Genomic DNA, 230,686 nt, shown 5'->3' on the forward strand with positions numbered 1-230,686 from the left:
CAGGATTTGGTACTATGTTTTCTTGTATTGAGTTCTGAAGGTTTATCGTATGCTTCAGACTCTTCAATTACCGAAGTTTTCCATTTACTATGTAAAGAGGAGTTACCAAGTTATATGCACCCTTCTCATTATCATATTGTTGAAGAGTTTCCGTCGAATTTGAGTGATAAAGTAGATGGTAAGGCCTTATTAGAGGTTTTCTTATCAGGTTACGATGATGGGGTGAGTCTTTCTCAACACGTTTATGAAGCTCCCCGTAATGGAATAGAGGAGCACCTGGTTGAGATCTGGCAGGAATTATTACACTTAGATCAAATAGGGGTTTATGATAATTTCTTTGAGCTGGGTGGTCATTCATTATTAGCTACACGACTGGTGTCTATGATTCGCAAGCGACTACACATAGAAGTAGCCATAAAAGACATATTCGAATTTAATACCATAGACGAATTAGCATCACATATAGAATTTATTAACCTGGATCTGGATGAAGATCAAAACGAGGATACAGAACAATATAATGTAACCATAGAAATATAATTCTACTTTGTCATCTTACAAATGACTTGCTAGAAATGCGTTAGGGATAGCAGTGTAAAGCCCGGAATCCAATGCTAATTGGATGAGGACTTGTAACGCATAGCCCGACCCTAGGGGGAACGCCCAAAGACGATAAAGCAGCAATGACTTTAGCTATAAATGAGCTATACTATTAAGTCCAAGATCAATCAAAACAAAGTTTCGATAACTCTGTAAATCATATGAAAACGGAGTTACATGATTATTGGCAAATTCTACCTGACCTTTAAAACAATAAAATATAAACGATGAAACGAGAAGTTTTAAATATTTTAAAAGAAGCAAATAAAAATAACATAAAATTAGTAGTAAATAAGGGGGCACTAACTGTTAAATCCATAAATCCAATTGATGCTGATTTACTTCAAAAAATTAAAGATAATAAAGAATCAATTATTCAATATATAGAGAAGTATCAAGGAGAAAAGAAGGGAAATGCTTTAAAAATTAAACCTTACGATCGAGATGCTATCAACAAAGTTCCTTTGTCATTTAGTCAGGAGCGCTTATGGTTTTTGGATCAATTACAAGGCAATAGAGCTTACCACATACCTGTAGTTTTAAAGCTACAAGGAGCATTAGACTTGGATGTATTAGAGAGTTCGTTAAAAACAATTATTGCTCGCCACGAGATATTACGAACGGTTATTTATTCAGAAGAAGGAATAGGTTACCAAAATGTGATTTCTGAAGATCATTGGACTTTAGAAAAAAATGTAATAGAAGGTGAAAAAGATATTGAAAAGGAAATAACTTCTTTTATCGAGCTCCCTTTTGATTTATCAAAGGATTACAAGTTTAGATCTGTTGTGTATGATTTGAGTGAAGATCTTTATGTGTTCGTAGGGGTTTTTCATCATATTGCCAGTGATGGTTGGTCAGAAGGAGTGTTTATCAATGAATTTATAGAGTTGTACAGTGCATCACAAAAGAATAGAACCCCTGTATTGCCAGAATTATCATTACAATATGCGGATTATGCAGTATGGCAACGATCACCTATTGTAAACAAAACAATAGAAGGAGAACTTTCGTATTGGGAAGAGAAATTGAAAGATGTTACTCCTTTATCATTACCTACCGATTATCTGCGACCATCAATTCAGAGTTATGAAGGTGCAAGTATAACCACTACATTGGATGTCGACCTATGTCGTTCTTTACAGGATTTTTGTCAGAAAGAAAAAGTTACTTTATTCATGACCTTACTGTCAGGCTTAAAAGTATTGTTGTCTCGATATAGTGGTCAAGAGGATATTTGTATAGGTACTCCTATTGCAAATCGTACGCAATCAGAGTTAGAAGATATGATTGGGTTTTTTGTAAATACCTTGGCGTTACGAAGCGACCTGACAGGTAATCCAAGTTTTGAAGAAGTTGTTTCCAGAGTTAAAGAAACAACACTGAATGCTTATGACCATCAATTGGTTTCTTTTGAACGTGTCGTTGATCGTGTTGTATCCACACGCGACATGAGTATGAGTCCACTGTTTCAGGTATTGTTTGTGTTACAAAACACCCCAGAACAAACGGATTTATCCTTAGAAGAGATTGCGATTTCTACGTATGAACACAAAGAAACTACCTCTCAATATGATATTACCTTTAATGTTTTAGAGAATGATTCCGACATTTCATTACAGGTAGAGTATTGTACAGCTTTATTTGATAGCGCTACGATAGAACGTTTGTTAGTTCATTATCAGGAGTTACTACAAAGAGCGGTTCAAAACAGTAAAGTTCCCATTCATTCCATATCCTTGTTAGAATCAAAAGAACGAGAAACAATACTTCATAGTTTTAATGATACCAAAGTTGTATACCCATCAGGACAGACATTAGTAACCTTGTTTGAATCTCAGGTAGAAAAACACCCAGAAGGGAAAGCTGTATTTTTTGAAGGAAAAAACCTGACATTTAAAGAACTGGATGATCGTTCTAATCAATTAGCACGTTACCTTCTTGATCAGAAAACCAAGCCAGAAGAATTAATAGGAATTTGCGTAGAGCGTTCTATAGAAATGGTCGTTGGTATTTTAGGGATTTTAAAAGCAGGAGCAGCATATGTGCCGATTGATCCAAATTACCCTTTGAGTCGTATTGATTATATGCTTGATGATGCAGCTATTGATATGGTATTAACTACAAGTGATATTGTATCTGTTTTTAGTGAAAGAGAAAAATTAAGCAAAGTTTTATTAGATGAGTACTGGGATGTTATCGAGCAGTTGGATATCAGTGCAATACCCGAAAATTCTAATCCAGAACATTTGGCATATGTTATTTATACATCAGGGAGTACTGGTCTTCCCAAAGGAGTTATGATTGAGCATCGTAGTATTGTCAATACTATTTGTTCACAGATATTGGCTTTTTCAATTACAAAAGATGACCGGTGCCTTCAATTTGCCAGTTCTTCTTTTGATGCTTCTGTATGGGAAACTTTCATCTCACTGCTTGGAGGAGCTTCATTATATATCGTAAATGAGGAAGATAAGTCAGATGTAACTTCTTTTGGAAATTTTGTCAAAGAACATTCGATTACGGTTGCTACTTTACCCCCAGCATTTTTGCAAGTATTATCTATTGATTCCCTATCTAGTGTACGTACTCTTATTACAGCAGGGGAATCTATATCTGTAGATTTGGCAAAGGCATTTTCTGAAGGACGTACCTATATTAATGCATATGGTCCTACAGAAAGTAGTATTTGTGCCACTACATTCTCTGGGGTAATAGAAAATCGTGTCCCAATCGGAGTTCCGATTTCCAATACCGAGGTTTATATTTTAAATTCTGTTGATGATCTATTGCCTATAGGTATAGTTGGAGAGCTATGTATTAGTGGTTCAGGTTTGGCTCGTGGCTATTTGAATCGAGAGGAATTAACAGAAGAGAAATTTATTGCTCATCCATTTAAATCGGGAGAGCGTTTATATAAGACAGGAGATTTGGCCCGCTGGTTATCAGATGGTACTATAGAGTTTATAGGTCGTAAGGATACCCAGGTCAAGATCCGTGGCTATCGTATAGAATTAGGCGAGATCGAGAGTGTGTTATCTGGTATTGATACTGTTCAGAGTTGTTGTGTATTAGCTCTTGATGATGATAATGGGGGTAAACGTTTAGTAGGTTATGTTGTTGTAGAGGGAGAGTTAGTGAAGGAAGAACTGCAACAGGATTTACAAGCGATGTTACCAGAGTATATGGTTCCCCGGTTATGGGTTGATTTGGAATCGATGCCATTGACCAGCAATGGTAAGATTGACAAGAAGAATTTACCGGGTATAGATACATCACAATTATCAGTACAGGAGTATGTTGCTCCACGTACAGAGGTTGAAGAACAATTGGTAGTTGTTTGGCAGGAGTTATTAGGAGTTGATAAGATTGGTGTGTTTGATAATTTCTTTGAGTTGGGAGGACATTCATTATTAGCAACACGATTGGTTGCTATGATCCGCAAGGAGTTATCTGTCGAGATTGCTATTCGTGATATATTTGCATATCCTACGATATCTGGTTTAGGGCTTCATTTATCAGAGGTATCAGAAAGGACTGTTTTACCTACGATTATCTCACAGGATAAGCCAGAACGTATTCCATTATCATTTAGTCAGGAGCGACTGTGGTTTATCGATAAGTTAGAAGGTAGTATTGCCTATCATATTCCAGCGGTTTTACGTTTAGAAGGGCAATTAGATATAGTTATTTTAGAGGCTTCTTTACGAAGTATTATTTCACGTCATGAGGTATTACGTACTGTACTTTATGCTGAGGATGGAGTAGGATATCAAAAAGTGATTGCATCAGATGATTGGGTATTAACTAGAGAGATAATCGGAGATAAGACAATTATAGATGATAAGATCGCTGCATTTATAGCGCTTCCTTTTGATCTGTCATCGGATTATATGTTTAGGGCTTGTGTATATGATTTGGGAGATTCGACTTATGTACTTGCAGGAGTTTTTCATCATATTGCTAGTGATGGTTGGTCTCAAAGTATTTTGATACGCGAATTTCTGGAGACTTATAAAGCTCTTCAGGAAGGAGGTTCGACAACCTTATCAGAATTGCCTTTACAATATTCAGATTATTCGATTTGGCAACGTAAGTTTATCGAAGGTGATATTTTAGAAGATCAATTATCGTATTGGGAGGATAAACTGGGAGGAGTTACTCCTTTATCATTACCTACGGATTATGCACGACCTTCGATACAAAGTTATGAAGGGAGCAGTGTTTCACTTACGTTGAATGCTGATTTGAGTAGCATGCTATCAGAGCTTTGTACAGATGAGGGAGCTACCTTATATATGGTTTTGTTATCCGCTTTCAAGGTGTTGTTATCCCGTTATAGTGGTCAGGAAGATATTTGTGTAGGTAGTCCTATCGCCAATCGTATTCAATCTGAGTTAGAAAATATGATTGGTTTCTTTGTTAATACACTGGCACTTCGCAGTGATTTGGGAGGGAATCCTAGTTTTAAGGAAGTTTTAGGGAGCGTAAAAGAAACAACATTAGATGCGTATGATCATCAATTAGCTCCTTTTGAGGAAGTGGTTGATAAAATTATAGCTACTCGTGACATGAGTATGAGTCCTTTGTTTCAGGTGATGTTTACATTACAAAATACACCCGAGGTAAGAGATTCTGACTTGGATAATATAAGAACTTCTCCTTATGATCTTGAAGAAACAACTTCTCAATTTGATTTGACTTTGACTGCAATAGAAGAGCAGGGAGGTATTTCATTAAGCATGACATATTGCACAGCTTTGTTTGATAAAGATACAGTTGCTCGTATGTTAGTTCACTATAAAGAGTTACTGAATAGTATTGTCAAAGATATTACGTTGCCTGTTCAAGCGCTGTCCATGATAACAGATCAGGAAAGAGAAGAATTGCTATATAAATTTAATGATACTGTAGTAGCATATCCGCATGATAAGAGCATTATTGATTTGTTTAAAGAACAGGTCGAAAAAAACCCAGATGCCGTTGCTATTGTTGATGAAGATGTTAAGGTAACATACAAAGAACTAGACGAAAGATCTAATCAATTAGCACATTACTTACGGTTAGAAGGAGTGCAGGAAAAATCTCGATTAGGGCTTTTATATGAGAGAGGAGTGGATATGGTGATAAGTATGATAGGTATTCTAAAATCAGGATCTATCTATGTTCCTCTCGATACTTCTTTACCATCGAATCGCTTGGATTTTATTTTAAAAGATGCTGAGGTAAACTACATTATTTATAGTGACTCTTCTTTATTAAAAGAATTACCTTCGGATGAATATACTTTTTTGAATGTCCAAAAATCTTTAGAACATTCTATTGAGACATATAATTCAAAAAGAAGTATAGCATCTGATACTTACATCATGTATACTTCTGGAACAACTGGTACTCCCAAGGGTATAGTGATTAGTGACGAAAATGTAATAACGCTTATCAATGATAAAGAGAGTTCAATTGCTATCCATACATCAGATCGGGTATTGCAATGGTCGAATTATGCTTTTGATGGTTCTACATATGAGATTTTTGGAAGCCTTTTAAATGGTGCATCATTGTATTTGATCCCAGGTTCTATAGCTTCTGATGTTGATGCTTTAACTCAGGTTATTAGTAAAAACCAACTAAGCGTAGTTTTTATAACTACGGCATTGTTTAATTCTTTTGCAGATTATGACTTGTCAAGATTGTCTAGTTTGAGAATATTATTATTTGGAGGCGAAAAGGTTTCTGTTGGCCCAACAAGAAAAATAGCATCAGCTTTGGGCGAAGGAAGACTGCTTCATGTATATGGTCCGACCGAAACTACTGTATATGCAACTTGTTATCCTATTTGTGATATTCCCGATAATGCAGGGACCATTCCTATTGGAGGCCCGATTTCCAATACAAGCCTCTATGTTTTAGATACCAATATGGAATTAGCTCCAATGGGTGTAGTTGGCGAGTTATGTATTGGAGGGACAGGTTTAGCCAAAGGGTATTTGAAACGAGAAAACTTAACAGAAGAGAAATTTGTAGTTCATCCTTTTAAACCGGGAGAGCGTTTATATAGAACAGGGGATTTAGTCCGATGGTTACCTGGTGGAAATATAGAATTCATTGGGCGTAAGGATAATCAGGTTAAAATTAGAGGCTATCGTATAGAATTAGAGGAGATAGAAAGCGTACTGTCTTCTGTAGACGGCATTCAGAGTTGCTGTGTACTAGCTAAGGAAGACACTAATGGTAGTAAACGTCTGGTAGGATATGTTGTTGTAGAAGGTGAGTTGGTTAAGGAAGAATTACAACAGAAATTAAGCTCTGGATTACCAGAGTATATGGTTCCTCAATTATGGATTGAATTAGAAGAAATACCTTTAACCAGCAATGGTAAGATTGATAAGAAAAGACTCCCTGTCCCTGATATCTCTTTGTTGTCCACAAGAGAATATGTTGCTCCCCGCAATGAGGTAGAAGAACAATTAGCTGTGATTTGGAAGGACTTACTGGGTATAGACAAGATAGGAGTGTATGATAATTTCTTTGAATTGGGAGGACATTCGTTACTCGTAGTAAAATTAATCTCCAGATTAAAAGATCAGGGGCTTCAGGCAGGAGTTCGTGATATTTTTGCTAATCCTACTATTGGAACATTAGCGTTACAATTAGGAGTTGCTTCCCCGGATTATGAGATTCCTGTCAATGGTATCACAACAGATTGCGAGAAGATTACCCCCGATTTGGTTCCATTACTGGATTTTAGCCAGGAGGAGTTGGATATTGTTGTAGATCATATTGAAGAAGGAGTTTCTAATATCCAGGATATGTATCCACTTTCTCCATTACAGGAAGGGATGTATTTTCATCATTTGATAAGTGATCAGAGCAATGGGGACCCTTACATATTATTTAATTTATTGTCTTTTGATAGTTTAGATAAACGTTCACAATTTATAGAAGCATTCCGCTATGTGATTACCCGTCATGATGTACTTCGAACTTGTATTTTGAGCAATGGATTGCCTCATGCTGTTCAGGTAGTTTTAAGGGAAGTTAAGCTTCAAGTATCAGAATTATCTTTTCCTTCATCACAAAACGTAAAAGAAGAGCTGGAATCAATAATTGATTCTGGTAAGCACTGGATGGATTTGTCAAAAGGGCCATTGTTACAGTTGCAAACTGCTGATGATACAAGTAATGGTCGTTTTTTCTTATTGTTTAAACAACATCATGTTATAATAGATCATGTTGGTTTAGAGAAGATAATAGAGGAGATTAAAATGTACTTATCCGGTGAGACTGTTAATTATACCCAACCGGTTTTATATCGAGATTTTATAGCACATGTTTTACATCAGCAAGCGACTAATGACAGTGAGTCTTATTTCCGTTCACGTTTAGGAGATATCACAGAGTCTACTTTTCCTTTTGGTTTGTCTGATACGTTGGGAGATGGTAGCGGAATACAGGAAGCAACTAAGATGCTTTCTTCAGATATATCTGCTCAAGTTCGTTTACTATCCCGCAAATTAAAAATAAGCCCAGCCGTAATTTTTCATGCTGCATGGGGGATTGTAATAGGTAGATGTAGTAATAAAGAGTATGCTGTTTTTGGGACTTTGTTTTCAGGACGACTTCAGGGATCATTAGGAGCAGATCAGTCATTAGGATTGTTTATCAATACACTCCCGATGATACTACACTTAGATCGTAGTGTGTCAGAATATTTAGATCATGTAAAACAAGAGTTACAAGGTTTAATGCCTTATGAGCAAACACCATTATCTAATATTCAACATTGGAGCGGTGTTTCTAATGATACACCTTTGTTTAGTGCATTATTAAATTATCGCCATTCAGAACCACAATCTATATCAGACAACATAGATATTGATTTAGGGATAACACTTCAGGTTGACAAAGAACGTACAAATTATCCATTTGATTTGAGTATCGATGATTACGGAGTTGACTTTGGCTTAACAGCATGTGTAGATGGGATTGATCCGGATCGGGTTATCTCTTACATGGAAACAGCATTAATAAAGCTTCTTGAGGAGATTGAATGTCCAAATAATGTTGAGGTAAGTAGTTTAAGTATTTTGGCAACCGAAGAACTACAGTTATTAAATAGTTTTAATGCTACAGATATTGATAATCTTCAGAATGAAACTATTCTTGATATATTCGAAACACAAGCTCAACAGACTCCGGATGCAGTAGCAGTTGTTTACCAAAACAAAAAGATTACCTATAGAGAATTGAATGAAAAATCAAATCAATTAGCTCATTATATATGTAACCAAAACATTTCTCAGAATACTTTGATCGGAGTGTGTATATCTCGCTCTATAGAAATGATAGTTGGTGTCTTAGGAGTTTTAAAATCAGGAAATGCTTATATCCCAATTGACCCGGAATATCCTTTGACTCGAATTTCTTACATCATAGAAGACGCTAAGCTTGACCTTATAATAAGTACTACTTCAGACATAAAGCAATTAGATATTAATGAGGAGATAAAATGTATATTATTAGATCGAGATCATGAATTAATTGCCAAAGAGATCACTACAACACCCGGGATAAAATTGACTCCCAAACATTTGGCGTATGTGATTTATACTTCTGGAACAACAGGTAAACCAAAAGGAGTTGCTATAACTCATTTCAGCCTGTACAATGTATCATTGAGTTGGCAAAAAGAGTACGATTTGGATGAGAATACTCGTTTATTACAAATGGCCAGCTTTTCTTTTGATGTATTTACCGGAGATCTTTGTCGTAGTTTATTATTTGGAGGGCAGATGATTATTTGCCCCGCTGCTATTCGTTTTGATCTTCAGGAACTTTATAAACTAATGTCTGCCCATCAGATCAATATAATGGAACTAACACCTTCGTTAGGAATCCCATTAATGGATCATATCTATGATAATGAATTAGATTTTGAGTGGCTTAAACTCTTTATTTTAGGATCTGATGTTTGCACTTCTGTAGATTTTTGCCGTTTAGAAAGTCGATTTGGAAAACAAGTAAGAATTATAAATAGTTATGGAGTTACAGAAGCCACAATTGATAATTCTTATTATGAGGCTGAAGATCTAAAAAGCCTACATAACTTGACTAATGTTCCTATTGGTAAACCTATGGGTAATACTCATTTTTACATTTTGGATTCCAATAGAAATGTATTACCAATAGGTGTTATAGGAGAACTATATATCGGAGGATCAGGTCTGGCAAAAGGATATTTACATAAAGAAGAACAGACAAAAGAGAAATTTGTTTCAAATCCATTTGTAGAAGACACTTTAATGTATCGTACAGGAGATTTAGCCCGTTGGTTACCCGATGGAAATGTAGAATTTATTGGTAGAGGAGATACTCAGGTTAAAATTCGAGGATATCGTATCGAGTTGGGAGAAATTGAGAATGTATTAGCATCTTATAAAGCTGTTATAAATTGTTGTGTTTTAGCTAAAACGGATGCGCACGGAAATAATCGTCTTGTAAGCTATGTTGTTTTAAAAGAAAGCCTGGATAAACAGGCTATAGAAGCGTATTTAAAAGAAAGCATACCCGAGTATATGATTCCGCGTATTTGGGTGGAATTAGAAAAAATGCCTTTAACGCCTAATGGTAAGATAGATAAGAAATCGTTACCTAATCCTGATAATCTAGAATTATCAACCCAGGAATACACTGCTCCCGGTAATGAACTGGAAGAACAGTTAGTTAACATTTGGCAAGAACTTTTAGGAGTAGAACGCATAGGGGTATATGATAATTTCTTTGAATTGGGAGGACATTCTTTATTGGTAACAAGATTAGTTTCCCTAATTCGTAAGGAGTTGAATATCGAAGTTTCTATTCGTGATATTTTTGAGTATACCAATATACATGAATTGGCACTTCATTTAAAACGACAAGAAATAGGTGTTTTACTACCCGAAATTGTTGTTCAACAACGTCCGGATCGTATTCCTTTATCATTTAGCCAGGAACGTTTATGGTTTTTGGATCAGTTAGAGGGTAGTATTGCATATCATATCCCAATAGTGCTACGATTATCAGGTAGCCTGGATATAGACATATTAGAAACTTGTTTTAGAACTATTGTATCTCGTCATGAGGTATTGCGAACTATGATTCATTCTGAAGAAGGTATTGGTTATCAGCAAATAGTAGGAGCCGATGATTGGAAACTAGATCAGGATATGGATCAATCAGATGCTTCACTAGAAAGTTCGATAGCATCCTATTTGACTATCCCATTTGATTTGGAGAAGGACTATAAATTTAGAGCCTGTGTATATGATCTGGGCTCTGATCGTTATGTCCTGGCCGGAGTTTTCCACCATATTGCCAGTGATGCATGGTCTGAAGATATATTGATAGCAGAGTTTGCAGAGCTGTATAGTATATATCAGGAGAATCGTGAGATGGCTTTACCAGAATTATCATTACAATACTCTGATTATGCGATTTGGCAACGTAACTATATAGAAGGTGAGATATTAGAGCAACAATTGTCTTATTGGGAAGATAAGTTGCAGGGAGTTACACCTTTAGCACTGCCAACAGATTATGCTCGTCCGTCGGTTCAGAGTACAGAAGGAGCAACATTTAACTTTGAATTAGATGAAAATTTAAGTGGTTTAATATCAGGACTATGTAAGCAAGAAGAAGTTACATTGTTTATGATGATGTTATCGGCTTTCAAAGTTTTACTGTACAAGTATAGCGGCCAGTCTGATATTTGTGTAGGAACTCCTATCGCTAACAGGACTCAATCAGAGTTAGAAAATATGATCGGGTTTTTTGTCAATACACTGGCATTACGTAGTAATCTAAAAGATACTTTAAGTTTTACTGAATTGCTACAAGAGGTAAAGAGTACAACGCTAGAAGGATATGACCATCAATTAGCTCCTTTTGAAAAAGTAGTAGATCGGGTAGTCAAAACCAGGGATATGAGTATGAACCCATTATTTCAGGTGCTGTTTACGCTAGAAAATATGCGGACAGAAACGGATTTAACGATACACGGTGTAAGCCTGTCGTCTTTTGAATATGAAGGGAATACTTCACAATTTGATTTAACCATTAATATAACAGAAGAAGTTACCGGCATTTCATTTAATGTAGAGTATTGCACAGCTTTATTTAAGAAAGAGACTGTAGAACGTATGTTGATGCACTATCAAGAACTATTGCATAACATTGTAGCTAATCCATCAGAGAAAATCGGAAGCCTTTCTATATTGAGAAAAGAAGAGATATCTCAATTGGTAAATACATTTAATACTACCAATGTTCCTTATGATAATAACAAAACCATTGCAAGCCTATTCGAAGAGCAAGTCAATAAGACTCCAGAGGCTGTTGCTTTAATCTCTGAAGATAAACAACTAACTTATAAAGAACTCAATGAGCAATCCAATCGTTTGGCATTTCATTTAAGGGATACGTATAGCCTTAAAGCAAATGATATCGTTGGTATTTTATTAGATCGATCCGATTGGGCTGTGATTTCAATTTTAGGAGTATTAAAAGCTGGTGCAGCCTATGTTCCTATTGATACCAGTTATCCAACATCTCGAAAATCATATATCGTAGAGGATAGTGCCCCTAAGGTTTTGATTACCGACTCTGAACATCTTTTTGATAGTATAGAGTTTAATGTAAGTGTATTTTCGATAGATGTAGAATTAGAAGAACTACTTGGGGACACAGAATTATTGACCAATCCTTCTTTTATACCTGCTTCAAAAGATTTAGCATATATTATTTATACTTCAGGGAGTACAGGTAAGCCCAAGGGAGTTATGATAGAACATTGTAATATAGCTAACTATGTGTTATATGGTTTATCAGCGTACCAATCAGAAATGGGGAGTCATAATTTTCCATTATTTACCTCTTTGGCTTTTGATTTAACACAAACCAGTGTTTTTCTCAGTTTGCTAACAGGAGGTACTTTATTTATATATCAAAAAGAAGCTATAGAATCTTTACCCTCGATTTTGAAGACTAAAGAAATTACTTCTATTAAATTAACACCATCTCATTTATCATTTTTTGAGAATATAGAGCATTCTCACTTGAAACGTATTATTATAGGTGGAGAAGCTTTAAAAGGATCGCATATAGATCTGTTAGGACCACTAGATAGTTCGGTTAAAGTGTATAACGAATATGGCCCAACCGAGACTACCGTAGGTTGTTCTGTTATGGAAGTTAGTACATATGATACTTCTTTACTGTCTGTACCCATTGGAAAGCCTATAGACAACACCCAAATCTATATATTAGATGGTTTACAACAACTGTTACCGGTTGGAGTAATAGGAGAATTGTGTGTTGGAGGTAATGGATTGGCAAGAGGCTACCTGAATAAGGAAGAACTAACACAAGAAAAATTTATATCCAATCCATTTGTAGAAGGAGAACGTTTGTATAGAACCGGAGACCTGGCGAAGTGGTTGCCCGATGGAAATATTGAGTTTATAGGGCGAAAAGATGATCAGATTAAGATTAGAGGATATCGTATTGAATTAGGTGAGATAGAGAATGTTTTAAGCCAGGAAATGGATATTCTAGAATGTTGTGTGTTATCAAGGCCAGATTCTGAAGGAAATCATCGTTTGGTGGGATATGTAGTTAGTGAAAATAATTTTGACAAAGATAGATTACAGGCTTCATTATTACAGAAATTACCTGGCTATATGATTCCTGGCCTTTGGGTTGTTCTTGAAAAGATGCCTCTTACAGATAATGGTAAAATTGATAAAAAAGCATTACCTGATCCTGAACTGATCGATATTGCCGCAGCTAATTATATCGAACCCCAAAAAGAAATGGAAATTCAGTTAGCTGCCATCTGGAAAGAGTTATTAGAGGTAGAACGAGTAGGAATAAAGGATGATTTTTTCTCTTTGGGAGGACATTCTTTATTGGCAACTCGTTTGGTATCAATGATTCGAAAAAAATTGAATATTGAAATAGCAATTATTGACGTTTTTGAATATCCGATATTATCAGATTTATCAGAGTATGTAGATTCTCAATCCCGAGGCAGAAGTATACTGCCAGAAATTGTTCGCAGAGATAACAGTAGGAAGATCCCATTATCATTTAGTCAGGAACGATTATGGTTCTTGGATCAATTACAAGGAAGTATAGAATATCATATTCCATTTACGCTTCGTTTCACAGGAGATCTGGATACTTCGATATTAGAAAATGCTATTCGAGAAGTAATTTCTCGTCACGAAGTTTTACGCTCTGTAATTCATCCTGAAGAAGGAGTAGGGTACCAAAAAATAGTATCGGCATCTGATTGGTCTATGGATTTAGTTTCGGTAGAAAATGAGGAGACGATTCTTGAAAAACTAGAATCATTTATCGATACCCCATTTGATATGGCAGCCGATTATATGTTTAGAGCCAGTTTATATCAATTAGATAAAAATGATTATGTATTCTGCGGAGTTCTTCACCATATAGCTAGTGATGGATGGTCTCAGGGTATTTTGATAAATGAGTTTACTCATATATATAGTGCATTACAAAAAGGCCAATCATTTACTTTACCTGAGTTACCAATACAATATGCAGACTATGCGATATGGCAACGAGAATATATAGAAGGTGACATCTTAGAGCAACAATTATCGTTTTGGGAAACCAGACTTCAGGGAGTTTCGCCTTTATTATTGCCTACAGATTATGACCGCCCTTCAGTTCAAAGTGTTGAAGGAGCATCTGTTAACTTTGAATTGGATTCAAAAACAACCGAAGCAATAAAAGAATTTTGTAACGAAGAAGGAGTAACCCTGTTTATGTTCTTACTATCTGTTTTCAAAGTATTGCTTTATAAATATAGTGGACAAGATGATATTTGTATAGGAACGCCTATTGCAAACCGAACACAGGCAGAATTAGAAGGATTGATAGGTTTCTTTATCAATACATTAGTGCTTAGAAGTGATCTAAGTGATAACCCTGAGTTTAGAGAGCTATTACAGCAAATAAAATCAACAACACTCGAGGGGTATGACAATCAACTAGTACCTTTCGAAAGAATTGTGGATCGTGTTGTGAAAACCCGGGATATGAGTATACCTCCTCTATTTCAGGTAAAATTTATGCTAGAAAATACTCCCGAATCAGAAGATTTACATCTCGAAAATTTAGAAATCAATTCATATGAGTACGATGCAGAGTTTTCTCCATTGGATATATCCTTAAATGCAGTGGAGTCAGGAGACGGTCTTTACTTTAATTTTGAGTATAGTATTGCGTTGTTTGCCAAAGAAACGGTACAAAGAATGGCATTACATTACAAGGAGTTAATACAGAGTGTATTAGTATCTCCATCATCTGGTATAGCAAGTTTAACTATGCTAACAGATAAGGAATCTTCAAAACTGTTAGATGTATTTAGTATGTCTAATACCACTTCGGTTTCTTATGGTGAGGATAGTACATTAGTTTCGTTATTCGAAAAGCAAGCTGTCAAAACACCAGAAGCAATTGCAGTAGTGTTTGAAGATAGAAAGTTAACCTATAAAAACTTAAATGAGAAATCAAATCGTTTGGCACGTCATCTACGAGAGAACTATGAGTTGAATTCTGGTGATTTGGTAGGAATACAATTAAACCGTTCTGACTGGTCTGTTATTTCAATGCTGGGAGTTATGAAAGCAGGAGCGGCTTATGTTCCAATTGATGTAGAATATCCTGCTTCGCGAAAAACATTCATTATTGAAGATACACGGCTAAAAGTGTTAATCATAACTTCAGAAAAACTATTCGATAGTATAGAACTTAATGTGCCGGTTTTTTCAATTGATATAGAGTTAGATGATTTGTCTCAAGAAGCGTCATATCTGCAAAACCCTGATTATTCTGTAACATCCGATGATTTAGCGTATTTGATTTATACTTCTGGTAGTACCGGAAAACCAAAAGGAGTGATGATCGAACATCGAGGTATTGTCAATACTATATGTTCTCAGATTGATGCATTTGCGATTACTTCTGATGATCATTGCCTTCAGTTTGCAAATCCGTTTTTTGATGCTTCTGTATGGGAGATTTACATTTCTCTTCTGGGAGGTGCTAGTTTACATATACCATCAGAAGAAGAAAAAGCAGATACTATTTCTTTTACAAAATTTATGAAAGAACATGAGGTAACATTTGCCACATTGCCACCTGCTTTTTTACAATTATTAGAAAGTGATAGTCTTCCAACCATAAAAACCTTGGTAACAGCAGGAGAAACTATACCATTAGAAGTTGCTAAGGACTTTTCTAAATCCTATACATACATAAATGCTTATGGCCCAACAGAAACCAGTATTTGTGCTACAACTTTTGAAGGAAATATCACAGGAGGTAGTGTTCCTATAGGAAAACCGATAACGAATGCAAATGTTTACATTTTAGATTCGGATATGAATTTGGTGCCTGTTGGTGTTCCCGGAGAACTATGTGTAGGAGGGCCAGGATTGGCAAGAGGATACCTTAACCGTGAAGAATTAACAAATGAAAAATTTGTAGATCATCCTTTTGTAAATGGTGAACGATTGTATAAAACCGGAGATTTAGCCCGATGGTTAGCAGATGGCAATATCGAGTTTATGGGAAGAAAAGATGATCAGGTAAAAATTAGAGGATATCGTATAGAGTTAAGTGAGATCGAAAGAGTACTCCTAGAAAAAGAAGAGATCCAGCATTGTTGCGTAGTAGTAAGAGGTAGTACAATCGATACCAGAAGTTTAATTGGCTATGTGGTTACTCAGGAAAATTATGATACTCGAGATATCAATGATTATCTAAAAGAAAGGCTTCCAGAATATATGATACCTGGGTTATGGGTTTCTATGGATGTATTGCCGATGAACAGAAACGGTAAAATTGATAAAAAAGCTTTACCAAGTCCAGAAGTTTCTGATATATCCAAAGCAGAGTATGTGGCTCCGCGAAACGATACAGAGGTACAATTAGTTGCCCTATGGGAAGAGTTATTAGATATAGAAGGAATTAGTGTACATGACGATTTCTTTGCTTTAGGGGGGCATTCTATCTTGGCAATACAATTAATATCTCGCATTAATTTGTTATTGAATACATCACTGAGTGTTTCTGTTATATTCGAAAACTCTACCATTTCAAAGTTCGTTCAGAAAATGTCTTCTGCAGACTTTTTTACGTATAAGGTCATGGTAACCTTACAAGGAAAAGGAAATAAGAAACCAATATTTTTTGCCCCTCCGGCAGCAGGTACTGTAGGTTCTTATTTACAATTGTCCAAAGCACTTGGAGATGATCAACCAATGTATGCATTTCAATGCCCGGGATTAGACGGGAAATCAAAAACATCTGAATCTGTAGAAGCTATGGCAGAAACGTTTATTACAGCGATGCAAGAAGTAGACCCTTCTGGCCCATATCGACTAGGAGGTTATTCTTTTGGAGGAGCTGTAGCCCTCGAAATGGCATTGCAATTAAGAAATAAAGGGTTTGAGGTTGAGGAGTTATTGATGATTGATGCCAAAATTCATGAAGTAAGTGATGAGATATATGAACAAATAGATGAAGCACAAAGATTCCGCGAATTACTTTATGAAGAAGTAGATGAGTTAAGAGAAATCTTCGATTCAGAGTTAACCAGGTCAAAGCTAGCACTAGAAGGTAAATCTATACCCGAGCAGATCGATGTGATTTGTGAACTGGCCAAGGGCTCAGAATTTTCTGTAAGTGATGATGATATTAAAGGGCAATTAGAAGTTCTTTACAGCAATTCGACTTATAGATATGTACCGAATCTCGGTCAAAAACTGGATACTCAAATTACATTATTCAGAGCAATGTATGTTCCAAAAATATTGGCGAATTCAGAAATGGAAATGATCAATAATGATGAAACAGAATTTGATTATGGATTACAACAATATACAGGTAAGAAGGTCATAGTACATGGGATACCAGCTGTACATACCACAATACTAGAAGAAACTCATGCAAAAGAAATTTCAGAGTTCCTTAAAATCAGTAATATAGTAGAAGTAGCCGATCAAATGATATAATTAAAAATACTAATGATCCTAACATCACTAGCCCCTTTTTTTCAAAAAAGAGGTCAAAATTGAAATGATGTAATTTTTAACCTTCCATACCCAGAAAACTTTCCAATAGTAGTAGATAACTAATGAAGAAATACTTTTTATATGTAGGTCTGATAATGATTTCATTATTAGGTACCGATTTAACCGATTTTGCTTTAAGTATCTGGGTGTTGAAACAACCAGAGGGAACAATTACTTCATATTCTATGATATGGTTTTTTGAAGCAGCTCCTGCTGTTCTTTTAGCACCATTTATTGGCAGTTTTGTAGATAGATGGAGTAAAAAGAAAATAATCATTTATGGACAGATTGTAACAGGTATAGGTAGTATTATACTGATGTCACTTTTTTATTTCGAACATTTACAACCCTGGCATATTATGATAGTGTCGGGAATAGGTTCTATAGCCAGTATGTTTGTTTTTAGTGCTTTTTATGTCGCTACAACGGCATTAGTATCAAAAGATAGACTGATAAAGGCGCAAGGAGTGTCAACCGCAATTTATGCTGCCATAAGTATTGGTGTACCTGTAGTTTCTCCGGTATTATTCAAAATGATCGGTATGGAACGCATATTTATGATTGATATCATCACTTTTTTGATCTCGATTCTTGCTTTTTTGATGATACGATTTGTTGTTGTTTCAAAAACAGAAGAAGAATTCAATTTTAGAAAGGACTGGAAATTAGTGAAAGAATTTCTAAAAGAACGAAAAGGACTAAGATCGTTACTAGGCTTTTTCTTTATAATAGGTTTTTTAATAGGACTGATTAAAGTACTATTTACACCTCTGATATTGGATTTTTCAAATGAGTATTATTTAGGTTTGGTATTATCAGTAGTAGGAATTGGTACTTTGATAGGGGGAGGAGTAATGAGTATGAGTAAAAAGATCGAACACCCTATTAGAACTATTTTCAATGTTAATATCCTGTTAGGTGTCATTCTTGGTTGCTTATGGATTAATGTTAATCTCTATGTTTTGGCTATTGGAGGAATGCTGGCTGTTCTTTTGTTTACCATTTCCGATATTATGAATAATGCTTTTTTTCAAGCTGTAGTTCCAACAAAAATGTTAGGAAGATTATCAGGATTTGTTGGATTAGTCATTGGGACTTCAGAGCCATTATCTTATATGCTATCAGGGGTCTTTGTAGATTATCTAAGCAATATTGTTTCTGATGTTTCTCACGAATTTTCGAATCATTTTCCGGGAACCACAATTACAATTGCCATCATCCTAATTTTTACCATATCTGGAGTGATGTTAACAATAGTTTCCTACTTGTTTCAAAGAAATAAAAGGATAAGAAATCTAGATACTATATATCAAGAAAAACTTAAAAAAGAAGTAAAAGACCCATCAGAACATAATAAAAATGCAGCACATATTAATTCTCCTAGTATAAAGTGATGCTTTATATAAACTTTAAAAATCAGTAATAATTCAATGAACGAATTTCAAGTAATACAGGAAAAACAAATTCTTGAACATATACCTATTCGAAATGGTATAACCAGGAAAGAATTTTACCAGGATTTTGTAAACAAAGGGCAACCGGTAGTTATTAGAGGAATGACTTCGGGTTGGAACGCTTTAGAATGGGATGTAGATTATTTCAAAGCCAAAGAAACCGGGGTTAAAATTCCTATTAAAGTAGGTAAAGTGAGTGAAGGTAGACGAGAAATGATGCTGATTAGTCAATATGTCGAATTGTTGGATGCTTACGAAAAAAATGTAAAACTTGGACTGGATGCTGACCCGGTGGGATACTTACACGATATTCCTTTTTTTTATATGTTTCCAGAGTATTTGGCAGATATATTACCTTTTCCAAAAGAATTGTTGCCCGAATGGTATTGGCCGAAATGGCAAAACTATATTCAATTCTTCATGGGAGCAACAGGAAGCCTGACCCCATTACATTTTGATACACTTTTAACTCATAATTTGTTTTTTCAGGTTGTGGGTAGAAAGCAATTCATTCTAATTGATGGAGCTCAAAAAGAGCAGTGTTATATTAAAGGATGGAGATGGTCCAGATTTGATCCCAAAAATCCAGACTATAAAAAGTTTCCCAAAGCCAAAGACCTAAATATAAAAGAAGCGATTTTAGAACCTGGAGATATTTTGTATATGCCTTCGGGAATGTTGCATCAAGTGCATGGGTTAAGTCAATCAATTTCTTTTAATATAGATTGGCATACTGTCAAGAGTGCAAAGAAAGGAGTTGGAACTTTATGGAAAGGAGCTCCTCTTAAAAATGTGTATTACAATGCTTTGGTATATGCAGGGTTAAAGCTCAAAGTTTCCGAAAAAAGCATATTTCCATTATACAAGTCATACCTAAATTATATCAGTTAATATTTAATATAAAAGAAATGAATACAAAAGTATATCTTAAACCTAATGTTGTTATTGAACCCTTATTTGATAATTGGTATGCCTGGAGTCATTTGATTTCTCCAGCTACCGGAGCAATGAATGTAGTAGGGCGGCATTTAAAAATAATGAGCTCTTATATCCAGGCTCCTGCTGCACATGCAGCAGCAGTTAAAAACCCAAAGATGCTGGGAGGACCTTTTATTGATTATGGAGGAAAACGTGTTGATGAAATCAAAAACCTTAAAGAAGAAACTTTACAAAAACAAAAAGACTTGATCGCATTTAATGATGCTGTCAAAGAACTAGATGCATTACTAAAAAGTAAGGCCAAAGGTTTTTCGTTAGAACCACTATACGATGAAGTACCAGAAATATTACAAGGATACGTCGAGTTAATTTACGATTTGAATAATCAACCTTCTTTTAGATTTTTTGAATCTCTGTTGTATAAGAGTAAATTTTATAATCCAGACTCGCAAAGTATTTTGTTATGGATCACAGAGAATGATGAACGTCCTTTTGTATTAAGTACACCTCGATTACCCGATAGTAATCAGGTGCATTTAGATATTCCTTTTGATCATAAAGGCTTGGATAAACTAAGCCAAATGAAACGAATACCAGGTTCTGTAAGTGAAATAAAAGAGCTATTAGGAATATCAAAAGAACAGGAAGAGGTATTTGATACTTTTTTTACAACAGAACCTCCCAAGGAATATGATCAATATACAGGTGATAAGGTGCGTATGCGTTATTTTGGTCATGCGAGTATACTTGTAGAAACAAAAGATATTTCTATCATGCTAGATCCCGTGATAAGCTACTATGGGTATCATCAAGATGTTTCGCGCTTTTCTGATATGGATCTACCCGAAGTAATTGATTATGTTTTGATAACTCATAATCATCAGGATCATATACTATTTGAAACGTTGATCCCATTGCGTCATAAAATCAAAAATATCGTAGTTCCCAGATCTTCAAACGGTAGTTTACAAGATCCAAGCTTAAAACTAATGCTACAAGCCATTGGTTTTGAAAATGTGATTGAAATTGACGAAATGGAAGCCATTCATTTTAATGACTGTACTATCACAGGTGTACCTTTTATTGGGGAACACTCAGATTTAAATATACAATGTAAAATATGTCACCATGTTGCAGTAGGGGATTTTAAAATGCTTTTTGTTGCAGATTCTTGTAATGTGGCTGCAAAATTATATGAACATGTACAGGCAGAGCTTGGAGATGTTGATGTGTTATTTTTAGGAATGGAGTGTGACGGAGCTCCTTTGTCCTGGTTATATGGACCATTGTTAACAGAAACGATAGATAGAGATAAGGATTTTTCACGAAGACTGGCAGGATCAAATTTTGAAAGAGGAAAAGCACTTGTTGAAGCATTTAGCCCAAAAGAAGTATATGTTTATGCAATGGGACAGGAACCATGGCTAGAATTCATAAGTAGTATCAAATACACAGATGAGTCTAACCCTATTATTCAATCTGATAAATTGGTTCAGTACTGTATGGATGGAAATATAATATCCGAGCGATTATTTGGCGAAAAAGAAATTTTATACAACAAGACAGAGGAGTCTAAAAAAGTTTTAGAATCGGTATAAAAGAAGGCGTAATAATTATAAAAAAAGTCTTCGTTATAACTTTCCTGTAATCGCTTTTGATAAAATGATTAGGAAGTAGAACATACTTTATTCGGTTATTTCATGTATAGAAAAGTATCACTTTTTATTGGCTAATCGGTAAACAAGTCGATTAGCCTTTTTAAAAAATTGAAAGAATGAATCATTTTTTTATTGCCAAACCTAAAATAATAGCTATTCCATTTGCCGGAGGCAATCAATATAGTTTTAAAACTATTGAAAAATACATTCAAAAAGATATGGAATGGATTACTGTAGAGCTTCCAGGAAGAGGTGGAAGATTCGGTAAACAGTCGTTAGATGCAATACATCTAATGGTTGCAGATCTTTTTGATCAAATATTACCTCATATAAAAGAAGGGCCATATATGATTTATGGACATAGTATGGGAACGTTATTAGGATATGAACTAACCAAGAAAATAATTGAGGCTAAAATGAGATTACCCAAATGTCTTTTTTTTACAGGACGTTCTGCTCCATCGGTTTTGACCAAAAAGAAAAGATCAATACTGCCTAAACCGTTATTTTGGAAAGAAGTATATGATATAGGCGGGGTACCAGCAGAAATTTTAGAGAATAAGGACCTCTTAGATCTCTATTATCCAATACTAAAATCGGATTTCAAGGCAATAGAAGATTATGAGTATGTAACACAGGAGCAACCTTTTTCTTTTCCTATATATGTTTGTATGGGTACAGAAGAAGTGGGAGAAAAGAATAATCAACAAACAATAGAAGAGATAATGGCCTGGGGTAATGAGACTAAATCTTTATATGGCCCCGAATTACTTGAAGGAGATCATTTTTTTATACTGAAATCCCCTGAAATAATTGCCCAGAAAATTATGAAAGCTTACCGAACCAATTCGACCTTAACAACTTCTTTCAAATAAGCTTCATAGTATTAACATAGCTATTTAAGAAATACCAAATACAGCTTCGACAGTATTAATACAATAGAAATTAAAAACGAATGAAACGAGTCATAACAAAAGTTCTGATATACATCAGAATGATTTTTGGCGACTTCCATACTTGTACTAAGCCAAGTCGAAGTATGACTTCTAAAACAATAATATAAACACATGAAAGTTTTAAAGTTTGGCGGAACCTCATTAGGCTCTGCAGCATGTCTTGAGCAGGTAAGAGATATTATACTGAATATTAATGACTCAAAAATAGTAGTTTGTTCAGCAATGGCAGGAGTTACTAACATGCTGGTAAAATTGGTAGAGGCGATAAAAGATAACCAGAAAGATAGTTGTAAAGAAATAGTATTGCAATTACAAGAGCATCATGAAAATACAGTTGATATATTAAGAATAGATGCTAAAGCTTCAAAGGTATTAAAAGAAAGTATAAGCACTATAGTAAAGGAGTTATCTTCTTTTATAGACAAAACTTTCTCTATAGAATTACAAAATCAAATCATAACATTCGGAGAGGTTTTGTCAACACGTATTTTTTCTGGGTATCTAACATCTACAGGTGTCAATAATACACTTTTAATGGCTCAGAACTTTATGTATACCGATGTGTCAGGAAGTCCGGATATTAATGCAATACGTAAATGTCTAAACGATATTTTACAAACTCATAAAGAAGAAAAATTATTTATTACACAAGGATTTATTTGTAAAGATGCACAAGGAAGAGTTAGTAATTTGGGACGTGGAGGAAGTGATTATTCAGGAACCATAATTGGTGCAGCATTGCAAGTAGAAGAAGTTCAAATCTGGTCAGATATTGATGGAGTTCATAACAATGATCCAAGGTATGTAGATAATACCAGTTCGATCCCATTTCTATCTTATCAGGAAGCTTCGATTTTGGCAAGTTTCGGAGCTAAAGTTCTTCATCCGAAATCAGTTAAACCTTTGGTAGATCTTAAAATACCATTATACTTAAAAAACACCTTTGCACCATTTGCTATAGGTACCAAAATAGGAGATAATATATCACCGCCAGGAATTAAATCTGTTGCAGTAAAGGATAATATGGTATGGGTAAAAATAAGAGGTATATCCAAAAATCAGAACTATAGTCTATATGATAATGTATTTACCTTATGTAATGCGTATCAATTTCCTGTTGTTATGATGGATAATGTAGAAAATGGATTGTCTTTGGTAATAGAAAAAACAGATAAAACATCAGAGTTTTTATATCAGCTTAAACAAGATTTTGACATAGATTTTGATTTGCCATATAGTGTAATATGTATTGGAGGCAACTCTATTATGAAAGATTCAAATAGGGTTCGTGTCTTTGAGGCATTGGGAACTATACCAATTAGAATGATTTCTTTTGAGTCGGCAGGCAATTATGTGCTTCTATTAGTAAAAACAGAAGAAAAAGTTGATGTAATGAAACAATTACATCAAAAACTTTTTCAGAAGCATGTAGAGTTGGATATGGTATAATTAGAGTTTAATATGTTAAAATTTTATTCTGATTCAAAATTGAATCGTAATATCATGTGTTGAATAATATATTAATGATCACATCACTTTTTCTAAACATTATATTTTTCAAGTTGTTCTTCGTATTTATAAAAGATTGGAGAAATACAGAACTAAATGTAATCCCGGTTTCTGACTAATTTAGAGTAAAAAAATAACACTTTTATGAGCAATTTAGAAAAATATTTCCTTGTTAATCAAATGTTATTTGTTGGTTAAATAATATCGTGATGAGAATGTTTTTTTGCGCTTAAGTTACTGCTTATCAGTATTTTAAAAATATTTGTTGATTCCATTTTTTTAGATACGGTTTTGCCATAAATATCCTGTTGATTAAGATTTGTACATTTGAAATGGCTTTTAGGAAAAGACGTATTCGTATAAGCTAAATAACATTACTACCCCATTGTTTTATTGTAAAAAGATTGATTAAGTAAAATTATTTTTCTGCCTAATTGATCTATTTTCAAAAATTATTTTTCAATAATCTTAATTCATAAAGAACCTTACCAAAAAGGAATTGTAAGTCATATGACAAGCTATATCCTCAATTAAATAAACCTATACCCTTAAAACCTTAGAATATGTGTATTAGTAAACCTGATCAATGGTATGTGCTATATGTAAAGGCACGCCATGAAAGAAAAATAGAAAGTCTATTGAAAGAAAATCAAATAGAGACATTTTTACCATTGGTTAAAACAGTTCGAGAATGGAGTGATCGAAAAAAAGAGATAGAAATGCCATTATTTCCCTCCTATATTTTTGTGAAAATTAATTTAAAGAAAGATACACATAAAGTGTTGTCTGTAAAGTCGTATTGCTTTTTCATTCGTTTCGGAGAGGAGTTTGCCAAAGTTCAGGAATATGAAATAAACTCAATCAAACTTCTTATAAATATGAATGTACCTATGAAAGTAGAAAATTATGCACCATTATTAAAAGTGGGAGAATATAGAAGAATAGATAAAGGTGCACTAAAAGGTTTAAACTGCGAAATCATCAAAGCCGATAATGAAAATAAAGTCGTAGTACGCATTGATTCTATTAAACAAAATATTGTAGCAACAGTACCATCATCCTGCATTTCTGAAGTTGTAGCTTAAAGAAATTTTGATGATATAAAAGCTCAAAAAGTATAAACATCATGATAGTCCGTTTACCTTCATCTCATGTACAACGAGTATATATGAATGAATAAGGAAATGACCCTTTTGATTCTTCAATTTCCACATTTATAAAAATTGCTTTGATAGTAGTAGTTCTTGCATTATCAGGCAATTGTATACAGTTTCATAGCTTCATTATCGAAGATGGTGTGATCATCAAGCATAAACAAATCAAATAACAATCAAAAAACTAAAAAATGAAATCACTTAAAGAATACCATTTATCAGAAACATCAAAAATAGTTTCATCTTCAATACCAGGAAAAAAATCAAAACTTTTATTAGATCTTCAAAAAGATATAGAAAGTAGTGTGGTTTCTTATCCAAGAAGTATGCCTATTGCTATAAAAAGAGCTAAAGGGAGTATTATTGAAGATGTAGACGGAAACCAATTTATAGATTTTTTTAGCGGATGTGGTGTTTTAAATGTAGGGCATAGCAATGATTTTGTTTTGGAATATGTAAAAAAACAACAATCAGAATTAATTCATGCCTTAGATTTTCCCACAGAAAATAAACTTTTGTTAATTCAAAAAATAATTAATCACTTACCAAAAAATATTAGAGAAGAGTTTAAAGTGAGTTTTGGCGGACCCACTGGGTCTGATGCTGTTGAAGCGGCAATTAAGTTAGCAAAAATCAAAACAGGTAGAGATGGTATAATCGCTTTTACAGGAGGGTATCACGGGATGACTTCTGGGGCTTTGGCAGTGACTTCGGATACGTTTTTTAGAAATAATTTAACATCCTTGATGCCAAATGTTCATTTTGCACCTTATAACTATCCCTACAGAAGTACATCCAATAATAAAAATGAGATAGATGGTATAGCTTATTTTAAAAACATACTTACAAATGGTCACTCTGGAATATCTAAACCAGCTGCAATTCTTATAGAACCCATTCAGGGAGAAGGAGGAAATATTGTACCAGAAGATGGCTATTTGGAGGAACTGGTAAGAGTTGCGCATGAAAATGATGTACTGGTAATATTTGATGAAATACAGTCTGGCTTTTTTAGAACTGGTAGTTTTTTAGAATTTATGAATACCAGTGCTATACCCGATATCATCACTTTTTCTAAAGGTTTTGGAGGAATTGGGTTTCCAATTTCGGGATTAATCTATAAAAAAGAAGTCGAAGCATGGGGACCTGCCGCACATATAGGAACTTTTAGAGGAAATCAGGTTAGTATAGCTGCGGCAAGAGGAGCCTTTGATTTTATTGAAGCAAACAATATAGAAGAGCATACTATATTGATAGGTTCATACTTATTAGAGAAATTACAAGAACTAGAAAAAGAAAATCCATTTATAGGAGAGGTAAGAGGGAGAGGAATGATGATTGGAGTAGAATTTGTAAAAGATAAAAAAAACAAGGAGCCTTTTCCAGAATTCGTAAAGAAATTCAGACCTCAATGTTTCCAAAGAGGTTTGCTTTTTGAAGTAGGTGGGCATTATAATAATGTACTACGACTAGTTCCTCCGTTGGTTACTACCTATAATATTGTAGATGCTGCAATAGTTATTATGAAAGAAGCTATAGCCGTTTGTATGGAAGAATATTTAGAACCTACTCTCGCCTAAATCCAAATACTACTAATAACAATGCTACCTATACAATACACAGGGGTTTTTGGATCGTTGGATCAAATAAACCGATGATAAAGGTCAATATCCAGAAAATGAAGAAGGGTTAAAATTGATGTTGGGTATTTGGGAGAACATACGGTGAATCCAGAGTATAAATCACTTAAAAAAAAACCAAAATTGCCAGGTTCATTGTTTTATTTAAAAAGAGAGAAATCGAAGTTGATGGATTCAATATAGATTAAAGATCCTTTGATAGAAGTAAACACAGGAGTCATAAGTACAAATAAATATAAGTAGTTACTTTACGTTTACCCTTTAAGAAACCTAACCGAGTAGTGTTTTTGTAACCTAATACTCAGTTTTTTTAAACGATCAGTTTGTATCCTTTGCCTCTTACACTAATAATTTTGATAGTATCATCTTCTCTTAAATATGTTCTTAATTTAGAAACAAACACATCTATACTTCTAAAATTATAAAAGTCATCATTGTTCCATAAATTCTGTAGAATGTATTTTCGCTCTACAGTTTCATTTTTATGAGCACACAACAAATTTAATATATTGGCTTCCATAGTTGTTATTACCTGCTTTTTGGATTTAAATTCTAAAACTTGAGAGTTATGATTGAATTTATATTTACCAAGATTATATATGTTTTGATTATTTTGATGTACTGTTCTTTTTAGAATATTTTTTATTCGTAAACTTAATTCTTGAAAATTAAACGGTTTTACTAGGTAATCATCTGCTCCTAAATTTAAACCATTTATAATATCTTCTTTAAGAGCTTTAGCGGTAAGCATTAAAATAGGAGTCTTAACATCAATAGCTCTAATTTTTTCTAATAAAGAAAATCCGCTTAAACGAGGCATCATAACATCAAATATGCAAATATCTGGACTTATGTTATTAAATAAATGTAATCCTTCTTCTCCATCCGATGCACAATATACTGTGTAACCTTCTGCCTGCAAAAACTCTGTTAAAAGTTCTGATAGAGTTTGCTCATCTTCGACCATCAATAATTTAATCTTCATAAGGCAATACAATGTTAAATTCTGTTCCTTTATTTATTTCACTAGATAAAGATATAGTCCCATTTACACATTTTACAATTTCGGCTACATAACTTAACCCTAGTCCATGACTTTTTATTTCATGGATATCTTCAGAAGGGACTTTAAAAAATGGAATGAAAATTTTATCCCTAAACTCTTTAGGAATTCCAGTTCCATTATCTTTAACACTTAACCATAATTTTCTATTTTTTACAGTTGTTTTGATTATAATAACTCTAGGAGATTTAGAATATTTAATTGCATTACTTATTAGATTGTCTAATAAATCGGTGAATTGTTCTTTATCGGAACATAATTTAATATCCAGATGATTAAAATCTGTTAGAAGGGTATCTGTTTCGTTTAACATTAACTCGTATCTATTTATTAGTTGTGTTATAGATTTGCTAACATCAATTCTGTCTTTTTTAAAAATAGTTGTCTTAAGCTCTGCTAGTTTTAAAATACGTTTAGATAATTTCCCCATTTTATCATTTTCATGCTGTGCAATGCTAATATATTTATCGAGTCCAGAATTACCTTTTAATTCAATTTTCAATTTCTCTAAAGCAAGACTTGATACTGTTATAGGGGTTTGTAATTCATGGGTTAAATTATTGATAAATTCATTTTTATATGCAGTAAGTTTTTTTTCATTCAAGTATTTTTTTATTAATAATATTCCGCTTAAAATAATGGTGAAAATAAATACCAGAGAAGAGAGTATTACATATATGATTCCTGAAAAAAGGTAAGATTTTTTATTTTTAAAAGAAATATTAAATACACCAAAATTAGATCCTACTATAATATCTGCTTGCTTATATATCTGTTTATATTTCGTATAACTTATTGAAGAGAAATAATTAAGATTATAATTAGATGCAAGTTTTTTGTTTTTAATATTTCTTTTAAAAATAGATTTTATTTTTTCTATATCCTCATTGTTAAATAGAAGAGATGGAACTATTTCTTTTTTCAATAGCGCAATGTCTTTTTCTAAATCAATATTGTCGTCAGGAATAGTATGTGCACCTTTTATTATGTTAAAAGTCAATTCTTCTTCTAAAGCTTTGAACTGTTCATCATTTTGAATAACAGTATCCTTAAACTCATATAATGAATTATCTAATGCTTCTAAGAAGTCATTCTCCATATCAATCTGTTTATTATGATAAGTGTTTTTTACAAAATTTATTTGAAAAAAAACAGCAACCAAAATAGAAACTATCAACAGAAAAATAATGAAAGTTAAAGACTTGTTTTTACCCATATCGTAAAATTACTAAAATAAAAGGCTTCAATTTATCCCTTTACAAATCTTTACAAATCTTTACATCTATTAACCTGTTAAATAGTTGTTTGTGGATAGTTTTAACAAAAATTGAATGGTCTCATGGGTAGAAAAAATCAAATGATGATTTATGGATTGTTACTTATAATGCTAACAAATTCGTGCACTTCTGTACAGTCTGTATTACCTTTTCCTGTATCTGTTTCTAAAGAAGCTTGTAAAGGAAAATGTCCTGTATATAAAATTATCATTTTAAAAAGTGGAGAAGTTGATTTTGAAGGTGTAAAAAACACCAAACATACTGGTAGAAGCAAAGTATTACTTTCTAAAAAAGAGTTTCAAGAACTTAAACAAGTATATAAAACTATTGATCTCTCAAAGTTGAAAAACTCGTATGACCAACGAATATATGATTTACCTCAAACTGTTATAAAAAATAGTAATAACTCGGTTTCTTTTAAGCGAAATCAATCTGTACCCATCGAGCTTATAAAGTTTGTCGAATTATTAGATGAAATACTAAAGAAAAACAATTTGTTATAATTAAATTAATTAAAAATGAAAAAACTATTTATAGTAACAATCTTTATCACTGTATTTGCTATTGGATGTAATAAGGATGATGATGATTTTATGAATTTAAAATCTACTTTAAAAATTGAAAATACCATTATTGGTGCATTAGAAGGAAAATACTTATACATTAATTTATCTCTAAGCGATGAGTTATCTAAAGATTTAATCCTTAAAGCCGATTTTTCTACAGAAGGAGTAATCGCATATATTAATGACGAGGATTATAAAAAAGAATTAGAATATAGTACCGATGGAAAAACCTGGCAAAAAGAAACAAATACTAATCAGGTAAAGTTTAAAAGCAGAACTTCAAATTTAAAAATTAGAATACCTACAATAGACGATGATTTACCCGAGACTAAAGAAGAATTTAAATTAACATTAACTCCAATAGCAGATGCCGATTTATCCCTGACAAATGAGTTAAGCGAAATTAAAGTTTCTGTAGTAGATAACGAGGTCAATAAAAATCCTGATGAAAAGGGAATGCTTATGGAATTTGCTATTGCAGATGGATATACTGGGTATACCGTAACAGCCATTCAAAATCAAATTAGTTCTAGCCTAGAGAAAGAAGTTATAGATGAGAAATATAAAAGACCAGTAGAGGACGCTCTAAAAGCATTTAAATTATTGTCACCGAGTGTAAAAGTTGTTAAATTCACAATTCTGGCTGACCCCAGTAGTGGTTTAGGAGGGTATGTGTATAATACAACTGGCGAAAAAGGTGTGGATGAATGGCTTATGGGAATGAACATAGGTTTTGCATATGTAGATGTAACTACACAAGAAGGAGGGACTATCCCATTTAATGATAATGGTATATATGGAAATATCTTCACACATGAGTTAGGCCATATCATTACATTAAATTTTGATAAACAAATAACTTTTATGAAGGAAGGAGATGCCTGTAATCATTATAGAAACTCTGAAGGATGTTCAAAACCCAACTCCTATGTTAATTTGTTTAACACCGATTTTTATGTCACACCTCCTACAAACGAACCAACTCATGTTACAGGATATGCTAAGACTAATTTGGAAGAAGATATAGCAGAATCCTTTGCGCATTATGTAACACAAGAAACGACGATTCCTGTTTCTACAAATGCAAGCTCAGGAGCGTTACAGAAATTAAACTTTATTAAAGGAAAAAGTGAACTTGATGATTTAAAATCGAAAATTAAAACTATTTATAAATTAGGGTATTCTGATCCAGGTCAACAAGACATTTTAGCTAAACAAGTAGATAAAAACGGGAAACCTATTTCTTGCTTAAACCATAAAGCAATATTAAAAGCCTTAGAAAAAGAATAAATTAAAACCCTTTTAGCCACAACCAATTGTAAAAAAACCAGCAAAATAGTTTATACAGTTTTGCTGGTTTTTTTATCACTTAGATATAGAACTTGTTGATAATATGAAAAACTTTTTCTTCATAAAATTTTGAGTCTCTACTTTTTATATACCAATATCTTTATTCTGTATTTTTTGAAGTATTAATCATATCAATACTTAAAACCGTTCTAAAGCCTAGATGCTCAAGCGAAGAGTCCATACTAGTGGCCATTCGTGCACTATTGCGATAACTGGCACAATAAGAATCACTGCATAAAAAAGAACCGCCTTTTATTACTTTTTCCTGCAAAGCAGGATTATTAGGATTATATGGTTTTACAGCACCTTTAGGATTATGAGTTAATCCTTGTTGTTTTAATTGATTGTAATACGTTGTATTGTACCAATCTTGTGTCCACTCCCAAACGTTTCCTGCCATATCATATAGGTTATATGAATTAGGAGGATAGGAACGAACAGGAGCCTTATTTTCATAACCATCTACTTTGGTGTTTTGTAGTGGAAACTCTCCTTCCCATGTATTGGCATGACTACTTAAATCCTTGATGTCATTTCCCCAGAAAAAAATAGTATTTTTTTCTTTCCCTCGAGAAGCATATTCCCACTCGGCCTCGGTAGGTAATCTTCTTCCTGCCCATTCACAATACGCCACAGCATCTTCATAAGCAATATGTACAACAGGATATTCGTCTTTTCCTTCAATAGAACTTTCTGGACCCAAAGGATGTTTCCAGCTGGCTCCAATCTTCCATAACCACCATTGAGAATAGTCAAAAAGATTAGCAACACTATTTTTTGTTTTTTTAAAAATAAGCGAACCAGGTTGCAATATAGAATCATGAGGTTTAGGAGCATTGGGAGGTAATTGCTTTTTCATTTCTTCCCAAACAATCTCTCGCTCTGCCATTGTTATATAGTTTGTAGCATCAACAAATTTTTTAAATTGTGCATTTGTAACTTCTGTTATATCCATAAAAAAACCATCTACAGAAACAGGATGGGCAGGAGTCTCATGTTTCATGATCATATGATCATTTTTTACAGCCCCTTGATTGAAACTTCCTCCAGGAATCCAAACCATTCCTTCTGGGATTGCGATTCCTTTTGGTACATCTTTAATAATTTGTGTCTGCTGTTTAGTTGAGGTTTTTTCAACTTTTTTAAGCTCTTGTTCTTTTTTACAACTTGTAATTATTGCAAAAAAGATAAGTAATAGTAGGAACTCTTTTCTATATCTTTTGCAGTATGTATCCCTGTTCATGTAGTAATTGTGTTTTTATATCTAAGTTGTTTTAAGCTGGTGATTCAAATGTAATCTTTTTTAGATCATAAAAAGATAAAGTTTTTAGGATACTCTACAAAACGATAAAAGCTGCTTTTAATCGAAGATTAGTCTTTTAATTAGGCTGTTTTTTTATTTTTTGAAAAGCATAATTATATTTTAGTGTCTAATTCTTAGGGAGTTACTTAAAATATTTCTAATGAAAAAGGAGCTAGACATTTCAGAAATCCGATTAATCATACGCAATCTAATCGCATTTATAGTGGTAGAAGGCAAAGAGTATGTGAGCGATAAAAAAAAGAAAGCATATGTAGCAGGATATGTACAGCTTTTAATAAAAACTATTCATCTTATCGATGATCAGGAAGAACTCTCTATAATAGAAGATATTGCAGAAGATATCTCGACTTATCTCGAATGAAAAAACACCACTACTGATTTTACTATGATCAAAGAGGGCTTTTTTACTACGTTAAGAAAGCTCTCTTTTTTTTAAAGTAATAATAACTTTTATATCTTATGCGTTTTAATATCCAAATCTATAGCGCTGTGAACGAACAAGATTATATTGAACGGTTAAAAAACGAAAATAAGTTACTTCAGGATAAACTGGATAAAATTAATAAAGGGAAACAGAAAAAAAGAAGATTCAGATGGTGGCTCTTAAAAAAATCCAGTACTCCAATTTTTGGCAATCGGCTTAAAAGAAGTATTAGCGCTGCTATTAATGAGTATAAAGAATATAAAACAGTTTCTGTAGATACAGTTTCTGATGTATCTTCTAGTGTAATTTGGCGAGTAACAAGAATTGGATTGTTTGCATTTTTATTTGCCATAGTTCCTTCATTAGTATTGATTTTTCAAACAAAACTATTGATGAATCAAAATAAATTAATTACTAGTCAGAATAATCTTGTAGAAGCAGACCGAAGATCATCATTGGTATTTGTAATGGGTGATGTTCTTACCGATTTAAATGAAGAATTAAAATATAAAGGCTCTGGTAGTCGTAATATAAGTAAAACATTAGAAGCTAGAATAGTTGGTCTGTGTATGGCGATGAAACCATATCGCTATATCGATGACGGAGTGTTGATTGATAAACCAATTAGCCCAGAGCGTGGGCAACTACTATTTACACTTTTAAAAAGTGATTTAGGTCTGGAATCTTCACAAGATATTTTAAATTCTGCAGAGTTTAGATATACGAATCTTAGAAAGGTTAATCTGGGAAGAGGAGTTAATCTTAAATATGCACGATTGGATTATTCTGATTTAACAGAAGCTCAGATGCCTGCTGCAAATATGGAAAGCTGCGATCTTAAAGAAGTACGAATGAGTAAAATTAATTTATCTGATGGTAACTTAAAAAGAGCACGATTGCATAATGCTAATCTACAACGGGCAGAATTGTTAAGTGTTGATTTTACTAATGCTAATTTGTATGGAGTAGACCTTAGCGGAGCCGATCTCTCTGAAGCAATATTGTGGGGGACCAAATTAGAAAATGCAAATTTAACAGATGCAATTTTGGATAATGTTATTGTAGATAGGCAAGACTGGATAACATATATTTCGGATACTTTGGATCTGGAGGGCGCCGGAGAGATCGAAAAAAAATATAGAATTAAAAAACAAGGAAAGAAACAGTTTGTTCTGGTTCCCAAAAAATAATACTATTTATCGCGTATAAAAATTAGGCTGTGTACTTTTTTAACGACCCAATTTCCTGCCGGAAAATATAATGCAAAGAATAAAGCCATCCCTAAACTGAAGTTTTGAGGGTTAAATACCTTATCCAGGATATTATCGGGATATGCATAGGATGATTGAAGCCAATATCCTAAAAATTCTAATATTCCCATTGCAACCAATCCATATGCATATTGCTCAAAAAAAGGATATCGCTTTAAGATAATCGAAATAGGTACCATATATAAAATGTAACATGTAATTACTTGCCACCAGTATGTAAATCTGGCAATTTCTACTTCTGCTCCAAAACGATTCATCCCCAATCCCCATAAGAAATAAATGATAACATAGGCTAAGATTAAAGTTTTTGGTGTTTCCTTTAGAGTATCTATATGTTTAGATAATATTCTTTTCATCATGAAGATATATTTGAGCAATCATACGGAAAAACGGCTTTTTGGTAATGCGATGTTTTTCTATTGCACTCTTGCGAATAATTGTTTCTAATTCTTTATTAGTAAAAGCTCTTTGTATAGCAATCAACCCATCCTTTCTTGCCATATCCGAAACGGGAAGTATAAAACGTATTGTTTTAAATATATGATACGCCATTTTACTTCTGTATAATTCACTAAAAATAATATGTTTTACCGTATTAGATTGTAACTTTTTTAAAAAATCGATTAGATTTTCGTTATTAAAATGATACATAAAATGGCTACTGATCAACAAGTCACAATCTGGTAACGCAAAATCCTTATCTAGAATATTAGCGGCATTAAAGCTAATATGAATAGGGTCGGGGTTATTTTGCTGCGCATAAAAAATGCTTTTAGGATTGCCATCAATTCCTGTAAATGTGGCTTTTATTTTATGTTTCTTTAGCATGTTAGAGATATGTATAATACAATCTCCACCACCACAACCAATATCAACAATATGAATTCTTTCAATCGCAGGTTGCGTTATGCAATAATGCAGTATGGCTTTACTTAATTGTCTGTGATTGCCAAAATAAGTGTTTATAAATTTTAAGCTGTCTAATGTAGAATTAAGTATTCCTCCTGATAGGGATAAATTGTCTAGTTGCTCAGGTTTATGTAGTCGAACTCTATGGTTCACAATATTATATTAATTAATGATACAGGTGTTTTTAGTCCTTAGAATAATAATAACTTTACAAAAAAAGAAGAAAATACTATGTTTAAAGCCGATATCAATGAAATAATTAGGAGGAGACGATCTGTTTTTCCGGCACAATACAATGAAAAAATCATATCTAAAGAATTGATTAAAATGTTGTTAGAAAATGCAAATTGGGCTCCAACGCATAAGCTTACACAACCCTGGCGTTTTAAGGTGGTAGAAGGAGAAGCCAAAGATCGACTGGGTGCATTTTTATCAGATACATATACCGATATCACTTCTGATGAAGATTTTTCTCCATTTAAGTATAATAAAATAATCAATAATTGTAAATCAGCCAGTGCGATAGTTGCGATTTGCATGCAACGAGATCTAAAAGAACGTGTGCCTGAATGGGAAGAAGTTGCTTCGACTGCAATGGCGGTACAGAATATGTGGCTGACCTGCACGGCAAATGATATTGGTTGCTATTGGAGCAGTCCCAAATTAATCAACTATATGGATGATTTTTTTGATTTTGAAGAAGGAGAGCGTTGTCTGGGATTCTTTTACCTAGGGTATTATGATGAAGACGAAAAGAATACATCAAAACGAGAACCGATAGAGAGCAAAGTACAATGGATGGAATAAAAAAACCATCCACATTGTGGATGGTTTTTATAAGTCATAAGACTTATTGTATTTTAAAATACGACTATTGCTGAGTCATTTTTTTTGCAAGTGCTTGCATCTTTTCAGAACTAGCAGTCATATAGTCAGTCCACTTTTTAGCATCATCACCAGTTAATTCTCCAGCAATTTCTGATGCTTTTTTACCTAAATTTGTTCCTTTTTCAGCAAGTCCAGCAAAAGCAGTCATATCTTTGCTTTCTACGATTTTTGCATACTCAGCCAAATAAGCTTCATATTCATTAACGTAATCTTGTACTTTTTGGTTGTCAAAAGAAGGAACACCGTCAACGGCTTCTTCTACTTTTTCTGCAACTTCTTCGGCAGCTTCTTCTACTTTTTCTGCAACTTCTTCAACAGCTTCTTCTGCTGTATCAGCTGCTTCTTCAGCTTTATTAGCAGCATCTTTACAAGAGATCACTGTTAAAAACACTAGAGCTAAAGCTCCTAAAAAAAATTTTTTCATAATAAATAGATATAGTTAATTTTGGTTACTTAACGCCAAATCTAATACTTTATTTTATCTATTCGAAATTTAAGATGGGTAAAAAATACACACTGGTTTTTATTATTTGAGTATGATATAGACCTAAGTCCCTAATACACTTGTAAATTAGGGGGTTGCAGAGATAAAGATTTCTTAACAATATAATATTATAAGCTACTATTTTTCTCGGTTAAGTATTTCCAGTAGCGTTTTGGAAGGTGTTGTTTATGTAATTTGTTGTTTTTACGAGATTTTATGTTCACATTATTGTAGTATGTTCCCCATAGTTTTTGAAACTCGGTTTCGTTTTGAGCGAGTAGTCCTTCTGAAATACGAGTCTTTTTTCGAGAAAACCCTTCGATAGTAACTGTTTCTACTGTATTTAGATCATAGTAGATACCATAATTTCTTTTGATATCATAGATAACCCATTCCTGATCGGCATAGCGATCCTTAAAATGATGAATGATTAAGGGCAAAACATTAAAATCTGGTTCTACGATAGCAGTATATATATAATCTTTGGTTAATTGAAAACGTACAAATGCTTCCATTCTGTGCTTTTCCCGACCTACCATTCTCGCAACCTGGCTAATTTTTAAAATATCTTTATTGCCAAAATCAATATTCCTATTCTCTTTTTTGGTAAAAATGTTTTGCATATAGCTCAATAATGTATTTTCTACGCCTTTGATTTCACTCAAAAATACTTTAAAGAAATCCTGTTGTTCATTTCGGGTTGTTTTAGATGTAAACCCTTTCCATACCCTGGATGCTTTATGTTGCTCGGTAATAACCTTTTCTGTTATTGTAAATAGTTGAGTATTGGTTTCTGATTCTTTTCTAATAATGGCATCAGATATTTTTTGATCATATACCATAAAAACACAACTTAAAAATCCTTCAAAACTTCCATCATATAGTAATATCGTTTGCGGATTCATAAGTATTGATATTAAGAAAAAAGACTTAATTGTTGATTAAAGTATTTTTTATACTTGCTATTAGAGTTTTTTAGGATTTTAGCCTTCAATGTATGGGGATCATGATCTTTGTTGTAAAAATCTTTAGAATTACAAGTGATAAAATATTGAGCTCTGTTTAGAGCTATGCCAATGGCTTTAAGATGAGACCAATCCAGGTTTCTAAATTTTCTAGCCTGTAGTATTTTAAATACAGATTGCATACCAATACCAGGAACCCGGGCCAATATCCTTTTGTCTGCTTTGTTGATATCAATAGGAAAGAGGTGTAGATTACGTAATGCCCAACTTAACTTTGGGTCAATATCCAAGTCCAGATTTTTGTAGGTGTCGTTTAATATTTCGTTAACAGAAAACCCATAAAATCGCAATAACCAATCGGTTTGATACAGACGATTTTCTCTAAGAACAGGAACCTCGGTTCCTAATGATGGTAATCGGGAATCTGTCATAACAGGGATATATCCAGAGTAATATACTCTACGCATGTTAAATTTTTTGTAGTAATAGGTGGCAGAATACATGATGTCTCGATCACTCTCACCAGTTGCTCCTATGATCATTTGTGTACTTTGTCCCGCTGGAGCATATCGGGGAGTGCTTTTTATAATTTTATGCTCTGCTTGGTATTGAATGATTTCATTTTTAACCTTTTGCATAGGTTTTATAAAATCTTCATGTCTTTTATCTGGTGCCAAAAGTTTTAACCCTGATTTGGTAGGGATTTCAATATTTACACTTAATCGATCTGCATATAATCCTGCCTCTCGCATCAATTCATCACTGGCACCGGGAATGGATTTGAGATGAATATACCCATTAAAATTCTCTTCTAACCTAAGTTTTTTTGCCACAGCAACTAATCGCTCCATGGTAAAATCAGAGTTTTTAAATATTCCAGAGCTTAGAAATAACCCTTCGATATAATTTCTTCTATAAAAATTAATAGTTAGATCAACTACTTCCTGAATTTTGAAAGCAGCTCTTTTAATATCATTACTTTTTCGGGTAATGCAATAGGCACAATCATAAATACAATGATTGGTGAGTAAAATTTTTAATAAGGAAACACAGCGCCCATCTTCTGTATAACTATGACAAATCCCGAAACCTGTATTATTTCCTAACCCTTTTTTAGTATTGGCTCTTTTGCCTCCGCTACTGGCACATGAAACATCATATTTTGCGGCATCTGCCAAAATGGATAGTTTTTGACGTATTCGCTCAAACGACATAGATGCATTCTCTAGTCATTTTTATTTGATTTTTAACAGTTCTTATAATTTCCTCTATATCGGTTAATATTTGATAGTCTGTGAATCTAAGAACGGTAATTCCCAGCGAAGAAATAAATAACTTTTTTGGTGCATCCAAGTTATAGATATCCGAAAACTCATGTGCGTAGCTGTCAATTTCAATAGCAATTTTTGATGCACCACAATAAAAGTCAAAATTGTAATTTTTTACAATTTTATTTCTAAGAAAATGAAACCCTTTTTCGGTGAGTTTTTGATGAAGTTGGTCGATAGATGTAATAGAACTATCGAGTGAATGTCTAATAATTTTCTCTGATACTTTTTGGTATAAAGGAATGGTTTGTGAAGACATGGTAGATGTATTTAGTTGTAATTTTTCCAAATTTATGGAAATTTTCCATAAATATTAAAATAAAATTATGTTAAAATTGGAAATATTCCAAAATCTTGTATCTTTGCTATTAATTATCCCAGGTCATAGCACCATTTTTATATGATAATACTATTAAAATTTCGATTTTATGGATAATTCAACCAACCAAACCATAAAGCGTTTTAAACAAATTCGCGAGGAAAACCATTATACCCAATCTGATTTTGCCAAGGTTTTACAGATTAAAAATTCTACAGCAGATATAGAAAGGGGTAAGACCAAGATTTCGGGAAAAGTTGTAGCCAGATTATTACAGGAATTTAATGTTAATCCCTTGTGGTTATTTGGAGAGAGTACCCAAAAGAAAATACAATTACACCTGGGAGATGTATCTCCAAAAGTAGTAACTATAGATTCTCAGAATAACGAGAATATAGTTTTGGTAAATGTAAAAGCTGCAGCTGGATACCCTCATAATGTTCAGGATTTAGACTGGTATCAACAACTACCTGCATTTGATATTCCTTTACCAGAATATCGAAATGCTACATACCGGGGTTTTCAGGTAGAAGGAGATAGTATGTTACCATTACTAGAACCCAAAGAATGGGTGATTGGTAAAGCTGTAAATAATCTTTCTGAAGTGAGCAATAATACAATTTGTGTAATTGTTTTGGAAGATAGTGTTGTGGTAAAGAAAATTAGAAAAAATGCAGATGCTTCTATAATAACACTAATCTCTTTAAATTCTGAATACTTACCATATACGATTCAAACACATCAAATAGTTGAGCTTTGGGAGATAAATAGCAAATTAAGTTTTAATATTGATGCTAATTCTGATACCGCCAGTATGAAACAATTGCAAGAAGCGATGCAGGTATTAACTTCTGAGGTGAGAAGTTTGAAACATTAGTTTATGAATCCGGATTCTTGTGCATGTTTAATAGCTTCATCATAAGAGTGAACAAGTAGAATAGGAGAGATTGTAAAAGAATGTATGATCTTTTTAATTCGCTTTTCTTTTCGACGATGTTTTACGTTTCTTAAATAAATAGCCAAAATACGACCTGGATATTGCTCTGCTATTTTGGTATAAATATCGGCATCTTTTTCTCCGCTATCTCCTATAAGAATAAATTTAAAATGTGGATACATCGTTAAAAGATTTACAATTTCGGACTGTTTATGCGGAACTTTAGGTTTTGGGGTTTTGTCAAATGGAGTTCTAAAATCTCTAAGTAAAATTGGGCCTTTTGGAAAATGATGCTTATTAAAAAATGCACTTAAATAATCATATAAATTCCATGGACTATTACTTACATAAAAAAAAGGATTAACAGGTGATCCTTTTGTGCCCAGATGTAATTTTTTACAAAATTTTACCGTGCCTTCTATTGCAGTTCTCTTGTCAAAGTTTTTGAAAAGTGTATTCGCAATAACTCTCCATTTAAATAGTGAAGCAACACCTGTATGTATGATAGTGTCATCAATATCACTTATAATTGCAAATTCTGCTTGATCTGATGGTACAAGCATTTGGCTTTTAAATATATTTTTGTTGCTTATTTCTTTATGTGTACTTTCTTTTTTGTAAGATACGCTATATGCAATCCAACCGTTTTCATCTATATGGTTAGAAAGTGCGGGAATATCAAGTTCTAGATTATAATACCCTTCGAGATCAGTACGAGTTTCTATGACTTGTCCATCGGGTAATTTTAGTGTTATCTCGATATTTCTAATTTCATCACTTTCGAGCTGCCTATAGATATTTCGTAACGTTTTAAATATACTTTGATTTGTACTAAAATCAATATTTTCATCTTCGAGAGCTCTTCCTGTTGCACGAAAAATAGAATTTGTGCCATAACCAAGGTAAGTATTGATACGTAAAGCTTTTTTCTTAAACATGAAAAATATAAATTTTAATAATTTGTATAGTTACGTTTGATGCAATTTTATGTATTAGTCGTATTTATTTAATTTTTTTCAAAAAAAAATCATTTATGTCCTTTTTGGAAATCAATATTTTACCATTTATAGCGTATCCATTCTTTTGATGAAATTTTTTCATTCTGAAAATCAAACATACCTATGATACTTTTTTTATTGTACGCTATAGATATCATAAAAATAAAGAACCTCGCCCAAAGAGCGAGGTTGTCTTATATATTAATTTTAAGAATCTTACTTTATAGAAGCTTTAATTGCTTCAATTTCAGCTTTTACTTCGGCTTCTGATCCTTTTAATTTTTTTACATCATGTTTCACTTTTCCTTTTTCAGAAGTTTCTATGGTAACAATAGCAGTTGCTAATTCGCCTTCCATTTTCATACGAACTTCAATTTTCTTTTCAGAATCGTTATTTGCCGATTGTATCACTTCAATATTGTTAGATGCAACAGCAGTTTCAGAAGTATGTCCACCTAAAATAGGAGCGATTACAAGACCTACCAAACAGGTAAGCTTAATTAAGATATTCATAGATGGTCCAGATGTATCTTTAAAAGGATCTCCTACAGTATCACCAGTTACTGCAGCTTTATGAGCGTCAGAACCTTTGTACGTCATTTCTCCATTAATTTCTACACCTGCTTCAAATGATTTTTTAGCATTATCCCAGGCACCACCAGCGTTATTTTGAAAGATTGCCCACATTACGCCCGATACGCAAACACCAGCCATATATCCACCTAGTGGCTCTGCTCCAAAGATTAATCCTATAATGATAGGAGTAATGATGGTAATTAATCCTGGTAAGATCATCTCTTTTAAAGCGGCTTTGGTAGAAATATCTACACATTTTGCATATTCTGGAGTTCCAGTTCCTTCCATAATACCAGGAATTTCTCTAAACTGGCGACGTACTTCATGTACCATTTCCATAGCGGCTTTTCCAACAGATTGCATAGCTAATGCTGAAAAGATTACTGGTATCATTCCACCAACAAATAACATGGCTAATACATCGGCTTTAAAAATATTAATACCGTTAATTCCTGTAAAAGTAACGTAAGCAGCAAATAGTGCTAATGCTGTTAAAGCAGCAGAAGCAATTGCAAACCCTTTACCAACTGCTGCAGTTGTATTTCCTACAGAATCCAGAATATCTGTACGTTCTCTAACTTCAGGATCTAATTCACTCATTTCTGCAACACCACCCGCATTATCGGCAATAGGTCCGAAAGCATCAATTGCTAACTGCATTGCTGTTGTGGCCATCATCGCAGAAGCAGCTAGAGCTACGCCGTAAAACCCTGCTAATGCGTATGAACCATAAATTGCAGCAGCAAATAAGATTACAGATAAAAATGTAGATTTCATTCCTACAGCCAAACCTGCAATAATATTGGTTCCTGCTCCTGTAGAACTATTTTGTACAATATTTAATACTGGTTTTTTACCTAAACTGGTGTAAAATGATGTTACCATAGAGATCAAAGCACCTACTGCAAGACCTATAATTGTAGCGTAGAATACATTTATCGATGGAATTTCTTTCATTCCTTCTCCAAAAAAGCTCATCTGCATCGTTTTTGGTAGCATCCAATCGATTAAGAAGTAACTAGCAATCAATGTTAAAATAATAGCTGCCCAGTTTCCTACATCTAAAGCTTTTTGTACTTGTGCTTCTTTAGCATCGTTATTTTTAATACCTACTAAGAATGTTCCTATAATTGATGCCAAAATACCAACTCCGGCAATAACTATTGGGAGTAAAATTGGTCCCATGTTACTAAAAGCATCAGAAAATTGCGTAGTAGTAGACATATCTCTTATTACATAGTTTCCTAGTACCATTGCTGCAAGAACAGTAGCTACATATGATCCAAAAAGATCGGCTCCCATACCTGCAACATCCCCAACATTATCTCCTACGTTATCTGCAATTGTTGCAGGGTTACGCGGATCATCTTCTGGGATACCAGCTTCTACTTTACCAACTAAATCTGCTCCAACATCGGCTGCTTTGGTATAAATTCCCCCTCCAACACGTGCAAAAAGTGCAATAGATTCAGCACCAAGTGAAAACCCGGCTAATGCCTCTAATACAACTGTCATGTTATCATAAAAGGAACCTTCACCACCCATAAACTGACCAGTGAAAAACATAAAGAATAAACTTAAGCCTAATACTGCTAGTCCTGCAACACCAAGGCCCATTACTGTTCCTCCACCAAAAGATACTTTTAATGCCTGCGGAAGGCTTGTTTTTGCTGCTTCTGCAGTTCTTGCATTGGCATCTGTAGCTATACGCATACCGATATTACCGGCTAGTGCCGAAAATATGGCCCCAATAACAAAGGCAGGTACAATCATCCAACTAGTAGTGTCTACAAGCATTGAAATACCAAACAGCGCTACTGAAGCTATAACAACAAAAATTACTAATAATCTATATTCTGCCGCAAGGAATGCTAAGGCTCCTTCTTTAATACTTTTAGAAATTTCCTGCATTTTTTCATTTCCAGGAGCTTGTTTTTTTACCCAAGCCATTTTAATAAACATAAAAAGTAAGCCTAGAATTGCCAATGCAATTGGCACAAAAATCATATTTGATTCCATTAAATATATTTTAAGTTAATTAGTCGTTTTAAGTCAATTAGTCGCTAAAAGTAGTAAAAATACCCTAAATACGAAAGATAGTTAGAGGGCAATAATTTTAAATAATCGATTGTGCGATAATGAAAAAAACTACTGTTTTTGGGGAGTAAATTATGATAATACTACCTTATATTGTGTAAGTTTTAAAAAAATAGGAAGATATATGTTTTTATATTTTTACAGAACTGCCTTTCTGATAGTGTTTTACAGTTTGTTTTTTACAGGTTATACAAATGCTCAATATGCATTTGAGGACTATTCTGCTCCGTCCTATAAAATATATAATAAGTGGGAAGAATATAATAGAATGGATACTAAAGGAACCTATGATTGTACCTTGTCGATAGACCAGTTTTTTGATAATAAAGATAACTTAACTATTCAATTAACTTGGTTTGTTGATCAAATCGATTTTGGTTTGATTCGTATTTTTCGAAATAAGAGAGAGATTCAAAAAATAAAACAACCAGGTTCATTTTCTCCTTTAACAATGAAAGGAGGACTTGTTTTGGTGTCAGATATAAATGGTGATGGATATAAAGATATAAAATTAATACAGCAAGGTACAGGAAATGGAGTGATGGGTATGCTGGTTAAAGTCTTGTATTTATTTCAAAAAAGTGATATGTTATTTCAAAAAATATCTTTTGACGATATGACATTTGAAAGACACAGATCAGAAAGAGATGTTGATAATGACGGTAATTACGAAATCATAACAATGAACCTGGAACAATTTAATGGACATAGTTATTGGGCCTTTAATGTTTTTGAATATGCCAATGGAAATTTAAGAAATGTAAATGATAAAGTAGGATATCCAATGGTTGTTCAATATACATACAAAAGGAATTATAAAATTACTCAGCATATGAGTACGCTTCAAATGAAAAAGTATAAAAGAGAGTTTCCTTCTGGGTATGATGTAAAATAAAAAGCATGATGTTTCTGTAAAGAAAACATCATGCTTTTTATTACCCTTAGAATTGATATTTAGGAAATACTAAATAATCCTTTTGGTTTATTTTCTAGTTCATCAAAACGCTTAACGCAGGCTTTGATAATTTCTTTAGCCTCATCGATATTACCCCATCCTCCGACATCAACTTTTTTCTCTTCCAGATCTTTATATACCTGAAAAAAGTGCTCTATTTCTTTTATTAAATGAGGATTCATTTCTTTTAAATCTGCCAGTCGACTAGCTATAGGGTCGGAAACGGGGACACAGATGATTTTTTCATCAGGACCTTTTTCATCGGTCATATGAAAAACACCAATAGGTTTTACTTCTATTACACAACCAGGAAATGTTGGCTCTGTAACCAATACTAAAACATCCAGAGGGTCTCCGTCTAAAGCTAAAGTTTCGGGGATAAATCCATAATCTGCAGGATACATCATAGAGGAAAAGATCATACGGTCATATCTGATTTTTTTTATATCAAAATCATACTCGTATTTGTTTCTACTTCCTTTTGGTATTTCAATTAGTACGTCAAAGCTTTCTTTAGTAGCTGCGCTCATAATTACATTCTCTTTTTAATGGGCGGCAAATATAGGTATTACAAGGGGTTAGTTAAAATTTATAAAGAAAAATTATTGCTTTTTTAGTTAAATCTTAAAATTGTGATAACCTAAAAGGTTTTTAGATAAAAATACACGCTAACAATACAGAAAAATATAATGATTCTATGATGTAATCCAAGGTTTAAAACTGCGCTGTAATAAATTCTTTAGAAATAAAACCCAAAAGATCCGGTAACTCCAAATTTACGAGCATCAGGATTGTCAAAATAATTTCCTCTAAAATGAAAATCTATTCTGAAAACTTTAAAAATATTCCCTACACCCAAACTATATTCCCAATAAACTTCGTCGTTAGGAGCTCCTACAGATTGTAAAAAGCCTGAAGCATCGATTGCGATATTTTCATCAGATAACTCTCCCCAAACACCTCTTATACCAACTAACTCTCTAAGATTAAGTTTTCTTAGTAGTGGTATTCTAGAAAATATTCTACCGTTAAAATTATGTTCTAAGTGAAGAGAAGTATAGGTATCTGTAACAAATTCATAATAGTTTAATAGCGGAAAAGTATTATATATAGAAAGATAAGTTTGATTTCCCGGGATAACACTTAATAGGCCTAGTGGGACTTCGCCAAATGTTTTTCCGACTTCTAATGAGCTGTTTAATACACCGAAACCTCCAATGTTCCATGGTTGTCGATAGAAAAATTGTAGTTTTTGATACTCAAAATCACTTTCGATCAAGCCTTTTACACCAACACTGTAGTTTAGGAATAAAGTCGAGAAATCACCATCATTTACAACAATTCTATCTACACCATAACCAGTAGTTTTCCTACCTGGTGTATATGTAATTTGCGTTGCTATTTCGGTTTGTTTGATTTGAGTTCGCAATTCATTGGTTTCGGGATCAAGAAAATCTAAGCTAAATAAAGTAGGGTCTGCCGGTTTTAAGGTTCTGTAGGACCCTGTTATTCCTACTGTTAGATTTTTCTTAGGCTCTATTTGCATAGAAAATGCAGACAGATTAATAGATGTAAGCCTATCATTATCTCCGGTAGCGATAACAGAGGAGGAGGCTAGACTTCTTCCTTCAACATTATTAGTATTGGTTAGACTGGCACCAAGTTGCTCTACATCTCGTCGGTTTCCTGCAGCTACGATAAGTCTTGATTTTCGATCCACAAGATATTTTCCCGAAATTCCATATTTAAACTTATTGTCTTTAAAACCATAAGCGCCATAACCTTCTATACGCCATCGATCATTAGCAGTAAAATATGTTCTACCACCGGCTCTAAGCCTAAATCCTTCAATATCATTAAATCCAATGGTATTAAAAAGAGGACCAAAATCAAAACCATTAAACTCTACATATCCCGAAGCTAATATGGTTCCTATATTATAGAGTCGTTTAAAAGCTTTTACTGTCTTAAGGGTATCGAGCAGTTTGTATACTTTTTGTTCATCCTTATTCAGTTTTTCCATTCTGGCATTAGCCCAGAAAGAATCCTCTCTGTTATAGATATCCTGGTCATATGGATCTACCTGACTTTGATAGAATTTTTTATCTTTTTTTATGTCAAATTTATAATTGTCATATAAAGTTGTTCTTTTACCATATACTCCGCGTGATTTTTCTTTCTTACTAAAAGCAAAATCAGACTGAAAATAATCTTTGGTAATTAGAAAAATAGAATCATTTAATACATCGAACTCTTGTTCGATATATAAATCTTTTACCCAGTTAATATTGGCACTCTTTGTAACTTCCAGATTTATTTCTTTAATGGCCCAGGTTGTATCATTAACCCAAAAATCTCCTTTAAAAGTCAACTCATTTTTTCTTCTGGGATAATATATAATGTTATAACACCATTTATTATCTATATATGCGCTATCTGTTAAGACATAGTTATATACACTAATTCCTGTTCGAGATAATGGACTGGTAAAGCTTTTGTCAAAGAATTTTAGATAATTTTCATAAACATCGTAGTCAGAGTACAGGTCTTTAACAAATGCAATTAAAGTTTGATTATCACTAAAACCAGCATTTTTATTTCCTGCCAGCACTTCTTTCTCTTCATTAATTACATTATCACCATACACTTTAGAAAGTGCTTCATTAAGAAAAATAGGTAAATAGGTTTTTCCGGTTATTCTTGATGTATCTACATCATCAAAAATAAATTCCATGCCGTTAAAAATCCTGCTATTAACCAAAGCACTATCAATCGTATTAAGGTCAAATTCTAATTTTTCATATTTATCATAGGTGTATTGCTTAAACTTTTTAACTCCATTTTCCCGTCGGTTTTTCCAGATTTTTCTTAGAATATCGATCGCAGGATTATTTTTTTTAGAAGTTTTTCCTTTATAGATAACAACTTCATCCAATGCAGCGGCTTCCTCTTCGAGGGTGATTTCCATCTTATAGGTAACCCGTTTGGTTAGCTTTATAGTTTTGGTTTTAAAACCAATAAATGAAACTTTAACATTAGAATAATTGTTGTCAGATTCCATATAGAACCTACCGTTTTCATCGGTTATAGTACCTATTGTAGAATTTGCAAATACAATATTAGCAAAAGGAACAGGTTGCTTATTGCTATCATAAACCTGGCCACCAATTTTAGTTTGTGAATAAAGAAATGTACAACTCAATAAAGTAAAAAGTATTCCTAAAATCAAATGTCTCATCTAATACTATATAAGATTAATACTTGCAATAATTAGTGGATCACCTCAATTTTTGGGCCATTTTTATATTTGGTGATGTTCCGAAAACTGATGAAACGCAAAATAAAGGAGTTCATTTTATTTATACATCACTTTTTTAACAGCTTTAACAACATCTTTACTATTAGGTAACCATTCTTCTAATAGTTGTGGAGAATATGGAGTTGGTGTATCTGCGGTATTGATTTTTATGATAGGTGCATCCAGATAGTCGAAAATATTAGATTGTACCTGATATGTGATTTCTGAAGAAATATTAGCTAAAGGCCAGGCTTCCTCAAGAATAATTAATCGATTTGTTTTTTTAACAGAAGTAAATATAGCGTCAAGATCTAAAGGACGTACAGTTCTTAAATCTATAATCTCACAAGAAATATTTTCTTTAGCGAGTTCATCAGCTGCCTTATACGCTTCTTTAATAATTTTTCCAAATGAAACAATAGTAACGTCGTTACCTTCTCTCTTTGTTTCTGCTACCCCAAGAGGAATGGTAAACTCACCTTCTGGTACCTCACCTTTATCGCCATACATTTGCTCACTTTCCATAAAGATAACAGGATCGTTATCTCTAATAGCAGATTTTAATAATCCTTTTGCATCTTTTGGATTTGAAGGAACCACTACTTTTAATCCTGGTGTGTTGGCAAACCAATTTTCAAAAGCTTGTGAATGTGTAGCTCCCAATTGACCTGCAGAAGCAGTAGGGCCTCTAAAAACAATAGGGATATTAAATTGACCACCACTCATTTGGCGCATTTTTGCAGCGTTGTTAATGATCTGGTCTATTCCTACCAACGAAAAATTAAACGTCATGAATTCGATAATGGGTCTATTGCCATTCATAGCACTACCAACACCGATACCTGCAAAACCCAACTCAGAGATAGGAGTATCAAGAACCCGGTCCGGACCAAACTCGTCCAGCATGCCTTTACTTGCTTTATACGCTCCGTTATATTCTGCAACCTCTTCACCCATTAAATATATGGATTCATCTCGTCGCATTTCTTCAGTCATTGCTTCGCAAATCGCTTCTCTGAATTGTATGGTCTTCATGTGCTTGTTTTTATTATTTTTAGTCGACACCGTTTATTTTTAGAATTAAAATGATTAGTAAATGTAATCGTAATAATCATTTTAACTATTCTGATTTTATTTGAAAAAAATATTTTGTGCCATAACGAAGGCAAAAGTAGCAATTAAAACCCTTTGATAGGGGGAGAATATTGAAAAAATTTATTATGCACGCATAGTAAATTATACTTTTTATTTGTACCTTCGCCTTTATTATTAAATTCTCAAAAAATACATATATAAAATGAAGATATTAGTTTGTATTAGCCATGTGCCAGACACAACTTCCAAAATTAATTTTACGGATGGAGATACTAAGTTTGATACCAATGGAGTGCAATTTGTAATTAATCCTAATGATGAGTTTGGGTTAACTCGCGCAATGTGGTTTAAAGAAAAGCAAGGAGCATCTGTAGATGTTGCAAATGTTGGTGGTCCCGAGACAGAACCTACTTTGCGTAAGGCCTTGGCGATTGGTGCAGATAATGCAATTAGAGTAAATACCGAAGCTACAGATGGTTTTTATGTTGCTCGACAATTAGCAAAAGTTATTCAGGATGGTGGTTATGATCTTGTTATTGCTGGTAGAGAGTCTATTGACTATAATGGTGGTATGGTGCCAGGAATGATTTCTGCTCTTACAGGTGCTAATTTTGTAAATACATGCATCGGTTTAGAAGTCGAAGGAGATACAGCAACAGTGATACGCGAAATTGATGGAGGGAAAGAAACTTCTACGGCTAAATTACCTTTAATTGTTGGAGGACAAAAAGGATTAGTAGAAGAAAGTGATTTACGTATTCCGAATATGCGAGGAATTATGATGGCTCGTAAAAAACCACTTACTGTAGTAGAACCAATTGAAGCAAATCAGGAAACAAAGGCTGTTCAGTTTCAAAAACCAACTCCAAAAGGAGAAGTAACATTGGTAGATCCGGATAATGTGGATCAATTGGTTGCATTATTGCATAACGAGGCTAAGGTGATTTAATTGAAAACTAAATCATTCTGAACTCTTTTAAAAAATTAACAAAACAATCAAACAGTTCCTGAAAACATGTTCAGGAAAAATTAAACAAAATTTTTATGTCAATTTTAGTATATACAGAAAGTGAAGGCCAAAAATTTAAAAAAGCCGCTTTCGAAGTAGTATCTTATGCAAAAGAAGTTGCTGCTATGCTTGGTACAACGGTAACCGCTGTAAGTATTAATGGAGGAGATAGTAGTGAATTAGGAGCGTATGGAGTAGATAAAGTTTTAGAGATAAAAAATGATAAACTATCTACATTTAATGCAAAAGCATATGCAGATGCAATAAAACAAGCAGCAGTACAAGAAGGCGCAAAAGTTGTTGTGGTGAGTTCTACAGCAGATAGTAAATTTTTGGCACCTTTGTTAGCAGTACATCTTAATGCAGGATATGCATCTAATGTTGTAGGGTTACCAGAGAGTACTTCTCCTTTTAAAGTAAAACGTACTGCATTTACCAATAAAGCATTTAATGTTACAGAAATACCAACAGATGTTAAAGTAATTGGTTTGTCTAATAATGCTTTTGGTCTTAAAGAAAATGCTGGATCTGCAGCTTCTGAAGCTTTTGAACCATCACTTTCTGATGATGATTTTGGAGTACAGGTGACCGCCGTAGATAAAGCTACAGATAAAGTTTCTATTGCAGATGCAGAAATTGTAGTGTCAGGCGGGCGTGGGTTAAAAGGCCCCGAAAATTGGGGGATGATAGAAGAGCTTGCAGATGTGCTTGGTGCAGCTACAGCATGTTCAAAACCAGTAAGTGATATGGGATGGAGACCTCATAGTGAACACGTAGGGCAAACCGGAAAACCAGTTGCATCTAATTTATATATTGCTGTTGGAGTTTCTGGAGCTATTCAACACTTGGCAGGAATTAATGCCAGTAAAGTAAAAGTGGTAATTAATAATGATCCTGAGGCCCCTTTCTTTAAAGCTGCAGACTACGGAATAGTGGGAGATGCTTTTGAAGTAGTACCAAAACTTATTGAAAAATTAAAAGAATTTAAGTCGAATAACGCATAATTTTCATAAATTGTGCCCAATTAGGGGCTGTTTGAACCTACGTAAAAGTCCGCATGTTCAAACAGCCTTTTTTTATTGAGAGCAATATGAGTTTAGTTCGACTGAACATAAAAGGAATATCATACAGTCAAACCCAAAATGGCGCTTATGCGCTAATTTTAAGTGAGGTGGATGGAGAAAGAAAGTTACCAATTGTTATAGGTGCTTTTGAGGCACAATCTATAGCTATTGCTTTAGAAAAGGAAATCAAACCACCTAGACCACTTACCCATGATCTTTTTAAGAATTTTGCAGATCGGTTTGATATTATAGTAAAGCAAGTAATCATTCATAAACTGGTAGACGGTGTCTTTTATTCCAGTGTTATTTGTGAACGCGATAAAATTGAAGAAATTATAGATGCCAGAACAAGCGATGCAATTGCATTGGCACTACGATTTCAAGCTCCTATATTTACCTACAAAAATATTTTGGATCAGGCTGGTATATATCTTAAAGTAAATCCTAAAAAGGATGAGGAGATCGATCCCGAAAATCTTTTAGTAGATGAATTGGTTTCTGATGATGTTGAAATGGTAGGTAAAGAAACAAGTTATAAAGACTTATCTATTGAAGAACTCAATCGAATGCTTGATCAGGCAGTTACTAATGAAGACTATGAATTAGCAGCAAGGATTCGCGATGAAATTTCTAAACGAGGCTAATTTATATGTTAGGGTTAAAGATCTAATCTATTTTAAATGAGTTCAATTTATATGAAGAAAGGAGTACTTACTTTTCTATTATCTCTATTTGTTTTCTCTATATTATCAGCACAATCCATAGAAAAAAAATGGATTTTAGAAGAAGTTAATGGAAATACGGAAGAAACTTTTGCTGTTAAAAAAGGAGATTATTTTTCGTTAGAACAAGGCCGGTTTTCATATGCTTTTAATGGTGCTTCAGAAACACTACAAGGAGACTATTTACAGCAAAACAACCTCTTGTTATTATTTCCCGAAACAACTCAGGATTCCCTTATACGATATAGAGTCACTACCTTAACAGATTCTACACTGGTCATTTCAAAAAATAATATTTCATATACTCTTTCTACTCAGAAAAAAACAGAGCAAGTAGCTCCTGTAACAGAAGTTAGTCAACTTATACCCAATCAAGGGTTTTCACTTAATAGTTTATGGAGAGGGGTCTTAGGGATGATTGTTCTTCTGATAATTGCATTTTTATTTAGCAGTAACCGAAAAGCTATTAATTGGAAAACAGTTGGATTAGGTGTTGGATTTCAATTACTAATTGCTATTGGAGTTTTAAAAGTACCGTTTGTTCAAACTGTATTTGAATGGGTTGGAAGCCTATTTGTTAGTGTTTTAGACTTTACTAGAGCAGGAAGTAAATTTCTGTTTGAAGGTTTGGTTATAGATATGGATACCTTTGGTTTTATATTTGCTTTTCAGGTACTACCAACCATTATATTCTTTTCAGCTTTAACTTCCTTATTATTTTATCTAGGTATTATTCAAAAAGTAGTAAAAGGCTTGGCTTGGTTGTTGACCAAAGCACTCAAGATATCCGGAGCAGAAAGTTTAAGTGTTGCTGGTAACATCTTTTTAGGCCAAACAGAAGCACCTCTATTAATTAAAGCATACTTAGAAAAGATGAATAAGTCTGAAATGCTATTAGTTATGATCGGTGGTATGGCAACTGTTGCTGGAGCTGTACTGGCAGCATATATTGGATTTTTAGGAGGAGACGACCCGGTTTTACGATTACAATTTGCAAAACACCTATTAGCAGCATCAGTAATGGCAGCTCCTGGAGCAATTGTTATTTCTAAAATACTATTTCCGCAAACAGAAAAAATTAATACAGATGTGCATGTTTCTTCAGAAAAAATAGGATCTAATATTTTAGACGCTATAGCAAACGGAACAACTGAAGGCTTAAGACTAGCTGTAAATGTTGGTGCTATGTTATTAGTGTTTGTAGCCTTTATTGCTATGCTGAACGGTATATTAAGTTGGGTTGGAGACATCACTTCTGTAAACACTTGGATAGCATCAAAGACAGCTTACCAAAGCTTATCTCTTGAGCTTATTTTGGGTTACATTTTTGCGCCATTAATGTGGATGATTGGAGTCGCCAAAGAAGACATAGCTTTAATGGGGCAATTATTAGGAATTAAATTGGCAGCAAGCGAGTTTGTAGGGTATATACAATTGGCAGATTTAAAAAACCCAGCCAGTGCACTACATTTTACCTATAATAAATCGGTGATTATGGCTACTTACATGTTATGTGGTTTTGCAAACTTTGCTTCAATCGGAATACAAATAGGAGGTATTGGTTCGTTGGCACCTGGTCAACGAAAAACATTGTCTGAATTTGGTATGAAAGCACTGATCGGAGGTACCATAGCATCCCTGTTATCTGCTACAATTGCAGGGATGATAATAGGATAATGGTTTAAATTCATAATGTATTGTTAAAAACTATTGTACAACAATCCTTTAATCAATAAATTAAAGAGTATCTCGTATGCTATTTTTTGTATATTTGGAAAGCACTTTTAACTTTAAAGATTAATATAAACTGTAAGAGAGAATATGAGGCAATATCTTGATCTTGTGAATCATGTAATTGAAAATGGAAATGCAAAAGAAGATCGAACTGGCACAGGTACAAAAAGCGTTTTTGGTTACCAAATGCGTTTTGACCTTAGTGAAGGTTTCCCAATGGTTACTACCAAAAAACTACATCTAAAATCTATAGTCTACGAATTATTATGGTTTTTGAAAGGAGATACTAATATAGGGTATCTTCAGGAGAATGGCGTTCGTATCTGGAACGAATGGGCAGATGATAATGGAGATTTAGGCCCTGTATATGGTCATCAATGGCGTAATTGGGATAATAATGAAATTGACCAAATCAAAGAAATAGTAGAGACGCTTAAAAGCAATCCCGATAGTAGACGTATGTTGGTATCTGCTTGGAACCCAAGTGTTCTGCCAGATACATCAAAGTCTTTTTCAGAAAATGTAGCTAACGGTAAGGCGGCATTACCTCCTTGTCATGCTTTTTTTCAATTTTATGTTGCTAATGGCAAGCTGTCGTGTCAACTATATCAACGTAGTGCAGATATTTTTTTAGGGGTGCCATTTAATATAGCTTCTTATGCCTTGTTTACCATGATGATGGCACAGGTCTGTGGCTATGAAGCAGGTGAGTTTATACATACTTTTGGAGATGCTCATATCTATAATAATCATAAAGAACAACTAGAACTTCAGCTATCTAGAACACCTCGAAAATTACCCAAAATGATAATTAATCCAGAGGTGAAAGATATTTTTGGCTTCGTTTTTGATGATTTCAAGTTAGTAGACTATGATCCGCACTCTCATATAAAGGGAAGGGTTGCAGTTTAAGCCCAAATTTTAAATGAACTACGATGAAAAGAACATTACTTATTTTAACACTTTTGCTTTCGGGAATTTCTTTTTCCCAGGATGCAATAATTTTATCGCAGGAAAATGCGAATGAAAAAGGAATCACACCAATGTGGCCCAAATGTGATCGATCAAGACAAACCCCTACACAATGTTTTGATCAAAAATTGAGAAATCATATTATTCAAAATTTTGAATATCCAGAGATCGCTATGAACGAAGGATTAAGCGGTACAGTAACGGTAGAGTTTATTATAAATAAAAAAGGAAAAGTAGAAGTGCTTGAAGTTACAGGAGCACATAGATACTTACAAAGAGAAGCTATTAGAATTATTAGAGCTATCCCTAAGATGAAACCTGGTAAATGGGGAGAGAAGCCAATAGCTGTCGCTTATACTGTTCCGATTACGTTTAGAAAACCACAGTAATATAGAGGTTGACATTCTAATTTTAACATTGGATTAACCTTGTTATAGGATAAAAAATAATAAAAATCAGTAAATTTGAGTGTATACGTAAGTCGTATACACTCTTTTTTATGATCATTACAGATAATTTAATAACTTCCTTTTTAAGAACCCGATCAGATACCGAAGAAATTTGTGCACCCCTCCAGATAGAAGATTATGTGATCCAACCTATTGTAGATGTTTCTCCTCCAAAATGGCATTTAGGACATACTACCTGGTTTTTTGAAGAATTCATTCTGTCAAAATATGTGTCAGGTTTTAAACGATTTCACCCAGAGTATGCCTATGTTTTTAATAGCTATTACGAAAGTGTAGGAAAACGAGTAATCCGTACCGATAGAGGAAACCTCTCTAGACCAACAGTAAGTGAGGTATATGAATATAGAGACTATATTACTTCGCACTTACAAACTTTTTTAGAAGAAAATGATGATCCAAAAATCAGAGAGTTGGTAGAGATTGGTATTCATCATGAAAAACAACATCAGGAATTATTGATTACCGACATAAAATTTATATTAGGAAATAACCCGTTGTTTCCTAAGTACAACGATACGTTTTCTGAAAATCCCAGTTTTGATGATGATCAAATTCCTGGATATAGTACTGTAGAAGAAGGTATATATGAGATTGGATATGAGGGAAATAAATTTTGTTACGACAATGAACTTGGCAGACATAAAGTATTTCTAAGAGAGTATACCATTGCAAATGCACTTGTAACTAATAAAGAATATCTTGAGTTTATAGAGGATAAAGGATATCAAAATAGTCTGTTATGGCATGCAGAAGCTTGGGATTGGATACATAAAGATAATATCAAAGCTCCATTATATTGGCATAAAATAGATGGACAATACCACCAGTATACCTTACAGGGATTAAAAACAGTGGATTACGCAGCTCCGGTTACTCATATTTCATTCTATGAGGCATTTGCTTTTGCTCAATGGAAAGGAGAGCGATTACCAACCGAGTTTGAGTGGGAGACTGCCCAGTCCCTTTTCAAATGGGGAATTCGATGGGAATGGACAGAAAGTGCATACTCACCTTATCCAAACTACAAAAAAGCTCCCGGAGCATTAGGGGAGTACAACGGAAAATTTATGGTAAATCAAAAAGTGCTACGAGGAGGATCTGTAGCTACACCACGAAACCATACAAGACCAACATATCGTAATTTTTTTCACCCAAACCTTAGATGGCAATTTACAGGATTGCGATTAGTGAAGGATAAATAACTCTATTTTTTTACATGAATTCTAAAGATCAAAAAGTACTGGTTTCTACTTTCGAGAAAGAAGTATGCGAAGGTTTAACTGCGTTTCCAAAATACCTGTCATCCAAATTTTTTTATGACGAAATCGGAGATGAACTCTTTCAGCAGATAATGGCATTGCCAGAATATTATCTTACACGAGCAGAGTATGAAATTTTTGTAACTCATAAATCCGATATTATTCAAAAATTCGATACCAATAAAGATGGTTTTGATTTAATCGAATTAGGGGCAGGAGATGGGAAAAAAACAAAAGTGTTATTACAAGAATTACTAAATCAAAACTACGATTTTACATATAGCCCGATTGATATTAGTGAAAATGCTATTGATGGATTGGTGAAAAACTTAAATCAGGAAATGCCAGAAGTTACTGTGCAAGGACAAATAGGCGAGTATTTTGAAGTCTTAGATCGATTAAAGCATATAAGCGATCGTAAAAAAGTAATCATGGTTCTAGGATCTAATATTGGTAATCTATTGCACGCAAGAGCTATTCAGTTTTTGAAAAAATTATACAATGCAATGCATACTGGTGATTTGCTTTTTATAGGATTTGACCAAAAAAAACATCCCCAGAAAGTTTTAGATGCATATAACGACAAATCAGGAGTAACAGCAGCTTTTAATAAAAATGTTTTAGCAAGAATTAATAAAGAACTTAATGGAAATTTTGATCTGGATAAGTTCATGCACTGGGAGACGTATGATCCCGAAAATGGAACTGCTAAAAGTTATTTGGTGAGCAAAGAAAAACAAACTGTCGATATTGATAGTTTGTCGTTACAAGTTCATTTCGAGGCCTGGGAAAGTATTCATACCGAGATTTCTCAGAAATATGATGATGATATTGTAAAGTGGCTGGCAAAAGAATCGGGTTTGAAAATTGTGAAATCTTTTTCGGATCAGAATAACGATTACAAAGATTATCTAATTACAAAAGAAGAATAAAAAACAAAAAACACCCAGAATATGAAAGCAATTTGGAACGGACAGGTATTAGCAGAAAGTAATGATACTAAAGTGATAGAGAATAATCATTATTTTCCTCCCGAAGCAATAAAAAAAGAATTTTTTAAATCCAGTGACACACATACTAATTGCCCTTGGAAAGGAGTAGCATCGTACTATACAATCGAGGTAGATGGAAAAGAAAATAAAGATGCGGCATGGTATTACCCAAATACTAGTGATCTGGCAAAGCAAATCAAAGGATATGTTGCTTTTTGGAAAGGTGTCGAAATTGTAAGTTAGTATTTATGCCGTTAAAGAATAAATTAGCTTAGAATAACACTGTTAAAAAACAAGAATTTTTCGAATAGGTATTTATAATATTAACCCATTATTATTCAAATTAACAAAATTGCCTTAATCATAAGATTCGTTAATTTCAGTATTATGTATTTGCTATGATTTACGAGATATTTAGCTTTCTTGTTTAGTAATAACCTCTATCAGTATTTCTTTATAAATTTCTCAAAATTACCCTTATACTACTTAAGGAATATGGTTCGTTATCTATATCCATTTATATTTTTTGTTATTCTGGTTAGTCCCTGCGTTAAACTGTTTTGCGCTACAAATTTCAAATAAGGTAAGACGGATAGTAAACAAAAGTATAGCGAATAAAAAGTAACTTCTTTTTTCAGTATACCTTTTTCTAGGTTTGTGTTAAAACGGAATAGTTTGCATATCCAATGGTTCTAAGTTTTTTAGAATTATAGAACTCATAAGAGCAATTTTGTTATTGCTTTTTTCAATAATTCCTTGTATTGGATTATATGCTGTTATACTATGTTTTGTAATGGTAGTTTTTTACCTAATTCCGTTTTTTTTAAAAGAAAATAAAGAATATAAAATTGTGAATACAGGTAAAATTATAAAAAAGAAATGCTATGATTGACAAAAATTCATTTAATAATTTAAAAAAGAAATATTATTTCCTGTCTGATTTACCAGATAAGTTACAAGGTTTAATTTCTGATGAGCTATCACCTAACTCGAATATAATTGGTGCATACGAAGTAATGATTAATGATAAAAATGGCTGTATCCTGTTACTCGAAAATAAACTTCTTGCCTTCTGGATGTCGAAAATATTATTTAAAAAATTCCCAACACTTCAGGAATTCGATTACGCCCAAATTAATGAAGTGAAAAATATAGAAAATGAAGGATTATACATTCATTCTTCAGCTGATCTCGAAATTTTAAATGAAGATTATGAAGAAGGAAAATTTATTTTTGAATCTTCAGCAGAAAAGGATGAAGTAGCAAAAATTATAACAAGCAAATCTTCAAGGTTAAAATAAAATAGTAGTTATCAAAAGATAAATGTAATGGATGAGTTCCCAGTAAAACTAGGAAACTCATCCATTATAATTCTTATAGTACTAATAAACTATTATCTGCAGCAGCAAAATCGTTCCACTGATATCCGTCAGCTTCGATCTCGTTTGTCCATTCACCATCTACAACATATTTAAATTCAAATTTGTTGTCTTTAGGAAGATCAATGGTTCCTTTAAAGTTTCCATTTTTCAACTTTTTCAGAATGGTAGCTTCTGTATTCCATTCATTAAATTCTCCGGCTACGCTTACATTATTTGCTTCTTTCGCAGGAACGATAAAAGTAACTTTACAAATAGGTTTAGATTTTAAGTATTGCTTAGTAATCGCCATAATTTATATACTATTAAATATTGGTTAATAAATTTAAAACTAAGTTACTATAAAACGATAAAAACGAAAAGGGAGAAACATCAGATTATCAGTAATTTAATCAACACTTAACAATAAGATATTAACGATAACGATATAGTACATCAATTAATTTTTTTACGTCCTCTATGGTATTGTAAAAATGAAGACTAATTCGAATTCCTGGTCCTCGAAGAGAAGTAATTATATGGTTCTTTTTTAAATGCAAATGTAATTTCTGATCACCTTTTATATTAAAAATTGTACTATGTCTTTGGCGTTTTACCACATTTTCTTCTAATACATTTAGTTTGACAAATTCTGATTTTGCATATTCACTTAGTGTGTTCATATGTTCTTCAATAGTCGCAATGCCTATTTTGTATAGAAAATTCAGAGAATATTGCAGGCTTCCAAAATTGAAGGTGTCCAGATGGCCACATTCAAATCTAGCTCGCAAACTTGTGTATGATGGATCATAATTGGTTTTAGGAGCATCGATATATGAAGAAGGTGTAATCTGATCTAATACTTCATGGTTAAATAGCATAAAACCATTACCATATCCGCCCAATAACCATTTATAACCACTACACCCCAAAATATCAATTCCCGAAGCATTAAAATCGAAAGTCTTGGTGCCGCAAAACTGTGTAGCATCAGCAATAAAAAGTACATCAGGATATTTGGCTTTTAATTGGGTAAGGAAATCAAGATCTATTGCAATACCATTAATGTATTGTACCAAGCTAAATGCAAAAATATCAGGTTTGTGTTTTTGTATGGCATTTTCAATATTTTGTTCTACTGTAGCATCTATTGTTGCAAAACAAACATTAAACCCTTTACTGGTTACAGCAAAGTTAATAGAAGGATAGTCTTCATCCAGCAATAAGACTTTTTTATTTTTATCTATTGTACTTAATATTGTATTGAAACCCAGAGAAAAATTAGGAGTTAATACTACATTGTTATCAGAGCTTCCAAAAAATGTTGCAATAGTTTTGCGTACACTATTTAAAAAATCCTGTTGATGATCTCTAAACAGACTTCCGCCAATAAGAAAATCTAAATCATGTTCCTGTCTAAACTCTAAAAGTGAATCATAAAGTAATCCAGAAGATGCTGTATTGAGATAGGTGTTGTTAGATAAAACAGGAAATTCTTTTCTTAAATTCTTCATAAGTAATTTTAGTGCTTTTTGCTAAAAACTATATCTTTACTTGCCGGTACTAAGTTAGCATTAATATGTTTTCAAAAAAGAAAGAAAGAATACAAATTGACCCACAACAACGTGAGTTATATGAACATGCACGTAAGCGCGTTATTCAGAAAAAAAGATTATTTCAACATTTCATCATTTTTTTAGTTGGTTCTGTGTTTTTTATAATTCTTAACCTGGTATTTGGTTATGGAAAAGAGTTTACATTATTTGGGGTAGACTGGTATATTATTGCAATACTATGCTGGGCATTCCTTTTGGTAGTGCATTTTTGTAATGTATGGTTGTTTAGTACATTTATGGGACAAGAGTGGGCAGATCGACAGATGGAGCGATTGATTACCAAACAAAAAGAGGAAATAGCTTTACTTCAGAAAGATATAGAGTTAATGTATCCCAAAGAAGAACTGGTTAAAAAGAAAGAAGGATTTATAAAAGGAAAAACATCAGAGATTGTGGGAGAGTTAAAAGAAACAAAGAGTGTGATTACAATGATTGCTGCGGCTGGAGAAAATAATGCCTTAGGTAAAGATAATGATCTGGTTTGGCATTTACCAGATGATTTTAAGCGGTTTAAAAAACTAACGACAGGTCATCATATAATCATGGGGCGTAAAACTTTTGAAACTTTTCCTAAATTACTCCCTAATCGTGTACATATTGTAATCACCAGAAATACAAACTATCAGGCAGAAGGCGTAATAGTAGTACATAATATGCAGGATGCTTTAGAGATAGCTAAAGGAGATGCACAACCTTTTATTATAGGAGGTGGTGAGATTTATACTATGGGGATGGATCATGCAGATTGTATCGAATTAACCAGAGTGCATGAATCCTTTGAAGCAGATGCTTTTTTTCCTGAAATTGATACCGAAATCTGGAAATTAGAGAAAGAAGAATTTCATGATATAGACGAAAAGCATAAGTATCCTTTTACGTATTTGACGTACATCAAAAAATAATGCGTTCTTTAAAGCTTACATCTCATTTTGAAGAATTACTTTCAGAAAAGATAATAGCGATACAGCCATTATCGGGAGGGGACATTAATGACGTTTGTCTTATACATACAAATCAACAAAAATTTGTTGCCAAAGTTAATAGTGCTTCAGAATTTCCTGGGATGTTTGAGGCAGAAGCCAAAGGTCTTGAAAAACTTAAAGATTCAAACACATTTACGATTCCGGATATTATTCGTTTTGGTGAATTTGATGATATTGCTTTTTTGATATTAGAATATATTGATTCTGGAAAACAAGCAGATACTTTTTGGGAAATATTTGGAGAACAATTAGCGGCCCTACACCAACAAAATGACTCTTATTTTGGTTTCGAGAATGATAATTATATCGGGAGTTTGCCACAGTATAACACTATATGTGATTCTACATACGAATTCTATGTGACCCAGCGATTACAACCACAATTTGAATTGGCCCGACAAAATGGTTTCTCGTTTTCAGATGTAGATACATTTTACAATGTACTTAAAGATGAAATACCAGACGAAAAACCAAGCCTGATTCATGGTGATTTATGGAGTGGTAATTTTATGATTGATATGCAGGGATATCCTTGTCTTATAGACCCGGCGGTTGCATACACGCCCAGAGAAATGGATATAGGTATGATGCATCTTTTTGGAGGTTTTAATTCTAGTGTATTTGATATCTATAATGAAATTTTTCCACTTATAGGGAATTGGAAAGATCGATTATCGATTTGGCAATTGTATTACCTTTTGGTTCACCTTAACCTGTTTGGGAGTTCATATTACAATAAGGTAAAGAGTATTGTGAACAGGTATTCTTAATAAACCCACCTTGATTTTTTAGATTGTTAATTAGGTATAAATAATTTGAATTGTTTTTTTTCAGTTCCGAAAAATGAAACTGAGATGTTCTACTATTGTATAGAATATTACATTTTGATCTATAGAGTCTCTTACGATTAAAAAAAACTTAAACTATTGCCTAACTAATAATTGACTAATCTAAAATGAAAAAACAACTATTATTTCTTTTAACCATTATTGTTAATATTAATTGCTATTCACAAATTTCTTTTCAAAAAGGATATTATATCGATAATTCTGGCCAAAAAATTGATTGTCAAATTAAAAATATTGATTGGAAAAATAATCCAACCGAATTTGAATACAGATTATCAGAAGATACAGAACAAAAGAAAATCACTATCAAATCTGTTAAAGAGTTTGGGATTTACGATATACTAAAATATCGTAGACATGTGGTTATGATAGAGAGATCAAGCAATGTAATGAACAAGTTGAGTAATAATGGAAATCTTACATTTAAAGAGGAAGAACTTTTTTTAAAGGTAGTAATAGAAGGAAAAGCTATTTTGTACTCATTTGATGATAAAAACGTGTCAAAGTTTTTTTATAGTGTAGATAATTCTGAAGTTAAGCAACTAATATTTAAAAAATACTTGACCCCAGAAAACAAAATAAATATAAACAATAGATATAGGCAACAGTTATGGAGTGATTTAAAATGCAAAGGCATTTCAATGAACACATTTAAAAATGTAGATTATTATAAAAATGAACTAAAAGTTCTTTTTGAGAAATACAATAAATGTAACAATTCAGAATCTATTAATTTTGAAGAGAAACAGAAAAGAGATTTGTTTAATTTAACCGTGAGATTCGGTTTAAATAATTCTTCTCTATCCATACGTAATAATGCGTTGTTTTCATCATACAATATGGATTTTGACAATAAATTGGGATTTAGATTTGGAGTTGAAGCTGAATTCATTTTACCATTTAACAAAAACAAATGGGCCGTAATGGTTGAGCCAAAATATCAATATTATAAATCAGAAAACGAAAGAATTTTAAATCCAAATACTGTTATTGAGCGAACAGAACAGATTAAGGTGGATTACAAATCGCTAGAAATACCTATTGGAATTAGGCATTATATGTTTTTAAACGAAAACTCAAAATTATTTATCAATAGCTCTTTTGCATTTGTCTTCAATCTAGACTCAAATATTACTTTTGAACACAGCGAAGATTTAGATATTGAGGCAGGAAGCAATTTAACTTTTGGTCTGGGATATAAATACAATGATAGATATAGTTTGGAATGTAGATATGGGCTAAGTCATGATATTTTAAATGATTATGTAAATTGGAGTTCTGATTATAAAACACTATCCATAATCTTTGGGTATTCTTTATTTTAAATAAGACACTTGCGTTAGGGATAGTAGTAGAAATCCCGAGTATTGTCTTTTTAAGGCATGATACTGAGTTTGACGAAGTGTTGTCGAGGGATAGATAATACGAGGAATTGTAGCGAATAGCCCGCCCGGACGCCCAAAACAAAAATTCTAGTTACTCGTACCAACTTTATCCTTACTTTTGTCAAAATTTTAAATACACAGTATCATATGAACGCATATGTATTTCCTGGTCAAGGAGCTCAATTTTCCGGAATGGGTCTTGATCTATATGAAAACTCAAACATCGCTAAAGAACTTTTTGATAAAGCTAATGATATCTTAGGGTTTGAGATTACCAAAATTATGTTTGAAGGTACAGCAGATGAGTTAAAACAAACTAAAGTAACACAGCCTGCTATCTTTTTGCATTCTGTTATCTTAAGTAAAGTATTAGGAGATAGTTTTAAACCAGATATGGTTGCAGGGCATTCTTTAGGAGAATTTTCTGCTTTAGTTGCTAACGGAACTCTTAATTTTGAAGATGCATTGCGATTAGTATCTAAACGAGCGATGGCTATGCAAAAGGCGTGTGAGTTGAAACCATCTACAATGGCAGCTGTTCTGGGATTAGAAGATGAGGTGGTAGAGCAAGGATGTGAAGCAACAGATGGGATTGTAGTAGCAGCAAACTATAATTGTCCCGGGCAACTAGTAATCTCTGGTGAAGTAGAAGCTATCGAAAAAGCATGTGAATTGATGAAAGAAAAAGGAGCCCGAAGAGCATTGGTATTACCAGTAGGAGGGGCATTTCATTCGCCATTAATGGAACCTGCCAGAGAAGAATTGGCAGCAGCAATTGAAGCGACTACGTTTAATACGCCCAATTGCCCTGTGTATCAAAATGTGACTACAGAAGCGGTTACAGATCCAGAAGAAATTAAAAAGAACTTGATCGCACAGCTTACAGCACCAGTAAAATGGACGCAAAGTGTACAAAATATGATCAAAGATGGCGCAACATCATTTACAGAAGTTGGACCAGGAAAAGTATTATCGGGATTGGTGAAAAAAGTAGACCGATCTATGGAAACTATTTCTGCTTCGATTTAAGAAATATTCAATACTATAATATAAACCTCGCAGGAGATGCTAAACTAAGTTCGGCATTAGTCTGTGAGGTTTTTTTATGATCAATATCTGCCGTTTACTACTTTTTGTTTTTAAGATTCAATAGGTCTTTTTCATATTCTTGTAATCTCCAGTCAGCATTTTTCTTGCCAAGTCGAATAGCACGTTGATAATACATCGTAGCTTCTTTTTTGTTTTTTAAAGCACGATAAACATCGCCTAATCCATTAACCGGGCGTGCCGCATTGGGGGATTTATTCATGAAAAAGGTATACAACTCTTTTGCTTTCTCGGGTTGGTTGTGTTTCAAATAAAATTCGGCAAAGACACATCCCCAATTTGTTCTTAGGTTTTCAATAAATCCATTGGGTTTAAATTGATTTATAAAGGTGTTAAATGCAGTATGGTCATTTTCATCAGAAGCTTTTTTTACAAGATTCCACATGGTATGTTGTGCAATTTTTTCTGGAAAACCAAATTGCTCTGCTCTCTTTTTATAATAGGTAATTACATTATCCATTCCGCCCAATTTTTTATATTCTTCTAAAGAATCGAACCGAAGTTCTGGATAATTGTGATAATACTGTTTTAAACCGTAATAAAGGGTGTGATATGGGGTAGAGCGATGTTCTTCGTTTTGCAGATAAGTATACTCCCATCTCAATGTGTTGGGAGCTTCTGATTCTAATTTGTTTTTAAGGTATTCGGTCCCCTCTGTTACTACTCCTTCGTTATTGCAAGAAGTAAAAAACAGGAAAGTTTCGAGCTTTTTCTTAGCGCTAAGGATACTATCTAGAGATTTCATTCTGTTTGCTGATATCGGTAAGCTGGTATCATGAATGGGATAAGGACTTGCTGCCAGGTATCCGCTAAACAGTTCTGGGTTTTTGGTCATCGTTTCAATAACAAAACCACCGGCATATTCCCAACCAAATAGTAATCGTTCTCCAGATGTTCTAAGCGTATGATCTACATAAGGAATAAGTTCTTGAGCTATAAAATTTAAAAAGGTTTTTGCTCCAGAGCTAAAATGACCAAATCGCTTGGGGTATGTATTTGTGATACCCACGGTAATATATTCTGGGGTGAGTTTAAATTTTTTAAAAGATTGTGATACACTTACAGCATGAAGAAAAAGCCGTTGCCCATCTAATATGTAAACTACAGGATATTTTTTTGAAGAATCGTCATAATCCTCAGGTAGAAAGATTTGAATTTTTCTTTCTTCATCAAGTATTTTAGAAGGAATCACAACGTTCTTTCCTATAGTATTCTCTGTTATTTGGATTTGCGCAAATGAAGAACAGAAAATAAAACTGAATAGGTTACATAATGACAATAAGTTTTTAAGATTCATAGAACTACAATATATAAAATAATAGAAATTATGGTTTGTTTTGTTTCTCAAGTTTGGTTTTGATTTTAGCTAATTGCTCTTCATATTCAGATAAATACTCGGTATCAAATTCTTTGGCTAGTTGTACTGCCTTTTGCTGTGTTTCAAGCGCAACACCCAGTTGATTGTTTTTTTCTAACGCTTCAGATAGACTACTATATGCCCATGGAGATTGGGGGCGATACTGTATTCGTCGTTTAAATACTTGTATAGCTTCTTCGATTCTACCATCTTGTAATAGTTTTCTGCCAATAAATCGCAAAGAATTTACACTATTCCATCGTTCGGCTTTTGGAAGAATAGAAAAACCATATGTTGTCGAAAGTTTTTGATGAAAAGAGTCTATATTCTTTAAAGCATTACCAGGTTCTTTTATGATTTCCCTAAATCTTGGAGACCATTTTTCTTTAGGAAAAATCATTTCTATCGAAGAAAGCAGTGCTTTTATAATACATGCATAATGATCTTCATTAGGGATGACTTCGACTTTTAAGTTTAAGTTTTTTGAAGTAAATGGAGACAAGCGCTTTTTCAACTCTTCCATATTCTTGATATAGGGTTTGTCTTTACTAATATCATTTTCAGAGACACCTAGGTAGAATTGCGCTTTACGATTGGGGTTTTTAACAAAACTCTCTTCAAAAGCATCTATGAAGGTGGTGTTGGGCTGATAGCCCATACCAATCATATCTGCGGTAGCAACAGTAATATGCGCCTGAAACAAATCTGGCTCTTTTGCAAAGGTGTGTAGCGGGTATACACTACTTCCTGATACGCCAACAATGATTCTGTAATCGGCAGCACGATATTGTTCTTTTAAGTATGGAAATAGTTCTTCTTTAAGATGTTTTGTGAATTTATCTGGATCGGCATTAAATTCGAGTTTATCTCTACTAGACCACATGCCATTGGTATAGACATTTGGAGCATAATGTGTTTCTTCTTCAAAGCTAATTACAATAGCTTCGGGCATACGAGTGACAGAACTTAGATGTCTTATGACCCCAGAGATCATTTGAAAAAACTTAACACCATGAGAACCACTTATCATGACTACAGGATACGTATGGTCTTTTGAAGCTACATGAAAACTCTCGGGAATGAAAATATTCATCACCCTATTTTCATCCAGTATCTTAGAATGAAAAGTAACTTTTTGTGCGTAAGTAATAGGGGAAGATGAGATTTTGGATAACGACGATTCATAAGATTGTTGCGCGTTCCCGATAAAAATAAATGTAAATAAAAGAATTGTAAGTATTAAGAAACTGTTCGTTTTCATAATGTGATTGATGAGGATTTTTATTAATAATTGATTTGTTTTTAATATCAGATGTTATGGTTGATTTATGATTACCAATATTCTTCGATATAGTAGATTTTATCTTTTCTAAATTTTATAAGCGTCATTTTGCTTTCGGTTTTGTTTTCTTGTAATTCTTCTATAACAATAGCATTTAGTCCAACAATCATATTTACAATTTTGCTTTTTGGAGAATCAGTATATCTCCCTTTTTTTAAGAATTTTACTGTATTATTGTAAAGCAATTGTCTTGAATACATACCGCCATAGCCTGGATGGTTATATTCAAAATCTGTGGTGTAAAAACTATATAAAAAATCTACGTCTGCTACTGTAGATCCTTTTTTGAAGACTTTTTGATGCGCATTTTTATATCTCTTGAAAATTAATTTTAACTCTTCTTTGGATAAGGGTTTAACTTTTTCATATTCGGCTGCTACGATATCTGTGACTTCTTTCCATCTTGGGTCGGTGTATAGAAATTTTAAATCATTATCGCTGGTTAATTGATTGTGATCAGAGAATTTTCCGCTTCTTGCTATTTTGAATAGTTGTACAAATGCCGCATCGGGTTCTTTTGCCAATGCCCAGGCACATGCTGCATTAAATCGATTAGAAATTTCTTTGTCAGACATGTTTGACTGATGCCCTAATACAGCGAATGCTTCTGTGTATTTCTGTCCCGATTTATAGAATTCTTTAGATTGGTATAAATCCCAGGCTTCTTTTAAGAATTTAGAATACGATTCGTTTTCTTGCCCAAATCCCTGGTACATTAAAAAACTCATCAACATAACTACAATTTTATTTCTCATACTTTTAGTAATAACCTGAGTTAAATATAGCATGTAGCCCAAAAGCTAATCTTAAAATAGTGATGAATTGGGATAAAAAAACAGTAAAGCGTTTCTTTTTACTGTTGAATAATGAAGTATTCTTTTGGAATTAGAATTGTATCCATTTTCTGAATGCAGCGGTAGTACTCGAGCTAGTGATTACACTTTGTTCAACACCATCAAGGATAATCAATAATCTGTTTTTACTATGACTGTCCATTGCTTTAATGTGATTGATATTAACCATTTGACTTCTGTTAATTCTAAAGAAGATTTTAGGATCTAACTGATCGGTTAGTGTACCTATTTTTTGCGTTGCTCTATGTATGTTACCTTTTGTATCTGTGATCTTACAAAAATCTCCATACGCCTCAATTAGAGATATTGTATTGGTATCGATTAACTTAATCCCATTTCCTTTTTTAATCACAAAACGTTTTAGGAATTGTCTTTTTTCGGGAGTCATTAATTCTTTAAGTTCTTTAAAAACATTTTTGTCTACCGAAGGCGTATTTTTTGGCAATGCAATAAGTGTTTCGTATTTATGAAGTGCTTCAGAAAGTTCTTCTTTCGAATAGGGTTTTAGAATATATGCAATGCCATTAGTTTTAAAAGCGTCTAATAGAAACGTATCATAAGCAGTACAAAAAATAATAGGAGAGGATATAGGTATTTGATCAAAGAGATCGAATGCATTACCGTCTAATAATTGAATATCAGAAAGGATTAAATCATAGCGATGTTTAGATAACAAAACAGAGGCTTCATTTACAGACCTGGACCAATCCAAAGCGAGATGTGACTCAAAATATTCGTTGAGATATAGTTCAAGTTTTTCGTAAGCCGGAATTTCATCTTCTAAAATCAGAATATGCATAGTGTCGGGGGTGTATTATTCTTTTAATGTTAACAGTGGTAACGAAACCGTAAAATAGATGTTATCTTCTTCAATGGTGATCTCTCTATCTGAGAGTAAAAGATACCGTTTTTTTATATTTTGTAACCCACTTCCCGAAGAGTGATTCGTTTCTATAGTGTTTGAGGTATTGTTTTTTACCAGGATATTATCTTCGGTAATCGTAATTTGTGTAGTAATGATTTGATCATTAGTCGGTTTATTATGTTTTACAACATTTTCGATAACTGTCTGTAAAGCACCAGTAGGAAGATACTTGTCTTTTGGTAAATTGGTTTCTGGTATTTTGAATTCATAAGAATGCCCGAATCGGGTTTTAATCAGAAAGAAATAGTTTTCGGCTAGTTTTATTTCTTCTTCGAGAGAAACAACTTCCTGATCTTTGGTCTGAATGAGATGACGATACAATGCAGCCAATCGCGCGATATATGCTTTTGCTTTTTGTGGAGAAGTATCAATTAAAGCATCAGTAGTATTTAAACTATTAAACAAAAAGTGAGGATCAAATTGTGATCGTAATAGCTTGAGTTCTGTTTCTCGTTGTTCTTTTTCGATCTGATTCACTTTTATAAAGTTTTCGTAATACTTCTTACCCATTAATAATCCCAAAGGGATAGCAATATCTACTGCAGAATTGTAGTAGCTTTTAAAGAACAAAAGAGTGCCCATATCAGAAAAAGTAAGTGGATTACCCGAGGACCAAAACTCAAGAAGAAGAGATCCAAATCCAACTAAAATAACACTTGCCAGTGCCAGAATAAAAAACAGAAGATATTTTTTGTTTTTAACCAGTAACTCTACAATAAGATACTTAAAAAGAAATAGTAGGATAATAGTTTTTATCCAAAAAAGAGGCATGTTTATCAGGTATTGTAATAATGCCATGTCCAAAATATAATATCGAGCCATATCCCAGAGGGTAGCCAGAACAAAATAAAAAACTAGAAGTTTATAATCTGATGTATTAAGTTTTAAATATGTCATAGCTTACAAAGATAGAGTTCAAACCAAATAGGAGATTTTTACGTTTTGATTTTAGGTTTGTTATTTCGCTTTTGCGAAAGCAATTTTTACAGCTAATCCTGTTAATACAGAAGCCATAAACCATTTTTGCACTCTTACCCATAATGGATTTTTTGCAAACCAACCCGCCATTTTTGCCGCCGAAATAACAATAAGAAAATTGATTGAAAAACTAATCATAATCTGCATGACTCCTAATTGAAAACTTTGCCCCAAAATTGATCCGTATTCTGGTTTGATAAATTGCGGAAAAAAGGATAAATAAAACAATGCCATTTTAGGGTTGAGTACATTGGTAAGAAGTCCGATATTAAATAGTTTAAGGGGCTTATCTTTTTTTAAAGAACGATCGGCATCAAAGATTTTAGTGCCACCAGATCTAATAGTATTGTAGGCTAAGTATAATAAATAACCAACCCCCAGGAATTTAACAATCATAAAAGCATAAGGTACAGCAAAAAAGATGGCAGTTAACCCAAACGATACCATAAGAATATGAAATAGAAATCCGCAGATAACTCCAAAAAGCGAGATAATTCCTGCCTGTCTCCCCTGGGATAAGGATCTCGAAATAAGATAGATCATATTAGGTCCGGGGGATAGTACCATTATTAATGAGGCGAGAGCAAACAAAAGAAATTCGTTGATAGGGATCATATACTTTATTTACAGGTTTATAGCGTAAAAGTATTGTTTTTTTAGCAGTTCAGAATACTATCCCGTTGTATCAATGCCAAATATGTATTGCCGAATGTAAAACTCTTAAGGCATAATTTAAAATACAACTGGTTTACAGATATCTGTATTTTTCCCTTACGGAAAAACCATAATTTCGCTTTTGTTACGATGTTAAAACCCTAAAGAATACTATTAAAAACCAATTTCTCATATTTCGTAGTACAGTGTACATTTTTAATCTATAGTTATGAATTTGATGGTAAGGCAAATACGATTGATAGAACGAGTTGATCAGCTCATTCGCCTGCAAGCTACAGGGACACCAGAAGAACTGATCTCTAAATTAGGCATCTCAAAAACCAAATTGTACCGCATTATTAATACCATGAAAACTTTAAATGCTCCTATTGAGTATGATATCACACTGCAAAGCTTTGTGTATGTAGAACCAGTAGGATTTACTTTTGGGTTCTATACGAAAAATCAAAAATCAAAAATCCTTAATGGCTTTGGTGGATGATCAGAAAAAGGATTATTTATATTGGCTTAACAATAGTTTTATTTCAAATAGTATTTGGTAGTCAAATTCAAAATATTTGCAATTATACTGTTATTGAAATCAATAAAAGGGAACAAGTAAAAGATTTTAAAAATCCATTTTTACGCATAAAAGTAAGTTATCAGCTTAGTATATAAAAATCCTATTATTATAACCAATACTAGGACGAAACAGGCAAAACCCCACTTACAGAAGTGGGGGTAGGTACTTATATAAGTAGGTGTATTAATGATATACATGCTACAGGGGGTACTTATGGTAGTGGGTATAGTTCGCTATGATCTGATTTAGGGGTACTTCAATCAGAGGTAGCACTTGCGTTCAACAGAGGTGCTACCTCTGTTTTATACAGGATGCACCTATGTTTGCACAGGGGGAGGGGTACTCCTGTAGTAGGGGGAGGATACTTTGCAAGTACCCTCTGTATACCTTTCTGGTTTTATAAAATGAAATTCCTATCTGTATACTATCACGTTTTAGCTATCGTATTGATTGTTAAAATAATAGGAAAACATGCCTTATAGAACACAGCATTTTTTTGTGTTGGTATGACTTTAGCTTAAGTGACAATGTCTTTTCTCTTAGATCTATTATTTTGTTTTAGTTTCTCCTATAATTACTCCAAAGTTTCCGTCTAATTGATTTTGACTTTTAGAGGGTAGGTATACTCTAGATACAAACCCATCGAGATACAAAGCATTTTTGCAACCGTTTTGCTTAAAATAGGAGGCAAAATCATAAAAATTTGTTTTCTCTTTAGAGATTGCAAAAAGTAAATTCCCGTTGGGCAAGATTCCTACCCCGTTTCTAATGTGAAGATTAGAAGAACCTTTTCTAAATTTGGCATGTATTTTTCCATCAATCAAGAGCATAGGACCTGATTGCGTCGCATATTTGATATGCTCACTACCCGTAAACATCTTTGTGGTACAAATAACAGGTTTGTTTTCTTTGGTTACATAGAATATCCCATTGGGCTGAAGGTAAAAGTTACCATATCCATTTTGAGCCGTATCAATCCTGGCTTTGGTTTCTCCATTTTCAATATAAAGTCCCTGGGGGGATAGATCTTTATTATACATACCTCCGTTCATTGCAAAAACCAATTCCTTGTTTTCTTTTTCAAGTCCTGATTTTAACTCCCGAAAGCTTTTGTAATTAATATTATTCTTATTCTTCCAATAGAAATGTAATTCTTGTTGCAAAGGATTTACCTCGTAGTTTAAAAACCTGGATTTTTCAACCTGAGTTTCTGATTTCTTAACAAAAAAGAAACTGGTTAATAGTACCAGAGCTCCAAGTATTACTATAGAACCAATGAGTTTTTTCATTGTGTACTAGTTCTTATATACTTTTCCGTCTTTCATTACAAACACTACATTCTCCATAGTATTTATGTTTTGGGTTGGATCGTCATTTACTGCTACAATATCGGCTAAGAAACCAGGGGTAATTTGCCCAATCTGATCTTGCATATTCAGGATTTTGGCGTTGGTAGTCGTTGCACTTTGTATAGTTGCCATTGCAGGCATACCCGCTTCGACCATAAAACCAAACTCTTTTCCGTTTTGTCCGTGTTTAAATACTCCGGCATCGGTACCAAAAGCGATACCCACACCGCGATCATATGCTTTTTTAAATGTATTTTGGATTTTTGGACCGATCTCTAGTGCTTTGGGAACAATGATAGCAGGGTAATACCCATCAATAGCTGCTTTTTCGGTAACTTCTTTCCCGGCAGTAATAGTAGGTACCAAATAGGCATCATGCTGTTTCATTAAATCCATAGTTTTTTCACTCATTAATGTACCGTGCTCAATAGTTTTTACACCACCCAGAATGGCACGTTGCATTCCTTCATCACCATGTGCATGTGCGGCAACATGAAACCCATAATCTTTTGCAGTCTCACATATCGCTTTAATCTCTTCTACAGTAAACTGAGGGTTAGAACTACTTTTTGCTACACTTAATACGCCACCTGTAGCTGTAATTTTGATAAGATCTGCACCATTTTTATAGCGTTGTCGCACTGCTTTTTTTGCATCCTCGACACTATTTACTACGCCTTCTTTTGGACCAGGATCACCAATCAATGATCTTTTACTGCCGTTAGTAGGATCTGCATGCCCGCCAGTAGTAGCCAGAGACTTGCCAGCTGTAAATACCCTGGGGCCTTTTATACGTCCGCTTTTAATTGCTTTTTTAAGCGAAATATTTACTCCACTTCCTCCTAAATCTCGTACTGTAGTAAAGCCTGCCATTAATGTCGTTTTAGCAAACTGAACTGAATTGAAAGCAACGTCTGCTTCGCTATCTGTATATTTTTGTAAATACGCCTTTGGATTTGTTTCACCTTCTAGATGTACGTGCATATCGATCAAGCCAGGCAGAACTGTTTTATTTTTAAGATCAATAGTGATATCGTTTTTTTTACCGGTAATAAACCCGTTTTCTACTTTAATAATTTTATTTCCAGAAACGACAATTGTTTTTTCAGTAAGAACTTTACCTGCTTTGGTATCGACTAGTTTTCCGCATTGTAAATAGGTATTTTGAGCAAAAATAGTCGTGCTTATAAATACAAAAAGTATGGTGTATAGATATTTCATATGTGAAGTGTGAAAAATTACTATAAATTAAAATTGAGTTTTGAATATACAAAAGGAACAATTTAAAATAAATTGTTGTGATTAAGAGTATGATTATGATTTCTTTTAGAAATAGGCGTTAGCTTTTATAGACCTCATAGATTTCAAAAGCCTGTGAGGTCTTATTGACTACCTTGAATACGTTAGGGATAAGAATAGCGCCCTTTTCACCATTATTTCAAAAAAACATTCGAAATAATGGTGAAAAAACAGCAAATAATGCATTTAAACTCCCCAGGGATTAAATAGATAATTATTTTAATAACTCGTCCAGGTTTTGTTCTATGTATTGTGGAATAGCATTAATATCGATAATCTCATCAGATAAGCCTTTTTTCTTTTCTTGTAATTGCAGTATTTTTTCTTCGATCGTATTTTTAGTAATAAATCGAGTGACCATCACATTATTGGTTTGTCCTATACGATGGGATCTGGCGATTGCTTGCTTTTCGATAAATGGATTCCACCAGGGATCTAACAATACTACATAAGATGCTTTGGTAAGATTTAATCCAACACCTCCTGCTTTTAATGAAATAAAAAACAAATTGATATCATCATTTTGCTGAAACTCATTTACGACGGCTTCTCGATTAGCACTCTTGGTTTGCCCGGTTAACGTTAGATAAGAAATATTATTTGTCGTACACCACTCCTGATACAAATCAAGATGAGATACAAAAGAACTGAAGACAAGTACTTTTTTGTTGGCTTTTACCAATGTGCTTAGGTAATGAGTAACATCCTGAAATTTTCCTGATTGATCTTTTGTTTTATTATCTACAAGTTTAGGATGATTTACAATCTGGCGAAGTTTGGTTAGTGTATTAAGAATATGAATCTTATTTGTTGAAGTAGAATCAATACCCAGAAGTAGATTTCTGGCTGCAGATTTCTGAGATTCGTATTGTTTTTCCTGTTCAGAAAGCATTTCTGTGTATATGGTCTGTTCTGACAATTCGGGAAGATCTTTGGCAACCTGTTCTTTGGTTCTTCTTAATATAAAAGGATCTATTAATGCTTTTAACTCTTTAATACATTCTGGATCCTGATGCTTTTCTATCGGAATTTTAAAGCGATCTTTAAAAAATGGATAGCTGCCTAGCATTCCCGGGTTAATAAATTCCATCTGAGACCAAAGATCTGATAATGAATTTTCTATCGGTGTACCGCTTAAAGAAATCTTGTGAGTAGTACGTATATTGTTTATAGCCTGAAATATTTTAGACTCTTTGTTTTTGATCTGCTGACTCTCGTCTGTGATCAGGTAGGTGAAATTTACTTTTTCTAAGGCAACAATATCTTTTGATACCGTAGTATAGGTGGTAAGAATAATATCGTAAGTCTCTAGATACGGAGTAATTTTTTTGCGGTCAGAACCTGTATATTTAACAATATTAAGGTGAGGCGCAAACTTTAATATCTCTTGTGCCCAGTTAAATACAAGAGAAGAGGGGAGTACGATCAAAGCTTTGAGATAGGTCTTTACCTCTAGAGGGTCACTAAACAATTCTAATCGAATTTTCTCAACCTTTTTATCTATAGGTTCTAGCCGTTCTTTTGCATATACCAACATTGCAATAGTTTGCAAAGTTTTTCCTAATCCCATATCATCTGCTAAGCAGGCACCCAATTTGTTGTAATGATGATTGACCAACCATTGCACTCCTTCTTCCTGATAAGGACGTAATGTTGCTTTAAGTTTTGCTGATGGTTCATAATGATGACTGGCAGAATCTTCTATACTAATTTCTTCTGGCGGAATAATATCCTTTAACAAGATGTAATTACTTTTGGTGATACGTATATTTTTATCTTGTATCTGGCCAAAATCTACAAGTTTTTTATATCGCGTCATCCATTCGTTAGGGATAACAAAAACCTGATCTTCATCGATCGGGAAAAAACGATTATTTTGCTTAATAAATGGTATAAATTTTAAAAAAGGAATTTCCTGATCTCCAATGGTAACAACTCCTTTAATATCAAACCAATCATTCTCTTGTTGACTACCGATTTCAATGGTATATGGAGCAATATTAATTGTTCTATCATCTACTAGAGGTAGTTTTATCTCAAATCCATCAGCTTCTAATTGGGTTTTGTTCGATTTTAGCCAATTCAGAATTTCAAAAGGATCATCAGAAGTTTTAGTTTCTAATAGTAGGTTATTATTTACCTGTAGCCCTTTGGATGTGAGTAGGCTAATGATTTCTTGTTCGGCTTCCGGATCACGTTTGGTCTGAATAATCTGAATTTGATCATCATTTTCTAAACGCACATTAGAAACCGTAGTTTTTGTACTATTATAATCAAAAAGAATAGTATTGTATTCAAAAATAACCTTAATCACATAAGTATTCTGGATAAAATCCTGGATGATTTCTATCCCATAAGATGCTATGTTTTTATGTGTAATGATATCAAAACCATGAGTTATAACATCTATATTTTTGATTATTGGGATGATTACTTTTTCGAGGTAAATTTTGATATGTTTATGAGCAATGGTAATTTTTTCCTTATCAAAAAAGGGTTTTAATTTATTAGCGTTTAGGTTTTCAATTTGATATAGGTATTTATCTACAATAATCCAGGAAGGCTCATTAAGTAGTATTCTAATATCATTATTTTTAGGAATAATGAGTGTGTCTTTATTTTTTAGAGAAAAAGCATATTCAATACCTTCATCTGTCTTAGTGAATTCGAGAATAGGTTTGAGTATCGTATTACCAATCGATAATTTATGATTTTCGAAGGGATCTTTTCTTTGAGCATTACTTGTTATTGCATATTGATGTGTAACAATCAAGGAATAGAAAACAGATAATTTTTTACTTATATAATCAAGTACTACTTCTTTTATTTTTGGATCTTTTAATACCTCTGAAAAACGTAAACTTTTTCTCCTTTTTACGGGCATAAATTGTTGCTCTAATGTTTTGATTTTTAGATGCGAACATATCTCTAACAATTGCTCATGGGGAGTGCCCCGAAATTCTATGTTGTAGCTTTCCAAAGTTTCGGGGATTGCTTGTTTTTCTACATAACCAAGATGTCCATTAGTTATTGGTACAACATATGCTTCTGGTAAGAGCGGGATTTCAGAAAAATTATGATCTACAAGATTATAACAGATGCAAAGTGAATCCATGAAAAAGGAATAAGTTTAAGAGGTTAAATTAGGTGTTGAAAAGATTAGATTTCTTTTTCTTCTTTCATTTCAAACAAAGTCGAAAAACATCAAAGAAATTCTTCTTCAATGTTTTTCGACTTTATCTAATTTTTTTAGTTTTTAAATATTTTAGATTGTGACGGATTTGCCTACAAAATTGATAACAGTACTGGTGATAAAATCAATTTGTTCATCATCTAATTCTGTATGCATTGGTAAAGAAATCACTTCTTTTACCAACTGATTGGTTATAGGGAAATCGGCTTCATTATAGCGTTCATCCTGATATGCTTTTTGGCTGTGCAGAGGGATAGGGTAATAAACACCACAAGGAATTCCATTATCATTTAGATGTTTAACCAGAGCATCACGATCTACATCGATCACTCTAAGCGTATATTGATGAAACACATGTGTGTCTTCTTTATCAATTATAACAGGAGTAATAATATGTTCCTGATCGGTAAAAGCTGTCGTGTATTTTTTTGCTGCCTCTCGTCGGGCATCATTATAGCGATCCAGGTTAGGAAGTTTTATTCTTAACACAGCTGCTTGAATAGAATCCAGACGGGAATTTACACCTACAACATCATGATGATATCTCGTATACATTCCGTGGTTTACAATCCCTCTTATGATATGTGCTAAATCATCATCATTAGTAAAAATAGCACCTCCATCTCCATAACATCCTAAATTTTTGGAAGGGAAAAAAGAAGTAGAAGCTACATGGCCAATAGTTCCTGATTTTGAAGTGCTTCCATCTTTAGAATGGTAACTCCCTCCAATACCTTGGGCATTATCTTCTATTACATATAAATCATGCTCTTTGGCAATGGCCATAATAGCATCCATATTGGCAGATTGCCCAAATAGATGTACAGGTACAATAGCTTTTGTCTTAGGAGTAATTGCTTTTTTTATAGCTTCGGGATCAATATTAAAAGAATCTGGCTCTACATCTACTAGTACAGGAGTAAGCTGTAGTAAGGCAATTACTTCTACTGTAGCAGCAAAAGTAAAATCTGCCGTTATTACTTCATCACCAGGTTGTAGACCTAGTCCCATCATAGCAATCTGTAATGCATCTGTACCATTTGCACAAGGGATAACATGTTTTATACCAAGATAATCCTCTAGTTCTTTTTGAAAACTATGTACTTCGGGGCCATTAATAAAAGCTGTAGATTGCACAACATCGAGAACAGATGAATCTATGCGTTCTTTGATTTGTTCATATTGACCCTTAAGGTCAACCATTTGTATCTTCTTCATAAATGTTTTATTGTAACCTCACGAAAGTACAAAATATTGATACTATTGTCAATGTAATTTTAGATAAAAGAAATGTATTTTAGCATTTCATAAAAATTATCATTTTTGGGCATTTTATATAACATCTTTATTGCAATATTTAATAGCATACTTCCTGTAATAGGTCTATTAAGTCCTAAACTTAAATTATTTGCTAATGGAAGGAAAACAGTTTTCGAAACTCTTGAGCAGCATTTCCCTTCTCAAGATCGTATTCTCTGGTTTCATTGTGCATCTTTGGGAGAATATGAGCAAGGTGTTCCGGTAATAGAGGGGTTAAAGAAAAAATATTCGGATCATAAAGTATTGGTTACTTTTTTTTCCCCTTCTGGTTACGAAGCTAAAAAAAATAGTACACTGGCTGATATTATTGTATATCTGCCTATAGATACAAATGCAAATGCTATTCGGTTTATTCAATTGGTAAAACCCGAACTTGCTGTTTTTGTGAAATATGAGTTTTGGCCTAATTACCTAAAAGTATTGCAAAACAGAAATGTTCCAGCAGTATTTATATCTGCTACATTTAGAGAAGATCAGGCATTTTTTAAATGGTATGGTGGTTTTATGAGAAAAACATTGCAGACCGTAGATCACTTTTTTGTTCAGGATAAAATATCACAAACACTAATAGAAAAACAAGGTTTTGCCAATGTTACATTGAGTGGAGATACACGTTTTGATCGTGTGTCACACCAAATAGAAATGGATAATCATGTTGATTTTATTTCAGAATTTATTAATGAGCGACTTTGTATAGTAATGGGAAGCTCATGGCCAGAAGACGAAGAGGTTTTTATGGATTATATAAACGAAGCTTCGGATAAGGTTTGTTTTATTATTGCTCCTCACGAAATAAAAGATAATAGCACAAATACATTAAAACGAAAGATTAAAAAGAAAACCGTTTTATATTCTGAAAAAGAAGGAAAAGTGCTAAAAGATCAGCAGGTGTTTATAGTGAATACAATAGGATACTTGTCTCGGGTATACAGTTATGCAGATATAGCATATGTTGGTGGAGCTATGGGAACAGGGGGATTACATAATATTTTAGAACCAGCAACTTTCGGAATCCCTATTGTTATCGGTAAAAATTTTGAAAAATTTAGAGAGGCCAAGCAGCTTCAAAAGTTGGCTGGGCTATTTTCGGTTTCAAGTGCTGATGAATTTAACCAGGTACTAAATAAGCTTGTCGAGGGTAAAAAGTTTAGAGAAAAAACAGGAATGATTTCTGGTCACTTTATCAATAGTAATACTGGAGCTACGGCAATGATTATGGCATATTTAATTAAGAAAATTAATTAAAATAAAAAAGCTGAAAAACAACAAAGAATCGTTGATTTTTATTTTTAGCTATACGGTAACGGCCTGATTAAAATATCGTCTAAACGGAAGCATTTCTTTATATACAGTAATCACTTTATCCATAAAATCATCTCTCAGTATATCTTTTTGATTTAGAGGATGAATAACGGCAAATGTTCTATGGCGTAGCAAGTCAATATATTCATGATCAGAAGAGTATCCTTTAGGAGTAGTTTTTAGTTTGTCTTTATCTAAATACATCCCTCCAAAGGTCTGTTTAAAGCTTTTTTTGTTTAAAATTTTCACCAGTTCTTCACCATTATAATCAATTGCTTCTCGAATACTATTTAGCATTTTGTTTTCTGGTCTCCAGTAACCGCCAGCTAACTCACATTCGTTAATCCCAATTTGGATATAAAAATCACCTTGTTTGGTACGTTGATCTAGTCCTGCTGCAAAATGATCTTTATAAACCGGTTTATTTGGGTGAAAAAGTAAATTGTTATTAATACGATTAATACCTTTTTTACCTGAAGTAGGATAGTAATTTGGATCTATTGCGGCCAATTTCCCATCTAATTCATCTAGCCATTGTATAAATGAATTACGAATAGTTTGATACTGTTTTCTATTAGCATCCATCCATTCTTTATGATTATTGGCCTGTAAATCTTGTAAAAACTGAAAGAGCGCATTAAAATCCATCTTGATCCAAAGAATTAGAACAACCCGTTTAACTCGGCATCAATACGATTTATAATATTGCCCAAATCCTCTGGGTTGTCTACAAAATTGATATTGTCTACATCTACAATAAGAAGGTTACCTTTATCATAATCATGCGCCCAGGCTTCATATCGTTCATTAAGCCTGCTTAGATAATCAATACTAATTGTATTTTCATATTCACGCCCACGTTTATGAATCTGATTTACCAGGTTAGGAATACTACTTCTAAGATAAATTAGTAGATCAGGACCTTCTACTACATTTTCCATAAGATCAAAAAGTGATCTGTAGTTTTCAAAATCACGATTGGTCATAAGCCCCATTGCATGTAAGTTTGGAGCAAAAATGTATGCATCCTCATAGATCGTTCTATCCTGGATAATATCTTTTCCGCTTTCACGAATATCTAATATTTGTCTAAAACGGCTATTAAGGAAATAAATCTGAAGATTAAAAGACCAACGCTCCATCTTATTATAAAAATCCTCTAGATAAGGGTTCTCTAATACATCTTCAAAATGAGCTTCCCATTTGTAATGTTTAGCAAGTAATCGGGTCAATGTAGTTTTTCCGGCTCCGATATTTCCAGCTATTGCTATATGCATAGTTGATTATTTTTCTTGAGGTGTTTTGTAAAAATGTGCGCTAAAGTGTGGGCGTAAATATAGTGGATTTTATGACGAACATAAAAAGGATAGAAAAGAATTTCTGTAAGATGCATATTTTAAAAACCTAAGTGTTCGTTTAATCAATATAAGTAACGCACAAAAATTGATTTTAGCATACTAGTTTATATCCATATCCTCTTACATTAATAATTTGAATGGATTCGTCTTGTTTTAGTTTTTTGCGAAGTTTAGTGATAAATACATCCATACTTCTACCACTAAAGAAATCATCATCACCCCAAAGCTTTTTAAGAATCATAGAACGATCCAGTACTTGATTTTTGTTTTTGATAAGGTGAAATAGCAGGTGGGCTTCTCTATGTGTGAGTTGCGATGTTTCTTCTTTGTAGGTAAGTAATTGCTTAGGGAAATCAAAAGTATAGGCACCAATACTAATAATTTCTGCACTCTGTTGTAAGGTAATACGATGTAGTAAATTATTGATTCTTACGATCAATTCTTCCATGCTAAAAGGTTTTTTTAGGTAATCATTACCACCAATGGTAAATCCTTCTACTACATCTTGTGTTTGAGACTTAGCTGTAAGAAATATGATAGGAATGGTGCTGTCTTCTTGTCGAATTTCTTTGGCGAGCGTAAAGCCATCTTTTTTAGGCATCATAACGTCCAGAACAAGCAGTTTGGGCTGTACAGATTTGTATACATCATAGGCTTCTTCACCATTTTTGGCCAGGTGTACTTTAAAACTTCTGGTTTCCAGGCTCTCCTTAATGATTTGACCTAGAGAAGGTTCATCTTCTGCAAGTAGTATTTCGATTGTTTCAGCCATTAGGTAAAGTAATTTTGAAATTGGTTAATCCTTGATCTAATGATAATTGTATAGTTCCTTTATGTTTTTCGATAATGGTTTTGGTATAAAAAAGACCAATGCCAAAACCTTTAACGTCGTGCGTATTTCCTTTGGGTACACGATAGAATTTCTCGAATATTTTCTCCTTATGAGCTTTGGTTAATCCTGTCCCATTATCTCTAATTTCTATGATGATATGTGGATCTGCGTTTAAAATACTAATACCCACTGTGTTTCCTCCATATTTAATTGCATTATCAACAATATTATTTATGGCATTTTCAAAGTGAAATACATCTATTTTTCTCCAAATATTCTCATGAGAATTGGTGAAGGTTATATTCTTTTCGGGTGAATTTACCTTATGTTTTTCTGCAATAGTATGAATCAGTTTTGTTAAATTCGTTTCTTCCAGATTTAATTGCAATTCATCACTGTCTAATGTGGCCGTTTCTAGAATCTTTTCGACCATGGTATTAAGTTTGTTTAATTGACCCGAAGACATTTCGATATACTTTTTTGTCTTTTTCTGATCGTTTTCCTGATTGAAATTTTGAATACCTTCCAGGGCAGCACTTATGGTGGCAATAGGAGTTTTAAATTCGTGTGTGATATTACTTATTAAATCGTTTTTAAGCGCAGCCAGATGTTTTTGATGGGTAATGATTTTTAGTAAAAATAAAAGACATGCAATCACAGCACTTACTAATAAAAAAGAAAGGGTAATACTAATTAAGTTTTTCTTAAATATGACTAGTTTTTCATTAGTAAAAAATAATTGTAACGAACTTGTTTTTGGTAGGTATAGCGATTTTGAAGAAGTACTCAAAATAGCAGATTTAATAATGTCGCTTTTAGTTTCTTTTTTTTCTCCCAAAGTATCGTTGAACTTTAGTCCAAAATCTACAGCAATTTTTTTGCGTAAAAATTCTTGTTGTACCAAAGAATCTATTTTTTTCAGTTGAAGTGAATCTTGAGTAATTGAAACTACAATTTTAGAAGTCAGTTGCTCAAATATGTCATTTTGATTTGTACTATCATTAAACCTATTGGTCGTTACAGATATGTGTCTACGACTCTCTCTATGTTTATGCTCCCGTTTGTTAAGTATAGAGATACCAGTCATATCTATACTATCCGGAATTTGGAATCTTTTGAAATTTATGGTGTCAGAATCTATTTTCTTCAATAATATTTTGAAATCTCCTTTTTCAAAGAAATTTTTAAGGTTGGTAGAATCTGAGACAAATCCTATTGTGTTTTCCTCGGCAAGTTTAGTATAATATTGATTAACGGCATTGTCTAAGCTAATTTGTACCTCGTTAATTAACTGTTGTTTTCCGATTTGATAGTTCTTGTAGTTCCAATACACCTGTATTCCTAATGTAATTACAATTACAGTAGTGATAAAATATAATATATTCTTGTAGCTTCCTTTTCGCATACTTCAAAAGTAAGGTTCTTATCTTATATAAAACCAATCGGTTAACACACGTTAACACTGGTTAACCTTCTGGTTAGGATTCAGTTTTCATATTTGTAGTGTATTAATCAAAAAAATCTAATCATGGTACGAATTATAATATTGATAACACTATTTATGTTTGAAAGCCTGTTTGCTCAGGATTTTCAGGGTGTTGTAACATATAAGACCAATAGAAAAGTGGATCTTAATATGGAAGACTCTAAAATGAATGCTGATATGCAAAAACAACTTCAGGAGATGTTGAAAAAGCAATTTCAAAAAGAGTATGTATTAAATTTTAATACTTCAGAATCGATATACAAAGAAGAAGAAAGTTTGGGAGCACCACAACCCGCCTCTGGGGTTCAGATTGTAATTGCAGGATCTGGAGCATCTAATGTTTTGTATAAAAACATTAAAGAAAAACGCTTTGCCAGAAAACAAGATATGATGGGTAAACTATTTCTGGTAAAAGACAAGCTGGAAAAATTAGATTGGAAGCTTGAGGATGAAACAAAAAAAATAGGGAATTATACGTGTTATAAAGCAACGGCAAAACGAATGGGGCAGCGTATGCGAAATATGACAATTAGTGTCAATAGTGAAGAAGAAATGACAGAGCCTGAAGAAGAAGAAATTACAATTACGGCTTGGTATACACCAGAGATACCAATCTCTCATGGACCCGGAAGTTATTGGGGACTTCCTGGTTTGATATTAGAAATCAATGATGGGGATCAAAGTATACTAAGTACTAAATTGGTGTTGAATTCAAAAAAGAAAATTGATATTAAAGAACCGACAAAAGGTAAGGTTGTTACAGAAGAAAAATTTGAAAAAACAATGGAAAAGAAAATGAAAGAAATGAGAGATAGAATGAATACACGAGGAGGTAGTGGAGATTTCGAAATTCGAATCGGAGGATAAAATTTATATTCTAACCTAACACAATACTAATTAGACAACAGTAACTCTGCTCTTCATCAAGAGTTACTGTTTCTATAACTCTGGTTATAGAAATAGATAAAATCATTATAAAATGCATAAAAAATTAGGACTATTGGTATTCCTTATAGGGATATCCCTGGCATCTACTGCCCAAAAAGTACAAATTACAGGTTTTGTTAAAGATTCATTAGGTGATCCTATTGCAATGGCTAATGTAATTGCATATAAGAAGTTAGATAATGCTATGACTAGTTATGGTATCACGAATGATCAGGGTAGGTACAAAATTTCAGTTCCTAATAATGAAACATATCTGCTAAAAGTTAGTTTTATCGGTCTTACCGCAGAAACAAAATCAATTACGGTAACTACCAAAGATGTGATTTCAGATTTTGAAATGAAATCCGAAGAAAATAGCTTGGACGAAGTAGAAATTGTTTATGAGATGCCAGTAGTAGTAAAAGGAGATACTTTGGTGTATAATACCGATTCTTTTGTGAATGGTACAGAAAAGAAATTGGGAGATGTGTTAGAAAAACTACCAGGAGTAGAGGTTAATGAAAATGGAGAAATTGAAGTCGAAGGTAAAACTGTTTCTAAGGTAATGGTAGAGGGGAAAGACTTTTTTGACGGAGATTCTAAACTGGCAACAGAAAATATCCCTGCTGATGCATTAGATAAGGTTGAGGTGTTACGTAATTATGAAGACGTAGGACAAATGCGTGGGCTGCGTAATTCGCAAGATCAGATAGCTATTAATATCAAATTAAAAGAAGGGAAAAAGAACTTCTGGTTCGGTGATATAACCGCAGGTTCTGGAGTAGGAGAGACAGAACGTTATATCGTAAAACCTAAACTGTTTTATTATAGTCCAAAGTACAGTATTAATGTGCTTACAGATATTAATGATATTGGCGAAGTTCCTTTTACGATGAGAGATTATTTTAATTTCACAGGAGGTTTTAGAAATTTAGGTCGTGGAGGTACGTCTTTTAGCATTTCTACAGATGATCTTGCTTTTGCTACATTACAAAATAATAGAGCTAATGAAGTTGATACCAAATTTGGTGCGGCAAACTTTAGTCTTACAGCCAATAAAAAACTAGATCTTAGTGGATATGGAATCGCAAGTGATACCAGAGTAGATTTGATCACTAATACACAGAGAGTATATATTGATGATACTTCAGATCCTACAGATAACACGACAGAAGAAACTATTGATAACACCTGGCAACGAAGTAAGTTGGGTTTATTAAAATTAAGTGCAAGTTATAGACCTAACAGCAATTTTAGAATAGATTATGATATCTTCGGAAAACTTTCCAGGCAAAAGGAGGATGGTGCTTTTCGATCTATAAGATCAACAGTTTCTGAAGATATAAATGAAAAACTTGAAAATTCTACATTTTCGATCCAGCAAAATATGAATGCGTATTATACATTAGGTACAAAGCATATATTTTCATTAGAAGCACAACATCTATTTCAAAATGAAGATCCTTTTTATAATGCAATACGATCAGAAATTCCTTTTAGGGGAGTTTTTACACAAATCAATAATCCTTTACTTCCTGATACAGATACTTTTGATCCATTAGAAGAGTCTGAAAACTATAGTATTAATCAACAAAAAGAAGTGAGAACAAATAAGCTGGATGCAAAACTGGATTATTATTATGTGTTAAATAAGAAAAGTAACCTCAATTTCACATTAGGAAGTACACTAAGCACTCAAAGTTTTGATTCTAATATTTTTCAGATTTTGGATAATGGAAATCAAAATAACTTTGAAGCCAATGAGTTTAATAACGATGTAAAATATAGCTTTAATGATCTATATGCTGGTTTGCATTATAAGTTTATTAAAGGGGTTTTTACATTTAATCCCGGGGTGAGTGTGCATAATTATAGCCTAAAAGATCAACAATTGGGAACCGAAATAACTCAGAATGAATGGCAGGTGTTACCAGATCTTTTTGTTTTAGCTCAATTAAGGCAAAATGAAAGTTTACGATTTAATTATTCGATAACAGCAGAGTATACAGATGTTAACCGTTTGGCAACTGGGTATGTGTTTAATAATTATAATTCATTGTTTCAGGGAAACCGAAATCTAGAAAATTCATTATATGATAATTATTCATTAAACTATTTTAATTTTAATATGTTTAATTACACTAATATTTTTGCTCAGATATCGTATAGCAATCGGCGTAATCCTATTAAGAATACGAGTGTGATTACGGGAATAAATAGAGTAGATACACCTATTAATTCTAATATGGAAGATCAAATACTTTCTGCCAACGGAAATTTTGCTCGTACGTTTGGAAAAATAAAAGGAAGCCTGAGAGCAAATATAAGTTGGTCGAGTTTTAATAATATTGTAAATACGCTCCCAAGTGAAAGTATAAGTTTTACACAAGTGTATAGTACAGAATGGTCAACCAATTTTAAAAAAGGACCTAATTTTGATTTAGGATATAGTCTTACAGTTAATGATTATGATAATAACGGAGCCAAAAACACATTTTATACAAGTCAACCATTTGCGAGATTAGATTGGTCTTTTGCCAAAGGGTTTTTGATAAAATCATCGTATAGGTATTATGATTATCGCAATACAAAAACAACTCTAAATGAATATAGTTTTTGGGATGCAGATTTGTTTTATCAAAAGCCTAATAGTAAATGGGAGTATAAACTGTCGATAACCAATATTCTGGATACCAAAAGTATCAATCAAGATAATTTTAATGAATTATATAACAGCACATCGAGTTATGTGATCCAGCCTCGTTATTGGATTTTCAGTATAAAATATAATCTGTAATTATAGTATAGATGATTACGACCAATTAGAGGTAATCTAAAAAAAACGCAATGACAACATATAAAGTATTGGGGTTTTTATTTTTGATAGTGATGATATCTTGTAATCAAAGTCAAAAAAACACGTCTAAAGATGTACAAACGAATTCACAACAAGAGATGGAAATTACCAAGGCGCAAGGCATAATCACAAAAGTAAGCTCTAAAAACTTTGAAGATACGTATAATACATTAGTCGAAATCATTACGAATAATCCTAACCTGAAGATTATAGCGCAATTAGACCACCAGGCTAATGCTGCATCTGTAGATCTAGAATTGAACCCCACACGAGTAATCATGTTTGGTAATCCTAAATTAGGAACTCCTTTAATGCAGAATTCTCAAATTACTGGATTAGATCTTCCACAAAAGATTCTAATATGGCAAGATGATAATGGTGTTGTTAATGTTTCGTACAATGATCCCGAATTTTTAAAACTTCGTCATGAGATTACGGGTAAAGAGGATGTCTTAACAATCGTTTCCAAAGCTTTAGATAATCTTTCGAAAGGAGCCACAGGAATATAATAACCTACTACAATACTTGAGTTAGCCCAATATTCAATATAAATGTCTCCAGGAATATACATTATTTATTTCTGGGGGCTAATTTTGTAGTTTTACCTTGATTGGGCCTCCACTAGATACATAACTTCCACCAATTTCATCAATATTAATATCCAATTCGTCTTGTGTACTAATACTGTTAAGATCTATTTTAAGCTTATCATAAGTATCAATGTTTTTAATATTTACATCAATCTCATCGGTACTGCTTAGCCGAACCGTTATTGATCCATCATCATTAATAGGGATTAACCCATAGTTTGTTTTGGGAGTATTATTTGCATATGCTTTTGGAAAAATATCTATATCTCTTATTACAATAATAACGAGACAGATAGCAATAATTGTGATTATTGCCTTGGTATAAGTATCAGTTTTCATAAAGTATAGTTTTTGTTTACTAAAAAACACCAATAAAGGTGCCAAAATCTAGCTTTCTTTATATGAAATCTCAGGCATATTAAGAGCTTAGACGAGTAAATGCCTTAAAATCAATACAGAAACCAATAAAAATTACCTAGATTTGCGCTTTTTTAAGCAATAATAAAACCCAAAAACTCGTTTTTTGGGAACAACCTAACCAAACCACAATAATGACTAAACGTACTAGTCGATTGCATTTTCTTGATGCAATTCGGGCATTTGCAATCCTTATGATGCTTCAAGGACATTTTGTGCATTCTCTTTTAGGAGATGTATATAGAGATAAAAATAATATTGTATACGCGACCTGGGAATATTTTAGAGGCATGACTGCTCCTACATTTTTTACGATAACAGGCTTTATTTTTACGTATTTACTACTAAAACAAAATACAAAAGGAATAGATAATCCAAGAGTTTTAAAAGGCGTAAAGCGTGCTGTTAAAGTTATTTTTTGGGGGTATTTATTGCGATTAAGCTTTTATGAAGTTTTTACAGGAAAAGTAAACCCTTCGTTTTTCTATGTAGATGTATTGCAATGTATAGGTACATCATTGTTGCTGTTGATAGGGATATATCTTGTTTTGTGTCGAATTAATGAAACTTGGTTTCAAAATGTAATGTTAAGTATTGGAGTGATTATTTTTCTTTTGCAGCCCATGTATGGTAGCTGTATACTAGAGTTTTTACCACAAACAGTTGCAAATTATTTTACAAATAGAAATGGTTCTATTTTTACATTATTGCCCTGGTTTGGATATGTATGTATTGGTAGTTTTATGGCTAACCTGTTTTTAAAATACGGAAAACAAAAAATGTTTTACCCTCATGCTATTATCACACTTTTATTCGTAGGGTTGTTATTGGTGTTTTATTCTTCAACTATACTAATGGTGATTTATAGTATAACAGATATTGGTATTTTTAAATCAGTAGCGTATAACAACTTCTTATTTATAAGATTAGGAAATGTGTGTATCCTTTTTTCTGTATTTATTTTGATGAAAAACTATGTTACAAATCAGATGATAACTAAAATAGGAGGGAGAACACTATCAATCTATATAGTTCACTTTTTTATGCTTTACGGAAGTTGGTTCGGACTGGGACTTAGTCGCTTTTTTTATCATAGTTTAACGCCGGTACAAACGTTTACAGGAGCATTATTGTTTATAATTAGTATATGTGCAGCAGTTTTGTATTATTATAAATATGAAGAAGAACTGAAGCTTCAAACGAACAATGTACTTAATTTGGTAAACCGGAAGATGAAAATGATCTTACCAGAAGCTTTTATGCTATTTAAAAATACTATTATTCGTACATATCGAAATATTAAATATACGAGACGATAGTATTGTTATCTTTAGATTGATTAATTATTGTTTTTTTTATTGTATTAAAAATCAGTATCTTATAGTGGTCTAATCAATACTCATTTTGTCATGCCAACAATAAAATCATTAAACAAATGGGCTAATGCACATACGTATTATCCTTTAGATTTGTTAAGAATTGCATTAGGAGTTTTCTTATTTATAAAAGGAATAAATTTTATTAGTAATAGCCAGATTCTAGTAGATCTTATTAAACCTGTTCAAAACCTTGCTGGTGCTATGATTATAATTCATTATGTAGCTCCGGCACATTTAATAGGAGGTTTACTTATTTCTTTTGGATTACTTACTCGATGGTCTGTTACGGCGCAGCTTCCATTATTATTTGGGGCAGTTCTTATCAATTTTGTAGGAGAGATGAATGTGGCAAACCTGGTTATTGCCAGTATAATTTTGTTATTATGTGTATTTTTCTTGTTTTACGGTTCGGGGAAACATTCTGTGGATTATTATCTAAAAATGGAACAATGAAATGATAAAAATAAAATAAGGAGTTTAGTGCATTTCGAAAATAAAAAACCGCTCATTGAGCGGTTTTTTTTATTTTTTTACCATCCCGATAAGCGAGATTTTCCACTGTTAGGAGGAATGTCTAAGTATATAGTGTCTATTTTTTTTGAAGCATAAACACTGCTTTTATATTTAGAAGCTCTTTTTTTATTCTTTTCAATTTGCTTTCTTATTTTTTTCCACTTCTTTTCACTATAAATAGTAGTGTTTTTTGATTGCTGAGCTACATTTTTATTTGCCTCTGCCGAGTTAATAGTATATGAGGAGGCTTGCTTTTGTAATGTATTATTGGTAGTAGTAATAGATTTGAAATCAGTTGTGTTACTTTGTCCTATCGATGAATACGATATACATAGTAATAGTACTGTAGTCATAGCAATTTTCATTTTCATTTTTTTAGATTTTGGGGGGTTAGTAATCATAAGTATAAAATTGAAGTTATTTATAAGTTTAAATAAGATTAATTTTTACAATCTGGATATTAAATAAATATCTGATCTTCAGTTACTAAGATAGCTATACTAGTTCAATTTTGACTACGGAAAAACCGCAATATAGTACAGGGATTTTTCCCCTAAAAAGCACTGAGAAGCACTGTGGTTACTCGTATTTTTTTCTAAATATTAACCGAAAATTTTATTTTATTTTTTTCTTGTAAAAAACATAAAATGTCGAGTTAATCAAGTGATAATAAGGGGTGAAAGCTATTTTGGAATATCGAATAAAAAAACTGATTTTCTTGAAAATAATGCTTTTTTCAAGAAAATCAGCCTGTTTTTTATTTCACAAAATGGTGAAAAACGTCAAATGTTAGACAAAAAAGAAATAACTATTAAATTAATTAAAGTGAAATAAGTTATTTTCTTTTAACATATTTTAGATAATTATGTAAGTCTACCAGCCCGATAAACGAGATTGACCACTACCTATATTATATGCCGGAATATCTATATATATAGTATCCATAACCTTTGAAGCGTAGATACTATGTTTTGCATTAGAAGCTCTTCTTTTATTTTTTTTGAGTTGTTTTTTGATTTTTCGCCACTCTTTTTTACTATAAAAATCCTGATCCTTCATTTTTATAGGAGCATGTATTACCAAACGATCTGTCATAGCAATTTCATCAGTACTATATTGCTCTTCCTGAATTTGATTATCAATAGACTTTACTGAAGTCAAATCATTTTCAAAATCCTGGCCAAAAGACATACCAAACACTAATAGAAAAGCGATATGTAATGCAAATTTTAATTTCATTTCCCTAAATTTAAATGTATTAATTAATAGCGGTACACTAAAATTTTTAAAAAACATATCGAAATTATTTTCCCTCCAAAATTGATATGTTTATGTACCTCATTATATTAACGGGATAAATGTAATGATAATACTTGATTTCATAATACGGTAAAACCTCATTTTTTCAGGGCTTCACCTAATTTTTCGATGAATAACTATAAAACCAGATAAAAACTAGATATTAAAAGCTTTTTTAACAGCTTCTACATAGTCAAGTTTCTCCCAGGTAAATAGCTCTACTTCCTTTTCAATTTTGCCAGAATAAGGACTTTCAAAAACCTTAGTAATCATTTGCGGTTCTTTACCCATATGACCATAGGCAGCTGTTTCCTGGTAGATAGGATTACGTAATTTAAGACGTTTCTCGATAGCAGCTGGACGCATATCAAAGATTTTACCTACTGTTTCTGCAATTTCACCATCGGTTAATCCAAGAGAGCTACTTCCATAAGTATCTACAAAAATAGAAGTAGGTTCAACAACACCAATTGCATAAGATACCTGTACCAATACTTCATTCGCTACTCCTGCAGCTACAAGATTTTTGGCAATATGTCTTGATGCATATGCAGCAGAACGATCTACTTTACTTGGATCTTTACCCGAAAAAGCACCTCCACCGTGAGCACCTTTACCACCATAGGTGTCGACTATAATTTTTCTTCCAGTAAGACCGGTATCTCCATGAGGACCACCAATCACAAATTTTCCGGTTGGGTTAATGTGATATGTGATCTGATCATTAAATAATTGTTGAATATAACTAGGTAATTGAGCAATTACTCTAGGCATTAAAATAGAAATGATATCATTTTTTATTTTACTTAGCATTACATCATCATTGCTATCAAAATCATCATGCTGTGTAGATACGACAATAGCAACAATACGTTGAGGTACATTGTCATCGTTATATTCGATAGTTACCTGGCTTTTAGAATCAGGACGTAAATAAGGAATCTCTATACCTTCACGCCTTAGTTTGGCCAATTCAATTAATATTTTATGAGAAATATCAAGAGCCAAAGGCATGTAATTAGCAGTTTCTTTGGTTGCATATCCAAACATCATTCCTTGGTCACCAGCACCTTGCTCTTCTTTATTCTCACGATCAACCCCTTGATTTATATCTTGCGATTGTTCATGAATAAGAGAGATTACTCCACAAGAATCACCACTAAATTGGTATGCGCCTTTGGTGTAGCCAATTGTATTGATTACATCTCTTGCTATATGTTGTACATCGAGATATGTCTTTGATTTTACTTCTCCGGCGAGTACTACCTGACCGGTAGTTACAAGCGTTTCGCAGGCTACTTTAGAGTCAGCATCAAAAGCTAAAAAGTTATCTAATAATGCATCACTTATCTGATCTGCTACTTTATCCGGGTGTCCTTCAGATACACTTTCTGAAGTAAATAAATATGCCATTCTTTATTGTTTTATGAGAAAATACTTAGACGTAATTGCAATATGAAGCTTTCGACAGAACATCTTAATCGAACTGCTTTAGCATTTTTTATACTGTAAAAAAAAATATTTCAGTATTTGGGTTGCAATCAGTCAAATCTTTCCCCGAAAATATTTTGGCAAAGGTAAAAAAAATGATAATACTTAAAAGCATTTAACGTATCATTAATTTTCTTTAATGAAGATTATTTTTAGGAGGTCAATTTTAATCAAATAATTTTCGAAGGAAAAATGATTTGATTAAAAAATAATTACTAGATTTGTCCCCGAAGTTTCTTATACATATTAGTAAGTTATTAAGAAAGGTGGAGGGAATAGACCCTGTGAAACCTTAGCAACCCTTTGATTTATTAAAGAAGGTGCTAAATTCTATCCCGATTAAGCGGGAGAAGATAACTCGATACAATTATCATTTCTGTAATTGTCTTTCCTTTCTTTTTAATTTTCTATTTACATACACTATAAATGAGTGTTTGATGTATTTGAATTTTATTTAAAATTTAAAATAGAAAATTATGAGTACACAAAAATTTGCAACAGGAGCTTTGCATGCGGGTCATGATGTATCTGCCAATGGTGGGACAAGAGCTGTACCAATTTATCAAACAACATCATATGTTTTTAATAATTCTGATCATGCAGCCAATCTATTTAACTTGTCCGAAACAGGATTTATTTATACGAGATTAAATAATCCAACAAATGATATCCTAGAACAACGCCTTGCAGCATTAGAAGGAGGTATTGCAGCAGTAGTAACATCATCGGGGACAGCAGCAATCAATACAACTTTGTTAACCTTACTAAAAACTGGTGATCATATAGTGGCATCGAGTAGTTTGTATGGCGGGACCTACAACTTGTTAAATGTTACATTACCTAGATTTGGCATTACAACAACTTTTGTTGATCCTTCAGACCCAAATAATTTTAAAGATGCTGTACAAGAGAATACACGTGCATTTTTTGTAGAATCATTAGGAAACCCAAAGCTAGATGTATTAGACTTAAAAGCAATTTCGTCTGAAGCCAAAACCTATAAAGTGCCTTTAATAGTTGATAATACAGTTGCTACACCAGCATTACTTAACCCTATTGAGTATGGGGCTAATATCGTAATTCATTCCCTTACAAAATATATTAGCGGTAATGGGACATCACTTGGAGGAGCGATTATCGATGCAGGGACTTTTGATTGGTCTAGTGGTAAGTTTCCTGAGTTTACAGAGCCTTCTCCGGGATACCACGGATTAGTATATCACGATGCATTAGGACCTGCAGCATTTATTGCAAAAGCAAGAATAGAAGGATTGCGAGATCATGGTGCAGCACTAAGCCCATTTAATGCGTTTCAGATTTTGCAAGGTTTAGAAACCTTAGAAATCAGAATAAAAAAACATAGCGAAAGTGCATTGCAGCTTGCTAAGTGGTTAGAAGAACAAGAAGAGGTAAGTTGGGTAAAGTATCCGGGACTCAAAAATGACACATACTATGAACTGGCTAAAGAATACTTGCCAAAAGGGCAAAGTGGGATCATCACTTTTGGAGTAAAAGGTGGTTTTGATTCGGCTAAAACGGTAGCAGATGAAACAAAAATATTCTCTTTACTGGCAAATATAGGAGATTCTAAGTCTTTAATCATACATCCTGCTAGTACCACGCACCAGCAACTAGACTCTGCACAGCAAGAATCTACTGGGGTAACTCAGGATTTGATACGGTTATCAGTTGGACTCGAAGATATTGAGGATCTAAAAGAAGATTTAAAAGAGGCTTTTAGTAAAGTAAAAGTTAAAATTTAAAAGATCCAAAAATAGGTATCCTTTTTATAAGGATTTATAATAATGCGGGGTATCAAAATAACCTCAAAGAAATTATAAATAATGCTTCAAGAATTAGACATCTTAAACTACACTACGATAAAGGGAAAATCTATAGATCAGATTCATCTCACATACGAAGTATTTGGGAAACCTCTCTATACGGCACCAATTGTTTTAGTTAACCATGCTCTTACCGGCAATTCTGCTGTATGTGGAGAGCATGGTTGGTGGAACGGCTTGATAGGGAAAGATAAGTGTATAGATACCAATAGATATACTGTTCTGTCTTTTAATATTCCTGGAAATGGATATGATGGAAAAGAAGAAAACTTAATCGAAGAGTATAAAATATTTAATGCACGAGATATTGCTGTTATATTTTCTGAAGGGCTAAAACTATTGAAAATTGATAAACTACATGCCGTAATCGGAGGATCTGTTGGTGGTGGTATTGCATGGGAATTAGCAGCTCTTAATCCTAGTTTAATTACCCATTTAATTCCAGTAGCTACAGATTGGAAATCTACAGATTGGTTAAAGGCTAATTGTTTGGTACAAGAACAGATTTTATTAAATTCTAAAAACCCCGTTCGTGATGCCAGATTACATGCTATGTTAATCTATAGATCCCCAGAATCATTTAAGCAAAAATTTAATCGTACTTATAATGATGAAAAAGACATGTATAACATAGAAAGCTGGCTATTGTATCATGGAGAAAAACTAGACGGTAGATTTGCACTTTCTGCATACAAAGAACTAAATCATATCCTGGCAAATATCGATATAACCAAAGGGCGAGGAGATTTTGATGAAGTAGTCGCATCAATCCAATCCAATATTCATGTCATCAGTGTAGATTCTGATATATTTTTTACAGCGGAAGAAGACAGAGTTACATTTAAAAAGCTGAAAAGAGTAAAACAAAATGTTACTCACAAAATAATTAACTCGGTTCATGGTCATGATGCCTTTTTAATAGAATTTGAACAATTGAATGCATTATTGAAAGATGTGTTTTAAAGAAAAAGAAAAAATGAAAGTTTTAAAATTTGGAGGAAAATCACTTGCTAACGGAAAAGGAATTCATGCAGTGATAGATATAATTGAAGATAAGGTTAAAAATGGTGAAAAGATTACCGTTGTCCTTTCTGCTCGTGGTAATACAACCGATGAGCTTGAAGACATTCTTGAAAAAGCCGTTAAAGGAAAAAAATATCAATCGCAGCTAGAAGCGCTTAAAAAGTATCAAATTGCAGATTTTAATAATGCCGATTTTACTCAGGAATTCGAAACATTAGACAAGCTTTTTGAAGGAGTTTCGCTTTTAGGAGACTATAGTAAGCGGGTAAAAGATCAAGTACTATCACAAGGCGAAGTTGTTTCGGCCAAATTGGTAACGCAAATTCTTAAAGAAAAAAACATCAAAGCTAATTTTACCGATAGTAGAACTTTGATCATAACAGATGCCCAATTTGGAGATGCACAGCCTCTCGATAAGTTATCCAAAGAAAATGTAATTAATCATTTTCAAACGTATAATGGTACTACGGTAAATATAGTCACAGGTTTTATAGCCTCTAATACCAAAAATGAAACGACTACTTTAGGAAGAAACGGAAGTAATTATACAGCATCATTATTAGCGAACTATCTAGAAGCAGAGGAGTTACAGAGTTTTACTCATGTAAACGGGATCTATACGGCAAACCCAGACTTAGTGCCCGATGCCATAAAAATTGAAAAACTATCATTTACAGAAGCTAATGAATTAGCATATTTTGGAGCTAATATTTTACATGCAAAAACTATAATCCCCTTAATTGAAAAGAATATCCCGCTTAGGATTTTGAATACTTTTGATCATAAAAATAAAGGAACTTTAATTACATCAGAAGCGAGTGAAAAGGGAATCAAATCTCTTTCGGTTTTAGAGAATGTAGCTCTAATCAATCTCGAAGGAAGAGGACTCTTAGGGAAAGTAGGAGTAGATGCAAGAATATTTAAAGCACTAGCCCATAAAAATATTAGTGTTAGTATTATTTCGCAAGGTTCATCAGAGCGTGGGATAGGTTTTGTTGTTGAGGCTGATAAAGCAAAAGAAGCTAAATCTATATTAGAACAAGAATTCGAATCAGATTTTTATAAACGTGATGTTAGTGGGATTTCAATAGAAAAAGATGTCTCTGTGATTTCTATTATTGGCCAGGATCTAAGCACATTTCATAAGCCATACAATGCATTGATTAAGAATCAGGTAATTCCATTATTGTTTAATAATACAGTTACAGGAAAGAATGTGAGTTTGGTAGTGCGAAAAGAACAATTGCATCGTGCCCTAAATGTGATTCATGGTGAGATTTTCGAAATTTCTAAAAAAATCAACATAGCCATATTTGGTCATGGATTAGTAGGAGGTACGTTGATAGATCAAATCTTAAAATCTTCAGAACAGATAGAAAAACGAAAAAAAATTAACCTTAATATTTTTGCAGTAGCAAATTCTAGAAAAGTACTTTTAGATAAAAACGGGGTAACGCAAAACTGGAAAAATGCTATCGATGAAAAAGGAATTTCATATACGGTCGAAAATGTGATTCGATTTGCAGATGATCATCATTTAGAAAACCTGATAGCTATTGATAATACAGCCAGTCAGGGGTTTACAGAAAACTATATCAATTTGGTAGAACATGGTTTTGATTTAGTTTCCTCTAACAAAGTAGCCAATACATTAAGTTTTAATTTTTATAAGAAATTAAGAGCTAAACTAGAAGAAAATCAAAAAAAATACCTGTATGAAACTAACGTAGGAGCTGGATTACCATTGATTGATACTATTAAGTTACTGCATTTGTCAGGAGAAAATATAACTCGAATTAAAGGTGTTTTTTCTGGGTCACTAAGTTATTTATTTAATACTTTTTCTATAGAAGAACGACCGTTTAGTGAGGTGTTGCAAGAGGCAATTGATAAAGGGTTTACTGAGCCTGATCCGAGAGAAGATCTCTGTGGTAATGATGTAGGCCGAAAATTGTTAATTCTAGCAAGAGAATTAGATTTAAGTAATGAATTTGAAGATATTAATATTCATAATTTAATTCCTGAAGAATTAAGGGCTGGAGAAGCAAAAGAGTTTTTAGGAAGGCTAAAAGAGTTGGATGTTGTTTATAAAAAAGTTAAAGAAGAGCAAAAACCTGATCATGTATTGCGATATATTGGTGATCTTTGGGGTGATTTGTCACAAGAGAAAGGAAATTTGGATGTTAAATTAGTTTCTGTACCTCAAAGTAGTGCGTTAGGACAAGTAAAAGGTTCCGACTCTATATTCGAGATTTATACAGAATCATACGGCGATCAACCTATCGTAATTCAGGGAGCTGGTGCTGGAGCAGCCGTAACAGCAAGAGGAGTGTTTGGAGATGTCTTACGATTAGCAGAAAAAGGATGAAATTATAATTGCGTTAGGGATTGAGGCGACATCCTTTTATAATCCTGTCACCCTAAAATAGAATCAAGGGATTTTGATAGATTATAAAAGATATAGCTGAAAGCCCGACCCCTGATTGATTAGGGGAACGCCCAAAACAATATACAATGAAAATACAACTAAAAAGAATAGACAACGATTATCATTTCGAATTAAAAAATGAAAGAGGACATGTAACCTATATAGATAGTACAGCCAAAGTTGGAGGACACGACCAGGCGCCAAGCCCAATGGAATACGTATTGATGGGGGTAGCAGGATGTAGTGCAATTGATATAATTTCTATTCTGAAGAAACAACGACAGGAAATTACAGACTATAGAGCAGAAGTATATGGTGCTCGTGAAGAAATTGATGGAGCAAAACCATTTAAAAAAATTACAGTAACCGTTTATCTTGAAGGGGATATTACTCCAGAAAAAGCACTGAGAGCGGCAGAATTGTCATTTGAGAAATATTGTTCGGTATCCAAAACATTAGAACCCACAGCTACAATAGAGTACAAGGTGGTAGTTAATAATAAAGAAGTATGAGCCTTAAAAGTTTAAATTTTGAAACACAAGCGGTAAGAACTCAAACTGATAAAACACAGTTTTTAGAGCATTCTACACCAATGTATTTAACCTCGGGCTTTGTTTTTGAAGATGCCGAAGAGATGAGAGCCTCTTTTGCAGAAGAGAAAGAACGAAATCTATATAGCCGTTTTAGTAATCCTAATACAACAGAATTTGTAGATAAGATTTGTAAATTAGAAGGAGCAGAAGACGGGTATGCATTTGCAACGGGTATGGCAGCAGTGTTTTCTACATTTGCTGCGTTATTAGATGCTGGCGATCATATTGTTTCGGCTCGATCTGTATTTGGTTCTACTCATACTTTATTTACTAAATATTTACCAAAGTGGAATATCGAAACCAGTTATTTTAGAGTAGATGAGGTGGATAAAGTAGAAAGTTTGGTCCAACCCAATACAAAAATTATATATGCGGAATCTCCAACAAACCCGGGAGTAGATGTTTTAGATTTAGAATTGTTGGGTTCGATAGCAAAAAAACACAACCTGCTTTTGGTTATTGATAATTGTTTTGCGACTCCATATTTGCAAAACCCAATTAAGTTTGGTGCAGATTTGGTAATTCATTCTGCAACTAAGCTAATTGATGGCCAGGGAAGGGTTCTGGGAGGAGTGACTGTTGGTAAAAAAGAACTAATAAGAGAAATTTACCTCTTTTCGCGTAATACAGGACCATCACTATCGCCTTTTAATGCTTGGGTATTGTCTAAAAGTTTAGAAACCTTGGCAGTTCGGGTAGACCGTCACTGTGAGAATGCACTAAAATTAGCAGAGTTTTTAGAATCGCACCCTAAAATAAACTGGGTGAAATATCCATTTTTGAAATCTCACCCACAATATGAAGTTGCCAAAAAGCAAATGAAAATGGGAGGTAATGTTGTTGCTTTTGAAGTAAAAGGAGGTGTACAAGGAGGTAAAACTTTTTTTAATAGTGTACAAATGTGCTCTCTGTCTGCTAACCTTGGTGATACTAGAACCATAATTACACATCCTGCTTCAACAACACATAGTAAACTAGCCGATGAAGACAAGCTTGTTGTAGGGATTACAGATGGAATGGTGCGTTGTTCTGTGGGATTAGAGCATATTGATGATGTTATATCGGATATAGAACAAGCATTAGAAAAAATATAGAAGCTATAAAACTTCTTATAGTATTGATATAAAATGAAAAATGCTCTGAAGATCAATTTTTCAGAGCATTTTTTTGATGAAAATTAATTAATTTTTACGGTTATATAAAATGACAACGCCCGTTTGACATGCATGTACCTGCATCACAAAATAAACGTACTCCACCTCTCCAGGTACAGCATTGATATCCATTTTGATAACAACCAAAACCTCTTCCTCCCGAACCAGAGATTGAACTTTGTTCGGTTTTACTTAATAAGGAAACTCCTTTTAAATTTAAAATTTTTTTCATGATATAATTTGTTTTAAGAATACACACAATATCCATTAGGTAGACATTGCCCTACATCACAGAGACTTCCATTACCTGTTTCTCTGCAGCACTGATTTCCGTTTTGATAACAAGGAGTCCCGCTGCGCGAACCTAAAATTTGACTTTGAACGTTTTTACTTAATAAGGTAACTCCTCCTAAGTTTAAAATTTTTTTCATAATGTAATTTGTTTTAAGAATGAATAGAATTGCACCTTTAAATCAGGGTGTTATTGGTTAAATGAACAATTCTATAATTTAGTTTCTCAAACTTAAAATTTCAATATAGGATATAGACCCCCGTAAACAGGGGAATATGTATTTTTGATTATAAAAACAGGTTTTTTGGAAAATAAGCAAATAAAAAAACTGAGAAATTTCTCGGTTTTTTTATTCAAAGAATTTAGAGGCTTATCGCCTTATTTTTTTGTCAGAGTAAAAATTTGACTTCCGGTAACTTCAAAAGTAATTCCTTGTTGTTCGACTGTTTCTTTGATGTCTTTTTTTATACTCATGGTTTGTGCTGTTAATGCAATAATATCAAAAGACGCGTCTTTTTCGGCAACAGTAGTAATTAATTTGGTCCCATCTATTTTCCACTCCCCAGCTCCAATAAAATCTGGAATTGATTCTTCATAATCAATAGATTGTGTAGGGATAGTTATTTTTGCCACTAATGTAAACCCTCCAGAGCTAATAAAAGTATTGGGTTTATCGGCATCAGAAACTTCTGTAAAAGTTGCTTCTGCAGTATAATCTTTACCCGATATAGAATAACTACCACTCACAGGTATGTTTTCAATGGTAGCAGTAACTTTTCCATTTTCAGATTTGACATCCGAAAGATTCCACTCACCAGGGATTAAGGATTGATCAATTTCAATTGGAGAATCATCATCGTTGTTACAAGAAACAAATAGTAAGGTACTTGCTAAACATAAAAGCATTGCAAATCTTTTCATTTCGATTATGTATTTTGGGTTAATATTACTTTTATCAACGAGTTAGAAATTCACATATTGTCATTTTTTCTAGACAAAATCTCTTTTTATGTGATTTTTAAGGATAATTAATAAAAGTTTAATAGGATGTTCTTCAATAAATTATCTAACGATTCTGGGATTGATTTAATAATCTACTAAGTTACTAGGGTTTTTGTTGAAGATATCATAATTCTTATGATTTTCTACAAGAACTTTTGAGATTTTTGTGCTATAAACAAAATATTATATATACATTTGTTTAATAATCTACTATTCCGATAGGGTAATAGAGTTTTTAGAAAAAAATGATTTTAGATCAAATGATATTAGATAAAGTGGCTACGCAGAAAACAACGTATCAGGACGATAAAACCTCTGAGAAACCAATACGTAGTATCGCAAAAGCAGTAAGCTGGAGAGTCGTGGGTACATTAGATACATTAATAGTGTCTTATGTGTTAACGGGGGAGATTGCTCTTGCTACTTCGATTGCATCTATTGATTTTGTGACAAAAATGATTCTGTATTTTTTTCACGAAAGAATTTGGAATCGTATTAAATGGGGAAAATAATTGCTATAGTAGAAAAACAAGTATAGTAGGCTATGAGTTTAACAGAAAAAGAAATAGAAAATTTAAATAAATCTCTAAAGGACAAAACACCTTTAGAAATTGCACAATGGGCAGTTTTAAATGCGAAAACTCCGGTTGTAACTACTAATTTTAGGCCATATGAGGTTGCAATTCTTAGTGTTTGCTCAAAAGCATTATCAGACATTCCGGTAATATGGTGTGACTCTGGGTACAATACTCCAAACACATATAGACATGCCGAAGAGGTTATTGATATGCTAGGACTGAATATTAAATTATATGTACCTAAGCAGACCACAGCGCATAGAGATGTAACTATGGGGATTCCGGATATTGATGATCCCAAACACAAAATTTTTACAGAACAAGTAAAATTAGAACCATTTAGAAGGGCAATGTCTGATTTTGCTCCCGATGTTTGGTTTACAAACCTAAGGAAAGGACAAACGACACTTAGAGATTCCTTGGATATTGCAAGTATGGGTAAAGATGGAGTTTTAAAAGTAAGCCCATTTTACTATTACAGTGATGAAGAGTTAGATGTGTATTTAGAAGAACATAAATTACCTAACGAATTTAAATATTTTGATCCAACTAAAGTGTTGGAAAATAGAGAGTGTGGATTACATACTAACTAATAAATTACGAAAAAGATAAGAATGGAAATACTAGAAAAGAAAATAGAACAATTAGAAGGGACAGCAGGTAATCTGGCTGGAGCATCTGTTCTTAAGGTAAATCCTTTGGAGAGTGAAGCAATTTATATTTTTAGAGAAGTAGTAGCACAGTTTGAAAAACCAGTATTGCTTTTTTCTGGAGGAAAAGACTCTATTACTTTAGTACGATTGGCTCAGAAAGCATTTTATCCAGGAAAAATCCCTTTCCCTTTATTGCATATTGATACGGGACATAATTTTCCCGAAACTATAGAATTTAGAGATCGATTAGTTAAAGAATTAGGCGTAGAACTTATTGTTCGCAATGTTCAGGATTCTATCGATCAAGGCAAGGTTGTAGAAGAAAAAGGAAAATATGCTAGCCGTAACAGCTTACAAACTACCACACTTTTGGATGCTCTGGAAGAATTTAAGTTTGATGCAGCTATTGGTGGAGCTCGTAGAGATGAAGAAAAAGCCAGAGCCAAAGAACGTATATTCTCTGTTAGAGATGATTTTGGTCAATGGGATGAGAAAAATCAACGCCCTGAATTGTTTGATCACCTTAACGGAAAAATTGATTTAGGCCAAAATGTAAGAGTGTTTCCAATTAGTAACTGGACAGAATTAGATGTATGGAGTTATATCCAAAAAGAAGGAATCGAAATTCCGTCGATATATTTTGCTCATACCCGTAAAACATTTGTGAGAGATGGGATGATTTGGTCTGCCGAAGATGATGTTGTGTATAGAGAAGATGATGAAGTGGTAGAAGAAAGAATGGTGCGTTTTAGAACTGTTGGTGATATGTCATGTACCGCAGCAGTCCTTTCTGATGCAATTACTATAGATAAAGTAGTATCAGAAATCAGAGAATCTACAATTTCAGAACGAGGAGCTCGTATCGATGATAAACGATCTGAAGCTGCGATGGAAAAACGAAAACAACAAGGATATTTCTAAAATTAGTTGCTGGTTATTAGTTTTCTAATGATTAGTGAAAATATAAATTAAGGATCAAAATAATTGGTGATAGTATTGGTAAGGAATCTTTTATGAGTCATAAAAAAAGACCTTCAACAAAAAACTATTAACCATCAACCAAAATAAGATGGATGTATTAAAAATAGCAACAGCAGGAAGTGTAGATGATGGTAAAAGTACCTTGATCGGTCGTATTCTATATGATACAAAATCATTAACAACAGATAAATTAGAAGCAATTGAAACCAGAAGTAAAGCCAATGGTTTTGATTATTTAGATTTTTCGTTGGCTACAGATGGATTGGTAGCCGAACGTGAACAAGGGATTACTATTGATGTTGCTCATATCTACTTTTCTACAAAAACCAAAAGTTATATTATAGCAGATACCCCCGGACATATTGAATATACCAGAAATATGGTTACAGGAGCATCGACATCACAAGCCTCTATCATTTTGGTAGATGCTCGTAAAGGTGTAATAGAACAAACCTATCGTCACTTTTTTATCAATAATCTGTTAAGAGTTAAAGATGTGATTGTAGCAGTTAATAAAATGGATTTGGTAGATTTTTCTCAGGAAAAATATGAAGCTATTAAAGCCGATTTTGAAACATTGATCGAAAAAAGTGATTACAAAGAACAGAATATAACGTTCATCCCGGTAAGTGCATTGCAGGGCGATAATGTGGTAGATAAATCTGAGAATACCCCATGGTATACCGGGCAAACTTTACTAGAACACTTAGAGAAATTAGATGCACAGGATGTGTATGAAAAAGCTCAGGTACGTTTTCCAATTCAAACCGTAATTCGTCCTAAAAAAGATGAGTTTCATGACTTTAGAGGATATGCAGGTAAATTATACGGAGGCGACCTTTCTGTTGGAGATGAGGTAACAATTTTACCTTCATTAACTACATCAAAAGTAAAAGAAATTTACTTCTTTGATCAGAAATTTGATACCGCAGGTAGAGGAAGTTCTTGTACTATTACCTTAGAAGATGATGTAAATGTAAGTCGAGGAGATATGATTGTAAAATCATCAGAGAAGCCTCGGGTAGAAAAACAATTGACCGCAACAGTATGCTGGATGGACGGTAAAGATCTAAATCCAGGAACGAATTACTTTATACAAAGCGGAAGCAATAGAATTCTAGCAAAAGTGAAGAGTATAAACGGAACCATAGCAACCGATTTTTCTGGAGATAATACTTCAAAAAATGCTTTGAGTTTAAACGAAATAGGAAAAGTTCAGATACAGTTGAGCAAACCTTTAGCAATTGATTCTTATAGTAAGAATAAAGCTTCAGGATCATTTATATTAATAGATTCACAAACCAATACAACTTCAGGAGTTGGTTTTATAGAATAAATATAAGCCATTCTTTATAGGAAGAAAACAAGAAATTTAGAATAATAAAACCATCATACAAAAGTCATAACTATGACCTTTTTTAAAGGCAGAAATACGAAAAAAGATGCAAAGTTTTAGAACCGAAATAGAAAACCCAATTGTTCAAAAAGACGTTATAGAATTAGCTAATAAAATTGAGCAATTCCATAAGGGTAAGATTGATGAAGAGAAATTTCGTAGCCTTCGTTTGGCGCGTGGTGTATATGGCCAACGCCAGGAAGGAGTGCAGATGATTCGTATTAAGTTACCCTATGGTAAAGTGTTGAGTAATCAACTAAGACGTATTTGCGAAGTTTCTGATGAGTATTCTAGAGGAAGACTACATATTACGACACGCCAGGATATTCAGATTCATTATGTAGATTTAAATAGGACTCCTGAGCTATGGGCAGAGTTAGAAAAAGATGATGTAACGTTAAGAGAAGCTTGTGGTAATACAGTTCGTAATGTAACCGCATCAGAAACTGCCGGAATTGATCCAAAAGAACCTTTTGATGTATCACCTTATGCAGATGCATTATTTCGCTTCTTTTTAAGAAACCCTATCTGCCAGGAAATGGGGCGTAAATTTAAAGTCTCTTTTTCAGGAACCGAAGAAGATACCGGGCTATCCTATATGCATGATTTGGGCTTTATTGCTAAAATTGAAAATGGAGTTCGAGGATTTAAAGTAATGTTAGCCGGTGGATTGGGATCACAACCAAGACATGCAGATGAATTATACAGTTTCTTGCCTTCAGAAAAGATCATTCCTTTAATGGAAGGGGTATTGAGAATTTTTGATCGTCATGGGGAACGTAAAAGTAGAGCCAAGGCAAGAATGAAGTTTTTACTTAAAGACATAGGTCTTGAAGCATTCAAAGAATTAATAGAAGCAGAGCAAAATGCAATAGCTCAAAAAACTGTTGTGATCGATGCAGAATCATATAAAACATCAACTCCGGTTGAAACCGAAATACCTCAAGTACAGATCAAAAACCAAAAAGTTTTCGACCTGTGGAAATCTACCAATGTAATTGCTCAAAAGCAAGAAGGATACGTAGCTATAGGTATTAAAGTACTATTGGGTGATTTTTATACAGATAAAGCCAGATTGCTGGCAGATTTAGTAGAGAAATATGCAGCCGGAGAGATAAGATTATCATTGCGTCAGAATATTTTGATTCCTTTTGTAAAAGAAGATGCAGTACCGTTCTTTTATCAAGAATTAGAGAAATTAGGATTTGTAGAATCAGGATATAACAAAGCAGTAGATATAACAGCTTGTCCAGGAACAGATACCTGTAACTTAGGAATTGCCAGTAGTACAGGTATTGCCGAGGAACTAGAACGTATAATCAAGACAGAATATCCTCAATATCTTGAAAAAGAAGATTTAGTGATCAAAATTAGCGGATGTATGAACGCGTGCGGGCAACATAATATGGCAAATATTGGTTTTCAAGGAATGTCAGTACGAACTAAGGATAAATTAGTTGCACCCGCATTACAAGTACTATTAGGAGGAGGAAACTTAGGAGGTGGTAATGGTCGTTTTGCAGATAAAGTAGTAAAAATACCTAGTAGAAGAGGACCAGAAGCATTACGCAGAATTCTTAATGATTTTGAAGCAAATGCAAATGGAAAAACTTTTATAGAGTACTATACCGATCAAGGTGAAAAGTATTTCTATGACTTTCTTACCGATTTATCCAATGTAGATAATCTTACCCAAGAAGATTTTATCGATTGGGGAACAGAAGAGAATTATGTGAAGGCAATTGGTGTGGGAGAATGTGCGGGAGTAGTTATAGATTTAATAGCTACCTTATTCTTAGAAAGTGAAGAGAAAATAGAAAATGCAAAAATATCTTTTGAAAATGAGATATACTCTGATGCTGTGTATCACGCATACAGCTCATTAGTAAACTCAGCAAAAGCATTGTTGTTAGCCGAAAATAAAAAAACGAATACGCATGCCAAAATTATAAATCAGTTTGATGAAGAATTTGTCGCAAGCGGAAAAGTACAATTAGAAGGAACATTTGCCGACTTGATTTATCAACTTCAAAAAAATGCACCTACCAGAGATTTTGCAGTAGATTATATTAAAAATGCAGAGCAATTTTTGCAAAAAGTGCAGGAATTCAGAGCTGTTGAAGTAGAAAATGCATAAAGAAAATAATGAATAATAAAACACCAAAATTAACAGTAGTAGGAGCAGGTCCGGGAGATCCTGATTTGATCACTCTAAAAGCAATTAAAGCTTTAGAGTCTGCAGATGTGGTGTTATATGATGCACTCATTAATGAAACCTTATTGGGTTATGCATCTAAAGCAGAGAAGATATTTGTTGGTAAAAGAAAAGGATGCTATGCATATCAACAAGAACAGATTAATGAATTAATAGTAAGTAGAGCCAAAAGCCATGGGCATGTAGTGCGATTAAAAGGAGGAGATCCTTTTATTTTTGGACGTGGAGCAGAAGAGATTGATTACGTACAACAGTTTGATGTAGAGACCAATATGGTTCCGGGGATATCATCATCTTTAGCTGTTCCAGCATACCAGGGAATCCCATTAACAAAAAGAGGATCCTCAGAAAGTTTTTGGGTGATTACAGGAACCACAAAATCCCACAAATTATCACAGGATATATGCCTGGCAGCAAAATCAAATGCAACTGTGGTAATTTTGATGGGAATGAGTAAGTTGAATGAAATAGTTAGTATCTTTGCTGCCGAAAATAAGCAAGACATTCCAGTAGCTATTATCCAAAACGGAACCACAGAAAAAGAGAAGTTTGGATACAGTACAATAGAGAATATTGAGGAAGTAGTTTTAGAAAAAGAATTATCCTCACCAGCAATTATTATAATAGGGGAAGTGGTAACCCAACGAGTTCGACTAGCTTCGATTTATAATGAAGTTCGAGAAGAAATTGTATCTTAATAGTTTTGGACTAGCTTAAAGATGAAAGAAAGAAACAATTTATATCCAGTTTTTTTAAAAGCTGCAAACCTTGAAACCCTTATCGTAGGAGGAGGAAATGTAGCAGAAGAAAAACTTACGTTCTTATTAAAATCCAGCCCAGATGCTAAGGTGACTATAGTATCATCAATGTTTAGAGAAGGTACAATAGCATTAGCGAATAAGTTTGGAGTGGAAATGATACATAAAAAATATCACAAACGTTTTCTCAAAGGAAAACATATTGTGATTGCTACCACAGATGTTCCTAAAGTTAATATGCAGGTGTATAAAGATTGCAGGAAACGAAGTATACTGGTTAATGTAGCAGACAATCCGCCGTATTGTGATTTTTATATGGGCGCGATTGTAACCAAAGGCAATGTAAAAGTGGCAATCTCTACTAATGGGAAATCACCGACTACAGCCAAACGATTACGTCAGTTTTTTGAGGAAGCGATACCTGAAAATATTGATGATTTAGTTAAAAATTTAAACGAGTACAGAAAAACAATAAAAGGTAATTTTGAAGAAAAAGTGGAGACACTAAACGAATTTACTAAAGGATTAATAGGAAAAAAAGAAGTTGAAAAATGATTAAGACTGATATTTTAATAATCGGAGCGGGACCAACAGGACTATTTACTGTTTTTGAAGCAGGATTACTGAAGTTAAAGACGCATCTTATTGATGCCTTACCACAACCAGGTGGGCAATGCTCAGAAATATATCCCAAAAAACCAATATATGATATTCCTGGTTTTCCAGAAATACTTGCAGGAGAATTGGTAGATAACCTAATGGAGCAAATAAAACCTTTTAAACCCGGGTTTACTCTAGGAGAAAGAGCAGAAACTATCGAGAAATTAGAAGATGATACTTTTTTGGTAACTACCAATAAAGGAACGCAACATAATGCACCAGTAGTTGCAATTGCAGGAGGATTAGGTTCTTTCGAGCCTCGTAAACCACCGATCCCAAATATTGCAGATTTCGAAGATAAAGGAGTAGCGTATATCATACGTGATCCAGAAGTATATAGAGATAAACGAGTTGTAATTGCAGGAGGAGGAGACTCCGCTTTAGATTGGTCGATTTTCTTGGCAGATGTTGCCAGTGAAGTAACTCTAGTGCATAGACGAAACGAATTTCGTGGAGCTTTAGATTCGGTAGAAAGAGTAGCAGAACTTTCTAAATTAGGAAAAGTAAACCTGATTACTGAAGCTGAAGTAAAAGAATTGAAAGGTGATGATCACATTACAGCGGTTGGTATAAAACATAAAACAAAAGGTGAAATTATTTTAGATACAGATTATTTCATCCCGTTATTTGGATTATCTCCAAAATTAGGACCAATAGGAGATTGGGGATTAGAGATCGAAAAAAATGCGATCAAAGTAGATAATTCATACGATTACCAAACTAATATCCCGGGAATTTACGCTATTGGCGATGTAAATACATATAAAGGAAAACTAAAACTAATTCTTTCTGGTTTTCATGAAGCAGCCATTATGTGTCAGAGTGCTTATCAAAGAATCTTTCCAGATAAAAAGTATGTGATGAAATATACAACTGTTGGTGGAGTAGAAGGATTTGATGGAACTAAAAAAGAGGCTAAAAAAGAAGTAGTAAAAGCTATTAATTAGAAAAGAGTTTATTTTAAAAATAAAACAGGTGTATACCGAAAATCAATTTTTCGATATACACCTGTCCTTTTTTAGAACCCTATGAACCAAGGTTAAATTGTTTCAATATCTCATTTTAATGTTATTAAAATGGTATAATAGATTACAAAATAGGTTGTACTTCTATGAAATGATGTGTTTTGTAGAAAAAAATTTTAAACTCTGTTTTTTTTCTTTACCTATGGTTCTAATTTTTTTTAAACGTTCTTATGAAAAAGCTATTTTCTATTCTTTCGATTGTTTTTGTGTTAATTGCTTGTAAAAATAAAGCTGAAACTGAAAAAAATGTAATTACTAAAAACAAAATACCTGTTTATGCATGGGCGCATCTACCCGAAAATGCATCAGATGAAGAATTAAAAAAACAATTTCAGGAATTAAAAAATAAAGGAATAGATGGTTTAATGTATTCTGCAGGTCATGACCCTTTAACCTATAAAAGAGTCGGTAAAATTGTTAAGCAAACGGGGATGGAGTTTCATGCATGGATACCGACCATGATACAAAACTCTAATCCAAAATTAAAACCAGAATGGTACGCTATTAATCGAAATGGTGAATCTGCATATGATAAACCAGCATATGTTTCGCACTATCAGTTTTTGTGCCCTAATAAAGATGAAGTGTATGATTTTCTTAATAGCCTATACAGTAGTGTTGCTGATGTAGAAGAAGTAGATGGAATTCATCTAGATTATATACGGTTTCCAGATGTGATTTTGGCAAAAGGGTTATGGGAAAAATATAACCTGGTAATGGATAAAGAATATCCTCAATTTGATTATTGTTACTGTGATAAATGTGTTCATGATTTTAAAACGTTATCAGGCATAGATATTAAAGATGCTGAAGATCCTTCACAAGTCGAAGAATGGAAACAATTTCGTTATGATTTGATAACTAAAACGGTGAATAAATTAGCAGATGTAGTGCATGGTAAAAATAAAGTGATTAATGCAGCAGTGTTTCCAGGGCCAAATTCTATTGCAAAAAAACTAGTAAGACAAGAATGGGATAAATGGAATTTGGATGCATTTTTCCCTATGAATTATAATGATTTCTATCTAGAAGATACAAAATGGATTGGCGAACTAACAAAAGAAGAAGTAACTGCTGTTAATAATAAGAAACCTGTTTATAGTGGTTTATTCATTTGTCCGAAACCTAAAAATAAGGCAAATGAAGCAGATCCCGAAAATCATGGATTATTACCCGAAGAATTAGAAGCTGCAATTATTGAATCTATTCAAAATGGAGCCACTGGCATTTGTTTATTTACACCAAATAGGATGACAGATGCACATTGGGAGGTCTTGCAAAAAACAATTAATGCAGATTTTTAAATATGAGAATTGCATCAATAGATATTTTTAGAGCTTTAACAATGGTTTTAATGATCTGGGTAAATGACTTCTGGACACTTACAGATATTCCTAAGTGGCTTCAACATGCGACTGCTAGTGAAGATTATATGGGATTTTCTGATATTATTTTTCCGTTGTTTTTATTTATTGTTGGCCTTAGTATTCCTTATGCAATCGAAAATAGACTTGCTAAAAAAGAAAGTAAGACTTCAATAGCAAAGCATATAATTATAAGATCTTTTTCATTGCTGTTAATTGGTTTTTTTATGGTAAACTATGAAACAGCTCACCATGAAAGCATTCTTGTTGGAAAATATTTTTGGGGTTTACTTATGGCCTTGGCAGTACTATTAATTTGGATGAATTGGAAAAAAAGCCCAATTCAAAAAAAATGGCATATCTATTTTCAGGCCTTAGGAATTATTATACTTATTTTTTTGGCAGTTATATACAATGGAGGTCCTCAAGGAGAAAATTGGATGAAAATACAATGGTGGGGTATTTTGGGGCTTATTGGTTGGGCCTATGCTATAAACGGGTTAATTTACCTATATAGTAAAAGGAATATTGTGATAATAGTTGTTTTATGGGTGGTTTTTAATCTACTTTCTATATTGAATCAGACCGATAAGCTAATTTTCGAAAATGATAGTATTACTTTGTTCTCTACATTATATACAGGTACTATTCCTGCATTTACTACAGCAGGTATTGTTGCAACATTAATATTTAAAAAGCTATCAGGAACCAATATAAAATGGCGATATATAAGTTTAATAGGATTAGGGGTACTACATATTATTTATGGAATAGCAACCAGACCATATTGGGGTATTTCTAAAATACAAGGAACACCATCTTGGTTAGCTATCTGCACAGGAATAGGTTTTCTTATGTTTGCAATATTGTATTACATTACAGATGTGAAAAAACAAACTAGTTGGGCAAAGATAATTGCTCCGGCAGGTACAGCAACATTAACATGTTATATGATCCCTTATCTTTTGTATCCAATGTATGCCATTACCGATATTAAATTTCCTGATATTTTGAACTCTTCAGGCTTAGGGCTGTTTATATCTTTTATCTTTTCTTTATTAGTAGTCGTTTTTACGGGCTGGTTAGAACAAAAAAAATATAAGCTAAAACTGTGATGTCTTCTTTTTTCGTTCTATTTCTTTAGCATAATAATGATGAAAGGTAGATGATAGTATTGATTTTATTTTTTTCATTAAGAGGCACTTTTTTTTATTGGTTTAGTTTTTATAAAATAGATGTTAATAAATGATTATTATTTGAATGATTTTTTATAAGATTCAGTATATTTGATCCTTCAAAATCTTCATAATTACTGGTTTAAAAAAACGAGATACGACTCTTAAATAAAATACGCTAAACAATTTAAAATAAAATGTAAAAGACCTTAAATAAAATCGGTAAGGTCTTTGATTATATTTGTAAACAGAAATAAAAAGATATGTCAGATGTTACCATAAAAATAAAAGATAGAGAAGGTGTAGTACATGAGATACAAGCACCTACTGATATGGCTATGAATTTAATGGAAATTTGTAAAGCTTATGAATTACCAGTAGAGGGAACCTGTGGGGGAATGGCCATGTGTGCTTCTTGTCAATGCTATATTTTATCTGATCACGAATTACCAGAAATGGGGCAGGATGAAGATTTGATGTTAGCAGAAGCCTTTTATGTAGAGGATAATAGTAGGTTAGGATGTCAAATCCCAATTACTCCCGAGTTGGATGGATTAGAAATAGAATTAGCCCCGGAGTCTTAATTGTATTATTCTTCCAGAATTGTAATAGATTCTTTTTTGGGTTTTTTAATTCTAACGGTAATTTTTTGATATTCCCAGTTAACTCCTTTTTTATTGGCTACGATATCCAGTTTAGCTTTTCCTTTGGTGCCTCTGATTCCAACAGTTAATGCAATTGAAGTGTTGTGATTTGAATATTCGACTTCTCCTTCTAGTAACCGAAAGAAATCTATAGGAGATAGTTTACCTAATTTTTCAATAACACGATCATTTTTTTTAGCTATTTCAAGTGCATTTTCTGTAAGATTAGGTTGAACATAAACAGATCCATATCTAAATGCAGCATTACCAGTCATCATAAAAAACACGAATATACAAACAACTATCCCTATCGTAGGAAGTGTCCATTTCCAGTTTCGATTCCACCAACTTTTTTTAGAAATTAATTCGTTCATGATATCTAATAGTATTGTTGTTAAGCTCTTTTTTTATAAAGACCCCTTGTCAAATAAATTTGTTGCAATAACTACTAGAGATAGAAGGTGTTTTCCTCCTGTAATAGATGTATTACACCTATATAAAATGGGGTTTTTGACCCCGTTTTTTGATCTGTTTTGATTGTATTTTTGAATTTAAAGAATAAACTTAAAGATATTACTAATGGTATTTGTTTAATGATAATTAACATATCTGAAGTATAGAAAAACAAAAAAATAGAGGGTATGAAAACAAAAAAAAATCGATTTAATTTAGGCGTTTCCATTCTTTTAATAGCAAGTATGTTATTATTTACAAATTGTGAAAAAGAATCAATTGTAAATGAAGAATTAAATACATTAAATGTAGAGCAAGAAGAATTCCTTACTAAAGCAAAAAAGAATTATTTGAAGGAAAACGGAATCAATATCGATATCATAGATATCGATTGGTGTTCTATTATACCAAATTTGTCTGGGTATTATTATGCTAATGATGGAGGACATTATTATGTTAGGCATATTGGAAATAAGGTTTACTGGTTTGGAGAACACCCATCAGGTATTTGGGCTAATGTTTTTAAAGGTAGTGTAAATGGTAAAACAATTACCGGAAGCTTTTATGATGTGCCTAAAGGTAAAATAGCAGGAAGTGGAAATTTAACATTGTCTATAGGTTGTTTTGGAAGTGGTTTTACTAAAGTATCCGGGAATAATTTCGGAGGTTCAGTTTGGACAAAAACCGTAAGACCTTCCCATCTCCCTCGTCCACGTCAGGCAGGATTTGGAGTTGTAAATGACAGCAATAATATTACCGGCCGATGGGTTGGCGATGATGGAGGGATTTACTATATCAGACAAATAGGTAATGTGGTAGTTTGGTTTGGAGAACGCAATTTTGTAAATGGTCGCCCTACATGGTCCAATGTTGCATGGGGGAGTCGTTTCTATAGCCAGTTATGGTTAGATTGGGTTGATGTCCCTAAAGGAAATACAAATAATGGCGGAATTCTAAGAGGATTTGTCGAAGGGCCAAATTATATCTCTCTAGGACATAACACAGGAGGTTTTGGAGGCTCAGAGCTTCGAAGGTAATATAAATATATACATGTAGAATAGAGATTATCCTTTTGGGTAATCTTTTTTTGTTAATACAAGGTGAAATTAATAAATAAACTTGCATAACAAAAGGCTATGCCTTTTATTTGTACTTAAAATAACAGCAATTGCTGTTTAGTTCATATATATTTTAATTGTTATCGAGAAAGGTGGAGGGAATAGACCCTATGAAACCTTAGCAACCCTTTATCCTGTAAAGAAGGTGCTACATTCTATCCGTTGTTGTAACGGTATAGATAACCAAGACTCATAGCTTAGTTATGTTTTTCATTTATTTTTCTTGATACACTATTCTTTACTTAAATAAAGAATTAAATAATGTTTTTGTTTTTCCAGCACTTAGTATAGACTACGGCTGGAATCTATAATAATAATTGATGAAAGACATATACAAAATACTAGAAGAAAGAATCCTTGTGCTTGATGGGGCCATGGGGACCATGTTGCAAAGACATAAGTTTACAGAAGAAGATTTTAGAGGAGAACGATTTAAGGACTGGCCTACTCCCGTGCAAGGTAATAATGATTTATTAAGTATTACCCAACCCGAAGCAATAAAAGAAGTACATCGACTTTATTTTGAAGCAGGAGCGGATATCGTAGAAACCAATACTTTTTCGGGAACAACCATTGCCATGGCAGATTATGAAATGGAAGATTTAGTTTATGAATTAAATTATCAGTCAGCAAAAATTGCCAAAGAAGTAGCAGATGAGTTGACCGAAAAAGAACCACATAAACCTCGTTTTGTAGCAGGATCTATTGGTCCGACAAATAGAACAGCAAGTATGTCTCCCGATGTAAATGACCCAGGATATAGAGCAGTAACTTTTGATGAATTAAGAATCGCTTATAAACAACAAGTTGAAGCATTATTAGATGGAGGCGCAGATATCTTATTGGTAGAAACCATTTTCGATACATTAAATGCCAAAGCAGCGCTTTTTGCAATTGAAGAAGTAAAAGATGAAAGAAACATCGATGTTCCAATTATGGTAAGTGGTACGATAACAGATGCAAGTGGTAGAACATTATCAGGTCAAACTGCAGAAGCATTTTTAATTTCACTATCTCATATTCCGATGTTATCCGTTGGATTTAATTGTGCATTGGGAGCAAATCAATTAACTCCCTATTTAGAAGTTTTAGCTCAGAAAGCAAGCTTTGGAATATCTGCACATCCTAATGCCGGATTACCAAATGCCTTTGGAGAGTATGACGAAACACCAGAACAAATGGCAGAACAGATTAAAGAATACATGGAAAAAAACTTAGTAAATATTATCGGCGGTTGTTGTGGGACTACTCCAGAACATATCAAAGCAATAGCAGATTTAGCAAAAGATTATAAACCTAGAGTAGTAGGAGTAGAAGTATAACATATGAGTACTAAGGAAAAAAGAAAATATCTTAAGCTCTCTGGTCTGGAGCCAATGATTGTTTCTGCTGAAACGAATTTTATTAATGTTGGAGAACGAACTAATGTAGCAGGGTCACGCAAGTTTTTACGTTTGGTCAAGGAAGAAAAATTTGATGAAGCTTTAGATATAGCAAGGCATCAGGTAGAAGGAGGAGCACAGGTCATTGATATCAATATGGATGATGGCTTAATCGATGGTAAGGATGCAATGATAAGGTTTCTTAATCTTATAATGGCAGAACCAGATATTGCCCGAGTGCCCATTATGATAGATAGCTCTAAATGGGAAATCATCGAAGCTGGATTGCAAGTGGTACAAGGAAAATGTGTGGTAAATTCTATAAGTCTTAAAGAAGGCGAAGAAGAGTTTATATCACATGCAAAAGCTATAAAAAGATATGGCGCAGCTGTGATTGTAATGGCATTTGACGAGGTAGGGCAAGCAGATAATTATGAACGTCGTATAGAAATCTCAAAAAGGTCTTATGATCTATTGGTTCATAAAGTAAAATTTCCTCCAGAAGATATCATATTTGATTTAAATATATTTCCGGTTGCAACCGGAATGGAGGAGCATCGTAAAAATGCTATCGATTTTATTGAAGCCACACGATGGGTAAGAGAAAATCTCCCACATAGTAGTGTAAGTGGAGGTGTAAGTAATGTTTCATTTTCTTTTAGAGGAAATAATACGGTTCGCGAAGCTATGCATTCTGTTTTTCTGTATCATGCAATCAAGGCCGGGATGAATATGGGAATCGTAAACCCGGCAATGCTAGAGGTGTATGATGATATTCCCAAAGATCTTTTAGAACATGTAGAAGACGTAGTTCTGGATCGACGAGATGATGCTACCGAACGACTATTAGATTTTGCAGAAACCGTTAAAGGAACAAAAAAGGAACAAGTTGTTGATCTTTCCTGGAGAGAAGAACCATTGCAGGATAGGGTTACAAGAGCCCTTGTGAAAGGGATTGATCAATATATAGTAGAAGATGTAGAAGAGGCAAGACTAAGTGTAGATAAACCTATAGAGGTTATAGAAGGGCATTTAATGACAGGGATGAATGTTGTAGGTGATCTTTTTGGATCTGGTAAAATGTTTTTACCTCAGGTAGTAAAATCTGCCAGAGTAATGAAAAAAGCAGTAGCATACTTACTTCCATTTATTGAAGAAGAAAAGAAAAAGAATGCACTTTCTGGGGGTGTAGTAAAAGAAAATGATTCTAATGGCCGCATTTTAATGGCAACGGTAAAAGGTGATGTGCATGATATCGGTAAAAATATTGTTTCGGTAGTATTAGGATGTAATAATTATGAAATTGTAGATCTTGGTGTAATGGTTCCTCCTGATAAAATTATTCAGACTGCAATCGATGAACAAGTAGATATCATTGGGTTAAGCGGTTTAATAACCCCATCATTAGATGAGATGGTTCACCTGGCAAAAGAAATGGAACGTAAAAATTTCAATATTCCATTATTAATAGGTGGGGCGACCACATCAAAAGCACATACCGCAGTTAAGATTGATCCGCAATATAAAAATGCAGTTGTGCATGTTAATGATGCATCAAGAGCAGTAACAGTTGTAGGTGATTTGTTGAATAAAAGAAGTAACCAAAAATATATAGGTGATCTCAAAGAAGATTATGAGAAATTTAGAGATGGGTTTCTAAAAAGAACAAAACAAAAAGAATATCTAAGTATTGAAGAGGCCAGAAAGAACAAATATTTGATTGATTGGCAAACTTCCGAAATTGTAACACCAAATCAATTAGGGGTTCAGGTTATAGAAGATTTTGATTTAAGAAAACTAGAGCCTTATATCGATTGGTCACCATTTTTTAGATCCTGGGACTTACATGGTAAATACCCTGCTATTTTAACTGATACTGTAGTTGGTGAACAAGCCACATCCTTATTTAAAGATGCACGAGAATTATTAGAAAGAGTATTTGATGAAAAATTATTAGGAGCCAAAGCTATTTATGGATTGTTCGAGGCTAATACAATAAACGATGATGATATTGAGGTGTCTTCAGAAGAAGGAAGTTTCACATTCAGAACACTACGCCAGCAACTAAAAAAACATGCTGGTAAGCCTAATTTTGCTTTGTCTGATTTTGTTGCCCCAAAAGAAAGCAAAATTCAAGATTACATGGGGTGTTTTTGTGTAACAACAGGTTTTGGAACGAAGGAACTTGCTGAGGCTTTTGAAGCTGATCACGATGACTATAATTCTATTATGATTAAGGCATTAGCAGATCGTTTAGCCGAAGCTTTTGCAGAATATTTGCATAAAAAAGTACGTATAGAAGATTGGGGATATGCTAATGATGAATCATTAACCAATGAAGAATTAATAAAAGAAGCATATAAAGGTATTCGACCTGCTCCTGGATATCCAGCTTGCCCGGATCATCTCGAAAAGATAACGATTTGGGAATTATTACGTGTTAAAGAACAAATCGGGGTAGAATTAACCGAAAGCCTGGCTATGTGGCCTGCAGCATCTGTATCTGGATATTATTTTGCCAATTCTGAAGCTCGATATTTTGGGTTAGGAAAAATAAAAGAAGATCAAGTAAAAGATTTTGCAGAACGTAAAGATGTAGATCTTGAGTATGCAAAGAAATGGTTGAGCCCCAATATAGTAGACTAAATAAATACGAACCCAATGAGTATAAAAGATAGCATTAGAAAGTATGATGAGGTTTTTGAAGGAGAGCCATGGTTTGGAAATTCTATATTAAAATCGCTAGAGCATATTCCCGCAATTTTTTGGGATAAAAAGCCAAAAAAAGTGTCGCACTCTGTATCAGAACTAGTATATCATCTTATAGATTGGAGAGGGTTTGTTATCGAAAAACTAAAAGAAAATAGAGCTTTTGATATTGAATTAAACTCTGAAAAGGATTGGAGAAAAAATGTTTCAATACAAAATGAAAAAGAAAAGAAAAAAACTCTTCAAGAATTAGTTGAAACTCAAAATATAATATGCGAATTGCTATTAGCAAAACCAGATTCATGGCTGAATGAACAAGTAGCTGGCCGTCAATATCGAAATGGATATATGGTAAATGGGGTGATACAACATGATATATATCATTTAGGACAAATCAATATGGTATATAGTCAATTAAAATAAAGAATAAGGTATTTTGTAAAAAAGAGACTTCATGTTAACACTTTGTAATACAATACAGAGATATTTAAAGCATAAGTCTTGAAATACAGATAATGACAATTATCCTAATACCAAAAATGATAAACGAAGAATCAGGAATTATAGATTAGATGAAAGTAACAGATCACATAAAAAAAGCCAAAGAAAAAACATTATTTTCTTTTGAATTAATACCACCTCAAAAAGGAAGAAGTATACAAGAATTATATGATAATATTGATCCATTAATGGAGTTTAATCCTCCTTTTATTGATGTGACTACGTCTCGGGAGGAATTTATTTATATAGATAGAGAAGGGTTGTTAGATAAAAAACTAACCCGTATGCGACCAGGTACTGTAGGTATTTGTGCTTCGATTACTCATAAATATGATGTAGATACAATCCCTCATGTATTATGTGGCGGCTTTACCAAAGAAGAAACAGAATATTTATTGGTAGATTGTCACTATTTAGGTATTGAAAATGTAATGGCTTTACGTGGTGATGCAATGAAGGAAGAAAAATATTTTACCCCTACCAAAGGAGGGCACAGTTATGCCAATGAGCTGGTAGAGCAGATATTGAATATGAATAAAGGAAAATTTCTTCATGAAGTGATCGAAACGGATAACAAATCCGATTTTTGCATCGGAGTTGCCGGCTACCCAGAAAAACATATGGAAGCTCCTTCTATAGATTCTGATATCAGAAGATTAAAAGACAAAGTTGATGCAGGAGCAGATTATGTAGTAACTCAAATGTTTTTTGATAACAAAAGATATTTTGATTTCGTGAAAAGAGCTAGAGAAGCAGGAATTAATGTACCTATAATCCCAGGGATTAAACCAGTAGCAGTAAAAAGACATTTACAATTATTACCTCAGGTTTTTAAACTGGATATGCCAGATGAATTGGTGAGGGCAGTAGAGCAATGTAAAACCAATAAAGAAGTTAGGGAGGTAGGAATCGAATTTGCAATACAACAGTCTAAAGAACTGATGGAGTATGGAGTTCCTGTATTACATTATTATTCGATGGGTAAATCTGATAATATTAGAAAAATTGCCGAAGGAGTATTTTAAAAAAACCATTCTTTCTTAAATATAAGAGAACGGCAATTATTGCCAATTTTAAATTTATAATTTTAGTGTAACCCCTGTTAGATTAGGATCTGGCAGGGTTTTTTATGAAGTGTAAACAGTGTAAAATAGTTGCTTTCTATCAGATTCACTGTTTACAGGGAGCTTTTCATCCTGCACAAAACGGATTTTTACATCTGGATTACTGCAGTAATAGAAAAATACTCTAAAAACTTTAAACTAAAACAAATGAAAAATTTGAAATTCTTTGTTGTGCTATTCATCAGCGCAATAGTTGTGTCATGCTCTAAAGATGATGAAACTCTAACTCACGAAACTACAAACGCTACAAAAAGTAAGATCCTAGGTAAAGCAAAAAAAGCAGATGTTATCGATGGCAATATTGTATTCCCCGATTCTAATTTTAAAAAAGCACTACTTGAAGGTTATGTAGATACAAATAATGATAACGAAATCTCTATAGGAGAGGCTAAAAATGTAACATCACTTTATCTAGATTTTAAAAATATCTCTAACCTCTCGGGAATCGAATACTTTGTTAATTTAACCGATCTGAGTTGTAATTATAATCAACTTACTTCGTTGAGTGTGTATGAGAATGTTAAATTGAACTCTCTAAGTTGTAGTGGTAATCAATTCAGTACACTGGACGTAAGCAAAAATGTTAAGTTGAAAGATCTGGATTGTAGCAACAACCAACTTATTACGTTGGACATAAGTAAAAATATTGTGTTGAAAAGTCTGGATTGTGGTTATAATAAAATTACAGCTCTGGATGTTAACCAGAATACGGCGTTGACTGGTTTGTTTTGTCAGGATAATCAAATTACTAATCTGGATGTAAGCAAACGTACAAGATTAGGGTATCTGAATTGTGGTAGAAATAAGATCACAACACTAAATCTAAATAGAAACACATCACTACACTACTTGATTTGTTCAGATAATCCACTAAAAACGTTAGACGTAAGTAAAAACACAGCGTTAAATGTATTGTCTTGCTCTAACAATCAACTCACTACTTTAGATGTGACGAAAAATACAGCTTTAGGAACACTTCATTGTGATGGTAATCAACTTAGGTTATTGAATGTTAACAAAAATACAGCTTTAAAAGGGCTATATTGTTATAATAACAAGATTACTACACTGCATTTAGCCAAAAATAACAACTTACGTTATCTAAAATGTAATAATAATAAACTTCGTTACTTAAATATAAAGAACGGAACAAACGATAGGTTGATAAGAGCAGAGTTACAAGAGCAAGACAATCCTTATTTTAGTTGTATCCAGGTAGATGACCCTACTGCATCGTATTTAGATAAATGGAAAAAAGATGCAACCGTTAGTTATTCTAGTGCTTGCAGACGATAAGTATTATATCATAATACTCAATACAAAAAACCCTTGTAATAATGAATTTAAACTCACTATTACAAGGGTTTTGTTATAGGTTTAAATAAGTTAATCGAAATTCAAATTCTTGCAGAATCTAAATTTTCACATAGGTTGCTGGCTACCTTATTTACAACCTTTTGTAGCAATGTGGTTAGATTTTTGTTTTTTAATTATTTGATTTTTAGTGCGTTGTGTGTTTTTGGTGAAGCTGGGATAAAACCAAGCCTATCAGTGTTTGGAAACTTCGAAGGTCTATCATACTTTTGCCGGATGATAAAAAGGATTTATTTACTCATCTTTATCGTTCATTTTGGTACGTATGCTCAGACAGAATCTAAAATACATTATACGCTGGATGTCAATAACTTTTATGGTACCATACTAAAACATAATCCCGATATTTCGCATTTAATTACGGGTCATCCTTCTGGTGTGATTCTTTCCTTTCAGCGCAAAACATTTGGAGATGAAAAATGGCAACGATTATATAATTATCCCGATTATGGTGTTTCCTTTTTATATCAAGATATGGATAATGAGTTTTTGGGAACGCATTTAGGACTATTTGTTCATTATAATTTTTATTTCTTAAAAAGATATCTAAATCTTAGAATAGGCCAAGGAATCGGGTATAGCACAAATCCTTATGATGAAGATGATAATTACAGAAATGTAGCTCATGGTACACATCTATCCAGTGGGACCTATGCTTTGTTACAAGCTAAAAAAGAGAATCTTTTTAAAGGTTTTGGGTTGCAAGCAGGCTTGGGAGTCGTTCATTATTCTAATGGAAATTCTAAAGCACCAAATAAAAGTACAAATACATTGTTTTTAAATGCAGGAATAACTTATACATTAGATCAGGAAACCCCAGAATATGTAGCCAAGGAAGTAGGAGATCTTAAAGGAGGGGAGCCAATTGGTTACGGTTTTATTTTTAGAAGTGGAGTTAATGAAAGTGATGTAGTAGGATCAGGGCGATTTCCTTTTTATACATTTGGAGGTTTTGTAGATAAGAGGTTGAATAAAAAAAGTGCCATTCAATTGGGAGCAGAAGTGTTTTTTTCTAAAGCTTTAGAACGTTATATAGATTTTAGAGCTACAGGAGGGTTTAATGACGGAACTACTGGTGATGAAGATGCTAAACGAGTAGGGATGTTTTTGGGGCACGAATTAAGAGTAAATAGAATTTCTGTACTTACACAGGTAGGGTACTATGTGTATTATCCTTACGATTTTGAAGGCCAAACGTATCTTAGAGCGGGAGTTCAATATTATTTTACTAAAAACATATTTGGGGCGCTAACGGTTAGATCTCATGCTGCCAAAGCAGAGGCTATGGAGTTTTCGATAGGATATAGATTATAAAAAACACTGCTATGAAATGAGCCGTAACAATCGAGTAGATACCAACCAAGATGTTAAATGGCGAATTCCATTTGACAACTAAAAAACAATAAAAAAGAACAGATGAATCTTAATATAAGTTTAAGAAAACAAAATGTTGGACTTGACATGTCGAAGTCTTTTTTTAAATATGTGGTAGTAAGATGTGTTGGGATATGGGTAGTATTATTTTTGTTTGGCTGTGATTCTGAAAATGCTTCAGATTGTTTTCAAAGAACAGGAACAATAGTTAGAACAGAAATTGAAGTTACTGATTTCACACGTATTTTGGTGAATCCAAATATAGAATTAATCATAAAAGAAGGAGCGGCTACTTCAGTAATTATTGAAACAGGAGATAATTTGCTAAACGAAGTTTCGGCAATAGTCAAAGATGATCGTCTAGTACTTAGTAATACCAATGATTGTGCATTTTTTAGAGATTTTAATCAAACTAAGGTTTTTGTTACTGCTCCTAATATTACAGAAATAAGGAGTGGAACACAATTCGATATCTCATCTGATGGGGTATTAAACTATACTTCATTAACATTATTATCTGAAGATTTTAGTGAAAATACCGAAACTACAACAGGAACATTCAATTTGAGCGTAGATTGTGAAACTATTGGTATAGCAGGAAATAATATTACTTCATTTTTTATAACAGGAACAGTACAGACATTAAATGTCAATTTTGCTTCGGGAACTGGAAGATTTGAAGGAGCCAATTTAGTAGCCGAGAATGTTAATGTTTTTCATAGAGGAACTAATAAAATTATAGTAAACCCTCAACAATCAATTACAGGAGAGATACGAAGTACAGGAGATGTAATTTCGGTGAACAGACCTTCAAATGTTGAAGTAAAAGCGTTTTTTACAGGGAGGCTTATATTTCAATAATTATATCAATATACTTCTCTTGGTATTGATAAATAGAATACCTATACTTTTCTATACTTGCTTTTGCATTTCGAACTGATTTCAACAAAGTTTACCTAAAAAAGAAGTGGGGTAACACCATAAAAAGTTTGCGGAATTTAAATCTTTTTAATTGAAATTAATGTCTAACTTTATAAGACACCAGGATTTTATTCCAAATTTTATATTTAAAAATGATTCGAAATCAGTTTGATAAGACTCAAGATGTTGAGAATGTAGAAGAAAATTATCTTAAAGAAGAACTGTATGCTCTTATTAAGAAAGACGATTATATTTTTGATTTTATACAAAAATCGAGCCTTGATGGGCTTTGGTTTTGGGATTTAGATAATCCCGAAAACGAATGGATGAATTCTAAGTTTTGGACCACTTTGGGATATGATCCCAATAAGATGCCACATAATGCTTCTGCATGGCAGGATATTATAAATAAAGAAGACTTAGAAGTAGTATTTCTTAATTTTACAAAACATTGTAAAGATCCTTCACACCCTTATGATCAAATCGTAAGGTATAAACATAAGTTTGGGCATACGGTATGGATTCATTGTAGAGGATTAGCGATACGCGATAGTAATGGGAAGCCTATACGAATGCTGGGTGCACATACCGATATTACTAAATTAAAAAAAGTAGAAATACAGCTACAAAGACAGGTAGATCGTTATCAACACATTATTGAAGGGACAAATCTGGGGACTTGGGAGTGGAATGTAAAAACAGGAGAAACTATGTTTAATGAGAGATGGGCTAATATAGCTGGGTATTCTCTCTTAGAGTTAGAACCAGTTTCTATCAATACATGGGCAGAAGCTGTACATCCCGATGATTTGAAAAAATCTAATAAACTATTAGAAGATCATTTTTCTGGGAAAACACCTTTTTATGAATGTGAAGCCAGAATGAAACATAGAAATGGAGAATGGATATGGGTGTTGGATCGCGGAAAAGTAGTAAGCTGGGACTCAGAAGGAAACCCAGAATGGATGATTGGTTCACATCAAGAAATCACAGAGAGTAAGAAGGATTTAGAAAAAAACAAATTATTTATACAGCAGGCTCCAAGTGCTATAGCAATGTTCGATACTAATATGCGTTATTTGGCAGTTTCTCAAAAATGGTATGAAGATTATAATATTAGTGATGATACCATTATAGGTAAATCACATTATGACGTTTTCCCCGAAATAGGAGAAAAATGGAAAGATGATCATAAAAGATGCCTTAACGGAGAAGTGTTAAAAAGCGAAGAAGATCGTTTTGAAAGATTAGATGGGTCTATACAATGGCTAACTTGGGAGTTGAGACCATGGTATACCGATGATAATAAAATAGGAGGTATCTTAATGCATACTGCAGATATCACTAGAACCAAAAAAGCAGAAATAGGTCTACGCATTAGCGAAGAAATGTTTAGGAGAAATTTCGAAAATGCTGCGATAGGAATGGTTATGTTGGATCAAAAAGGTCATTTTACAAAAGTAAATTATAAACTGTGTGAGATTCTTGGGTATTCTAATAGCGAATTGACAAAGCTGGCTTTTAAAGATATTCTTCATCCAGAGGATTTAGCAATAAGTGATACGTTATTTCAAAAACTTTTTAAAGGAGAAACGTTGTATAGCAATATGGAGGAAAGATGCTTTCATAAGGATGGTCATATTGTATATATCAACCTTTCAGTTTCGGTTATTAAAGGAGAAAGTGATAAACCTACCTATTTTATTGCTCAAATTGCAGATATAAGCCATAAAATTATTGCTAGGCAAAAACTGCAGAATACTGTGGGTGAACTAAAAAGTATAATCGATGATATAACTCAGGTAAGTATAATTGGTACAGATAAGAATGGTTTGATCACTACATTTAATAAAGGGGCAGAAAACCTGTTGGGATATACCAAAGAGGAAATGATATCAAAAAAATCACTCTTGCTATTACATCAAAAAGAAGAAATAGAAAAGAGACAGACAGAATTATCCTTATTGTTAGATCAAGAAATTAAAGGTTTTGAGGTTTTTACCACGTTACTCGAGAATCAGGAATATGATGTAAAAGAGTGGATGCATGTAAGAAAAGATGGTACTTGTTTTCCTGTTCAGGTTACATTGTCACCTATTAAAAACAAAGGAGTGATTAATGGATATCTTGGGGTAGCAACCGATATTAGTGAGATTAAAAAAGTAGAGCAGGATTTAAAATCATGGCTGATAGTTGCAGAAGATCAAAATAAAAGACTGCGTAATTTTGCACATATAGTTTCGCATAATTTAAAATCACATTCTGGAAATTTTCAAATGTTGCTTGACCTGTTTATTCAGGAAAATCCAGAGATTGAGGATAATGAAATCATTCAACTTTTTAAAACAGCATCTGAGAATCTTACCGAAACTATAGTACATTTAAATGAAGTAGTCTTAATGAATACTTCTGTTGATGAGAATTTAGTTGGGTTGAATTTATATGAAGCAATTAACAAGGTGACCGAAAGTGTTTCTGCTATTGCAAAAGAGACTATAGTAACTATTAATAATAATACACAACTAGGTACAAATATTTTAGGAATCCCGGCATATTTAGATAGCATTTTACTGAATTTTATAACTAATGGGATAAAATATAGTTCTGATGAAAGAGAGAGTTATATTGATTTGAGTACCAGAATAGAAGGTGATTTTGTAATCTTAGATATCAAAGATAATGGATTGGGGATTGATCTAAAAAAACATCAAGCCAAACTATTTGGGATGTATAAGACTTTTCATAATAATAAAGAAGCCAGAGGTATAGGACTGTTTATTACCAAGAACCAGGTAGAAGCCATGGGTGGTAAAATTGAAGTAGAAAGTACAGTAAATAAAGGAACAACTTTTAAAATTTATATGAAACATGAAAAAAATTGATATAGCTTGTATTATTGATGATGATCCAATTTTTGTATTTGGGATTAAAAAAATAATGGAACTTGTTGATTTTTGCAATGGTTTTATGGTCTTCCGAAATGGAGAAGAAGCATTAAATAATCTAAAAGCGATTATTTCGGCAAATGAAAAATTACCAGATGTTATTTTGTTGGATTTAAATATGCCAGTGCTTGACGGGATACAGTTTTTGGAAGAATTCGTAAAAGTGCCATGCAAGAAGAAAATAATTATTTATGTCGTTTCCTCATCTGTTGACCCAGAGGATATTATAAGAGCTAAATCCTTTGAGAATGTAAGTGATTACATTGTTAAACCAATTTCTGTACAAAAACTCAAAGAGATTTTAAATGATATAGAACAGGCAAATCATTGTTAATTAGAGTGTTGAGACGTGTGTAGAAATTAATTTAAGAAGGATTAGTAAGTTCTCTAAACAAACTCTCCAGGTTTTTATTTTTTCGAGATAGTTGTAATATTTTCAATTTATTATCATGGGCAAAGTCAAAAACCGTTGGACGCATATCTGTTTTGGTGTCAAAAGTGATTTGATAGATAAACCCATGAATATTTTTTACATCACTTACATTAGGTAATTTTTGTAAAAAAGCTTCTTCTATACGATAATCAAACTCTACTTCGATGATCTGATCGGTCTCTTCTGCTATTTCATGTAAATGTTTGTCTGCAACAATTTCTCCTTTATTAATAATGATAACCCGATCGCACATCGCTTCAACTTCTTGCATTATGTGAGTTGATAAAAAAACAGTTTTTTCTTTACCAATTGTTTTTATTAACTCTCTAATCTCTACTAGTTGATTAGGGTCTAAACCAGTTGTAGGCTCATCCAGTATTAAAACTCGAGGATCATGAAGTAATGCACATGCCAAACCAACTCGCTGGCGATACCCTTTAGAAAGTTGACTAATTTTTTTATTACCCTCTGGAGTTAGCCCTGTTAATTTGATTACTTCTTCAATTCTGGATTTTGAGATCTTATATACTCGGGCATTAAATACTAAATATTCTCGTACATACATTTCCAAATATAATGGGTTATGCTCAGGAAGATACCCTATGCTTTTTTGTACATCGATAGATTGGGAATGTATATCAAAATCATTAACAATGGCAGAACCTTCAGAAGGATCAAGATAAGTAGTTAGGATTTTCATCATAGTCGATTTACCTGCTCCATTGGGACCTAGAAAACCAACAATCTCACCTTGTTTTATTTCAAAAGAGATAGCATTAAGTGCTTTTTGATCATTATAAAGTTTAGAAATATTGGATACCGAAATAGACATATAGAACGAGTATGAGATCTGTTTATACCCAAAAGTACATAATTCATATATGTATTGTGTGAGAAACTGAGAAAAAATAATTTAATGTAAATTTTCTTTATTCATTATTTGCGTTAAGTTAATTAATGTGACAAAAAAACTAAGTGTTATTTTTTTGACCAATCATTTTCTATCCAGAAGAGACCCATAATAAAAATGAATAAACCTAAAAATGCTGGAAATAGATGAGAAAAATTTAAATATCCGATAACAAAATGAACTAAAATAGCAGAAGAATAGCCTATGGTTATTGCAATTGCCAAAGTTTCCCATAAGATTTTTGAAGGCTTAGCATACCAGATTATAAAATATAACATAATACCGATGGTAGCCAAACTACCTCCAAACGAAGCTCTATCATGCGCTATTACAGGGATTAGTTTGGAACTTATATCCTGAAGTCCGCATACTTTGATATCCATAAAAGCGAGATCTTGAGGAACAAAAACAGAAGTCATACCTACTATCATTATAATTACACCTCCCAGAAAAAGTGCTAAAGCACTTAGTAACATTAAACAATTTCCTCTACCCAATCTTGAACTTAGATGAAATCTTTTCTGTTTTTTGAAAAGAGAATTAAATTGATATTTTGATTCTTTTTGATAAGAATGATATAGTCCTAATATAAATAACGGGGTAATCGCTATTGTTCCTAGCGCGTGCCATGAATCAAAATAATTATATCCTAAATACGAGAAAAAACTTGCAAAACCATAAATACCTGATATAAAAAGAACCCACCATGCCCAGGGCTCTTTTTTTTGTAATGGGACTAATGCTAGCCAAAGGTATAGAATGCCAACTGTAATTAAAGCGCCTCCGTAAGAAACACGATCATGAAACATGAACTCTACAATTCTTCCATTTTTATAACTAGAAAGTTGTTTTGCTGTCATGCCTATAATATCAATATCATGAGGTAAAAAGCTTCCAGAAAGCGATTGTCCTATTAAAAACACACCAATAAACAATAATATAATGCCCAAAACAACAAAAGGAATAATTCCATTTTTAATAAATAGGCGATATAATTTCATTAATTTTTAACTTTATAAGTTGATAGTTTCGAGATTGTAATTTTTAAGATATGGTAGTAATCTTTTTCCAAGTTTCCTCCAGTTTTGATGAGGAACCATGGGATACAAATGATGTTCTAAATGATAATTATGGTGAGCAAAAAAGAAGCTTATGATCGGACCTCTAAATAGTTTTGTTTGAAATATTGGATGTGTGTAATTTACTTTATGGGGGATATATACTGTAAATAGTGGATACAGCCAACTTCCCATTTGAACTAATAAAAAATAATATAATAAAAAAGGATAGTGTTGGTATAGTAGTATTGCTATTACTATATATATCAGAAATATGGACCCTTCAATATGTATCCAAATTCTATCCTTAGTCTTTGCGTGTTTTCGTGCCCAGAAAAATAGTTTGTACAAATAAATAATGCTTTCTAGAATTAATTCGTACGGTTTCATATGTATAGAAGCACCTTCAATATCGTTTTTTTTAGGAAAATTGCGATGATGGTTAATATGACATACCTTAAAAGCATGACCGCTTCTTAAGGTTAATATTTCAATAATTGATAAGAAAAATCTATTTACACCAGGATGTAATTTTAAAGTTCCGTGTACAAGGTCGTGAGATGTCGAAACATAAGTAACAAACATCAATATAACAACAGATAGGATTGCCAAGATCCATAATTCATTACTAGCAAAATAAAAATATCCGAAACAACACAGAAATGGTTTTGTAATAGTCCAGACCTTTTGTGCCTTGGTTAAATACAATAAGTCCTTGCCTAATACTTTGATACTTGGCAGAATTATCTCCTGCTCCATTTGTTTTTGGTTAGATAACATTATAGATCGTCATTATTTCTATAATTCTTCTAAGTTTTTTTAGTAGAATTATAGTGTAAATACTCTCTTAGTAATATACGTTGGTATCCAAAAGTACATAATTCATATATGGATTGTATGAGAAACATAGAAAAAATGATAGTAACATTAAGATAATATTGAGGTAAAATGATAAGATAAAAGATGTATTATCTTTATAATATAGGATAAGATATTTTTAATATGTCACTAATCAACTTAAAACAGATAGTCTATAATTTTCTTCATAAACTGGTTTGTGTAAGTCAGCAAATTATCTTTTTTATAGTATCACTTTTTCTTAAAAAAGGATTGTTTAAGCATTGATATGCTATGTTTGTCTTTTTTAGATTTTTAAAACATAATGAAAAAAATTAAGGCCCTTAAATGGGGAGTTGCGATTGCTGCTCATCAAACTGAAGGAGCTTATGATAAGGATGAAAAAGGCCTTTCTATTTGGGATACATTTACTCAAAAATCCTATAAAATCAAAGACCGTTCTAATGCTAAAATTGCAACAGATTTTTATCATAGATTCGAAGAAGATATCGATCTCGCTGTAGATATTGGATTACAGATATTTCGCTTTTCTGTTTCCTGGTCAAGGATACTTCCAAACGGTACAGGAGTAGTGAATCCAAAAGGAATTGAATTTTATAATAAGGTAATTAATTACTGTTTAAAAGTAGGAATAGAACCTTGGATTACAACATACCATTGGGATTTGCCACAAAAATTACAAGATAAGGGCGGTTGGACAAATCGAGATAGTATTAGCTGGTATGCAGCATATGTAACTGTACTAAGAAACCATTTTGCAGATCGAGTACAGCATTGGGTATTGATTAACGAGGGAATAGTATGTATTGGCGGAGGTTATTTTCTTGGTGTACATGCTCCTGGCAAGAGAGGGATTCGTAATTTTATTTCGAGTACACACCATCTTTTATTGGCGCAAGCTGAAGGGTTTAAAGTTTTGAAGAAAAAAGAAGGCCTTCAGGTAGGTACAGCAATAAGTTGTACCAAAATCGAACCCTATAGAAATACGACTGCTGATCATAAAGCAGCTATTAGGATCGATACATTAATGAACCGCCTGTTTATAGAACCTTATTTGGGATTAGGGTATCCCGATAATGATTTTCCGACCTTAAAACGTATATCTAAATATTATAAAAAAGGAGATATTGAAGCATTAAAAACTGATTTTGATTTTTGGGGAATTCAAACTTATGCAAGAGAAGTAGTTAAAGCAGCTTGGTATATCCCATATCTTGGAGCAATTCAGGTGAAACCTGAAAAAAGGAATGTGAAAACTTCGGTGATGGGGTGGGAAACATATCCAGAAGGAGTACAGTATTTTTTAGAAAGATTTGCTAAATACAACCCTAAAAAAACACTTTGGCTTTCTGAATGCGGAATAGCACTATCTAAGAATGAAGATGACCAGAAAAGGATCGAGTATTACCAAAAAATAATCGAAGGAATGAAAACTGTATTGGGTAAAAATATAAACCTCAAGGGAATCTTACTCTGGACATTGGTAGATAATTTTGAATGGGCAGAAGGATATATTCCTAAATTTGGGATAATAAGTTTAGATAGAAATACTATGCAACGCAAAATGAAAAGATCTGCGCTCTGGTTAAAAAAATATCTATTAAATATAAAACTCTGATGTGTGCTTAATTTCCTTAAGAACAAAAGTGCTATTTAGGACACCAATATTTTCGATTTTTGAAAGTTTTGTTTTTACAAAATCATGATATTCTTCTAAACTTTTGGTGTGAATTTTTAAAACAAAATCTACCTGCCCTGCCATATGGTAACATTCCTGTACTTCTTTCAAATTTTGGATCTGCTTTTCGAATTTTTCTATAAAAGCTTCATTGTGATAGCGCATAGAAACCTGACAAATTGTAGTGATCGCACGATCAATTAATTTCTTATCTAAGATCGCAACATACTTTTTAATGAATCCTTGTTTTTCTAATCGTCGTATTCGTTCGTATACAGGAGAGGCGGTAATATTAAGGATTTTGGCAATCTCTTTTGCTGTTTTTTTAGAATCTTCCTGTAAAATTCTAAGGATAGTAATGTCGGTATGATCTAATTGTTCCATTTTAATTCAAAAAAAAATTACTTCAAAAATAGAATTTAAGCTTATGTTTAAGTAAATATAGCTGAATTTATATTAATAATTAGTAATTATTGCTTAATTATTTAATGATTATGGCAGGAAACGTTACATTTTGTACTTTGCCAAGTAAATAACACTGTTAAATAGTTGAATTTTAAGTGAAAATAGAACATATGGAAACGATTGTTTTGGTAATAGGAGCGAATGGTCAATTAGGATCAGTATTAACAGAATCTCTCAAACAAAAATTTGGAAGCTCTAATGTAATTGCTTCTGATTTAAGATCTAGAGAAGGATACGAAGGCTCTTTTGAAATAATCGATGCAACAGATATGAATAGAATAGAGGAGGTAGTTGTTCGGTATAAAGTTACTCAAATATATCACCTTGCAGCAATTCTTTCTGCCAAAGGAGAAGAAACACCTTTAAGAACCTGGGACATTAATATGAAAACTTTGTTTAATGTACTCGAAGTCTCTAGGCAACACAATATTGATAGAGTATTTTTTCCAAGCTCTATAGCCGTTTTTGGTGAAGGAGCACCCTTAGAACATACTCCAAATAATGCCTATCTGGATCCTGCTACAGTATATGGGATTAGTAAAGCAGCAGGAGAGAATTGGGCGCAATATTATTTTCTTAGATACGGACTTGATGTTAGGTCGATTCGCTATCCAGGTGTAATTGGGTATCAATCATTACCAGGAGGAGGTACTACAGATTATGCAGTAGATATCTATCACAAAGCAGTTTTAGGAGAAGAGTTTAGTTGTTTTTTAGAAGAAGATACTACCTTACCTATGATCTTTATGGAAGATGCCATACGGGCAACTTTAGAATTAATGGATGCTCCTAAAGAAGATATCAATATAAGAACTTCGTATAATATTGCAGGAATTAGCTTTTCACCTGCAGAAGTAGCGGCAGAAATTCGTACATTATATCCTAATTTTGAAATCAAATATAATCCTGATTTTAGACAAGAAATTGCTGCACGATGGCCTAAATCTATAGACGACTCTGCTGCAATTAAAGATTGGGGATGGAAACCAGAATTTGACCTTGAGTCGATCACAAGTACAATGATCCAAAAACTGAAAGAAAAATATAAAACAGGATCAAAGAATCAGGCAACTTTAATGCTTTGATGTTTACATCTTTGTATGAAATGAAATATAACAATAAAGAATAAATACCAAGTAACATGTTTTCAAATATAAAAGACGATTTACAAAAAGAGCTGGATGAGATTATATCGGCAGGATTGTATAAATCCGAAAGAATAATTACTACCCCACAAGGAGCGAGTATAGACACAACAAATACTAAAGATGTATTAAATTTTTGTGCAAATAATTATTTAGGCCTTTCATCACATCCTGATGTAATTGAAGCGGGTAAGAAAGCTATAGATTCTCATGGGTATGGATTGTCATCTGTGAGATTTATTTGCGGAACTCAAGATATTCATAAAGAATTAGAGCGTAAAACTGCCGATTTTTTAGGAATGGAAGATTGCATTTTATATGCAGCTGCTTTTGATGCTAATGGAGGAGTATTTGAACCTATTCTTGGGCCAGAAGATGCGATTATCTCTGATGCACTAAACCATGCCTCTATTATTGATGGGGTTAGGCTATGTAAAGCAAAACGCTTTAGATACGAACATAATAATATGGTAGATCTTGAAAAGCAATTAAAATCAGCAGAAGGATCAAGACGTATACTTATTGTGACAGATGGTTCTTTTTCTATGGATGGTACAATTGCACAGTTGGATAAAATATGTGATCTGGCAGATCAATATGAAGCTATGGTTATGATAGACGAATGTCATTCTACAGGTTTTTTAGGAAAAACAGGTCGAGGAACACATGAGTATCGTGATGTAATGGGACGTGTAGATATTATTACCGGGACCTATGGTAAAGCTTTGGGTGGTGCTTCTGGCGGGTTTACTGCTGCAAGAAAAGAAATTGTAGAAATGCTAAGGCAACGATCCAGACCATATTTGTTTTCTAATACAGTAGCACCATCAATTGTAGGAGCATCGATCAAAGTATTAGATTTGTTAAGCTCTTCTACAGTGCTACGAGATAAACTAGAAGAAAATACAAAATACTTCAGATCAGAAATGACTGCAGCAGGATTTGATATTATCCCGGGAGATCATCCTATCGTTCCGGTAATGTTATATGAAGCAAAACTTGCGCAAGAGTTTGCAGCTAAATTACTTGAAGAAGGAATTTATGTTATAGGATTTTTCTATCCAGTTGTGCCTAAAGGGAAAGCAAGAATTAGAGTGCAATTGTCAGCTGCTCATGATCGCAATCACTTAGAAAAAGCAGTGAAAGCATTCACTAAAGTGGGTAAAGAGCTGAATGTGATATAAATACAAACGTTTGTTAGTGGTTCAAAAAGTAGAAGATTCATAGAATACATGATGTTTTGTTTAAAAATTTTCATTAATATCTATTAAAACATCAAGATTTGATGATAATACTCTGATGATTATGAAAAAAATCAAAATTTATTTTGAATCGTAATAGTTTTAGCTAATTTAGCAACGTAATAATGATACAATAATGAGCAATTTATTTACTTGGAACGGATTCTATTTTTTCTTCTTTTATTTTAAAAGCAAGATTGGGATCACTATGTAAATAAATCAGCAAAATTTATAAAACTAGAATCCCGATGAAAAATCGGGATTTTTTTTTTGCAATAAAATTAGTATATGAAACAAAAGGTTGCCATACAAGGAATAAAGGGGTCATACCATCACGGTGTTGCTCAGGCATATTTCGGAGAAGATATAGATGTAAATGAATGCATGTCTTTTCAGGAAGTAGTGCATAGTTTAGAACATAATAAGAGCACAGATGCAGTAATGGCAATCGAAAACTCTATTGCGGGTTCTATTATTCCAAATTATGCTTATATAGATGAGCATGATCTTACCATTAGAGGAGAATATTTTTTACCTATTCATCACTGTTTAATGGCTTTAGAGGGTCAGGAAATTTCAGACGTTAAAGAAGTATATTCTCATCCAATGGCTTTGCTACAATGTAAAGAGTTTTTTAGAGGACAACCACATATCAAATTGATAGAGGATGCAGATACAGCCGATGTTGCTAAGAGAATTCATGAGCAGCAACTAGAAGGAATTGCTGCTGTAGCAGGAGAAACCGCTGCAAATATTTATCAATTAAATATTTTGGCCAAAGAAATTCAAACTATAAAATCTAATAGTACTCGGTTTTTTATTTTAAATACCGCAGAAGGATCTAACTCAGAAAAGAAAGATATCAACAAAGCATCTTTGAAGTTTCTAACAGATCATAAAAAGGGAAGTTTGGCTACAGTGCTTAATGTAATGAGCGATTGTGGATTGAATTTAACCAAAATCCAATCATTACCCATTATTAGTATGCCCTGGAAATATTCCTTTTTTGTAGATGTGACTTTTACAGATTATAATGATTATGCTAAAGCGATGTCTATCCTAAAAATTATGGCATTAGAACTAAAAGTATTGGGTGAATATAAAAATCAAAACGGATGAGCATTCAAACGGCAAAAAGATTAGAAACAGTAGAAGAGTACTATTTCTCCAAAAAATTAAGAGAAGTTAGAGAACTTGTCGCCTCAGGAAAACCGGTTTTAAATATGGCTATTGGTAGCCCAGACCTGGATCCACCAAAAGAAGTAGTGCAAGCCATTCAGGAAGCGGTACTTGTAGATGGTGCTCATAAATATCAAAGCTACCAAGGCTTGCCAGAATTGCGAGAAGCTATTGCAGATTTTTATAGCGCAAAATACCAAGTTTCCTTAAACCCAAAAGACGAAATCTTGCCCTTAATGGGATCTAAAGAAGGAATCATGCATATTTCTCTGGCTTACCTTAATGAAGGAGACGAAGTATTGGTTCCTAATCCTGGATATCCAACATATAGTGCAGTGACTAATTTGGTAGGTGCAAAACCAATTTTTTATGATTTAGTTGAAAATAATGGATGGGAGCCGGATTTCCATAGTCTTTCAAAAAGAGATTTGAGTAAGGTAAAAATCATGTGGGTGAATTATCCAAATATGCCAACAGGAGCTTCAGGTGATGTTGAGCTATTTAAAAAAATGATTGATTTTGCTAAAAAACATAGTATCCTATTGGTGAAAGATAATCCATACAGTTTTATTTTAAATGATAGCCCTACAAGTATTTTATCGATAGAAGGAGCAAAAGAAGTAGCATTGGAGTTAAATTCTTTAAGCAAAACTTTTAATATGGCTGGATGGCGTGTGGGAATGGTTAGTGGTAGTTCTGATAAAATTGAAGCGATTTTAAAAGTGAAAAGTAATATGGATAGCGGTATGTTTCAAGGAATCCAAAGAGGAGCTATCGCGGCATTACGTATTTCTAATGGCTGGTATGATAAAATGAATGCAATCTATAAGGAAAGAAGAATCTTGATCTGGGAGTTAGTAGATCTTTTAGGGTGTAGTTATGATAAAACCGCAAAAGGAATGTTTGTCTGGGCTAAGTTACCAGAAGGAACCGATGCAGTAGAATTTATAGATACTATTTTATATGAGAATGATATCTTCATCGCTCCAGGGGATATTTTCGGAAGTAATGGAAAAGGATATATACGTTTTTCACTTTGTGTAACCAAAGAGAATATTAAAGAGGCTATAGGAAGACTTCATAAAACAGAATTACCATTGGCGACAAAGAGTATGATAAATCAAAATTGTAACTAGATGAATGTATTTGTAGTAGGGGTAGGTCTAATCGGAGGTTCTTTTGCCATAGATATTAAAGCAGCTTTTAACGAAGCTAAGATTTATGGTGTGGATAGAAGCGAAGATAATCTGAACGAAGCATTATCACTAGGCTTTATTGACTATACATCTGGTTTGGATGAGCTGGATAAAGCAGATGTGGTTATCATCGCCATACCAGTAGATGCAACCGTCGAGATATTACCCACTATTTTAGATAAAATCAATGATAACTGTTTAGTTTTTGATGCTGGTTCGACCAAGAAGAAATTATGTAATACAGTAGAGAATCATAATAAAAGAAGGAATTATTTGGCAGTACATCCAATTGCAGGTACAGAGTTTTCTGGGCCACAAGCAGCAATTGCAAATTTATATAGAGGAAAAACGAATATTATCTGTGAGGTAGAAAAAACAGCATTTAAATTACAAGAAAAGGGGATGGAGATTTTTTCTAGATTAGGTATGCGAATTCGTTATATGGATCCCTCTTCTCATGATAAGCATATTGCTTATGTTTCGCACTTATCACATATTAGTTCTTTTATGTTAGGTAAAACTGTAATCGAGAAAGAGAAAAACGAAAGAGATATTTTTGATATGGCAGGTAGTGGTTTTGCTTCGACTGTTCGATTAGCAAAAAGTTCTCCCGCTATGTGGGCACCAATTTTTAAGCATAATAAAGAAAATATAATAGAGACATTAGAAGAATATATTGCTAATCTTGCTCAATTTAAAGAGTTGATTGAAAATGATGATTTTTTAGCTGTATATAGAGAAATGGAAGATACAAATCATATAAAGACAATTTTAAAAGGAATTGCTTAAGCTATAGAACCAATACAAACTTTAATAAATAAGAATAAAAAATAAAAATGGAGAATAAAAAAGAACTTAGAAACTGGTTAGATGATTACAATCTGGATCATCCATTGGTAATCGGAGGACCTTGCAGTGCTGAAACAGAAGACCAGGTAGTAAAAATAGCACATCAACTTAAAGATTCTGATGCCACAGTATTGCGTGCAGGAATCTGGAAACCAAGAACAAGACCTGGAAACTTTGAAGGAGTAGGAGCTTTGGGGTTAAAGTGGTTGCAAAGAGCTAAAGAAGAAACTGGGATGAAGATTGCTACAGAAGTAGCAAATCCGCATCATGTAGAATTAGCTTTAGAACATGGAGTTGATGTTTTATGGATAGGAGCAAGAAGTACAGTATCTCCTTTTATTGTTCAGGATATTGCAGATGCCTGTAAAGGAATCGATAATCCGGTCTTAATAAAAAACCCAATTAACCCAGATTTATCTCTTTGGTTAGGTGCTGTAGAACGTTTTTATACTGCAGACGTTAAGAACCTAGGAGTAATTCATAGAGGGTTTTCGACATATGAGAAAACAAAATATCGTAATATCCCAGAGTGGCAGATTCCGATCGATTTACAAAATCGTTTCCCAGATTTGCCATTGATCTTAGATCCTTCTCACATTGCAGGAAGAAGAGATTTGATTTTTGACCTGTCTCAAACAGCTTTGGATCTTAATTTTGATGGACTTATAGTAGAAACACATTATGATCCCGATAATGCATGGAGTGATGCCAAACAACAAATTACACCAGAAACATTGATTCAATATATGAAAGATTTAAAAATTCGTAAAGAGATTGGAGAAGATGAAGCATATCAAAAAGCACTTAGCGAATTACGTGCTAAGATTGATATCGCAGATAATCAATTGTTAGAAGTTTTATCTAAGAGAATGAAAATTTCTGATGATATAGGAAAAGTAAAAGCCAAGCAAAATGTTGCTATTTTACAATCTAAACGATGGAATGAAATATTGGGAAGAATGATTCTTGAAGGAGAAGAAAATGGATTGAGTGAAGAATTTATACTTCGTATTTATAAAGCAATTCACCAGGAATCAATAAATCATCAGAAAAAAGTGGCAAGAGGATAATATAAAAACCCCATTCGCTGCGATTCATAACGAGTGGGGTTTATGTTTTCTTTTAAACAAGATAGTGTATTGCGATTAAATTTTATCGTCAAAAAAGCTTACTTTGATATAATAATATTTCTATGATGCATTATGCCAATTTTTTTACCAAATTTTTGGTATAATATCTTAGAGAAGAACAATAATTGTGTAAAGAAATTGCTTTGTAGGATTTTATGTTTTTTTAATTAAGAAAAGAAATAGGGCCTCTACAAATATTAATATTTGCATCTTTGTATTTATGACAGGTACCGTTTATAAATCTACAGGAAGTTGGTATACCGTAAAAACTAATAACGGAAAAGTATACGAATGTCGTATAAAAGGAAAATTTAGGATTAAAGGCATCAAAAGTACTAATCCTGTGGCTGTAGGAGATCTAGTGGATTTTAAATTAGAAACTAATAATGATCAGGAAACGGGAGTTATCGAATATATTCACGAAAGGCATAATTATATTATTAGAAAATCAGTAAACCTGTCAAAGCAGACACACATCATTGCTTCAAATGTAGATGTGGTCTTTTTATTAATAACCTTAAATAATCCAACAACATTTACAACATTTATAGATCGATTTTTAGTTACAGCAGAGGCATATGGTATTAAAGCAATCTTGCTTTTTAATAAAATAGATACATATAGTGAAGATGAGCTTTTGGAGATTAAATATCTGGCAGCGATATATAGAAAAATTGGATATGAATGTATAGGAATATCTGCAAAGAATGGTAAAAATGTAGACAAAGTAAAAGCAATAATGAAAAATAAAGTAAGTATGTTTTCTGGTCATAGTGGGGTAGGAAAATCTACTTTAGTTAACACAATTGCTCCCGATTTGTCGTTAAAAACAGCCGAAATAAGCGATCAACACCAACAAGGTTTACATACGACTACTTTTGCAGAAATGTTTGATCTTAATTTTGATGCCAAGATTATCGATACACCTGGGATAAAAGGTTTTGGAGTTGTTGATATGGATAAAGAAGAACTGGGAGATTATTTTCCCGAATTCTTTGAGTTAAAATCAGGCTGTAAGTTTAATAACTGTTTGCATATTAATGAACCAAAATGTGCTGTTAAAGAAGCATTAGATAACGAAGAAATTGCCTGGTCTAGATATAAAAGCTATTTACAAATTCTTGAAGGAGAAGAAGAACACTACAGAAAAAATAATTACGACGACGAATAATTTTCGCAATCCACGGCAGCAAAACAGATTAAATTTCTAAGTTGTGCTAAATCAGTTGATAAGAAAATAAAAAAAAATTCTCAGTTCCGAAAAATGAAACTCAAACACTGTATACTTGTGCCATAAAGTTGTTAATTAAAATGACTTTTGGAATTATTTAATGTAATAATTGAATGAAAAACACGCAAACAAAACATGTTGTTCTATATCAGATAAGTAGGGTAATAAAAAAGCTTTTGTTTTTTAAAATCAATGGTAAATAAATGAGGGCCGTAATTCAAAGAGTTTCTGAGGCATCCGTATGTGTCGAAGGAAAAATTGTTTCAAATATAAATCAAGGATTACTTATTCTAATAGGAATAGAAGAAAAGGATTCGCAAGAGGATATAGATTGGTTATCAGGAAAAATATCTCGCCTTAGGATATTTGAAGATGAAGCCGGTGTAATGAACAAAAGTGTATTGGATATAGATGGAGATGCTATAGTAGTAAGTCAATTTACACTACATGCCAGTATCAAAAAAGGCAATAGACCCAGTTATATTAAAGCAGCAAAACCAGAGATAGCAATTCCTCTCTATAAGAATTTTGTACAACGATTAGAGTTGGATTTAGGAAAGAAAATAGGTACAGGTGTATTTGGAGCTGATATGAAAATATCACTACTTAATGATGGGCCTGTTACTATAACTGTAGACACAAAAAACAAAGAATAAACCACCCCCTAAAATAATTTTTATGTTACAAAAAATACTACTGGTTTCAGTTGTGCTTATGTTATTCTGTATTGGGCAAATCTCTGCTCAGGATGATTTAAAGCTACAAGCTGTACTCTTAGATTCTACACTTACTAAAAATGCTAATGCTATTGTAAGATCCGAGGAAGTTACTATTGAGATAAAGTCAATAAATTCTGTAGTTGTAAAAACCAAAAGAATTGTTACTATACTTAATAAATATGGCAACGGATATGCCAATTCTTATGAAGGGTATAGCCCATCTACAAAAATTAAAAGACTAGAAGCTATAGTTTATGATTCTTTTGGTAAAGAAATTAAAAAATATAAAAAGAAAGATTTTAAAGATAGAAGTGTTTCTGATGGGATATCACTAATGAATGATGATAGAATAAAATATTTTGAATACACTCCTTTAAATTACCCTTATACACTTGCATTTGAAAGTGAGGTAGAAAGCTCAACTACAGCATTTATAAAATATTGGAAACCAATTTTGGCATATAGATTAAGTATTGAAAAATCTAACTATAAGATTTTAAATTCATCAAAAATCTCGATTAGATATAGAGAAACAAATTTTGATGATTATCCGGTCGAAACAAATAAGACCGACCTGGAAACTTCGTATTCAATTTCTAATATCCCAGCACGATTACCCGAAGTATATAGCCCTTCTCTAAATGATATGACGCCGATGGTAAAGGTGGCATTAAACGAATTCTCATTAGAAGGAGTTAAGGGTGCAGCTACAGACTGGAAATCTTTTGGAAAATGGAAATACAATAAACTAATATCTGGTAGAGGTAAATTACCTCTTCAGACTATTGAAAAAATAAACAAACTGGTTGCGAATGCAAAAACTAAAAAAGAGAAAGCTAAGTTAATTTATGAATATGTACAGGATAAAACCAGGTATATAAGTGTACAATTAGGTATTGGAGGTTGGGTCCCATTTTTGGCAGAAGACGTAGATCGATTAGGATATGGAGATTGTAAAGCGCTAACAAACTATACTAAATCTTTATTAGATAGTCAGGGTGTAAATTCTTATTATACAGTCGTTTATGCTGATGAGAGAAGAGATATTGACTCAGAATTTGCATCAATGCAAGGAAATCATGTGATACTTAATATACCAGATGAAGAAGAAGATCTCTGGCTTGAATGTACCAGCCAAACCACCCCATTTAATTTTATAGGTGATTTTACTGATAATAGAGATGTACTGGTAATTACTCCTGAAGGAGGAACCATTAAAAGAACTAAGAAATATGAACCTGAAGAAAATATACTTCATACTACGGCTACAGTTAATCTTGAAGTAGATAGATCCATGTCTGCAACTGTAAAAAGAGTATCGCAGGGACTTGAATATGACTGGAATTATAATATTCAGTATGAAACACCAAAAGATCAAAAATTATATTATAAAGAATTTTGGGGATATATCAATAATCTGGAAATCGGTAAGATAAATCTTAATGATAATAAAGACAATATCAAATTTACAGAGGACATAGAAATCTCTTGTGTTTCTTATGCTAAAAAAGTAGGAAGCCGTTTATTAATATCTCCTAATCTTTTTAGTCGAGATCAGATTAATCTACCTAAATATGATACGAGAAAAACCCCTTTGGTAATATCAAGAGGGTATGTAAATACAGATGAATACATTATTAATTTACCTGATGGATATATGATGGGGAATTTACCTGAAAAAAAATCTATTGAAACCGTATTTGGTAGTTATAGTTATGAACTCGAAAAGATTGATGATAAGCAACTCAAATTCAAACGATTTTTAAAAATAGTTGACGGTACATTTCCGAAAGAAAAATATGATGAATATAGAAGGTTTAGATCCGAAATTAAGAAAATAGATAAATCAAGAATAGCATTAAAACAACAATAAATAACCATCGCAATGAAAAATATAAATACATTACTATTTGGTTTCTTTTTTATAGTTTCTGCAAGCGGTTTTGCACAGGAGTATAAATACGGAAAAGTATCTAAAGAAGAATTGGCAGAGCAATCTTATGCTATGGATAGTACGGCTCATGCTGCTGTTCTTTATGAAAAGAAACATGTACATATGAATTACAGTCAATCTCAGGGTTTTCAGTTGATTACCGAGGTGTATAAAAGAATCAAGTTATACAAAAAAGATGGATTTGATTATGCAACAGATGAAGTGTTTTTATATCATAAAAATGGCGAGGATGAAAAAATAATGAGCTTAAAAGGGGTTACCTATAGTTTGGTTGATAATAAAATTGTAGAAACCAAACTTAAAAAAGATGGAATTTTTAAAAACGAATATTCTAAATATTACGATCAAATAAAATTTACAATGCCCTCTTTACAAGAAGGATCAATAATTGAGTATAAATATAAGATCATTTCACCATTTGTATACAACATGGATAGAATCTATCTGCAATATGAAATACCAATTAAAAAACTCGATGTAGTAGTTGAATCTCCAGAATATTTTATATTTAAAAAGTTTACATCAGGGTATCTTCCAGTTGACATTAAAGAATCTAAACATAATAGTAAGATTATGTTAACGTCTAAAACCAGAACAAGTAGTGGAGGAGTTATGGGGGGAACAGTAAAAACACAATATTCAACCAATGATGTTGATTTTAAAGTTATTAAAAATACGATTAACTCTACCAATATCCCTGCTTTTAAAATAGAGCCGTTTTCTGGAAATGTGAAAAATTATATTTCGAGTATAAGTTATGAGTTATCTAGTGTTAATTGGCCAAATAGACCTGTAAAATACTATTCTACAACCTGGGAAGATGTAGCGAAAACAATTTATAAGAGTGGTAATTTTGGTGAAGAATTAAAAAAGAAAAGTTATTATGAAGAAGATTTAAAAGCCGTAGTGTCGCGCTCAGAAAATCAGACAACCAAAATGATGAAAGTATTCAATTATGTGAAAAAAAGGATGCGATGGAATGATGCGTATGCTGTGGGTACAAGTGTGGGAGTTAAAAAAGCATATAAAGAAAAGACAGGTAATTCTGCAGAAATTAATCTGATGCTTACTTCTATGTTATCTCATGTTGGCCTGGATGCTAATCCTGTATTAGTAAGTGCAAGTAACAGAGTTATTGCTCTGTTTCCTACTGTAGATGGCTTTAATTATGTGATATCCAGAGTAAAATTAGCCGATGGTAGTCATGTGTACTTAGATGCTACAGATAGATATGCTTTACCTAATGTTTTACCAGATCGAGTAATTCGTGGATCTGGAAGAGTAATTTCTAAAAATGGTACTTCACAAAGAGTAAACTTTAGACCAAAAAGACCTTCTTTAAAAAGATATAGTGCACAATGTCAAATTGATAAAGATGGTGCTGTAAAAGGAAAATTTAATGTTCGTCATATGGATTATTTTGCACATGATTTTAGGATAGAAAATGAAGCAAAAGATGATGAAAGTAAAGTAAAGCGTTTTAAGAAAAGGTTTGGCTTAGACGAAATTGAAGAATATACTGTTAAAGGTATAAATGAAGCCGGGAAAGGAGTTAGCGAAAGCTTTAATTTTATATCTTACGACCAGGTAGAATCTATCGAAAATGAGATGTATTTTTCTCCGTTGTTATTTTTAAGAGATAAAGAAAATGTATTTAAATCTAACAATAGAGAATATCCAATAGATTTTGGTTATGGGTTTACTAATGCCTATATGGTAAGTATCAAAATTCCTGAAGGATATGAGGTAGCCGAACTTCCAAAATCGGGAGCTTTTAAAATGCCAGAAAACATAGGTGCTTTTTCATTTAGGTCAAATGTAACCAACGGGATGATACAAATTGTTGTTAATGAAACTGTTAATGTTGCTTTTCTTCCTTCAGATTATTATTTAACATTAAAAGAGTTTTATAATCAAGTTATTGAAAAAGAAAATGAACAGATAGTGCTTAAAAAAATATAATTATGAATATCCAGGATGCCCAACGTGCTGTAGATGATTGGATCAAAAATCATGGAGTACGGTATTTTAATGAATTAACCAATATGGCGCAGCTTACCGAAGAAGTAGGAGAAGTTGCCAGAATTATAGCACGACGTTATGGCGAACAAAGTGAAAAAGAGAGTGATAAAAATAAAGATCTAGGAGAAGAATTGGCCGATGTTTTGTTTGTGGTATTATGTTTGGCTAATCAAACAGGAATTAATCTTCAGGAAGCTTTTGATAAAAAGCTGGATATTAAAACAAAAAGAGATCACGATCGTCACCATAACAACGAAAAATTAAAATAATGTTTACATCAATTCTTTCGTCAAAAAAGTACTGGTCCTCTGTATGCTTTATAGGATTTGGCTTTATAATTATTTTTAGTGTTATTGAGTATTTCATGCAATACAGCAGTTCTACTTGGAGTACTTTTGTAGAAGAAAGAATCAATCAGCAACAATGGATTAGATATATGATATCTCGAATAGTAGGAGGATTAATATATGGGATGATCATGGGATATTATTTTGAATTAAGAAAAAGGAAATCAAATCGATAAAATGAATTTGAAATTAGAACACATACCCAATATAGAAGGCAATACGCTACAAATTACGGGATCAAAAAGTGAAACAAATAGGTTACTAATACTCCAGGCATTATACCCTAATATAGGTATCGAAAATGTATCTAACAGTGATGATTCTGAGTTAATGCAAAAAGCATTGAAGAGTGATGAAATTACTGTAGATATTCATCATGCAGGTACAGCAATGCGTTTTCTTACAGCATATTTTGCTGTTAAACAGGATAGAGAGACTGTACTTACAGGAAGTAAAAGAATGAAAGAAAGGCCGATTAAAATATTGGTCGAAGCATTAGAACAATTAGGATGTAAGATTAGTTATGAAAACGAACATGGGTACCCTCCGATACGTATTCGAGGAAAGCGACCCGAAACAAATTCTGTCTCTTTACAAGCAAATGTGAGTAGTCAGTATATTTCGGCATTAATGTTAATTGCTCCTTCATTACCCAATGGGTTAGAAATCGTATTAGAAGGAAAAGTAACCTCTGTGCCTTATATTAATATGACATTAAGTTTGTTAAGTGATGCTGGTATTAAAGGTGTTTTTAAAGACAATAAAATTACCATTAATCCTTGCGACAAAATTTCTCCAAAAAATATTGTAGTAGAATCAGATTGGAGTTCTGCTTCTTATTTTTATAGTATTGTTGCGCTTTCTGATAATACATCTGTCACTATTGGAAGTTATAAAAAGCAGAGCTATCAGGGAGATGCTAAACTTGCAGAAATATACAAAAGCCTAGGAGTAGAAACTACTTTTGATCAAAATACAATTACCTTAAAAAAAGTATCGGATAAACTTAAGAAACTTGAAGATGGATTAGATTTATCTAATTCTCCCGATATTGCTCAAACAATAGCTGTAACTTGTTTTGGATTAGGTATTGGATGTTATCTTACTGGCTTACACACATTAAAAATAAAAGAAACAGATCGTCTGGAAGCTTTAAAAAATGAAATCGAAAAATTAGGCGGGCAAGTTCATATTACCGAGAATTCTCTTCGTTTAGAGCCTTCAGAATACATAAAAAAAGATGTAACTGTAGCAACATATCATGATCATCGTATGGCTATGGCATTTGCACCTCTTGCTCTTAAAACATCATTATATGTCGAAGATGCTAATGTTGTTTCTAAATCCTATCCCGATTTTTGGTTAGATTTAAAGAAATTAGGATTTAAAATTTTAGAAGTGTAAAAGAGAGCTATAGCAGGATAGTTGATGCTAACTTAGTTATTTTGAAGGCGGTTTTTATGTGATAATTTAAAAACAGTACCTATGCATATGTAAATATATCCTAATTTACTTGACAACCCCTATTGCAAGATTGTATATTTGCACCTTCAAAAAATAAATACGAATGAAGCTATCACATTTCAATTTCAATCTTCCACAAGATTTATTGGCTGAGTACCCAGCTGAAAACAGAGATGAATCTCGCCTAATGGTTCTTAATAGAAAGGATCAAACCATAGAGCATAAACAGTTTAAAGATCTTATAGATTATTTTGAACCAAATGATGTGATGGTTGTTAATAATACTAAAGTTTTTCCTGCTAGATTGTACGGTAATAAAGAGAAGACTGGAGCTAGAATTGAAGTATTCTTATTACGTGAATTAAATTCTGAAACAAGACTTTGGGATGTACTTGTTGATCCAGCTAGAAAAATACGTATTGGTAATAAACTGTATTTTGGAGATGATGAAAGTTTAGTGGCAGAAGTAATAGATAATACAACATCTAGAGGACGTACATTACGTTTTTTGTATGACGGTTCCTATGATGAATTTAGACAAAAACTTAATGACCTAGGGGAAACACCTTTGCCTAAGTATATTAAAAGAGATGCAGAACCAGAAGATGAAGAAAGATATCAAACTATATATGCTAAAAATGAAGGAGCTGTTGCTGCTCCAACTGCAGGACTTCATTTTTCTAAGCATTTAATGAAAAGACTAGAAATCAAAGGAGTTGATTTTGCAGAAATTACATTGCATGTAGGTTTAGGAACATTTAACCCAGTTGAGGTTGAAGATTTATCTAAACATAAGATGGATAGTGAAGAAGCTTATGTTACTGCTAATGCTGCCAATACGATTAATAACGGGATAACAAATAAAAGAAGGATTTGCGCTGTCGGAACTACAGTAATGAGAGCTCTTGAAAGTTCGGTATCATCAGAGAGAACTTTAAATGAGTTTAGAGGATGGACTAATAAATTTATTTTCCCTCCTTATGATTTTAGTATTGCAAATTGTATGATTACGAATTTTCATACGCCTAAATCTACTTTATTAATGATGGTATCTGCATTTGCAGGACATGATTTTATTAAAGAAGCATATGAAGAAGCGGTAAAAGAAAAATATAAATTTTATTCTTATGGTGATGCTATGCTAATCATCTAAAAATAAAAATGAATATTATTAAAAACCCTGCTAAACCCTAAATTTGGTAGGGTTTTTTTGTATGTTTCTAGAAATTAGCATATTAAATTGCATTTTTCGCAAAAAAAATGCTATTTTCGAGGCCTTAAAAAATTATGGTAAAACCGTAATTGGCTTTAAGTGCCAAAAAACGATTAATATCGGTTTTTGTCGAAAAACATGCTAGATGAGGCTTATAAACGTACTTTTTATAAATTTGTACCGTTTTTTTTGTATGTTCCAATTATAAAAAAAAGAACTAAACCTAATTATAGAATGAAAAGAGTAATTTATTATGTAGCATTTTTTAGTACTGTTTTTTCTTATGCTCAAACCAAGGTTGGTAACATTAGCTTTAATGATGTTGATGTTTTTGATAAATCAGAGTTAATGCTTAATGGTGCTGGATCTACAGAAAAGTTATATGCAATGGCATTATATTTGGACTTTGAAGTAGATGGTGTAGAGGATGGGGTGATGGTAGCAGAAAAAGATGTTACTATGGCTATTACAATTAAAATTATTTCTTCAATTACCGATAGTGAGTTCAAGAATATTATAAGAAATGGTTTAGAAAGAGCTACAGATGGCAATAGCTACTTGTTAGAAAATCAAATTAGAGATTTTCTTAACCTTATTCCTAATGAGATAGATAAATTCGATATTTATAAAATTTTATATGTCAAAGGAGGAAAATTAACTCTTTATAAGAACAAGGAATTACTGGGAACAATAAATAGTAAAGAATTTAAAAAGGCCTTGTTTAAAATTTGGTTAGGAGAAAACCCTATTGATGAACAATTAAAAGAAGACTTACTTGCATCTTATGAACCTAACCCTATATTAGGAAGATGGAAAACATATGATAAAAAAACAGGAGTAGCTATTAGTATCGTTCAGTTATATATTATAGATAATAAAGTGTATGGTACCATACAAAGAATGATGCGTATATCAGAAAGAGATGCAATTTGTTATGAATGTGAAGGAGCAGACAAAAATCAAAATGTAGAAGGATTAGTAATTTTAAAAGGATTAAGATTAAAAGGAGATAGATATGTAAATGGAAAATTTACAGATATAAAAAACGGTAGAGTTTCAGAATGTCAAATATGGATTGATGAGGACGAACCAAATATACTTAAGGTGAAGTATAAAGGAGGGGGAGGAGTCCATGAATGGAGAAGAATAAAAAAATAAGATGATCTAAAATAATACTAAAAACCCCTGGATACTTCTCCAGGGTTTTTTAATCGCTATAATAAAGAAAGAAGATGTATGTTACAGTACCATTTATCTTTATACTTTTGCAGAAGTTATGAATGTGAAGAAAAAAGACATAAGAACCTTAACTAAAGATCAGCTACGGATTTTCTTTGAAGAAAATGGAGATAAATCTTTTAGAGGAAATCAGGTTTATGAATGGCTATGGAGTAAAGGGGCTCATAGTTTTAATGACATGACCAATATTTCTAAAGCCACTCGAAAAATACTAGAGGAAAATTTTGTGATCAATCATATTCGGGTTGATCAGATGCAAAGAAGTACAGATGGCACGATTAAAAATGCAGTAAAATTGCATGATGGATTAGTAGTAGAATCAGTACTAATTCCTACTCCAACCAGAACTACGGCATGTGTGTCATCTCAGGTAGGATGTAGCTTAGATTGTAAATTTTGTGCAACAGCTCGATTAAAAAGGATGAGAAATCTTAATCCCGATGAGATTTATGATCAAGTAATGGCTATTGATAAAGAAAGTCGACTATATCATAATCGTCCTTTATCAAATATTGTGTTTATGGGTATGGGAGAGCCTTTAATGAACTATAATAACGTATTGAAAGCTATTGATAAAATTACTTCTCCCGATGGGTTGGCAATGTCTCCAAAAAGAATCACATTATCTACTTCTGGTGTGCCCAAAATGATTAAAAAAATGGCAGATGATGAGGTGAAATTTAAATTAGCGGTCTCATTACATTCTGCAATAGATGAAATAAGAACATCAATAATGCCTTTTAATGAAACATTTCCGCTAATAGACCTTAAAGAAGCATTAGAATATTGGTACCAAAAAACAAAAAGTAAGATCACTTATGAGTATGTGGTTTGGAAAGGGATAAATGATAGAAAGGAAGATATAGAAGCTTTGATAAGGTTCTGCTCTTACGTTCCATGTAAAGTAAATTTAATAGAATATAATCCAATAGATGATGGAGCATTTCAACAGGCACCAAACAAAGCAATAGAAAATTATATTCATGCACTAGAATCTCATGGTATTGTTATCAATGTTCGTCGTAGTCGTGGAAAAGATATAGACGCAGCTTGTGGCCAGCTAGCTAATAAATCCTAGAGGTATATCCTTATATTTATTAAATTAAAGGTAATATTCTTGATATATAACAATATCGGTTTCAAAGAAAAACTATTTTACGTTATCTTCGCGTTACTATAGAAAACAGAATCAAGTACAGCATATTGAAAGTTGTAGAACAAATAAAATTACCGATCATTGATGAAATGGAACTTTTTGAGCAAAAGTTTTCAGAATCAATGACCTCTAAGGTAGCCTTACTCAATAGAATTACACATTATATTGTAAATAGAAAAGGTAAGCAGATGCGACCTATGTTTGTTTTTCTGGTATCTAAAATGATATCTGGAGGAGAAGTAAACGAACGAACATATCGAGGAGCTTCTGTAATAGAATTGATTCATACAGCAACTTTGGTTCATGATGATGTCGTAGATGACTCTAATCAAAGGCGAGGCTTTTTTTCTATTAATGCCTTATGGAAAAACAAAATAGCAGTTTTGGTAGGAGATTATCTGTTGTCAAAAGGATTGTTACTCTCTATTGATTATGGGGATTTTGATCTTTTAAAGATTATTTCGGTAGCAGTTAGAGAAATGAGTGAAGGGGAGCTGCTGCAAATCGAAAAAGCTAGAAATCTTGATATCACAGAAGAGATATATTATGAAATCATCCGCCAGAAAACAGCGACATTAATAGCAGCATGTTGTAGCCTGGGAGCTTGTTCTGTAGCTCCGGATTCTGATGATGTTGAAAAAATGAGAAAATTTGGAGAACTTATCGGGATGGCTTTTCAGATTAAAGATGATTTATTTGATTATGGAGATACAGCTATAGGAAAACCCACCGGGATTGATATTAAAGAGCAAAAAATGACACTCCCTCTTATCTACACACTAAATCACTGTACTAAAGAAAAAAAGAAATGGCTTATTAACTCGGTAAAAAATCATAATAAAGATAAAAAGAGAGTTAAAGAAGTTATAGATTTTGTAAAAGTAAGTGGAGGATTAGAGTACGCTATTAAAATAATGCATCAATTTAAAAATGATGCACTTTCCATCTTATCAGAATATCCTGATTCAGATTACAAATCTTCTTTAGAGCTTATGGTTGATTATGTTATCGACCGAAAAAAATAATTAGACGCTTTTTGATATTAAAAAAATGGTGCGCAATATGCGTATAATGAGTTTGTTAAGAACAAAAAACATCAAATTAACTCTAAATGTTTATAATACAACACTAATTATTTTAAATACGAGGCAACCTTTTTATTTTTATTCTCGTCTATGTAAATAGAAGATCTAATTAATTGATTTTATATTGAAAGTTATTCAATTTTATAAAAGCGAAACCCAACTCATTAAAAGGGCAGCAAAGCAATATCGCGATGCACAGCATCAGCTATACAATCAGTATGCCCCCAAAATGCTTAGTGTGTGCAGACGATATATTAAGGATATTCATTTTGCAGAAGAAGTAATGCTTGGCGGGTTTTTAAAAGTTTTTATGAATTTAAATAAGTTTAAGTTCGAAGGAAGTTTTGAAGGATGGATACGAAGAATTATGGTTAATGAATCGATCTCTTTTTTAAGAAAAGAAAAACAAGTTCTTTTTGCCGAAGAAATAACAAGCTATACCGAAGAATCCTGGAACAATATTAATACAGAATTAGAAATAGACCAGATTCAGGAATTAATAGATAGTTTGCCAGAAGGATATAGAATGGTATTTGTACTATATGCTATAGAAGGATACAAGCATAGTGAGATAGCTAAAATGTTAGAGATTTCTGAAAGTACTTCAAAATCCCAACTATTTAAAGCTAGGAAAACGTTGCAACAAAAGTTAAACCAACAAAATAAGATAAGTAATGGCGCCATTGAAATTTGAAGAAAAGATGAAAGACAAGCTAGAACAGCGCGCTATACAGCCTTCTGGTGATTCTTGGGAGCGATTAACAGCGCAATTAGATAGCGCAAAAAAACAAAAAAAGGAAAATAAAAAAATCCAATGGTATGGTATTGCTGCCATCTTTGTTGGAGTCTTGATCCTGACTTCTATACTAATGAATCAAAATTCGGTTTCAGAACAAAATAACACCCAATTTGTCGATAATAGCGATGAGGTTATAAAAAATGAAAATACCGAGATAGTTGAAAATAAGGATGCAGAACAAAAAGTTATAGAAAAAAATAATTCTAAAGCTTTTGAAGAAAGTTCAACTACCGATAGAATTGTAACGTCCTCTCCAGAGAAAGAAAATAAAAATCTCAAAAAGAAAAATATTCCTTCGGAAATTGCAACACCTAGGGATAAGGCTACAAAAAAAATGTTAGAAAATAGGGAATATGATACTGAGTTGGTAGAAAATGACAAAAATACCAATAGGATTAAAAATAAAGTTTTACCTGTAGATTCTTTGATTATTGAAGATAAGGTAGCAGGAGTAGTAGCACAAATTCAGGAGCTTCAAAAAAACAATGCTCAAGTCACCGATGATGAAATCAATGCATTATTACTTGAAGCTCAAAGAGAAATTTCAACAGCAAAAATATTAAAATCTAGTACAGTGAGTGCATCAAGCCTTCTGCAAGATGTAGAAGCAGAGCTTGATGAAACTTTTAAACAACGTGTTTTTGAAGCGCTTAAAACAGGTTTCCAAAAAGTTAAGACAGCAGTAGTAGAAAGGGATAATTAAAATCATTCATCAATCAAATAATCAGCAATCTCTCTGGTGTATCCAGAGGGATTGCAAATAAAATTCAAAAAACAATGAAGACAATAGTTACAATAGCCACATTTGTGGCCATGACACTCTTTGCCCAATTGTCAAGTGCGCAGGAAGCAAGTGATAATAATGTAATAGAAAAATTGAAACAGCAGAAAGAACGTGTTATTAATGCTGAAAAAGAAGCATTAAAAAAGGAAGTGGAAGAAATTAATGAAAAACTGGTAAATGAAGAAATAACCAAAGAAGATGCGCAAAAACTTAAAGAAGAAGCTGCCAAGATACATGCTCTTAATATTGAAAATAGAATAGCTATTATAGAAAATAAAATAGCACTTTTGGAACGCAATGAGGGGGATGCTATTGAATTTTTAGAAAAAGATCTGGAATACAATCTTACTTTCCTAGGGTTTAATTTTGGATCTGATAATGACAGAGAAATACCATATGATAGACGTACAACATCAAATTTGGTAATTGCTTTTGGACTTAACAATGCAATTGTAGAAGGGCAATCATTAGACGATTCTGATTATAAAATTTCTGGAAGTAGGTTTTTCGAAATTGGTTGGGCCTGGAAAACAAGAGTATTTAAAAACACCAACTTTCTAAGAATTAAGTACGGGATTTCATATACTTCTAATGGTTTAAAGCCTACAGATAATAGATATTTTGTAGAAAATGGTAATCAGACCACATTAGAAGAATTTAGAGTAGAATTGGATAAATCTAAATTTAGAATGGATAACCTTGTGGTTCCGGTACATTTTGAATTTGGCCCGTCAAAAGTGACAGAAACAGAAAAAAGTATACGATATTCTATTGCAAATAGATTTAGAATTGGTCTGGGAGGATATGTCGGAGCAAATATAAGTACTCGTCAAAAATTAAAATATAAAGAAAATGGCGACCGTATTAAAGATAAGATTAAAAGAGATTATAATACCAGTGATCTGGTATATGGATTAAGTGGATATATTGGTTTTGGAGATATGTCTATATATGCCAAGTACGATTTGTCTCCAATTTTTAGAAATGCAGAGATTGAACAAAATAATGTGTCGTTAGGATTACGTTTTGACTTTTAATCGATAAATGAATTGATACAGTTACCCGTATATTTTATAAAATTAACGGACTATAATAGATAAAATAGTTTTTTGTTGATAAAGTAGGAGCAAATAATGATTATTTTAAAAGAGCGATATGACTATATCGCTCTTTTGTTTTTTTTACCTCATAAGTTGTTTGAGTTATGATTCTCAGGCCTTTATTTAATGGCTATCCTATTAAATCGATATGCTAAACATTTATATTTTTTTGTTAAATAATTTACTAATAATGAATATTTGTTAAATATATAAATAAAAGTATTACCCTTAAATTAATTATGGTTTTAACATAACTATTTGAATGTAAGTATTTTATGACAATTTATTTTTTTGTTTCTAGATGAAATATTCTATATTTATCCAAGTCATAGTTGAAATAATTCTTTCCAAAATTTTAATAACGATTCTACATTTTTTGCCTCAAAATGTTAGTCGTTACTACTTATGCTGAAATTGGTATAAAACCGAACAATTAACCAAATTTCACTCATATGAAAACTAAATTTTTTTATTTAACATTATTCATGTTCTGCAGCTTCGGGCTGCTAGCTCAAAAAGGAGCTGTCAAAGCAAGTTTAACAAGTCAGGCAGTTTACATGAAGGAAATTCCCGCACTCTCCAGTATGAAGAATATTATTTCTGCTAAAGGAATAATAAAGCATGGGAGAGAAAAACAACGGGGAAAAAACAATTACGTACCTGGTAAAGGGCTTCCAAAAGTTGGTGAGTCTGATCCTTTAATGAAGTATCAGCAAAAATCAATGAAAGCTGCTATTTCTACCGAAGTTGCGAATTTTGTTGCTCATCAAGGTAATAGTACGCCTACAGACCCAACTGGTGCAATTGGGCCTAATCACTATGTGTATGCTTTTAATTCAGGTTTTGGTATTAGAGATCGAAACGGGAGTGTATTATTAGCAGAGGCTTCTTTGGCTACGATATTCCCTGGAGAGGATTTAGGAGATCCGATCGTAGTTTATGACAATTATGCAGAACGCTTTATTATTATGCAATTTAGTAATTCTCCTAATGGTATTCTTATTGCGATAGGGAAAGGTCCAGATCCTGTTAATGATGGCTGGTATACGTATAGGTTCAACACAGGAGAGTTTCCTGATTATGAAAAATTATCGATTTGGAGCGATGGGTATTACATAACTTCTAATAAAGCTCCAAACGGAGCAATTGGAACTTTGGAGACTGTTTATGTTGCTGAAAGAGATAAAATGCTTGCAGGAGATGCTAGTGCAGGATTTGTAGGTTTTACACTTCCGGGAGCTATTTCAAGCGGTTTTTATAGTCCAGCAGGATTTAATGCTACTGGTCCTACATTGCCACCAGTTGGAACAGGAAATTCTTTTATTTATCTACAGGATGATTCCTGGTCTGGAGTATCATCAGATCATTTAAAAATTTGGACAACAGATGTTAACTGGTCTAACCCGTCTAGTTCAACCATTTCTCAACCAGTAGAGGTAACTACCTCACCATTTGATAGTGTATTTGATGGAGGATCATTTTCTAATTTACCTCAGCCTAGTGGAGGTGATATAGATGCATTACAGGCGACAATGATGTATATGACGAATTATAGACGTTTTGCAACTCATAATTCTGTTGTTTTAAATTTTGTGGTAGATTTAAATGGGAATGATGACTTAGCTGGTATTCGCTGGTACGAACTTAGACAGACAGGTGATGGTCAGCCTTGGACAATTCATCAGGAAGGTACATACACACAGCCTGATGGACATAGCGCATTTTGTGGTGCTATTGCGATGGACGGACAAGGTAATATAGGTCTTGGATATACTGTGGTTAGTAACTCAATCGTTCCTTCTATTAGATATACAGGAAGATTAGCAAGTGATCCTTCCGGAACAATGACGTTGACAGAACAGGTTGCTGTAAATGGAACTCAATCTAATCCTTCGACAAGATATGGAGATTATGCGCAAATGACTGTAGATCCATCTGATGATGCAACTTTCTGGCATATTGCAGAATATTTTGATGCAGGATTTAGGAAAAATCATGTAGTGGCTTATAAATTGCAGCCCGATACTCCGGATACAGAAGCTCCTACAGTTCCTGCAAATTTAACTGCATCTAATACTACCGATGTTTCTACTTCATTAAGCTGGGACGCATCTACTGATAATGTAGGGGTTACTGCATATGACGTATATCAAGATGGTACGGTAGTAGCAACTGTAGCTACAACTACGGCAGATATTACTGGACTAACAGCAAGTACATCTTATGATTTCTCTGTAAAAGCAAAAGATGCCGCAGGAAATGAATCTGCTGCAAGTGCAACACTTACCGTTACTACAGTTGCACCAGATACTCAGGCACCAACTGTTCCTGCAAATTTAACCGCATCTAACACTTCAGCAGGTCAGACGACCTTAAGTTGGGATGCATCTACCGATAATGTAGGTGTTGCAGGATATGATGTATTACAAGATGGAGCAGTAGTTGCTACTGTAACGACCACAACTACTGTAGTAGCAGGACTTTCTCCTGAAACTACATATGAGTTTAAGGTGTTAGCTAAAGATGCTGCAGGAAATGAATCAGCTACCAGTACGCCAATAAGTGTAACTACTCCAGCTGCAACAGGATGTTTAAATGGAGTTGCCGTTCCATATAGTGAAAGTTTTGAAAGTGATTTTGGAGGATGGACACAAGCATCAGGAGATGATCTGGACTGGACAAGAGATTCTGGAGGTACGCCTTCTAATAATACAGGGCCTTCAAGCGCAGATGATGGATCAACGTATATCTATGTTGAAGCCTCTGGAAATGGCACAGGATACCCAAATAAAAGAGCAATTCTTAATTCTCCATGTGTTGACCTTAGTGGTGCTACAGCAGCTGTGTTTTCATTTAGTTATCATATGTATGGTGGTACCGATTTTGGATCGCTAGACGTTGAAGCAAGTAATGATGATGGAGCTACCTGGACAAGTATTTGGAGTAAAAGCGGAAACCAGGGGAACTCTTGGCAAACGGCTACAATAGATCTAGCAGCATATCTAGGGGTTGGACTACAGTTACGATTTAATCGTGTAACAGGGAATACCTGGCAAGCAGATGCAGCAATAGATAAAATATCACTTACTTCTGATACTACAGGAAATTGTGCTACTGGTGATTTAACCTTAAGCATAACTTTTGATAACTACCCAGAAGAAACTTCCTGGACATTAACCGATGCAGGAGGTACAACAGTAGCATCAAAAAGCTATTCTACAGCAAATCCAGATGGGTCTACGGTTACAGAAACTATTAATGCACTAGCTTCAGGAAGTTATACATTTACAATTTCTGATTCTTTTGGAGATGGAATTTGCTGTTCATATGGTAATGGCTCTTATACACTATCAAGTAGTGCAGGTACTATTGCATCAGGAGGAGAGTTTACAAATTCTGATGCTACAGAATTCTGTGCTCAAGGATCAAGTGTAAGGTTGGATACTTATGAATTAACAGATTTCAACTCAAATGACAAGCGATTTATGTTGTATCCAAACCCAACTAAAGGTATTTTAAATATATCCGTTGGTAAGACACCAATCCAAAAACTAGAGATTTTCTCTATGTTTGGTCAAAAAGTTCGTAGCATTGATGATCAAGGAATTAAGCAAATCGATGTAAGTAACCTTACTGCGGGAACTTATTTTGCAAGAATTACTGCTAAAGAAACTATTGTTACAAGAAGTTTTATTGTAGCAAAATAATTTCTGAAGAAATAAAAAACTAATTATTAAGAGGCTGTCTTTTTTAGACAGCCTCTTTTTTTTATTAAATCAAGAAGAGGACAGTGTCTCAGGAATTATATTATTTTTGCGTTGAGCTTGTTTATGTAGATAAAAACAAACTTTTGAAGTAAGATAGCAATAGAATACTTACTATTCCATATTAATTATATAATACTAGATAATGATCCATAAGTCCACTATAGATGCTGTATTCGAAACTGCTCGGTTAGAAGAAGTAATAGGTGACTTTGTGCTATTAAAAAAGGCAGGGAGTAATTTTAAGGGATTAAGTCCTTTTAGTGATGAAAGAACACCTTCTTTTATGGTATCTCCTGTAAAGCAGATATGGAAAGATTTTTCTAGCGGAAAAGGAGGTAATGTAGTTGCTTTTTTGATGGAACATGAGCATTTTACATATCCTGAAGCCATAAAATATTTGGCTAAGAAATATAATATAGAATTTCAGGAAACCGAGCAAACAGATGAGCAAAAAGAACAAGCAAATGAAAGAGAGAGTATGTATTTGGTTAGCGAGTTTGCTAATACTTTTTTTCAGAATTCTTTACTTAAAACAGAACAGGGTAAAGCCATTGGGTTAACCTATTTTAAAGAACGTGGATTTACCGAAGAAACTATAAAAAAGTTTGGACTAGGATATTCTCCTGATGTTTGGGATGCATTTACTGCCGAGGCTATTAAAAAAGGATATCAATTAAACTATTTAGAGAAAACAGGTCTTACTATAGTAAAGGAAGAAAAACAATTTGACCGTTTCAAGGGTAGAGTAATGTTTCCTATTCAATCGATGTCTGGCCGTGTTTTGGGCTTTGGAGGGAGAATTTTAACCAATGAGAAAAAAGCAGCAAAATACCTTAACTCTCCAGAAAGTGATATCTACCATAAGAGTAAAGTGCTTTATGGTATTTATCATGCAAAACAAGCTATTGCCAAAGAAGATAACTGTTACCTTGTAGAAGGATACACAGATGTTATTCAATTTAATCAAACAGGAGTTACCAATGTAGTTTCTTCATCGGGTACAGCATTAACATCAGATCAAATTCGCTTAATTAGTAGACTAACTAAGAATATCACAGTATTGTTTGATAGTGATGCTGCCGGGATGCGAGCATCTTTAAGAGGGATTGATTTGATTCTTGAACAGGGAATGAATGTAAAAGTCTGTAGTTTTCCCGATGGAGAAGATCCAGATAGTTTTGCTAAACAAAATACGCTAGAAGAACTAAGCTCATATCTCGAAGAGAATGTTCAGGATTTTATTAGCTTTAAAGCATCACTATTACAGCAAGAATCTAAGAATGATCCAATCAAAAGAGCAGAATTGGTTAGAGATATGGTAACTAGTATTTCTAAAATCCCAGATGTAATCAAACGAGAGATTTATGTAAAAGAATGCTCTCGAATAATGGACGTTTCTGAAGATGTATTGTTTGATACTTTAGCACAAATTCGTAATGTTGATGTAAAAGAAGATCGTAAACAGCAAAAACAGCATCAAAAATCACTAGAAGTTGTAAAAACTGAAGCTCATAAACAACCTAAAGTAAATAGACAATATGTATTAGAGCGCCATATAATAAAAGCTTTATTGATATATGGTGTTCAGGAAGAAGAGTTTGAAGATTTGATAATGAAAGAAAGTGAAGATGGAGAACTTATTTTAGAGCCAGAAATACATAAAATAAAAGTTTTTGAAAAAATATATTTGGATCTACAAGATGATGAAATCGAATTTACAGATCAGGTTTTTAAAGATATATATGCAATTTTGATTGAAGAGTTAAATCAGGTTGATGAGTTTAAAATAGATAGTTTTATAAATAAAATCCCACCAGAAATAGCTTCAGAGATTACAGAAATCATGATGAGAGAAGAACGTTATGAGCTTCACAGATGGGTAGATATGGAAATTCATGTAAAACAAAAAACAGACTCTGTAGCAGAATATGTGAATAATATTATTCTAAGTTTAAGAGGTTTTTTGATCGATCAAAAGATAAAAGAGCTTTCACAAGAAGTGAAAGCTCAGAATCTTGAAAGTAATATGAATATTCTAGAAGATATTCGAGATTACCAAACTCTCAAGAAATTATTGTATAGAAAACTAAATCGAGTGATTTAACTTATATGCAATAATCTTGATTGATGAATTAAATCTGCGAGATTATCCACTTTTAATTTTTTTAGCAGTCGCGTCTTATATGTACTTACCGTTTTTTCATTAATAGATAATGTAGAAGCTATATCTTTATTGCGTTTTCCAGAAGATAACAGATTGAGTACTTCTATTTCTCTGGAGGATAGTTTTTTATATTTTACAACCATATTATTTTCATTAGCATTTCCGTTTGCTAATTGTTGTGTAAGGTTATCATTTAAATATATACCACCCCTTGCAACGCGTTCGATTGCTTTTTTAAGTGTTTTTGTTGGGACTGTTTTGGATAAGTATGCCGAAGCTCCTGCTTTAATAGCACTTAAAGCATACATTTCTTCGGGATGAGAACTAAAAATAATTACTTTGATTCTGGGAAATTCTTTTTTAATAGTTCTCAATGCCATAATTCCATTGATCTGAGGTAAATCTAACTCCATAATGAGTACATCTGGAGTATTAGCTTTCAAAACATCATACATCTCGTTTCCGTTACTTACTTTGCCAATGATCTCATAATCTTCTGAGTTGCGAAATAAGGAAACGATCCCCTTCCTTGTAATTGGATGATGATCTGCGATTAATACGGTTGTCATTCTTGTTTACGATTGTTAATGTTAGTTTAATTTTAAGAGTGTAACATCTTAGGCTAGGGGTAATTTTTAAATCTTTGTGCAAAATTACTAAGAACTAGTCCTCGTAAACTTTTTTTTATGTATTTATCGACAAAATGTTGATTATAATAGATTAACGGGTATTTTACACACCGGAATAGGGGTCATTTTGTGTTGGTTTACGGTATTTAGACGGATAAAAATTTTAAAAACCTCTTGTTCTCGTCCTTTAAAATCATCAATTTTTTTACCTTCATCTTTCATTTTCATAGCCCATTCTAATTCATCATAACTTGCACCAATTTGATCTTCGTCACTTCTGCTATCTCCAAATAATCCATCAGTTGGAGGAGCAACTTGTATCGAATTTGGTACCTTTAAAGCTTCTCCTATAGCATATACTTCACTTTTTAGCAAATTTGCAATTGGGCTTAAATCTACGCCACCATCTCCATATTTGGTGTAAAAGCCAACTCCAAAATCTTCAACCTTATTACCTGTTCCCGCAACTAGATATTTGTATAAACCAGCAAAATAATATAATGTAGACATTCTTAATCGAGCTCTAGTATTTGCTAATGACAGATCAAGTTGTGCACTTGGCGCTGTCTTCGGAACAACAGATTTAAATTCTTCAAAAACGGGAGTTAGATCAACTCTCATATCAGAAACATTAGGAAACCTCTCTTTTAATTGGGCAATATGCTCCTGGGCTCTTGTTACCTGACTCTGGGCTTGGTGAATAGGCATTTCTACACAAAGCGTTTTTAATCCTGTTTTTGCACATAAAGAAGAAGTAACAGCACTATCAATCCCCCCACTTACACCAATAACAAAACCTTCTATGTTTGCATTAGTAGCGTATTCTTTTAACCAGTTTACGATATGATCAATTACTTTTTCTGTTTGCATTCTTCGTTATTTGTTAGTGTTAATTTAAATCCGAATACGATGAGTATTTCAATTTTATACTTCGTATTTCGATCTTTGTCTGTGGCAATTTGATATCTTACCTTTGCGAATATAAAATTAATAAAAAAAGATGGCGTTCTGGAATAGTAGAAATTATTTAGAGAGATATTATAATTTAGGAATGAATAGTATTAAGTATTTAAAATTAGCCATTGTTTTTTGCATATTATTTTCTTGCTCTAGCAAAAATAAAGTAGATAAAGAGATTGCTGAAATCCCTGTAGATATTAAAATTGAACGTTTTGATCGATTATTTGCAGAAATGACTCAGGAAAACTTACCCAATCTAAAAAAAGAATACCCTTTCTTATTTTCAGAAAAATATGCAGATAGTGTATGGATCAAAAGGTCTCGAGATACAATACAACAAGAAGTAAACAAAGAAGTAGAAAAAGCTTTTCCCGATTTTTCTTCTGAGGAAAATGAACTGCATTCACTTTTTCAGCATATTAAATATTATTTCCCAGAAATTAAAGAACCTAGAGTGGTTACAATTACTAATGATGTAGATTATCATAATAAAGTGGTGCTTTCAAAAGGGTTACTTATTATTTCCTTGGATACATATTTAGGTAAGGACCATCATTTTTATGAAGGGATACAAAAATACTTAAGACAGCATTTTGACAGACAATATATAGTGCCAGAGGTAGCGTCTATGTATGCTAAAAACCAGATAGGGCCTATTAGAGATAGAACGTTTTTAGGTAATCTTGTTTCTTTTGGGAAAGAGCTATATCTTAAAAATTTACTCTTACCAGATTTTAGCGATGCCAGAAAAATAGGGTATACAGAGGAGCAATATGCGTGGGCAAAAGCCAATGAAGAGGAAATATGGAGGTATTTCGTAGATCGCCAACTATTATACAGTACAGACAGCACTCTCATGCCTAGATTTTTGTATCCCGGACCTTTTTCAAAATTTTATTTAGAAGAAATTGATAAAGAAGCACCAGATAGAATTGGACAATTTATAGGATGGAGAATTGTAGCTTCGTATATGAAAAATAACAATGTATCTTTGCGGCAATTAATAGTGGCAGATGCCGAAACGATTTTTAACAGATCAAAATATAAACCCGAAAGATAATGGCAAATAATTATAAGTCAGAAATAAAAATAGATATAGAGCTAGATGAAAACAGGATTCCAGAAAAATTAAAATGGACGGCAAAAGATGGCGGAGTAGAGAACGAAGAAACCAAAGCAATGCTTCTGTCTGTATGGAATAGTAAAAATAAGGAAAGCCTTCGTATTGATTTATGGACCAAAGATATGCCTGTAGATGAAATGAAGATCTTTTTTCATCAAACATTAGTTGCTATGAGTGATACTTTTTATCGAGCTACACAAGATGAAAAAATGTCGGCAACCATGAAAGATTTTTGTGATTATTTTGCCGAAAAACTAGATCTTAAGCAAAAATAGTACTGTACTTTTTTGAAATGTTTTGTCAAATATGTTGACTTAATGTCAAAATCTAAACATTGAAAAAAACCTTGTATTTTGTATATAATGCAAAATCAGATATTTGGAATAAATATTTTGATAACCTTCATAAAATTATAAGTCCGACTACATATTCATGTGATCTTTGTAGTCTTACTCATGGTAATTTTTCTGAAAAAAAGGTATGGAAGAGTTTTAGAGAAAATTCAAATTATAAATTTGTTTTTATGTATAAAGATGAGTTTTTGAGAATGTATTCCTATCTAGAAGATAAGAATTTTGGTTTTCCTGTTATTTTTCAAAAGCAAGGAGAAAAGATCGATGTACTATTTGATTCAAAAGAGATATCATCTTTAAACTCTGTAGAAGAATTGATAGAATTTCTGAAAAAGAAAATGAGCTAAGATTTTTTAAGCTGCGAATTAATTTCTGCTATGTAGTTAAGAACATCTTCTTTGCCTAGCCCAGAAGAAGATGAGGTGATAAAATAATTAGGCATTTCTTCCCAATATTTGAGCATTTCTTCAGTGTAAGCATTTATTTGAGCGGGCAACTTATTTTTTGAAAGCTTATCGGCTTTTGTAAAAATAATAGAAAATGGTATTTGGTTTTCGCCCAACCATTGCATAAACTCAAGGTCTATTTTTTGTGGTTCATGACGGCAATCCACTAAAACAAAAGCGCTAACTAATTGTATGCGTTTAGAGAAGTACGCAGTAATAAATTTCTGAAATACTTTTTTTGAAGACTTAGATACTCTTGCATATCCATATCCTGGTAAATCAACCAAAAACCAAGTCTTATTGATAATAAAATGATTAATCAACTGCGTTTTTCCCGGTCTTCCAGATGTTTTAGCAAGACTTTTGCGAGTAGTAAGCATGTTGATTAATGAGGACTTGCCAACATTAGATCTGCCTATGAATGCGTATTCAGGGAGTTTATCTTTAGGACATTTGGCAACATCGCTATTACTCATTACAAATTCAGCGCTACTAATCTTCATAGTATCAAATCAATTATGATTAGAAGTTACGTTCTTGTAACCAATTGTATAGTAGACGATTAAATTCTTCGGGATGCTCCATCATAGCAGCATGACCACATTTGTCAATCCAGTATAAATCAGAATCAGGTAATAAACGATTAAAATCATCTGCAACTTCTGGAGGAGTAACATTATCATTTTTCCCCCAAATAATACAAGTTGGGGTATTCATGTTTGGCAAATCTTTTGCCATGTTATGTCGAATAGCACTCTTTGCAATTGCAAGAGTTCTAATTAATTTATTTCGATCATTAACAGTAGCGTATACTTCATCTACAATTTCTTTGGTAGCAATTTCGGGATCATAGAATACATTTTCTGCTTTAGCTTTAATGTATTCATAGTCACCTCGTTTCGGGTAACTCTCTCCCATGGCACTTTCATAAAGGCCAGAACTTCCGGTTATGACCAAACCTTTTACTTTTTCGGGAAACATTTTGGTGCATAAAAGTGCAATGTGTCCCCCTAGAGAATTACCTAGAAGTATAACTTCTTTATCACCATATCCTAAGTGATCTATAAAATCTTTAAGGTACCTGGCATAGGTACTAACTTTGGTTTTTAGTAATGGTAAAGTGTATACAGGGAGCTCTGGAATCAGTACCTTATATCCGTGTTCAGGGAAGTAAGAACTAACACCTTCAAAATTACTCAAACCACCCATCAATCCGTGTAAAATGATGATTGGTGTGCCTTCCCCTAAATCTAGATAACTAAATTTTCCGTCTTTTTTTAATTCGTGCTTCATTAATACTTCTTACAAGAATTAAAAGCAAATATAGCATTTTCATAATTAGTTTTGGGATTTTTTATTAATACTACAGAATGATTTTTTATATTTTTTTTTGCGACCTATTATTTCTATCTCAAATTAGGTGAAACCAAGAATTCACAAGTGTTACCGTAGTGTGCTGATAAACAAAATCTTAAAGTTTTTAGTAGTTGTGGCTTTACTGTTTAGAAGACAATTTATTAACAATGTGGTAAATTGTGGTAAAAAGTGGTAATTTTTTCAATATATTTGACTAATTAAACGTTTAGGGAAATAAAAGTGGTAAATCTAATCGGCACATACGAGTGTAAGGCAGACGCTAAGGGACGTCTGATGATGCCTGTGGCTTTTAAGAAGCAACTCTCGCCGGTGCTACAAGATGGATTTGTATTAAAAAGAGCTGTTTTTCAATCTTGTTTGGAGTTGTATCCAATGGCAGAATGGAATCTTTTGATGCAAAAAATTAATAAACTCAACCGCTTTAAAAAGAAAAATAATGATTTCATCAGAAAATTTACTGCTGGTGTAAAAGTAGTTGAAATTGACGCAGCTGGTCGACTTTTGATTCCAAAAGATCTGGTTGGCTTCGCAGGGATTACTAAGGATCTGGTGTTGTCATCTGCCGTAAATATTATAGAGATTTGGGACAAAGATCAATATGAAAAGGCAATTGATGATGCAGCTGTTGATTTTGCAGATTTGGCAGAAGAGGTAATGGGTTTTGATGACGAAATAGATCATGATTGATAGAATTGATAGAAGTTAAAACGCTTATTCTGACAAAGATTAGTAGAGGTTTAGCTTTTATTTAGACTATTAAAACTAGAAAAGAAAAAATGAAAGAGATGGAATATCATAACCCGGTTTTACTTAAAGAAACGGTAGATGGATTAGCAGTAAAACCAAATGGGATTTATGTCGATGTCACATTTGGGGGAGGAGGTCATTCTAGTGAAATTCTGAAGCGATTGGGGCCAGAAGGCAAATTGTTTGCTTTTGATCAGGATCAGGATGCTTTAGAGAATGCGATTGATGATGATCGATTTACCTTAATAAACGAAAACTTTAGGTTTATTAAACGATTTCTACGATTCTATGGGGTTAGAAAAGTAGATGGAATCTTGGGGGATTTTGGGGTTTCTTCACATCAATTTGATGTAGCAGATAGGGGCTTTTCTACTAGGTTTGAAGCAGATCTGGATATGAGAATGAATCAAAACAGAGAAATATCGGCTTATCATGTAATCAATGAATATGATGAGTCCGATTTAAGAATGATGTTTTTGCAATATGGAGAATTGAGAAATGCTCCTAAGCTAGCAAGAGCAATAGTTGGAGCCAGAAAAGAAGAGAGTTTAAGAACCAGTGTAGAATTAAAAGAAGTGCTTAGGCCGTTTTTACCAAAGCATAAAGAACATAAGATACTGGCACAGATATATCAAGCGATTAGAATCGAAGTAAATCAGGAGATTGAAGCTCTTAAAGAGTTTTTGATACAAACAACAGAGCTTTTGGATGTCGAAGGAAGAATTAGCCTGATCTCTTATCATTCTTTAGAAGATAGATTGGTGAAGAGATTTATACGTAGCGGGATGTTTGAAGGAGAGCCAGAAAAAGATATATATGGTAACGTGTCCGTACCTTTTAAAAAAGTAGGTGGATTGATAGTTCCAGATGAAGAAGAAGTTAAAGAAAATAATAGAGCACGAAGTGCTAAATTGAGAATAGCCGAAAGAATTTGAAGCAGACAATTTATGACATATTAAAAGGTAAGTTTCTTATTGCAGATGATGCAATGAAAAATTGGAGAATGTTATTGTTTCTTTCTTTTTTGGCAATAATAATGATTGCAAGTTCACATAATGCAGAGAGTAAGGTGCATGAGATTGCTAGATTGAATAATGAAGTTAGAGAATTAAGGACACATTTTGTAGATGGAAAAACCGAATTGATGAGATTGAAGATGGAGTCATCAATAATAAAAAAGATGACGCAAAAAGGGCTAAAACGGCCCGAAAGGCCTCCAAGAAAAATAATAGTAAAAAAGTAAGCTGTTGGCAATAAAAGAAAAAAACATATTAAACCGATTGTATTTCATAGCAGCGTGTATGTTCATCTTTGCAATAGCAGTATTGGCTAAGTTGGTAAATATACAGTTTGTAGAAGGAGATATGTATCGTAAGAAAGCTCAGGAACGGGTTTTTAAAACCTTTGATATTCCTGCGAACAGAGGTAACCTGTATGATAGTAAGGGAAACCTTTTAGCAACATCTGTTCCTAAATATGATATACGATTTGATGCATTGGCAGTTAATGATAAAGATTTTAGAGCACATATTAAACCACTTTGCGAAGCATTATCTAAAGAATTTGGAAAACCAGTTTCATACTATGACAAAATTATAAGAACCGCAAGAGCGAATAGAAACAGATATTTGTTGTTGCGAAGAAATTTAGGGTATTCTCAGTATATGAGAGTTAAAAAGTTCCCTTTGTTCGAATATGGAGCTAATCGAGGAGGGTTAATAGTAGAGCAGCGCACGGTAAGAGAACATCCTATAGGAAAAATAGCTGAGCGTACTGTTGGATATGAAAGAAGGGATGAGCAAGGGTACTATACCAGAGTAGGTTTGGAAGGAGCTTATGGGCCGTTTTTAAGAGGGAAAGAAGGAAAACGAAAAAAACAAAAGATAGCAAAAAATCAATGGAAACCTATAGGGGATGCTAATGAAGTAGAGCCACAAGATGGGTATGATGTTGTTTCTACCATTGATGTAAATATACAAGATATAGCACATCACGCATTACTAGCCCAGCTTGAAACATTTGAAGCAGAGCATGGTACTGTAGTAGTTATGGAAACTAAAACAGGAGAGATAAAAGCGATCTCCAATCTGGGACGTACGAATGCAGGGAAATATTATGAGAAACTTAATTATGCTGTTGGAGAATCTCATGAACCAGGGTCTACATTTAAATTAATGACAATGGTTGCTGCTTTAGAGGACAGAGTTATTGATTCGAGTTATGTGGTGGATACCGAAAATGGTCGTGTAAAGTTTTATGATAGAATTGTAAAAGATTCTAAATGGGGAGGATATGGAAAAATATCTGCGGCAAAAGCATTTGAGTTATCATCGAATACTGCTTTTGCTAAGATGATTAATGAAAACTATAAAGATAATCCCAGGAAGTTTGTAGATCGGTTAATTAATATGGGGCTTGGAGAAACACTTGGATTGGCAATTAAAGGAGAAGGAAAACCCAAAATCCCTTATCCAGGAGATAAAGATTGGTACGGAACCACATTGCCATGGATGGCACATGGCTATGGTGTTGCAATTACGCCATTACAAACATTGGTTTTTTATAATGCAATCGCTAATGATGGCGAAATGGTAAAACCTAGATTTATTAAAGAAGTCAAAACATGGGATAAAACCAGGGAGAGATTTGATAAAGAAATTCTTAATCCAACAATATGTTCTAAAGAAACTGCAAAAATTGTTCAGGAGATGATGAAGAATGTGGTTAAGAGAGGAACAGCAGATAATATCCGTACTAATAATTTTGGTATTGCAGGCAAAACAGGCACATGTTGGGGAAATTATGGAAAAGACAAAGAACGCGAATACATATCATCTTTTGCGGGCTATTTTCCATCTGATAAACCTATTTATTCTTGCATTGTAGTGGTGCATAAACCAAATAAGAAAAAAGGATATTATGGTAGTGAAGTTGCTGCTCCGGTGTTCAAAACCATTGCTACAAAAATATATAACGATATACCTGTAATTGATGAAGTATCTTATGCTGTTGTCGAAAGTAAATCAGTTGTAAATAGTTATGAGAAGTATTATCAGAATGCTCAAAAATACAAGACTATAATGCCTAATGTAACAGGTATGCCAGCCATGGATGTGATCTCTCTTTTAGAAAATATGGGACTGAAAGTCGAATTAAAAGGATCAGGAAGAGTGAAAAAACAATCTATAGAACCAGGAACTAAAGTAAAGATAAACCAAACAGTGAGATTAGAATTATCGTGATAGAGTTAAAAGACATTCTATATAAGGTATCGATTAATGCCGTAGTTGGTAATACAACAATGAGCATTAATAAGATTGAATTCGACTCAAGAAAAGTCGAGCAAGATGATGTATTTGTAGCTATTAGAGGTTCTGTTTCAGATGGTCACGATTTTATAGAGAAAGCCGTTGATCGAGGAGCTCTGGTTGTGATCTGCGAAAAGGTTCCGAATATTGCAGTTAGTGGTATAACCTATGTAGAGGTCGAAGATACGCAATCTGCATTGGCAATTATGGCGTCTAATTATTATGACTCTCCTTCCGGAAATCTAAAATTAGTTGGAGTGACAGGTACCAATGGTAAAACAACAATTGCAACTTTATTGTATCAGCTTTTTAAGAAAGCGGGGTTTAAAGTAGGCTTGTTGTCTACAGTAAAAGTTGTAGTAGATACCAAGGTGTATAATGCGACACATACGACTCCAGATTCTTTAACTATTAACTACTACCTCAAAGAAATGAATATTGCAGGGGTAGAATACTGTTTTATGGAAGTTAGTTCTCATGGGATACATCAAAAACGTACAGAAGGATTAGATTTTGCCGGAGGAATCTTTACGAATCTGTCTCATGATCATTTAGATTATCACAATACATTCAAAGAATATCGTGATGTAAAGAAAACATTTTTTGATGAATTGCCGGCAAACGCTTTTGCATTGGTTAATAAAGATGATAAAAACGGAAGTTTTATGATTCAAAATACTAAAGCAAAACAGCATACTTATGCTTTAAAATCCTATGCCGATTATAGAGGCCAAATTTTAGAAAGTAGTCTAGAAGGGTTATTGCTAAAGTTGAATGATCATGAAGTATGGGCAAAATTAATAGGTAGTTTTAATGCATACAATCTACTGGCAATTTTTGGTACGGCCGAATTATTAGGACTTGAAACCTTAGAAACCCTTCAACTATTAAGCGACTTGCAAAGTGTAAGTGGTAGATTTCAATATCTGATCTCTGATGAAAAAATTACAGCAATAGTTGATTATGCTCATACACCCGATGCATTAAAAAATGTGTTAGAGACTATTAATGATATTCGAACTAATAATGAAACATTGATTACGGTTGTAGGATGTGGTGGTGATAGAGATAAAATGAAACGACCTGTGATGGGAAACATTGCAGCAAGACTTAGTAATAAAACAATTTTCACAAGTGATAATCCCAGAACAGAAAATCCAGATCAGATTATAGAAGATATTGAGAAAGGGGTGGAGCCGCAGGATTATAAAAAAACACTATCAATTACAGACAGGAAACAAGCTATTAAAACTGCATGCCAATTAGCAAATAAAGATGATATCATTCTTATTGCTGGTAAAGGACATGAAACCTATCAGGAAATTAATGGAGAACGAACCGATTTTAATGATTTTGAAATTGTCAAACAAGAACTAAAAAAACTAAATAAATAAATCCTTTACTCTCTTAAAAAAGAGTTAGAGGTAGTAACTTATGCTATACTATCTATTCGAATATTTGGAAAACGAATACCAGTTCCCCGGGGCGACGTTGTTTCAGTTTATCACTTTTAGGGCAGCAATGGCAATTATTTTGTCGCTATTGATCTCTACAATTTATGGTAAACGAATCATAAATTTTCTTAGAAAGAAACAGATGGGAGAAAGCATTCGTGAGCTAGGTCTGGATGGTCAAGCCGAAAAAGCTGGTACACCAACCATGGGAGGGATCATTATTATTTTGGCAACTCTAGTACCTGTATTACTGTTTGCTAAGCTTGATAATATATACGTAATCTTATTGATCGTTACTACATTATGGATGGGAGTTATTGGCTTTACAGATGATTACTTAAAAATAAAAAGAAAAGATAAAGAAGGACTGGCAGGAAAATTTAAGATAATAGGACAGGTTGGACTTGGACTTATTGTAGGATGTACAATGTATTTTCATAATGATATTACTATCAAAGAAGAAAAAGTAAAATCAGAAACAGAGCAAGTTGTAAATACAGGAGAAGAGGTGTCTGATTTTAATCCTGCTATAAAATCTACAAAAACTACCATACCTTTTTTTAAAAATAATGAGTTTGACTATTCAGATTTGATTACCTGGATTAGTCCTGAAATGGAAAAATATGCTTGGTTAATTTTTATACCTATTGTCATTTTTATTGTTACGGCAGTATCAAATGGAGCAAATCTAACCGATGGGATTGATGGCCTTGCAGCAGGCTCATCTGCAATAATGGTGTTAACATTAGCTCTTTTTGCATGGGTGTCTGGTAACATTATTTTTTCAGACTATCTCAATGTGATGTATATCCCAAATTCTGGAGAAATGACCATCTATATTACTGCATTTGCAGGAGCATTAGTAGGGTTTCTATGGTATAATACGTATCCGGCTCAGGTGTTTATGGGGGATACAGGTAGTCTTACTATTGGAGGAATAATAGCAGTGATAGCAATTGCAATACGTAAAGAATTTTTGATCCCAATTTTATGTGGCATCTTTTTTATTGAAACCGTATCAGTAATGATGCAGGTGAGTTGGTTTAAATATACCAAAAAGAAACATGGAGAAGGAAGAAGGATTTTTCTAATGTCTCCATTACATCATCACTATCAAAAAAAAGGAATACATGAAAGTAAGATCGTTACCAGATTCTGGATTGTCGGCATTTTTATGGCAATCATAGCAGTGATTACATTAAAAGTTAGGTAGTATGAAAAGGCTGGTAGTGCTGGGAGCAGGAGAAAGTGGAGTAGGAACTGCTATTCTGGGTAAAAAAGAAGGATTCGATGTTTTTGTTTCGGATAAAGGGATAATTACAGATCAATATAAAGAAGTTCTTAGAAATTTTGAAATTGAATGGGAAGAACAAGAGCATACAGAAATTAAAATTCTGAATGCAGATATCGTTATGAAAAGCCCTGGAATTCCTGATAAAGTAGCATTAATAGCAAAGCTGTATAAAAAAGGAATTCCCGTAGTGTCTGAGATAGAATTTGCTGCAAAGTACACAGCCGCTCAGATTGTGGGTATTACTGGAAGTAATGGAAAAACTACAACTACAATGCTTACACATTATGTACTTCAGAATGGTGGTTTAAAAGCCAATATGGCAGGCAATATAGGGGATAGTTTTGCAAAACAAGTAGCCGAAAATGATGCTCCTTTTTATGTGCTCGAACTAAGTAGTTTTCAGTTAGATGGAATAGAGGATTTTGCTCCTCATATTGCTGTTCTTACAAATATTACTCCAGATCATTTGGATCGATATGAATATCAGTTTGAGAGCTATATCGCATCAAAGTTTAGAATTGCAATGAACCAAAATGAAAATGATTATTTCATTTATGATGCAGACGATACAGTAATAACAGAATATTTAAAACAACATCCCGTTCGTTCAAAGTTACTGCCTTTTTCATTGACCAAAAAGGTAGAAAATGGAGCATATTTAGAAGAAGAAAATATAACAATAATAATAGATAACAACAAAGTAATCATGCCAACAACAAATTTAGCATTAAAAGGAAATCACAATGTAAAAAACGCTATGGCCGCCGCTACAGTATCACAATTGTTAAAAATTAGAAAAGCGACCATTAGAGAGTGCCTAGAAAACTTTCATGGCGTAGAACATAGATTAGAAGATGTATTAAAGATTAATAATGTGCAATACATTAATGATTCTAAAGCGACAAACGTAAATGCTACTTTTTATGCTTTGGATGCTATGAAATCGGCAACAGTTTGGATTGTTGGTGGAGTAGACAAAGGAAATGATTATACAGAATTGTATTCACTGGTTAATGAAAAAGTAAAGGCTATTATTTGTTTAGGAGTAGACAACTCCAAGATTATTAATGCATTTGGGAATTGTGTTGATAATATTATAGAAACACAATCGATGAAAGAAGCTGTAAATATGGCGTATAAAATAGCTGAGAGAAATGAAAATGTACTGTTGTCTCCAGCATGTGCAAGTTTTGATTTATTTAAAAACTACGAAGAAAGAGGGAGGCAGTTTAAAGAAGCAGTAAGAGAATTGTAATAAAAAAACAGAAAAATAATAGTAGAATGACCAAAGTATTAGCAAATATAAAAGGGGATAAGGCGATCTGGGCGGTAGCAGCTTTGTTGGCACTGTTTTCGTTCCTACCTGTATATAGCGCTAGTAGTAATTTGGCATATTTGTATGGTGGTGATGGAGATACTTTTAGATTTTTGATTAAACATTTTGCTCATCTGGTTTTGGGATTTTTGATCATGTATGGTGTACATAAAATACCTCATCATTATTTTAAAGGGCTTTCTATTATCATGATACCAATGGTGATTGTACTGTTGTTAATCACATTGGCGCAGAATACAACAGGCGGAGGGACAAACGCAAGTAGATGGATTCGTTTACCATTTGTAGGTGTAGGTTTTCAGCCTTCTACTTTGGCAGCAGTAGTTCTAATGGCTTATGTAGCTAGATATCTTTCAAAAATTAAAGATAAAGCTGTTACTTTTAAGGAAACATTGCTACCATTGTGGTTACCCGTGTTTTTGGTACTAATGTTGATTTTGCCTGCCAATTTTTCTACTGCAGCAATCATATTTTCAATGGTTATTGTTTTGGTATTTCTAGGAGGGTATCCGCTAAAATATATTTCGGTGATCTTAGGATCCGGGCTTTTGATACTTACTTTTTTCATTTTGTTTGCAAAGGCATTTCCGGGAGTTTTTCCAAATAGGGTAGATACTTGGGTAAGTAGAATAGAAAATTTTACAGATAAAAAGGATACTCAGGAAGATTATCAGATAGAACGTGCAAAAATTGCAATTGCCAGAGGAGGAGTTATTGGTACAGGGCCTGGTAAAAGTGTACAGAGAAACTTTTTGCCACAGTCATCATCAGATTTTATTTATGCAATTATTATTGAAGAATGGGGTTTTGTTGGAGGAGTTTTTCTAATGTTATTATACATATTGTTATTATTGAGGTTGGTGATTGTTGCCCACAAAAGCGCAGATATTTTTGGTAAGCTATTAGTGATGGGTGTTGGCTTACCTATTGTTTTTCAGGCGTTCATAAATATGGCGGTTGCTGTAGAGTTGTTTCCGGTAACAGGACAAACACTTCCGCTTATTAGTAGCGGAGGAACATCAATTTGGATGACCTGCCTGGCAATTGGTATTGTATTAAGTGTAAGTAGTAAAAGAGAAACTAGTATAGAAGAAGAACGAATAAAAGAAAAAGAAGAAGACCCTTTAGAGGTTTTGAGTGAAGTTTTATGAGCAAAAAGCTAAGAATCATATTATCTGGAGGAGGTACAGGAGGACATATCTATCCTGCAATAGCTATTGCTAATGAAATACGTGACAGATACCCAGATACTTCTATTTTGTTTGTAGGAGCAAAGGATCGTATGGAGATGCAAAAAGTACCGCAAGCAGGATATGAAATTAAGGGATTGTGGATTAGTGGTATTCAAAGAAAGCTAACGTTGAGTAATTTGTTATTTCCGATAAAGCTATTAAGTAGTTTGTGGAAATCCAGAAAAATTATAAAAAAATATAATCCAGATGTAGTGATAGGAACTGGGGGATTTGCAAGTGGACCATTATTAAAAATAGCAAATTCAAGAAAGATTCCAACCGTGCTTCAGGAACAGAATTCGTTTCCGGGAATTACTAATAAATGGTTATCAAAAGGAGCGAGCAAGATTTGTGTTGCTTATGATAATATGGAAAAGTTTTTTCCGAAGAATAAAATCATAAAAACTGGAAACCCTGTTCGTCAGGATTTGCTAAATACCAACGAAAAGAGAGACCAGGCAATTGAAAAATATACCTTAGACCCAGAAAAGAAAACAATTTTGGTGATTGGAGGAAGCTTAGGAGCTAGAAGAATTAATCAATTAGTCGAAAAAGAACTTGATTTTTTTGCAGGAAAAGAGGTTCAGTTACTTTGGCAATGTGGTAAACTGTACTATTCAGATTATAAGCAATATACAGATCAAAAAGATGTGCAGGTACATGAGTTTTTAGACACTATGGATTTGGCATACGCAGCTGCAGATGTTATTATATCAAGAGCTGGTGCAAGTTCGGTTTCAGAATTATGTATTGTTGCTAAGCCAACATTATTTATCCCTTCGCCAAATGTAGCCGAAGATCATCAAACCAAAAATGCTAAGGCGATTGTCGATAAAAATGGAGCTGTAATGTTAAAGGAGAGCGAACTCGATAATAAGTTTGAGTATACGATTTCAGAATTATTAGATTCAGAAAATGTACAAGCCAAACTTTCTGAAGGAATAAAAGAATTAGCCTTGCCTAATGCTACATCCGATATAGTAGATGAGATTGAAAAATTAATGCAAAATAAAGCAGTAAGAAATTAGAAGCATACAATGAACAAAGGTTTAGAGAACATACAAAATATATATTTTATCGGTATTGGTGGTATCGGTATGAGTGCTCTTGCCCGATATTTTAAATTCCTAGGTAAAAATGTAGCAGGATATGATAAAACTCCTAGTCAGATTACTTCTGATCTAACAGCATTAGAAATTCCTATTCATTTTGAAGATAATGTTGATCATATTCCTAAGCCATTTTTAAATACTGAGAATACGTTAATTGTGTATACTCCCGCTATCCCAAAAGATCATAAAGAGTATGTGTATGTACAGAGCAATGGATTTTTGATCAAGAAGAGGGCAGAAGTTTTAGGAATTATTACAAAAGATACATATACGCTTGCAGTGGCAGGAACACACGGAAAGACTACAACAACAGCTATTCTTGCACATTTACTTAAAGAAAGCGGAGCAAAAGTGACTGCTTTTTTGGGAGGGATAAGTGAAAATTATAATTCTAATCTTGTATTAGAAGGAAATGAAGTGGTGGTGGTAGAGGCAGACGAATTTGATAGATCGTTTTTGCAATTATATCCGGATATAGCAGGAATTACTTCGATGGATGCAGATCACCTGGATATTTATGAAAAAGCTAATGCATTAGAAGAGTCGTTTGTTGAATTTTCTTCTAGAGCAAAGGATCATCTTTTGGTACGTAATGGGTTGCCTCTTTCGGGTATCACTTTTGGAATCGAAGATGACTCGGATTACTGTGCTCAAAATATAAAAATAGATAATGGAACCTATGTTTTTGATTTAAAAACACCACATAATTATATTAAAGATTTGCATTTAAACCTGCCAGGTAGACACAACTTGTTAAATGCTATTACAGCCTTTGCTATAGCGATGCTTTACGGCTCCCCGACCGGACCTTTGGCAAAGGCTTTATTTTCTTTTAAAGGCGTGCAAAGAAGGTTTAGTTACCAGATTAAAACGAATGACCTGGTGTATGTAGATGATTACGCACATCACCCTACAGAAATTAATGCGTTGCATCAGGCGGTGAGAGAGATGCATCCTGGTAAAAAAATACTCGCCATTTTTCAACCGCATTTGTATAGTAGAACCAGAGATTTTGCAGCAGATTTTGCGCAGAGCCTCAGTCAGTTTGATCAATTATTGCTTTTAGATATCTATCCAGCAAGAGAATTACCTATCGAGGGTATAACCTCGGATTGGTTATTAAGCATGATAGATGCAAAAGATAAAAAACTAATACAAAAAAATAATTTGATTGAAGCAATAGTAGATAGTAATGCCGAGGTAGTGTTAACTATTGGGGCAGGAGATATTGGAGAAGAAGTATATCGTATAAAGGAAGCTTTGTTAGTATGAAAAGAAGGGTTTTGACATATTTAAAATTTAGCGGTCTGCTCATTTTAATGGTGGTTCTTTTTGCTTTTGCCAGTAAACGTAATGAGCAACGAAAGATTAATGAAGTCCTCATAGAATTTGTTGAAGAACAAGATCCTTATGTAGATGAAGTAACGGTTAATAAATTGTTAATACAAAATCAGGACAGAGTTACGAACGTGGGTAAAGAAATTTTAGTTTTGAATACTGTAGAACAAAAGCTCGATGCACATAAAATGATAGAGCATTCTGATGTGTATCTTACTGTAAATGGAGAACTTAGGGCGAGAATCAAGCAACGCACCCCAATTGCTAGGGTTAATGCGGTTACTCCTTTTTATGTTGATGTTACGGGAAATACGATGCCTTTGTCTGATAGTTATTCGGCTCATGTGCCAATAGTACATAATGTATCAGAACGAGAAGTTATTCAGGTTTTCCCTTTATTAAAAAAAATTCAGGAAGATGAATTTTTAAAAAAACATATTGTAGGGGTTTACCTTAATGTTGAAGGAAATTATGAACTAGAGTTGCGAGTGTACTCGTTTAAATTAGTTTTTGGAAAAATAGAAAATTTAGATAATAAAATCAGAAACTTTAAAGCATTTTATCAAAAAGCATTGAGAGATAAAAGTCTTGAAAAATATAAAAAAGTCAGTTTGCAATTTAGTAATCAAGTGGTGTGTACAATAAAATAATACCAATATGGAAAGAGAAGTAAATGAAATAGCGGTAGGACTAGACATAGGAACAACTAAGATTGTTGCCATGGTAGGGAAATATAATGAGTACGGAAAGATGGAGGTATTGGGAATTGGCAAATCCAAAAGTTTGGGGGTACACCGCGGTGTAGTTAATAACATAACGCAAACAATTCAATCAATACAACAAGCAATTCAGGAAGCAGAAAGTGTTTCGGGATTAAAAATTAATGATGTAACGGTTGGGATTGCAGGTCAGCATATTCGTAGTTTACAACATAGTGATTATATCACCAGACCTAATGCAGATGCTGTAATAGACGAAGATGATATTGAAAAATTATGCAATCAGGTACATAAATTAGTGATGTTACCTGGTGAGGAGATTTTACATGTATTACCGCAAGAATATAAAGTAGATGGGCAAGCCGAAATAAAAGAACCGGTGGGGATGTATGGAGGAAGATTAGAAGCTAATTTTCATGTAGTAGTCGGGCAAGTGACTTCTATTCGTAATATAGGGCGATGTGTTAAAAGCGCAGGATTAGAATTATCAGATGTGACTTTAGAGCCATTGGCATCGGCTAATGCAGTGCTAAGCCAGGAAGAAAAAGAGGCAGGAGTTGCATTAATTGATATCGGGGGAGGTACTACAGATTTAGCCATTTTTAAAGATGGAATTATTCGTCATACAGCAGTAATTCCTTTTGGAGGTAATGTAATTACCGAAGATATTAAAGAAGGATGCTCAATCATCGAAAAACAAGCAGAATTACTAAAAATAAAATTTGGATCTGCCTGGCCTGGTGAAAATAAAGATAATGAGATTGTTTCGATTCCCGGACTAAGAGGAAGAGAGCCTAAAGAAATCACTTTAAAAAACCTCTCTAAAATCATTCATGCACGAGTGGTCGAAATTGTAGAGCAGGTCTTTTTAGAAATCAAAAATTATGGACATGAATCTCCTAAGAAGAAACTAATTGCAGGAATTGTATTAACAGGAGGGGGATCACAACTTAAACATCTTAAGCAACTTGTCGAATATATCACAGGTATGGATACACGAATTGGATATCCTAATGAACACCTGGCAGGAAATAGCGATTCAGAAACTACAAGTCCTATGTATGCAACTGCTGTAGGATTAGTAATGGATGGATTAATACATATTAAGAAACAAAAGAAAATAAGTAAAAAAGAAGAAGTTGCAAGCGTTCAGTCAACACGACAAAACGAGACAACAGCTATAGATAATGATATTAATATTGAAGAAGAAGATCCAAGAGTAGATCTAAAACCGCGAAAGAATATTTTGGAGAAATGGACAGAGAAATTCAAGGAATTCTTAGATAATGCAGAATAGTTAGAAGATTAAGTAATGTTCATTTTTTTGAACAGTGAAAATATATAAAATACAGTAGGAGAACCAGAAAATTAGCAATTATGAGTAAAAATGAGGAGTTCGAAAACATTTCGTTTGATTTACCAAAAAATCAATCTAATGTAATTAAAGTTATTGGAGTAGGAGGAGGAGGTAGTAATGCCATTAATCACATGTTCCAGCAAGGAATTAAAGGAGTTGATTTTGTCATTTGTAATACAGATGCACAAGCATTAGAAAATAGCCCGATACCTAATAAAATACAGTTAGGGGTTTCACTAACCGAAGGACTGGGGGCAGGAGCGAACCCAGAAGTAGGTGAGCAATCTGCTGTAGAAAGCTATGAGGAGATAAAAACAATGTTGGATACCAATACCAAAATGATCTTTATCACAGCAGGTATGGGTGGAGGAACCGGTACAGGAGCTGCTCCGATCATTGCCAAAATGGCAAAGGAACTGGATATCTTAACTGTTGGGATTGTGACAATTCCTTTTCAGTTCGAAGGCCGTATGCGTAATGAACAAGCGCAATTAGGAGTAGAGAAACTTCGTGCTCATGTAGATTCTTTGGTTGTTATTAATAATAATAAACTAAGAGAGGTTTATGGTAATTTAGGATTTAAAGCTGGGTTCTCTAAGGCAGATGAAGTTCTTGCCACCGCATCTCGAGGTATAGCAGAAGTAATTACACATCACTATACACAAAATATAGATTTACGAGATGCAAAAACAGTACTAAGCAATAGTGGTACAGCTATTATGGGGTCTGCTAATGCCTCAGGTAATAAACGTGCTCATGATGCTATTGTTAAAGCATTAGATTCTCCTTTACTTAATGATAATAAAATTACCGGTGCTAAAAATGTACTCCTGTTAATCGTATCTGGTAAAGAAGAGATTACTATCGATGAGATTGGTGAGATTAATGATCATATACAACAGGAAGCTGGTCATGGTGCTAATATTATCATGGGAGTTGGTGAAGATGAATCTCTAGAAGAAGCAATCTCTGTAACTGTTATTGCTACAGGATTTGATGTAGAGCAACAAGACGAAATTGTTAATACTGAAACTAAGAAAATAATTCATACTCTAGAGGACGAACAACGTTCTGCAATACAAGATTTATCTCCTAAATCTACAGGTAATGTTACTCCTATGCGTTCTCCTTTACCAAAGAAAAAAGAAGTAGAAGAACCACCAATTATAAAGCACGAACTAATTGAAGATGAAGAAGTAGATGAGGACTCCTTGTTGATACCTACAACAGATCTGTTAAAAAATATTGATGTATCCTACGAAGTGGTAGATTCTTTTTCTTCGGATAATGATTTTGTGATTATTAATGCACAAGATATCATTAAACAAATAGAAGTTAATGATGAAAAAGAAGTAAATGCCGAAACAGAAAAAGAAGATCAGTTTGCACTAGCTTTTGATATGCCTGTAGGAGGAAACGAAGAAGAACCTACGAAGATACCAACTGCTTCTGTCGATGAGCAAAAAGCAGAAGACGAAGAACAACCTATTGTTTTTGATCTTAGTGATGATATTCTCGATTTAGAGGTTAACGATGCAATAGAAGTAGTTCCTGTTGGAGAAACCACATCTGAGGGAGTGCGTAAGTATAGTTTAGAGGATTATATGGAGGAAGAAAAACGATTAACCGAAGCACAGCCAGCAGAAGTTATGGAAGAAGAAGATGAAGAGGTTATTTTAGAAAAGAAAACGATCGCTCCAACTCCAGAAGAAGAAAAAGTAGAAGATGCAGATCCAGTTAATCAGCCTATTTCTGAAACCCTAAAAGCCAGAGCAGCAGAACGTAGAGCTAAGATGAAGGAATTTAATTATAAGTTTAGAAATAACTCTTCTAATATCGATGATATCGAAAAAGAACCAGCTTATAAAAGAGCAGGAATCGATGTCGATACTAAACCAGATGATTCTGGACTATCAAGAACTTCTTTAGGGACCGATAGTAATGATGATATACAATTGCGCAAAAACAATTCTTTTTTGCACGATAATGTAGACTAATTGAATGATAATTAGAATACTAATATTGTAAAGTATAAATATGTAATTCTTGGACTTCATCTATACTTAGTATGGATTTAGCCAGAATCTAAAAAATAAACATAATACTTAAACTAAACCGATAATCTACTCTTAGATTATCGGTTTATTTTTTATCTTCGCAATCCAAAGATAAAAATCGATTATCATGAGTTTAGAGCAAAAAGTAATGACGGCGATGAAAGAAGCTATGAAAGCTAAAGATACTAATGCATTGACATCATTGCGTGCTGTAAAATCAGCTATTCTATTAGCTCAGACAGAAAGTGGAGCAAAAGAAGAACTTACCGAAGATCAGGAATTAAAATTATTGCAAAAACAAGTTAAGCAACGTAAAGATAGTGCTGCAATTTTTATAGAACAAGGACGAGATGATCTGGCAACACCCGAACTGGCACAAGCAAAAGTGATTGAGCAGTTTTTACCAGAACAATTAGACGAAGCAGAGATCGAAAAAATAGTAGTGGATATTATTGCTAAGACTGGTGCAGAGGGAATGAAAGATATGGGTAAAGTAATGGGCATGGCAAATGCTGCGTTAACAGGAAAAGCAGATGGAAAAACAATTTCTACAATAGTAAAAAGTAAACTATCTTAATATAAGAAAAATGGCCTCGTGGCGCAACTGAATAGCGCATCAGATTTCGGCTCTGAGGGTTGGGGGTTTGAATCCCTCCGGGGTCACGAATGAATCACAAAAAAGTGAATCATGAAGCGAGTTTCAAAAATGAAGCTCGCTTCTTTTTTTGAAAATTGTGAAGTGATTCTTTTTGTGATTTTCAACGCGGAGCGTTGTAGGGATCAACACTAGTTAATCCCTCCGGGGTCACGAATTAGATTAAATCCCTAGTAAATACTGATGTTTACAAGGGATTTTTTATAGCGAAATTCATAAACACAATTAACTTATTGATATTTAGAGGTGTGAGGTTTGAACTTTGTATTCGGGTTATGTAAGAAAAAACTTATTTTAGTCTAGTAGCAGGAGAGATTGAACTATCTAACCATTCTATTGACAATTTATTTGAATTAGAAGTATTTATAAGAATCCATTCTAAATTATTAATAGCCTCGTTACACTCTTAACTTCTCATTCATTTTTAGTGGGACAAAAATTCGATTTTTTTCGTGAAGGACATGATGTTGATCCTTAGGAGTTCAATCATAACGAATTGAAACCTTTTGCAACGGTCTCGAATCCTCAACAAGAACAACAACATCAAAAAATGACATATTACTTTTGTGTTAATCAGTTGTTATCGTTTACTTTGATATTCCTTATTAAACTTTTAAGAATGTTTAAATCTTCCTTTTTTAACAGAATAAGTCAGCACTATAATGGGAAAAGATAAGTTGTATTTTTTAACGTTTATTTCTATTGCGCTTATCTTCTTAGCCATGGCCTCATTAGGGATTAATTATAGTGTAAAGATTTGTGTTAATCTGTTGGTTGATTTACAGTTGGAATCTAGTAAGAGAGAAGTCAAAGAAATAGCACGCTTATCGTATTTACAAATAAAAAACGGAGAAAGTGAAGTTGATATCATTGATCGTATTCAAGAGGCTTTATACGAAACAGAGCCCGGAACTACCTTTATTGTAGCTATCAATAAAAATGGTGAAATCTTATCTCATCCAAAACCAGAACTAATTCATCAAAAAATTATTGCTAGTAGACGTTTAAAGCATTCTATTAGTCAAAGCAGTAGTATCAATGAGATTTATGATATACTAATGGACTATGAAAAAAAGTTTGACGGTGTTTATCAGCCTAAAAATTCTGAGATACTCTACGAAATACCAATAAAGCAAACGAATATTAGTATTGTTTCAGTTGTAAATCTCAACAAACTATTAATACATATTACAAAGCTAAAAAGACGTTTGTATACGATTTTTATATTGATGGGTATTCTAATTATCATCATTTCATTTTTTGCAGTTCGTTTTATTGGTAGTTTTTATGAAAAAGAGCTAGAAGCAAAGAATTCTGATTTAGAGAAAGATATTATGAATCTTACTAAATTAAATTTAGGAGTGTTTAACTATCAGCAAAGAGTTTTTGATGAAGAGCGAAAAATTGAAACATCTTTTTTAAAGACTAATCCCGACTTGAAACAAACGAATAAAAAAAGGTTACTCACTTTTAAACGAAATGAATTAATTCCTACCAATACTAAAGACATCACATATATAAATACAGAAAACTCTATAACATACGTAGTAAATACCGATGGTAAGAGATCGATAAGTAATTTAAGCTTAGATGAGATTTATAATGATATAGATAACACCCTTTTTTTTAGAGCCAATCGTCAATTTATAGTTCGTATTACAGCTATAAAAAAGATTATCAAATATGGCAATAGCCAGTTAAAAATCTTGATTCATTTTTCTGAAATTGAAATTCTTATTAGCAAGAATAAGGCAGCAGAGTTTAAAAAATGGTTAAACGCTTGAAATAAATAGCCTTTTACGAACCTTAACTCAAAAAACTCAGCCTTAATATTTCCTATTCAACCTTTTTTTTTCGCTTTCACGAAGATTTTAGGTGCTAAAAACAAACAACTTACATAAAATTGAGCAACCAATTCTTAGAGGGATAAACATAATCTTCTCTAAGATTTTAAACTCGTTTTAAATTTAAATATTTATTAGTATGACATTTTCAGATCCGACTATCGAAGCTGCAAAAACACAAACCACTCAAGGTCTTGTATTGCAAGGCTACTGTAATAGCATTTTACAACAACCTTTTGTTGATTTTTCAGAATTCACCAATTTATCAAAGATCCAAACTAATATAAATGATGGGTTGCAAAACGCTAAAGACAATGCGAAAACCTACCTTAATGGCATCCAGAATAATATTATTAGTAATATTAATAGTATTTCTAATTTCTATAATTTGTATTCAGCAGTACCTACAGTCCTTCCACCTGATGCTACCGAAGCACAATGGCTGAGTATTTTGCAAGCTATGAAAAGCCAAACAGATACCTTTATTGAAGCCAGTGATCTTGTTATAATAGACTTGGGGAATTTAAATTCGAATATAAATGCAGATGTGGCATTTTTTAATAAAACGATCAATGACCTTAACGCTATCGTTGGTGGTAACGACGGTATGTTAGCTTCTTTAGATAAAGATATTGAAAGACTTGATAAACAAATTGCAGGCACCATTGCAGGGACTGTTATTAGTGGACTAGCCATTGTAGGTGGTGCTGTTATGATTGGTGTTGGAGCCATTGGCAGCCCTTTTACTGCAGGAGGGTCTACCCCATTAATTGCTGGTGGCGTGGCCGTTGTATTGGTAGGTACAGCAGGTACCGTAGCCAGTGCTCTTACGCTTAAAGGCCTCTATGATGCAAAAGCTTCAGTGTTACAACAAAAATCTTCACTAACAAGTGAGGTCAACTTAGCTGAAGGGATTAAAAGTGGCTATAGTTCTTTAGGTTTTGGAGCTTCAGAAGCAGTGACAGCTACCAGCCAAATGAAAAATGCTTGGGTTTCGATTAATAGTGATTTAGATAATCTGTCTCTTAATCTTCAAAATGGTATTATTAGTACGGATAGCGTTAGACAATTATTTTTAACAGCCGCAAATGAAACCATTCCATTCATCCTTGAAGATGTTAGTTTGATAAAACAACAAATGGCAGGTGTAAATGTAAGTGTTAGTGCTGAAGATATGAATGTTGGGGAATATGCTGTGCATTTAGCGGAGCAAGCAACGGCTGCCTAAAGAATTTTTTAATTACTAAAAACACAGTTATGGAAATTTTAAGAAATCATATAAAAAATATAGAAGCCTCACAAAAAGAAACGACTACAAATGGTCTTGTATTACAGAGTTATTGTAATTCTATTTTACAGCAACCGAACTTAGACTTTTCTTCATCTGAAGATTTAGTAGGTATACAGAATAGTATAAATGATAGTATTGAGAACGCTAAAGAAAGTGCCAACAGTTACTTAAGTGATATAAACCCTAAAATTATCAGCTCGCTATCTGACCTTAAGAGTTATTTTACAGTCTATCGTGTGGTACCTGTTACCTTACCAGAGGGGGCTACTGTAGATCAATGGTTATCTGTGCTTACGGTAATTAAAGGCCTCACTGAGAATAACCTTAGAAATAGTGAAGTCATAGTACAAGGGTTAAATGATTTAAGTATTCGACTAAAAGCAGATGCCATTGCATTTAATGAATTAGCACAAAAAGCAAATGAAATGATCTCAGGGGACCAAGGAGAGCTAGCAGATATATCTGATGAACTTAAGTCTATCGATCGTAGTATCAATGCGCAAATTTCAGCCATTGTTGGTGAAGGGATTGCTATTGCAGGGGGAGCCGTGATGATTGGTATGGGTGCTATTGCTTCGCCGGTTGGAGCCGAACTGATTGCTGGAGGGGTTGTTACTGTAGCTGCAGGTGGAGCTTTACTGGCTGCTTCTATTATAGAATTGAAGGATTTATACAATCAAAAAAATGGTTTATTTCAATCTAAAGCAACATTGGAACAAGAAATCTTGCTATTGGGAGGTATCGAATCTGTAATGGACAGTCTATCAGATCAAGCTAAAATTGCAGCAGAAGCGTCTGAAGGAATGACGACTATTTGGAAGGATGTATCAGTAAATTTAGACCGTTTGATCAATGATTTAACAAATGGCATCACTAGTACTGATGAGGCTAGAACTTTCTTTTTAAATAGCGCAAATAATGAAATAGCGGATTTACAAGACACTATAACAACGATTACCCAACAATTGGCGGGTGTTGTGACCATTACCTTGCCAGAAGGAGAAACTGTTATTGATTACCTAGAGAAGGTAAACTAGTAATATTTTAATCCAAAAAGGTTGTCTACTTAAATAATTCATATAGGTTAGACAACCTCTTTACTCAATTTAGTATAATTAAACTTATTCATAGAAATCAAAATGGTAAAAGGGTATTTATCACAGCTTGTTAACGTAATTAAGGAGTATCAAGTTCAACTTAGTAAAGGGGAAACATTACCAGTTGAATCTGAAAAAATCAAACAACAAGCATTACTTATTATTGATGAAAGCGTTTCTTCAATTCAGAATGTTCAAAAATTGCTACAAAAACAAGCAAAATCTATACATAATGATTTGTTACAAGCATTATCAGTGGTCTATACCGATAAAGAAAAATGTTTGTTATTGCTATCCAGAGTTGATAAGATGGTATTGGAAGCGAATCATGGTCTTAACGAAGAGTTAAAAAAGAATTACATTATTCAAGAACATTTTTTTTCTTATTCACAAGAATTACATAAGCATTTTAAAGCATTAGAAATTGAAGATGCTAAAATTAGGGTCGAAGCTCAAAAAGCCAAGGATAAGGCGAAAAAATATGAAAAGGAACGCTATTATTTTTTGGCACTTGGCCCCTTTGGATTAGCAGGCTTGGCCACTGCAACAGGACTTTTTACATCGTGGAGTACCAAAGCAAGTAATGCTAGTAAAAAGGCATCGAAGAGTAAGGCGCAGCTTGAAGGATTAGAATCATCTCGAGATCAGATTAAAATGACCCAAGATAGTTTTGGGTTATGCATAGGCGCATTGTCAGGGGTAAAAAATAGCTTAGTGTTTCTATCATCAGGGCTTCACAATATTATGCAAAATAGTGGGAATGAAAATGAGACTCTAACACTATTAGCACTTTATCTAAATGCATCTATTAGCGAAGTTACAATACTTATGCAGGATATTGCTTAATCCTCAATTCATAGAGATAAATACTCACAAAAAGGAATTCAAAAATGGGCTAGACTAGAAGGGTCTAGGAGAAAGAAATATAGGGCGAAATTCTACTCTGAAGAATGGTTGGCGCAGAAATATACCAGAGTTTTCCAACCATCCACATCGGGATTTTGAGTTAAGTCATAAGGATTTGTAAATAACTCTTATTTTGAACTATACTAAGACTGTGCTTCAGAATTGTTGAATAAAAGCAACTTATAAGACCCTGAAACAAGTTCAGGGTGACGACTCAATTACATACCCCTGAAAAAACTCAAATACTTTTTCAAAATTAGTATGATTAAGAATTTAGTCTTTTTTATGTTCTTGCTCTGTATGAATGTTCGTTTCCATTAATCACATTTTATTTTCGTCATACATAGCATTAGATATGCCTAACATAACTCCGGTTTTTGCCTAAACATAACTTTTTGGGAATGATCCTTGATAATTATGTGTTCTTAGAAACACGTTCCAAACGAAATGACACTCATTAGAATAGTACTAAAAATATTTAACAGTATGACATATAGCTTTTGATTTTAAAATTAGTATAAATTACTGAATTTGAGTACTTAAGAGGGTTTGGTGTTTGCAAAGGAGAGCTGAACGGGATCAACTTTAGTTAACCCCTCTGGGGGTCACTACTAATTAAAGTCCCTTGTAAATACTAGTGTTTGCAAGGTTTTTTTTTGTTTTTGATACATTTCTATACTTAAAAACAGAGCATGGTATCATTATTGCACGATTTGTTTTAGAAGTTTGAACTCGATCATTTTCACAATCACGGCCACAAGTTGCAATTTCTTGAACAGGCAAAGAGCGCATAAATATGGGGTATTTACCCTTTGTAATTTAAAAAAAGTGTTTCTAGATTTGATCTCATACCGTTTTGTATATAAAACAAATAATAATTAACTTAATTATTGTTATTCTCTTCATTTAACGGGTTTATCGTATATACCTAATAATTAATTAAACTAAATGAAATGGATCAATATATTATTAGTACTTAGTGTATGTTTTTTGATGCATTGTTCAGAAGTTTTTTCTCAAGAGCAAAATTCATACTATGTAAGACACTACGATATTTTCAATGGCTTGTCGAATAACTGGATATCAGAAATTTTTCAGGATCAAGATGGTTTCATTTGGTGTGCTACTCAGAACGGATTAAATCGATTTGACGGTGAAGATTTTACAGCCTATACCTATCGTCCAGGCGACACTATGAGTCTTGGCGCTAATTGGGTGAGGTCAGTCATTCAACTTAAGAATAAACAATTCTTTTTAGGTACTCATGGCAATGGTTTAAATCAAATGGATCCGTATTTAGAACTGTTTTCCAGTCCATTATCTCAGTCTAAAATCGAAGAAGAAATTGTTGTTATTAATAAATTAGCTAAAGATGAAGGGGAAAACCTTTGGATTTCTTCTTCAAGCGGTGCTTTTTGTTATAATCCCGAATCTAAAAACCTAAAACAGTTGTATAAATACAGAGTCTCGGATATTTCTGTGTTTAGCGGTGCTACTCCTTTGCTGACAACACCAAAAGGAATATTCATTGTAGAAAAAGACAGCACGTATCAATTACCACTGTTAAAAGATAAAAATGTTACAGCTGTTTTCAGGATACAAAAAGATAGTATTCTCGCTTTTGCAGATCATACTTTATATCTTCTCAAAGAAATAAAGAATACATGGTATCAAGAGAATTTGTCATTTAAAACCACATTTGCTCCCACTACATATAGCAAACCATTTATCTTTCAGGATAAAGCTGATCAGATTTGGGTTAACGGAGGGCAATGGATATGGAGATTTTCTCATGACCTTCAATTACAAGAATCTTTTGAACTATCTTCTTTATTACATTTTAATCTTTCGGATAGGTTAAATGCTCATTGTATGTTTCAGGATAAGGAAGATAATTACTGGATAGGGACTAATCTTGGAGTTTTTCAGCTTATTCCACATAAAACCTTTAGACATCCAATGTTAGAGAAATTGGGAATAACTCTAGGAGGGGTTCGAGAAATTGTGGAGTGCAATGAGCAAGTTTGGTTTGCAACCTCAGAAGGTTTATATGTATGGAAAAAAGAAACCATGGAAAAACCTCAATTGATCTACAAAGACAGAATAATAGCGATGCACTGTACTAGCGATGATTTTCTTTATGCAATTCCTACTAAAAGTGCTAAGGTAATATCATTGCTGAAAATAGATACAAATACTAAATCTGTTGAGAAGATTCCTATAACATTACCATCTATTAGCTGTTGGCGAATCGTAGAAGATAAAAATAAGCGGCTATGGATTGCCGAATGGAATTATATGGTGGCCTATGATCTAAAAGATCAGGATTATTTTGCAGTCTCTCTAAAAAAGAACGGTGTTGACCTCGATCTTCGTATTATAGATATGCTAATAGATAATATTGATAATTTATGGATAGGAACTATGAGTGAAGGGCTTATCAAAATCTCAAATATTAGTACTCTTGATAAAAACAGACCCCCTAAATATCAACAGTTTCTTTATGACAAAGACGACCCTTATAGTATAAGCTCTAATTTGATACAATCCATTCATCAGAGTAATGATGGAAAACTGTGGATAGGAACAGATGGAGGATTAAATTGTTTTGATCCCCAGCGAGAACAATTTCAACGGTTTATAAGAAATGATCAAATGCCAGATGATAAAATTCTAAATGTAACCAGTGATAAAAATGGAACTCTTTGGTTAAGTACGGTCAGTAATGGAATTACTTCTTTTGAACCGGAGAACAATGAATATCGCACCTATACTACAAGAGATGGTTTGTATGATAATTCTATGTTATTAAGTTCCGTTTTTCAGAATGAAAAAGGATATATTTGGATGGGAAGTACTAGTGGGGTGCAATATTTTCATCCAGATCAAGTCACACAACGGCCTAAAATTAAACCTAATTTAAAGTGGTTGTCCTATACCAAACATCAATCCGATACACTACAAGTTTTTCGTTTCCCTTCAGAAGGAGCTTCAAAAGAGAACCCTATTAAGGTTACATCAAAAGATCAAAGTATTACGTATCAATTTTCTGCACTAACATACAAAGAACCACAAAATGTACGGTATCGGTTTCAGCTAGAGGGATATCATAAAGATTGGCTGCCTATTCAAAAAAGCGGGGTAATTATTATATCCAATGTGCCTAAAGGTACCTACAAGTTACTAGCAGAAGCATTTGATGTTAATGATAGTTGGCGTAGCGTTCATGACCCAATTCATATTCGGGTAATTCCTCCGTGGTATCAAACAAATTTAACCTACTCATTATATGCATTATGTATAGCCATACTACTATTTACAGGATATGGTTTGCAATTACGAAGAAAAATAGCAGTCTCTGAAAAAATACATTTTAAAGAGTTATCACAAACGAAAACAAGATGGTTTACTCAGATTGCACATGAGTTTAGAACCCCTTTAACTGTTATATTGGGCGCTATAGATCAAATGAAACATAAATTACCCGGTCGACTCAATAATCAACTTGACACACATTTTACACAGATACAAAATCAAACCAATCACTTATCAAAACAGGTTGGCCAGATTCTTGAAATTGCCCAAATGAAAGAGAATCGACTAACAATACAAAATACTATTGGAGATTTTATTGCTTTTCAAAATTATATAGTAAAGTCTTTTTCTTCGTTGGCTGCATCTAATCAAGTACAACTTCAGTTTTCTACACCCAAAGACACCTTGTATACTTCCTATGACGAAGATAAATGGCAGAAAATTACAGCAAACTTGATATCTAATGCTATTAAGTATACGAAAAAAGGAGGAAATGTAATAGTAACTGTTGATTTTATAGATGCTACGCCACAACCCATGATTCAACTTTGTGTAAGTGATACAGGAATAGGGATATCTTCTGAATTTATGCCTCATTTATTTGATTCTTTTACCCAAGAACGAACAGGAAGAATTAAAGGAATAGGTTTAGGGTTGGCATTGACTAAGGAGTTGGTGGAACTCATGGGTGGAGAAATTACCGTAAAAAGTAAAAAAGGGAAAGGAAGCAAGTTTAAGGTACTGATTCCAGGAACAAAAATAACTCATGAACCAGGAGTCATAGCAAAAACAAGCGTTCAAGTTTTAGAAGAAATGTCTAAATCCTTAATCCTCATTGCCGAGGATCATCAGGAGGTTAGAGCATATATTAGGTTTTGTTTAGCACCAACCTATCGATTGCTTACTGCAACCAATGGCCGTGATGCCTGGCAATTGTGCCAAGAGCATATCCCCGACTTAGTCATTTCTGATGTAATGATGCCTGAATGGAGTGGATTACAATTAGGGAGTGCGATTCGGGAACATTTAGCTACTAACCATATCCCTCTTATCCTATTAACTGCAAAAACAAGTCACGATAACCAATTAGAGGGACTAAAAATTGGTGCAGATGCCTATCTTACTAAACCATTTGATCGAGAAGAATTGTTGATACGAGTAAATCATTTGATTGATACCCAAAATAAATTACGAGAAAAATACCAACAAGGAGATTTTAGCCCAAATTCTAATCATAAAAATATTGATGCCTTTATACAATCAGTTATTAAGATCGTGCATAAAAATATGGATAATGATGACTTTAGTGTTCCTCAGTTAGCTGATCAATTAAATATCAGTAGGGTACATTTATTCAGAAAGGTTAGAAACATAACAAATATGTCTCCTACCAAACTTATTAGAAGTGTACGATTACAAGAAGCTAAGAGGTTATTGAGTAAAAAGGAACTAACCATTGCAGAAATTTCTTATCAAACTGGCTTTAAAGATCCTGCGTATTTTACCAGAGTTTATGGGAAGGAATTCGGAAAAACCCCTTCAGAATACAGAAATTAATTCTCTTACGCCCTTATTTTATTATACTTTCCCGCACATGTAACTACAGTACAGGTTTTGGTAACCAGAGTACAATACACTACACTTCATATTTACTAGCTTGCGTAACATTATTTATGTAAAAATTGAGATTTCTTTTTTTGAAATAACCCATCCCCATCAGTTTTATTAAGTCATAACTCTTTAAAATTTAGCATTATGAGAAAAATGTTTATACTATTAGCTTATGGTATTCTGTTATTATGCTCTTGTGATAAGGATGATAATACTGCATTTGATGAATCTTCAAAATTTAAATATGTCTTTGCAGATAACTCATTAAATAAAGAAAAAACCATTGAATACAAATCTATTAATGGGGTAGATCCGAATCTTTTAAGCTTGGATATCTATTATACTAAAGACACAGATAAGAAAAAGCCAATTGTCATTTATGTTCATGGTGGCGGTTGGTGTTTAGGTGATAAAAAAAATAACATCGAGAAGAAAGTATCCTTGTTTCAATCGCAAAATTGGCTTTTTATAAGCCTTAATTATAGACTTAGCCCATTTCCCTATCAATTATTTAATATAAACAGAGTAAAATATCCAGACCACAATAACGATGTAGCAGATGCTATAGAATGGGTTTATGATAATATTGATCAATATGGCGGGAATCCTGAAAAGATAGTGCTTTTGGGCCATAGTGCTGGTGCTCATTTGGTATCGCTAACGGGTACAAATAAGAGTTTTTTAGAAAAACAAGAGGTATCATCTTCTATTATTAAAGGAGTAGCTTCTATAGACACAGAAGGGTATGATGTTTTAGAACAAATAGTGGGTAACAAATATGAAAATAGACTATATATTAACGCATTTGGAGTAAATCAATCTCAATATATAGATGCCTCACCCATACATAATCTGATACATAATACTTCTTATCCAAATTTCTTTATTGCCAAAAGAGGATCTGCTGAGAGAAAAGCGATTGCAAATCAATTTATTGAAGCATTGAAAAATGCTTCTATTTCGGTTTCTCAAGTCGATGGAAGTGTTTATACACATTCTGAAATTAATAGTGCTATTGGTGAAAAAAATGAAATGATCATTACTCCACCCTTAATTGAATTTATTAAAGATTGCTTCGAGTGAAAGGGCAATTACAACAACTTCATTAAATCAGAACTTTTAAGAATATAATAAAATGAAAAAAATAACTCTAATACTAACGCTATTATGCGGATGTATCGCATTTGCCCATGCATATAATACAGAAACCATTAAGTGTTTTAATAATGCTACAAGAGAGATTGAAGCAGTACCTTTTGTATTCAATGACGCTTTATTTAATGAAATAATTCATCAGAAACTATTCAATAAAGTAAAAGGATATTCTCTAGTTGTAGGCAATAAGAAAGGAATTAAAGCCAAAGTATCTGGTGGCTGGGCCAAAATACCAGGAGATGGAAATCTACCTATGAAAACAAATGTTGCCTCAGGAATAGGTTCTGTCTTTAAAACCATATCTGCTGTAGCCTTGCTAAATATTTTTAGCCGTCATATCCATTCTTCTAAAACGGTGCAAGAACAATTAGATATGAAAATGATTCACCAACTCCCCGATCGGTGGAAAGCTAAATTTACAGATACAGGGATTGAAAAAATTTCTTACAGAAATCTACTCACTCACAAATCAGGAATCAGTAAAAACAAAGAGGCAATAGAAAAAGTAGAGCAAATGGGACTTGCCTACGAAAAAGGGTTTTACCATTACTTAAATATGTCTTATGGTTTTAAAGAATCAAATGTTGGTATAAAAAGAAAATATGAAAACACAAATATAGGGCTCTTAGTGTGGTTAATTCCCTCGTTAGCCTATCCACAGAAAGTAAAGAATATTCAGAATACTTATAATCATATCAATGATCCTAAAAAGCATTCTCAAAAGATGATAAAAGAATATGCCAAACTTTATGAAAAATATATAAGAGAACATATTTTTAGTAAAGTAACACCCAAAATCAAACCTATATATAAACCTACAAATAATGTGAAATATGCTAAATATTATCATACCAATGGTTCGTCTGGAGTTATTGATAATTCACATGCACGTGCACAAGGAGGTTGGATGATTTCTGCACAGGATTATGCCAATTTCGTTAGAACCTTCTACCATACCAATACATTTTTTGGTCCTATAACCAGAAAATCACTCTATGTAGATGACACAAAAGAAACCCGTGATAATATGATCGTATTTTCGGGACAACTATTTGATGATAGATTTGCAGATACTACAGAGTATTACCCTTCTCACAACGGAGCCGAAGATCAATATAGAGCTGTATTTACAATACTTCCGAATGATTATTATGCCATTATTATGGTCAATAGTGCCATAATGAAAAATAGTAATGATAAAAAAAACGGATATCACTAATGAAGTTATAAAGGATATCGTTTTTGATGCCTTTTATGAAACAACCAGAGGAAAACCTATAAATCTAGATAGACATGGTATCCCAGAGGCCGAATACTACAGGATTTTAAAGGTAATGGATAAAAATGGTTCTGCCGTGGTGTGGGCAGATTTTTATGATGTTAATGGAAAAACATATGTCAATGCTATTTTTAGACCTGCTATAAAAAAATGGTTGTCCAGACACGATCTTTCAACTTCTGCTTATCAAGGTGTATATGATGAATATTGGAATCAGGGATACCGACCAATACATATTGACACCTATACAAAAGGAAACCAGATTAAGTATTCTGTTATTATGGAAAAAACGAATGCTGAAAACTATAGAGCTTTTCATAATAAACCTCTTACGGTATTTAAACAGAAATTAGACAGTTATAAAAACGAAGGATATGTCCCAATGAATATCACATGTAGTTCTAATGGTGAGGATGAAATATTTGCTGCCTCATTTAAGAAAGCTCCAAATTCTAATTGGAAAGTGAAATATTCCTTACCTATATCAAATCTGAAACCAACAATAGACGATATGGAAAGTAAAGGAATGATTCCCATATCTGTAAATGCATATACTCATAAAGGTAAAAACTATTGTATTGCCATTTTTATAAAACAACAGCAGAAATACAGGTACGTTGTGGGCAAAGGATTAATAAAATATCTGAAAGCTTTTGAAAAGAATACTAAAGAGGGCTATGATCTAAAATCGATAACAGGGTATGGCGAAGGGTCTAAGCATCGATTTGCAGCATTATGGTGGAAATAAGCAAACGTATTACCGGTAATTTTTATAAATATTAACTTTTAAAATCATACACTTATGAAAACAATTAAAATCATGGATATTATTCTTGTGTTAGTTATACTTGGTTTCCTTTCATGTGAAAAAGCCGATGTAATTAAAGAAGATGTGGAGCAGCAATCTCTTGAGGAGGATCAAAATGTTTCGATAACTCTAGAAAACGAAAATAAAATTTCATTCTTCAAACATGAAATAGATGAGGTTTTTATTCTCGAAGAGAGCAATTGTTCTAATTGCTCGGTTCTCGAAAACATTATTGCTATTACAGGAAAAGAATTATCCGAAGCAGAAATTTTTTGGGCATTATCCAAGCCAGAAGATGTAGTTCCAGCATTTTTACAGATGAATCGGGTTCTGAGCAAAACCTCTTCAAAACCTCAAGGATGGGCAAGGAATAAGGTTCAAAAATATACTAAGGGGTTCGAAAACCCTACGCCTAGCCCTGTGATTGCGTGCAAAAACAGTAATTTTACCAGTGCTATTGCTGGAGGATTTTTAGGAAACCCAGAATTTGTAAAATTAGACAAAAAACCACTTACATATTCTAATTTTACAAATGACTGCAATAATCTTTCTGATGATATGTGCCAAAAAGGGAAGAGATATCGTTATTCGGCTACTTTTAACAATATTAAAAAATGGAGAGGAAAAATATGTGCTAGATCTGTTCAGAATTCAAACAATGATCATTATCTTCCTAATATTATTTGTGATAGTCCTCCCTGCACAGCATATCGTGGCCCGGTATTGTATTTCGAATTTAAAAAAGATGGGGTTTGGAAACCAATTAAAGTGTCAATCCAACAAGGTATTGAAATACCCGCAAACAAAACCAAAGCATATAGTTTTTATAAAAATGCATCAAAAAAAAGATCTTATAGAATACGGGTAAAAAATGCTATGAAACTTGATGAATTTGATTTTATGATGGATAAAGCAGGAACAGATTCTTCTGGAGGTTCTACTGGAGGTGGAGGTTCTACCCAAAATGAAGACGTTATCCCTGATTATATAAGTATAAACGATAATAATAGAATCATTGTCGACTTCACCAACGCTCCTGATGATACCCAGACTCCTCGGATAAGTATTCATAGAGATGCATTGAAAAGTAATGATTCTATGTACCATTACTTTGATAATAATGGAAATATTATTCTTCCTAAGAACTTTTGTGGGATCAGGGTAAAAAGAGCGGGCAGTTTTCAGTGGCAAGACAAAAACGAGAATGTGGTTAATGATAGTGTATTTAATAAGGTAGGTGATTTGAATAATTATGGAGAGTATAATGAATTATATGCTTTAAAGGGCATCGAATTCATCGGTCCACTAGATAATTGCAAGGATACTAACTCTAATTGGTTTTTCAAATTCCCGCTAACGCATAGTAACAGCCCCACAGTTTTTACAGAGCCACTAAAACTTATTATAGAAGGTGTAGATTCTGGTTCAGAAATTATATTTTTAGAATAAAATTCTATCAATTTTCGTAATAGTTTTGCAAAAGAGATCTCTATAAACAAAATAACTTTTTTAATTTCAAGATGTTATACGATATCAAGGAACAGGACTCGAATCTGTGACCTTTGGGTTATAAGTCTTAAGGTTCAGGTTTTATTATAAATGATAATGAAAGAATAGAGCTTTTTAATGAATAAGTATAAATATCATGTCAAATAATGATTTTTTAAATTGACTGATAGTCTAATGATTAAGGCAATATCTTCTTCTAAAAAATTTGAATTCTTTCCCTCTGGGGTCACTACTAATTAAAATCCCTTGTGAAAACTAGTTTTTGCAAGGGATTATTGATTTTTGTAAAATAATACTAAGATTATAAATTGCCAATAATCAGTATTAAAAATTTTAAATTCGTTATTTAGCTATATAGGAAAAGGTTTGCTTTTGAAAATCTTCTTTACTTTTTCTAATATTTCTTCTTTTTTCAGGTTCAAGAGAATTTAAAGTAGAATCGAGATAAGTTAGCATATCTTCAATTTTATTATTTAACAATTTTTACAATACCTCTATCAATAATATCTAATGCTGTTGTGATGTTAGACATATCGGTAAACAACTCATCTGTTTTTCCTGAATGATGACTATGCCCAATTGGCTCGAATAAAAAGTTCTTAGACAGCCCAAATTTATCTAAATCTACATCAACTGCATAAACAATAGCAGGTTGACCAACTCTACCTGAACCACTATAAATACTATCATTTGGAAAACGATCTTTACTATAATATTTGTTCCAGTTAAATGATTGATTGACCTCCATTAAAACTCTAAACTTTTTCAATTTTCCAAGTTTCGCTTTAGAATTAATGATGAAATCATAGGTTGGAGTTGCACCAGAAACAGCATCGATATCGTAAGCTTTTCCTAAAGGAATAAATAATCCGTCAGAAGCTCTAATACCTCTTTTGTGCGACCAATATGGTAGCGATTCTGGGCGACGAACAATAGCGGGTTTCCAAATTCCGTTTTTGTCTGGTTTACCATTTACATACTTACTTGTTGCAATAGATTTGGGTACAAATAAACTTTCAATATAATTTCCGTCTATATCTTCTACCCAAATTACCATCATTGCATAACGAAATGCGTCCCCTATTTTTACATCTATCTCTACCGCAACTTCGTTAATTTCATTTTTTATGCTAATACTTTGCGTTCCGTCTTCTAATGTTTCTTTTCCTTGTAGACTATTACGATATTCATTTCCGAAATCATAAATTTTGTTAAATCCAGAAACGTTAAATAACAATCCTGTGAACAAAATTCCTGCAATAAAAAGTAATGTGATAAAACGAACATTCAAAAAGTTATTCTTTGAATTTATACTGTACATTTTTAATGACTTTATATTGTTGATGATATGAAAAACTACCAAAATCGAAAATAGAAAACCAAAAACTGTATGCATTGATGCCGTAATTTTGTAATAAGGTTTTATATACATAAAAACTCCTGTTATGCTCAATATTAAAAATATTATAGCAATACTTATACTTACTAATTTTCTAGATTTCATCTGTTCTTTTTTATTGTTCTTTATATGCCAGATAGAACTTGTTATTGATCATATCGGTTGGTATTAACATAATTATTATAGCCTCATAATTTAAAAATCAAAACGATAATTGGCTTTAAATGCCACACCCCAATTTGTTCTTGAGATACGTTTATTGAAGTTATCTGTAACGACAAAATAGATATATGATAAAGGTTTATATTCCCATTGTAAACGACTGTTGATATTGAAGTTATTTTGTTGAGTGTTATACTGCACATAGGTTGTCCAATTCAAACGATTACTAAAAAATACTTCACCTGTAAAACGGGCTAAATGAAATGTGTCTTTTCCTAGATGTTTAAGATCAATATGATTCAATGAATAATTAATGTTTAACTGCGCAAAAGGTAAAAGTCGATATCCTAAAACAGTTTCAAAACCACTTCTTTTTCCATTAAAATATCCGCCATGAAAAACTTCCGTTGCATAATAGAAGTTTTTATTACTTGAACGGTTATTGTATCCAATTTTAGCATCAATAGTATTGTAAATATCTGGTTGAATAGGATTGCCACTATTTAAAATATCAAATCCGTATTGAAGATTGAAGTAATTATGTGTCAAATTAAAAAATAAAGATGACAAATTCTTCTTAAACCAGACTGAATTACCTAATACTGTAGACATCTCGGTAAGTGCGCCTTTGCTATTCCAAAACGTATCATTTACTACCGACAAATAACGAAAACGATCTATAGAATTAGATTTTATTGGATAATAATTTTTTTGAAAAACGAAATAAGAATCTAAATACGAATCCCGAATGACCAGGTTGTTTATGGCATCATAATTATAAAGTCTTGGTGTAAAACCAACATCGGCTATAAAGTTTTTGTCTACCGTTTTAAATGCACCTTTAACATACGTTTTTCGTGTGTTGTATTGTCCTTCGATATTGAAAAAGTTATTGTTTGAATTGATATTATTGCTAAAGCTTTTTCCGTAGTTGGTCTGTGCTGACCATAAATTGTTTTTTGATTTGTAATTTAAGTTCAAGCCAAAAACGCGGTTGTAATCGTTCTTAAAATCAAATCCGTTGGTTTGTTGTCTGTTTATCCAATATGCTGTGGTTGTAAAAGCTCTTGATAATTTTTGTCGACCCACCACAACAGCATAATTTTGTGCGTCGTTTCCATCGGCTTTTTCGGTTTGAGCATTTAAAATTCCGATACGTGTATTAGGCGAAACATTTCCCGAAAGTTTTAATCCAAATTGCATATCGGTCGTTCCGCCGATTATTCGAGAGTAAAATGGATTGACACCAAAGGCTCCTAAATTATTAAACAAATCACTGTTTTCTAAAAAGAAATTTCTTCGTTCTGGAAAATTAACTGCAAAACGGGTTAAATTAACTACTTGTTGGTCAACATCTACTTGCGAAAAATCAGGATTAATAGTCGTATCTAATCGTAATGAAGACGTGATATTATACTGTGCATCTATGCTTGGTTTAAAGGTAGATTCATCTGTATTATTAGCGACATCTTTTTCGTAATTATACGCTACCGAAGGCACTAACATAAATTTTGAAGTATTGGTTTTGGGTAAATTTTCAATAGTCACATCTTCTGTAAAACGTAAATCAAACTGAAAAAAGTTACGTGACATATCGGTATATGTCATCCATAAATTTGTTTTAAAATCTCTATAGAAGAATTGAATTCCCCAAGTATTGTTATTTATATCAAAATTTAATGCTTTAAACGGAATTTCTATTTCATATACTTTTTTAGTTCCTTCAACCGAAGTTTGCGAATACCAAATGGCATTCCAGCTTTCATTAAAATTGTAGTCTGTTCCGTTAAAGTCTACCAGCGCATCTACTTGTGTATTTGCTGCGTTCAGTGTAAAATAATAGCCGTTATTTTCTTTATTGAATGGATCAAGTACAATTCCAAAAGCATCACTACTTACAACAGCATCTCCATGATTATCACGCTTTAATGTGCTAATTTTACTTTGTAATGTCGTATCGTAATATTCAACACCTATATAGAGATTTTTACCATCATGAAATACCCTCACTTCTGTTTTGTTTAATGCTTTACCTTCATCGTTAGGGTAATAATTATTAAAATCTGTAAACATTTGAATATTTTGCCAAATAGGTTCATTCAATTTTCCGTCAATTTTTACAGATTCTACAGAAAAAGGAATTGTTTTATTTTGAGCATATCCGCAGAAATAGAAACCGATGACCGCTAAAAAAATGAATAGTTTAGTTTTCATCTATAAGTCGATAAGCAGTTAATTTATGTTGTAACATAGCAGGTACTAATACCATTTTTAATTCGGGGATGTAGGTAATGTCGGCAGAATTAACTTTTTCTTTTGTAGTATCTAAAAGCATGGTTTTATCACCATTTTTAGTTACATAATGTATCATTCCTTCCCAACTCGAAATTAAATAATCGTCATTACCAATGGCTATAATTCCATCTGGGTTTGATATGTCTTTTGCTACTGTTTTTGAGGTTTTGGTTTTTAAGTTATAACTCTTAATTGTCTTGTCTCCCAGGCCAATGAGGATATTTCCTTTTTCATATAACACTCCGTTTGGCCATTCTAAATCATTCTTTAAAATGGTTACTATTCCATCTTTTAGGACGAATAATTTTCCGCTTTTTGTTCCACTTCCATAGATAGCTCCATCTTCGCTTGATGTTAAATCATTGATACGTTCTGTACCTTCAATTTTATGTCTCTTAACTATTTTTGATGTATTTATATCGATCTCTAAAACAGTATCAAAATCTGCAACAAATAACTTATCCTTGTAAATAGCTGTTCCTGTTGGTCCTTCGATGTTATCAATCCATTTATGGTTTTTGATTTTTCCGTTTATATCAACTTTACTTATAAACCCTTTTCCGTTAGGTTTCATCCAATGTCCGTTAATGCTTGTAACATAAAGTATAGTATTCCTTTTGTCATAAATAACAGATTCTAAATCATTTAAAATAGTATCGGTTTCCCACAGTTTTATCAATTTTGGATTCTTTAATGACTTTGTAAAACTTGATTTTTGTGAAGTACATAATTGTACCGAAAAAGCAGTAATTACTACTAAAACTAAAATAGCTCTCATAATTGTATTTATTTTGTAGTTCAAAACTACAGTCCAATTGAGCTGTGATTTTAAAAAGAGGACAAGGCATGAGTTTTAGTGTACATAAACCCCAAAACATATTTGTAACTCGTATAGGCTTGTTTGTATTCTTATTTTACTTGTTCGTACACAAATTATTATATATAGGCGGCTTTGTTGTATTTTTATGAGTTGAAAATGAAGCGTTTTTTTAAAATATTTAACCTACCCGTTTATAAACACACTCTATTTTGGATTGTTGTTTTCTTGTTCTACACAACATCTGCAAGAGAACGATTTAATACTACTGAAGAAATTATAGTAACCTATTTTTTTCACGTGGTTTTCCAGATTATGATTGCGTATACAGTATTATATTTTATTGTATCTAATTATCGAAAAGACAAGAGTATTGTTAAACTTATCGCTTCAATTATCTTGTTATTTTTCTTTATTAATTTTTTATATGTTTCTATAAGAATGTCTTTTCTTGAAAAAGCATATCCTGATTGCTATAAAGTGTTTTTAGATAAAAACGGATATCTTACGTTTTGGGAACGGATCTTCGATTTAAAAACTATTTTCTTTCACTTACCACTGTTTTATTTACAGCCATTATTTTTTTTGGTGGGGTTAACGTTTTATGAAAACCAGTACAAGCTTTCGAAAATTAGAGAACAGAAAAGAGCAGTAGAATTAAAAGCGTTGAAACATCAACTAAATCCTCATTTTTTATTCAATACGTTAAATAATCTGTATGTGTTGTCTGTAGAAAAATCTGATAAAGCACCAGAAATCATTGAAAAACTCTCAGATATATTAGATTATATGTTATATGGTAGTGATAAAAAATTTGTGCATATTCAAAAAGAAATTGAACTTATTGAAAATTATTTAGCATTAGAACAAGTGCGTTATGAAGATAGAGTCTTGGTGTCGTTTAATAACTCAATAATCGAAAATATTAAAATAGCACCTTTATTACTATTAACATTTATAGAAAATTCTTTTAAACACGGTGTAAGTCAGGAACTAAAAATGGCAGCTGTAAAAATTGATTTATCTTCTGAAAAAGAGCACATAATTTTCAATATTTTTAATACTAAACCTTTGTCAACAGTAGAAAAATTAATTCAAAAAAAGTCAATAGGCTTAACCAATGTAGAACAACAACTTAATTTATTATATCCTGATGCTTACGATTTAAAAATTGAGGAAACGTCGAAAAGTTTTTCAGTAAATTTAAAACTCAAAAAACATTAAAAATGTACAGGTGTTTGATAATTGATGACGAAAAATTAGCAAGACAACTCGTTGAAAATCATATTGCAAAAATTGATAATTTTGAAGTTGTTTTTTCTTGTAAAAGTGCCATTGAGGCAATTAATATATTAAATTCAGAACATATAGATTTACTTTTTTTGGATGTTGAAATGCCTGTTTTATTGGGAACAGATTTTTATAAAAACCTCTTTCAAAAACCTAAAGTAATTTTTACCACTGCCTACCGAGAATATGCTGTTGAAGGATTTGAATTAAATGCTATTGATTATTTAGTAAAACCAATAACATTCGGCAGGTTTTTTAAAGCAATAGAAAAGTTTTTAGCTTCACAAAACCACAAAATTGAAATACAAACTTCTTCAGAAAAATTACAGAGCAAGAACTATATTTTTGTAACAGCAGACAGAAAGCAGGTCAAAGTACAGTTTGATGATATTCTATTTGTAGAAAGTGTAAAAAACTACATTAAAATTAGAACTGAAAATAAATCACTCCTTGTTAAATTTAGTATTTCTTCATTTCAAGAAGTGTTGGATGCTCGTTTTCTTCGTGTTCATCGTTCATTTATTATCAATAAAGATAAAATAACGGCCTATACAAAACACGATATTGAAATTGGTACTATTGAAATTCCTATTGGAGAGATGTATAAAAATATTTTAACCCAAATAAAATAATTATATCATCAAAAAAGAATAGAATAATGGGGTTAACGCCTGTTAATCATATTTTTAGATAGAGCTAAACTTCTTTTTTTTGATTCTTTTTGTGACTATCATATTTTACAAAAGCTTCCATAGCAGCATAATCTGCTAACCCAAGGGCATTGTATTTTTGTGCAGTATCTCTATTTCGTTCTTCTGCCCGCATCCAGAATTCTCTTGAATCTTCTCCCTGAAACATGACTCCATCTTTTTGTGATTGATGGCAAAAAATAGCATGTCGTTTTTTTAACACCTGATCCGGACTCATGGGTACGGCCATTTCAATTTCATGAATATCCCATTCGTGCCATGCGCCTCGATATAACCAAACCCAACAATCTTTCATATAAGGCTTTGTTTTTAACTCTTCTAAAGCCATAAATAAAGCATCTAAACATACTTTATGAGTCCCATGAGGATCTGCCAGATCACCTGCTGCATAAATTTGATGTGGTTGTATTTCTTCTATTAGTTTATACATGATAGCAATGTCTGCTTCTGATAGTTTATCTTTTTTTATTTTACCTGTTTCATAAAATGGTAAATCTAAAAAATGAACATTACTATCGTTTAATCCCAAATAACGTGTTGCTGCAAATGATTCACTTCTTCTGATTAGTCCTTTTAACTGCCTTATTGCTATAGTGTCGACAGCATATTCGCTCGTATTGGACAATGTATTAATAATGTTTTGGGCTACCGTTGAATCTGAATTTAATTTTTGACCTACCTCGGCAAATTTTAAAGCTTCTTGATTTGATACGGCTATATTGCCAGATGTTTGATAGGCCACATGAACATCATGACCTTGCTCGACCAACCTATCAAAAGTACCTCCCATAGAAATCACGTCATCATCAGGATGTGGACTAAAAATAATGACTCTCTTTTTGGCTGGATTTGCTCGCTCTGGCCTATTGGTATCATCGGCATTAGGTTTACCACCGGGCCATCCTGTAATAGTATGTTGTAATTTATTAAACATTTTAATATTTAAATCATAAGCAGAACCTTCTTGTACTAATAACCCAGACATACCATTATCGTTGTAGTCCTTATCTGTTAGACTTAAAATACTTTTTTGGGTTAATTCGCATAGCCAGATAATTGCTTTATTCTTTAATGCATCTGTCCAGATTAATGAGCTAACCAACCAAGGTGTTTTATTTCTAGTTAATTCTGATCCTGCCTCGGTATCCAATACAAAAGTTGTGTTTTGATGATCTTGAAGATATGTTGCAGGTACTTGAGAAGAAATATCACCTTCTATTGTTTCTTTGATAATTGATGCTTTGTGCTGTCCCCATCCTAATAATACGATACGTTTTGCTGCCCTTACTGTAGCAATTCCCATAGTTATTGCTTTTCTGGGAACATTTTCTATCCCTAAAAAGGAAGGAGCAGCATCTACTCTGGTAATATGATCTAATGTAATCATTCTTGTACCCGAGTTATAATGTGATCCCGGTTCGTTGAAACCTATATGACCTGTTCTTCCTATACCTAATAATTGAAAATCTAAACCACCTGCTTCTTTAATTTTCATTTCATAATCAATACAATATTGATAGAGGCCATCACTATTTATTTTTCCATCAGGAATATGAACGTTTTCAGGAGATATATCAATATGATCAAAGAGATGTTCATACATGAAGTAGTAATAACTCTGTATATTTTCTATATCCATAGGATAATACTCATCTAAATTAAAAGTTATCACATTTTTAAAACTTAAGCCCTCTTCATGATGCATTCGAACCAATTCTTCATATATCTTAATCGGTGAAGAACCTGTTGCTAATCCTAAAACGCAGGGTTCATTTTTCTGCGATTTTTCTTTTATAAGATTCGCTATTTCTTTTGCCACTACCAAAGAGGCTTCATTAGAATTCTTAAAAATTATGTTGTGTATTTTCTCGAATCGTGTTTCCTCGAATTGGCCTGCTGGTTTATAATTGATCTCCATCTTTATTTTAATTACATTTTATAATACATTAGTTTTTATTCTACCCCATATTTTTAGAAGTAAATATCCAGAAACAATAGCTAGCTTGGTTAGTAGAAGGGCATATGTTATATGTCCATATATCCAATATCCTGTGGCAAACATGAGACTATATATCAATACACATCCTAATAGCATTGCTATAATTCCGTAAGGTACGTTCCAGTCTTTTAAAGTATTTTTTTCTAATTTTGATTGATCAATTATGTGGTGCCACCCAGGCCCTCCTGGCTGTACTTTCTTATAAAAATTGTGTAATACTTCTTTACTTTCTGGCTGAGTTAAATACGTGGCTGTCAACCAAGCAATAGTGGTTAGAAAAACGACTACCAGAAATTCTGACCAATCTGGAAATAAACCATCTTCAGTATCAAAAAAGTAGATGCCAGCCGGTGTTAATTTTAGCACTAAAGAAATAATTCCAGAAACAAACATTGCCGTAATTTCGCTCCAGGCATTAATACGCCACCAGAACCATCGTAAAATAAATATCAAACCTGTCCCTGCTCCAAAAACCAGTAACACTTCAAACAACTGTAATGCATTCTGTAAAAGTAGTGCCAAAAGTGCACTAAAGATCATCAGTATTACTGTCGCAATCCTACCTACAGCTACCAATCGCTTTTCGGATGCATTTGGATTAATTTGTTGCTTATAGAAATCATAAACAATATAAGAAGATCCCCAATTTAATTGCGTAGAAATGGTACTCATATATGCAGCTACCAAAGAGGCTAATACTACACCTAATAATCCACTTGGTAATTTGGTTAGCATTGCAGAATAGGCCAAATCATGACCTAGTTTATCTTTTGTAATATTAGGAAAGGCTTCATGTATACTTGCCAGATCAGGAAATACTACTAATGACGCCAGTGCTACAATAATCCAGGGCCAGGGACGTAATGCATAATGCATTATATTAAAAAAGAAAGTTGCTCCTATTGCATGGTTTTCATTTTTTGCAGCCAACATTCGTTGCGCAATATAACCTCCGCCGCCTGGTTCTGCTCCCGGATACCAAGAACTCCACCATTGCACTGCCAATGGTATTATCAGTAATGTGATTATAGCACGTTTATCATTAAGATCGGGAAGTATTGAAAGTTTATCTACTACATTTTCATTTGTCATTAAAGATACTATACCTCCTACTTCTGGTAAATTAACCAAATAGTATGCAGCTCCAATTGCACCACCCATAGCAACAAAAAACAATATGAAATCAGTATAAACTACACCTTTAAAGCCACCAATAGCACTAAATATAACTGTTATCAATCCAGCACTAATTACCGTTTGCCAGGGTTCTAAACCTAACATAATACCTCCTATCTTGATAGCAGCCAAAGTTACTGCAGACATTGTGATAACATTAAAAATAACACCTAGATATAGGGCTCTAAATTTTCGTAAAAACTTTGCAGGTTTACCACCATATCTTAATTCATAAAATTCTAAGTCCGTACTCACATTTGATTTTCTCCATAACTTGGCATAAACAAATACAGTTAATAGCCCTGTGATTAAAAACACCCACCAAACCCAATTACCAGACACTCCATTTGTTCTTACAATATCGGTAACCAAATTAGGGGTGTCGGTAGAAAATGTTGTAGCTACCATAGATAAGCCGAGTAACCACCATGGCATATTTCTTCCTGATAAAAAAAATTCTGATGAATTCTTTCCTGATTTTTTTGATACCCATATACCAATAAATAAGGTGATTATAAAAAATGAAATTATTAGTACATAATCAAAAGTGCTAAGAGATACCATTATATCTTTTTTAGTTAATTAATTATTGCAATACTCTACTAGCTAATTTTAATCCCAGCTTAATTTAGAATAATGTTTGCTTAGGTATTTTTTTACTTCAACTATATCTTCTTTAGCCGTTAAATCCGGTACATGTTCTGAAAAGGGTATTCCTATAGCTTTATTTGGATACTCTTTTAGCATATTTAAAAGAACCGTTGGTAATTCTTTTTCATTTCTTTGGGGGTGAACGGGGCAGTTTTTTAAATAGGGATAGATAGCACTACCATTAAATTTGAAAGCATTCATACTAACTCGTAATTTACCTTCTTTGTCCTTATATTTATTAGCTTCTTCTTTAGATGGTTTTTCAATAATATCTAACAAATGGTTTGCCTCATCTAATTTTGCAAGTGCAAAACGTGAAATTCGTTCCGAGGAAAACTCCATTGTATCTCTATCATAACTAATAAATGCATTTTGGCTAGATGTAGCTCTTAGTGCGAATAATGCTTCTGAGGAATACAAATTATCACTATTACACACAGTATAATAGTTTTTGTTTAATTCGGGATATTGCTCAATAGCCTGAAACAATGCATCTGCGGTTCCAAATGGTTTTACTCTTCCTTCAGGAATATATTGAATTGCAAAAGATATGTTAAGACCACGAAAATCATTATCCTTATCATCATTACCATAAAATTTTTTGAATAATTCCCCATGTTCACTTATGATGATATAAATCTTTTTGTAGCCTGCATGTTTTGCATTATACAATAGATAATCCATAAGAGGTCGTCCATTTGGACCAACACCAATAAGGCCTTTACTTCTTTTATTTGCTTGTTCGATTTCCTCATCACTTAAGTCTTGGTGTGAAGATTGTTTCTTCATTCTGGATGAAGCACCACCAGCTAAAATTATTAAACTTCTATGCATTCGATAGTTTATTTTTTGTTTACTGTTTTTAGAGTATTCTTGCTCCGGGGTCTACCTCAACTAGGTAAGCATTTTTACCTCCGGCTTTTATAATTTCATCAATAACCTGTTGTTCTTTTCCTTCTGGAGCAATAGCAACAATACTACCTCCTTTACCCGAACCAACAATTTTTGCTCCATAGGCACCAACTTTTAATGCACCTTCAATCATACGATCTATCTTGGGTAATGTTATTTTTAAGAAATCCCTTAGAATAGCATGATGTTTATTCATTAATACGCCTATTTTTTCTACATCCAAATGATCTTTTTTAAATTCTGAAAGGGCTTTTTTGGTAATATCATGGTTTGATACAGCGGCATAAAAAAAAGGTTCTAATCTATCCGGGAGATGATGAGATAATTTTTTTACATCTTCCTTTTCGACATTTTCTATATTAAAATTTTTATGGCACATTGCCAATGTATGTATAGCTTGCCAAGCGTTTTCTTTTAATTCATTTAAAACACCTATTGTTTCTTTTGGAATACCAGACTCTCCTATAATTAATCCGGGTATAGGGCAATCAAATAATTCATACGAACTGTTTTCTCCGGTTTCCAAATACATAATATTTCCCAGTCCGATACTATATTGATCCATTTTTCCTCCGGGGTTTCCGTGTTCTAAAACTTCAGCCTCATATGCTATTTGTGAAATCAACTCTGGTGTGATTTTATGGTTTGCTCCAAAAGCTTCTAATAAAAACTGAACCCATGACACTACTACAGCAGAGGAACTAGAGGTACCGGCATTTATGGGTAGATTTCCAGAAATTGTAATGTCATACCCTATATTAGGGATACAACCATATCTTCTCAATACTTTTAGTGCTGATAATAAATGATCTCCTTTTTCAACAAAACTGATTTTATCATAAATATTAATACTTCTTTTTTTACCAATATCTGGTTTATTGATATTAAAGATTTTTTCTTCATTTTTTAAAGCTGTTAATTTAATATATCTGTTTATAGCGCAGGCTATAACTGGCAGTCCTAAATAATCTTGATGGTCTCCGAAAAGACATGTTCTTCCTGGAGCAAATGAAATCAATTTACTTTTTCTGTTAACTTTGTTCAAAATCACGCTATTATATTTCATATATTTTGTCTGCTTTAGCAAAACAAAGCCTCTGAATAATATTTAATCATCAAAGGCTTTTTAAACTAACTAATTCAACAACATTTAGAGTTTTAGTTTGGTTAAAGCGATACCGGGTTACTTATTTTTTAGATTCAAAATTTAATTTTGCTGTGATCCTAAATTTGGTAATGATGAAAAATCTATATTCGGCTTTATACCATTTGATGTTCGGGAAAACTCAATATTCATAGTTGTATTTTCATCAAAGAATCCACAATTTCTCATATAAAACGAATTTCCTTTTACGCCACCTGCATAATCAAGTCTAGCTTTATTTCTGGCCGTCGCATCAGCAGTAAATTTGGCAGTAGTTAATTCGTGCCATTGATCTTGTGTATCATATACCCATTGGTTTGTGTACTTCCCTTTTCGTGAAATAAAACCTGTATGCGTGCTAAAGTTTTCTAAAAATGAATGAAATCTTTTTAAGTATGTATTGGTATGTGGTCTTCTAAAACTTGCTATTAATTTCCATTCGCTTTCTTCTGGAGCATAGAAATATGCTGTATAATCTGTACTGTTGTTTACCGAGGGTTCTCCTTTTAGTAAAAACTTATATGTGTTTTCAGATTTCCAATCAAACACCTTATAGCTCTGCCCTCCAGAACCTTCTCCTCCAAAACTTCCATCTGTAACTCCTTCTCCTTTGCCTAAAAGAATTACTTTATAATCATCTGGAATTGTACTTGGATCATCGGTAACAAAAGGGCTCCATACAGAAAATAATATTCTTCTTTCGGTATCAGAATTAACTTGTATTCCAAAATACCCTTCGCCAAAACCATTTGCCATAAAATAAGATCCGACTACATCTTCTCCCTGAGGTACTGTTATCTCATTATAAAAATAGATAACATCCTTATTTTCTGGCATTTTATAAGTTAAGTGAACAGAAGGACCTCTTCTCCCAAAATGAAAACTAAATTCTTCTGGTACAAAAGAAATACCACTAGCAGTAGCAGGTCCACCGATAAGAATTTTATTAATATCACCTATATATTCACCTTTTTTTTGAAGTCCTTGAATTTCAATAAAGTTGTATCCAGATTTAGTAATGTCAAACCTTCCTATTTCAACATTTTTATAGGTTGTATTATCAACAGCTACATTCTTTGTTGTATTTCCTACTGTTACCTTAATAGTGGATGGTCCTGTTTCTGATTTGATATTTAATCCCAGATGTAACTCACCCGTTAGCTTTGTATGAAAATAAATACGAATTATATCATCTAATGCTGTCCAATTATGAATGCCTGAATCATGAATTAAAACAGCATCTTGCTCAATACTATTTATTACCCAACTATTACCTCCTGGAGGAATCATTATTGATAGATCTAACTCTTTATTACCTTCAGGGTTAAGAGGTTTTTTGTCTGAACTACAGGCTAGTATGCAAGTACTTATTAGTGCGAGTACGATTTTATCTATTGATTTTTTATAATTCTTCATTGTTTTATATTCATCATTATTAGTTAACTTCATATAATTGATGCTTACTATTATTATTAATTACAATAACTGTTTTCTTTTTTCGAGAGGTTATCAGCATCATATTTCTCACATCTCTATCTGCATAAAATCCGGTTTCAGCATTTTTTATAGACTCAAATTCCTTTTTTGAGTTCCCTTTAAGATAAACACCTATACCTGCATCGGCACGTGTTGTTTCTACCTCTGTATGATAATTATTTCCTGCCATGAGTAAGTCTTTAATTTGATCACCATCAAAATCTTCATAAAGAATACTATTAATAGGACTCATTTGAGCCTCTGATGGGAATGGTGTGAATTCAAAGCCAATTTTGCTATTAACAAAAATACCAGACCTGAATTCTGTAGCTTGATAGTGAATAGCCGATTGAAAAGTCTCTCCTAATATTTCCTGAATATCACTATTTGCAAAATCGCTATATGTTTTTATCCTTTCTTTTAAGTATGGTATTTGCTCTGCAGTACAATGCTTACCTCTTACAGGGACTTGTTTAGATTTATAATACTTGGCCAACATAATATCTTCTGTACCATTGTTATCAAAATCATTTGTATACACATGAAAAGGCTTTTCTTTTGATGCCTTATGTTTGAAGTTTAATCCTAAATTCCCAGCTATTATATCTTTGTCCCCATCTTTATCGATATCAACGACCAAAATCTTATTCCACCAACCCTTGGTTGATGATAAATCATTATACGTTTCTTTTCTAGAAAGAATACCTTTATCATTACTAAAAACTTCAATACCCATCCATTCTCCAGTAACAATTAGATCTAAATCATTATCGTTGTCAATATCATTCCATTCTGCACTAGTTACCATCCCAATATTTTTTAGGTCTGGCGCCAAATCATCTGTTTTATTAATAAAATTTCCATCTTTATTAATTAACAAATAACTTGTTGGTGCATACGGATATTTCCCTGGAATTACGCGACTTCCTATAAATAGATCAATATCACCATCCTGATCAAAATCTGATGCTTTTACAATAGAACCTGCGGTATTAATGGATGGTAATTTCGATTCTGATCGATTAAAATTATAATCCCCTTCATTAATATACAATCTATCTTGTAATAGTGATGAATCTGGGTCAAACTCATAGCTTCCGCTTACTACATATAAATCTTGATCTCCATCATTATCTGCATCAAAAAAGGTAGCACTTACATCTTCATATGTACTATCTTTTATAAAATCTTGCACAGGTATATTTTTGAAATTTCCATCTTGTGTAGCAATTAATAGCTGTGCAGTTTGATTATGCGCTCCTCCTATAAAAAGATCTTCCGATCCATCGTTATTAAGATCTGTTTTTGCTATCGCAGGCCCTGTTTGTGACAGTTTATGTGGTAACAATAATTGTTTGTCAAAATCATTGAAAGGAATTTCAGTATGTTCAAAATCTAACAAAGTTTCTGTAAAAATCGTATTAGATTTTGTATTGGTATTTTGTTTTGTTGCTTTAATACTTTTGTTGTAATCAATACGTAATAATTGATTCGCTTTTATATTGGTAAGATGTTGTCTGTTTCCATCAGGCCAAATGATCTCTATTTTGGGAACACTAGTATTTTTTCCTAAACCAAAATGTAATGTATTGGACATCGAAGAAAGATATCCTCTGGAGTTTATGAGTTGTCGAGTTAATATTTTTCCATTATTCAGGTATATTTTTATGGTTGTTCCTACTCCGAAAACATTTTTCTTAGCTCCTTTAAAAGTAAATTGCAAAAAATTGTTAGTATTGATCTTTCTCGCATTATTTCTAAGTATTGTTACATTTTCATCTATATTATTGGTAACAATGTCCAAATCTCCATCATTATCTAAATCAACATATACAGCACCATTTGAAAATGTGGGTTTTTCATCTGACCAATCTTCAGTTATATTGTCAAATTTTAGATTTCCTTTATTTTTAAATAAGTAATTAGTTAATTTTTGTTGTGGCAATTTTTGGGTGAATTGATAAAAGTCTTTCTCTTTTAGGGTACTCTTTTTATCGTTGATCGTATTGTTGATTTTGATGTTCATGTCACGATCGACTACATCTCTATAAATACCATTGGTGATATAAATATCATTAAGTCCATCTAAATCAAAATCAGCAAAAAGAACAGACCAACTCCAGTCTGTTTGGGCAAGGCCAGACATATGTGCTATCTCACTAAAGGAACCATTTCTGTTATTTAATTGCATTACGTTATGCATGTACTGATGATGATGGTCGTTTTTAACCATTTTATTAAATCTATCGATAGACATCATAGACATGGTTGTTTTAGATCGTACATGATCTTCTGGGCTCATGTCTAAAACCATTAGATCATTAAATCCATCGTTATTAATATCTCCTATATCACTTCCCATACTATAGTATGAAATGTGTTTAAAAAGTGAATTTCTTTTCTCAGAGAAGGTTCCGTTTTTATTATTTATATATGCAAAATCAGGTCCAATAAAATCATTAGATACATAAATATCCTGCCAACCATCATTATTAAGATCTCCTACCTGCGCATTAAGTCCAAAGCCTAAATCTGGTAAAATTCCTGCTTGTACAGAAACATCTGTGAAATTTCCTTTTCCATCATTATTATATAACTTATCACTACTTTTAAAGAATTGCGTTTTTTTACTATTCTGAATTTTATTTATATCTATTATCTTACCTGATAAATCAAATTCTGCAGGAGCATTAGTAATATAAACATCCAGATCTCCATCTTTATCATAATCAAAGAATGTAGATGAAATCGACCGATTAGTGTCTGCCAAACCATAACGTTTTGCTTGTTCTGTAAAAGTGAGATCTCCATTATTTATATATAGCATATTGGCAAGTTTCTGGTCTCCGTTGTACCAACCAGCCCTATTGATATAGATATCTAAAAAGCCATCATTATTGATATCAACAATAGATACTCCGGTATCAAATCCAACTCTTTTTTTTATTCCGGATTTTATAGTAATATCTTCAAACCGAAAATTTCCTTTATTTAAAAAAAGTTTATTATGATAGATGTTAGAAGTAAAGAAAAGGTCTTCTAATCCATCATTATTGAAATCGGCAGCGGCTACTCCACCACCAATATAGATGTATAGGTATTTATAATAATGTAATTGTTCTGATTCTAATATTTTGTTCTCAAAAGTCACTCCTGTAATCTCTGTTGGGACTGTTGTGAATAATTTCTCTGATGACAAATTATCTACTTGATTATTACAAGAATACAGGAGTGTAAGTACAAAAAACACAATCCAAGTTTTATATGTATAAATCCACATGTTTTTGATATAAGAATACTTTAAATAGTAGAAATAGCATAGACTTCATAAGAAATCTATGCTATTGTATATTAATCATTCTGAATTAATGATGGTTGTAAAATGATCTGTTGTTCTGGAATAAATTCTACAACTCTTGGATGTGTAGATGGTATTTCTAGAAAAGCATTTGTTCCATTTAAATGCGTACCTGGATATTTTCTATTCATTGTACGACCATTTCTATATACATCATATCTTCTATGTCCTTCATAAGCTAACTCTAATCTACGTTCTTCTAAAACAACATCTAATATGGTTTTTCCTGTTGGGATATTAGCTAATGTATATGTAGGGATACCTGCTCTCTCTCTAATGATATTTATATTATCCAATGCCAACTGATCCATACCTCTTTTTGCTAAGGACTCAGCTTTATTCAAATACATTTCTGACAGGCGAGATACCATTGGTGACCAAAGATGTATGTCATTTTCTTGTAATGATGCTTTTAGAATATAGAATTTTGGGTGACCATTACGTTTTTTAAGATCAACTCCTTTAATAACATCCTGTCTACCGTCGGTACCATTAAAATAATATATTGTTTTACCGTCTACAATTTCAGACTCTACGGTGTATGTATTTCCATTGTCTTCAAACGTGGTTATTCCTCCGCTTTCAGTTGTTATTCGAAACTCATAGGCATACTCATCATTTACCCAATACACAGCAGGAATTTCGTTTTGATCACCATCTTTTTCTGGTTGTGGCTCTATAAATGATTTTCTTGCATCGTTAGGATTTCTGTCGATTAAATCCAAATATGTTCTCGAAGCATACATTTCTCCCCAACCTTTACCTTCGACATTGGCATAAAAGGATCCTATTGTAAACCAGTCATCTGAGCCTCCTAAAAGATCTGTAGCAGAACTTAATGTTACAGCAAAAATAGCCTCCTGGTTTTGATCAGGTATTAATGTATTCATTTTTGAAAACTGATCTGTCGAGAGTAAAGCATAATTTCCGGATGCAATAACCTTATTAGCATATTCCTCTGCTCTTATATTATCTTCTTTATATAAATATACTCTGGACAATAATGCTTGTGCGGCTTCTTTTGAAGCAAAAGATGCTCCTTTGTTTACTGTCATTAAAGATTCTGCTTTTTCTAAATCCTTTATAACTTGAGTATATACTTGTTCTACCGTATGTCTATCTGGTCTATCTGTAATATTTGATGTTAATTTAAGTGGTATAGATAAATTTGAAGCACCTTGATTATAAGGTCTTCCAAATACATTTCCCATTTGAAAATATGTAAGTGCTCTTAGGTAATAATTCTCTCCTAATAATTGATCTGTTTCAGGAGATTCTCCTTCTATAATTTTTTCAATAATTACGTTACATCCTACTGCAATTTTATATGAATTACGCCAAAATCGTTCTACTCTAGAGTTGGTTTTTATAGATTGATAATTATATAAAAAGAATAGGTGGTCGGTTGTACCACCACTAAGGCTTACATTATCTCCAGCATATTCTGATATTCTATGTAGATCATCTACCCAACCATCGAAACCTTTATCGCCTTTTAGTAAAGCATAATTACCAACAGTAGCTGTTTCAATTGATTCTGGATCAGAAAATAATTCATCTACCGAAATCTGCTCATAAGGGTTCTTTTCTAACTCACAGGAATGCAGTATAAATGCAATAACTGGCAGTAGTATTATTAATTTTTTCATACTATTTATTTTTAAATGTTTTTTAAAATGATACGTTAACACCTAATACATAGCGTTTTGGTATTGGATAAGTTAATCCAGGGCTTCCTGACAAACCTGTGTTATTAGAATCTCTTGGATTACCTGTAACTGCCGGATCAACACCACTGTACTTTGTAAATGTCAATAAATTGTCTCCGGCTACATATACATTAAGATTGCTTATTCCTATTTTATTTAAGACATTCTGTGGTAAATTATAAGATAATGTAACATTTGTCATTCTTAAATAGCTGGCATCTTCTAAATAACGAGATGAACGTTTATTAGAGTTATTGTTACCGCCTTCAACAACTAAGGGGTGTGTTGCTATATCTCCCGGCTTTTCCCATCTGTTCCAGTCATTGGCTAATACTTGCTGGTTGAAAGTAGTATAGAATCCGTCTGAGTCAAACAATTCTCTGGCACCATTATATAGTTTTCCTCCTTTAGAGAAATTAAAATTAGCAGAAAGTGATACATTTTTATAGCTTAGTCTAGAATCAAATCCTCCTATAAAATCTGGTGAGGACGAATCAACAATTTGTAGAGTAGCATCATTCCAATTACTGGTTTCTGTTCGTTCTCCGGTATCCGGATCAACAACTTCCCACAGTGGATTTCCGTTATCAGGATCAACACCTAACCATTTTCTTATATACCATGAATTCGAATCTTCTCCAACTTTAAATATTTTGGATCCTCTAGGGATTTCTGTTTGTCCATCAAACAACTCTGTAATTTCATTTTTATTAAATCCTATATTAAACCCTAAGTTCCATTCAAAATTTTCACTTTGTATTACATCGACCGAAATCGCGGCTTCATATCCTGTATTGGTTAGGCCTCCTACATTCTCCCAAAATCCGCTATATCCAGTAACATCAGGTAAATTCACGAAGTACAACAGATCAGATGTGTCTTTGTTATAATATTCAAACGTTGCACTTACTCTATCAAACAGTCTTGTGTCGATCGCAATATTTGCTTCATACGATTTTTCCCAACTTAAATCTGGATTTCCCAATTGATCTAATACTGCTCCCGGAGTCCCAATGTATTGTGTGTTTAACCTATATGTTCCTTGGTATGGGTATAAAGATGATGGTCTGTTTCCTACAGACCCATAACTCAATCGCAATTTAAGCTCATTAATAGCTTTACTATTAAAAAACGCTTCATTATGTATGTTCCATCCTGCCCCTAGTGAAAAGAAATTACCATATTGGTCATCTAATCCAAAATTTGAAGCTCCATCTCTACGTATAGAAGCTTTTGCATAATATCGATTGCTAAATCCATAATTTGCAGAGAGAAAAAATGATTGTAATGCATAATCATTCTTGAATCCACTTATCTCTCCAGTTTCGCTCGCAACATTTAAAACCTCTGTTCCGGCAACAATACCATTACCTGTTACGTCTACATTTTCATATTTATAATCATTATACTCATATCCTCCTAAAGCAGTCACAGAATGCTCTCCGAATATATTTGAATATTGTAATATCTGTGTTGTTAATTTGGTAAACCGCTCGTCTATCCTATCATTTATACTTCCACTTGTGGCCAATCCGGAAATTGATCTGGGATCTGTGTATGTTTTTGATTTATAGCGATAATATGTAAAATTATTTACTGATTTAAAAACCAGGTTGGGTACAACTTGATACTCAAAATCAAAGTTTGAACTTAGGTTAAATGTATTATCAGAGGAGTAGTTCCATTGTTGATCATATAAGTAATTTCTTTGATCTCTACCTAGCCAATTAGAATCTTCCTGTGCATTAATTGGTTTACCTTCTGCATCAAAAGGATTATCCCAAGGCAAGTTTAAATACAACTCATATAAGGGAGCCTCTGCAATTTTATCTCTGTTGTCAAAACTAAATGATAATTTGGGACTTATTTTTAAACGCTGTGTAATATCATAATCTAGGTTCATTCGATATGTGTACCTATCTAATTCATTCCCTCGTAAGGTTCCTGTTTCATTATAGTAACCTCCGTTGATAAAAAGTTTTAGTTTTTCGGTTCCCGAAGTAAACGATATGTTTATATCTTTTACAAAGCCATCTTGAGTTCCGTTTTCGATCCAATCATAATTTCGATCCAATAATTCTGATGTAAACCAAGGTTGAGAATTTGAGAATTGAGTATGATACTCATATAATTGTCTCGAGTCCATGACTTCAAATTTTCCCGTATTAAAAGTGTTTATAGCTACTTTTGAACTTACACTAATTTCTGATTTACCTGAAGTTCCTCGTTTTGTAGTAACAATAACTACTCCATTTGCTCCACGAGACCCATAAAGTGACGTTGCAGAAGCATCTTTAAGTACTGATACCGATTGAACATCATTAGGGTTAACTATAGGTATACTATGTTGTATTACACCATCAACCACCCATAGTGGGGTTACTCTACCTCCTAGGGATGAAGAACCTCGTATTAGTATATTTGGGACTGACCCCGGGCTACCACTAGAAGCTCCTAAACGTACCCCGGCTACTTTTCCTTGTAACATTGTAGTCACATCGGGAGTTGTGATATCTTTTAGCTTTTCTGATTTGATATTCACTATTGATGAGGTAATCGTTTCTTTTTTTTGTGTACCATAGGCCACAACAATGATCTCCTCTAATTGACTAATATCTTCTTGTAGGGTAACATTTATTTTTGTTTGTTCATTTACCACTATTTCCTGCGCTATAAATCCTACGTAAGATATTTCAAGAACATCTTTTTCATTAGCCATTATGGTATAATTCCCATCAAAATCTGATGTAGTTCCTTTTGTAGTGCCTTTGATTAGGATAGAAGCTCCAACAACAGGTCTATTTGATGTGTCATAAACCGTTCCTGTTATTGTTTTTTCTTGAGCTAACATACTACTTGAGAAAGCACATATGAAGATCAATAGAATAATCTTTAATTTTTCCATATATTATGATTTAGTGATTTAATACTTACTTTTTATCCAATTATAAGGTTTGCGTTTTACCCACATCCCTCTTGTGAAATCAGGAAAATCTTGTGGTTCTCCATTATTTTCAATAGATAATTCTGATAATGGTGTAATTGCACTCCAAGCTGCTGCGTCATATACATCAAGAGGTGGAGCAATATTTTCTTTTGCAGATTCTACAAACGCATTTAGGACAAAGAAATCCATTCCTCCGTGCCCTGTACCGGTAGCTAATTCACCGTACTTCTGCCATAAAGGGTGATCATATTTTTTGAGCCATTGATCTGCGTTATCCCATTGATGTGGTTTTGATTGTCCTTCTATATACATTCTATTGCCATCAACTTCCCATAATCCATTAGCTCCCTGTACTCTAAACCCTAATGAATAAGGTCTTGGCAGATTGCAATCATGTGTTACAATGATTGTTTCTCCTTTGGCGGTTTCGATTGTAGTGGTAATAACATCTCCCTGCTTAAATTTTACTTTTGCATTTGGGTGCTCTTTTCCTCCATGTTTTACGATATAATTATGTAGTCCAATAGCTTTTGTTGCATTAGAACTTAATGAAGTAAAACGATTGCCTCTATTAACATCGCACATGGTAGCAACTGGCCCCACGCCATGAGTTGGATACACATCTCCATTTCTTAGTACAGAATGTTGGGTTCTCCATTTGGATTCTGATATTCCTTTTTCTCCAAATTCAACACCTTTACCATACGCAGATTTCCCATCATTTAATTTCACAAAACGAAGATCATGTTGATAACCACATCTAAAATGGACCAATTCTCCAAAAACATTCTGCTTTACCATATTTAGAACAGCGAGAACATCTCTACGATAGTTTACATTTTCTAAGATCATTAAATGAGTCCCGGTTGCTTCATGAGTATTTACCAAATCCCAACATTCTTCAATAGTATTGGCTGCAGATACCTCTAGACCGGTATATTTTCCTGCTTTCATAGCATCTACAGCCATTTTGGTATGCCACAACCAAGGTGTAGATATTATTACTGCATCCACATCCTCTAATTCTAGTAAATTTCTGTAATCAAGATCGCTGTTTCCAAAAACTTTAGGCTTTGAAAAATTAGCTTCATCTATTTTCTTTAATGCTATTTTTATTCGTTCGGGATCTATATCACAGATAGCAGTTATATCTATATCTTTTCTATTAAGAGCATTGTTAAAATGGTTCATTCCTCTTAATCCTACCCCGATGAAAGCTAATCTAAGCTTCTTATCTTTTAGGTTAGTGATCGCTCCAAAAGATAAGTTTGAAAGTAGTGATACGCCCGCACTGGCTAGTGCTGTTTTTTTAACAAAATTTCGTCTAGAATTCATTTAAGTTATTTATATGTTAAACTATGAGAATTCAAATATGACGGATACATTCCTTATTAAAGATGATATTTTAAGCGTTTAGGAGTACTATTTAAGACTTAATTACATCAATGCTTATTTTCTCCTCTTTTTTGACGAATTAGACTACTTTTTAAGGTGTTCTTCTAATCTTTTAAGACTGTTTTTAGTGATTTTTATTAATATATTTAACACTACTTTAAGCAATGGATTATCATAGTTGTTAAAAGTTTAATGTTAAAGCATAAACTTGAGATTGTATTAATAACATCTCATATGTGTAATTTTCATATTAGTACAATTACAGAAAATCATATTGTCAAATAATTGTGGTAGAATACAAAGAGATATTTTACTAAAAAATGAGTATTTTATGTTTAGATTAAAAATCTATCTTTTGTTAGGCGTTTTTATGCCATGCTTCCTTTTCTTGCATGGTCAAAATCACACAAGTTTTAGACATCTCTCACCTATTAATGATAATAAATTTGTTATTCCAACTAAAACTGCACAAGATTCATTTGGTAATATTTGGATGTTATGTTCTGATGGGATATTAGTTTACAATGGATATGATTATAGACTGATTAAAAACAAGATGATTTTTCCAGATATTCAGCATAATGACTTTATAAACAATATGCTTGTTGATTATAACAAAAATATATGGATAACCTCTCAATTTGGATTGATATCAAAATATGTAGCAATAGCTAATCAATTTGAAGATATGACTATTTTGTTACCCAAAAATGATGTTGTAGGCTCTATTGTCGCAAAAAAAGAAAGTATTTGGTTGGCCTCTAAGCTTGGTAACATTTACAGATATGTCGATTCTAAAATGAACTTTATCGCTACAATTTCAAACAGCGGTTCTGAAATCAAAAATATTATGGATATTGACATATTAAACTCTTCTGAAATATATGTTAGTACCAACAGTGGTACAATTTATAATTATTCTTTAAAATCAAAACAGACAACAGAATTAGTAGGGCCATTTACTAACTATCCCGGAAATATTATCCTGACTTCAGATATCAATAATAAGCTTTGGGTAGGAACCGAAACTTATGGGTTATTTGTCTATGATCCTATCAACAAACAATTTATCCAAGATTCTTTTTTTGAGGAGGAGAAGTTTAATATCAACAAGGAGATGTTCTTGTCACTATTTTGCAGTAAAGATGGATATATGTGGGGAGGAACAGATGGAGGCGGATTGTACAAAATAAATATAAACAGTGGAGAGGTTGATTTATTTACAAGGCAATATTCTAATGAATTTTCCTTGAGTAGCAATACAATTTTGGATATTAATGAAGATAACCACAAAAACATATGGATTACAACAAACTATGGTAAACTTAATATTCTTCCCAACAGAAATAATAAAATTAGCTACCATGAAGGCTCTGATAACAACACTCCTCTTAGGGTATTAAGCATTCTTAAAAGCTCTAAAGATGTTTTGTGGATTGGAACAGATGGATCTGGATTAACAAGAGTGACCTATAATACCGATGGAAGTACAAAAGAAAAGCGATACTTTAATGATATATCTCTAAATAGAGGGTTTTATATTCAATCCATTACAGAAGATAATCTATCAAATATTTGGTTTGGAACCTATAAAAATGGTTTATGGCATCACAATACAAGTAAAAACACTTTTGAAAAGATAAATATTTATAACTCTAATAAACAGGAAGCGACAGATATAAGAACTGTGTTTTCTGATTCTAAAGGACGTATTTGGATCGGATCAAATCTTTCTATTAATGTCTACTCTTCTGATTTAAAGCTTCTAGCTGTTTTCGATAATAATTCTAAAGGGTTAAAAGGTACTAACACAGAAAGTATTCTGGAAGATAGAAATGGTATTATATGGTTAGGACTTTATAATGGAGGATTATTTCAATTTAATGAACATCATCCTTCCGATATACAACATTCTACATTTATTGATTATTCACAAAAAAACAAAAACTACAAAGACCAAATCCATGCTGTTAAATCTATGGTTCTAGGCGACCCTGGAGAAATATGGTTAATTAACAGATTAGGTAAGTTATTAAAATTTAATACTAAAGATAAAATGTATACCACATTTGAAGATGTAGAATCTATTGGTGAAAAAATATTTATTGCAATTCTTAAAGATAAAAATAATGACTTATGGATGAGTTCCAAAAATAATGGTATTAGCCACCTAGATGTAAAAAGACTTATTCTAAAAACGTATTATGATACAGATGGGCTTCAAGATAATATATTTTTACCAAGAAGTAAATTTAAAGATACACAGGATCTTTTGTACTTTGGAGGTGTTAAAGGGTTAAATAGCTTTGATCCAAAACATCTAAACAAAAAGGCTTCTGAAACTAAATTATATATAAACAGTATAGAAATACTTAATCAACCCGTTTATTCATTATTACCTCACAAAACTACTACAGGAATATCTAATATTGAATCTCTAAAATTAAAACATAATCAATCTCATTTTTCATTTAGATTTTATGCAATAGATAATATTTTAAATCCAAGTTATTACTATGCTTATAGATTAAAAGGGTTTGATGAAAATTGGATAGCCAGCCAATCAGAACGTTTGGCCACTTATACAAATATTCCCTCTGGAAACTACACTTTTGAGATTAAAGCAGGAACCAAAAAAGGGGTTTGGGATCTTCCCGAAAAAAAAATAGCTATTACCATACAGCAACCTCCATGGAATACACCTCTGGCTTATATTTTTTATCTGCTTATCCTCATATTGACTGCTTATGGAATAAGAAGATGGTATTCTTTAAGGAAAAAACTGTTTCTAGAAAAGGTAAGTCATAAAAAAGAAAATGAACTGCATGATTTGAAGATGAATTTCTTTGCAAAAATGTCTCATGAAATTCAAACACCAATTACATTGATCCTTGGCCCTATAGATGATATGTTAAAAAAAGCCGAAAAGAATGGGAATTTATTATTAAAGCAGCGTTTGGAGATTATGTCTTATAATACCAAACGTCTTTCTAAAATTGCACGAGAATTAACACTGGTTAGAAATAAAGAATTAGGAGCGTTAAGATTAACAGTAACCAAAAATGATTTACATAAAGACATAGAAAATATCTCTATATCCTTTAAGGAATTAGCCAGAAAAAGAAAGATTGATTTTATCGTGAATTGCCCTAAAAATCTACCTGCAACCTGGTATGATAAAGAAAAATTAGAACATGTAATTTATAATTTGCTTTCTAATGCTTTTAAGTTTACTCCTAAAGAGGGCAATATTTTTTTAAATATTGTACCGGTTAATAATAAAAAATTTATCAAATTATCTGTTATAGATTCTGGACCGGGAATTTCGGACGAAGAACTACAGCATATTTTCAAGCTATTTTATCAATCAGATATTGGTAAAAAAAATAAAGGTGCAGGTATAGGGTTAGCGCTCACCAAAGAATTAATAAACTTACATAAAGGCAAGATTAAGGTTAACTCTAACACTATAGAAGGCACAACATTTATTATTAAATTTCCAATTACAGAAAATGCCTATACCGAAACCGAGAGAATTATAACTGATGATGCAGAAGAACCTAATAATTTTTCTTTAGTAGAAAATGATACTTTAATTAGAGAAGAAGAATTAGACCTATCAAAAAAAACTATTTTAATAGTAGAAGATAATTTTGACCTACAAACTTTTTTAAAAGAGTTGTTACATATCAAATATAATATCATCATGGCCGAAAATGGCGAAGAAGGTTATTATTATGCAAAAAATAATTTTCCCGATCTGATCTTAAGTGATATTGTCATGCCAAAGTTAGATGGTATTGAAATGTGTAAAAAACTTCAAAAAGACCAGGTAACTATGCATATCCCGATTATATTGCTTACTGCTAAAAACTCTACGAAAGCTAAATTATCAGGACTTAAATCTGGTGCGATAGAATATATCAATAAACCATTCAATACGAATGAATTATTATTGAAGGTAAAAAATATTATTTCATCTAAAGAGCATATCATATCAAAATATCGTAAAGAAATTATTAGTAGCCCGAAAGTCAGATTAGAAAGGTCGCAAGACGAAATTTTTCTTGAAAACCTTGTATCTAATATAAATTTAAGAATAGATGACGCTGATTTTAAAATGGAAGAACTTGCCGAATCCTTGCACATGGGGTATTCTAGTCTTTACCGAAAATGCCAAGCATTAACAGGAAATAGTCTAGTTGATTTTGTACGGTTGATGCGTTTGAAAAAAGCTGCCGTTTTAATTACAAAATATGGCTATAATATTTCTGAGGCATCCTTTATGACCGGGTTTAATGATCCAAAATATTTTTCGAAATGTTTCAAGAAATATTTTAAAAAAACTCCTAAAATATTTAAAAAAGAAGCTAAAGAAATGGGTACTATTGCGTATCTAAAAAAGCATCGAGTAGATACTACTTTTTAACATGCTTATATATTTCAAGAATTTTTAGATTAGAAAAAAGATTGTAGCTCATCTAGGTTAACACAAGATCATAATGCATCCATATTAAAAAACTTCAGGTTTTTAGTATAATCTAACTACGGTTAATTGTTAAACTATTATTAATTATAGTTAAACTTCGTTATGTAATAGTATTACTATTATATCTTTGTAATAAGAATGCGAAAACAATATTGTTCGTTTTTATCACGATCTCGTATTAAAAACTATAAAATGAATTTGTGCAGAAAAGACATATTAGCATTTTTTAAAAGCTTCACAATATTGGTGCTACTGCTTGCTGTATTTATTCAACCTTTGGCTGAAACCATAAGCTTTTTTGCAGATTCTTCTTATGAATTAGTTCATGTAGATGATGAAGAAAACATAGAGAAAGAAGAGCAACAGAAAGATGGAGAAAACGAATTACAGTTTTTAGATATACATAATCATCTTCTAGAATATGGTATAGAATTTTCTGTCTATTCATCTCCAAATATGTATGGTAATCTTTATATAGAAATTCTTATTCCACCACCAGATTTGGCATAAAATTATTCTAATTATTTCGTATAGGTTTCCTAATTCTTGAGGAAACATTTCATTCAGATTATATAACAAAATAAGGATTAATACCCATTGATCCCTAACCATTAACACCCAATTCTAAGTTAAATGGAAAATAAAATATCACCCTGGAGGAGGTTTTTAAGCCTTCTTGAACTCGATAAAAAAGATATTCGTCAAATTTTCTACTACGCCATTTTTGCTGGTTTAGTAGCGCTCACTCTACCACTGGGAATACAGGCCATCATAAACCTTATTCAAGGTGCCCAGGTATCTACCTCGTGGATTGTACTTGTGGTTCTTGTCACAATGGGAGTAGCATTTCAAGGAGTTTTACAATTGATGCAAATACGCATTTTAGAAAATATGCAACAAAAAATTTTTACCAGAGCCTCTTTTGAGTTTGCGTATCGGTTTCCTAAAATAAAAATGAAAGAGCTAAATAATTACTATCCACCAGAATTGGCCAACCGATTTTTTGATGTATTAACAATACAAAAAGGGCTATCAAAAATTCTAATAGATTTTCCGGCTGCTACACTACAAATCATATTTGGTTTGATATTGCTATCCTTTTATCATTCTTTCTTTATTATTTATGGGTTTTTATTAATCATACTCATCTATGTGGTCTTTAAGTTTACAGCAAAAAGAGGACTTGAAACCAGTCTTGTAGAATCAAAAAGTAAATATAAGGTTGCGCATTGGTTGCAAGAAATAGCTAGATCACTCATTAGTTTTAAGCTTTCTGGGAACACAGATTTAGCGATGAAACGTAATGATGATCTAACCACAAACTACCTCGAAGCTCGTGAAAGCCACTTTAAAGTACTCGTATTGCAGTTTATTCAACTTATCGGTTTTAAAGTTCTTGTGACTGCCGGATTACTAATTGTTGGTGGGTTATTAGTGCTTAATCAGCAAATGAATATAGGGCAGTTTGTAGCTGCAGAAATTATCATTTTACTTGTTATTGGTTCGGTCGAAAAACTGATCAAAGGATTAGAATCATTTTATGATGTACTAACCTCATTAGAAAAAATAGGACAGTTTGTAGATAAAGAACAAGAGATGCAATCTGGAGAAGATCCATTTACAAACGAACAAGATTTACATATAGAGATCGACAACCTAAAATATAATACACAAGAAGGTCAAGAAGTGCTGAGTGGCATTGATTTCAGTATAAAAAAAGCCGATAGAATTCTATTTGATGGAGCTTCGGGAGCAGGAAAGACGACCTTAATTAAAATCCTTTCTGGCCTTATATCACCTACCACTGGAGCATTGTATATTAATGGTGTTTCTATAAAAGGTCTCTGGCTCAATAAATATCGTGCTTATATAGGACAAGTACTCCCTGTACAGTCCCCATTCGAAGGTACTATCCTGGATAACATAACCTTTGGAAACAAAGAGATTTCACAAGAACATTTGCATTCTGTACTCAAAAATCTTGGACTACTGTCTTTTATAAAAGAGCAACCTAATGGAATCAATACAATGTTGTATCCCGAAGGGCAACAAATCCCGTTTACAGTATCCAAGCGAATAGTACTCGCAAGAGCTATTATCCATAACCCCAAATTACTCTTACTTAAAGATCCTTTAGAACATTTTGAAATAGATGAGGCTTCTCGAATTATCAAGTATTTAACAGCTCCAGAACGCCCCTGGGCACTTATAATCTCTAGCCAAAATGGGCAATGGAAAAACTATTGCAATCAAACCATTAAAATTTCAGAAGGAAGAATAACCTCTAAGAACACAAACAATGCTTAATATCTCTCATAATCAATTAAACAAAAAAGTATCGCTTGAAGGATATACTGCTTTTTCAAAAGCATTTACTTCAAGACACAATAAACTATTCAATAGGTTTTTAGGTGTTTTTGCTATCATTGTTATTATCATCCTCTTTTTACCATGGACGCAAAATGTAAATGGCAATGGCTATGTAACTACATTAACACCAGATCAAAGACCGCAGACAATACAATCACCTATACCAGGACGTATTGAAAAATGGTATGTTAAAGAAGGTGATTTTGTGAAAAAAGGTGATACCATTTTATTTATTTCTGAAATAAAAAACGAGTATCAAGATCCACATTTAGTCCAACGTACTAATCAGCAACGGGACGCTAAAAATCGATCAGTAATATCCTATCAAGAAAAGATTAAGGCATTAGAAAGTCAAGTAAGCGCATTAAATAATGAGCGACAACTAAAACTTTCGCAAGCTAAAAATAAGCTAAAACAATCTCGATTAAAAGTAAAGAGTGATAGTGTTGATTTACAGGCTTATATGGCGAATTTTGATATTGCTCAACGCCAGTTCGATCGTACTGTAATTCTGCAAAGTGAAGGTTTAAAAGCGATGATTGATGTAGAGGAAAAACGTCTAAAGTTACAAGAAACACAAGCCAAATTAATCTCTCAGAAAAACAAATTGCTTGCTAATCAAAATGAAGTGCTTAATGCAAATATTGAGATTAACCGGGTTGCTGCCGAGTATGCCGATAAAATTGCCAAATCACGTAGTGAACGTTTTACAGCAGAGTCAAGCCAGTTTGAGGCAGAAGCACAAGTTACTAAACTTGAAAATCAGTCGGCTAATTATCAGATACGTAATGCTTTGTACTATATCACAGCACCGCAAAATGGTTATATAAACAAAGCCCTACGCGGGGGATTGGGCGAAACTTTTAAGGAAGGCGAAAAGCTTGTAGGTATTATGCCTGTAGAATATGATCTCGCTGTAGAGACTTTTGTAAACCCTATAGATTTACCATTAATACATATTGGAGAGAGCGTTAGGGTTCAATTTGATGGCTGGCCTGCTATTTTCTTTAGTGGTTGGCCTAATGCATCTTACGGAACCTATGCAGGAAAAATTGTTGCTATAGAAACCTTTATAAGCGTTAATGGAAAATTTAGAATTCTCATTGCTCCCGATAATGCAGAGAATCCATGGCCTAAAAATATTCGTGTAGGCTCTGGTGCATATACTATAGCATTATTAGAAAACGTACCAATTTGGTATGAACTGTGGCGCCAATTAAATGGCTTTCCACCTAATTATTACATCCGGGATAAAAAAGAATCAACTAAAGCTAAAAAGTAAATGACAACAGGTATTAAATATATCATTGCACTGATTTTGCTCCCTTTTGCAAAACCTGTGCTGAGCCAGAGTAGAGTAGCTGAAACAAAACAAAATACAACTACTTCATTAGCGCAAACACTTACTTTTGAAGAATATTTGGGCTATGTAAAAAAGCATCACCCGCTAATGAAACAAGCCGAACTTACATTAAGTATAGGTGAGGCAAATTTGTTAAAAGCACGTGGCGGATTTGATCCAAAAATCGAAGTAGATTATGATCGAAAGAAATTTAAAAATACTGAATATTACGATCAATTAAGTGCTACTTTTAAAATACCCACTTGGTACGGTATTGAGTTTAAAGCAAATTTTGAAGAAAATACAGGCGAATTTCTAAATCCAAATCGTACTGTTCCTGATGGAGGTCTATATAGTGCAGGTGTTTCATTTTCGCTGGCCCAAGGCTTTTTGATCAACGAACGCATGGCCTCGCTTAAAAAAGCACGTTTTTTTAAGGAGCAAACCAAAGCCGATAGAGATGTACTTGTTAATACACTATTGTTCGAAGCTAGTAAAGCTTACTTAGAGTGGTTAAAAGCTACTAATGAACAGCTTATTTATACAACTTTTCTAAAAAATGCGAATACACGTCTTATGGCCGTAGAGCGTAGTGTCGAAACAGGTGAAAAAGCAGCCATTGATATTACTGAAGCCAGAATTACATTACAGAACAGACAACTTAATCTGGAAGCAGCTTCTTTAAAAAGAAAAAAGGCAGCTCTAATAGTTAGTAATTATTTGTGGCTAAATGATATACCAATGGAGGTTAAAGAGGATGTAGTACCGGTAGTACCAGAATTAAATACGTTAGAAGCTTCCCTCTTATTAGAAGGCATTACGAATACTTCGGGATTACTTAACAATCACCCTAAATTATTGAGTCTTGATGCCAAAATTGAGGGACTTACCGTAGAACGTTCTTTAAAACTAAATAAATTACTGCCTAAAATAAATATTCAGTATAATTTCTTAACACCAAAAATTGATCAAATACACACGTTTAATACTACGAATTATAAAGCATTTGTAAATTTTAGTTTACCATTATTTTTGCGCAAAGCAAGAGGAGATTTACGATTGGCGAATTTAAAATTACAAGATGCCAATCTTGAGCGGATATCGACAGCGATTACTCTTCAAAATAAAATAGATGCTGTTTATGCAGAGATTAATTCACTTACTAAGCAAAATCAATTAATAAGGAATATCGTCATAGATTATGAAGCGTTAGTTAAAGCAGAAGAACGCAAATTCTTTTTAGGAGAAAGCTCGTTATTTATCATAAACTCACGGGAACAAAAATTACTCGATATACAGCTAAAAGAAAATATTTTGCTTATTAAACGACTTATGACAACAGCTAGTTTATATAACACTTTGGGGTTATCTGTTTAAATAAAAAATGTGAAAGCAATGACTTGTGGTTTCGTATATATAGAAGAGAATATTCATGAAATCAAATAGGTTATTATTTCTAGGAGAAAATAGAAATGTTTTTTGTTTTGTTAGATAAACTATTTGCCCTAAATATAACTTGGTGTAAGTCCTATTAAATTACAGATCTATCCTATTCTTTGGATGATAACGAGAGCTATTTTTGTACATAAATAACGAGTAGTAATTTATGTATTGGTAAATGTAAACCGAATCGATATGAATCAGAAATGGGATAATAGATATAAAATTCAAGAATTTGCTTATGGTAAAGAACCTAATGTGTTTTTTAAAGAATGGCTTCAAAAATTTGAACCAGGATCTATATTGATGCCAGCAGACGGGGAGGGGCGTAACGGGGTATTTGCAGCGCAACTCGGGTGGAAAGTAACTTCATTCGACCTAAGTATAGAAGGGCAGTCAAAAGCAATACAACTAGCAAAAGAGAATCATGTAACTCTTGATTATATTGTGGGAAATCTAGAACAACTTAAGTTTAAAAAAGAAGCATTTGATATGATCGGACTTGTGTATGCTCATTTTTCTGCCGAAAAGAAGTCAGTATTTCACAAGAAATTAAACGACTATCTCAAAGAAGGTGGCATTATTATTTTAGAAGCTTTTAGCAAAAACCATATACCCCTTAGAAAGCTTAATCCTAAAGTTGGAGGCCCAAACGATATTGATATGCTGTACTCTAAAGAAGAAATAATAGCTGACTTCAAAAATTATGAAATAGTAGTATTAGAGGAAGAAGAAATTCTATTAAATGAAGGTAAATATCATATAGGAAAAGGATCGGTGATTAGATTTGTAGCAAGAAAATTGGCTAATACCTATTAATATTCATGATTAACCTTAATCGTTTCTTGATCAGTATTTTTTAGCAATCTAGCCTGTTTTCTTATAATGATAACTCATTTATCATATTTACTAATTTGGATTTATTTCTAGTAGAAATATTCACTTTGTCGTTATTACTTAAAACTATGGTTTCTTTTTTATATATAGATGTGATATGATTTAGATTGATCAAATCAAATCTACTTGCCCTAAAAAAGTTTTTCTTTTCTAATAAATCACTATAATATCCTAGTGATTTAGAAGCCACAAGATTTCTTTTATCGCTTAAATAGAAAAGAGTATAATTTCCATCAGCAACACAACGAATAATATCAGAAAAATTAACAGCAATATGTTTGTTGCCAATATGTAGCAAAAACTTTTTCCCATTTTCATGAATCATTTCTTTTAGCATTTCATACTTATAAAACTCAAACATTCTTTGTTTAAATGTGTTGTATTTTTTAAATATCGCCAACAGTCGATTTGCGTTTATGGGTTTGGTTAGAAAATTTAATGCATAATACTCTAAAGCTTTTTCCATAAATTCTCCATGCGCAGAAATAAAAATGACTTCAAAATTTGGATTAGGAAAGG

Annotated in this window: 178 protein-coding genes, 1 tRNA gene and 2 riboswitches (2 of these 181 only partly in view); of the genes, 121 read left to right on the top strand and 58 right to left on the bottom strand. The window is 33.0% G+C overall.

What is annotated here, in order from left to right; translation table 11 throughout:
• The 9 genes from NNL09_RS11515 to NNL09_RS11555 all read left to right on the top strand — a co-directional run.
• A protein-coding gene (locus tag NNL09_RS11515) for a non-ribosomal peptide synthase/polyketide synthase (protein WP_254514244.1) crosses the window boundary here: on the top strand, positions 1-540 show its 3' portion. The gene continues 20,910 nt to the left of window position 1, outside the view; only the last 540 of its 21,450 coding nucleotides appear in the window; the start codon falls outside the window, past its left edge; its stop codon occupies positions 538-540.
• A 287-nt stretch (positions 541-827) separates the two neighbouring features.
• Positions 828-17,687 carry a non-ribosomal peptide synthetase gene (locus NNL09_RS11520; protein ID WP_254514245.1) on the top strand — a complete coding sequence of 5,620 codons (16,860 nt, stop codon included), beginning with the start codon at positions 828-830 and terminating at the stop codon, positions 17,685-17,687.
• Between the two features lie 122 nt (positions 17,688-17,809).
• Positions 17,810-19,141 (top strand): MFS transporter, encoded by a 1,332-nt coding sequence (locus NNL09_RS11525; RefSeq protein WP_196910729.1) that lies wholly within the window; start codon positions 17,810-17,812, stop codon positions 19,139-19,141.
• Positions 19,142-19,177: 36 nt separating this feature from the next.
• Complete coding sequence (locus NNL09_RS11530; protein ID WP_025665197.1) at positions 19,178-20,092, top strand: cupin-like domain-containing protein; 915 nt, start codon at positions 19,178-19,180, stop codon at positions 20,090-20,092.
• 17 nt (positions 20,093-20,109) lie between these two features.
• A complete protein-coding gene (locus NNL09_RS11535) occupies positions 20,110-21,738 on the top strand; it encodes an MBL fold metallo-hydrolase (protein ID WP_196910730.1) in 1,629 nt (542 codons plus the stop codon).
• 176 nt (positions 21,739-21,914) lie between these two features.
• The gene (locus NNL09_RS11540; protein ID WP_196910731.1) at positions 21,915-22,673 is read left to right on the top strand and encodes a thioesterase II family protein; all 759 of its coding nucleotides are present in this window, start codon (positions 21,915-21,917) and stop codon (positions 22,671-22,673) included.
• A gap of 192 nt (positions 22,674-22,865) precedes the next feature.
• Positions 22,866-24,203, top strand: coding sequence for an aspartate kinase (locus tag NNL09_RS11545; RefSeq protein ID WP_196910732.1), 1,338 nt, complete (start codon positions 22,866-22,868; stop codon positions 24,201-24,203).
• Positions 24,204-24,826: 623 nt separating this feature from the next.
• Positions 24,827-25,348, top strand: a complete 522-nt coding sequence (locus NNL09_RS11550; RefSeq protein ID WP_025665193.1) for a UpxY family transcription antiterminator — start codon at positions 24,827-24,829, stop codon at positions 25,346-25,348.
• Positions 25,349-25,608: 260 nt separating this feature from the next.
• Positions 25,609-26,997 (top strand): aspartate aminotransferase family protein, encoded by a 1,389-nt coding sequence (locus NNL09_RS11555; protein WP_196910733.1) that lies wholly within the window; start codon positions 25,609-25,611, stop codon positions 26,995-26,997.
• Positions 26,998-27,367: 370 nt separating this feature from the next.
• Here NNL09_RS11555 and NNL09_RS11560 read toward each other — a convergent pair whose 3' ends face one another.
• Together NNL09_RS11560 and NNL09_RS11565 are read right to left on the bottom strand one after the other, a co-directional pair.
• Entirely contained in the window at positions 27,368-28,042 is a 675-nt protein-coding gene (locus NNL09_RS11560; RefSeq protein ID WP_025665191.1) for a response regulator transcription factor, read from the bottom strand.
• Positions 28,032-29,336, bottom strand: coding sequence for a sensor histidine kinase KdpD (locus tag NNL09_RS11565; RefSeq protein ID WP_196910734.1), 1,305 nt, complete (start codon positions 29,334-29,336; stop codon positions 28,032-28,034). Before NNL09_RS11565 ends, NNL09_RS11560 begins: the two co-directional genes overlap by 11 nt.
• 123 nt (positions 29,337-29,459) lie before the next feature.
• Between NNL09_RS11565 and NNL09_RS11570 the strand changes: the two genes are divergently transcribed.
• Entirely contained in the window at positions 29,460-29,900 is a 441-nt protein-coding gene (locus NNL09_RS11570; RefSeq protein WP_025665189.1) for a DUF6438 domain-containing protein, read from the top strand.
• Positions 29,901-29,915: 15 nt separating this feature from the next.
• Positions 29,916-31,253 (top strand): hypothetical protein, encoded by a 1,338-nt coding sequence (locus NNL09_RS11575; RefSeq protein ID WP_196910735.1) that lies wholly within the window; start codon positions 29,916-29,918, stop codon positions 31,251-31,253.
• Positions 31,254-31,413: 160 nt separating this feature from the next.
• On the opposite strand, the gene NNL09_RS11580 is transcribed toward NNL09_RS11575, so the two are convergent.
• Entirely contained in the window at positions 31,414-32,556 is a 1,143-nt protein-coding gene (locus tag NNL09_RS11580) for a formylglycine-generating enzyme family protein (protein WP_196910736.1), read from the bottom strand.
• Positions 32,557-32,776: 220 nt separating this feature from the next.
• Here NNL09_RS11580 and NNL09_RS11585 point away from each other — a divergent pair, with 220 nt between their 5' ends.
• Together NNL09_RS11585 and NNL09_RS11590 are read left to right on the top strand one after the other, a co-directional pair.
• Positions 32,777-32,998 carry a hypothetical protein gene (locus tag NNL09_RS11585; protein WP_025665186.1) on the top strand — a complete coding sequence of 74 codons (222 nt, stop codon included), beginning with the start codon at positions 32,777-32,779 and terminating at the stop codon, positions 32,996-32,998.
• 128 nt (positions 32,999-33,126) lie between these two features.
• Complete coding sequence (locus NNL09_RS11590) at positions 33,127-34,251, top strand: pentapeptide repeat-containing protein (protein ID WP_196910737.1); 1,125 nt, start codon at positions 33,127-33,129, stop codon at positions 34,249-34,251.
• A 2-nt stretch (positions 34,252-34,253) separates the two neighbouring features.
• Here the strand turns inward: NNL09_RS11590 and NNL09_RS11595 are convergent, their stop codons facing one another.
• Positions 34,254-34,688 carry a hypothetical protein gene (locus NNL09_RS11595; RefSeq protein WP_196910882.1) on the bottom strand — a complete coding sequence of 145 codons (435 nt, stop codon included), beginning with the start codon at positions 34,686-34,688 and terminating at the stop codon, positions 34,254-34,256.
• On the bottom strand, positions 34,669-35,394 hold the full coding sequence (locus tag NNL09_RS11600) for a methyltransferase domain-containing protein (protein WP_196910738.1): 726 nt from the start codon (positions 35,392-35,394) through the stop codon (positions 34,669-34,671). Before NNL09_RS11600 ends, NNL09_RS11595 begins: the two co-directional genes overlap by 20 nt.
• A gap of 78 nt (positions 35,395-35,472) precedes the next feature.
• On the opposite strand from NNL09_RS11600, the gene NNL09_RS11605 reads away from it, so the two are divergent.
• Positions 35,473-36,048 carry a nitroreductase gene (locus NNL09_RS11605; RefSeq protein ID WP_196910739.1) on the top strand — a complete coding sequence of 192 codons (576 nt, stop codon included), beginning with the start codon at positions 35,473-35,475 and terminating at the stop codon, positions 36,046-36,048.
• 64 nt (positions 36,049-36,112) lie between these two features.
• On the opposite strand, the gene NNL09_RS11610 is transcribed toward NNL09_RS11605, so the two are convergent.
• The 4 genes from NNL09_RS11610 to NNL09_RS11625 form a co-directional block, all read right to left on the bottom strand.
• Positions 36,113-36,553: a hypothetical protein gene (locus NNL09_RS11610; protein ID WP_196910740.1), complete on the bottom strand. Its 441-nt coding sequence runs from the start codon at positions 36,551-36,553 to the stop codon at positions 36,113-36,115.
• 188 nt (positions 36,554-36,741) lie between these two features.
• Positions 36,742-37,518 (bottom strand): TIGR03915 family putative DNA repair protein, encoded by a 777-nt coding sequence (locus tag NNL09_RS11615; protein WP_196910741.1) that lies wholly within the window; start codon positions 37,516-37,518, stop codon positions 36,742-36,744.
• A gap of 11 nt (positions 37,519-37,529) precedes the next feature.
• Complete coding sequence (locus tag NNL09_RS11620; protein WP_196910742.1) at positions 37,530-38,792, bottom strand: putative DNA modification/repair radical SAM protein; 1,263 nt, start codon at positions 38,790-38,792, stop codon at positions 37,530-37,532.
• On the bottom strand, positions 38,782-39,195 hold the full coding sequence (locus tag NNL09_RS11625; RefSeq protein ID WP_196918859.1) for an endonuclease domain-containing protein: 414 nt from the start codon (positions 39,193-39,195) through the stop codon (positions 38,782-38,784). Before NNL09_RS11625 ends, NNL09_RS11620 begins: the two co-directional genes overlap by 11 nt.
• Before the next feature lie 139 nt (positions 39,196-39,334).
• On the opposite strand from NNL09_RS11625, the gene NNL09_RS11630 reads away from it, so the two are divergent.
• On the top strand, positions 39,335-40,102 hold the full coding sequence (locus tag NNL09_RS11630) for a LexA family transcriptional regulator (protein ID WP_196910744.1): 768 nt from the start codon (positions 39,335-39,337) through the stop codon (positions 40,100-40,102).
• Here the strand turns inward: NNL09_RS11630 and NNL09_RS11635 are convergent.
• Complete coding sequence (locus tag NNL09_RS11635; protein WP_035095860.1) at positions 40,099-41,100, bottom strand: App1 family protein; 1,002 nt, start codon at positions 41,098-41,100, stop codon at positions 40,099-40,101. The genes NNL09_RS11630 and NNL09_RS11635 overlap by 4 nt on opposite strands.
• A 276-nt stretch (positions 41,101-41,376) precedes the next feature.
• Positions 41,377-43,755 (bottom strand): sodium-translocating pyrophosphatase, encoded by a 2,379-nt coding sequence (locus tag NNL09_RS11640; protein ID WP_025665175.1) that lies wholly within the window; start codon positions 43,753-43,755, stop codon positions 41,377-41,379.
• 202 nt (positions 43,756-43,957) lie between these two features.
• On the opposite strand from NNL09_RS11640, the gene NNL09_RS11645 reads away from it, so the two are divergent.
• Positions 43,958-44,728 (top strand): hypothetical protein, encoded by a 771-nt coding sequence (locus NNL09_RS11645; protein WP_196910745.1) that lies wholly within the window; start codon positions 43,958-43,960, stop codon positions 44,726-44,728.
• 59 nt (positions 44,729-44,787) lie between these two features.
• On the opposite strand, the gene NNL09_RS11650 is transcribed toward NNL09_RS11645, so the two are convergent.
• From NNL09_RS11650 to NNL09_RS11660, 3 genes are all read right to left on the bottom strand, one after another.
• Positions 44,788-45,318 carry an inorganic diphosphatase gene (locus tag NNL09_RS11650; RefSeq protein ID WP_025665173.1) on the bottom strand — a complete coding sequence of 177 codons (531 nt, stop codon included), beginning with the start codon at positions 45,316-45,318 and terminating at the stop codon, positions 44,788-44,790.
• 209 nt (positions 45,319-45,527) lie between these two features.
• Positions 45,528-48,026, bottom strand: a complete 2,499-nt coding sequence (locus tag NNL09_RS11655; RefSeq protein ID WP_025665172.1) for a DUF5686 and carboxypeptidase-like regulatory domain-containing protein — start codon at positions 48,024-48,026, stop codon at positions 45,528-45,530.
• 117 nt (positions 48,027-48,143) lie between these two features.
• Entirely contained in the window at positions 48,144-49,151 is a 1,008-nt protein-coding gene (locus NNL09_RS11660; protein ID WP_255409750.1) for a pyruvate dehydrogenase complex E1 component subunit beta, read from the bottom strand.
• Between the two features lie 232 nt (positions 49,152-49,383).
• Here NNL09_RS11660 and NNL09_RS11665 point away from each other — a divergent pair, with 232 nt between their 5' ends.
• From NNL09_RS11665 to NNL09_RS11710, 10 genes are all read left to right on the top strand, one after another.
• A complete protein-coding gene (locus tag NNL09_RS11665) occupies positions 49,384-50,130 on the top strand; it encodes an electron transfer flavoprotein subunit beta/FixA family protein (RefSeq protein WP_025665170.1) in 747 nt (248 codons plus the stop codon).
• A 95-nt stretch (positions 50,131-50,225) separates the two neighbouring features.
• Positions 50,226-51,194 (top strand): electron transfer flavoprotein subunit alpha/FixB family protein, encoded by a 969-nt coding sequence (locus tag NNL09_RS11670; protein WP_196910746.1) that lies wholly within the window; start codon positions 50,226-50,228, stop codon positions 51,192-51,194.
• An 86-nt stretch (positions 51,195-51,280) separates the two neighbouring features.
• The gene (locus tag NNL09_RS11675; protein WP_025665168.1) at positions 51,281-51,898 is read left to right on the top strand and encodes a bifunctional nuclease family protein; all 618 of its coding nucleotides are present in this window, start codon (positions 51,281-51,283) and stop codon (positions 51,896-51,898) included.
• A 36-nt stretch (positions 51,899-51,934) separates the two neighbouring features.
• Positions 51,935-53,653, top strand: a complete 1,719-nt coding sequence (locus NNL09_RS11680; RefSeq protein WP_370540760.1) for a NupC/NupG family nucleoside CNT transporter — start codon at positions 51,935-51,937, stop codon at positions 53,651-53,653.
• Between the two features lie 144 nt (positions 53,654-53,797).
• Positions 53,798-54,622, top strand: coding sequence for a thymidylate synthase (locus tag NNL09_RS11685; protein ID WP_025665166.1), 825 nt, complete (start codon positions 53,798-53,800; stop codon positions 54,620-54,622).
• 23 nt (positions 54,623-54,645) lie between these two features.
• On the top strand, positions 54,646-55,071 hold the full coding sequence (locus NNL09_RS11690; RefSeq protein ID WP_025665165.1) for an energy transducer TonB: 426 nt from the start codon (positions 54,646-54,648) through the stop codon (positions 55,069-55,071).
• A gap of 110 nt (positions 55,072-55,181) precedes the next feature.
• On the top strand, positions 55,182-56,354 hold the full coding sequence (egtB, locus tag NNL09_RS11695; protein ID WP_196910747.1) for an ergothioneine biosynthesis protein EgtB: 1,173 nt from the start codon (positions 55,182-55,184) through the stop codon (positions 56,352-56,354).
• Between the two features lie 14 nt (positions 56,355-56,368).
• Positions 56,369-57,343: an L-histidine N(alpha)-methyltransferase gene (gene egtD / locus NNL09_RS11700; protein WP_025665163.1), complete on the top strand. Its 975-nt coding sequence runs from the start codon at positions 56,369-56,371 to the stop codon at positions 57,341-57,343.
• A 21-nt stretch (positions 57,344-57,364) separates the two neighbouring features.
• The gene (locus tag NNL09_RS11705) at positions 57,365-57,646 is read left to right on the top strand and encodes a DUF427 domain-containing protein (RefSeq protein WP_025665162.1); all 282 of its coding nucleotides are present in this window, start codon (positions 57,365-57,367) and stop codon (positions 57,644-57,646) included.
• 641 nt (positions 57,647-58,287) lie between these two features.
• Positions 58,288-58,704 (top strand): hypothetical protein, encoded by a 417-nt coding sequence (locus NNL09_RS11710; RefSeq protein ID WP_025665161.1) that lies wholly within the window; start codon positions 58,288-58,290, stop codon positions 58,702-58,704.
• Between the two features lie 73 nt (positions 58,705-58,777).
• On the opposite strand, the gene NNL09_RS11715 is transcribed toward NNL09_RS11710, so the two are convergent.
• Positions 58,778-59,074, bottom strand: a complete 297-nt coding sequence (locus tag NNL09_RS11715; protein WP_025665160.1) for an isoamylase early set domain-containing protein — start codon at positions 59,072-59,074, stop codon at positions 58,778-58,780.
• A 121-nt stretch (positions 59,075-59,195) separates the two neighbouring features.
• Positions 59,196-60,275, bottom strand: coding sequence for an aminotransferase class V-fold PLP-dependent enzyme (locus NNL09_RS11720; RefSeq protein WP_196910748.1), 1,080 nt, complete (start codon positions 60,273-60,275; stop codon positions 59,196-59,198).
• 65 nt (positions 60,276-60,340) lie between these two features.
• On the opposite strand from NNL09_RS11720, the gene NNL09_RS11725 reads away from it, so the two are divergent.
• The 4 genes from NNL09_RS11725 to fabD all read left to right on the top strand — a co-directional run bounded on the left by NNL09_RS11725 (position 60,341) and on the right by fabD (position 64,622).
• Positions 60,341-61,279 (top strand): dihydrofolate reductase, encoded by a 939-nt coding sequence (locus NNL09_RS11725; protein WP_196910749.1) that lies wholly within the window; start codon positions 60,341-60,343, stop codon positions 61,277-61,279.
• Entirely contained in the window at positions 61,279-62,130 is an 852-nt protein-coding gene (locus tag NNL09_RS11730) for a fructosamine kinase family protein (protein ID WP_196910750.1), read from the top strand. The genes NNL09_RS11725 and NNL09_RS11730 overlap by 1 nt, the downstream gene beginning before the upstream one ends.
• Positions 62,131-62,315: 185 nt before the next feature.
• Positions 62,316-63,533: an outer membrane beta-barrel protein gene (locus tag NNL09_RS11735; protein WP_196910751.1), complete on the top strand. Its 1,218-nt coding sequence runs from the start codon at positions 62,316-62,318 to the stop codon at positions 63,531-63,533.
• 207 nt (positions 63,534-63,740) lie between these two features.
• Positions 63,741-64,622 (top strand): ACP S-malonyltransferase, encoded by an 882-nt coding sequence (gene fabD / locus NNL09_RS11740; protein ID WP_025665154.1) that lies wholly within the window; start codon positions 63,741-63,743, stop codon positions 64,620-64,622.
• Between the two features lie 97 nt (positions 64,623-64,719).
• Here fabD and NNL09_RS11745 read toward each other — a convergent pair whose 3' ends face one another.
• The 6 genes from NNL09_RS11745 to NNL09_RS11770 all read right to left on the bottom strand — a co-directional run bounded on the left by NNL09_RS11745 (position 64,720) and on the right by NNL09_RS11770 (position 70,771).
• The gene (locus NNL09_RS11745) at positions 64,720-65,997 is read right to left on the bottom strand and encodes an alpha/beta hydrolase-fold protein (RefSeq protein WP_196910752.1); all 1,278 of its coding nucleotides are present in this window, start codon (positions 65,995-65,997) and stop codon (positions 64,720-64,722) included.
• 28 nt (positions 65,998-66,025) lie between these two features.
• The gene (locus tag NNL09_RS11750) at positions 66,026-67,318 is read right to left on the bottom strand and encodes an alpha/beta hydrolase-fold protein (protein ID WP_196910753.1); all 1,293 of its coding nucleotides are present in this window, start codon (positions 67,316-67,318) and stop codon (positions 66,026-66,028) included.
• A 71-nt stretch (positions 67,319-67,389) separates the two neighbouring features.
• Positions 67,390-68,154 carry a hypothetical protein gene (locus tag NNL09_RS11755; protein ID WP_196910754.1) on the bottom strand — a complete coding sequence of 255 codons (765 nt, stop codon included), beginning with the start codon at positions 68,152-68,154 and terminating at the stop codon, positions 67,390-67,392.
• A 130-nt stretch (positions 68,155-68,284) separates the two neighbouring features.
• Positions 68,285-69,052 (bottom strand): LytTR family DNA-binding domain-containing protein, encoded by a 768-nt coding sequence (locus tag NNL09_RS11760; RefSeq protein WP_196910755.1) that lies wholly within the window; start codon positions 69,050-69,052, stop codon positions 68,285-68,287.
• A gap of 15 nt (positions 69,053-69,067) precedes the next feature.
• Positions 69,068-70,075: a sensor histidine kinase gene (locus NNL09_RS11765; RefSeq protein ID WP_196910756.1), complete on the bottom strand. Its 1,008-nt coding sequence runs from the start codon at positions 70,073-70,075 to the stop codon at positions 69,068-69,070.
• 60 nt (positions 70,076-70,135) lie between these two features.
• Positions 70,136-70,771 carry a LysE family translocator gene (locus NNL09_RS11770; protein WP_196910757.1) on the bottom strand — a complete coding sequence of 212 codons (636 nt, stop codon included), beginning with the start codon at positions 70,769-70,771 and terminating at the stop codon, positions 70,136-70,138.
• 268 nt (positions 70,772-71,039) lie between these two features.
• Between NNL09_RS11770 and NNL09_RS11775 the strand changes: the two genes are divergently transcribed.
• On the top strand, positions 71,040-71,312 hold the full coding sequence (locus NNL09_RS11775) for a hypothetical protein (RefSeq protein ID WP_196910758.1): 273 nt from the start codon (positions 71,040-71,042) through the stop codon (positions 71,310-71,312).
• 629 nt (positions 71,313-71,941) lie between these two features.
• Here the strand turns inward: NNL09_RS11775 and NNL09_RS11780 are convergent.
• The 4 genes from NNL09_RS11780 to NNL09_RS11795 all read right to left on the bottom strand — a co-directional run bounded on the left by NNL09_RS11780 (position 71,942) and on the right by NNL09_RS11795 (position 78,452).
• The gene (locus NNL09_RS11780) at positions 71,942-72,682 is read right to left on the bottom strand and encodes a phosphodiester glycosidase family protein (RefSeq protein ID WP_196910759.1); all 741 of its coding nucleotides are present in this window, start codon (positions 72,680-72,682) and stop codon (positions 71,942-71,944) included.
• A gap of 6 nt (positions 72,683-72,688) precedes the next feature.
• Positions 72,689-73,963 (bottom strand): amidohydrolase family protein, encoded by a 1,275-nt coding sequence (locus NNL09_RS11785; protein ID WP_196910760.1) that lies wholly within the window; start codon positions 73,961-73,963, stop codon positions 72,689-72,691.
• A 292-nt stretch (positions 73,964-74,255) separates the two neighbouring features.
• On the bottom strand, positions 74,256-77,156 hold the full coding sequence (locus NNL09_RS11790; RefSeq protein WP_196910761.1) for a DEAD/DEAH box helicase: 2,901 nt from the start codon (positions 77,154-77,156) through the stop codon (positions 74,256-74,258).
• 150 nt (positions 77,157-77,306) lie between these two features.
• The gene (locus NNL09_RS11795; protein ID WP_025665142.1) at positions 77,307-78,452 is read right to left on the bottom strand and encodes a DegT/DnrJ/EryC1/StrS aminotransferase family protein; all 1,146 of its coding nucleotides are present in this window, start codon (positions 78,450-78,452) and stop codon (positions 77,307-77,309) included.
• A gap of 105 nt (positions 78,453-78,557) precedes the next feature.
• On the opposite strand from NNL09_RS11795, the gene NNL09_RS11800 reads away from it, so the two are divergent.
• Entirely contained in the window at positions 78,558-79,799 is a 1,242-nt protein-coding gene (locus NNL09_RS11800; protein ID WP_196910762.1) for a 3-deoxy-D-manno-octulosonic acid transferase, read from the top strand.
• 48 nt (positions 79,800-79,847) lie between these two features.
• Here the strand turns inward: NNL09_RS11800 and NNL09_RS11805 are convergent, their stop codons facing one another.
• From NNL09_RS11805 to NNL09_RS11820, 4 genes are all read right to left on the bottom strand, one after another.
• On the bottom strand, positions 79,848-80,504 hold the full coding sequence (locus NNL09_RS11805; protein WP_025665140.1) for a DUF2461 domain-containing protein: 657 nt from the start codon (positions 80,502-80,504) through the stop codon (positions 79,848-79,850).
• Positions 80,505-80,518: 14 nt separating this feature from the next.
• Positions 80,519-81,133 carry a deoxynucleoside kinase gene (locus NNL09_RS11810; RefSeq protein ID WP_024770627.1) on the bottom strand — a complete coding sequence of 205 codons (615 nt, stop codon included), beginning with the start codon at positions 81,131-81,133 and terminating at the stop codon, positions 80,519-80,521.
• Between the two features lie 172 nt (positions 81,134-81,305).
• Positions 81,306-81,986 (bottom strand): response regulator transcription factor, encoded by a 681-nt coding sequence (locus NNL09_RS11815; RefSeq protein WP_196910763.1) that lies wholly within the window; start codon positions 81,984-81,986, stop codon positions 81,306-81,308.
• On the bottom strand, positions 81,979-83,451 hold the full coding sequence (locus NNL09_RS11820) for a cell wall metabolism sensor histidine kinase WalK (RefSeq protein ID WP_196910764.1): 1,473 nt from the start codon (positions 83,449-83,451) through the stop codon (positions 81,979-81,981). The genes NNL09_RS11815 and NNL09_RS11820 overlap by 8 nt, the downstream gene beginning before the upstream one ends.
• Before the next feature lie 123 nt (positions 83,452-83,574).
• Between NNL09_RS11820 and NNL09_RS11825 the strand changes: the two genes are divergently transcribed.
• From NNL09_RS11825 to NNL09_RS11835, 3 genes are all read left to right on the top strand, one after another.
• Complete coding sequence (locus NNL09_RS11825; RefSeq protein ID WP_196910765.1) at positions 83,575-84,399, top strand: GLPGLI family protein; 825 nt, start codon at positions 83,575-83,577, stop codon at positions 84,397-84,399.
• Between the two features lie 112 nt (positions 84,400-84,511).
• Positions 84,512-87,256: a carboxypeptidase-like regulatory domain-containing protein gene (locus NNL09_RS11830; protein WP_196910766.1), complete on the top strand. Its 2,745-nt coding sequence runs from the start codon at positions 84,512-84,514 to the stop codon at positions 87,254-87,256.
• A 50-nt stretch (positions 87,257-87,306) separates the two neighbouring features.
• Positions 87,307-87,825 carry a DUF302 domain-containing protein gene (locus NNL09_RS11835; protein WP_051476038.1) on the top strand — a complete coding sequence of 173 codons (519 nt, stop codon included), beginning with the start codon at positions 87,307-87,309 and terminating at the stop codon, positions 87,823-87,825.
• Between the two features lie 78 nt (positions 87,826-87,903).
• Here NNL09_RS11835 and NNL09_RS11840 read toward each other — a convergent pair whose 3' ends face one another.
• Positions 87,904-88,245, bottom strand: a complete 342-nt coding sequence (locus NNL09_RS11840) for a hypothetical protein (protein WP_025665134.1) — start codon at positions 88,243-88,245, stop codon at positions 87,904-87,906.
• Between the two features lie 212 nt (positions 88,246-88,457).
• Between NNL09_RS11840 and NNL09_RS11845 the strand changes: the two genes are divergently transcribed.
• Entirely contained in the window at positions 88,458-89,642 is a 1,185-nt protein-coding gene (locus NNL09_RS11845) for a heparan-alpha-glucosaminide N-acetyltransferase domain-containing protein (protein ID WP_196910767.1), read from the top strand.
• 90 nt (positions 89,643-89,732) lie between these two features.
• On the top strand, positions 89,733-90,155 hold the full coding sequence (locus tag NNL09_RS11850) for a DoxX family protein (RefSeq protein WP_196910768.1): 423 nt from the start codon (positions 89,733-89,735) through the stop codon (positions 90,153-90,155).
• Between the two features lie 77 nt (positions 90,156-90,232).
• On the opposite strand, the gene NNL09_RS11855 is transcribed toward NNL09_RS11850, so the two are convergent.
• The 3 genes from NNL09_RS11855 to metK form a co-directional block, all read right to left on the bottom strand.
• The gene (locus NNL09_RS11855) at positions 90,233-90,586 is read right to left on the bottom strand and encodes a hypothetical protein (protein ID WP_196910769.1); all 354 of its coding nucleotides are present in this window, start codon (positions 90,584-90,586) and stop codon (positions 90,233-90,235) included.
• A gap of 502 nt (positions 90,587-91,088) precedes the next feature.
• A complete protein-coding gene (locus NNL09_RS11860; protein ID WP_152538292.1) occupies positions 91,089-91,454 on the bottom strand; it encodes a hypothetical protein in 366 nt (121 codons plus the stop codon).
• Between the two features lie 216 nt (positions 91,455-91,670).
• On the bottom strand, positions 91,671-92,927 hold the full coding sequence (gene metK, locus NNL09_RS11865; RefSeq protein ID WP_196910770.1) for a methionine adenosyltransferase: 1,257 nt from the start codon (positions 92,925-92,927) through the stop codon (positions 91,671-91,673).
• A gap of 329 nt (positions 92,928-93,256) precedes the next feature.
• A riboswitch (SAM riboswitch) is annotated at positions 93,257-93,365 on the top strand.
• A gap of 116 nt (positions 93,366-93,481) precedes the next feature.
• Between metK and NNL09_RS11870 the strand changes: the two genes are divergently transcribed.
• The 5 genes from NNL09_RS11870 to NNL09_RS11890 all read left to right on the top strand — a co-directional run bounded on the left by NNL09_RS11870 (position 93,482) and on the right by NNL09_RS11890 (position 99,987).
• Positions 93,482-94,768: an O-acetylhomoserine aminocarboxypropyltransferase/cysteine synthase family protein gene (locus NNL09_RS11870; protein WP_196910771.1), complete on the top strand. Its 1,287-nt coding sequence runs from the start codon at positions 93,482-93,484 to the stop codon at positions 94,766-94,768.
• Between the two features lie 81 nt (positions 94,769-94,849).
• Complete coding sequence (locus NNL09_RS11875) at positions 94,850-95,812, top strand: alpha/beta fold hydrolase (protein ID WP_196910772.1); 963 nt, start codon at positions 94,850-94,852, stop codon at positions 95,810-95,812.
• A 13-nt stretch (positions 95,813-95,825) separates the two neighbouring features.
• On the top strand, positions 95,826-98,240 hold the full coding sequence (gene thrA, locus NNL09_RS11880) for a bifunctional aspartate kinase/homoserine dehydrogenase I (RefSeq protein ID WP_196910773.1): 2,415 nt from the start codon (positions 95,826-95,828) through the stop codon (positions 98,238-98,240).
• A 146-nt stretch (positions 98,241-98,386) separates the two neighbouring features.
• A complete protein-coding gene (locus tag NNL09_RS11885; protein WP_025665124.1) occupies positions 98,387-98,812 on the top strand; it encodes an OsmC family protein in 426 nt (141 codons plus the stop codon).
• Positions 98,809-99,987 (top strand): PLP-dependent aspartate aminotransferase family protein, encoded by a 1,179-nt coding sequence (locus NNL09_RS11890; RefSeq protein WP_196910774.1) that lies wholly within the window; start codon positions 98,809-98,811, stop codon positions 99,985-99,987. The genes NNL09_RS11885 and NNL09_RS11890 overlap by 4 nt, the downstream gene beginning before the upstream one ends.
• A 100-nt stretch (positions 99,988-100,087) precedes the next feature.
• On the opposite strand, the gene NNL09_RS11895 is transcribed toward NNL09_RS11890, so the two are convergent.
• Together NNL09_RS11895 and NNL09_RS11900 are read right to left on the bottom strand one after the other, a co-directional pair.
• Complete coding sequence (locus tag NNL09_RS11895) at positions 100,088-100,279, bottom strand: hypothetical protein (protein WP_025665122.1); 192 nt, start codon at positions 100,277-100,279, stop codon at positions 100,088-100,090.
• Positions 100,280-100,717: 438 nt separating this feature from the next.
• Positions 100,718-101,260 (bottom strand): lipocalin family protein, encoded by a 543-nt coding sequence (locus tag NNL09_RS11900; protein WP_196910775.1) that lies wholly within the window; start codon positions 101,258-101,260, stop codon positions 100,718-100,720.
• A 326-nt stretch (positions 101,261-101,586) separates the two neighbouring features.
• Here NNL09_RS11900 and NNL09_RS11905 point away from each other — a divergent pair, with 326 nt between their 5' ends.
• From NNL09_RS11905 to NNL09_RS11955, 11 genes are all read left to right on the top strand, one after another.
• Entirely contained in the window at positions 101,587-101,853 is a 267-nt protein-coding gene (locus tag NNL09_RS11905; protein WP_025665120.1) for a DUF2061 domain-containing protein, read from the top strand.
• A 32-nt stretch (positions 101,854-101,885) separates the two neighbouring features.
• Entirely contained in the window at positions 101,886-102,512 is a 627-nt protein-coding gene (locus NNL09_RS11910; protein WP_196910776.1) for a phosphoadenosine phosphosulfate reductase family protein, read from the top strand.
• Between the two features lie 21 nt (positions 102,513-102,533).
• The gene (cysD, locus tag NNL09_RS11915) at positions 102,534-103,493 is read left to right on the top strand and encodes a sulfate adenylyltransferase subunit CysD (protein ID WP_025665118.1); all 960 of its coding nucleotides are present in this window, start codon (positions 102,534-102,536) and stop codon (positions 103,491-103,493) included.
• 148 nt (positions 103,494-103,641) lie between these two features.
• Entirely contained in the window at positions 103,642-104,889 is a 1,248-nt protein-coding gene (locus NNL09_RS11920) for a sulfate adenylyltransferase subunit 1 (protein ID WP_025665117.1), read from the top strand.
• Positions 104,890-104,995: 106 nt separating this feature from the next.
• Positions 104,996-107,086, top strand: coding sequence for a HEPN domain-containing protein (locus tag NNL09_RS11925; RefSeq protein WP_025665116.1), 2,091 nt, complete (start codon positions 104,996-104,998; stop codon positions 107,084-107,086).
• 8 nt (positions 107,087-107,094) lie between these two features.
• The gene (gene cobA, locus NNL09_RS11930) at positions 107,095-107,862 is read left to right on the top strand and encodes a uroporphyrinogen-III C-methyltransferase (RefSeq protein ID WP_025665115.1); all 768 of its coding nucleotides are present in this window, start codon (positions 107,095-107,097) and stop codon (positions 107,860-107,862) included.
• A 21-nt stretch (positions 107,863-107,883) separates the two neighbouring features.
• Complete coding sequence (locus NNL09_RS11935) at positions 107,884-108,477, top strand: bifunctional precorrin-2 dehydrogenase/sirohydrochlorin ferrochelatase (RefSeq protein ID WP_025665114.1); 594 nt, start codon at positions 107,884-107,886, stop codon at positions 108,475-108,477.
• Positions 108,474-109,529, top strand: a complete 1,056-nt coding sequence (locus tag NNL09_RS11940; RefSeq protein ID WP_025665113.1) for an NAD(P)/FAD-dependent oxidoreductase — start codon at positions 108,474-108,476, stop codon at positions 109,527-109,529. Before NNL09_RS11935 ends, NNL09_RS11940 begins: the two co-directional genes overlap by 4 nt.
• Before the next feature lie 248 nt (positions 109,530-109,777).
• The gene (locus NNL09_RS11945) at positions 109,778-110,911 is read left to right on the top strand and encodes a hypothetical protein (RefSeq protein WP_196910777.1); all 1,134 of its coding nucleotides are present in this window, start codon (positions 109,778-109,780) and stop codon (positions 110,909-110,911) included.
• A 2-nt stretch (positions 110,912-110,913) separates the two neighbouring features.
• Entirely contained in the window at positions 110,914-112,086 is a 1,173-nt protein-coding gene (locus NNL09_RS11950; protein ID WP_196910778.1) for a heparan-alpha-glucosaminide N-acetyltransferase domain-containing protein, read from the top strand.
• A 323-nt stretch (positions 112,087-112,409) separates the two neighbouring features.
• Entirely contained in the window at positions 112,410-112,730 is a 321-nt protein-coding gene (locus tag NNL09_RS11955) for a 2Fe-2S iron-sulfur cluster-binding protein (RefSeq protein WP_024770655.1), read from the top strand.
• Between the two features lie 5 nt (positions 112,731-112,735).
• Here NNL09_RS11955 and NNL09_RS11960 read toward each other — a convergent pair whose 3' ends face one another.
• Positions 112,736-113,164, bottom strand: coding sequence for a cytochrome c oxidase assembly factor Coa1 family protein (locus NNL09_RS11960; RefSeq protein WP_196910779.1), 429 nt, complete (start codon positions 113,162-113,164; stop codon positions 112,736-112,738).
• A gap of 267 nt (positions 113,165-113,431) precedes the next feature.
• On the opposite strand from NNL09_RS11960, the gene NNL09_RS11965 reads away from it, so the two are divergent.
• The 10 genes from NNL09_RS11965 to NNL09_RS12010 all read left to right on the top strand — a co-directional run bounded on the left by NNL09_RS11965 (position 113,432) and on the right by NNL09_RS12010 (position 127,025).
• Positions 113,432-114,280 carry a hypothetical protein gene (locus tag NNL09_RS11965; RefSeq protein ID WP_196910780.1) on the top strand — a complete coding sequence of 283 codons (849 nt, stop codon included), beginning with the start codon at positions 113,432-113,434 and terminating at the stop codon, positions 114,278-114,280.
• Positions 114,281-114,438: 158 nt separating this feature from the next.
• Positions 114,439-114,547: riboswitch (SAM riboswitch) on the top strand.
• Positions 114,548-114,681: 134 nt separating this feature from the next.
• A complete protein-coding gene (locus tag NNL09_RS11970) occupies positions 114,682-115,683 on the top strand; it encodes a homocysteine S-methyltransferase family protein (protein WP_196910781.1) in 1,002 nt (333 codons plus the stop codon).
• Positions 115,684-115,686: 3 nt separating this feature from the next.
• Complete coding sequence (gene metH, locus NNL09_RS11975; RefSeq protein ID WP_196910782.1) at positions 115,687-118,389, top strand: methionine synthase; 2,703 nt, start codon at positions 115,687-115,689, stop codon at positions 118,387-118,389.
• 15 nt (positions 118,390-118,404) lie between these two features.
• The gene (locus NNL09_RS11980) at positions 118,405-118,875 is read left to right on the top strand and encodes a DinB family protein (RefSeq protein ID WP_025665106.1); all 471 of its coding nucleotides are present in this window, start codon (positions 118,405-118,407) and stop codon (positions 118,873-118,875) included.
• Between the two features lie 149 nt (positions 118,876-119,024).
• Positions 119,025-119,978, top strand: a complete 954-nt coding sequence (gene metF, locus NNL09_RS11985; protein ID WP_025665105.1) for a methylenetetrahydrofolate reductase [NAD(P)H] — start codon at positions 119,025-119,027, stop codon at positions 119,976-119,978.
• Positions 119,979-120,224: 246 nt separating this feature from the next.
• Complete coding sequence (locus NNL09_RS11990) at positions 120,225-121,373, top strand: leucine-rich repeat domain-containing protein (protein WP_196910783.1); 1,149 nt, start codon at positions 120,225-120,227, stop codon at positions 121,371-121,373.
• A 294-nt stretch (positions 121,374-121,667) separates the two neighbouring features.
• Entirely contained in the window at positions 121,668-122,765 is a 1,098-nt protein-coding gene (locus tag NNL09_RS11995) for an acyloxyacyl hydrolase (RefSeq protein ID WP_196910784.1), read from the top strand.
• 102 nt (positions 122,766-122,867) lie between these two features.
• Complete coding sequence (locus tag NNL09_RS12000) at positions 122,868-123,686, top strand: head GIN domain-containing protein (RefSeq protein WP_231389202.1); 819 nt, start codon at positions 122,868-122,870, stop codon at positions 123,684-123,686.
• A 212-nt stretch (positions 123,687-123,898) separates the two neighbouring features.
• On the top strand, positions 123,899-126,628 hold the full coding sequence (locus NNL09_RS12005; protein WP_196910785.1) for a PAS domain S-box protein: 2,730 nt from the start codon (positions 123,899-123,901) through the stop codon (positions 126,626-126,628).
• Positions 126,615-127,025: a response regulator gene (locus tag NNL09_RS12010; RefSeq protein WP_025665100.1), complete on the top strand. Its 411-nt coding sequence runs from the start codon at positions 126,615-126,617 to the stop codon at positions 127,023-127,025. Before NNL09_RS12005 ends, NNL09_RS12010 begins: the two co-directional genes overlap by 14 nt.
• A gap of 31 nt (positions 127,026-127,056) precedes the next feature.
• On the opposite strand, the gene gldA is transcribed toward NNL09_RS12010, so the two are convergent.
• From gldA to NNL09_RS12025, 3 genes are all read right to left on the bottom strand, one after another.
• On the bottom strand, positions 127,057-127,956 hold the full coding sequence (gldA, locus tag NNL09_RS12015; RefSeq protein ID WP_025665099.1) for a gliding motility-associated ABC transporter ATP-binding subunit GldA: 900 nt from the start codon (positions 127,954-127,956) through the stop codon (positions 127,057-127,059).
• A gap of 146 nt (positions 127,957-128,102) precedes the next feature.
• Complete coding sequence (locus NNL09_RS12020) at positions 128,103-129,035, bottom strand: hypothetical protein (RefSeq protein WP_196910786.1); 933 nt, start codon at positions 129,033-129,035, stop codon at positions 128,103-128,105.
• 12 nt (positions 129,036-129,047) lie between these two features.
• On the bottom strand, positions 129,048-129,851 hold the full coding sequence (locus NNL09_RS12025; RefSeq protein ID WP_025665097.1) for a fatty acid desaturase: 804 nt from the start codon (positions 129,849-129,851) through the stop codon (positions 129,048-129,050).
• 403 nt (positions 129,852-130,254) lie between these two features.
• Between NNL09_RS12025 and NNL09_RS12030 the strand changes: the two genes are divergently transcribed.
• Entirely contained in the window at positions 130,255-131,568 is a 1,314-nt protein-coding gene (locus NNL09_RS12030; protein WP_196910787.1) for a glycoside hydrolase family 1 protein, read from the top strand.
• On the opposite strand, the gene NNL09_RS12035 is transcribed toward NNL09_RS12030, so the two are convergent.
• Entirely contained in the window at positions 131,551-132,012 is a 462-nt protein-coding gene (locus NNL09_RS12035) for an Lrp/AsnC family transcriptional regulator (RefSeq protein WP_025665095.1), read from the bottom strand. The two genes, NNL09_RS12030 and NNL09_RS12035, sit on opposite strands and share 18 nt — an antisense overlap.
• 191 nt (positions 132,013-132,203) lie before the next feature.
• Between NNL09_RS12035 and NNL09_RS12040 the strand changes: the two genes are divergently transcribed.
• The 22 genes from NNL09_RS12040 (at position 132,204) to dnaG (ending at position 159,817) form a co-directional block, all read left to right on the top strand.
• Entirely contained in the window at positions 132,204-133,178 is a 975-nt protein-coding gene (locus tag NNL09_RS12040) for an NAD-dependent epimerase/dehydratase family protein (protein ID WP_196910788.1), read from the top strand.
• A 56-nt stretch (positions 133,179-133,234) separates the two neighbouring features.
• The gene (gene kbl, locus NNL09_RS12045; RefSeq protein WP_025665093.1) at positions 133,235-134,422 is read left to right on the top strand and encodes a glycine C-acetyltransferase; all 1,188 of its coding nucleotides are present in this window, start codon (positions 133,235-133,237) and stop codon (positions 134,420-134,422) included.
• Between the two features lie 345 nt (positions 134,423-134,767).
• Positions 134,768-135,598 (top strand): prephenate dehydratase, encoded by an 831-nt coding sequence (locus NNL09_RS12050; protein ID WP_196910789.1) that lies wholly within the window; start codon positions 134,768-134,770, stop codon positions 135,596-135,598.
• Positions 135,595-136,794 carry a pyridoxal phosphate-dependent aminotransferase gene (locus NNL09_RS12055; protein WP_196910790.1) on the top strand — a complete coding sequence of 400 codons (1,200 nt, stop codon included), beginning with the start codon at positions 135,595-135,597 and terminating at the stop codon, positions 136,792-136,794. The genes NNL09_RS12050 and NNL09_RS12055 overlap by 4 nt, the downstream gene beginning before the upstream one ends.
• Positions 136,795-137,643, top strand: a complete 849-nt coding sequence (locus NNL09_RS12060; protein ID WP_196910791.1) for a prephenate dehydrogenase — start codon at positions 136,795-136,797, stop codon at positions 137,641-137,643.
• 47 nt (positions 137,644-137,690) lie between these two features.
• Complete coding sequence (locus tag NNL09_RS12065) at positions 137,691-138,773, top strand: bifunctional 3-deoxy-7-phosphoheptulonate synthase/chorismate mutase type II (protein ID WP_025665089.1); 1,083 nt, start codon at positions 137,691-137,693, stop codon at positions 138,771-138,773.
• A gap of 280 nt (positions 138,774-139,053) precedes the next feature.
• Positions 139,054-140,004 (top strand): ribosome small subunit-dependent GTPase A, encoded by a 951-nt coding sequence (rsgA, locus tag NNL09_RS12070; protein WP_025665088.1) that lies wholly within the window; start codon positions 139,054-139,056, stop codon positions 140,002-140,004.
• Positions 140,005-140,267: 263 nt separating this feature from the next.
• Positions 140,268-140,720 (top strand): D-aminoacyl-tRNA deacylase, encoded by a 453-nt coding sequence (dtd, locus tag NNL09_RS12075; protein ID WP_025665087.1) that lies wholly within the window; start codon positions 140,268-140,270, stop codon positions 140,718-140,720.
• A gap of 22 nt (positions 140,721-140,742) precedes the next feature.
• Complete coding sequence (locus tag NNL09_RS12080; RefSeq protein WP_196910792.1) at positions 140,743-142,656, top strand: DUF3857 domain-containing protein; 1,914 nt, start codon at positions 140,743-140,745, stop codon at positions 142,654-142,656.
• Between the two features lie 12 nt (positions 142,657-142,668).
• Positions 142,669-144,699, top strand: coding sequence for a DUF3857 domain-containing protein (locus tag NNL09_RS12085; protein ID WP_196910793.1), 2,031 nt, complete (start codon positions 142,669-142,671; stop codon positions 144,697-144,699).
• A 2-nt stretch (positions 144,700-144,701) separates the two neighbouring features.
• On the top strand, positions 144,702-145,028 hold the full coding sequence (locus tag NNL09_RS12090; protein WP_025665084.1) for a nucleotide pyrophosphohydrolase: 327 nt from the start codon (positions 144,702-144,704) through the stop codon (positions 145,026-145,028).
• The gene (locus NNL09_RS12095; protein WP_035095847.1) at positions 145,028-145,282 is read left to right on the top strand and encodes a hypothetical protein; all 255 of its coding nucleotides are present in this window, start codon (positions 145,028-145,030) and stop codon (positions 145,280-145,282) included. The genes NNL09_RS12090 and NNL09_RS12095 overlap by 1 nt, the downstream gene beginning before the upstream one ends.
• A 1-nt stretch (position 145,283) precedes the next feature.
• Positions 145,284-146,510, top strand: a complete 1,227-nt coding sequence (locus tag NNL09_RS12100; protein ID WP_196910794.1) for a 3-phosphoshikimate 1-carboxyvinyltransferase — start codon at positions 145,284-145,286, stop codon at positions 146,508-146,510.
• Positions 146,511-146,673: 163 nt separating this feature from the next.
• Positions 146,674-147,723: a tRNA preQ1(34) S-adenosylmethionine ribosyltransferase-isomerase QueA gene (queA, locus tag NNL09_RS12105; protein ID WP_025665082.1), complete on the top strand. Its 1,050-nt coding sequence runs from the start codon at positions 146,674-146,676 to the stop codon at positions 147,721-147,723.
• Positions 147,724-148,017: 294 nt separating this feature from the next.
• Entirely contained in the window at positions 148,018-148,941 is a 924-nt protein-coding gene (locus NNL09_RS12110) for a chalcone isomerase family protein (protein WP_025665081.1), read from the top strand.
• Between the two features lie 118 nt (positions 148,942-149,059).
• Positions 149,060-150,100, top strand: a complete 1,041-nt coding sequence (gene rlmN, locus NNL09_RS12115) for a 23S rRNA (adenine(2503)-C(2))-methyltransferase RlmN (RefSeq protein WP_196910795.1) — start codon at positions 149,060-149,062, stop codon at positions 150,098-150,100.
• Between the two features lie 125 nt (positions 150,101-150,225).
• A complete protein-coding gene (locus NNL09_RS12120) occupies positions 150,226-151,203 on the top strand; it encodes a polyprenyl synthetase family protein (protein ID WP_025665079.1) in 978 nt (325 codons plus the stop codon).
• A 184-nt stretch (positions 151,204-151,387) separates the two neighbouring features.
• Complete coding sequence (locus tag NNL09_RS12125; RefSeq protein ID WP_196910796.1) at positions 151,388-151,957, top strand: RNA polymerase sigma factor; 570 nt, start codon at positions 151,388-151,390, stop codon at positions 151,955-151,957.
• Positions 151,938-152,765: a hypothetical protein gene (locus tag NNL09_RS12130; RefSeq protein ID WP_196910797.1), complete on the top strand. Its 828-nt coding sequence runs from the start codon at positions 151,938-151,940 to the stop codon at positions 152,763-152,765. The genes NNL09_RS12125 and NNL09_RS12130 overlap by 20 nt, the downstream gene beginning before the upstream one ends.
• A 74-nt stretch (positions 152,766-152,839) precedes the next feature.
• Positions 152,840-153,883 carry a hypothetical protein gene (locus NNL09_RS12135; protein ID WP_025665076.1) on the top strand — a complete coding sequence of 348 codons (1,044 nt, stop codon included), beginning with the start codon at positions 152,840-152,842 and terminating at the stop codon, positions 153,881-153,883.
• A gap of 515 nt (positions 153,884-154,398) precedes the next feature.
• Positions 154,399-157,653 carry a fibronectin type III domain-containing protein gene (locus tag NNL09_RS12140; RefSeq protein ID WP_025665075.1) on the top strand — a complete coding sequence of 1,085 codons (3,255 nt, stop codon included), beginning with the start codon at positions 154,399-154,401 and terminating at the stop codon, positions 157,651-157,653.
• A 202-nt stretch (positions 157,654-157,855) separates the two neighbouring features.
• Positions 157,856-159,817: a DNA primase gene (gene dnaG / locus NNL09_RS12145; protein ID WP_196910798.1), complete on the top strand. Its 1,962-nt coding sequence runs from the start codon at positions 157,856-157,858 to the stop codon at positions 159,815-159,817.
• On the opposite strand, the gene NNL09_RS12150 is transcribed toward dnaG, so the two are convergent.
• Positions 159,814-160,446: a response regulator transcription factor gene (locus NNL09_RS12150; protein WP_024770694.1), complete on the bottom strand. Its 633-nt coding sequence runs from the start codon at positions 160,444-160,446 to the stop codon at positions 159,814-159,816. The genes dnaG and NNL09_RS12150 overlap by 4 nt on opposite strands.
• A 141-nt stretch (positions 160,447-160,587) precedes the next feature.
• Positions 160,588-161,376 carry an NAD(+) synthase gene (nadE, locus tag NNL09_RS12155; RefSeq protein WP_196910799.1) on the bottom strand — a complete coding sequence of 263 codons (789 nt, stop codon included), beginning with the start codon at positions 161,374-161,376 and terminating at the stop codon, positions 160,588-160,590.
• 130 nt (positions 161,377-161,506) lie between these two features.
• Here nadE and gldB point away from each other — a divergent pair, with 130 nt between their 5' ends.
• Genes gldB through NNL09_RS12170 form a run of 3 tightly spaced genes read left to right on the top strand, consistent with a single transcriptional unit; the run spans position 161,507 to position 163,289 of the window.
• Positions 161,507-162,526, top strand: coding sequence for a gliding motility lipoprotein GldB (gene gldB / locus NNL09_RS12160; RefSeq protein ID WP_231389201.1), 1,020 nt, complete (start codon positions 161,507-161,509; stop codon positions 162,524-162,526).
• Positions 162,526-162,864, top strand: a complete 339-nt coding sequence (gene gldC / locus NNL09_RS12165; RefSeq protein ID WP_025665071.1) for a gliding motility protein GldC — start codon at positions 162,526-162,528, stop codon at positions 162,862-162,864. Before gldB ends, gldC begins: the two co-directional genes overlap by 1 nt.
• A 59-nt stretch (positions 162,865-162,923) precedes the next feature.
• Positions 162,924-163,289 carry a GTPase gene (locus tag NNL09_RS12170; protein ID WP_196910800.1) on the top strand — a complete coding sequence of 122 codons (366 nt, stop codon included), beginning with the start codon at positions 162,924-162,926 and terminating at the stop codon, positions 163,287-163,289.
• On the opposite strand, the gene yihA is transcribed toward NNL09_RS12170, so the two are convergent.
• Positions 163,286-163,891: a ribosome biogenesis GTP-binding protein YihA/YsxC gene (gene yihA, locus NNL09_RS12175; protein WP_025665069.1), complete on the bottom strand. Its 606-nt coding sequence runs from the start codon at positions 163,889-163,891 to the stop codon at positions 163,286-163,288. The genes NNL09_RS12170 and yihA overlap by 4 nt on opposite strands.
• A 19-nt stretch (positions 163,892-163,910) precedes the next feature.
• Complete coding sequence (locus NNL09_RS12180; RefSeq protein WP_025665068.1) at positions 163,911-164,681, bottom strand: alpha/beta fold hydrolase; 771 nt, start codon at positions 164,679-164,681, stop codon at positions 163,911-163,913.
• 303 nt (positions 164,682-164,984) lie between these two features.
• Between NNL09_RS12180 and mraZ the strand changes: the two genes are divergently transcribed.
• The 24 genes from mraZ to NNL09_RS12300 all read left to right on the top strand — a co-directional run bounded on the left by mraZ (position 164,985) and on the right by NNL09_RS12300 (position 196,129).
• Complete coding sequence (mraZ, locus tag NNL09_RS12185; RefSeq protein WP_025665067.1) at positions 164,985-165,452, top strand: division/cell wall cluster transcriptional repressor MraZ; 468 nt, start codon at positions 164,985-164,987, stop codon at positions 165,450-165,452.
• Positions 165,453-165,550: 98 nt separating this feature from the next.
• Complete coding sequence (gene rsmH / locus NNL09_RS12190) at positions 165,551-166,447, top strand: 16S rRNA (cytosine(1402)-N(4))-methyltransferase RsmH (protein WP_025665066.1); 897 nt, start codon at positions 165,551-165,553, stop codon at positions 166,445-166,447.
• The gene (locus NNL09_RS12195) at positions 166,444-166,755 is read left to right on the top strand and encodes an FtsL-like putative cell division protein (protein WP_025665065.1); all 312 of its coding nucleotides are present in this window, start codon (positions 166,444-166,446) and stop codon (positions 166,753-166,755) included. Before rsmH ends, NNL09_RS12195 begins: the two co-directional genes overlap by 4 nt.
• Before the next feature lie 4 nt (positions 166,756-166,759).
• On the top strand, positions 166,760-168,754 hold the full coding sequence (locus tag NNL09_RS12200; RefSeq protein WP_025665064.1) for a penicillin-binding protein: 1,995 nt from the start codon (positions 166,760-166,762) through the stop codon (positions 168,752-168,754).
• Complete coding sequence (locus NNL09_RS12205; RefSeq protein WP_196910801.1) at positions 168,751-170,214, top strand: UDP-N-acetylmuramoyl-L-alanyl-D-glutamate--2,6-diaminopimelate ligase; 1,464 nt, start codon at positions 168,751-168,753, stop codon at positions 170,212-170,214. Before NNL09_RS12200 ends, NNL09_RS12205 begins: the two co-directional genes overlap by 4 nt.
• 40 nt (positions 170,215-170,254) lie before the next feature.
• Positions 170,255-171,487 (top strand): phospho-N-acetylmuramoyl-pentapeptide-transferase, encoded by a 1,233-nt coding sequence (mraY, locus tag NNL09_RS12210; protein ID WP_025665062.1) that lies wholly within the window; start codon positions 170,255-170,257, stop codon positions 171,485-171,487.
• Position 171,488: 1 nt separating this feature from the next.
• A complete protein-coding gene (gene murD, locus NNL09_RS12215) occupies positions 171,489-172,823 on the top strand; it encodes a UDP-N-acetylmuramoyl-L-alanine--D-glutamate ligase (RefSeq protein WP_196910802.1) in 1,335 nt (444 codons plus the stop codon).
• Between the two features lie 26 nt (positions 172,824-172,849).
• On the top strand, positions 172,850-174,055 hold the full coding sequence (locus tag NNL09_RS12220) for an FtsW/RodA/SpoVE family cell cycle protein (RefSeq protein ID WP_025665060.1): 1,206 nt from the start codon (positions 172,850-172,852) through the stop codon (positions 174,053-174,055).
• Entirely contained in the window at positions 174,052-175,164 is a 1,113-nt protein-coding gene (gene murG, locus NNL09_RS12225) for an undecaprenyldiphospho-muramoylpentapeptide beta-N-acetylglucosaminyltransferase (RefSeq protein ID WP_025665059.1), read from the top strand. Before NNL09_RS12220 ends, murG begins: the two co-directional genes overlap by 4 nt.
• 9 nt (positions 175,165-175,173) lie before the next feature.
• On the top strand, positions 175,174-176,520 hold the full coding sequence (gene murC, locus NNL09_RS12230) for a UDP-N-acetylmuramate--L-alanine ligase (RefSeq protein WP_025665058.1): 1,347 nt from the start codon (positions 175,174-175,176) through the stop codon (positions 176,518-176,520).
• Between the two features lie 11 nt (positions 176,521-176,531).
• On the top strand, positions 176,532-177,236 hold the full coding sequence (locus NNL09_RS12235; protein WP_254514246.1) for a cell division protein FtsQ/DivIB: 705 nt from the start codon (positions 176,532-176,534) through the stop codon (positions 177,234-177,236).
• 7 nt (positions 177,237-177,243) lie between these two features.
• A complete protein-coding gene (gene ftsA, locus NNL09_RS12240) occupies positions 177,244-178,602 on the top strand; it encodes a cell division protein FtsA (RefSeq protein WP_196910804.1) in 1,359 nt (452 codons plus the stop codon).
• Positions 178,603-178,682: 80 nt separating this feature from the next.
• Positions 178,683-180,659 carry a cell division protein FtsZ gene (gene ftsZ, locus NNL09_RS12245; RefSeq protein WP_196910805.1) on the top strand — a complete coding sequence of 659 codons (1,977 nt, stop codon included), beginning with the start codon at positions 178,683-178,685 and terminating at the stop codon, positions 180,657-180,659.
• 187 nt (positions 180,660-180,846) lie between these two features.
• Positions 180,847-181,296: a GatB/YqeY domain-containing protein gene (locus tag NNL09_RS12250; protein WP_025665054.1), complete on the top strand. Its 450-nt coding sequence runs from the start codon at positions 180,847-180,849 to the stop codon at positions 181,294-181,296.
• Between the two features lie 12 nt (positions 181,297-181,308).
• Positions 181,309-181,382: transfer RNA gene (locus NNL09_RS12255), tRNA-Arg, on the top strand.
• 654 nt (positions 181,383-182,036) lie between these two features.
• Entirely contained in the window at positions 182,037-183,158 is a 1,122-nt protein-coding gene (locus NNL09_RS12260; RefSeq protein WP_025665044.1) for a LytTR family DNA-binding domain-containing protein, read from the top strand.
• A gap of 199 nt (positions 183,159-183,357) precedes the next feature.
• Positions 183,358-184,446 (top strand): HBL/NHE enterotoxin family protein, encoded by a 1,089-nt coding sequence (locus NNL09_RS12265; protein ID WP_025665043.1) that lies wholly within the window; start codon positions 183,358-183,360, stop codon positions 184,444-184,446.
• Between the two features lie 29 nt (positions 184,447-184,475).
• Positions 184,476-185,546: an HBL/NHE enterotoxin family protein gene (locus NNL09_RS12270; RefSeq protein WP_196910806.1), complete on the top strand. Its 1,071-nt coding sequence runs from the start codon at positions 184,476-184,478 to the stop codon at positions 185,544-185,546.
• Positions 185,547-185,648: 102 nt separating this feature from the next.
• A complete protein-coding gene (locus NNL09_RS12275; protein ID WP_196910807.1) occupies positions 185,649-186,452 on the top strand; it encodes a hypothetical protein in 804 nt (267 codons plus the stop codon).
• 1,008 nt (positions 186,453-187,460) lie between these two features.
• Positions 187,461-191,384 carry an ATP-binding protein gene (locus NNL09_RS12280; protein ID WP_196910808.1) on the top strand — a complete coding sequence of 1,308 codons (3,924 nt, stop codon included), beginning with the start codon at positions 187,461-187,463 and terminating at the stop codon, positions 191,382-191,384.
• Positions 191,385-191,582: 198 nt separating this feature from the next.
• Positions 191,583-192,521 carry an alpha/beta hydrolase gene (locus tag NNL09_RS12285; protein ID WP_025665038.1) on the top strand — a complete coding sequence of 313 codons (939 nt, stop codon included), beginning with the start codon at positions 191,583-191,585 and terminating at the stop codon, positions 192,519-192,521.
• Between the two features lie 52 nt (positions 192,522-192,573).
• Complete coding sequence (locus NNL09_RS12290) at positions 192,574-193,812, top strand: serine hydrolase domain-containing protein (protein WP_254514247.1); 1,239 nt, start codon at positions 192,574-192,576, stop codon at positions 193,810-193,812.
• On the top strand, positions 193,787-194,620 hold the full coding sequence (locus NNL09_RS12295; protein WP_254514248.1) for a hypothetical protein: 834 nt from the start codon (positions 193,787-193,789) through the stop codon (positions 194,618-194,620). The genes NNL09_RS12290 and NNL09_RS12295 overlap by 26 nt, the downstream gene beginning before the upstream one ends.
• A gap of 54 nt (positions 194,621-194,674) precedes the next feature.
• Entirely contained in the window at positions 194,675-196,129 is a 1,455-nt protein-coding gene (locus NNL09_RS12300; RefSeq protein WP_196910810.1) for a hypothetical protein, read from the top strand.
• A gap of 529 nt (positions 196,130-196,658) precedes the next feature.
• Here the strand turns inward: NNL09_RS12300 and NNL09_RS12305 are convergent.
• The 3 genes from NNL09_RS12305 to NNL09_RS12315 form a co-directional block, all read right to left on the bottom strand.
• Entirely contained in the window at positions 196,659-197,693 is a 1,035-nt protein-coding gene (locus NNL09_RS12305) for a DUF4405 domain-containing protein (protein ID WP_196910811.1), read from the bottom strand.
• A gap of 90 nt (positions 197,694-197,783) precedes the next feature.
• Positions 197,784-199,964: a carbohydrate binding family 9 domain-containing protein gene (locus NNL09_RS12310; protein ID WP_196910812.1), complete on the bottom strand. Its 2,181-nt coding sequence runs from the start codon at positions 199,962-199,964 to the stop codon at positions 197,784-197,786.
• Complete coding sequence (locus tag NNL09_RS12315; protein ID WP_196910813.1) at positions 199,954-200,823, bottom strand: hypothetical protein; 870 nt, start codon at positions 200,821-200,823, stop codon at positions 199,954-199,956. The genes NNL09_RS12310 and NNL09_RS12315 overlap by 11 nt, the downstream gene beginning before the upstream one ends.
• Before the next feature lie 198 nt (positions 200,824-201,021).
• Here NNL09_RS12315 and NNL09_RS12320 point away from each other — a divergent pair, with 198 nt between their 5' ends.
• Both NNL09_RS12320 and NNL09_RS12325 read left to right on the top strand, forming a co-directional pair.
• Positions 201,022-202,086 carry a sensor histidine kinase gene (locus NNL09_RS12320; protein ID WP_196910814.1) on the top strand — a complete coding sequence of 355 codons (1,065 nt, stop codon included), beginning with the start codon at positions 201,022-201,024 and terminating at the stop codon, positions 202,084-202,086.
• A gap of 14 nt (positions 202,087-202,100) precedes the next feature.
• Positions 202,101-202,784 carry a LytTR family DNA-binding domain-containing protein gene (locus NNL09_RS12325; RefSeq protein WP_231391019.1) on the top strand — a complete coding sequence of 228 codons (684 nt, stop codon included), beginning with the start codon at positions 202,101-202,103 and terminating at the stop codon, positions 202,782-202,784.
• A gap of 64 nt (positions 202,785-202,848) precedes the next feature.
• Here NNL09_RS12325 and nagB read toward each other — a convergent pair whose 3' ends face one another.
• From nagB to NNL09_RS12370, 9 genes are all read right to left on the bottom strand, one after another.
• Positions 202,849-204,780, bottom strand: a complete 1,932-nt coding sequence (gene nagB, locus NNL09_RS12330) for a glucosamine-6-phosphate deaminase (RefSeq protein WP_196910816.1) — start codon at positions 204,778-204,780, stop codon at positions 202,849-202,851.
• Positions 204,781-204,798: 18 nt separating this feature from the next.
• A complete protein-coding gene (locus tag NNL09_RS12335) occupies positions 204,799-206,601 on the bottom strand; it encodes a sodium:solute symporter family protein (RefSeq protein ID WP_196910817.1) in 1,803 nt (600 codons plus the stop codon).
• A 48-nt stretch (positions 206,602-206,649) separates the two neighbouring features.
• Positions 206,650-207,522, bottom strand: a complete 873-nt coding sequence (locus NNL09_RS12340; RefSeq protein WP_196910818.1) for a sugar phosphate nucleotidyltransferase — start codon at positions 207,520-207,522, stop codon at positions 206,650-206,652.
• 28 nt (positions 207,523-207,550) lie between these two features.
• The gene (locus tag NNL09_RS12345) at positions 207,551-208,666 is read right to left on the bottom strand and encodes a mevalonate kinase (RefSeq protein WP_025665027.1); all 1,116 of its coding nucleotides are present in this window, start codon (positions 208,664-208,666) and stop codon (positions 207,551-207,553) included.
• Between the two features lie 141 nt (positions 208,667-208,807).
• On the bottom strand, positions 208,808-210,160 hold the full coding sequence (locus NNL09_RS12350) for a DUF3472 domain-containing protein (RefSeq protein WP_196910885.1): 1,353 nt from the start codon (positions 210,158-210,160) through the stop codon (positions 208,808-208,810).
• Positions 210,161-210,179: 19 nt separating this feature from the next.
• Positions 210,180-213,470, bottom strand: a complete 3,291-nt coding sequence (locus NNL09_RS12355; RefSeq protein WP_254514249.1) for a VCBS repeat-containing protein — start codon at positions 213,468-213,470, stop codon at positions 210,180-210,182.
• 101 nt (positions 213,471-213,571) lie between these two features.
• Positions 213,572-215,227: a RagB/SusD family nutrient uptake outer membrane protein gene (locus tag NNL09_RS12360; RefSeq protein ID WP_025665024.1), complete on the bottom strand. Its 1,656-nt coding sequence runs from the start codon at positions 215,225-215,227 to the stop codon at positions 213,572-213,574.
• A 22-nt stretch (positions 215,228-215,249) separates the two neighbouring features.
• Positions 215,250-218,192 (bottom strand): TonB-dependent receptor, encoded by a 2,943-nt coding sequence (locus tag NNL09_RS12365; protein WP_196910820.1) that lies wholly within the window; start codon positions 218,190-218,192, stop codon positions 215,250-215,252.
• Positions 218,193-218,210: 18 nt separating this feature from the next.
• Positions 218,211-219,569 (bottom strand): Gfo/Idh/MocA family protein, encoded by a 1,359-nt coding sequence (locus NNL09_RS12370; protein WP_196910821.1) that lies wholly within the window; start codon positions 219,567-219,569, stop codon positions 218,211-218,213.
• A 391-nt stretch (positions 219,570-219,960) separates the two neighbouring features.
• On the opposite strand from NNL09_RS12370, the gene NNL09_RS12375 reads away from it, so the two are divergent.
• The 6 genes from NNL09_RS12375 to NNL09_RS12400 all read left to right on the top strand — a co-directional run bounded on the left by NNL09_RS12375 (position 219,961) and on the right by NNL09_RS12400 (position 230,089).
• Complete coding sequence (locus NNL09_RS12375; protein ID WP_196910822.1) at positions 219,961-224,058, top strand: ATP-binding protein; 4,098 nt, start codon at positions 219,961-219,963, stop codon at positions 224,056-224,058.
• 252 nt (positions 224,059-224,310) lie between these two features.
• Positions 224,311-224,628 (top strand): hypothetical protein, encoded by a 318-nt coding sequence (locus tag NNL09_RS12380; protein ID WP_196910823.1) that lies wholly within the window; start codon positions 224,311-224,313, stop codon positions 224,626-224,628.
• 123 nt (positions 224,629-224,751) lie between these two features.
• Positions 224,752-226,425, top strand: a complete 1,674-nt coding sequence (locus tag NNL09_RS12385; protein ID WP_196910824.1) for a peptidase domain-containing ABC transporter — start codon at positions 224,752-224,754, stop codon at positions 226,423-226,425.
• Positions 226,418-227,770, top strand: coding sequence for an HlyD family secretion protein (locus NNL09_RS12390; RefSeq protein WP_025665018.1), 1,353 nt, complete (start codon positions 226,418-226,420; stop codon positions 227,768-227,770). The genes NNL09_RS12385 and NNL09_RS12390 overlap by 8 nt, the downstream gene beginning before the upstream one ends.
• Positions 227,771-229,207, top strand: a complete 1,437-nt coding sequence (locus NNL09_RS12395) for a TolC family protein (protein ID WP_196910825.1) — start codon at positions 227,771-227,773, stop codon at positions 229,205-229,207. It abuts the gene before it with no gap.
• A 258-nt stretch (positions 229,208-229,465) separates the two neighbouring features.
• Positions 229,466-230,089 (top strand): bifunctional 2-polyprenyl-6-hydroxyphenol methylase/3-demethylubiquinol 3-O-methyltransferase UbiG, encoded by a 624-nt coding sequence (locus NNL09_RS12400; protein ID WP_196910826.1) that lies wholly within the window; start codon positions 229,466-229,468, stop codon positions 230,087-230,089.
• A 61-nt stretch (positions 230,090-230,150) separates the two neighbouring features.
• Here NNL09_RS12400 and NNL09_RS12405 read toward each other — a convergent pair whose 3' ends face one another.
• A protein-coding gene (locus NNL09_RS12405) for a LytTR family DNA-binding domain-containing protein (protein WP_196910827.1) crosses the window boundary here: on the bottom strand, positions 230,151-230,686 show its 3' portion. Its footprint extends 214 nt past the window's final position; only the last 536 of its 750 coding nucleotides appear in the window; its start codon lies beyond the right edge, outside the window — the gene reads right to left on this strand; its stop codon occupies positions 230,151-230,153.

This window comes from Aquimarina sp. EL_43 (genome assembly GCF_943422735.1).
Taxonomy (GTDB): domain Bacteria; phylum Bacteroidota; class Bacteroidia; order Flavobacteriales; family Flavobacteriaceae; genus Aquimarina; species Aquimarina megaterium.

What these genes read in the sequence shown, in the direction of transcription:
- NNL09_RS12370 (WP_196910821.1), bottom strand. Translation starts at nt 219,569, where the DNA reads ATGAATTCTAGACGAAATTTTGTTAAAAAAACAGCACTAGCCAGTGCG.
- NNL09_RS11615 (WP_196910741.1), bottom strand. Translation starts at nt 37,518, where the DNA reads ATGAATCCGCAAACGATATTACTATATGATGGAAGTTTTGAAGGATTT.
- NNL09_RS11550 (WP_025665193.1), top strand. Translation starts at nt 24,827, where the DNA reads ATGTGTATTAGTAAACCTGATCAATGGTATGTGCTATATGTAAAGGCA.
- NNL09_RS12140 (WP_025665075.1), top strand. Translation starts at nt 154,399, where the DNA reads ATGAAAACTAAATTTTTTTATTTAACATTATTCATGTTCTGCAGCTTC.
- NNL09_RS11725 (WP_196910749.1), top strand. Translation starts at nt 60,341, where the DNA reads ATGTTTTCAAAAAAGAAAGAAAGAATACAAATTGACCCACAACAACGT.
- NNL09_RS12400 (WP_196910826.1), top strand. Translation starts at nt 229,466, where the DNA reads ATGAATCAGAAATGGGATAATAGATATAAAATTCAAGAATTTGCTTAT.
- NNL09_RS11680 (WP_370540760.1), top strand. Translation starts at nt 51,935, where the DNA reads ATGAGTTCAATTTATATGAAGAAAGGAGTACTTACTTTTCTATTATCT.
- NNL09_RS12040 (WP_196910788.1), top strand. Translation starts at nt 132,204, where the DNA reads ATGGAAACGATTGTTTTGGTAATAGGAGCGAATGGTCAATTAGGATCA.
- NNL09_RS11980 (WP_025665106.1), top strand. Translation starts at nt 118,405, where the DNA reads ATGAGTATAAAAGATAGCATTAGAAAGTATGATGAGGTTTTTGAAGGA.
- NNL09_RS12135 (WP_025665076.1), top strand. Translation starts at nt 152,840, where the DNA reads ATGAAGACAATAGTTACAATAGCCACATTTGTGGCCATGACACTCTTT.
- NNL09_RS11850 (WP_196910768.1), top strand. Translation starts at nt 89,733, where the DNA reads ATGCCAACAATAAAATCATTAAACAAATGGGCTAATGCACATACGTAT.
- NNL09_RS12080 (WP_196910792.1), top strand. Translation starts at nt 140,743, where the DNA reads ATGTTACAAAAAATACTACTGGTTTCAGTTGTGCTTATGTTATTCTGT.
- NNL09_RS12270 (WP_196910806.1), top strand. Translation starts at nt 184,476, where the DNA reads ATGGAAATTTTAAGAAATCATATAAAAAATATAGAAGCCTCACAAAAA.
- NNL09_RS11630 (WP_196910744.1), top strand. Translation starts at nt 39,335, where the DNA reads ATGGATAATTCAACCAACCAAACCATAAAGCGTTTTAAACAAATTCGC.
- NNL09_RS11585 (WP_025665186.1), top strand. Translation starts at nt 32,777, where the DNA reads ATGAAAAAGGAGCTAGACATTTCAGAAATCCGATTAATCATACGCAAT.
- NNL09_RS12260 (WP_025665044.1), top strand. Translation starts at nt 182,037, where the DNA reads ATGGGAAAAGATAAGTTGTATTTTTTAACGTTTATTTCTATTGCGCTT.
- NNL09_RS12280 (WP_196910808.1), top strand. Translation starts at nt 187,461, where the DNA reads ATGAAATGGATCAATATATTATTAGTACTTAGTGTATGTTTTTTGATG.
- egtD (WP_025665163.1), top strand. Translation starts at nt 56,369, where the DNA reads ATGAATTCTAAAGATCAAAAAGTACTGGTTTCTACTTTCGAGAAAGAA.
- NNL09_RS12335 (WP_196910817.1), bottom strand. Translation starts at nt 206,601, where the DNA reads ATGGTATCTCTTAGCACTTTTGATTATGTACTAATAATTTCATTTTTT.
- NNL09_RS11705 (WP_025665162.1), top strand. Translation starts at nt 57,365, where the DNA reads ATGAAAGCAATTTGGAACGGACAGGTATTAGCAGAAAGTAATGATACT.
- metH (WP_196910782.1), top strand. Translation starts at nt 115,687, where the DNA reads ATGAGTACTAAGGAAAAAAGAAAATATCTTAAGCTCTCTGGTCTGGAG.
- NNL09_RS12065 (WP_025665089.1), top strand. Translation starts at nt 137,691, where the DNA reads ATGGAGAATAAAAAAGAACTTAGAAACTGGTTAGATGATTACAATCTG.
- NNL09_RS11575 (WP_196910735.1), top strand. Translation starts at nt 29,916, where the DNA reads ATGAAAAAACTATTTATAGTAACAATCTTTATCACTGTATTTGCTATT.
- rlmN (WP_196910795.1), top strand. Translation starts at nt 149,060, where the DNA reads ATGAATGTGAAGAAAAAAGACATAAGAACCTTAACTAAAGATCAGCTA.
- NNL09_RS11810 (WP_024770627.1), bottom strand. Translation starts at nt 81,133, where the DNA reads ATGCATATAGCAATAGCTGGAAATATCGGAGCCGGAAAAACTACATTG.
- NNL09_RS11960 (WP_196910779.1), bottom strand. Translation starts at nt 113,164, where the DNA reads ATGAACGAATTAATTTCTAAAAAAAGTTGGTGGAATCGAAACTGGAAA.
- NNL09_RS11825 (WP_196910765.1), top strand. Translation starts at nt 83,575, where the DNA reads ATGGTACGAATTATAATATTGATAACACTATTTATGTTTGAAAGCCTG.
- NNL09_RS11750 (WP_196910753.1), bottom strand. Translation starts at nt 67,318, where the DNA reads ATGAAAACGAACAGTTTCTTAATACTTACAATTCTTTTATTTACATTT.
- NNL09_RS12350 (WP_196910885.1), bottom strand. Translation starts at nt 210,160, where the DNA reads ATGAAGAATTATAAAAAATCAATAGATAAAATCGTACTCGCACTAATA.
- NNL09_RS12055 (WP_196910790.1), top strand. Translation starts at nt 135,595, where the DNA reads ATGAGCATTCAAACGGCAAAAAGATTAGAAACAGTAGAAGAGTACTAT.
- NNL09_RS12050 (WP_196910789.1), top strand. Translation starts at nt 134,768, where the DNA reads ATGAAACAAAAGGTTGCCATACAAGGAATAAAGGGGTCATACCATCAC.
- NNL09_RS11665 (WP_025665170.1), top strand. Translation starts at nt 49,384, where the DNA reads ATGAAGATATTAGTTTGTATTAGCCATGTGCCAGACACAACTTCCAAA.
- NNL09_RS11670 (WP_196910746.1), top strand. Translation starts at nt 50,226, where the DNA reads ATGTCAATTTTAGTATATACAGAAAGTGAAGGCCAAAAATTTAAAAAA.
- fabD (WP_025665154.1), top strand. Translation starts at nt 63,741, where the DNA reads ATGAACGCATATGTATTTCCTGGTCAAGGAGCTCAATTTTCCGGAATG.
- NNL09_RS11920 (WP_025665117.1), top strand. Translation starts at nt 103,642, where the DNA reads ATGGATGTATTAAAAATAGCAACAGCAGGAAGTGTAGATGATGGTAAA.
- NNL09_RS11520 (WP_254514245.1), top strand. Translation starts at nt 828, where the DNA reads ATGAAACGAGAAGTTTTAAATATTTTAAAAGAAGCAAATAAAAATAAC.
- NNL09_RS11830 (WP_196910766.1), top strand. Translation starts at nt 84,512, where the DNA reads ATGCATAAAAAATTAGGACTATTGGTATTCCTTATAGGGATATCCCTG.
- NNL09_RS11890 (WP_196910774.1), top strand. Translation starts at nt 98,809, where the DNA reads ATGAGCCTTAAAAGTTTAAATTTTGAAACACAAGCGGTAAGAACTCAA.
- NNL09_RS11855 (WP_196910769.1), bottom strand. Translation starts at nt 90,586, where the DNA reads ATGAAAATGAAAATTGCTATGACTACAGTACTATTACTATGTATATCG.
- NNL09_RS11620 (WP_196910742.1), bottom strand. Translation starts at nt 38,792, where the DNA reads ATGTCGTTTGAGCGAATACGTCAAAAACTATCCATTTTGGCAGATGCC.
- NNL09_RS11650 (WP_025665173.1), bottom strand. Translation starts at nt 45,318, where the DNA reads ATGAGCGCAGCTACTAAAGAAAGCTTTGACGTACTAATTGAAATACCA.
- NNL09_RS11965 (WP_196910780.1), top strand. Translation starts at nt 113,432, where the DNA reads ATGAAAACAAAAAAAAATCGATTTAATTTAGGCGTTTCCATTCTTTTA.
- NNL09_RS12305 (WP_196910811.1), bottom strand. Translation starts at nt 197,693, where the DNA reads ATGAAATCTAGAAAATTAGTAAGTATAAGTATTGCTATAATATTTTTA.
- NNL09_RS11565 (WP_196910734.1), bottom strand. Translation starts at nt 29,336, where the DNA reads ATGGGTAAAAACAAGTCTTTAACTTTCATTATTTTTCTGTTGATAGTT.
- murG (WP_025665059.1), top strand. Translation starts at nt 174,052, where the DNA reads ATGAGCAAAAAGCTAAGAATCATATTATCTGGAGGAGGTACAGGAGGA.
- NNL09_RS11905 (WP_025665120.1), top strand. Translation starts at nt 101,587, where the DNA reads ATGATTTTAGATCAAATGATATTAGATAAAGTGGCTACGCAGAAAACA.
- NNL09_RS11640 (WP_025665175.1), bottom strand. Translation starts at nt 43,755, where the DNA reads ATGGAATCAAATATGATTTTTGTGCCAATTGCATTGGCAATTCTAGGC.
- NNL09_RS12030 (WP_196910787.1), top strand. Translation starts at nt 130,255, where the DNA reads ATGAAAAAAATTAAGGCCCTTAAATGGGGAGTTGCGATTGCTGCTCAT.
- NNL09_RS12380 (WP_196910823.1), top strand. Translation starts at nt 224,311, where the DNA reads ATGAATTTGTGCAGAAAAGACATATTAGCATTTTTTAAAAGCTTCACA.
- nadE (WP_196910799.1), bottom strand. Translation starts at nt 161,376, where the DNA reads ATGCAAACAGAAAAAGTAATTGATCATATCGTAAACTGGTTAAAAGAA.
- NNL09_RS12360 (WP_025665024.1), bottom strand. Translation starts at nt 215,227, where the DNA reads ATGAAAAAATTAATAATACTACTGCCAGTTATTGCATTTATACTGCAT.
- murC (WP_025665058.1), top strand. Translation starts at nt 175,174, where the DNA reads ATGAACAAAGGTTTAGAGAACATACAAAATATATATTTTATCGGTATT.
- NNL09_RS12315 (WP_196910813.1), bottom strand. Translation starts at nt 200,823, where the DNA reads ATGAGAGCTATTTTAGTTTTAGTAGTAATTACTGCTTTTTCGGTACAA.
- NNL09_RS11945 (WP_196910777.1), top strand. Translation starts at nt 109,778, where the DNA reads ATGAAAAAGCTATTTTCTATTCTTTCGATTGTTTTTGTGTTAATTGCT.
- NNL09_RS11940 (WP_025665113.1), top strand. Translation starts at nt 108,474, where the DNA reads ATGATTAAGACTGATATTTTAATAATCGGAGCGGGACCAACAGGACTA.
- NNL09_RS11755 (WP_196910754.1), bottom strand. Translation starts at nt 68,154, where the DNA reads ATGAGAAATAAAATTGTAGTTATGTTGATGAGTTTTTTAATGTACCAG.
- NNL09_RS11860 (WP_152538292.1), bottom strand. Translation starts at nt 91,454, where the DNA reads ATGAAATTAAAATTTGCATTACATATCGCTTTTCTATTAGTGTTTGGT.
- NNL09_RS12035 (WP_025665095.1), bottom strand. Translation starts at nt 132,012, where the DNA reads ATGGAACAATTAGATCATACCGACATTACTATCCTTAGAATTTTACAG.
- NNL09_RS11775 (WP_196910758.1), top strand. Translation starts at nt 71,040, where the DNA reads ATGAATTTGATGGTAAGGCAAATACGATTGATAGAACGAGTTGATCAG.
- NNL09_RS11595 (WP_196910882.1), bottom strand. Translation starts at nt 34,688, where the DNA reads ATGAAAAGAATATTATCTAAACATATAGATACTCTAAAGGAAACACCA.
- NNL09_RS12020 (WP_196910786.1), bottom strand. Translation starts at nt 129,035, where the DNA reads ATGAAATTATATCGCCTATTTATTAAAAATGGAATTATTCCTTTTGTT.
- NNL09_RS12290 (WP_254514247.1), top strand. Translation starts at nt 192,574, where the DNA reads ATGAAAAAAATAACTCTAATACTAACGCTATTATGCGGATGTATCGCA.
- gldA (WP_025665099.1), bottom strand. Translation starts at nt 127,956, where the DNA reads ATGTCTATTTCGGTATCCAATATTTCTAAACTTTATAATGATCAAAAA.
- NNL09_RS11560 (WP_025665191.1), bottom strand. Translation starts at nt 28,042, where the DNA reads ATGAAGATTAAATTATTGATGGTCGAAGATGAGCAAACTCTATCAGAA.
- NNL09_RS12310 (WP_196910812.1), bottom strand. Translation starts at nt 199,964, where the DNA reads ATGAAAACTAAACTATTCATTTTTTTAGCGGTCATCGGTTTCTATTTC.
- NNL09_RS12060 (WP_196910791.1), top strand. Translation starts at nt 136,795, where the DNA reads ATGAATGTATTTGTAGTAGGGGTAGGTCTAATCGGAGGTTCTTTTGCC.
- NNL09_RS11580 (WP_196910736.1), bottom strand. Translation starts at nt 32,556, where the DNA reads ATGAACAGGGATACATACTGCAAAAGATATAGAAAAGAGTTCCTACTA.
- NNL09_RS12010 (WP_025665100.1), top strand. Translation starts at nt 126,615, where the DNA reads ATGAAAAAAATTGATATAGCTTGTATTATTGATGATGATCCAATTTTT.
- murD (WP_196910802.1), top strand. Translation starts at nt 171,489, where the DNA reads ATGAAAAGGCTGGTAGTGCTGGGAGCAGGAGAAAGTGGAGTAGGAACT.
- NNL09_RS12250 (WP_025665054.1), top strand. Translation starts at nt 180,847, where the DNA reads ATGAGTTTAGAGCAAAAAGTAATGACGGCGATGAAAGAAGCTATGAAA.
- NNL09_RS11820 (WP_196910764.1), bottom strand. Translation starts at nt 83,451, where the DNA reads ATGCGAAAAGGAAGCTACAAGAATATATTATATTTTATCACTACTGTA.
- NNL09_RS11885 (WP_025665124.1), top strand. Translation starts at nt 98,387, where the DNA reads ATGAAAATACAACTAAAAAGAATAGACAACGATTATCATTTCGAATTA.
- NNL09_RS11570 (WP_025665189.1), top strand. Translation starts at nt 29,460, where the DNA reads ATGGGTAGAAAAAATCAAATGATGATTTATGGATTGTTACTTATAATG.
- NNL09_RS11610 (WP_196910740.1), bottom strand. Translation starts at nt 36,553, where the DNA reads ATGAAAAAATTTTTTTTAGGAGCTTTAGCTCTAGTGTTTTTAACAGTG.
- NNL09_RS12390 (WP_025665018.1), top strand. Translation starts at nt 226,418, where the DNA reads ATGCTTAATATCTCTCATAATCAATTAAACAAAAAAGTATCGCTTGAA.
- NNL09_RS12000 (WP_231389202.1), top strand. Translation starts at nt 122,868, where the DNA reads ATGAATCTTAATATAAGTTTAAGAAAACAAAATGTTGGACTTGACATG.
- NNL09_RS11730 (WP_196910750.1), top strand. Translation starts at nt 61,279, where the DNA reads ATGCGTTCTTTAAAGCTTACATCTCATTTTGAAGAATTACTTTCAGAA.
- egtB (WP_196910747.1), top strand. Translation starts at nt 55,182, where the DNA reads ATGATCATTACAGATAATTTAATAACTTCCTTTTTAAGAACCCGATCA.
- NNL09_RS11895 (WP_025665122.1), bottom strand. Translation starts at nt 100,279, where the DNA reads ATGAAAAAAATTTTAAATTTAAAAGGAGTTTCCTTATTAAGTAAAACC.
- NNL09_RS12180 (WP_025665068.1), bottom strand. Translation starts at nt 164,681, where the DNA reads ATGAAGCACGAATTAAAAAAAGACGGAAAATTTAGTTATCTAGATTTA.
- NNL09_RS11535 (WP_196910730.1), top strand. Translation starts at nt 20,110, where the DNA reads ATGAATACAAAAGTATATCTTAAACCTAATGTTGTTATTGAACCCTTA.
- NNL09_RS11645 (WP_196910745.1), top strand. Translation starts at nt 43,958, where the DNA reads ATGTTTTTATATTTTTACAGAACTGCCTTTCTGATAGTGTTTTACAGT.
- NNL09_RS11685 (WP_025665166.1), top strand. Translation starts at nt 53,798, where the DNA reads ATGAGGCAATATCTTGATCTTGTGAATCATGTAATTGAAAATGGAAAT.
- metK (WP_196910770.1), bottom strand. Translation starts at nt 92,927, where the DNA reads ATGGCATATTTATTTACTTCAGAAAGTGTATCTGAAGGACACCCGGAT.
- NNL09_RS12265 (WP_025665043.1), top strand. Translation starts at nt 183,358, where the DNA reads ATGACATTTTCAGATCCGACTATCGAAGCTGCAAAAACACAAACCACT.
- NNL09_RS11790 (WP_196910761.1), bottom strand. Translation starts at nt 77,156, where the DNA reads ATGGATTCACTTTGCATCTGTTATAATCTTGTAGATCATAATTTTTCT.
- NNL09_RS12385 (WP_196910824.1), top strand. Translation starts at nt 224,752, where the DNA reads ATGGAAAATAAAATATCACCCTGGAGGAGGTTTTTAAGCCTTCTTGAA.
- cysD (WP_025665118.1), top strand. Translation starts at nt 102,534, where the DNA reads ATGGAAATACTAGAAAAGAAAATAGAACAATTAGAAGGGACAGCAGGT.
- NNL09_RS12295 (WP_254514248.1), top strand. Translation starts at nt 193,787, where the DNA reads ATGATAAAAAAAACGGATATCACTAATGAAGTTATAAAGGATATCGTT.
- rsmH (WP_025665066.1), top strand. Translation starts at nt 165,551, where the DNA reads ATGGAATATCATAACCCGGTTTTACTTAAAGAAACGGTAGATGGATTA.
- NNL09_RS12110 (WP_025665081.1), top strand. Translation starts at nt 148,018, where the DNA reads ATGAAAAGAGTAATTTATTATGTAGCATTTTTTAGTACTGTTTTTTCT.
- NNL09_RS11770 (WP_196910757.1), bottom strand. Translation starts at nt 70,771, where the DNA reads ATGATCCCTATCAACGAATTTCTTTTGTTTGCTCTCGCCTCATTAATA.
- mraY (WP_025665062.1), top strand. Translation starts at nt 170,255, where the DNA reads ATGCTATACTATCTATTCGAATATTTGGAAAACGAATACCAGTTCCCC.
- ftsA (WP_196910804.1), top strand. Translation starts at nt 177,244, where the DNA reads ATGGAAAGAGAAGTAAATGAAATAGCGGTAGGACTAGACATAGGAACA.
- NNL09_RS11745 (WP_196910752.1), bottom strand. Translation starts at nt 65,997, where the DNA reads ATGAATCTTAAAAACTTATTGTCATTATGTAACCTATTCAGTTTTATT.
- NNL09_RS11655 (WP_025665172.1), bottom strand. Translation starts at nt 48,026, where the DNA reads ATGAGACATTTGATTTTAGGAATACTTTTTACTTTATTGAGTTGTACA.
- NNL09_RS11720 (WP_196910748.1), bottom strand. Translation starts at nt 60,275, where the DNA reads ATGAAGAATTTAAGAAAAGAATTTCCTGTTTTATCTAACAACACCTAT.
- gldB (WP_231389201.1), top strand. Translation starts at nt 161,507, where the DNA reads ATGGCGTTCTGGAATAGTAGAAATTATTTAGAGAGATATTATAATTTA.
- dtd (WP_025665087.1), top strand. Translation starts at nt 140,268, where the DNA reads ATGAGGGCCGTAATTCAAAGAGTTTCTGAGGCATCCGTATGTGTCGAA.
- NNL09_RS12375 (WP_196910822.1), top strand. Translation starts at nt 219,961, where the DNA reads ATGTTTAGATTAAAAATCTATCTTTTGTTAGGCGTTTTTATGCCATGC.
- NNL09_RS12300 (WP_196910810.1), top strand. Translation starts at nt 194,675, where the DNA reads ATGAAAACAATTAAAATCATGGATATTATTCTTGTGTTAGTTATACTT.
- NNL09_RS11785 (WP_196910760.1), bottom strand. Translation starts at nt 73,963, where the DNA reads ATGAAATATCTATACACCATACTTTTTGTATTTATAAGCACGACTATT.
- NNL09_RS11710 (WP_025665161.1), top strand. Translation starts at nt 58,288, where the DNA reads ATGATTGACAAAAATTCATTTAATAATTTAAAAAAGAAATATTATTTC.
- NNL09_RS11815 (WP_196910763.1), bottom strand. Translation starts at nt 81,986, where the DNA reads ATGGCTGAAACAATCGAAATACTACTTGCAGAAGATGAACCTTCTCTA.
- rsgA (WP_025665088.1), top strand. Translation starts at nt 139,054, where the DNA reads ATGACAGGTACCGTTTATAAATCTACAGGAAGTTGGTATACCGTAAAA.
- NNL09_RS12025 (WP_025665097.1), bottom strand. Translation starts at nt 129,851, where the DNA reads ATGGAGCAGGAGATAATTCTGCCAAGTATCAAAGTATTAGGCAAGGAC.
- NNL09_RS11540 (WP_196910731.1), top strand. Translation starts at nt 21,915, where the DNA reads ATGAATCATTTTTTTATTGCCAAACCTAAAATAATAGCTATTCCATTT.
- NNL09_RS11735 (WP_196910751.1), top strand. Translation starts at nt 62,316, where the DNA reads ATGAAAAAACAACTATTATTTCTTTTAACCATTATTGTTAATATTAAT.
- NNL09_RS11805 (WP_025665140.1), bottom strand. Translation starts at nt 80,504, where the DNA reads ATGGATTTTAATGCGCTCTTTCAGTTTTTACAAGATTTACAGGCCAAT.
- NNL09_RS12100 (WP_196910794.1), top strand. Translation starts at nt 145,284, where the DNA reads ATGAATTTGAAATTAGAACACATACCCAATATAGAAGGCAATACGCTA.
- NNL09_RS12285 (WP_025665038.1), top strand. Translation starts at nt 191,583, where the DNA reads ATGAGAAAAATGTTTATACTATTAGCTTATGGTATTCTGTTATTATGC.
- NNL09_RS11765 (WP_196910756.1), bottom strand. Translation starts at nt 70,075, where the DNA reads ATGACATATTTAAAACTTAATACATCAGATTATAAACTTCTAGTTTTT.
- metF (WP_025665105.1), top strand. Translation starts at nt 119,025, where the DNA reads ATGAAAGTAACAGATCACATAAAAAAAGCCAAAGAAAAAACATTATTT.
- cobA (WP_025665115.1), top strand. Translation starts at nt 107,095, where the DNA reads ATGAATAATAAAACACCAAAATTAACAGTAGTAGGAGCAGGTCCGGGA.
- thrA (WP_196910773.1), top strand. Translation starts at nt 95,826, where the DNA reads ATGAAAGTTTTAAAATTTGGAGGAAAATCACTTGCTAACGGAAAAGGA.
- NNL09_RS11780 (WP_196910759.1), bottom strand. Translation starts at nt 72,682, where the DNA reads ATGAAAAAACTCATTGGTTCTATAGTAATACTTGGAGCTCTGGTACTA.
- NNL09_RS11910 (WP_196910776.1), top strand. Translation starts at nt 101,886, where the DNA reads ATGAGTTTAACAGAAAAAGAAATAGAAAATTTAAATAAATCTCTAAAG.
- NNL09_RS11900 (WP_196910775.1), bottom strand. Translation starts at nt 101,260, where the DNA reads ATGAAAAGATTTGCAATGCTTTTATGTTTAGCAAGTACCTTACTATTT.
- NNL09_RS11795 (WP_025665142.1), bottom strand. Translation starts at nt 78,452, where the DNA reads ATGAAGAAGATACAAATGGTTGACCTTAAGGGTCAATATGAACAAATC.
- NNL09_RS11605 (WP_196910739.1), top strand. Translation starts at nt 35,473, where the DNA reads ATGTTTAAAGCCGATATCAATGAAATAATTAGGAGGAGACGATCTGTT.
- NNL09_RS11990 (WP_196910783.1), top strand. Translation starts at nt 120,225, where the DNA reads ATGAAAAATTTGAAATTCTTTGTTGTGCTATTCATCAGCGCAATAGTT.
- NNL09_RS11955 (WP_024770655.1), top strand. Translation starts at nt 112,410, where the DNA reads ATGTCAGATGTTACCATAAAAATAAAAGATAGAGAAGGTGTAGTACAT.
- NNL09_RS12220 (WP_025665060.1), top strand. Translation starts at nt 172,850, where the DNA reads ATGACCAAAGTATTAGCAAATATAAAAGGGGATAAGGCGATCTGGGCG.
- NNL09_RS11530 (WP_025665197.1), top strand. Translation starts at nt 19,178, where the DNA reads ATGAACGAATTTCAAGTAATACAGGAAAAACAAATTCTTGAACATATA.
- NNL09_RS11760 (WP_196910755.1), bottom strand. Translation starts at nt 69,052, where the DNA reads ATGCATATTCTGATTTTAGAAGATGAAATTCCGGCTTACGAAAAACTT.
- NNL09_RS12345 (WP_025665027.1), bottom strand. Translation starts at nt 208,666, where the DNA reads ATGAAATATAATAGCGTGATTTTGAACAAAGTTAACAGAAAAAGTAAA.
- NNL09_RS11635 (WP_035095860.1), bottom strand. Translation starts at nt 41,100, where the DNA reads ATGTTTAAGAAAAAAGCTTTACGTATCAATACTTACCTTGGTTATGGC.
- NNL09_RS12320 (WP_196910814.1), top strand. Translation starts at nt 201,022, where the DNA reads ATGAAGCGTTTTTTTAAAATATTTAACCTACCCGTTTATAAACACACT.
- NNL09_RS11835 (WP_051476038.1), top strand. Translation starts at nt 87,307, where the DNA reads ATGACAACATATAAAGTATTGGGGTTTTTATTTTTGATAGTGATGATA.
- NNL09_RS11525 (WP_196910729.1), top strand. Translation starts at nt 17,810, where the DNA reads ATGAAGAAATACTTTTTATATGTAGGTCTGATAATGATTTCATTATTA.
- NNL09_RS12005 (WP_196910785.1), top strand. Translation starts at nt 123,899, where the DNA reads ATGATTCGAAATCAGTTTGATAAGACTCAAGATGTTGAGAATGTAGAA.
- NNL09_RS11545 (WP_196910732.1), top strand. Translation starts at nt 22,866, where the DNA reads ATGAAAGTTTTAAAGTTTGGCGGAACCTCATTAGGCTCTGCAGCATGT.
- NNL09_RS12150 (WP_024770694.1), bottom strand. Translation starts at nt 160,446, where the DNA reads ATGACAACCGTATTAATCGCAGATCATCATCCAATTACAAGGAAGGGG.
- NNL09_RS12340 (WP_196910818.1), bottom strand. Translation starts at nt 207,522, where the DNA reads ATGCATAGAAGTTTAATAATTTTAGCTGGTGGTGCTTCATCCAGAATG.
- NNL09_RS11555 (WP_196910733.1), top strand. Translation starts at nt 25,609, where the DNA reads ATGAAATCACTTAAAGAATACCATTTATCAGAAACATCAAAAATAGTT.
- NNL09_RS11995 (WP_196910784.1), top strand. Translation starts at nt 121,668, where the DNA reads ATGATAAAAAGGATTTATTTACTCATCTTTATCGTTCATTTTGGTACG.
- NNL09_RS11690 (WP_025665165.1), top strand. Translation starts at nt 54,646, where the DNA reads ATGAAAAGAACATTACTTATTTTAACACTTTTGCTTTCGGGAATTTCT.
- kbl (WP_025665093.1), top strand. Translation starts at nt 133,235, where the DNA reads ATGTTTTCAAATATAAAAGACGATTTACAAAAAGAGCTGGATGAGATT.
- NNL09_RS11845 (WP_196910767.1), top strand. Translation starts at nt 88,458, where the DNA reads ATGACTAAACGTACTAGTCGATTGCATTTTCTTGATGCAATTCGGGCA.
- NNL09_RS11970 (WP_196910781.1), top strand. Translation starts at nt 114,682, where the DNA reads ATGAAAGACATATACAAAATACTAGAAGAAAGAATCCTTGTGCTTGAT.
- NNL09_RS11925 (WP_025665116.1), top strand. Translation starts at nt 104,996, where the DNA reads ATGCAAAGTTTTAGAACCGAAATAGAAAACCCAATTGTTCAAAAAGAC.
- NNL09_RS11675 (WP_025665168.1), top strand. Translation starts at nt 51,281, where the DNA reads ATGAGTTTAGTTCGACTGAACATAAAAGGAATATCATACAGTCAAACC.
- NNL09_RS12395 (WP_196910825.1), top strand. Translation starts at nt 227,771, where the DNA reads ATGACAACAGGTATTAAATATATCATTGCACTGATTTTGCTCCCTTTT.
- NNL09_RS11840 (WP_025665134.1), bottom strand. Translation starts at nt 88,245, where the DNA reads ATGAAAACTGATACTTATACCAAGGCAATAATCACAATTATTGCTATC.
- gldC (WP_025665071.1), top strand. Translation starts at nt 162,526, where the DNA reads ATGGCAAATAATTATAAGTCAGAAATAAAAATAGATATAGAGCTAGAT.
- NNL09_RS11875 (WP_196910772.1), top strand. Translation starts at nt 94,850, where the DNA reads ATGCTTCAAGAATTAGACATCTTAAACTACACTACGATAAAGGGAAAA.
- queA (WP_025665082.1), top strand. Translation starts at nt 146,674, where the DNA reads ATGAAGCTATCACATTTCAATTTCAATCTTCCACAAGATTTATTGGCT.
- NNL09_RS12365 (WP_196910820.1), bottom strand. Translation starts at nt 218,192, where the DNA reads ATGGAAAAATTAAAGATTATTCTATTGATCTTCATATGTGCTTTCTCA.
- NNL09_RS12085 (WP_196910793.1), top strand. Translation starts at nt 142,669, where the DNA reads ATGAAAAATATAAATACATTACTATTTGGTTTCTTTTTTATAGTTTCT.
- NNL09_RS11950 (WP_196910778.1), top strand. Translation starts at nt 110,914, where the DNA reads ATGAGAATTGCATCAATAGATATTTTTAGAGCTTTAACAATGGTTTTA.
- dnaG (WP_196910798.1), top strand. Translation starts at nt 157,856, where the DNA reads ATGATCCATAAGTCCACTATAGATGCTGTATTCGAAACTGCTCGGTTA.
- NNL09_RS11870 (WP_196910771.1), top strand. Translation starts at nt 93,482, where the DNA reads ATGAGTACACAAAAATTTGCAACAGGAGCTTTGCATGCGGGTCATGAT.
- ftsZ (WP_196910805.1), top strand. Translation starts at nt 178,683, where the DNA reads ATGAGTAAAAATGAGGAGTTCGAAAACATTTCGTTTGATTTACCAAAA.
- NNL09_RS12090 (WP_025665084.1), top strand. Translation starts at nt 144,702, where the DNA reads ATGAATATCCAGGATGCCCAACGTGCTGTAGATGATTGGATCAAAAAT.
- yihA (WP_025665069.1), bottom strand. Translation starts at nt 163,891, where the DNA reads ATGAAGATTAGTAGCGCTGAATTTGTAATGAGTAATAGCGATGTTGCC.
- NNL09_RS12130 (WP_196910797.1), top strand. Translation starts at nt 151,938, where the DNA reads ATGGCGCCATTGAAATTTGAAGAAAAGATGAAAGACAAGCTAGAACAG.
- NNL09_RS12275 (WP_196910807.1), top strand. Translation starts at nt 185,649, where the DNA reads ATGGTAAAAGGGTATTTATCACAGCTTGTTAACGTAATTAAGGAGTAT.
- NNL09_RS11715 (WP_025665160.1), bottom strand. Translation starts at nt 59,074, where the DNA reads ATGGCGATTACTAAGCAATACTTAAAATCTAAACCTATTTGTAAAGTT.
- NNL09_RS12095 (WP_035095847.1), top strand. Translation starts at nt 145,028, where the DNA reads ATGTTTACATCAATTCTTTCGTCAAAAAAGTACTGGTCCTCTGTATGC.
- nagB (WP_196910816.1), bottom strand. Translation starts at nt 204,780, where the DNA reads ATGGAGATCAATTATAAACCAGCAGGCCAATTCGAGGAAACACGATTC.
- NNL09_RS11935 (WP_025665114.1), top strand. Translation starts at nt 107,884, where the DNA reads ATGAAAGAAAGAAACAATTTATATCCAGTTTTTTTAAAAGCTGCAAAC.